The 230686-nt window shown below is 71.7% G+C and carries 184 protein-coding genes, 5 tRNA genes and 2 pseudogenes (1 of these 191 cut by a window edge); 61 read left to right on the forward strand and 130 right to left on the reverse strand.

Annotation, left to right across the window (positions count from 1 at the left end):
- Positions 1-169: 169 nt before the first annotated feature.
- From JK361_RS26190 to thyX, 3 genes are all read right to left on the reverse strand, one after another.
- Positions 170-1855, reverse strand: coding sequence for a ribonuclease J (locus JK361_RS26190; protein WP_201822361.1), 1686 nt, complete (start codon positions 1853-1855; stop codon positions 170-172).
- Positions 1856-2013: 158 nt separating this feature from the next.
- The gene (gene dapA, locus JK361_RS26195) at positions 2014-2913 is read right to left on the reverse strand and encodes a 4-hydroxy-tetrahydrodipicolinate synthase (RefSeq protein WP_201822363.1); all 900 of its coding nucleotides are present in this window, start codon (positions 2911-2913) and stop codon (positions 2014-2016) included.
- 211 nt (positions 2914-3124) lie between these two features.
- Positions 3125-3853: an FAD-dependent thymidylate synthase gene (gene thyX / locus JK361_RS26200; RefSeq protein ID WP_201822365.1), complete on the reverse strand. Its 729-nt coding sequence runs from the start codon at positions 3851-3853 to the stop codon at positions 3125-3127.
- 207 nt (positions 3854-4060) lie between these two features.
- Between thyX and JK361_RS26205 the strand changes: the two genes are divergently transcribed.
- Together JK361_RS26205 and JK361_RS26210 are read left to right on the forward strand one after the other, a co-directional pair.
- Positions 4061-4333: a hypothetical protein gene (locus JK361_RS26205; protein WP_201822366.1), complete on the forward strand. Its 273-nt coding sequence runs from the start codon at positions 4061-4063 to the stop codon at positions 4331-4333.
- Between the two features lie 90 nt (positions 4334-4423).
- Positions 4424-4978, forward strand: a complete 555-nt coding sequence (locus JK361_RS26210) for an SCO5741 family PH domain-containing membrane protein (protein ID WP_201822367.1) — start codon at positions 4424-4426, stop codon at positions 4976-4978.
- A gap of 115 nt (positions 4979-5093) precedes the next feature.
- Here JK361_RS26210 and JK361_RS26215 read toward each other — a convergent pair whose 3' ends face one another.
- From JK361_RS26215 to rpsO, 5 genes are all read right to left on the reverse strand, one after another.
- On the reverse strand, positions 5094-5546 hold the full coding sequence (locus JK361_RS26215) for a tetratricopeptide repeat protein (protein WP_201822368.1): 453 nt from the start codon (positions 5544-5546) through the stop codon (positions 5094-5096).
- Between the two features lie 14 nt (positions 5547-5560).
- Positions 5561-6313 carry a 4-hydroxy-tetrahydrodipicolinate reductase gene (gene dapB / locus JK361_RS26220; RefSeq protein WP_201822369.1) on the reverse strand — a complete coding sequence of 251 codons (753 nt, stop codon included), beginning with the start codon at positions 6311-6313 and terminating at the stop codon, positions 5561-5563.
- Positions 6314-6339: 26 nt separating this feature from the next.
- Positions 6340-7719: a M16 family metallopeptidase gene (locus JK361_RS26225; protein ID WP_201822370.1), complete on the reverse strand. Its 1380-nt coding sequence runs from the start codon at positions 7717-7719 to the stop codon at positions 6340-6342.
- A complete protein-coding gene (locus tag JK361_RS26230) occupies positions 7716-9935 on the reverse strand; it encodes a polyribonucleotide nucleotidyltransferase (RefSeq protein ID WP_201822372.1) in 2220 nt (739 codons plus the stop codon). Before JK361_RS26230 ends, JK361_RS26225 begins: the two co-directional genes overlap by 4 nt.
- 343 nt (positions 9936-10278) lie before the next feature.
- The gene (rpsO, locus tag JK361_RS26235) at positions 10279-10566 is read right to left on the reverse strand and encodes a 30S ribosomal protein S15 (protein WP_055632174.1); all 288 of its coding nucleotides are present in this window, start codon (positions 10564-10566) and stop codon (positions 10279-10281) included.
- Positions 10567-10834: 268 nt separating this feature from the next.
- Between rpsO and JK361_RS26240 the strand changes: the two genes are divergently transcribed.
- Positions 10835-11128 carry a DUF397 domain-containing protein gene (locus JK361_RS26240; protein ID WP_201822374.1) on the forward strand — a complete coding sequence of 98 codons (294 nt, stop codon included), beginning with the start codon at positions 10835-10837 and terminating at the stop codon, positions 11126-11128.
- Positions 11129-11244: 116 nt separating this feature from the next.
- On the opposite strand, the gene eccD is transcribed toward JK361_RS26240, so the two are convergent.
- On the reverse strand, positions 11245-12744 hold the full coding sequence (eccD, locus tag JK361_RS26245) for a type VII secretion integral membrane protein EccD (protein WP_201822641.1): 1500 nt from the start codon (positions 12742-12744) through the stop codon (positions 11245-11247).
- Positions 12745-13044: 300 nt separating this feature from the next.
- Here eccD and eccCa point away from each other — a divergent pair, with 300 nt between their 5' ends.
- On the forward strand, positions 13045-17010 hold the full coding sequence (eccCa, locus tag JK361_RS26250; protein WP_201822376.1) for a type VII secretion protein EccCa: 3966 nt from the start codon (positions 13045-13047) through the stop codon (positions 17008-17010).
- 115 nt (positions 17011-17125) lie between these two features.
- Here eccCa and JK361_RS26255 read toward each other — a convergent pair whose 3' ends face one another.
- The 8 genes from JK361_RS26255 to JK361_RS26290 all read right to left on the reverse strand — a co-directional run bounded on the left by JK361_RS26255 (position 17126) and on the right by JK361_RS26290 (position 27054).
- Positions 17126-19234, reverse strand: a complete 2109-nt coding sequence (locus JK361_RS26255; RefSeq protein WP_201822378.1) for a serine/threonine-protein kinase — start codon at positions 19232-19234, stop codon at positions 17126-17128.
- A 56-nt stretch (positions 19235-19290) separates the two neighbouring features.
- Positions 19291-21501 (reverse strand): serine/threonine-protein kinase, encoded by a 2211-nt coding sequence (locus tag JK361_RS26260; protein WP_201822379.1) that lies wholly within the window; start codon positions 21499-21501, stop codon positions 19291-19293.
- A gap of 9 nt (positions 21502-21510) precedes the next feature.
- On the reverse strand, positions 21511-22464 hold the full coding sequence (locus JK361_RS26265) for a protein kinase family protein (RefSeq protein ID WP_201822380.1): 954 nt from the start codon (positions 22462-22464) through the stop codon (positions 21511-21513).
- Positions 22465-22615: 151 nt separating this feature from the next.
- Complete coding sequence (locus JK361_RS26270; protein WP_201822381.1) at positions 22616-22918, reverse strand: WXG100 family type VII secretion target; 303 nt, start codon at positions 22916-22918, stop codon at positions 22616-22618.
- Between the two features lie 38 nt (positions 22919-22956).
- A complete protein-coding gene (locus tag JK361_RS26275) occupies positions 22957-23298 on the reverse strand; it encodes a WXG100 family type VII secretion target (RefSeq protein ID WP_201822382.1) in 342 nt (113 codons plus the stop codon).
- Positions 23299-23418: 120 nt separating this feature from the next.
- Positions 23419-24675 (reverse strand): S8 family serine peptidase, encoded by a 1257-nt coding sequence (locus tag JK361_RS26280; RefSeq protein WP_201822383.1) that lies wholly within the window; start codon positions 24673-24675, stop codon positions 23419-23421.
- Positions 24676-24727: 52 nt separating this feature from the next.
- Positions 24728-26602 (reverse strand): WXG100 family type VII secretion target, encoded by a 1875-nt coding sequence (locus tag JK361_RS26285; RefSeq protein WP_201822385.1) that lies wholly within the window; start codon positions 26600-26602, stop codon positions 24728-24730.
- Complete coding sequence (locus JK361_RS26290; RefSeq protein ID WP_201822386.1) at positions 26599-27054, reverse strand: DUF2563 family protein; 456 nt, start codon at positions 27052-27054, stop codon at positions 26599-26601. Before JK361_RS26290 ends, JK361_RS26285 begins: the two co-directional genes overlap by 4 nt.
- A gap of 507 nt (positions 27055-27561) precedes the next feature.
- Here JK361_RS26290 and JK361_RS26295 point away from each other — a divergent pair.
- The 5 genes from JK361_RS26295 to JK361_RS26315 all read left to right on the forward strand — a co-directional run bounded on the left by JK361_RS26295 (position 27562) and on the right by JK361_RS26315 (position 31908).
- The gene (locus JK361_RS26295) at positions 27562-28083 is read left to right on the forward strand and encodes a hypothetical protein (protein ID WP_201822387.1); all 522 of its coding nucleotides are present in this window, start codon (positions 27562-27564) and stop codon (positions 28081-28083) included.
- A gap of 68 nt (positions 28084-28151) precedes the next feature.
- Positions 28152-30446: a hypothetical protein gene (locus tag JK361_RS26300; RefSeq protein WP_201822388.1), complete on the forward strand. Its 2295-nt coding sequence runs from the start codon at positions 28152-28154 to the stop codon at positions 30444-30446.
- A 38-nt stretch (positions 30447-30484) separates the two neighbouring features.
- Positions 30485-31003, forward strand: coding sequence for a hypothetical protein (locus tag JK361_RS26305; RefSeq protein WP_201822389.1), 519 nt, complete (start codon positions 30485-30487; stop codon positions 31001-31003).
- The gene (locus JK361_RS26310) at positions 30990-31211 is read left to right on the forward strand and encodes a hypothetical protein (protein WP_201822390.1); all 222 of its coding nucleotides are present in this window, start codon (positions 30990-30992) and stop codon (positions 31209-31211) included. Before JK361_RS26305 ends, JK361_RS26310 begins: the two co-directional genes overlap by 14 nt.
- A 148-nt stretch (positions 31212-31359) precedes the next feature.
- Positions 31360-31908 carry a hypothetical protein gene (locus JK361_RS26315; protein ID WP_201822392.1) on the forward strand — a complete coding sequence of 183 codons (549 nt, stop codon included), beginning with the start codon at positions 31360-31362 and terminating at the stop codon, positions 31906-31908.
- Between the two features lie 24 nt (positions 31909-31932).
- On the opposite strand, the gene mycP is transcribed toward JK361_RS26315, so the two are convergent.
- Both mycP and eccB read right to left on the reverse strand, forming a co-directional pair.
- Entirely contained in the window at positions 31933-33192 is a 1260-nt protein-coding gene (gene mycP, locus JK361_RS26320; RefSeq protein ID WP_201822393.1) for a type VII secretion-associated serine protease mycosin, read from the reverse strand.
- An 11-nt stretch (positions 33193-33203) separates the two neighbouring features.
- On the reverse strand, positions 33204-34733 hold the full coding sequence (gene eccB, locus JK361_RS26325) for a type VII secretion protein EccB (RefSeq protein ID WP_201822394.1): 1530 nt from the start codon (positions 34731-34733) through the stop codon (positions 33204-33206).
- A 198-nt stretch (positions 34734-34931) separates the two neighbouring features.
- On the opposite strand from eccB, the gene eccE reads away from it, so the two are divergent.
- The 3 genes from eccE (at position 34932) to JK361_RS26340 (ending at position 41480) form a co-directional block, all read left to right on the forward strand.
- Positions 34932-36269 (forward strand): type VII secretion protein EccE, encoded by a 1338-nt coding sequence (gene eccE / locus JK361_RS26330; RefSeq protein WP_201822395.1) that lies wholly within the window; start codon positions 34932-34934, stop codon positions 36267-36269.
- The gene (locus JK361_RS26335) at positions 36266-37054 is read left to right on the forward strand and encodes a hypothetical protein (protein ID WP_201822396.1); all 789 of its coding nucleotides are present in this window, start codon (positions 36266-36268) and stop codon (positions 37052-37054) included. The genes eccE and JK361_RS26335 overlap by 4 nt, the downstream gene beginning before the upstream one ends.
- Positions 37055-37376: 322 nt before the next feature.
- On the forward strand, positions 37377-41480 hold the full coding sequence (locus tag JK361_RS26340; RefSeq protein WP_236053625.1) for an SCO5717 family growth-regulating ATPase: 4104 nt from the start codon (positions 37377-37379) through the stop codon (positions 41478-41480).
- Between the two features lie 102 nt (positions 41481-41582).
- Here JK361_RS26340 and JK361_RS26345 read toward each other — a convergent pair whose 3' ends face one another.
- Together JK361_RS26345 and JK361_RS26350 are read right to left on the reverse strand one after the other, a co-directional pair.
- Positions 41583-42530 carry a bifunctional riboflavin kinase/FAD synthetase gene (locus JK361_RS26345; protein ID WP_201822398.1) on the reverse strand — a complete coding sequence of 316 codons (948 nt, stop codon included), beginning with the start codon at positions 42528-42530 and terminating at the stop codon, positions 41583-41585.
- A 349-nt stretch (positions 42531-42879) separates the two neighbouring features.
- Entirely contained in the window at positions 42880-46770 is a 3891-nt protein-coding gene (locus JK361_RS26350; RefSeq protein ID WP_372448740.1) for a hypothetical protein, read from the reverse strand.
- Between JK361_RS26350 and JK361_RS26355 the strand changes: the two genes are divergently transcribed.
- Complete coding sequence (locus tag JK361_RS26355; RefSeq protein WP_201822400.1) at positions 46717-47238, forward strand: hypothetical protein; 522 nt, start codon at positions 46717-46719, stop codon at positions 47236-47238. The genes JK361_RS26350 and JK361_RS26355 overlap by 54 nt on opposite strands.
- 241 nt (positions 47239-47479) lie before the next feature.
- Here JK361_RS26355 and truB read toward each other — a convergent pair whose 3' ends face one another.
- The 7 genes from truB to rimP form a co-directional block, all read right to left on the reverse strand.
- Complete coding sequence (truB, locus tag JK361_RS26360; RefSeq protein WP_201822402.1) at positions 47480-48385, reverse strand: tRNA pseudouridine(55) synthase TruB; 906 nt, start codon at positions 48383-48385, stop codon at positions 47480-47482.
- Positions 48382-48840, reverse strand: a complete 459-nt coding sequence (gene rbfA, locus JK361_RS26365; RefSeq protein ID WP_201822404.1) for a 30S ribosome-binding factor RbfA — start codon at positions 48838-48840, stop codon at positions 48382-48384. The genes truB and rbfA overlap by 4 nt, the downstream gene beginning before the upstream one ends.
- Positions 48841-48880: 40 nt before the next feature.
- Entirely contained in the window at positions 48881-49174 is a 294-nt protein-coding gene (locus tag JK361_RS26370) for a DUF503 domain-containing protein (protein WP_201822406.1), read from the reverse strand.
- Positions 49175-49380: 206 nt separating this feature from the next.
- Entirely contained in the window at positions 49381-52446 is a 3066-nt protein-coding gene (gene infB / locus JK361_RS42425; RefSeq protein ID WP_201822407.1) for a translation initiation factor IF-2, read from the reverse strand.
- 145 nt (positions 52447-52591) lie between these two features.
- The gene (locus tag JK361_RS26380) at positions 52592-52888 is read right to left on the reverse strand and encodes a YlxR family protein (RefSeq protein WP_201822408.1); all 297 of its coding nucleotides are present in this window, start codon (positions 52886-52888) and stop codon (positions 52592-52594) included.
- Between the two features lie 90 nt (positions 52889-52978).
- Positions 52979-53965 (reverse strand): transcription termination factor NusA, encoded by a 987-nt coding sequence (gene nusA, locus JK361_RS26385; RefSeq protein WP_201822409.1) that lies wholly within the window; start codon positions 53963-53965, stop codon positions 52979-52981.
- 2 nt (positions 53966-53967) lie between these two features.
- The gene (rimP, locus tag JK361_RS26390) at positions 53968-54477 is read right to left on the reverse strand and encodes a ribosome maturation factor RimP (RefSeq protein WP_201822410.1); all 510 of its coding nucleotides are present in this window, start codon (positions 54475-54477) and stop codon (positions 53968-53970) included.
- A 216-nt stretch (positions 54478-54693) separates the two neighbouring features.
- Here rimP and JK361_RS26395 point away from each other — a divergent pair, with 216 nt between their 5' ends.
- From JK361_RS26395 to JK361_RS26405, 3 genes are all read left to right on the forward strand, one after another.
- Entirely contained in the window at positions 54694-55212 is a 519-nt protein-coding gene (locus tag JK361_RS26395; protein ID WP_201822411.1) for a hypothetical protein, read from the forward strand.
- Positions 55209-55709: a ferritin-like domain-containing protein gene (locus JK361_RS26400; RefSeq protein ID WP_201822412.1), complete on the forward strand. Its 501-nt coding sequence runs from the start codon at positions 55209-55211 to the stop codon at positions 55707-55709. The genes JK361_RS26395 and JK361_RS26400 overlap by 4 nt, the downstream gene beginning before the upstream one ends.
- A 62-nt stretch (positions 55710-55771) precedes the next feature.
- Entirely contained in the window at positions 55772-56680 is a 909-nt protein-coding gene (locus JK361_RS26405; RefSeq protein WP_201822413.1) for an aminoglycoside phosphotransferase family protein, read from the forward strand.
- A gap of 522 nt (positions 56681-57202) precedes the next feature.
- On the opposite strand, the gene JK361_RS26410 is transcribed toward JK361_RS26405, so the two are convergent.
- From JK361_RS26410 to JK361_RS26460, 11 genes are all read right to left on the reverse strand, one after another.
- Complete coding sequence (locus tag JK361_RS26410) at positions 57203-58906, reverse strand: proline--tRNA ligase (protein WP_201822414.1); 1704 nt, start codon at positions 58904-58906, stop codon at positions 57203-57205.
- 74 nt (positions 58907-58980) lie between these two features.
- Positions 58981-59511 carry a GNAT family N-acetyltransferase gene (locus JK361_RS26415; RefSeq protein ID WP_201822416.1) on the reverse strand — a complete coding sequence of 177 codons (531 nt, stop codon included), beginning with the start codon at positions 59509-59511 and terminating at the stop codon, positions 58981-58983.
- Between the two features lie 20 nt (positions 59512-59531).
- The gene (locus tag JK361_RS26420) at positions 59532-60380 is read right to left on the reverse strand and encodes a GNAT family N-acetyltransferase (RefSeq protein ID WP_201822418.1); all 849 of its coding nucleotides are present in this window, start codon (positions 60378-60380) and stop codon (positions 59532-59534) included.
- 193 nt (positions 60381-60573) lie between these two features.
- On the reverse strand, positions 60574-61731 hold the full coding sequence (gene ispG / locus JK361_RS26425) for a flavodoxin-dependent (E)-4-hydroxy-3-methylbut-2-enyl-diphosphate synthase (RefSeq protein ID WP_201822419.1): 1158 nt from the start codon (positions 61729-61731) through the stop codon (positions 60574-60576).
- Positions 61732-61900: 169 nt separating this feature from the next.
- Positions 61901-63205, reverse strand: a complete 1305-nt coding sequence (locus JK361_RS26430; RefSeq protein WP_201822420.1) for a M50 family metallopeptidase — start codon at positions 63203-63205, stop codon at positions 61901-61903.
- A complete protein-coding gene (dxr, locus tag JK361_RS26435; protein ID WP_201822421.1) occupies positions 63202-64473 on the reverse strand; it encodes a 1-deoxy-D-xylulose-5-phosphate reductoisomerase in 1272 nt (423 codons plus the stop codon). The genes JK361_RS26430 and dxr overlap by 4 nt, the downstream gene beginning before the upstream one ends.
- 388 nt (positions 64474-64861) lie before the next feature.
- A complete protein-coding gene (locus JK361_RS26440) occupies positions 64862-65197 on the reverse strand; it encodes a hypothetical protein (protein WP_201822422.1) in 336 nt (111 codons plus the stop codon).
- A gap of 524 nt (positions 65198-65721) precedes the next feature.
- Positions 65722-67674, reverse strand: coding sequence for an acyl-CoA dehydrogenase family protein (locus tag JK361_RS26445; protein WP_201822423.1), 1953 nt, complete (start codon positions 67672-67674; stop codon positions 65722-65724).
- Positions 67675-68063: 389 nt separating this feature from the next.
- Positions 68064-69509, reverse strand: a complete 1446-nt coding sequence (locus JK361_RS26450) for an aldehyde dehydrogenase family protein (protein ID WP_201822424.1) — start codon at positions 69507-69509, stop codon at positions 68064-68066.
- Positions 69510-69998: 489 nt separating this feature from the next.
- Positions 69999-71576, reverse strand: a complete 1578-nt coding sequence (locus JK361_RS26455) for a PucR family transcriptional regulator (protein WP_201822426.1) — start codon at positions 71574-71576, stop codon at positions 69999-70001.
- A gap of 122 nt (positions 71577-71698) precedes the next feature.
- Positions 71699-73792 (reverse strand): type IV secretory system conjugative DNA transfer family protein, encoded by a 2094-nt coding sequence (locus tag JK361_RS26460; RefSeq protein ID WP_307787324.1) that lies wholly within the window; start codon positions 73790-73792, stop codon positions 71699-71701.
- A gap of 576 nt (positions 73793-74368) precedes the next feature.
- Here JK361_RS26460 and gabT point away from each other — a divergent pair.
- Both gabT and JK361_RS41400 read left to right on the forward strand, forming a co-directional pair.
- Positions 74369-75703, forward strand: a complete 1335-nt coding sequence (gene gabT / locus JK361_RS26465) for a 4-aminobutyrate--2-oxoglutarate transaminase (RefSeq protein WP_201822430.1) — start codon at positions 74369-74371, stop codon at positions 75701-75703.
- Positions 75704-76369: 666 nt separating this feature from the next.
- Positions 76370-76615: pseudogene (locus JK361_RS41400) on the forward strand (phosphatase PAP2 family protein); the annotation flags it as partial.
- Between the two features lie 82 nt (positions 76616-76697).
- Here JK361_RS41400 and JK361_RS41405 read toward each other — a convergent pair.
- The 3 genes from JK361_RS41405 to dnaA form a co-directional block, all read right to left on the reverse strand.
- Positions 76698-78506, reverse strand: a complete 1809-nt coding sequence (locus JK361_RS41405; protein WP_307787325.1) for a chitinase — start codon at positions 78504-78506, stop codon at positions 76698-76700.
- 85 nt (positions 78507-78591) lie between these two features.
- Positions 78592-79050, reverse strand: coding sequence for a hypothetical protein (locus tag JK361_RS26475; protein ID WP_201822434.1), 459 nt, complete (start codon positions 79048-79050; stop codon positions 78592-78594).
- 120 nt (positions 79051-79170) lie between these two features.
- On the reverse strand, positions 79171-81066 hold the full coding sequence (dnaA, locus tag JK361_RS26480; RefSeq protein ID WP_236053609.1) for a chromosomal replication initiator protein DnaA: 1896 nt from the start codon (positions 81064-81066) through the stop codon (positions 79171-79173).
- A 124-nt stretch (positions 81067-81190) separates the two neighbouring features.
- Here dnaA and JK361_RS26485 point away from each other — a divergent pair, with 124 nt between their 5' ends.
- On the forward strand, positions 81191-81397 hold the full coding sequence (locus JK361_RS26485) for a hypothetical protein (RefSeq protein ID WP_201822436.1): 207 nt from the start codon (positions 81191-81193) through the stop codon (positions 81395-81397).
- A 4-nt stretch (positions 81398-81401) separates the two neighbouring features.
- Here JK361_RS26485 and JK361_RS26490 read toward each other — a convergent pair whose 3' ends face one another.
- From JK361_RS26490 to JK361_RS26515, 6 genes are read right to left on the reverse strand one after another with little or no spacing between them, the layout of a single operon-like run.
- Positions 81402-82832 carry an NAD(P)/FAD-dependent oxidoreductase gene (locus JK361_RS26490; protein ID WP_201822438.1) on the reverse strand — a complete coding sequence of 477 codons (1431 nt, stop codon included), beginning with the start codon at positions 82830-82832 and terminating at the stop codon, positions 81402-81404.
- Positions 82833-82885: 53 nt separating this feature from the next.
- Complete coding sequence (locus JK361_RS26495) at positions 82886-83686, reverse strand: ABC transporter permease (RefSeq protein WP_201822440.1); 801 nt, start codon at positions 83684-83686, stop codon at positions 82886-82888.
- On the reverse strand, positions 83687-84616 hold the full coding sequence (locus tag JK361_RS26500) for an ABC transporter permease (protein WP_201822442.1): 930 nt from the start codon (positions 84614-84616) through the stop codon (positions 83687-83689).
- Positions 84616-85779 carry an ABC transporter ATP-binding protein gene (locus tag JK361_RS26505; RefSeq protein ID WP_201822444.1) on the reverse strand — a complete coding sequence of 388 codons (1164 nt, stop codon included), beginning with the start codon at positions 85777-85779 and terminating at the stop codon, positions 84616-84618. Before JK361_RS26505 ends, JK361_RS26500 begins: the two co-directional genes overlap by 1 nt.
- Positions 85776-87023, reverse strand: a complete 1248-nt coding sequence (locus JK361_RS26510; protein WP_201822446.1) for a polyamine ABC transporter substrate-binding protein — start codon at positions 87021-87023, stop codon at positions 85776-85778. Before JK361_RS26510 ends, JK361_RS26505 begins: the two co-directional genes overlap by 4 nt.
- Positions 87024-87076: 53 nt before the next feature.
- Entirely contained in the window at positions 87077-88612 is a 1536-nt protein-coding gene (locus JK361_RS26515) for a gamma-aminobutyraldehyde dehydrogenase (RefSeq protein WP_201822449.1), read from the reverse strand.
- Between the two features lie 208 nt (positions 88613-88820).
- Here JK361_RS26515 and ybiA point away from each other — a divergent pair, with 208 nt between their 5' ends.
- On the forward strand, positions 88821-89384 hold the full coding sequence (ybiA, locus tag JK361_RS26520) for a riboflavin biosynthesis intermediates N-glycosidase (RefSeq protein WP_201822450.1): 564 nt from the start codon (positions 88821-88823) through the stop codon (positions 89382-89384).
- 513 nt (positions 89385-89897) lie between these two features.
- Here the strand turns inward: ybiA and JK361_RS42150 are convergent.
- Positions 89898-91154, reverse strand: a complete 1257-nt coding sequence (locus JK361_RS42150) for a DUF4190 domain-containing protein (protein ID WP_268983168.1) — start codon at positions 91152-91154, stop codon at positions 89898-89900.
- A gap of 18 nt (positions 91155-91172) precedes the next feature.
- Between JK361_RS42150 and JK361_RS26530 the strand changes: the two are divergent.
- From JK361_RS26530 to JK361_RS26540, 3 genes and pseudogenes are all read left to right on the forward strand, one after another.
- A pseudogene (locus tag JK361_RS26530) lies at positions 91173-92383 on the forward strand (adenosine deaminase).
- Positions 92384-92678: 295 nt separating this feature from the next.
- A complete protein-coding gene (locus tag JK361_RS26535; protein WP_201822454.1) occupies positions 92679-93365 on the forward strand; it encodes a glycerophosphodiester phosphodiesterase in 687 nt (228 codons plus the stop codon).
- A gap of 457 nt (positions 93366-93822) precedes the next feature.
- Positions 93823-95010, forward strand: a complete 1188-nt coding sequence (locus tag JK361_RS26540; protein ID WP_201822456.1) for a serine hydrolase domain-containing protein — start codon at positions 93823-93825, stop codon at positions 95008-95010.
- On the opposite strand, the gene JK361_RS26545 is transcribed toward JK361_RS26540, so the two are convergent.
- The 3 genes from JK361_RS26545 to JK361_RS26555 all read right to left on the reverse strand — a co-directional run bounded on the left by JK361_RS26545 (position 95000) and on the right by JK361_RS26555 (position 99228).
- Positions 95000-95512 (reverse strand): hypothetical protein, encoded by a 513-nt coding sequence (locus JK361_RS26545; protein WP_201822458.1) that lies wholly within the window; start codon positions 95510-95512, stop codon positions 95000-95002. The two genes, JK361_RS26540 and JK361_RS26545, sit on opposite strands and share 11 nt — an antisense overlap.
- A gap of 760 nt (positions 95513-96272) precedes the next feature.
- Positions 96273-97466: an ABC transporter substrate-binding protein gene (locus tag JK361_RS26550; protein WP_201822459.1), complete on the reverse strand. Its 1194-nt coding sequence runs from the start codon at positions 97464-97466 to the stop codon at positions 96273-96275.
- Positions 97467-97788: 322 nt separating this feature from the next.
- On the reverse strand, positions 97789-99228 hold the full coding sequence (locus tag JK361_RS26555) for a gamma-aminobutyraldehyde dehydrogenase (protein ID WP_201822460.1): 1440 nt from the start codon (positions 99226-99228) through the stop codon (positions 97789-97791).
- 205 nt (positions 99229-99433) lie between these two features.
- On the opposite strand from JK361_RS26555, the gene JK361_RS26560 reads away from it, so the two are divergent.
- The 7 genes from JK361_RS26560 (at position 99434) to JK361_RS26590 (ending at position 106354) form a co-directional block, all read left to right on the forward strand.
- Complete coding sequence (locus JK361_RS26560) at positions 99434-99955, forward strand: Lrp/AsnC family transcriptional regulator (RefSeq protein WP_184970315.1); 522 nt, start codon at positions 99434-99436, stop codon at positions 99953-99955.
- Positions 99940-101322 carry an aspartate aminotransferase family protein gene (locus tag JK361_RS26565; RefSeq protein WP_307787326.1) on the forward strand — a complete coding sequence of 461 codons (1383 nt, stop codon included), beginning with the start codon at positions 99940-99942 and terminating at the stop codon, positions 101320-101322. The genes JK361_RS26560 and JK361_RS26565 overlap by 16 nt, the downstream gene beginning before the upstream one ends.
- Positions 101323-101512: 190 nt before the next feature.
- Positions 101513-102253 (forward strand): ABC transporter ATP-binding protein, encoded by a 741-nt coding sequence (locus tag JK361_RS26570; protein WP_201822462.1) that lies wholly within the window; start codon positions 101513-101515, stop codon positions 102251-102253.
- On the forward strand, positions 102235-103788 hold the full coding sequence (locus JK361_RS26575; RefSeq protein ID WP_201822463.1) for a hypothetical protein: 1554 nt from the start codon (positions 102235-102237) through the stop codon (positions 103786-103788). Before JK361_RS26570 ends, JK361_RS26575 begins: the two co-directional genes overlap by 19 nt.
- A gap of 136 nt (positions 103789-103924) precedes the next feature.
- The gene (locus tag JK361_RS26580; RefSeq protein ID WP_201822464.1) at positions 103925-104332 is read left to right on the forward strand and encodes a VOC family protein; all 408 of its coding nucleotides are present in this window, start codon (positions 103925-103927) and stop codon (positions 104330-104332) included.
- 36 nt (positions 104333-104368) lie between these two features.
- Complete coding sequence (locus JK361_RS26585) at positions 104369-105493, forward strand: LOG family protein (RefSeq protein ID WP_201822466.1); 1125 nt, start codon at positions 104369-104371, stop codon at positions 105491-105493.
- A gap of 165 nt (positions 105494-105658) precedes the next feature.
- A complete protein-coding gene (locus JK361_RS26590) occupies positions 105659-106354 on the forward strand; it encodes an LAETG motif-containing sortase-dependent surface protein (RefSeq protein WP_201822468.1) in 696 nt (231 codons plus the stop codon).
- A 166-nt stretch (positions 106355-106520) separates the two neighbouring features.
- Here the strand turns inward: JK361_RS26590 and JK361_RS26595 are convergent, their stop codons facing one another.
- From JK361_RS26595 to rpsB, 11 genes are all read right to left on the reverse strand, one after another.
- A complete protein-coding gene (locus tag JK361_RS26595; protein ID WP_201822471.1) occupies positions 106521-107540 on the reverse strand; it encodes an ABC transporter ATP-binding protein in 1020 nt (339 codons plus the stop codon).
- Complete coding sequence (locus tag JK361_RS26600; RefSeq protein ID WP_201822473.1) at positions 107540-109141, reverse strand: ABC transporter permease; 1602 nt, start codon at positions 109139-109141, stop codon at positions 107540-107542. Before JK361_RS26600 ends, JK361_RS26595 begins: the two co-directional genes overlap by 1 nt.
- 47 nt (positions 109142-109188) lie before the next feature.
- Positions 109189-110262 carry a thiamine ABC transporter substrate-binding protein gene (locus JK361_RS26605; protein WP_201822475.1) on the reverse strand — a complete coding sequence of 358 codons (1074 nt, stop codon included), beginning with the start codon at positions 110260-110262 and terminating at the stop codon, positions 109189-109191.
- A gap of 238 nt (positions 110263-110500) precedes the next feature.
- The gene (rlmN, locus tag JK361_RS26610; protein ID WP_201822477.1) at positions 110501-111607 is read right to left on the reverse strand and encodes a dual-specificity RNA methyltransferase RlmN; all 1107 of its coding nucleotides are present in this window, start codon (positions 111605-111607) and stop codon (positions 110501-110503) included.
- Positions 111608-111754: 147 nt separating this feature from the next.
- The gene (locus JK361_RS26615) at positions 111755-112069 is read right to left on the reverse strand and encodes a hypothetical protein (protein WP_201822478.1); all 315 of its coding nucleotides are present in this window, start codon (positions 112067-112069) and stop codon (positions 111755-111757) included.
- 141 nt (positions 112070-112210) lie between these two features.
- Positions 112211-113554, reverse strand: a complete 1344-nt coding sequence (locus JK361_RS26620; RefSeq protein ID WP_201822480.1) for a cytochrome P450 — start codon at positions 113552-113554, stop codon at positions 112211-112213.
- A 632-nt stretch (positions 113555-114186) separates the two neighbouring features.
- On the reverse strand, positions 114187-115320 hold the full coding sequence (locus JK361_RS26625; RefSeq protein ID WP_201822482.1) for a phosphatidate cytidylyltransferase: 1134 nt from the start codon (positions 115318-115320) through the stop codon (positions 114187-114189).
- Positions 115320-115877, reverse strand: a complete 558-nt coding sequence (gene frr / locus JK361_RS26630; RefSeq protein WP_201822484.1) for a ribosome recycling factor — start codon at positions 115875-115877, stop codon at positions 115320-115322. The genes JK361_RS26625 and frr overlap by 1 nt, the downstream gene beginning before the upstream one ends.
- 185 nt (positions 115878-116062) lie before the next feature.
- Positions 116063-116821 carry a UMP kinase gene (pyrH, locus tag JK361_RS26635; RefSeq protein WP_201822486.1) on the reverse strand — a complete coding sequence of 253 codons (759 nt, stop codon included), beginning with the start codon at positions 116819-116821 and terminating at the stop codon, positions 116063-116065.
- A gap of 215 nt (positions 116822-117036) precedes the next feature.
- A complete protein-coding gene (gene tsf, locus JK361_RS26640) occupies positions 117037-117873 on the reverse strand; it encodes a translation elongation factor Ts (RefSeq protein WP_201822488.1) in 837 nt (278 codons plus the stop codon).
- A 187-nt stretch (positions 117874-118060) separates the two neighbouring features.
- Complete coding sequence (gene rpsB, locus JK361_RS26645; RefSeq protein WP_201822490.1) at positions 118061-118978, reverse strand: 30S ribosomal protein S2; 918 nt, start codon at positions 118976-118978, stop codon at positions 118061-118063.
- A gap of 273 nt (positions 118979-119251) precedes the next feature.
- Between rpsB and JK361_RS26650 the strand changes: the two genes are divergently transcribed.
- Positions 119252-119821, forward strand: a complete 570-nt coding sequence (locus tag JK361_RS26650; RefSeq protein ID WP_236053612.1) for a M23 family metallopeptidase — start codon at positions 119252-119254, stop codon at positions 119819-119821.
- A 104-nt stretch (positions 119822-119925) separates the two neighbouring features.
- On the opposite strand, the gene JK361_RS26655 is transcribed toward JK361_RS26650, so the two are convergent.
- From JK361_RS26655 to JK361_RS26735, 17 genes are all read right to left on the reverse strand, one after another.
- Positions 119926-120483: a TetR/AcrR family transcriptional regulator gene (locus tag JK361_RS26655; protein ID WP_201822647.1), complete on the reverse strand. Its 558-nt coding sequence runs from the start codon at positions 120481-120483 to the stop codon at positions 119926-119928.
- 64 nt (positions 120484-120547) lie between these two features.
- Positions 120548-121390, reverse strand: coding sequence for an RNA polymerase sigma factor WhiG (whiG, locus tag JK361_RS26660; RefSeq protein WP_201822491.1), 843 nt, complete (start codon positions 121388-121390; stop codon positions 120548-120550).
- Positions 121391-121711: 321 nt separating this feature from the next.
- The gene (dprA, locus tag JK361_RS26665) at positions 121712-122872 is read right to left on the reverse strand and encodes a DNA-processing protein DprA (protein ID WP_201822493.1); all 1161 of its coding nucleotides are present in this window, start codon (positions 122870-122872) and stop codon (positions 121712-121714) included.
- A 400-nt stretch (positions 122873-123272) separates the two neighbouring features.
- The gene (locus JK361_RS26670; protein ID WP_201822494.1) at positions 123273-124883 is read right to left on the reverse strand and encodes a YifB family Mg chelatase-like AAA ATPase; all 1611 of its coding nucleotides are present in this window, start codon (positions 124881-124883) and stop codon (positions 123273-123275) included.
- Positions 124884-125246 (reverse strand): YraN family protein, encoded by a 363-nt coding sequence (locus tag JK361_RS26675; protein ID WP_201822495.1) that lies wholly within the window; start codon positions 125244-125246, stop codon positions 124884-124886.
- 126 nt (positions 125247-125372) lie between these two features.
- Positions 125373-125681, reverse strand: a complete 309-nt coding sequence (locus JK361_RS26680; RefSeq protein ID WP_014675276.1) for a DUF2469 domain-containing protein — start codon at positions 125679-125681, stop codon at positions 125373-125375.
- A gap of 56 nt (positions 125682-125737) precedes the next feature.
- Positions 125738-126256 carry an NUDIX hydrolase gene (locus tag JK361_RS26685; RefSeq protein ID WP_201822649.1) on the reverse strand — a complete coding sequence of 173 codons (519 nt, stop codon included), beginning with the start codon at positions 126254-126256 and terminating at the stop codon, positions 125738-125740.
- Positions 126257-126341: 85 nt separating this feature from the next.
- The gene (gene lepB / locus JK361_RS26690; RefSeq protein WP_201822497.1) at positions 126342-127127 is read right to left on the reverse strand and encodes a signal peptidase I; all 786 of its coding nucleotides are present in this window, start codon (positions 127125-127127) and stop codon (positions 126342-126344) included.
- A gap of 224 nt (positions 127128-127351) precedes the next feature.
- The gene (gene lepB / locus JK361_RS26695; RefSeq protein WP_201822499.1) at positions 127352-128365 is read right to left on the reverse strand and encodes a signal peptidase I; all 1014 of its coding nucleotides are present in this window, start codon (positions 128363-128365) and stop codon (positions 127352-127354) included.
- The gene (lepB, locus tag JK361_RS26700) at positions 128253-129344 is read right to left on the reverse strand and encodes a signal peptidase I (RefSeq protein ID WP_201822501.1); all 1092 of its coding nucleotides are present in this window, start codon (positions 129342-129344) and stop codon (positions 128253-128255) included. Before lepB (JK361_RS26700) ends, lepB (JK361_RS26695) begins: the two co-directional genes overlap by 113 nt.
- Positions 129337-130035, reverse strand: coding sequence for a signal peptidase I (lepB, locus tag JK361_RS26705; protein WP_201822503.1), 699 nt, complete (start codon positions 130033-130035; stop codon positions 129337-129339). Before lepB (JK361_RS26705) ends, lepB (JK361_RS26700) begins: the two co-directional genes overlap by 8 nt.
- Positions 130036-130081: 46 nt before the next feature.
- Positions 130082-130432, reverse strand: coding sequence for a 50S ribosomal protein L19 (gene rplS, locus JK361_RS26710; RefSeq protein ID WP_201822504.1), 351 nt, complete (start codon positions 130430-130432; stop codon positions 130082-130084).
- Between the two features lie 135 nt (positions 130433-130567).
- On the reverse strand, positions 130568-131401 hold the full coding sequence (trmD, locus tag JK361_RS26715) for a tRNA (guanosine(37)-N1)-methyltransferase TrmD (RefSeq protein WP_201822505.1): 834 nt from the start codon (positions 131399-131401) through the stop codon (positions 130568-130570).
- A complete protein-coding gene (rimM, locus tag JK361_RS26720) occupies positions 131401-132063 on the reverse strand; it encodes a ribosome maturation factor RimM (RefSeq protein WP_201822506.1) in 663 nt (220 codons plus the stop codon). The genes trmD and rimM overlap by 1 nt, the downstream gene beginning before the upstream one ends.
- Positions 132064-132145: 82 nt before the next feature.
- Positions 132146-132385, reverse strand: coding sequence for an RNA-binding protein (locus JK361_RS26725; protein WP_003973401.1), 240 nt, complete (start codon positions 132383-132385; stop codon positions 132146-132148).
- A gap of 5 nt (positions 132386-132390) precedes the next feature.
- A complete protein-coding gene (gene rpsP, locus JK361_RS26730) occupies positions 132391-132810 on the reverse strand; it encodes a 30S ribosomal protein S16 (protein ID WP_071370664.1) in 420 nt (139 codons plus the stop codon).
- A 337-nt stretch (positions 132811-133147) separates the two neighbouring features.
- Positions 133148-133744, reverse strand: coding sequence for a hypothetical protein (locus JK361_RS26735; protein WP_201822507.1), 597 nt, complete (start codon positions 133742-133744; stop codon positions 133148-133150).
- 517 nt (positions 133745-134261) lie between these two features.
- Here JK361_RS26735 and JK361_RS26740 point away from each other — a divergent pair.
- Entirely contained in the window at positions 134262-135146 is an 885-nt protein-coding gene (locus tag JK361_RS26740) for a class I SAM-dependent methyltransferase (protein ID WP_201822508.1), read from the forward strand.
- 85 nt (positions 135147-135231) lie between these two features.
- On the opposite strand, the gene ftsH is transcribed toward JK361_RS26740, so the two are convergent.
- The 6 genes from ftsH to nsdA all read right to left on the reverse strand — a co-directional run bounded on the left by ftsH (position 135232) and on the right by nsdA (position 145208).
- Positions 135232-137172, reverse strand: a complete 1941-nt coding sequence (gene ftsH, locus JK361_RS26745) for an ATP-dependent zinc metalloprotease FtsH (protein WP_201822510.1) — start codon at positions 137170-137172, stop codon at positions 135232-135234.
- Between the two features lie 87 nt (positions 137173-137259).
- Entirely contained in the window at positions 137260-138810 is a 1551-nt protein-coding gene (ffh, locus tag JK361_RS26750; RefSeq protein WP_201822512.1) for a signal recognition particle protein, read from the reverse strand.
- An 84-nt stretch (positions 138811-138894) separates the two neighbouring features.
- Positions 138895-141381, reverse strand: coding sequence for a [protein-PII] uridylyltransferase (locus JK361_RS26755; RefSeq protein ID WP_201822514.1), 2487 nt, complete (start codon positions 141379-141381; stop codon positions 138895-138897).
- A 44-nt stretch (positions 141382-141425) separates the two neighbouring features.
- Positions 141426-141764: a P-II family nitrogen regulator gene (locus JK361_RS26760; RefSeq protein ID WP_201822516.1), complete on the reverse strand. Its 339-nt coding sequence runs from the start codon at positions 141762-141764 to the stop codon at positions 141426-141428.
- Entirely contained in the window at positions 141761-143101 is a 1341-nt protein-coding gene (locus JK361_RS26765) for an ammonium transporter (protein ID WP_201822517.1), read from the reverse strand. Before JK361_RS26765 ends, JK361_RS26760 begins: the two co-directional genes overlap by 4 nt.
- A gap of 628 nt (positions 143102-143729) precedes the next feature.
- Positions 143730-145208, reverse strand: a complete 1479-nt coding sequence (gene nsdA, locus JK361_RS26770; RefSeq protein ID WP_201822519.1) for a transcriptional repressor NsdA — start codon at positions 145206-145208, stop codon at positions 143730-143732.
- A gap of 458 nt (positions 145209-145666) precedes the next feature.
- Between nsdA and JK361_RS26775 the strand changes: the two genes are divergently transcribed.
- Positions 145667-146323 carry a bifunctional DNA primase/polymerase gene (locus tag JK361_RS26775; RefSeq protein ID WP_201822521.1) on the forward strand — a complete coding sequence of 219 codons (657 nt, stop codon included), beginning with the start codon at positions 145667-145669 and terminating at the stop codon, positions 146321-146323.
- A gap of 117 nt (positions 146324-146440) precedes the next feature.
- Here the strand turns inward: JK361_RS26775 and ftsY are convergent, their stop codons facing one another.
- Positions 146441-147643: a signal recognition particle-docking protein FtsY gene (ftsY, locus tag JK361_RS26780; RefSeq protein ID WP_201822523.1), complete on the reverse strand. Its 1203-nt coding sequence runs from the start codon at positions 147641-147643 to the stop codon at positions 146441-146443.
- Between the two features lie 170 nt (positions 147644-147813).
- Between ftsY and JK361_RS26785 the strand changes: the two genes are divergently transcribed.
- Together JK361_RS26785 and JK361_RS26790 are read left to right on the forward strand one after the other, a co-directional pair.
- Entirely contained in the window at positions 147814-149271 is a 1458-nt protein-coding gene (locus JK361_RS26785; protein ID WP_201822525.1) for a cytosine permease, read from the forward strand.
- Between the two features lie 119 nt (positions 149272-149390).
- Positions 149391-150362, forward strand: coding sequence for an LLM class flavin-dependent oxidoreductase (locus JK361_RS26790; protein ID WP_201822527.1), 972 nt, complete (start codon positions 149391-149393; stop codon positions 150360-150362).
- A 270-nt stretch (positions 150363-150632) separates the two neighbouring features.
- Here JK361_RS26790 and JK361_RS26795 read toward each other — a convergent pair whose 3' ends face one another.
- The 4 genes from JK361_RS26795 to JK361_RS26810 all read right to left on the reverse strand — a co-directional run bounded on the left by JK361_RS26795 (position 150633) and on the right by JK361_RS26810 (position 157294).
- On the reverse strand, positions 150633-152051 hold the full coding sequence (locus JK361_RS26795) for a sugar porter family MFS transporter (RefSeq protein WP_201822529.1): 1419 nt from the start codon (positions 152049-152051) through the stop codon (positions 150633-150635).
- A 238-nt stretch (positions 152052-152289) separates the two neighbouring features.
- Positions 152290-156180, reverse strand: coding sequence for an SMC hinge domain-related protein (locus JK361_RS26800; RefSeq protein ID WP_201822531.1), 3891 nt, complete (start codon positions 156178-156180; stop codon positions 152290-152292).
- 246 nt (positions 156181-156426) lie between these two features.
- Positions 156427-156630: a hypothetical protein gene (locus JK361_RS26805; RefSeq protein WP_030346494.1), complete on the reverse strand. Its 204-nt coding sequence runs from the start codon at positions 156628-156630 to the stop codon at positions 156427-156429.
- 382 nt (positions 156631-157012) lie between these two features.
- The gene (locus JK361_RS26810) at positions 157013-157294 is read right to left on the reverse strand and encodes an acylphosphatase (protein WP_201822533.1); all 282 of its coding nucleotides are present in this window, start codon (positions 157292-157294) and stop codon (positions 157013-157015) included.
- A gap of 198 nt (positions 157295-157492) precedes the next feature.
- Here JK361_RS26810 and JK361_RS26815 point away from each other — a divergent pair, with 198 nt between their 5' ends.
- On the forward strand, positions 157493-159046 hold the full coding sequence (locus JK361_RS26815; protein WP_201822535.1) for a CAP domain-containing protein: 1554 nt from the start codon (positions 157493-157495) through the stop codon (positions 159044-159046).
- A 130-nt stretch (positions 159047-159176) separates the two neighbouring features.
- Here JK361_RS26815 and JK361_RS26820 read toward each other — a convergent pair whose 3' ends face one another.
- Entirely contained in the window at positions 159177-159605 is a 429-nt protein-coding gene (locus tag JK361_RS26820; protein WP_201822537.1) for a DUF7144 family membrane protein, read from the reverse strand.
- 816 nt (positions 159606-160421) lie between these two features.
- Positions 160422-161006 carry a flavodoxin family protein gene (locus JK361_RS26825; protein WP_201822539.1) on the reverse strand — a complete coding sequence of 195 codons (585 nt, stop codon included), beginning with the start codon at positions 161004-161006 and terminating at the stop codon, positions 160422-160424.
- 135 nt (positions 161007-161141) lie between these two features.
- Here JK361_RS26825 and JK361_RS26830 point away from each other — a divergent pair, with 135 nt between their 5' ends.
- Positions 161142-161537 (forward strand): winged helix-turn-helix transcriptional regulator, encoded by a 396-nt coding sequence (locus JK361_RS26830; RefSeq protein ID WP_201822540.1) that lies wholly within the window; start codon positions 161142-161144, stop codon positions 161535-161537.
- Here the strand turns inward: JK361_RS26830 and mutM are convergent.
- The 8 genes from mutM to JK361_RS26870 all read right to left on the reverse strand — a co-directional run bounded on the left by mutM (position 161510) and on the right by JK361_RS26870 (position 169951).
- Positions 161510-162370, reverse strand: a complete 861-nt coding sequence (gene mutM, locus JK361_RS26835; RefSeq protein WP_201822541.1) for a bifunctional DNA-formamidopyrimidine glycosylase/DNA-(apurinic or apyrimidinic site) lyase — start codon at positions 162368-162370, stop codon at positions 161510-161512. The genes JK361_RS26830 and mutM overlap by 28 nt on opposite strands.
- A 91-nt stretch (positions 162371-162461) precedes the next feature.
- The gene (rnc, locus tag JK361_RS26840) at positions 162462-163277 is read right to left on the reverse strand and encodes a ribonuclease III (RefSeq protein ID WP_201822651.1); all 816 of its coding nucleotides are present in this window, start codon (positions 163275-163277) and stop codon (positions 162462-162464) included.
- Between the two features lie 20 nt (positions 163278-163297).
- On the reverse strand, positions 163298-163471 hold the full coding sequence (gene rpmF / locus JK361_RS26845; protein WP_003951102.1) for a 50S ribosomal protein L32: 174 nt from the start codon (positions 163469-163471) through the stop codon (positions 163298-163300).
- A 2-nt stretch (positions 163472-163473) separates the two neighbouring features.
- Entirely contained in the window at positions 163474-164127 is a 654-nt protein-coding gene (locus JK361_RS26850) for a YceD family protein (RefSeq protein WP_201822653.1), read from the reverse strand.
- 132 nt (positions 164128-164259) lie between these two features.
- Complete coding sequence (locus JK361_RS26855; protein WP_201822542.1) at positions 164260-165408, reverse strand: F0F1 ATP synthase subunit B; 1149 nt, start codon at positions 165406-165408, stop codon at positions 164260-164262.
- 57 nt (positions 165409-165465) lie between these two features.
- Positions 165466-165945 carry a pantetheine-phosphate adenylyltransferase gene (gene coaD / locus JK361_RS26860; RefSeq protein ID WP_201822543.1) on the reverse strand — a complete coding sequence of 160 codons (480 nt, stop codon included), beginning with the start codon at positions 165943-165945 and terminating at the stop codon, positions 165466-165468.
- A gap of 26 nt (positions 165946-165971) precedes the next feature.
- Positions 165972-166559, reverse strand: coding sequence for a 16S rRNA (guanine(966)-N(2))-methyltransferase RsmD (gene rsmD, locus JK361_RS26865; RefSeq protein ID WP_201822544.1), 588 nt, complete (start codon positions 166557-166559; stop codon positions 165972-165974).
- A 158-nt stretch (positions 166560-166717) separates the two neighbouring features.
- Positions 166718-169951: a helicase-related protein gene (locus tag JK361_RS26870; RefSeq protein ID WP_201822545.1), complete on the reverse strand. Its 3234-nt coding sequence runs from the start codon at positions 169949-169951 to the stop codon at positions 166718-166720.
- A 199-nt stretch (positions 169952-170150) separates the two neighbouring features.
- Between JK361_RS26870 and JK361_RS26875 the strand changes: the two genes are divergently transcribed.
- Both JK361_RS26875 and JK361_RS26880 read left to right on the forward strand, forming a co-directional pair.
- A complete protein-coding gene (locus JK361_RS26875; protein WP_201822546.1) occupies positions 170151-171989 on the forward strand; it encodes an HSP90 family protein in 1839 nt (612 codons plus the stop codon).
- Complete coding sequence (locus tag JK361_RS26880) at positions 171986-175102, forward strand: tetratricopeptide repeat protein (protein WP_236053615.1); 3117 nt, start codon at positions 171986-171988, stop codon at positions 175100-175102. Before JK361_RS26875 ends, JK361_RS26880 begins: the two co-directional genes overlap by 4 nt.
- A gap of 226 nt (positions 175103-175328) precedes the next feature.
- Here the strand turns inward: JK361_RS26880 and JK361_RS26885 are convergent, their stop codons facing one another.
- Entirely contained in the window at positions 175329-177263 is a 1935-nt protein-coding gene (locus JK361_RS26885; RefSeq protein ID WP_201822549.1) for a DAK2 domain-containing protein, read from the reverse strand.
- 258 nt (positions 177264-177521) lie between these two features.
- Here JK361_RS26885 and rpmB point away from each other — a divergent pair, with 258 nt between their 5' ends.
- From rpmB to JK361_RS26900, 3 genes are all read left to right on the forward strand, one after another.
- Positions 177522-177707, forward strand: a complete 186-nt coding sequence (gene rpmB / locus JK361_RS26890) for a 50S ribosomal protein L28 (protein WP_003993230.1) — start codon at positions 177522-177524, stop codon at positions 177705-177707.
- Positions 177708-177859: 152 nt separating this feature from the next.
- A complete protein-coding gene (locus JK361_RS26895; protein WP_201822551.1) occupies positions 177860-181105 on the forward strand; it encodes an AfsR/SARP family transcriptional regulator in 3246 nt (1081 codons plus the stop codon).
- Positions 181106-181140: 35 nt separating this feature from the next.
- Positions 181141-182343 carry an FAD-dependent monooxygenase gene (locus tag JK361_RS26900; protein ID WP_201822553.1) on the forward strand — a complete coding sequence of 401 codons (1203 nt, stop codon included), beginning with the start codon at positions 181141-181143 and terminating at the stop codon, positions 182341-182343.
- Here the strand turns inward: JK361_RS26900 and thiD are convergent.
- The gene (gene thiD / locus JK361_RS26905) at positions 182324-183133 is read right to left on the reverse strand and encodes a bifunctional hydroxymethylpyrimidine kinase/phosphomethylpyrimidine kinase (RefSeq protein ID WP_201822555.1); all 810 of its coding nucleotides are present in this window, start codon (positions 183131-183133) and stop codon (positions 182324-182326) included. The genes JK361_RS26900 and thiD overlap by 20 nt on opposite strands.
- Positions 183130-184095, reverse strand: a complete 966-nt coding sequence (locus tag JK361_RS26910; protein ID WP_201822557.1) for a thiamine-phosphate kinase — start codon at positions 184093-184095, stop codon at positions 183130-183132. The genes thiD and JK361_RS26910 overlap by 4 nt, the downstream gene beginning before the upstream one ends.
- A gap of 269 nt (positions 184096-184364) precedes the next feature.
- On the opposite strand from JK361_RS26910, the gene JK361_RS26915 reads away from it, so the two are divergent.
- The gene (locus JK361_RS26915) at positions 184365-184598 is read left to right on the forward strand and encodes an Lrp/AsnC family transcriptional regulator (protein WP_030649166.1); all 234 of its coding nucleotides are present in this window, start codon (positions 184365-184367) and stop codon (positions 184596-184598) included.
- Between the two features lie 20 nt (positions 184599-184618).
- Positions 184619-185140: a DUF3515 domain-containing protein gene (locus JK361_RS26920; RefSeq protein ID WP_201822559.1), complete on the forward strand. Its 522-nt coding sequence runs from the start codon at positions 184619-184621 to the stop codon at positions 185138-185140.
- Between the two features lie 13 nt (positions 185141-185153).
- On the opposite strand, the gene JK361_RS26925 is transcribed toward JK361_RS26920, so the two are convergent.
- The 3 genes from JK361_RS26925 to JK361_RS26935 form a co-directional block, all read right to left on the reverse strand.
- Entirely contained in the window at positions 185154-186311 is a 1158-nt protein-coding gene (locus JK361_RS26925; protein WP_201822561.1) for a D-alanine--D-alanine ligase family protein, read from the reverse strand.
- Between the two features lie 127 nt (positions 186312-186438).
- Positions 186439-187449 carry an NAD(P)H-dependent glycerol-3-phosphate dehydrogenase gene (locus JK361_RS26930; protein WP_201822563.1) on the reverse strand — a complete coding sequence of 337 codons (1011 nt, stop codon included), beginning with the start codon at positions 187447-187449 and terminating at the stop codon, positions 186439-186441.
- Positions 187446-188216, reverse strand: coding sequence for a lysophospholipid acyltransferase family protein (locus JK361_RS26935; protein ID WP_201822564.1), 771 nt, complete (start codon positions 188214-188216; stop codon positions 187446-187448). Before JK361_RS26935 ends, JK361_RS26930 begins: the two co-directional genes overlap by 4 nt.
- A 198-nt stretch (positions 188217-188414) precedes the next feature.
- On the opposite strand from JK361_RS26935, the gene cofC reads away from it, so the two are divergent.
- Together cofC and JK361_RS26945 are read left to right on the forward strand one after the other, a co-directional pair.
- The gene (cofC, locus tag JK361_RS26940) at positions 188415-189053 is read left to right on the forward strand and encodes a 2-phospho-L-lactate guanylyltransferase (RefSeq protein ID WP_201822566.1); all 639 of its coding nucleotides are present in this window, start codon (positions 188415-188417) and stop codon (positions 189051-189053) included.
- Between the two features lie 226 nt (positions 189054-189279).
- A complete protein-coding gene (locus JK361_RS26945; RefSeq protein ID WP_201822567.1) occupies positions 189280-189483 on the forward strand; it encodes a hypothetical protein in 204 nt (67 codons plus the stop codon).
- 71 nt (positions 189484-189554) lie between these two features.
- Here the strand turns inward: JK361_RS26945 and JK361_RS26950 are convergent, their stop codons facing one another.
- From JK361_RS26950 to leuC, 4 genes are all read right to left on the reverse strand, one after another.
- Positions 189555-190214 carry an HU family DNA-binding protein gene (locus tag JK361_RS26950; protein ID WP_201822569.1) on the reverse strand — a complete coding sequence of 220 codons (660 nt, stop codon included), beginning with the start codon at positions 190212-190214 and terminating at the stop codon, positions 189555-189557.
- A 136-nt stretch (positions 190215-190350) separates the two neighbouring features.
- Positions 190351-190581 (reverse strand): SCO5555 family protein, encoded by a 231-nt coding sequence (locus JK361_RS26955; protein ID WP_201822571.1) that lies wholly within the window; start codon positions 190579-190581, stop codon positions 190351-190353.
- 273 nt (positions 190582-190854) lie between these two features.
- Positions 190855-191448 carry a 3-isopropylmalate dehydratase small subunit gene (leuD, locus tag JK361_RS26960; RefSeq protein ID WP_201822573.1) on the reverse strand — a complete coding sequence of 198 codons (594 nt, stop codon included), beginning with the start codon at positions 191446-191448 and terminating at the stop codon, positions 190855-190857.
- A 6-nt stretch (positions 191449-191454) separates the two neighbouring features.
- Complete coding sequence (gene leuC / locus JK361_RS26965; protein ID WP_201822575.1) at positions 191455-192873, reverse strand: 3-isopropylmalate dehydratase large subunit; 1419 nt, start codon at positions 192871-192873, stop codon at positions 191455-191457.
- A gap of 204 nt (positions 192874-193077) precedes the next feature.
- On the opposite strand from leuC, the gene ndgR reads away from it, so the two are divergent.
- On the forward strand, positions 193078-193794 hold the full coding sequence (gene ndgR / locus JK361_RS26970) for an IclR family transcriptional regulator NdgR (protein WP_009320373.1): 717 nt from the start codon (positions 193078-193080) through the stop codon (positions 193792-193794).
- A gap of 86 nt (positions 193795-193880) precedes the next feature.
- On the opposite strand, the gene JK361_RS26975 is transcribed toward ndgR, so the two are convergent.
- Positions 193881-194390 (reverse strand): DUF4188 domain-containing protein, encoded by a 510-nt coding sequence (locus JK361_RS26975; RefSeq protein ID WP_201822576.1) that lies wholly within the window; start codon positions 194388-194390, stop codon positions 193881-193883.
- Between the two features lie 82 nt (positions 194391-194472).
- Between JK361_RS26975 and JK361_RS26980 the strand changes: the two genes are divergently transcribed.
- Positions 194473-195117: a MerR family transcriptional regulator gene (locus tag JK361_RS26980; RefSeq protein WP_201822577.1), complete on the forward strand. Its 645-nt coding sequence runs from the start codon at positions 194473-194475 to the stop codon at positions 195115-195117.
- 52 nt (positions 195118-195169) lie between these two features.
- Here JK361_RS26980 and JK361_RS26985 read toward each other — a convergent pair.
- The 6 genes from JK361_RS26985 to JK361_RS27010 all read right to left on the reverse strand — a co-directional run bounded on the left by JK361_RS26985 (position 195170) and on the right by JK361_RS27010 (position 196486).
- Positions 195170-195242, reverse strand: a tRNA-Glu gene (locus tag JK361_RS26985).
- Positions 195243-195270: 28 nt separating this feature from the next.
- Positions 195271-195342: transfer RNA gene (locus JK361_RS26990), tRNA-Gln, on the reverse strand.
- Positions 195343-195363: 21 nt separating this feature from the next.
- Positions 195364-195436: transfer RNA gene (locus JK361_RS26995), tRNA-Glu, on the reverse strand.
- 62 nt (positions 195437-195498) lie between these two features.
- Positions 195499-195571 (reverse strand) — tRNA-Glu (locus tag JK361_RS27000).
- A gap of 21 nt (positions 195572-195592) precedes the next feature.
- Positions 195593-195664: transfer RNA gene (locus JK361_RS27005), tRNA-Gln, on the reverse strand.
- 90 nt (positions 195665-195754) lie between these two features.
- Positions 195755-196486 carry an HAD family hydrolase gene (locus JK361_RS27010; RefSeq protein ID WP_201822578.1) on the reverse strand — a complete coding sequence of 244 codons (732 nt, stop codon included), beginning with the start codon at positions 196484-196486 and terminating at the stop codon, positions 195755-195757.
- 41 nt (positions 196487-196527) lie between these two features.
- Between JK361_RS27010 and JK361_RS27015 the strand changes: the two genes are divergently transcribed.
- Positions 196528-196812, forward strand: a complete 285-nt coding sequence (locus tag JK361_RS27015; protein WP_201822579.1) for a type II toxin-antitoxin system RelE family toxin — start codon at positions 196528-196530, stop codon at positions 196810-196812.
- A gap of 60 nt (positions 196813-196872) precedes the next feature.
- On the opposite strand, the gene gltX is transcribed toward JK361_RS27015, so the two are convergent.
- From gltX to JK361_RS27030, 3 genes are all read right to left on the reverse strand, one after another.
- Positions 196873-198357 carry a glutamate--tRNA ligase gene (gene gltX / locus JK361_RS27020; RefSeq protein WP_201822580.1) on the reverse strand — a complete coding sequence of 495 codons (1485 nt, stop codon included), beginning with the start codon at positions 198355-198357 and terminating at the stop codon, positions 196873-196875.
- Positions 198350-199135, reverse strand: coding sequence for a fumarylacetoacetate hydrolase family protein (locus JK361_RS27025; protein WP_201822581.1), 786 nt, complete (start codon positions 199133-199135; stop codon positions 198350-198352). Before JK361_RS27025 ends, gltX begins: the two co-directional genes overlap by 8 nt.
- A 220-nt stretch (positions 199136-199355) precedes the next feature.
- A complete protein-coding gene (locus JK361_RS27030; protein ID WP_201822582.1) occupies positions 199356-199550 on the reverse strand; it encodes a hypothetical protein in 195 nt (64 codons plus the stop codon).
- A gap of 567 nt (positions 199551-200117) precedes the next feature.
- Here JK361_RS27030 and JK361_RS27035 point away from each other — a divergent pair.
- The 9 genes from JK361_RS27035 to JK361_RS27075 all read left to right on the forward strand — a co-directional run bounded on the left by JK361_RS27035 (position 200118) and on the right by JK361_RS27075 (position 213901).
- Entirely contained in the window at positions 200118-203879 is a 3762-nt protein-coding gene (locus JK361_RS27035) for a sensor histidine kinase (RefSeq protein ID WP_201822584.1), read from the forward strand.
- 9 nt (positions 203880-203888) lie between these two features.
- Positions 203889-204302 carry a roadblock/LC7 domain-containing protein gene (locus JK361_RS27040; RefSeq protein ID WP_190018698.1) on the forward strand — a complete coding sequence of 138 codons (414 nt, stop codon included), beginning with the start codon at positions 203889-203891 and terminating at the stop codon, positions 204300-204302.
- A 110-nt stretch (positions 204303-204412) separates the two neighbouring features.
- Positions 204413-204811 (forward strand): DUF742 domain-containing protein, encoded by a 399-nt coding sequence (locus tag JK361_RS27045; protein ID WP_009190816.1) that lies wholly within the window; start codon positions 204413-204415, stop codon positions 204809-204811.
- Complete coding sequence (locus JK361_RS27050) at positions 204792-205367, forward strand: GTP-binding protein (protein WP_184970470.1); 576 nt, start codon at positions 204792-204794, stop codon at positions 205365-205367. Before JK361_RS27045 ends, JK361_RS27050 begins: the two co-directional genes overlap by 20 nt.
- Before the next feature lie 380 nt (positions 205368-205747).
- Positions 205748-208987, forward strand: coding sequence for a sensor histidine kinase (locus JK361_RS27055; protein ID WP_201822586.1), 3240 nt, complete (start codon positions 205748-205750; stop codon positions 208985-208987).
- A gap of 10 nt (positions 208988-208997) precedes the next feature.
- Positions 208998-209411 (forward strand): roadblock/LC7 domain-containing protein, encoded by a 414-nt coding sequence (locus tag JK361_RS27060; protein ID WP_004983065.1) that lies wholly within the window; start codon positions 208998-209000, stop codon positions 209409-209411.
- A gap of 94 nt (positions 209412-209505) precedes the next feature.
- Entirely contained in the window at positions 209506-210072 is a 567-nt protein-coding gene (locus tag JK361_RS27065) for a DUF742 domain-containing protein (protein ID WP_201822588.1), read from the forward strand.
- A complete protein-coding gene (locus JK361_RS27070) occupies positions 210053-210634 on the forward strand; it encodes a GTP-binding protein (protein ID WP_026248371.1) in 582 nt (193 codons plus the stop codon). Before JK361_RS27065 ends, JK361_RS27070 begins: the two co-directional genes overlap by 20 nt.
- 195 nt (positions 210635-210829) lie before the next feature.
- Positions 210830-213901, forward strand: a complete 3072-nt coding sequence (locus JK361_RS27075; protein ID WP_307787327.1) for an NACHT domain-containing protein — start codon at positions 210830-210832, stop codon at positions 213899-213901.
- 96 nt (positions 213902-213997) lie between these two features.
- Here JK361_RS27075 and JK361_RS27080 read toward each other — a convergent pair whose 3' ends face one another.
- From JK361_RS27080 to JK361_RS27095, 4 genes are all read right to left on the reverse strand, one after another.
- Entirely contained in the window at positions 213998-214192 is a 195-nt protein-coding gene (locus JK361_RS27080) for an acyl-CoA carboxylase subunit epsilon (protein ID WP_201822592.1), read from the reverse strand.
- 57 nt (positions 214193-214249) lie between these two features.
- Entirely contained in the window at positions 214250-215845 is a 1596-nt protein-coding gene (locus JK361_RS27085; RefSeq protein WP_201822594.1) for an acyl-CoA carboxylase subunit beta, read from the reverse strand.
- A 154-nt stretch (positions 215846-215999) separates the two neighbouring features.
- The gene (locus tag JK361_RS27090; RefSeq protein WP_201822655.1) at positions 216000-218306 is read right to left on the reverse strand and encodes a polysaccharide lyase 8 family protein; all 2307 of its coding nucleotides are present in this window, start codon (positions 218304-218306) and stop codon (positions 216000-216002) included.
- A 29-nt stretch (positions 218307-218335) separates the two neighbouring features.
- The gene (locus JK361_RS27095; protein ID WP_201822596.1) at positions 218336-218842 is read right to left on the reverse strand and encodes a hypothetical protein; all 507 of its coding nucleotides are present in this window, start codon (positions 218840-218842) and stop codon (positions 218336-218338) included.
- Positions 218843-219057: 215 nt separating this feature from the next.
- On the opposite strand from JK361_RS27095, the gene JK361_RS27100 reads away from it, so the two are divergent.
- A complete protein-coding gene (locus JK361_RS27100; protein ID WP_201822598.1) occupies positions 219058-219666 on the forward strand; it encodes a YceI family protein in 609 nt (202 codons plus the stop codon).
- 155 nt (positions 219667-219821) lie between these two features.
- Here the strand turns inward: JK361_RS27100 and JK361_RS27105 are convergent, their stop codons facing one another.
- Entirely contained in the window at positions 219822-221186 is a 1365-nt protein-coding gene (locus JK361_RS27105) for a hypothetical protein (RefSeq protein ID WP_201822600.1), read from the reverse strand.
- Positions 221187-221240: 54 nt separating this feature from the next.
- Entirely contained in the window at positions 221241-224255 is a 3015-nt protein-coding gene (locus JK361_RS27110) for a glycoside hydrolase family 3 protein (RefSeq protein ID WP_201822602.1), read from the reverse strand.
- Between the two features lie 123 nt (positions 224256-224378).
- Here JK361_RS27110 and JK361_RS27115 point away from each other — a divergent pair, with 123 nt between their 5' ends.
- Positions 224379-226244, forward strand: a complete 1866-nt coding sequence (locus JK361_RS27115) for a ricin-type beta-trefoil lectin domain protein (protein ID WP_201822604.1) — start codon at positions 224379-224381, stop codon at positions 226242-226244.
- A 457-nt stretch (positions 226245-226701) separates the two neighbouring features.
- Positions 226702-227304 (forward strand): GOLPH3/VPS74 family protein, encoded by a 603-nt coding sequence (locus JK361_RS27120; RefSeq protein ID WP_201822605.1) that lies wholly within the window; start codon positions 226702-226704, stop codon positions 227302-227304.
- Between the two features lie 267 nt (positions 227305-227571).
- On the opposite strand, the gene JK361_RS27125 is transcribed toward JK361_RS27120, so the two are convergent.
- The 3 genes from JK361_RS27125 to JK361_RS27135 all read right to left on the reverse strand — a co-directional run.
- Positions 227572-227997, reverse strand: coding sequence for a VOC family protein (locus tag JK361_RS27125; RefSeq protein ID WP_201822607.1), 426 nt, complete (start codon positions 227995-227997; stop codon positions 227572-227574).
- A 13-nt stretch (positions 227998-228010) separates the two neighbouring features.
- Complete coding sequence (cimA, locus tag JK361_RS27130) at positions 228011-229621, reverse strand: citramalate synthase (RefSeq protein ID WP_201822609.1); 1611 nt, start codon at positions 229619-229621, stop codon at positions 228011-228013.
- Between the two features lie 285 nt (positions 229622-229906).
- A protein-coding gene (locus JK361_RS27135) for an MFS transporter (protein WP_201822610.1) crosses the window boundary here: on the reverse strand, positions 229907-230686 show its 3' portion. 543 nt of this gene lie beyond the right edge of the window; the window shows 780 of its 1323 coding nt (coding positions 544-1323); its start codon lies off the right edge, out of view; the stop codon is at positions 229907-229909.

The following is a 230686-nucleotide window of genomic DNA, read 5'->3' on the forward strand; positions in this document are numbered from 1 at the left end:
CTTCCGACTTTATCAGAAGTTCTGAGTCCGTTTTCCCACCCGCCCCGGGCATCCGTGTCCAGCGCATGAAGTGCTGGGGTTCCCGGTCGGGCAGAGCCGTAAACGTACTGGAGCGGGGCGCCCCGATGCAAATCGAGGCGCCCCGCTCCTGACCCGTACCGACGGGACGTCAGACCTCCACGACCACCGGCAGGATCATCGGCCTGCGGCGATACGTGTCCGAGACCCACTTGCCGAGTGTCCGGCGGATGAGCTGCTGGAGCTGATGGGGCTCCACGACGCCGTCCTGGGCGGACCGCTCCAGGACCTCGGTGATCTTCGGAAGGACATCGGCGAAGGCCGCGTCCTCGATACCGGAACCGCGGGCCTGGACGTGCGGGCCTCCGGTGATCTTGCCGGTGGAGGCGTCCACGACCACGAAGACCGAGATGATGCCCTCGTCGCCGAGGATCTTCCGGTCCTTCAGCGCCGGCTCGCCTACGTCGCCGACCGAGAGACCGTCGACGTAGACGTAACCGGCCTGGACCTTGCCGGAGATCTTGGCCTTGCCCTCGACCAGGTCGACCGCCACACCGTCCTCGGCGATGACGATCCGGTCGTGGGGCACGCCCGTGAGCGCGCCCAGCTCGGCGTTGGCACGCAGGTGGCGCCATTCGCCGTGGACCGGCATCAGGTTCCTCGGGCGGCAGATGTTGTAGAAGTACAGCAGCTCGCCCGCGGACGCGTGGCCGGAAACGTGCACCTTGGCGTTGCCCTTGTGGACGACGTTGGCGCCCCAGCGGGTCAGGCCGTTGATCACGCGGTAGACCGCGTTCTCGTTACCGGGGATCAGCGAGGACGCCAGGATGACCGTGTCGCCGTCCACGATGCGGATCTGGTGGTCACGGTTGGCCATGCGGGACAGGGCCGCCATCGGCTCGCCCTGGGAGCCCGTGCAGACCAGGACCACCTCGTGGTCGGGGAGGTCGTCCAGCGTCCGGACGTCGACCACGAGGCCCGGCGGGACCTTCAGATAGCCGAGGTCCCGGGCGATGCCCATGTTGCGGACCATGGAACGGCCGACGAAGGCGACCCGGCGGCCGTACTCGTGGGCCGCGTCCAGGATCTGCTGGATGCGGTGGACGTGGCTGGCGAAGCTGGCCACGATGATTCGCTTGCGGGCGCCGGCGAACACCTGCCGCAGGACGTTGGAGATGTCCCGCTCGGGCGGGACGAAGCCCGGCACCTCGGCGTTCGTCGAGTCGGCGAGCAGGAGGTCGATGCCCTCCTCGCTCAGCCGGGCGAACGCGTGCAGGTCGGTGAGCCGGTTGTCCAGCGGGAGCTGGTCCATCTTGAAGTCGCCGGTGTGCACCACCATGCCGGCGGGGGTGCGGATGGCGACGGCCAGCGCGTCCGGGATGGAGTGGTTGACGGCGACGAACTCGCAGTCGAAGGGGCCGACACGCTCGCGGTTCCCCTCCGCCACCTCCAGGGTGTACGGGCGGATCCGGTGCTCCTGGAGCTTGGCCTCGATCAGCGCGAGGGTCAGCTTGGAGCCGATCAGCGGGATGTCCGGCTTCTCGCGGAGCAGGAAGGGGACACCGCCGATGTGATCCTCGTGCCCGTGGGTGAGGACGATGCCCTCGATGTCGTCGAGGCGGTCCCGGATGGACGAGAAGTCCGGCAGGATCAGGTCGATTCCGGGCTGCTCCTCCTCGGGGAAGAGCACTCCGCAGTCGACGATCAGAAGACGGCCGCCGTACTCGAAGACCGTCATGTTTCGGCCGATCTCACCGAGGCCGCCGAGCGGGGTGACCCGCAGGCCGCCCTCGGGGAGCGGCGGCGGCGGGCCGAGTTCAGGATGCGGATGACTCAAAAGACTCTCCTCAACCACGCGCGCCACGTACCGGTCGGGCACGTGGCGCGCATGACGTTCGTGCGAAAGCAGTTGTCGTTGTGGGGTGCGGGCTCCGGTGGCCCGCGTCTGCTGTTGTCCGATTCAGTTGTGAAGCCCGTGTGGTGCCAAGTCTGTTGTCAGAGCTGTACCCCGCCGGCAGCAAGATCGATCTTGAGCTGGGCGATCTCCTCGGGCGAGCACTCGACCATGGGCGAGCGCAGCGGTCCGGCAGGCAGGCCCTGCAGCGCGAGGGCGGCCTTGGTGGTCATGACGCCCTGGGTGCGGAACATGCCGGTGTAGACCGGCAGCAGCTTCTGGTGGATCTCGGTGGCCTTGACGACGTCACCGGAGACGTACGCGTCGACCAGCGCGCGCAGGTCGGGGGTGACCAGGTGGCCGACGACCGAGACGAAGCCGACCGCGCCCACGGAGAGCAGCGGGAGGTTGAGCATGTCGTCGCCGGAGTACCAGGCGAGGCCGGACTGGGCGATGGCCCAGCTGGCGCGGCCGAGGTCGCCCTTGGCGTCCTTGTTGGCGACGATCCGGGGGTGCTCGGCGAGCCGGACGAGGGTCTCGGTGCTGATCGGGACGCCACTGCGACCCGGGATGTCGTAGAGCATCACCGGCAGGCCGGTGGCGTCGGCGACGGTCGTGAAGTGCCGGTACAGGCCCTCCTGCGGGGGCTTGTTGTAGTACGGGGTGACGACCAGCAGGCCGTGGGCGCCGATGCGCTCGGCCTCGCGGGCCAGCTCGACGCTGTGGTGGGTGTCGTTGGTTCCGACGCCGGCGACGACGTGGGCACGGTCGCCGACGGCCTCCAGGACGGCTCGTACGAGGTCCGATTTCTCCGCGTCACTGGTGGTGGGGGACTCGCCGGTGGTGCCGTTGACGATCAGGCCGTCGTTGCCTGCGTCCACCAGGTGGGCGGCGAGCCGCTGCGCGCCGTCGAGGTCGAGTGCGCCGTCCGCCGTGAAGGGCGTGACCATGGCGGTGAGGACCCGCCCGAAGGGGGTCTGCGGAGTCGAGGTCGGAGCCATGGGTAACACGCTACTCGGTGCTCGATGCCAGGTGTGCCCTTGGGGGGCCGGGAAAGTCAGGACAAAGAAGGAGCCCGGCACTGCCTGCTCGGGGGTTCAAGCAGTGCCGGGTCCGTTTGATCAGGCTAGATGAACTTCTCTAAATACCGCAATACGGACACTTCGCGCGGCTGATCCATACATCCGTTCCCGGCGGGGGAACAAGCCTTCGTTACGGGGCCACACGCCCGTTCGCATTGAAGGCTGCGTACGTCAGCGGCATGAGCTTCGCCCACTCCGCCTCCATCTTCTCGCCCACCATCTCGATCTCCCGCTGCGGGAAGGACGGCACCTTGGCCAGCTCGTGCTGGGTGCGCAGGCCGAGGAAGTGCATCAGCGAGCGCGCGTTGCAGGTGGCGTACATCGAGGAGTAGAGGCCGACGGGGAGGGCCGCACGGGCCACCTCGCGGGCGACGCCCTCGGCGAGGAGCTTCTGGTAGGACGCGTACGCCTGCTCGTAGGACTCCCGCAGGGTGCTGCCGACCGCCTCGTGCTGGGCCGGGGTGCCCTCGACGAAGACGTACTTGCCCGGGCGGCCCTCCTGGACGAGCTTGCGGGAGGCGTCGGGGACGTAGAAGACGGGCTCCAGCTCGCGGTAGCGACCGGACTCCTCGTTGTACGACCAGCCGACCCGGTGCCGCATGAACTCGCGGAAGACGAAGATCGGGGCGCTGACGAAGAACGTCATCGAGTTGTGCTCGAACGGGCTGCCGTGCCGGTCGCGCATCAGGTAGTTGATCAGGCCCTTGGAGCGCTCGGGGTCCTTCTTCAGCTCGTCCAGGGACTGCTCGCCGGCGGTGGAGACACGGGCGGCGAAGAGCACGTCGGCGTCCGAAGCGCTGGACTTCACCAGCTCGACGGTGACGTCACTGCGGAACGTGAGCGTCTCGGGGGTGGTCACGAGGGTGGGGGTCCTTCCATCACTTCTGCGGTTGCCGACCACCTTACGGGGCACTCGCCGGGGCCCGGCCGGTACCTCGGCACGTCGGCCCCGAAAAAACGCACCAGCGAATTTTCCCGACATGGGCACCTTTTGTGTCACTGGGCCGTCTGTACCGGTGAGGCGTACACATTCGATCTCCAACCCCCGAAAGGAGCGGCAGCCGCGATGTCCCTCCCCCAGCTACCGCCGGGAGGCACCCCCAGCGAGTCCGTCCCCTTCGCCTTCCTGGCCGAGGCGGAGAGGTTCCGCAGCAATGTCACTCCCCCGCCCCGTCAGCGGGCGTCCCTCGGCGAGATGGCCGGACGCTGGCTGCTGGGTCTCACCCTCGTCGCCGGACTCGTCGGCGCCCTGATCGTCGGCACCCCGGCGCTTTCCCCTCCGTCCGATACGCCGGCTCAGCAGTCCCAGGCGTCCCAGGGGCACGAGCGGGGGCACTGACCCTTCCGGACGCTCAAGGCTGGTGAGCGGCAACACGGCCGGATAGCCTCACCGGGCACAGCCCACGCGAGGACCGAGTGAGGACCAGCCGTGCCCCTGCCCTTTCTGACGGCCGACCACAGCTTCGAGACGACGGCCGAGAGTGCGCTGCCTTACAACGACCCGGCCCGCTGGCGGCGCCCCTACCGGCCCGGGCCCTGGCGGGTGGGCGCGGCCGCCCTGGGGCTGCTGCTCGCCTCGTTCGTCCTGTTCGCCGCGGTGCTCATCGCGCTGACCGGATCGTTGTCGTCCGGCGCTGTGGTGCTCGTCGTGGGCCTGGCGATCGTGGCGAGCGCGCTGCGGCTGCTGCGCATGGGGGTGTGGGTGAGCAGGCGCGGACTGCGCCGCACCGGCTTCCTGCTGACGCGTACGGTGCCGTGGCCGCGGGTCGTCTCGGTGCGGACGGTGCAACAGCCGGTGCGCTGGCTGGGGCTGCCGCGCACGGTGCAGGGTCAGGCACTGGCGCTCGTACGCAAGGACCGGCCCGCGGAGGACACCCCACCGCTGCTGACCACGCACAGCCTGGACTTCCTGGGCCGGCCGGTGGCCTTCGACCGGGCTGCGGACGCGGTGGAGGCGTGGGCGGCGGAGAACCGGCGCGGCTGATCCCGGAGCCGGGCCGGATCCTGGAGCCGGGCCGGATCCTGGAGCCGAGCCGGATCCTGGAGCTGAGCCGGATCCTGAAGCTGAGCCGGCTCAGCCGTTCTTCACCACCCGGTGGTCACGCCGGGACGGGGCGCCCCTGGTGCAGGGCGATGGCGCGTTGCATCGCCTTGCGGGCGCGAGGGGTGTCCCGGGCGTCGTGGTAGGCGACGGCGAGCCGGAACCAGCAGCGCCAGTCGTCGGGGGACGCCTCCGTCTCGGCCTTGCGCTTGGCGAAGACCTCGTCGGCCGACTCCCGGTCGACCCGGCCGCTGGGCAGGCGCTTCAGCTCGTCGACCGGCAGGCCGCCCTCGGCGTCGAGTTCGGCGGCCAGCTGGTTGGCCTTGCGGACGAACTGGGTGTTCTTCCACAGGAACCACAGGCCGATGAGCGGCAGGACGAGCACCGCCACCCCGAAGGTGACGGTGACGGGCGTGCCTGCCTGGATGAGCATGACGCCGCGGCTGCCGACCAGGACGAAGTAGAAGACCAGGACGGCGGCCGTGACGAGGTAGGTGATCTTCGCGCGCATGGGAGGGGTCTGTCTCAGCTCAGGTCCAGGAAGTGCTCCAGGCCGAAGGTCAGGCCCGGAGTCGTCATCACACGGCGGGCGCCGAGCAGGATGCCCGGCATGAAGCTGCTGTGGTGCAGCGAGTCGTGCCGGACGGTGAGGGTCTCGCCCTCGCCGCCGAGCAGCACCTCCTGGTGGGCCAGGAGGCCGCGCAGCCGGACGGCGTGCACCGGGACGCCGTCGACGCTCGCGCCCCGCGCGCCGTCCAGGGCCGTGACGGTGGCGTCCGGGGCCGGTGCCGTGCCGGCCGCCCGGCGGGCCTCGGCGATGAGCTGGGCGGTGCGCGTGGCGGTGCCGGAGGGGGCGTCCACCTTGTTCGGGTGGTGCAGCTCGATCACCTCGACCGACTCGAAGTACGGCGCGGCGATCTGCGCGAACTTCATGGTCAGCACGGCGCCGATGGAGAAGTTCGGGGCGATGAGCACGCCGGTCTCCGGGGACTGGTCCAGCCAGCCCTTCAGCTGTGCGAGGCGCTCCTCGGTCCAGCCCGTCGTGCCGACGACGGCGTGGATGCCGTGGCGCAGGCAGAAGTCGAGGTTGCCCATGACCGAGGCGGGAGTGGTCAGCTCGACGGCGACCTGGGCGCCGGTCTCCGCCAGGGTCTCCAGCTTGTCGCCCCGGCCGAGGGCGGCGACCAGTTCCATGTCCTCCGCGGCCTCGACCGCCTTGACCGCCTCGGACCCGATCCGGCCCTTGGCTCCGAGGACCGCCACGCGCAGCTTGCTCATGTTCCTGCTTCCTAACCGGTGGTTGTTCAGGCGACCGCGTCGTGCAGCCGGGCGGCCTGCTTGTCCTTGAGCGGGCCGATGACCGAGAGCGACGGTCGCTGTCCCAGGATGTCGCGGGCGACCGAGCGGACCTCGTCCGGCGTGACCGCGGCTATCTTCGCCAGCATGTCGTCCACGGACATCTGCTCGCCCCAGCACAGCTCGCTCTTGCCGATGCGGTTCATCAGCGCCCCGGTGTCCTCCAGGCCCAGGACCGTGGAGCCCCGGAGCTGGCCGATGGCGCGGGCGATCTCGTCGTCGGAGAGGCCGTTCTGCGCGACGTGGTCGAGTTCGTCGCGGCAGAGCCGCAGGACGTCGTGCACCTGGCTCGGCCGGCAGCCGGCGTAGACGCCGAACAGGCCGCAGTCGGCGAAGCCGGAGGTGTACGAGTACACGCTGTAGGCGAGGCCGCGCTTCTCCCGGACCTCCTGGAAGAGGCGGGAGGACATGCCGCCGCCGAGGGCGGTGTTGAGCACGCCCATGGCCCAGCGGCGGTCGTCGGTGCGGGCGAGGCCGGGCATGCCGAGGACGACGTGCGCCTGTTCGGTCTTGCGGCCGAGCAGCTCGACCTTGCCGGAGGTGCGGATCGTGCGGCTGCCGTCGCGCGGGGCGATGGGCCGTGCGTCCGGCTGCCGGAGGGCGCCCGCCTTCTCGAAGGCCGCGCGGACCTGGCGTACGACCTTGTTGTGGTCGATGTTGCCGGCGCAGGCGACCACGAGGTGGGTCGGGTCGTAGTGCTTCTTGTAGAAGCGGCGGATGCGGTCGGCGGTGAGGGCGTTCACGGTGTCGACCGTGCCGAGGACCGGGCGGCCGAGGGCGTTGTCGCCGAACATGGTGTGCGCGAACAGGTCGTGCACACAGTCGCCCGGGTCGTCCTCGGTCATGGCGATCTCTTCGAGGATCGCGCCGCGCTCGACGTCGACGTCCTCCTCGAGGATCAGGGAGCCGGTCAGCATGTCGCAGACGACGTCGATGGCGAGCGGCAGGTCGGTGTCGAGCACGCGCGCGTAGTAGCACGTGTACTCCTTGGCCGTGAACGCGTTCATCTCGCCGCCGACGGCGTCGAGGGCCGCGGAGATGTCCAGCGCGCTGCGCTTCGCCGTGCCCTTGAAGAGCAGGTGCTCCAGGTAGTGCGTGGCGCCGTTCAGGGACGGCGTCTCGTCGCGGGAGCCGACGTGCGCCCAGATGCCGAAGGTCGCGGAGCGGACCGAGGGCAGGGTCTCGGTGACGATGCGCAGACCGCCCGGGAGGGTGGTCTTGCGGACCGTGCCGATGCCGCCCGTGCCCTTGATGAGGGTTTGGGTACGGGCGACGGCCCGCGCCTCCGAGGAGGAGCGGGCCGTCACCTTGGAGCTACGGGACGTCACTGCTCGGCGTCGTCCTTCGACTCGTCAGAGCCCTCTTCGCCCTCGATCACCGGAACGAGGGAGAGCTTGCCGCGGGAGTCGATCTCGGCGATCTCGACCTGGACCTTCTGGCCCACGCCGAGGACGTCCTCGACGTTCTCCACGCGCTTGCCGCCGGCGAGCTTGCGGATCTGCGAGATGTGCAGCAGACCGTCCTTGCCGGGCAGCAGGGAGACGAACGCACCGAAGGTGGTCGTCTTGACGACCGTACCCAGGTACCGCTCGCCGACCTCGGGCATCGTCGGGTTGGCGATGCCGTTGATCGTGGCGCGGGCGGCCTCGGCGGCCGGGCCGTCGGCGGCACCGATGTAGATCGTGCCGTCGTCCTCGATGGTGATCTCGGCGCCCGTGTCCTCCTGGATCTGGTTGATCATCTTGCCCTTGGGGCCGATGACCTCACCGATCTTGTCCACCGGGATCTTGACGGTGATGATCCGCGGGGCGTTCGGGGACATCTCGTCCGGCGTGTCGATCGCTTCCATCATCACGTCGAGGATGTGGAGGCGGGCGTCACGGGCCTGCTTCAGGGCGGCGGCCAGGACGGAGGCCGGGATGCCGTCCAGCTTGGTGTCGAGCTGGAGGGCGGTCACGAACTCCTTGGTGCCGGCGACCTTGAAGTCCATGTCGCCGAAGGCGTCCTCCGCACCGAGGATGTCGGTGAGGGTGACGTAGTGCGTCTCGCCCTCGATCTCCTGGGAGATGAGGCCCATGGCGATACCGGCGACGGGGGCCTTCAGCGGCACACCGGCGTTCAGCAGCGACATGGTGGAGGCGCACACCGAGCCCATGGACGTCGAGCCGTTGGAGCTCAGCGCCTCGGAGACCTGGCGGATCGCGTACGGGAACTCCTCGCGCGTCGGCAGGACCGGCACGAGGGCGCGCTCGGCGAGGGCGCCGTGGCCGATCTCGCGGCGCTTCGGGGAGCCGACGCGGCCGGTCTCACCGGTGGAGTACGGCGGGAAGTTGTAGTTGTGCATGTAGCGCTTGCGGGTCACCGGGGAGAGGGTGTCCAGCTGCTGCTCCATGCGGAGCATGTTCAGGGTGGTGACGCCCAGGATCTGGGTCTCGCCACGCTCGAACACCGCGGAGCCGTGCACCCGCGGGATGGCCTCGACCTCGGCGGCCAGGGTGCGGATGTCGGTGACACCGCGGCCGTCGATGCGCTTCTTCTCCTTGATCACGCGCTCACGGACCAGCTGCTTGGTGAGCGAGCGGTACGCGGCGGAGATCTCCTTCTCGCGGCCCTCGAACTCCGGCAGGAGCTTCTCGGCGGCGAGCGCCTTGACGCGGTCCAGCTCGGCCTCGCGCTCCTGCTTGCCGGCGATGGTCAGCGCGGAGGCGAGCTCCGGGCGGACGGCGGCGGTGAGCGCCTCCAGGACGTCGTCCTGGTAGTCGAGGAAGATCGGGAACTCACCGGTCGGCTTGGCGGCCTTGGCGGCGAGGTCGGCCTGGGCCCGGCAGAGCACCTTGATGAAGGGCTTCGCGGCTTCCAGACCGGCGGCGACGACCTCCTCGGTCGGCGCCTCGGCGCCGCCCTCGACCAGCTTGATGGTGCCCTCGGTGGCCTCGGCCTCGACCATCATGATCGCGACGTCACCGTCCTCCAGGACGCGGCCGGCGACCACCATGTCGAAGACGGCGTCCTCGAGCTCGGTGTGCGTCGGGAACGCGACCCACTGGCCGCGGATCAGCGCGACGCGGACGCCGCCGATCGGGCCGGAGAAGGGCAGGCCGGCCAGCTGCGTGGACGCGGACGCGGCGTTGATCGCCACGACGTCGTACAGGTGGTCGGGGTTGAGCGCCATGATCGTGGCGACGACCTGGATCTCGTTGCGCAGGCCCTTCTTGAAGGACGGGCGCAGCGGGCGGTCGATCAGACGGCAGGTCAGGATCGCGTCCTCGGAGGGACGGCCCTCACGGCGGAAGAAGCTGCCGGGGATCTTGCCGGCGGCGTACATCCGCTCCTCGACGTCCACCGTCAGGGGGAAGAAGTCGAGCTGGTCCTTGGGGTTCTTGGAGGCGGTGGTGGCCGACAGCACCATGGTGTCGTCGTCCAGGTACGCCACGGCGGAGCCGGCGGCCTGCTTGGCCAGGCGGCCCGTCTCGAAGCGGATGGTGCGGGTGCCGAACGGGCCGTTGTCGATGACGGCCTCGGCGTAGTGGGTCTCGTTCTCCACTAGCGTTTTCTCCTCGTCTTCGTCCCTGGGCTGCCCGTGTGGCAGGGGGACGGTGGTGGAGAGGCGCTCCGTGCGGTGCGGGCCGGTCTTCGATCGAAGCACCCGGGGCTCACTTCCCCCCGGGGGCCACTACCGAGGACCGGCGGCGGCGTGGTGCGCGTCTCCTTTTCTTGTCTTGCTGTGTCGTCCGTATTGCGTTGTGCTACCACACTACAAAGCGTGAGTGACACTCCGCACGTTTCCGCCTGGACGGCGGAGGGTGCCGGGTGCGCGGCGGAGCCCCGCATACGGCAAAGGGAGCGGCCCCCCGAGTCTTCCCGGGAACCGCTCCCCTCATGGCGTCTTACTTGGCGCCCGCCGCACCGCGGCGGATGCCGAGGCGGTCGACCAGCGCACGGAAGCGCTGGATGTCCTTCTTCGCCAGGTACTGCAGGAGGCGACGGCGCTGACCGACCAGGATCAGCAGGCCACGGCGGGAGTGGTGGTCGTGCTTGTGGGTCTTGAGGTGCTCGGTCAGGTCCGAGATCCGGCGCGAGAGCATGGCGACCTGGACCTCGGGGGAGCCGGTGTCGCCCTCCTTCTGGCCGAACTCGGCGATGATCTGCTTCTTCGTAGCGGCGTCGAGCGACACGCGTACTCCTCATAGTCTGTTGAGTGCCACCGAGTGCCCCCGGTCTACATCTCGGGGGAGCTTCCGTTACTCGGGAGGCGGGATCCGCTGGGCGCGGCCTCCAGAACACCGAACGGTTCCGGGGGTGCGTACACAAACGGCCGTCACTGAGGGTACCAGGCGATGGCGGGGACCTTACGCCCGGTCGGCGAACCGTCCTGTGGGGAGGGTGCCCGCCACTAGGGTGAGCGCCGGGACCGTACCTACCTCGGGAAGGGGTCGCTGCACGATGGCGGAGACGGAAGCGGAGATCAAGGCGCGCAAGGAGCGGGAGCGGGACGAGCTGTACGCGCTCGACATCTCGCACGTCGAGTGGCACTGCGCGCCGGGCACGGAGGAGCACGAGGAGCGGGTGGAGATCGCCTACCTGCCCGACGGGGCGGTGGCGATGCGATCCTCCCTCGACCCGGGCACCGTGCTGCGCTACACCGAGGCGGAGTGGCGGGCGTTCGTGCTGGGCGCCCGGGACGGAGAGTTCGACCTGAAGCCCATGGCGCACAACGGCGGCCTCGACGTGCAGTGAGCGGCGCACGGAAGCTCGCTGTGCGGTGAGCGGCACACGCGGACTCCGTGTGCGGTGAGCAGACGTACGGGAGGGGGCGGCACGCGCGCGTGCCGCCCCCTCCCGTACGTCTGCCGCTAGCTGGTCATGGCGCGGGCCTTCGCGTACACGTCGAAGACGGCCAGGGTGAGCGGGATCAGGGTCAGCAGGACGAAGCCCTCGCAGATCTCCAGGAAGCGCCCCCAGAAGGGGGTCAGCCCGCCGCGCGGCAGGATCAGGCCCAGGGCCGTCACCAGGGCCGTTGCCAGGGCGATGACCGCGATCAGCCAGATGGTGCGGATGTCGAGGTCGGTACGGTCGCCGGCCAGCGCCGCGCGCATGATGTGCTGCGGCGGGTTCAGCGCGAGGCCGAGGCCGAGGAGGACCAGGGAGGCGAGGCCGGCGGCGAGCACGGAGGCGACCTGGGCGGTGTACCGGAAGAGCCCGGAGCGCATGAGCATGGCGATGCCGGTGACGCACGCGAGCAGCTGGGCCCAGATGTCGTCGGAGAAGCCCAGTACGGCCGACGCGCCGACGGCGAGCAGTGCGCAGCCGCCGACCAGGCCGACGAGGAGTTCGTGGCCGCGCCGTGCCTGCGCCTCGATGCGTTCGGTGTCCACCGGTTCCTGCGTGGTGGTCTCGGTGCCGTAGGAGGAGCGGGGGGTGCCGCTGCTGGGGTTCTCGAAGCCGATCGGCAGCCGGGCGAACCGCATCGACATGCCGGGCAGGAAGGCGAGTGCGCCGACGGCGACCGGGGCGCACAGGCCGGCCATCTCCCGGGGGGCCCAGTCGGTCAGGGTCGCGATGAAGACGACGATCAGGGCGACCGTCGAGGCGAACACGAACGCGACGAAGGGGCCGTCGCCGTGCGGTGAGCACAGGGCGAGGATCAGGGCGGCGACGAGGACGGCCGCGCACGCCAGCAGGAACTGGAGTCTGCCGATGCCCTCGCCGTCGCTCAGCGGCAGCAGTCCGCTGCCCGCGACGCCGATGTTGGGCAGGGCGCCGAGGCCGAGGGCGACGGCGGAGCCGCGGTCGTCGTAGACGCGGGCGCGGACCGCGGAGAGCACGACCAGGAGGACGCCGGTGACGGCGGCGAGGATGCCGGCCAGGCCGTGCATGTCGTGGCGGGGGTCGGCGGTCCAGGCGACGAACGCGAGCAGCGCGGGCAGGACACCGCCGCCGACGAGGCCCGCGGCCCGGGTCAGGTCGCCGCTCCACAGCTTGTGCTGCTTGGTGACGGAGGAGGCCACGGCCTCGGCGACGTCGTCGAAGACGGCCGGCGGCAGGGACTCGGCGAAGGGCCGCAGGGTGAGGAGTTCGCCGTCGAGGATGCGCTGGGCGGCGAAGGAACGGGCGCTGTCCAGCACGGTGCCGTCGGTGCGGACGAGGTGGTAGCCGACCGGGGCGCCCGCCGCGGGGCTCTGCTGGGACAGCCGGAGGATCTCCGGATAGAGGTCGGCGACCGGGACGTCGTCGGGCAGAGCCACGTCGATACGGCTGTCCGGCGCGACGATGGTGACCCGGCAGAAGCCGAGTCCGGTGCCGGACCCGGAAGGGGCTCCCGTCCCGGGTCCGCCGGTGGCGGCGGCCGTCATGCTCACCTGCTGCTCCCCCTCAGTGGTGGTGGTGCGTCTATGTCGTGAAGGTCCCGTGCCGGTTTGCCCGGTGCGCGGCGGCACGGGTGCCGCACGGCGGGATTCCGGGGTCCTCCTGCCTCACCGTTGAGGGGTTTGCCCCGGTATGACCAGCCTGTTCGGCGTGTGCTCACGCGAACATTCGGCACCCTACCGCTCACCCGTGTCGGATGAACTCAGTAGGATCACGCGGCGGCCTGCGCCCGCCGGACACGGGGCGGTGGGCGGAAAGCCTGGGTCGGGCAAGGGAATTGGTGAGCGGTGAGCCAGATTGTCGTAAAGCGCCCCCCTAGGGCGCTGCCGTCTGAAGTGCCCACGGAGGAGGTCGCTGTCCAGCCACCGCCGGAACTGCCGCGGGGGCCTCAGGAGAGCGTGCTGATGCAGCTCCTGCCCACGCTGGGCATGGGCGGCTCGGTGGTCTTCTTCTTCACGAACGGCCAGCCGTTCATGAAGATCATGGGCATGATCATGATCGCCTCGACGGTGGCGATGTCCATCGCGATGGTGGTGCGCTTCCGCCGGGGCTCCCAGGGCCAGTTGGCCGACATGCGCCGCGACTACCTCAGCTACCTGTCGCAGACGCGCAAGTCCGCCGTCTCCACGGCGAAGTCGCAGCGGGACGCGCAGTACTACCTGCACCCCTCCCCCGAGCAGCTCTGGGCGCTCGTCGCCGAGGGCAGCCGGGTGTGGGAGCGGCGGCCCGGCGACGAGGACTTCTCGCACGTACGCATCGGTCTGGGCCCGCAGCCGCTGGCGACCCCGCTCGTCGCCCCGGAGACGGGTCCCGTCGAGCAGCTGGAGCCGCTGACCGCGGGCGCGATGCAGCGCTTCCTCGCCGCCCACGGCACCGTCGGCGACCTGCCGATGGCGGTGTCACTGCGCGCCTTCTACCAGGTCACGGTCAGCGGAGAGGCGCAGTCCGTACGGGCCTCGGCCCGTGCCCTGGTCGGTTCGCTGGCCTCGCTGCACTCCCCTCAGGACCTGATCATCGCGGTGGCCGCGGGCCGCGATGCGCTGCCGCACTGGGACTGGGCGAAGTGGCTGCCCCACGTGCAGGCGCCCGGTGCGGTGGACGGCGCCGGTTCGCGCCGGCTGATCGGCTCCGACCCGCGCGAGCTGGAGGACCTGCTGACCGCCCGGTTGTCGGGCCGGCCGCGCTTCCACCCCGGGGCCGCGCCGCTGCTGGACGAGCCGCACATCGTGCTCGTGCTGGACGACCTGTCCCTGCTGCCGGACTCGGTGCTCGCCAACCCGGAGGGCCTCCAGGGCGTCACGGTGCTGGAGGTGGTGCCGGGCGAACTCACGACGGCGGGCGGCGACCTGTCCATCGTCGTGCAGCCCGGCCTGCTGCGCCTGGAGTCCGGGCACGGCGAGGTGTACGAGGGCAGCCCGGACGTCCTGTCCTACGAGTCCGCCGAGGCGCTGGCCCGTCAGCTGGCGCCGCTGCGCATGGCGTCGGGCGGCGACGACGACGAGCCCCTGCTCGCCAACCTGGAGTTCACCGACCTGCTGGGTCTCGGTGACGCGGCGTCCGTCGACACCAAGCGGACCTGGCGCCCGCGCGCGCTCGCGGAACGCCTGCGGGTGCCGATCGGTCTCGGCGAGGACGGCCGGCCCGTGATGCTGGACCTGAAGGAGGCCGCGCAGGAGGGCATGGGCCCGCACGGTCTGTGCGTCGGCGCGACCGGTTCCGGCAAGTCGGAGCTGCTGCGCACGCTGGTGCTGGGTCTCGCGGTCACCCACTCCTCGGAGACCCTGAACTTCGTCCTCGCGGACTTCAAGGGTGGTGCGACCTTCGCCGGCATGGCGCAGATGCCGCACGTGGCGGCCGTCATCACCAACCTCGCCGACGACCTCACCCTGGTCGACCGCATGGGCGACTCCATCCGCGGCGAGCTCAACCGCCGCCAGGAGATGCTGCGCGACGCGGGCAACTACGCCAACATCCACGACTACGAGAAGGCGCGCGCGGCCGGCGCCCCGCTCCAGCCGATCCCGTCCCTCGTGCTGGTGATCGACGAGTTCAGCGAGCTGCTGACCGCCAAGCCGGACTTCATCGAGATGTTCGTGCAGATCGGCCGTATCGGCCGTTCGCTGGGCGTGCACCTGCTGCTCGCCTCGCAGCGTCTGGAGGAGGGCCGGCTGCGCGGCCTGGAGACGTACCTGTCGTACCGGATCGGTCTGCGCACCTTCTCCGCGGCCGAGTCCCGTGCCGCGCTGGGCGTCCCCGACGCCTACGAGCTGCCGAACGTGCCCGGTTCCGGCTTCCTGAAGTTCGGCACGGACGAAATGGTCCGGTTCAAGGCGGCGTACGTCTCCGGCGTGTACCGCGCGGGCGCGCAGCGGGCGGCCCTGCCCGGCGGGCAGCTGCCGGTGGACCGGCGGCCGGTGCTGTTCACGGCCACCGAGGTGCCGGTGCAGTACACCGCGATCCCGCAGCAGCGCACGCGGTCCGAGCCGGAGGTGGACGAGGCGCTGGCCGACACCGTTCTCGACGTGATCGTGCGCCGGCTGGAGGCGCAGGGCCCGGCGGCGCACCAGGTGTGGCTGCCGCCGCTGGAGAGCCCGCCGTCGCTGGACGCGCTGCTGCCGGGCCTCGCGGCGGTGCAGGGCCGCGGTCTGACCCAGCCCAACTACGAGAGCGCGGGCCGCCTGGTCGTCCCGGCCGGTCTGGTCGACAAGCCGTACGAGCAGCGCCGTGACCGTCTGATGCTCGACTTCTCGGGCGCGGCGGGCCATATGCAGATCATCGGCGGTCCCCAGTCCGGCAAGTCCACGCTCCTGCGCACGCTGATCTGCTCGTTCGCGCTGACGCACACCCCGCACGAGGTGCAGTTCTACGGTCTGGACTTCGGTGGTGGCGGTATGGCCGCGGTGGACGGCCTGCCACATGTCGGTGGCATCGCCTCACGCCTGGACCCGGAGCGTGTCCGCCGTACGGTCTCCGAGGTGTACGGCGTCCTGACCCGGCGCGAGGAGTACTTCCGTACGGCCGGCATCGCCTCGATCGCCGACTTCCGCACCCGGCGGGCCCGCGGCGAGATCTCGGTGACGGACCAGCCGTGGGGTGACGTCTTCCTCGTCATCGACGGCTGGGGCAACTTCCGTACGGACTACGAGGCCTTGGAGCCGGCGGTCCTGGACATCGCGGCGCGCGGTCTCGGCTACGGCATCCACCTCGTCCTCACGGCGTCCCGTTCGATGGAGGTCCGGTCGAACCTCAAGGACCACCTGATGAACCGCCTGGAGCTGCGGCTGGGTGACGTGATGGACTCGGAGATCGACCGCAAGGTGGCGGTGAACGTCCCCGCGGGCGTCCCCGGCCGCGGTCTCTCGCCGCAGAAGCTGCACTTCATGGCTGCGGTGCCGCGCATCGACGGTCTGACCTCCGACACGGACCTGGCCGAGGCGACGGCCGCGCTCACCACCGAGGTCGGGCGCCACTGGCAGGCGCCGGGCGCCCCCAAGGTGCGGCTGCTGCCACGCCAGCTGGAGGCGCTCGAACTGCCGCCGGGCGACCGCTTCCGGGAGCGGGGCATCGCCTTCGCGCTGGACGAGGAGAACCTGGAGCCGGTGTTCCTCGACTTCGAGCAGGACCCGTTCTTCCTCGTCTTCGGCGAGAGCGAGTCCGGCAAGTCCAACCTGCTGCGGTTGCTGATCAGGCAGCTGTCGCTGCGGTACGGCGGCGACGAGGCGAAGTTCTTCGTGGTGGACAACCGCCGCTCGCTGCTGGACATCACGCCGGCGTCCCATCTGGCGGAGTACATCCCGATGTCGAGCCAGATGGACCACCACATGGCGGCCCTGGCCGACCTGATGCAGCGCCGCACGCCGACGGCCGACGTCACCGCGCAGCAGCTGCGGGACCGGAGCTGGTGGCGTGGCCCGCAGGTCTTCGTCGTCATCGACGACTACGACCTGGTCTCCACGTCCAGCGGCAATCCGCTCGCCGGACTGACGGAGATGCTGCCCTTCGCCCGTGACGTCGGTGTCCGCTTCATCATCGCCCGCTCCTCCGCGGGTGCGGGCCGGGCCTCCTACGAGCCGTTCATGCAGCGGATGAAGGAACTCGGCGCCCAGGGCCTCGTCATGGCCGGCGACCCGGCCGAGGGCGACGTCCTCGGCGGGGTGCGGCCGCGGCCGATGCCCGCGGGACGGGGCGTCTTCGTGTCCCGGAAGCGGGGCAAGCCGTTGGTTCAGACCGGGCTGGTGGACGTGGAGTACTGAGAGGACTCCAAAGCACCGGCACCGGTCGGAAACTTCCTGGATCCGGCGGCCATCCGGCCGCCGGATCCGGCGTCCGGTGAGGGACTTCGCGATGCCGGCGGCTGTGGGGTGGCCGTCAGAAGACCGGAAGGGCCTTCAGGGAGCCGGCGTTCGCCAGGAAGACGCGGTTGCCCGCGGCCGTGAAGGCCACATCGTCGTCGTCGGCGAACGGGATCTCGTAGGACCAGACCTCGCTCGCGTCGTCCTTGCTGACGGTCCGCACTGTGGAGCCGTCCAGCAGCCAGACCCCGTTGCCCTGGAGGACGATGGGGTGGTCGTTGCCGTTCACCGCCAGGCCGGCATCCCACCGCTGCTTGCCGGCCGGGAGCGCGAAACCGTAGGGGTAGCCGTAGTCGTCACAGGCACTCGAGTAGAGCATGTCGCCGTAGACGCAGGGGCGTGACCACTCGTAGTCCTCGCTGTCGTAGTAGTGCCGCCGCGTGTGTGACCACAGTTCCCTGCCGTCCGAGATCCTCCGCGCGGTGAGTCCCCGGCCGTTGAGGTAGACGACGCCGTCGCGGACCGCCGGGAAGAGGTACCGGTCCTTCGCCAGGTCGCGAGCCGTCCACTCGGTTCGACCGCTCCTGGTGTCGACGGCCATGGCATGCCCCGTGGTCGTGGTGACGACCAGCCTTCCCCGATGGGCGACGGACCGGGGGAGCAGCTTGCCGCGGAAGTCCGCCGGTACGGGCACGGTCCAGCGGATCCTGGCGTCGGAGCGGCCCACGGCGCGCAGCCGCTGGTCCTTCGTCAGCAGATAGACCGCTTCCGTGTCCGCGGTCAGCAGCGTCTTGGCGTCGGCCTTCGCGGTCCACTTGGGCTCTCCGGTCGACGGGACGAAGGTGTGCAGGGTGCCGTGGTCGTCGGCGGCCACCAGAAGCCGGTCGGAGAGCGAGAGGTAGCGGCACGTCATCTGCATCGCCGGAGCGCTCCAGCGGCGCTTGCCGTCCACGGCGTTGAGCGCCACCACACCGCTGACGGGGTTGCCGACGATGACGACGTCGCGTACCGGCAGCGGCGCCGGTGACAGGCGGCTCGACACACCGGCCGCAGTCCACAGGGGTTCGGGCGAGCCCCCGATGATGTAGTCGCCGTCGTCGGCGGAGAGCAGGCGGGCCGCCGGTGTCCTCGCGGCGGGCGGGTAGCTGAACAGGTCGTCGCGGTGCCGGGCGCTGCCGCCGCCGCGCATCAGCCACCAGCCCGTCCCGGTGCCGGCGGCCGCGAGTACGGCACCGCCGGCCGCGAACCCGGTGAGCAGGCGCCGCCTGGACGGCGCCGCCCCGGTCTGCGTCGTCAGCAGCGGCGCGGACAGTTCTCGTACCTCGCGCTCCCGCTCCTTGATCGCGTCCGCCACGGGCCCGCGCCTCCACACCGCGGCGGCCTTCTTCGGACCGGCGAAGGCTGTGGCGATCTGTTCCGGAGTGGGCCGCGCCGCCGCGTCCTTGGCGAGGCAGGGCGCGATCAGCGCGTGCTGCTCGGGGGTGACGCCCTGCCAGTCGGGCTCGCCGTGGACGACCTCGTACTGGACGGCCGCCACGTGCGCGCCCTGGAACGCGCGGTGACCGGTGGCGGCGTAGACGAGGACGGCGCCGAGCGAGAAGACGTCGGCGGCGGGAGTGACACGCCGGCCGAGGACCTGCTCGGGGGCGCCGTACCCCGGGGTGACCGGGATCTGGCCGGTGGTGGTGAGGGTGAGGCCGTGTTCGGGGCGGGCGATGCCGAAGTCGATGATCCTCGGGCCGGTCGCGGTGAGCACGATGTTCGGCGGCTTGAGGTCGCGGTGGACGAAGCCGGCGGCATGGATGTCGCCCAGGGTGCGCGCGACCGACGCGGCCAGGGCGCGGAGCCTGGTGTCGTCCAGGGGTCCGTGCCGGTCCACTATCTGGTCGAGGGTCGGGCCGGCGAGGAACTCGGTGGCGATCCACGGCCGGCCGCCCTCGGTGTGGGCGCCCAGCACCGCGGCCACACCGGGGCTGCGGACCGCCTGCGCCGCCAGGGCCTCGCGCACGAAGCGCTGGGCGAGGTGGGTGTCGTGGGCCAGTTCCGGGCGGAGCACCTTCACCGCGGCGACCGTACGCGCGTGGTCCTGGCCGACGTACACCTTGCCCATGCCGCCCTCGCCCAGCACGCCGAGCAGCCGGTACGGGCCGAGGCGGATCGGGTCGCCGGTCCCCAGGGGTCTCATCGCTGATCGCTTTCTCTTCTTCTCTTCTCGTCACCGGGCGGCCCGTGCCGGACGGCTCACCGCAGGGGGAAGGCCGCCAGGAAGCCGCCGCCCTGCGCGATGACCGCCTTGGCGTTCTCGTGGGCGATGAATCGGTCGCCGGTGGTCTTGTAGGAATGCGCCGGGGCACCGGACGAGAGGCCGACGGCCCACAGCTGGGACCCGCGCTTGCTGTAGGCGTACTCGGTGCCGATCACGGGCGCGGCGTTCAGGTCGGCCCGTGCCCCCTGGCCGCCCTTCTCCTCCCACTTCACCCGGCCGCTGACGGGGTCGAACGCGACGAGCCCGAGGCCCTTCTCCACCGCGTACAGCGTCCCGTCCTTCAGCGCCGGCAGCCCGTACGTGCGCCCCGGCCTGGTGGTCCCGGTGTCCCAGGCCACTCCGCCGTCGCCGAGCCGCAGGGCGCGCAGCCGGCCGGCGCCCACGTAGAGGCGGTGGTCGTCGGCGGTCAGCGGCTGCTGCACCCGGCCGGCCTTGACGCCGTCGAGGGGGCGGTCCCAGCGGACGGTGCCGTCGCGGGTGTCGCGCACGACGGCGTGGACGGTGCCGTCGTCGGCTTCCTGGAGGGCCACGAGGTGACGCCCGACGACGGAGCCGGACAGGAAGTAGAGCCGGACGGAGCCCGGCCGCCGGGCGGGCAGCGGCTTCGTCCACAGCAGCTTGCCCGCGTCCATGTCGTAGGCGAACAGGTACCAGGTCTGGGCGGCCGAGAAGGTGGTGTCGACGTACTTCCCGCGGCCCGCCGCGACGTAGGCGACACCGTTCGCCGTGCACACCATCTGGTCCGCCACCAGTTCCCCGTTGAACTCGTTCAGGGACACCGTGGGGTCGGCCAGTTCGCCGGTGAGGAGGTTGACCGAGGCCAGGAGCAGCGGGTCGCCACCGGCCTTGCCGGCCCTGCGGTCGTCGGACGGGCCGAGGCCGAGCAGGCGCCGGCCGTCGGACGCGACCTCCCAGTCGCTGTCCATCAGGCTCATGGACCACTGCCGGTGCCCCGTCTGCGCCACCACGCCCGTCAGTTCGGTCGCCACGGTCACGACCATGTTGTCCACCACGTGGAGCTGTCCCTGGGGCATGACGTCCGCGAAGAGGTCGTCCGGGCGGACCTGGATCTGCCAGATGGAGTCCAGCTGTTTCCTGGGCAGCAGGCTGTTGCTCGGCCCGGGGGCCGGCTGTGGCTTCGGTCCTCCGGCTTCCCGGGTCACGGCCCACGCCCCGGCACCGGCCGCGGTCAGGGCCGCTGTCGCGCCCGCCCCGGTGAGCAGCAACCGCCGGCGCGTCCAGCGGGCGGGCGCCGCCGTCGGCGCCGTGCCGGGCACGTCGGCCGGGGCCGGCAGCCGCTGCGGAGCGACCTGCCAGACCTCGGTGGCCCGCCGCGCGATGTCGGCCAGCAGCGCGTCCGGCAGGTGATCGGCGAACTCCCCGGCGCCGTCGTGCAGCCGGGCGGCGAGCCAGTCGGTCGTCGGCCGCCGGAAGGGGTTCTTGTCCAGGCACGGCACGAGGACGGGGACCAGGCCCTCGGGGACGCCGGTCAGGTCGGGGTCGGTGTACTGCACCCGGTAGAGCAGGTCGGCCGCCTGGCCATGGCCGAACGGCGGGTGCCCGGTGGCCGCGAAGACGAGCAGCCCGGCGAGCGCGAACACGTCACCCGCCGCCGAGTGTTCCTGCCCGCCCGCCTGCTCGGGCGACATGAAGGCGGGGGTGCCGACCGCGGCCCCGACCCGGGTGAGGTGCTCGTCCCCGGCCGCGCGGGCGATGCCGAAGTCGATGACCTTCGGACCGTAGGCGGTGACGAGGACGTTGGACGGCTTGAGGTCGCGATGGACGACGTCGGAGGCGTGCAGCTGGCCCAGCGCCCCGCACAGCGCCGCACCGAGCGCCCGGACGGTGCGTTCGGGCAGCGGACCGCACAGCGCCACGGCGTCGTCCAGTGGTGGCCCGAGCACGTACTCCGTGGCAAGCCAGGGCGTCTCGGCCCGTGCGTCCGCGTCCACGACCCCGGCGCCGTACCGCTCCCCCACGACGCGGGCCGCGTCGGTCTCCAGCCGGAACCGGGTGCGGCAGGCCGGGTCGGAGGCGATGCGGGCGTGCATCGTCTTCAGCGCGACGGTGCGGCCGCCCGCGGTACGGGCCAGGTAGACGGTGCCCATGCCGCCGCTGCCGAGGCGGGCGACGGGCCGGTAGGGGCCGATCTCCTGGGGGTCGTCGTGGGTGAGAGGGGAGGGCATCGGGTGTCTTCAGTTCCGGCTGCGGGGCGGGCGGGCGGGAGCGGTCCCGACGGACGTCTCCGCCGTGAGGACGGCCGCCGACTGGTGCGCGAGGGCGGCGATCACCCGCCCCGGGAGCCGGCCGGGGACGAGGAGACCGGCGGAATCGGCTGCGGAACCGGCTGCGGCGTCGCCGGCCAACGTGTCGATCAGCTCGGCCAGTTGGGGGCGGGCGCCGGGATCGCGGGTGAGGCACCGTGCGACCACGGTACGGAGGGCGGCCGGGAGTTCGTCCCGCTCCGGGGTCGTGTGGCCCGTGGCGGCGTACGCGAGCGTCGCGCCGAGGGCGTACACGTCCCCCAGGGGCCGCGGGCGTCCGCCGGACGCCTGCTCCGGCGGCAGACTGCCCGCTTCGAGGCCGGGCAGCCCGGAGCGGGGCGTGCCGTCCGGGGCGGCGGCCCGGACGGCGCCGAAGCAGGAGAGGCGAGGACCGTCGGCGGTGAGCAGGACGGCCGCGGGGGACACGCCGGCGAAGGTCAGGCCCTGCCCGTGCAGGACGGCCAGGGTCTCGGCGAGGGCCACGCCGAGCGCGCGTACCGTCCGCTCGGGCAGCGGTCCGCCGTGCACGGCGAGGGCCGTCGGCAGCGGCAGGGCGGGCAGATAGGGGCGGGCGCACCACGCGGGCTCGCCGGGGGCGGCGAGGGCCGTGACGGGCGACGCGCAGGGGCCGAGGAGGTAGCGGGAGCCTTCGGCCTCGGTGAGGAAGCGGTGGGGGTCACCGCCGGGGTGCGGGAGGGAGAGCAGGACGGTGTGCTGTCCGTCGGCGCTGCGGGCGATGTACCGGCGCTCGGGGACGGGCACCTTGGTACGGGCGTCGTCCAGGGCGGTGATCAGGGTGTACGGGCCCACCCTCCGCCGCGACGCCGTGGCCGCGTCCGGTCCTCCGCCGGCGGCCACGCCCGTGGCGCCCTCTGTGACACTCATTCCCTGTCCCGCGTCGTGTTCGCTCTGCCGCGGCCGTCCGGCACGACAGAGGGTGGGCACCTCCCGTGCGTGCCCACCCTGCTGTGGTGGCGTGCCGGCCGGTACGGCCGACTCCTGCGGCGACTCGGCCGGCTCGGCCGGCCGAGCCGGCCTACATGAAGTAGCTGGCGGCCTTCCGGTCGCCGCCCTGGTAGTCACCGCCGGCCGAGTGCACGACCTTGCCGATGGCGACGAGGGCCTCGTGAATGCCGGTGGCCTCACGGTCCCAGGCGGCCTGCTGCTCCGTGTAGGTGGTGTGGGCCTCGCCCTCCCACATGTCGGCCACACCGGCGACCTTCTGCTTGATGGCCTCGAGGCTCTCCTCGAGGCGCCGCGCGTGGTCGGCCAGCTGGGTGGCGGTGTGGTCGAGGTTGCCGTACGAGACTTCGAGGTCGCCGAGGTTCTGGGCGCTCATGATTACCTCCGTGCTGAGATGTTGTGGCCTGGCCGGGATCAGTAGCTGGACAGCGCGGAGTGCGAGCCGCCGTAGTTGACGTCGATGCTCTGCACCTGCGAGCGGACCTCGTCCTCGGTGCTGTCCTTGATCTTCCGGGTGCTGCTCATGGCCTCGATGTACTTGGCGAGGATGTTGCCGATCCGGACCATGCGCTCGTTGATCTCGGTCTGCTTGGCGTTGAACGCGCCGGCACCGATGCCCTTCCAGTGGCCTTCGAGGCTGTCGATGATGCTCTGCAGATCGCGGAGCTGGCCCTTGATCCCCTCGAAGCGGTGCGCAAGCTCCTTTTCAAGGGCAATGATGTCGCCGTCGCTGACCTTCTGACGCCCTGAAGCCATTTCCATGCCTTTCGTTGTGAACTGACCTTGCCGGCGTACTGGGCCATGAACCAGGCGTCAGCACCGACGGCAAGCGGGCTTCTGCTCACTCGGTGAGGGAGCAGGTATGCGGGAGACCGCTCAGGAGTTACGGCGTGCACGCAGCACGGCGAAACCGGCGCCTCCGATGACTAGTACGGCGGCTACGGCGCCGATGATCACCCAAGTCTGGCTGCCGCTGCCGGAGTCGGTGTCCTTCGCGGCGGCGGAGGTGGGCCCGCCGGTCGAGCCGGCGTCCTCGGCCGGCTTGCCGGAGGGTGTGCCGGCCGAGGGGCTGGGGGCCGAGGGGCTGGGGGCCGCCGAAGACCCGCCGCCGTTCTCCTTGGCCAGGGGATCGACGTCGGCCGGCCCGGGGTCGATGTTCTTGTCGATGAGGACGCGCCGGGGGCGGACGCCGCCATAGCCGAGGTACTTGCTGGGCTTGTCCTTCGCCCAGTCACGGGCGGCGGTGTCGATGAGGGTCCGCAGGACCTGGTTGCCCGTCCAGTCGGGGTGAGCGGACCAGATGAGGGCGGCGGAGGCGGAGGCGATGGCCGAGGCGGGGCTGGTGCCCTGGCTGTCGCAGTACTCGTCGAACTTGCCGTCGCACCAGGAGGGGATGTTCAGGCCCGGAGCCGCGAGATCCACGTAACCTCCGTAGGAGGAGAACCCGCCCACTGTTCCGGATTTGTCCAGAGCTGCCACGCCGACCGCGTAGGGATAAACAGCCGGGTAGGAAGGCAGATTTCCCTTGTCGCCTTCATTGCCGATGGACACGAACATCAACTTGCCCTTGGACGCCCCGTACTTCAAGGCGGCTTTCATAGCGTCATTCGGCTCGAAGGCAGCGAAGGACATGTTGATGATCTTTGCATCGCTGTCGGCGGCTGCCCGTATCGCCTCAGCCTCGCTAGGCGTCTTGCCGGCCTCGTCACTGCTCGAGACCGCTGAAGCAATACGGAACGGAATGATCTTGGCACCCGGAGCAAGGCCCTTGATTCCACCGCCGGCTCCCGTACCCGCGATAATTTCGGCCATCGAGGTGCCGTGCCCGATGTTGTCGTGGGTCACGTGGTACGAAACGGATTTGGGGACTTCATCGACCAGCACCTGGCCCTTGAGGGAGGAGGTCGCCGGGTTGACTCCGCTGTCGACCACCGCAACCTTCACCCCCTTGCCTGTGCTGATCTTCCAGATGTCATCAGCACCCATCGCGTCCAGGTACCACTCCTTGGACTGGACATCCACGGCGACGGCTTCCGGAGCAAGGGTTGCCGACGCGACGGCGAGCGCGCCGAGTGCCGAACACACCGCGGACAGGCGCCGTGCGTTGCGTCTCGTCAAGAGGGTGATCCCCATGCCGCGTCGACCGGTCCCTGGCTTCATGCCTGTGTACGTCCTCGCTCGTGTTTCAGTCGCTCGTCTGAGACTCGTCACGCCGCTGCTGTGCCGAGCGGCGCTGATCCCTGTCGGCAGTTCCACCGGTACGGCCGGTTTCACCGCTCGGGGCCTGACTGTTGCCCACCGCGCCGCGACCGAGCCCCGCGCCGCTGGAATCGGCGCCCTTCGCAGAGTTGCGGGGCGCACCGATGACGCCCTCGGGGTTGCCGGCCGAACGCAGCACCCCCTGACCCGTGCCGGGGTTCGTCTTCGCCGTGGGGGCGCCGACGACTCCTCGCTGACCGATGGTGCCCTTCGACGGCGTGGAGGAGGTCGGCTCCTCGGCGCCGACGACCATACCGCGCGGGACACGGGGATTGGTCGTCCCACCGGACGTGCGGCCCGTGACGGGCTTGCCGCCCACGACACCGTTGCGCGCCGGAGTGGCAGGACCAGTCGCTCCGGTACGTCCGCCGGGCGTGCTGGTGGTCTTCGGGGTTCCGCCGGTGACGGAGCGCCCCATCGGCGCCCGCCCGGACTGGACGGGTCCCCGAGCACCGGGCTGACCCGTCGGCGTCCGTCCCATCGCACGGGCGGCCTGACCCATCGGTCCCTGAGGTGTTCGACCACCGGGGACGGAACGTCCGGCCTGGCCGATCGGTCCCTGGGGCGTTCGACCGCCGGGGACGGAACGTCCTGCCTGGCTCATCGGTCCCTGCGGAGCACGGCCGCCGGCGACGGTACGTCCCACCGGCCCCTGCGGCACTCGGCCACTTCCGGTGCCCGAAGGGCCGGTGCGTCCCTGCGCGGTCACGGGAGGCCGGCCGGCCGGCCCGTAACCGGGGGTACGACCTGTCGGCGTGACGGGAGGCGTCATCGGCCCCGGGGGCACCGGGGGCGTCTGCCAGCCGCCTCCGCCGGTCGTCGGCAGGGTCGGCGTCTGAGGAGTGGGCGGTGACGCGGGCACCTGGGGAGGCAGGGTGGTCGTGGTGTTGATTTCCGTGCCGACATCGTGGCCGGAAGGCCCGGTGGGCTCGTGGACTTCCCTGATGGGCGGCACATGCGGCACGTGTCCGTTGGCCTCTGTCCCGTTCGGCGTAGCCGTATGGGCGTGGCCTCCCCCGACATCGCCGCGCACCGCGGTACTTGGCGTCGAAGCCGCCGCCGACGCCCCGGAACCATAATGCTGTTTACGGTCGTCAACAAAAGTCGCCGGTGGCACCCCGACGTCCGTGATCGGCTTGAGCGGCTCCGGCTCCTTCTGCTTGCTCAGGTCCGTCGCCGCGACCTTGTAGTACGAGGCCAACCGGTTCATCTGGTTGATGGCCTCTTGCCGGTTCTTCTCCGCCTTCACCGCGGCCGCATAGTCCGGGTTGCTGTCGACCTGCTTGGCCTTGGGCAGCTCGGTGGGCCGCTTCTGCTCGTCCGCCGGCCGGGTGTCCCTGGGCGGCATGGCGGTGCGGGCGGAGGCGAGACCGGTGGCCGCCACGGAGATGTGCGTGCCGGCCTCGTCGGCGTAGCCCGCGAGCCCGTTGGTGTACTGGATGAGCAGTCGCGTCCAGTCGTGGAAGGAGTCGGCGCCCTCGCCCTTCCAGTCGACCTTGAGGTGCTGCTCCAGGTCCGTCGCGGCCTTGCGGATGGCCTTGCCGGCGTCGAACAGGGACTTGCTGGTCGACTCGAGGTGCTCGGGATTGGCATGCTCGACCAGGTCGATCATGTCGTTGAGGTCGTGATCCTCGAAGTTCGTCGATCCGACCAGGTTGACCCGGACACCACCGCCGAAGAACGGCATGTGGGCCAGCATGCCCTGCGCGGTCGTGATCGGCGCGACCTGCTCGCCGACCTCCTTGTCGACCTGCTGCGCAGCGGACTTGTACTCGGGTTTCTGCTTCCAGTCGTCGCTCACGAGAGGTCCCGCTTCCCCGTCGACTTGTTGTCGCCCTTGTGCTCCGCTCCCGGCTTGTCGGCGGGAGCGGCCTTCTTCACGTCCTCCCGGTACTGCGCGTCGAGGTGCGCCCGAATCTGCCAGAACCGGCGTTGGACTTCGTCATCGCTGCCGTCGTACGTGGCATCGGCCGCGTGCGAGGCCAGCTTCAGGGCCTCGATGTGCATTCCCAGGGTCTTGGAGAGGTGAGTGAGGCGCGTGTGGACCGTCTCGTACGCCGTGTGCAGGTCGCCCGCCTCGTCGAACGGGGCGTTCGTGCCTCCGAACGACCCCCGGCTGAGCGATTGTTGCGCGAGCTTGGACGGGCTTCCGTGCCCGTCCTCGAAGTCGGTCAGCGCATTGTCGAGTTTGCCCTTGAACTCCTTCAGCGCATCGATGCCGCGCCTCAGATCCGAGCCGCCACCGTCGCCCACCGCGACCCCTTCCCCGTCTCCCCGTTGGTCCAGCCGGAAGGACCGGGCGGCACACGGCCGGACCCCGGGTCCATCCCCGACCACTGTAGTCACTGTGTAAATCGCGGCCAACTGAACTCTTCGACAGTTCAGTTGCAATGCTGTCCCGAAGTGACCGACTCACAGCTGGCAGAGATCAACAAGACGGTCAATAACGACAGAAGGGGCCCGACATCTGCGCAGAAGCTTCACATGCGCGGGGTGGATCCAGGGGCCGGAGGAGCCTGGGCGAGAACTTTGCAACCACAAAACCTCCCCCTGGGCTGCCGGTCCGTCGTCGCCGAGCAGGTCACGCCCGACCCTCCCGGCAGCCCCGCCAGGACGGCCTTTCCAGCGGGTCGGCAAACCCCCTCCGCCGAATTTTCACGCCCGACAGATCGCACATAGCAGACATGGCGCAAATTTTCCTCAGCATTGGTTGCTAGTTTGACCTGGCACCGGACTAATCATGGGGGAAGGGGCCGTTCCATGGCATGGGACGAATGGGAACAGCTCAAGGCGGACGCTGCCCAGGGGCAGTCGGCACACATGCAGCTCAACCACGTCGACCCGGGCGGGGGCGCGTACGGCTCCACTTACCTGCCGAGCAAGACCGGTGATCTGAAGGTCGGCCACAAGGACCTGGAGAAGATCGGCGGCGCCGCCCACCACCTCTACAACCAGCTCTGGGACAAGGCCCGCGTGGCGACCCCCAGCAGCGATTCCGCGGCCGGCGACCTCTCCAAGCAGGGCTTCGCCCTCGGCGCCGGCCTCCAGCACGTCTCGGACCGCTGGGAAGAGCAGCTGAAGTCCCTGATGGACGCCTGCGCCCAGATCTCCAACCACATGCAGACCACCAAGGCCGTGCACGCGAACGACGAGCACTACATCCAGCGGCAGATGAGCAGCATCGACGCGCTGGACGACGGGTTCGACGAGCAGGTCGGGGCGCCGGGCAAGAAGAACGACTACGGGGACGACGGCAAGGGCAAGGGCAAGAAGAAGGAGTAGCGGCGACGGGTTGTCGACGACGCAGACGATCACACCATCGGCACCGCTACCCCCGGGGACGACCACCAATGGACTTCAACGCCCTTTACCACGCCAACTTCAAACTCCTCGACGACGCCGTCACCGACTGGTCGACGCTCGTGAAGCACCTGGTGGACCTGAAGAAGGACGCCGAGGACGACCTGCACAAGGCCGCTGTCAAGGCCGACTGGGCCGGTGTGAACGCCCAGGTGTCCAAGCAGTTCATAGGCAAGACGGCCGGTGAGTTCGGCGACGCGCACACGCAGGCGACCACCATCCACAACATCCTGCGTGACACCCGGGACGAGCTGAAGTCGTTCCATCAGCAGCTGACGGACGCGGTCTCGCGCGGGCAGAAGAAGAACCTGACCGTCGTCGACGCGGGCGGCGGCAAGTTCAGTGTCATGGGCAACACGCGGCCCGACTGGAGCTCCGACCCCAGCGGCAAGACGAGCGCGACGAACCAGAAGGACGTCGACGACCTCCGCGACGAGATCCAGGGCATCCTGAGCAAGGCCACCGAGAGCGACAACACGGCCAAGGACGTCCTCACGGCGATCGTCGACCAGACCCGGATGGGCTTCTCCGACGCCAGCTACAAGGACCGCGACACGGCGGCGGATGCCGTCAAGGAGGCCGACGAGCTGGCCAAGCTCGCCAAGAAGGACCCCGACGACCTGTCGGTGAAGGACTTCGACCGGCTCAACGCGGGGCTGAAGAAGTACCACGACGACCCGTTGTTCTCGGAGCGGTTCGCCAAGGACCTCGGGCCGGAGAAGACCCTGTCGTTCTGGGCCAATGTGAGCGATCCCATGGTGACGCCGGACCTGACGCACGAGCGGCGCGAGCAGCTGGGCGAGCTCCAGAAGAACCTCGGCCTCACCCTCGCCACCGCCAGCCAGAGCGACACCGCCGACATGACCGAGTGGAAGCGCCACATGGTCGAGATCGGCGATGAGTCGGTGCAGGGCAAGCGCGGCAACGTCCTGGGCTTCCAGGTCATGAGCAACCTCATGCGGGTCGGCGACTACGACGACGACTTCATGAAGCAGTACGGCAAGAGCCTCATGGAGACCGAGCGGAAGTTCACGAGCGACGGCAAGCACACGGCCTGGCAGCGGCTCGGCTTCGACCCGTACCTCAACCACATGGCGGGCGACTCCGGCTTCGATCCCCTGTCGGGCTATCTCAAGGGCCTCTCGAACAACCCCGGCGCCGCGACCGACTTCTTCAACGACGACTTCATCCCGAAGGACGGCGACCACAAGGAAGCCGTGTCCAACTTCAAGTACCTCTTCGAGGACCGCCACTGGCCGCACGAGAGCAACAGCGATCTCAGCCAGGGCGAGAGTACGGACGGCCGCAACAACCTCGCGTCGGCCCTGGAGGCCGCCGCCACCGGACATCCCGCGGGTGAGCTGCCCACCGGTGACACGCCCGCTCACACTCCGGGGCAGGCCAAGCTGTTCGAGAACATCGTGTCGTCGATCTCGGACGACAACGGGCGTATCACGGACCACAGTTACATGTCGGACAGCATGGGGCAGATCGCCTCCGAGTACCTTCCGGACATCGACCGCGCCACCACCGACGTGGACCGGCACCCGGGCGAGCACGACGCGGCCGGCCAAGCGGCATGGGAGCGTCTCCAGAAGCTGTACCCCGTCCAGGGCACGGCCGCCGACATGAACCACAGCGATGTCTCGCGGTTCCTCTTCGCGGTCGGCCAGGACCCGCACGGCTACGCCGCCGTCGAGGTGGGCCAGAAGAACTACATGGGCAAGCTCCTGGAGTACCACCTGAATCCTGACCTGCCGGCGGACCAGCGGCCCGACCACGACATGGAGCTCACCGTCCGGGACATCGCACGCCACTCCGGCCAGGTCTCCGGAACCCTGGCGATGGGGCGCAACGAGGCGGTCGCCGGCCCGGCCGACCTCAAGGACAAGGACTTCGACCACTCGGTGGCCCAGTGGAAGAACTTCCTGTCCGGCACCGTGGGGACCGGTGTCGGTGTCGGGACCTCGTTCATCGCCTCCCCGGCGGTGGGGGCCGGCGTCGGTGGCGCCGCCGGAACCGCGACCAGCATGATGCTGGAGGAGCTCTTCAAGGACGCCGAAGGCAGCGCGAAGGACGATGCCGGTGCCAAGATCGGCAAGGACTGGGAGAACGGCAACCAGGCCAACATGAAGTACACGAGTGCGGCCGCCTACAACGCGGCGAAGCAGTATCACCTCAGTGGTGACGTCGCCACCTGGGCGGAGCAGTCCTCTTCCCAGGGCTTCCTGGAAGGCGGCGGCTACATGGAGCGGGTCGGCGCCGAACTCGTCACGGACATCTGATGTCCGGATCGGTCCGGACGAAGGAGGTTGGGAATTCGATGGCTCGGCGAGCTTTGGCGGCCACCGCCGCACTCGTGGTGGTGGGCCTGGTCGCGGGCTGCTCGGGGTCCGACGCCAAGAAGGAGTACGACGTCCCCAGGGCGTACTGCGGCGTCTCGCTGGACCCCGAGCTGACCTCCCCGTTCCTCCCCGCCGGAAAGAAGATCAAGGTCGGTCAGTCGCGTCCCGTGCCGTCCAGGGAGAACTGCCGTGCGGACGTCGACGGCCACTGGGCGCTGATGCTGAACCTGGAGTGGTGGAAGGAGGACGTGTCCAGCACGCTGGTCGCGTCCGGCAACCCGCAGTTGAGGAAGACCGAGCTGTCTCCCGACGGCGGCTTCTACAGCGGCACGGGCGCCGTCGTTCCGGTCGAGGGCTGCCGGAACCCCGGCCACGCCGAGCAGCTGCTGTACACCTCCGTACAGGTCAGCGATCCGGACCTCGGTGACACCGCCGCCATGAAGAAGCTGGCGACCGCGTTCACCCAGGCCGTCGCCAAGAGCGGTGAATGCTCCTGAGGCGGTCTCCGCGGTCTTCCTCGCGCTGCTGAGTGGGTGCGGTGGCGGGGGCTCCGAAGAACCCGCCTCTCTCACCGCCCGTCAGGCCGAGGCGGGCCAGGCCATCGCCACCCGGTGGGAGACCATCGAGGACTCCACCGACGACATCGACTGCAAAGCGGCTCACGAAGCGGCCAAGGCCCACCACGCCCGCTTCGCCGAAAGATAGACACCACCTGGGTCAGCGAAGGAACGGCCACCGGCTTCAACGACGCCACCACCGACATCCATGCGATGGCCGAGGACATAGCTACCGAGACCCCGGAATGAGCCGGGACCGGCCGGGCGCGCTCTCACTCACCGCGTTGGAAGGCGATATGCACGACATCTCCGAGGGCGGGATCCGTTCCGCGGTTTCTCTTCTGGGGGCGGCGCTGCTGGTCGGTCTGACGGCTTCCTGCTCGTCGCCGGCGCCGGCGCGCGAGTACGCCGTGCCCGGCGATGTGTGCGGCACCGACGTGGCCCGCTCCGTGCTGGAGCCGCTGCTGCCGGCCGGGCAGAAGATCAGCGCCGAAGCGTCCTCGGCGGTCGGCGTCGAACGCTGCCGGATTTCCGTGGACGGGGAGATCGTCTTCTCCAGCGCCGTGGAGAAGCACGATGCGAACACCACCGCGAACGACGTGGCGTCCTCCGCACACGGTGTGGATCCGGCCGATGCGAGTGCCAACGGCGGCCACGTCGTCTACTCGAAGACGGGAGCCGTCGGCCTCGTCGAGTGCCCGGCGTCCACCTCGGCGGACAGCAGCCTCTGGGCCACGGTGCGGACCTCGCACGAGGTGAAGGCGTCGGCCATGCGCGCCTTCGTCGAAGGGTACGCGGCTGCCGTGGCCGAGAGTGACGCCTGCCGGGACCTCACCGCCCGCTGAAGCGCCGTCTCGCCGTCCCGGACCTCACGTACGGCTTTCCAGTGCCCGGCGCCTGCGCCGGGCGTCGCGCAGTGCCACCGCTCCCCCGCTCAGGCCCGCCACCAGCACCGCCACGGCCACGGCCACGTACGTGGCGAAGCGGGCCGTGCGTTCCTGAGGGGTCTCGCCGAGGGTGAGTTCGGCAGGGGTGGGCGCCTCCGCGTGGGTGAGGCCCGCGTCGGGGCGGGGGGTCTCGATCGGGTGGTCGTCCTCCGTGAGGGCGCGGACCGGGTCCACCACTCCCCAGCCGACCAGGCGGTCGCGGCCGGGGATGGAGCGTTCGGCGGTCTGTTCGATCTGGGCCGCGATCTGGCGGGGTGTCCACTTGGGGTGCTTGGCCTTGACCAGCGCGGCCACACCGGCCACGTACGGCGCGGAGAAGCTCGTGCCGTTGTCCGAGCAGTGGCCGCCCTTCGGGACCGTGGAGATCATGTCGACGCCGGGCGCCGCGACGCCGACGAAGTCGCCCGGCTGGGAGAAGGCCGCGCGTTCGTTGTTGCGGTCGGAGGCGGCCACGGCGAGGACGCCCTCGTAGGACGCGGGGTAGGTCTTCTTCGAGTTGCCGTCCAGGCCGTCGTTGCCCGCCGAGGCGACCACGACGATGTCGGCCGCCAGTGCGTCCTCGACCGCCCTGTGCAGGTCTTCGTCCGGAGCGGCTCCGGTCGTGTCCTGCGAGATGTTGATGACGTCGGCCTTCTCCTTGATCGCGTGCCGGATGGCCGTCACGAGGGAGGCGGCAGTGCCGTGGCCTTCCGCGTCGTTCTGCTTGATCGGGATGATGGTGGCCTCGGGGGCGAGGCCGACGAAGCCCGTGCCCTCCATGGGGCGGGCCGCGATGATGCCCGCCACCCGCGTGCCGTGGCCGACCGTGTCGGTCGTGCCCTTCTCGTTGCCGCGGTCCTCGATGGGCTGCCCCTTCTTGTCCTTCTTCGGCAGGAAGTTGGCGCCCAGGGACGGATTCACGGCGGCGGTGAGCTGCGGGTTGGACGTGTCGACGCCCGTGTCGATGACGGCGACCTTCATGCCCTTGCCCTTCGACTCGCCCCACAGCTCATCGAGGTTGACGCGTTGCAGGGCCCAGGGCGTGCCGCTGTACTTGTGGTTCGTCTTGGAGAACGTGCACTGGTCGGCGCCCGGGTCCGCCGTGGCGGCCGGCGCCGCCAGCAGGGTGGCGGCCATGGCCGCGGCCGTCACCAGGGTCGTGCGGCGGAGTGCGGGCGTCGTCCTCTCGGCCTTCGGAAGCATCGTCGTACCCCTCAGGAGCCCTGCGGCTGGCGGGCCGCGGCGGTCGACAGGCGGGGGCCGGTCGGCAGGAACTCCGACCAGGGCGCGGGGATGGGGGCGGGGCTGACGTCGGCGTAGCCGAGGCGGGTCTGCGCCAGCTTGGCCTCCTGCTGGAGCGCCTTGCGCTTGTCGGCCGACATGCCGATGCCCTTGTCGTCGCCGGCGCTGTCGTCGTTGGACTGAAGGGCGTAGCGCAGGCCGGTGTCGGTGACCAGGAACACGCCGCCGACCGTGGTCTTGGTGCCCTGGAACTGGCGGTAGAGCTGGCCGGAGCCGGCGGTGACGTACGCGCTGGAGGAGCCGGTGGGCAGGACGGCCGGGAAGTCGGTGCCGGCCCAGGTGCTCAGCGTGGTGTCGCCGTTGTCGGGGTCGACGTGGTTCAGGACGTTGCAGACGGTGTTGCGGCTGCCCTCCGCCGTGGAGGGGCTGTTGACCGCCTTGGGCTTCTCGGTGGGCCACTTGTGGTCCGCGGCGAACGGCTCGCCCCGGGTGATGGCGCCCGCGCTGACCTCGAGGGCGTGCCCGGCCTGGCCGAGCTTCACGAGGTCCTCACTGGTCAGGAGGAGCTGGGCGACGAAGTCGGAGACGGGGGCGACCCGGCCGGGCAGTACGACGAAGTACTGCTCCTGGCCGTTGACCGGCGCCCGGAGCACCATGCCGACACGGTTGGCCTGTTCGTCGAGCTGGCCGGGGGCGTTGGCGGCGGCGGCCGGGACACCGGTGACCGGCGGGAAGCTGATCTCGTCGCCCTGGTGCAGGGTCTCGATCCACTCCTTGGTCACCTGCTGCGGGGTGCTGTCGGCGCCCACGAGGGTCTGGAGCAGCAGGGTGTCGCCGGCGTCCACCGGGTAGGCCCGGCCGTCCGCGCCGACCACGTACCGCTTCTTGTCCGGGGTGGCGACGTAGAGGAGTTCACCGCCGTGCAGCTTCTCCTTGGTGCCCTTGAGCTTGTCCTGGTCGCGCTGGGCGAGGACGAACGCGGCCTTCTGGATGGAGCTGCCGCTGCCGCTCGGGCGCTCGCACACGGCCCACTCCTTGGCGGCGCCGGCCTCCTTGCCGGAGGGCAGCCGGTCGGGGGCGTAGGGGATGCCGATGGTGACGCCGTGCGGGATCTTGCCGTTGTCGAGGATCGACTCGTCGACGGTGACGACGTCGACGTCGCTCTGGGTGTCGAGGACGAGCTTGGCCGACGCCATGTTGAGCACCGGGTGGAGCTGGACCTTCTTCTTCGTCTCCAGCACGACGTACCGGGTGGTGGACTTGCTGGCGATGATCACCTTCTGGCCCGGCTTGTCCCAGCCCTGCGGTGCCGTCGGCTTGAACATGCCCCAGGCGCCGAAGGCGGCCAGCACGATCACGCCGGCGATCGCACTGGGCAGGATCGCGCGCAGCGGCCGGGGCGCCCCCTCGTCGGAGCCATCCGGTGACGACTGCACGAACGACGCGAGCATGCGGCGCTTCGCGAAGGTGTAGGCGTTGAGTTGGTCCCGCCGAGATGCCATCTGTGCCTGTTTCTCCCCGTGACTCACGCGGAGCGCGCCCGGGGACTCACGCTCCCCCGCCCTCCGTTGTCGGACCCGGCCCCTACTATGCCTGGTACGGAGCGGGTCTCGTGGAGCGGGTAGGGTACCTGGGCCCTCAAGGGCCTTGTTCAGTGGCCTGGTTCCAGCGAGTTGTGAGCAAATCGGGGGGATGGAGTGATGGCTTCCGGAGCGCGGACGCGAGCGCGCGGCCGGTCGGCGGCTCGAGGCGGCGCGGACGGGTCCGGGACGCCGCCGCGCGGAAGGTCCGCCCGGCGCGGCGGCGAGCGGCAGCAGGTCGCGCTCGCTCTCAGGCAGCGGCCGGGCCACGCCGGCTCGTTCCGTTTGCAACGGCTCGTGCTGGTGGAGCTGGCGGCAGCGGTGCTGCTGGTCGGCTGGGCCTTCGGCATGGCGGCCCTGGTGCCGGCCGCGGTGGTCGCGCTGGTGCTGGTCCTGCTGGCCTTCGTGCGGCGGCGGGGCAGGTCCCTGCCCGAGTGGCTGGGCACGGCAAGGGAGTTGCGGGCGCGGCAGAAGCGGGCCGCGAGCACCCCGATACCGCCGGGCACCGAGCCCGGACTGGTCCCGGCGGTGGAATGCGAGCCCGCCCTGCGCACGTACTCCTACGGCGCGCGTGACCGGCGCCCGGTCGGCATCGTCGGGGACGGCACCTTCGTCACGGCCGTGCTCCAGGTGGAGGCCGACGCGACCGCCCTGCGGGCCGAGCGCAGCCGGCAGCCGCTCCCGCTGGGCCTGGTGCGGGACGCGCTGGAGGTGGACGGCATCCGCCTGGAGTCGGCCCAGATCGTGCTGCACACGCAGCCGGCGCCCGCGCTGCACCTGCCCCAGCAGTCCGTGGCCGTCGCCAACTACCTTCCGCTCCAGGAGCAGACCGGCGCCCCGGCGGTGCGCATCACCTGGATCGCGCTGAAGCTCGACCCCGAACTGTGCACGGAGGCCGTGGCCGCGCGCGGCGGCGGGCCGACCGGTGCGCAGAAGTGCGTCGTCCGGGCCGCGGACCATCTGGCGAGCCGGCTGACCGGCGCCGGGTTCCGTGCTCGGGTGCTGGACGAGGAGGAGCTGGTCGCCGCCCTCGCCACCTCGGCCTGCGCCAATCCGCTGGTCACCGCCGAGGCGGGGCGCAGCGAGACCCGGGAGCGGCGTACGGAGGAGTCCGGGCGCAGCTGGCGCTGTGACAACCGGCGGCACACGACGTACTGGGTGCGCCGCTGGCCCCAGCTGGGCGGCGACCGGGGCGAGTCCCTGCCGCAGTTCGTCGCCGGGGTCACGGCGATACCGGCCCTGGCGACCACTTTCAGTCTGACGCTCGCGCGCGGGGAGCGGCAGGAGGTGTCGCTGTGCGGGCACCTGCGGGTGACCGGCCGCAGCGACGACGAACTCGTGGCGGCGCGGCGCGCGTTGGAGGGCGCGGCCCGGCGGTCCGGGGCCGGCCTGGCCAGGCTCGACCGTGAGCAGCTGCCCGGCATGCTGGCGACTCTGCCCCTCGGAGGTGCGCGATGACGACGACAGGGACGACCGCCCCGGCGCCGGGTGCTGCCGCGCGCGGGGCGCAGGAGCCGTCCGGGCTGCGGCGGACGGCCGACCGGCTGCGGCACGGGCTCGGTCTGCTCGGCCCCCGGCACGGCCGGCACGGGCTGTCGGCGCAGCAACTGGACGCGCTCGCCCTGCCCATCGGGGACGACGGGGTGGTGGCCGGTGTCGACGCCGAGGGCCAGCCGGCCGTGCTGGGCATCAACCGGCCCACGCCGTATGACGTCATCCTGATCGGCGGGCTGTGGACCGCCCAGGTGCTGGCGCTGCGCTCGGCCGCCACCGGCGCCCGGGTCGCCGTGGAGACCGGCCGGCCGCAGGCATGGATGCAGATGGTGCATGCCATGGGCGGCGGGCAGAACGGGCTGTCCGTGTACGACGTGGGCCGGGTCCCGCCGCAGGGCGCCTCCGCCGGTACGCCGGTGCTCGTGGTGCGGGACTGCGGTATGCGGCCCCCGCGCGGCCGGGTGGTGTCCGGGCCCTGGCAGTCGGTGCTGACCCTGCTGCCGTATCTCAGCCCCGTGGCGCCCCGTCTGCTGCGGCAGGCGCGGCTCGCCGGCATCCAGCGGGTCTCGCCGGACGAGGCGGCCGAACTGGGGCGCACGATGGGGCTGTCGCGGACCGAGGTGGAGTCGCTGCCGGCGCTGCCCGACGGCGTCACCCTGTGGTGCACCGACCGTGACCGGCAGTACGTGCTGACGCAACCCACCGATGCCGAGATCGGATTGTTGGGCACGCCTCGACGGATGGACTGAACTGCCCTTGTCTGTCCCTTTTGTTCGGGGGTGGCGTATGCGGTTCCCCGGCCGTGGCGGAGTTCTCCGGGCGTGCGGTGACCTGGTGGTCGGGTGCGGAGAGGTGGGCGGGCCTGCCGAGGTGTGGCTCATGGTGATTAGGCTGGGAGCGGGCGCGATGGCAGGACCCGTGGACCGGGCGTCGGTGTCCGGGGGGAGATCCGGTGAATCGGACTGCCCCGAACGACTACGGACGACTCGTACGACACGACATGGTCGCCCCGGCACGGCATGAGGGTGCTCGACCACACCAGGAGGAACTGTGAGCAGCGATCGGGACGGGATGCGCGGGGGCTGGGACACACCCGGCGATGACCAGCCCGACGCGGAGGCCGTCGAGACCACCGGCGAGTTCACCATCGACTACGCTCCCCCCGCCTGGTACACGCAGAACGCGTCCGGCACGTCGGGTGGCTCCGGCACCCCGGCCGGCTCCGGCGGGGTGAGCGGTTTCGGCGCGTCGAGCGGCTCCGGTGCCGCCGGTGACCCTGGCGCTCCGGCCGCCTCCGGGGTGCCGTCGTTCCCGACGGCCTCGCCGGTTCCGGGTCCGACACCGCCGCCGGCCGCCCAGCCTGCGGGCACCCCTCCGCAGGGCACTCCGTTCACACCGCCGCAGGGCACTCCGTTCGCCGCGCCGCAGGGGGGCGGCTACGCGCCGCCCGCGCCCGCGCAGGGTCCTTCGTTCACCCCGCCGCAGGGCACGCCCTACGCTCCGCCCACGCCCGCGGGAGGCACGCCCTACGCTCCCCCCGCACCTGCGGGCAGCACGCCTTACCCCGCGCCTGCGGGAAGCACGCCTTACGCCCCTCCCGCGCCCGCGGGAAGCGAGCCCTACGCTCCCCCCGCCCCCGCGGAGGGTGCGTCCTACGCCCCGGCGGCGCAGCCCACGCCGCCGGCCGGCAGCCCCGTTCCGGTGCCGCTGCCCCAGGGCTTCGAGCCGCAGCAGCCTCGGCCCGACCGGCAGGAGTCGCCGGCCGCGTCCGCCGCGGTCGGGCCGGAGACGGACAACGGTGACCTGGAGAGCGGGGCCACCATGCGGTTCTCCGCCGTCGCCCTGAAGCGCCAGATGGCCGAGATCGCCGAGCGCGCGGCGGCCCTCGGGAAGCCGGACGAGTCCACGGGCGGAGGCTCGGCGGAGAGCCCGGCTTCGGTGGGCCAGGACGCCACCGGGGCCGCCTCCGGCGCCGAGGACTCCGCCGGCACCTCGGACACCGCCGCGGCCACGGGCCCGGCCGAGACCTCGGACGCCTCCGCCGCCATGGGCCCCGCCGGGACCTCGGACGCCTCCGCCGCCATGGGTCCCGCCGGTGCTCCCGACACCCCTGAGGCCGAGGGCTCCGCCGAGGGTGCGGGCGCCGGGGGCTCCGGTGACGAGGACGGCACGCACGAGGACGCCGCACTGAAGGGCGCCGTGCAGGAGGACGCCGTCGCGGAGGGGTCCGCCGTCGCCGAGGATGCCGCCTCCGGCGGGACCGCGCAGCGGGGTGAGAGCGGCCAGGACGACGCGGCCGAGGGCTCGTCCGCCGCGGGTGCCGGGGAGCCGACCGCCGAGGGGCCCGCTGCGGAGCCGACCGCCGAAGGGTCCGCTGCGGAGGACGCCGGGGACTCGGGCGTCACCGAGAACTCCGCCGTCGAGGGGGGCGCCGCCGAGACGGGTGCCGCCGAGGAAGGCGCGGCCGACGCCGTACGTCCCGATGCTCCGGAGGGCTCCGCCGACGCCGCGCGATCCGACGCACCGCAGCCCTCGGAGGCGGTGGCAGCGGACGCCGTCGCTGCGGGCGCGGTGGCTCCGGGCGGCACGCCCGGGCAGGGCGCGCCGCAGGACGCCACCCCGGACGATGCCGCTCCGGCTGACGGCGTCTCGGACACCACCGCCCCGCAGGCCGCCGCCCAGCACACGCACGCCCAGCAGACGGGCACCCCGCACACGGATGCCCCGCAGCCCGCCGTGCCCCACGCGGACGCCCAGCAGACCGGCGTCCCGCAGCCCGCCGTGCCCCACGCGGACGCCCAGCAGACCGGCACCCCGCAGACCGCCACACCCCACGCGGACGCCCAGCAGACCGGCACCCCGCAGACCGCCACACCCCACGCGGACGCCCAGCAGACCGGCATCCCCCAGCCCGGCGGCTACGGCTTCCCCCAGCCCGCCATGCCCCACCCCGGCGCCCCGGAGCCCGGCGCCCAGCAGGCCGGCGCCCCTCAGGCCGGTCCCGGTGCCCCGCACTCCGCCGTGCCGCCCGTTCCCCCGGGCCCTCAGGGTGCCCAGCCCGGCTGGACCCCGCCGCCCGCGCCGCAGACCGGGATGCCCCCGCTGCCGCCGTCGTATCAGCCTGCCGCCCCGGCTCCCGCGGCCCAGTGGCCCGGGCAGCCCGCGGCGCAGCAGGGTGCCCCGCAGCAGCCCGGACCGATGCCCGGTGAGCAGCCGCAGCCGGCGCCCGGCCAGGGCCCGGCAGGCGTACCCGGCCAGCAGCCGCCGTTCCAGCCGCAGGCGCCGCAGCCCGCACCCGCCGCGTGGAACCAGCCCAGCCAGCCCAACCAGCCGAGCCAGGCCACCGCGCCGACGGCTGGCCAGCAGCCGGCCCCCAACGGCCCCACTGCGCCCGGCGGTTACGGATTCCCGCAGCCCGGCGCGCCCAGCCACTCCCAGCCCGGCGTACCGAGCCACCCCCAGCCCGGTGCGCCCAGCCATTCCCAGCCCAGCGCGCCCAACCCTCCGGCACAGCCCGGCGGCTACGGGTTCCCCCAGCCCCCGGCGCCCCAGCCGAACCCCAACGGGCCCACCCCGCCGAGCGGTTACGGCTTCCCGCAGCCGGGGGTTCCCAACCCGCAGCCCCAGGCCGGGGGTTACGGCTTCCCCCAGGCCCCGCAGAGCCCGGGCGGCGGCGCCCCCGGCGGCGCTCCCGAGGCGTCCCAGGCTCCGCAGGCCCCGGTCGATCCCCGCTCCGGTGCCGCGTGGCCGCAGCCCGTGCAGCACGACCAGCGGCAGCCGACCAACCCCGCTGCCGCGCCGCTCGGTTACACGGCCGCCGTGGAGCTGTCCGCGGACCGGCTGCTCAACAACAAGAGGCAGAAGCCGAAGAGCGGGCGCCCCACCGCGGCGAGCGGCCGGTTCAAGCTCGGCGGCAAGAAGGAGGAGGCCGAGCGGCAGCGCAAGCTGGAGCTGATCCGCACGCCGGTGCTGTCCTGCTACCGGATAGCGGTCATCAGCCTCAAGGGCGGTGTCGGCAAGACGACCACGACGACCGCGCTCGGCTCCACCCTGGCCACCGAACGGCAGGACAAGATCCTCGCGATCGACGCGAACCCGGACGCCGGTACGCTCGGCCGACGGGTGCGCCGGGAGACCGGGGCCACCATCCGCGACCTCGTCCAGGCGATCCCGTACCTCAACTCGTACATGGACATCCGGCGGTTCACCTCCCAGGCGCCCTCCGGGCTGGAGATCATCGCCAACGACGTGGACCCGGCCGTCTCGACCACGTTCAACGACGAGGACTACCGGCGCGCGATCGACGTGCTCGGCCGGCAGTACCCGGTCATCCTGACCGACTCGGGCACCGGTCTGCTGTACAGCGCCATGCGCGGGGTGCTCGACCTCGCCGACCAGCTCATCATCATCTCCACGCCGTCCGTGGACGGTGCGAGCAGCGCCAGTACGACGCTGGACTGGCTGTCCGCGCACGGGTACGCCGACCTGGTGTCCCGGTCGCTCACCGTGATCTCCGGGGTCCGCGAGACCGGCAAGATGATCAAGGTCGAGGACATCGTGTCGCACTTCGAGACCCGGACCCGCGCGGTCGTGGTCGTGCCCTTCGACGAGCATCTGGCAGCCGGTGCCGAGGTCGACCTCGACATGATGCGGCCGAAGACGCGCGAGGCGTACTTCAACCTCGCCGCGCTGGTCGCCGAGGACTTCACCCGTCACCAGCAGGCACATGGCCTGTGGACGAGCGACGGCAACCCGCCGCCGGTGGCCGCCCCGCCGATGCCGGGCCAGCCGATGCCGGGCCAGCCGTACGCTCCGGACCAGCAGCCGTACCCGGCCCAGCAGGGCCAGCCGTACGCTCCGGACCAGCCCTACCCGGCCCAGCCCCACCCGGCCCAGCAGGGCCAGCCGTACCCGGGTCAGCAGTACCCGCAGGCACCGGGCCAGCAGGCCTACCCGCAGGCGGCGCCGGGCCAGGAGCCCCACCCGCAGGCCGTGCCGGGCCAGCAGCCGTATCCGCAGGCGGCGCCCGGCCAGCAGCCGTACCCGCAGCAGCAGGGGCAGCCCCAGCCGGGCCAGCCGCAGCCGGGTGGGCCGCAGGAGCCCGTTCAGCTGTACGGCTACCCGCAGCCGCCGCAGGGGCAGCAGCCGCCGCAGGCCCCGCCCCAGCAGCAGTAGGCCGGCACGGCGAAGGGCGGCCGGTGCTCACCGCACCGGCCGCCCTTCTCCGTGTCTGTGGTTCTCCGCGCTTGCGCGCGCCTGCGCTCGTCGCGCGGGGGCCTACGCCTCGGCGGCGACGATCTCCCGGCAGCGCTTCACGTCCACGGCCATCTGCTCCAGCAGGGCCTCCAGCGTCTCGAACTTCGCCTGGCCGCGCACGTACGCGAGGAAGTCGACGGCGACGTGCAGGCCGTACAGGTCGAGGCCGACGCGGTCGATGGCGTAGGCCTCCACCGTGCGCTCGGTGCCGTCGAACTGCGGGTTGGTGCCGACGGAGATCGCGGCCGGCATGGCCTCGCCCTGGACGTGCAGGTAACCGGCGTACACGCCGTCGGCGGGGATGGCGGTGTGCGGGAGCGTCTCGACGTTGGCCGTCGGGAAGCCCAGTTCCCGGCCGCGCTGGGCGCCGCGGACGACGACGCCCTCGACGCGGTGCGGACGGCCCAGGATCTCGCGGGCGCCCGCGACGTCACCCTCGGCGACCAGGCGGCGGGTCAGCGTGGAGGAGAACGGCTCGCCGCCGCCCGCCTCACCGGTGACGTACAGGTCGACGACCTCGACCTCGAAGTCGTAGACCTTGCCCTGCTCGGTGAGGAACTCGACGTTGCCGGCCGCCTTGTGGCCGAAACGGAAGTTGGGGCCCTCCACGACCGCCTTGGCGTGCAGCTTGTCCACCAGGACCTTCACCACGAACTCGGCGGGCGAGAGCTTCGAGAACTCGGTGGTGAACGGGAGGATCAGCACCGCGTCGACGCCCAGTCCCGCCATCAGTTCGGCACGGCGGTGGTGCGGGGCGAGCAGCGGCGGGTGGCTGCCGGGTCGGACCACCTCGCTGGGGTGCGGGTCGAAGGTGACCACGACGGCCGGGACGCCCAGTTCACGGGCGCGGTCGACGGCGTGCTTGATGATCAGCTGGTGGCCGCGGTGGACGCCGTCGTAGGAACCGATGGTGACGACGCTGCGCCCCCAGTCCTCGGGGATGTCCTCCAAGCCACGCCAGCGCTGCACTGTGACCGCTCCTCGAACCCTTGTCCGTATCTACCTTGACCTTGTTGTGCAGGTCTAAGGGTGCCATGCCGGGTGCTCCGCGCCAGCATCGGCATGGAGGCTGTGACGGGGCGCACGTTCCGCGGCGCCGCCTGGGCCGGTACAGGTACGCCCCGCGCCCGCCCGAACCGGTTCGCGTACGCCCCCCGCCCGCCCGAACCGGTTCGCGTACGCCCCCTGCCCGCCCGAACCGGCGCGCATCCGCGCCCGCACCCGCATCGCACCCGCACCGGCACCCGCTCACATCGGTGCGCGTACGCATCTGCGCCCACTCGTACCGGCCTGACCGGGCGCGGGCGCCCGCGCCCGGTCAGGCCGGTACGCGGACGCCCGCCAGGTTCTCGATCATGCGGCGGGCGCTGGGGCCCACCACGGCGGCCCAGTCGCCGGGGGCGTCCGTCAGCCAGCGGGCCATGCACGCGGCGAAACCGGGCACGTGCCGGCCGAGGTCGACCAGACCGCGGTCGAAACGGGTGGCACCCTCGGGCGTGCGGACGAGGAGCAGCCCGGTGCGGTGGACCAGGCCACGGACCTCGTCCTCCCGGCGGTGGCCGCCCCCGCTCCAGCCGCCGTCCTCGTCCCCGGCCCCTCCCCCGTCCCCCGGTGCCGCCACCGCGTGCAGGACGGCGTCCAGGACGGCCGGGTCCTGCTCCCGGGCGAGCAGGACCTCCAGCAGTTCGCGGCGCAGCGGGCGCGAGGCGGGCGTGCCGGCGGCGGCCAGGACGGTGGCGAGGGCCGCCCGGACCTGCTCCGGGCCGCCGTCGAGCAGGCCGGTGACGAGGGGCAGCAGGACCGGGCGGGCGGTGGGACCCTGTTCGAGGCGGCGGTCGACATAGCCGGCGACATGCCCGGCGGTCTCGGGGCGCAGCCGCACCGCCTCCCGGACCAGGGCGGCGACCCGGAGGGCGAGGGCCGGGGTGGTGACCTCGGCGAGGGTGCGCAGGGCCGCTCCGGTCTCCGGGCCGCCCGCGTCCGGTGCGCGCAGCCGGGCCCGGAACGCCTCCAGGACCGGCTCCGCGTGCGTGGTCAGGGCCGGGACCAGGGCGTCCGGCGGGAACTGCGGGTCACCGTCGGCGAAGTGGCGCAGTGCGGTGGGCAGATACCGGTCGCGGGTGTGCGGGTCGCGGACCAGCAGCGCCAGGGCGCCGCCGTGCAGGGTGCAGTCGGCGGGGCGGGAGAGCAGGGCGAGGGCGGCGTAGCGCAGCAGCTCGCGGTCCGCGTCGGAGCGGACGTACGGCGCCGCACGCAGCCCGAACGACACCGCCGCCACCCGGCGGGCGGGGCGTTCGTCGTGCGCCCAGCGGTCGACCGCCCGGCAGAGGGCCGACGGCTCCTCCTCGGCGAGAACGCCGAGCAGTTCGTCGGCGCGCTTGTGGGCGCAGGCCACCAGCACCTCGGTCAGTTCGTCCAGGGCGCCGTGCCGGTGGGTGTGCAGCAGCGCCTGCGCCGCGGTGGCCACGGTGGCGTGCGGGGTCGCCGGCAACGGCCGCTCGTCGGCGAACCAGTGGGTGAGCAGGGGCTGTACGACGACCGGGGCGGCGGCGAGCAGTCCCGCGACGGCGTCCAGGTAGCGGTCACCCGCCGCGGGTGGTGCCGCGTCCGCCAGCACGAGCCGGCGCAGCAGGTCGAGGCGCTCGGTGTCGGTGACGGGCAGCGCCGTCCAGAAGGCGGGGCCGAACTCGGCCGGTACGGGCCGCCGGGCGCGGCGCCAGGCGACGACGCGGTCGGCGAGCAGGCGCAGCTCGCCGGTGTACGGCGTCGCGTCCGGGGCCTGGAGCAGGGTGCGGGCGAGCAGCCGGGCGGCCCACCAGGAGCCGGTGTCGTGGTCCAGGGCGTCGACCAACTCCTCGAGACGCAGGGCGAGTTGCCGGGTACCGTGCTGGCGGGCCAGGAGCAGCAGGGACTGTACGACGGGGCCGACGCGGTGGTGCGGCACCGGGACGGGGCGGTGGGTCTCGCCCGACTCGCCCGCGCGGTGCACCAAGGCGCGCAGCGCCTCGTCCAGGTCGAGGTGCATGCCCTGGATCCAGTCGGCCAGGTCCTCGTGGGCGAAGCGGTAACCGTCGCCGGCCGGCACGAGGAGGCCCTCGGCGAGGACGGCGGAGGCCCAGCCGGTACCGCCGCCGAGCCGGGCCGGGGCGGATCCCCAGGGGAACACCGCCTCGAACGACTCGCGGTCCAGTTCCCCCTGGCCCGGGCCGAGGCTGCGCCGGGCGGCCTCGTGCACCTGCCCGGCCACCCGCGCCGCGAGCCGTCGTACGGGCGTACCGCGCAGGCCGCCGGCGGCGGCGAGGCGGACCGCCACGCGCAGGCACATCAGGTCGAGGTGGGCGGCGAAGACGTCGTGCCGGTCGAGGGGCGCCGTGACCGGGGCGTCGGGAACGGCGGAGCGGACCTCGGACAGCAGCCGGAGGGTGAGCGGGTGCCGCGCGTCGCGTTCGGCGAGCACGCCGTCCGGGATCCCGTGCCGGGCCCGGGCGAGCCGCCCCTCGTCGACGGTGAGGTCACCGACCCGCACGCAGGAGGGCAGCGGACCGGCCGCCCCTGCCGGACCCGCGCCGCCGTCCGCCGGAATGTGGAGCAGCCCCTCCGGGAAGGCCCCTCCGGCGCGTTCCCAGTGTTCCTCCCGGCAGGCCACCACGAGGCGGGCGCCGGTCTCGCGCAGCCAGTCCGCCGTGCCCCGGGTCCACTCGGGCAGGCGGTGGGCGAGGACCGGGGGCATCTCCTCGGGGCCGTCGAGGAGGAGCAGCAGGGGGCGGCCCGCGCGGGCGGCGTGGCGGGCCAGGTGTTCGGGGGTGACGTCGCCGAGGTCCTCGGGCCGGACGGAGCGGGAGGCGGCGACGATCCGGGCGGCTCGCGCCAGGGTGCGGCGGGCGGCGTCGGCCACCGAGTCGTCGGCGTCCGTCAGATCGGCGCCGCGCAGCCACAGCGTGGGGGCGGGCCGCTCGCCCCGGGCGCGGCGGGCGGCGTGGGCCGCGAGTTCCGTCGTACGGCCGCTGCCCGGGGCGCCGACCAGGGCGAGCACGGGCCGGTCGCCGTCGGTGAAGGCGGCGAGTTCCCGGGCGATGCCGGCGCGTTCGACCGGCACGACGGCCTCCGGGGACACGGTGCCCGGACGGCCGGTGCCCAAATGTCCGGTGCCGAAGTGGGTGGTGCCCGGATGCCCGCCGTCCACATGCTCAGTGCCCGGGTCCGCGGTGCCCGGATGACCGGTGCCCGGACAACGGGCGTCCGGATGCCCTGTGCCCAGGTCCGCGGTGCCTGGGTGACCGGCGTCCGGATGACCGGCGTCCGGATGACCGGCGTCCGGATGCCCCGTTCCCGGCTGCCCGCCGTCCACATGCTCAGTGCCCGGATTCGCGGTGCCCGGATGACCGGTGTCCGGGTGCCCGGTGCCCGGGTCGGTGGTGGCCGGGTACGCGGTGAGGGCTCCCGGCGGTCCGTCCTGGCCCACCGAGGTGGTGGTCAGCTGGAGGATGCCGGCGAGGTTGAGGTCGGCGCCGTAGCCGGGCACGGTGGCCGCGTTGCGGGCGAGCAGGGCCGCGAGGGCGCCGTCGGCGGGCCGCAGCGGGACCGCGAAGCCCGCGTCGCGCTCGGCGGTGTGCAGGGCGGTGCCGAGGACGCCGACGACAGCGCCGGTGCGGGCGTCGAGCACCGGTCCGCCGGCCGCGCCCCCGCCGAGCCGGAGCGCGTCCCGGCCTGCTGTGCCGATGGCCAGCTCCAGCACGTCGTCCAGCAGGTGGAAGCGGTCCGTGGCGGTGTACGTCACCTGCGTGGCGGCCAGCACCCGCGCCTCGCGCCAGCAGCCGGCGACGACCCGGACGTAGGTGCCGGCGTCGATGCGTTCCCGCACGGTCAGCGGCAGCGGCTCCACGTCGAGGCCCTCGGTGCGCACGAGGGCGAGGTCCAGCTCGGGCAGCGGGGTGACGGCGTCGGCGCCGACCACGCAGGTGCGGTCGCCTGCGGCGTGCAGCACCAGCCGGGGCAGGCCGTCGACGGTCTCGTGGCTGGTGAGCAGGGTGCCCTCGTGGTCGGCGAGGAAGCCGAGGCCGCGTGGGCGGCCGGCCAGGTCGCGGATGCGGACGAGGGCGGCGTCGACGCGACCGGTGTCCACGGCGCCGGAGCCGCCCGGGCCCTCGGTGGTGTCATGGACCGCCTCGTCGGCGCCCACGCCCCCGTGCGCACCCGGTACGCCACCCATACCCGGTCCCCCGTGCACCTCCGGCCCGCCGCAGACACCCGGTCCGCGGCACGCACCCGGCTCACCGGCCGCACCCGGTACGCCACCCATACCCGGTCCCCCGTGCACCTCCGGCCCGCCGCAGACACCCGGTCCGCCGCACGCACCCGGTTCACCGGCCGCACCCGGTACGCGGCTCGTACCCGGTTCACCGGCCGCAGCCGGTACGCCACACGCGCCCACTCCTCCGCGCGCGCCCGGTCCGCCGTATGTGCCTTCGCCGTACACGCTCTCCCCGAACGCGCGGTCGTCCGCCGCGTGGCTCTCCGCCGCGCGTTCCTGCGCCCGGTGACCGCCCGCGCGACGAGCGTGAGCGGAGCGACTCGGCTGCCCCGCCTCGTCCCGCTGATCCCGGCGCCCGCCTCCGGTGCGCGGGCCCCGTCCCACCATGGCCGTACCTCCCCGCCCGTCCCCGTGCCCTGCCTGTGACGGTAGGCGCGTGATGATCGGCGGGACAGATCGCGCGGTGAACGCGCCCCCTTCCGCTCCCCTGGTTCACTCCGAGCGCCCGTCCAGTCGGGTGAATAGGCGCGGGCTGCTGGATAACCCTAGGGGTGGGGGAACCGAGGGGGGATCGTGGAGCGGCGGCCGAGCCGACCCCGTGGCCGGCCGCCGCTCCACGGCAGACGGTCCCGGGGGCCGGCCCGAACGAGGCCCCTTGCCGAGCGGATCAGCCGAAGACGGCCAGGCTCTTCGCCTTGCCCCGGTGCTCCTCGACGAGCGCGAGGAAACGGCCCTCGGGGTCGAAGACGGCCACGGGACCGGCGCCCGCGTACTCGTCCGGCATCTCCAGCCGGACGCCGTTCAGCAGCAGCCGGGCCCGCTTGGCGTCGACCCGCCAGCTCCGGAAGGCCGCCGACGCGGCGTCGGCGATCGGCATCACGGTCAGCTCCTGCTGGAGCTGGTCCAGCGTCTTCGCCGCATCCAGCTTGTAGGGGCCGACCCGGGTGCGCCGCAGGGCGGTGAGGTGGCCGCCGACGCCGAGGTCGGCGCCCAGGTCACGGGCGAGGGCGCGGATGTAGGTGCCGGAGGAGCAGACCACCGACACCACCAGGTCGAGCACGGCGGTGCCGTCCTCGGCGACGGCGTCCCGGACGTCGTACACGGTGAAGGACGCGACGGTCACCGGCCGGGCGGGGATCTCGAAGTCCTCGCCCTCCCGGGCCCGCTTGTAGGACCGTACGCCGTCGATCTTGATGGCGCTGACCTTGGACGGCACCTGCATGATGTCGCCGCTGAGCTTGGCGATGCCGGCGTCGATGGCGTCGCGGGTCACCTTGGAGGCGTCGGTGGACGAGGTGATCTCGCCCTCGGCGTCGTCGGTGACGGTGTTCTGGCCCAGGCGGACGGTGCCCAGGTACTCCTTCTCGGTGAGCGCGAGGTGCCCGAGGAGCTTGGTGGCGCGCTCGACCCCGAGGACCAGGACACCGGTCGCCATCGGGTCGAGGGTGCCGGCGTGGCCGACGCGGCGGGTCCTCGCGATCCCCCGCATCTTGGCGACCACGTCGTGCGAAGTGAAGCCCGACGGCTTGTCGACGATGACGAGGCCGTCGGGCGTGGTGTGCTTCTGGGTCATTCCGCGACGTCGCCGTCCGTGTCGGTCTCGTCGTCCGCCGGCTTCCGGTAGGGGTCGGCGCCGCCCGCGTACGAGGCGCCCGTGGCCGCCTCGCGGACCTTCTCGTCGGACTGCCGGGCCTTGTCGAGGAGGTCCTCGATGGTCCGGGCGGTGTCCGGCAGGGCGTCCGCGACGAAGGTCAGCGTCGGAGTGAACTTCACCCCGGCCGCGCGGCCCACCTCGGAGCGCAGGACGCCCTTGGCGCTCTCCAGGCCCGCGGCGGCGGCCTGCCGCTCCTCCTCGTCGCCGTAGACCGTGTAGAAGACGGTCGCCTCCCGCAGGTCACCCGTGACCCGGGTGTCCGTGATGGTGACGTGCGAGCCGAGCCGCGGGTCCTTGATCCCGCGCTGCAGCTTCTGGGCCACCACCTCCCGGATGAGGTCCGCCAGCCTTTTCGCCCGCGCGTTGTCGGCCACTGGTCCGTCTCCCGTTCTTTCTCTTGCTTGCGTTCTGTGGTCAGTCGTCGTCGCCGTGGAAACGCCGTCGTACGGACAGCAGTTCCACCTCGGGGCGGCCGGCGACCAGCCGCTCACACCGGTCCAGTACGTCGGTGATGTGCGCCGCGTCGCCGGAGACCATGGCGAGGCCGATGATCGCCCGCCGGTGGAGGTCCACGTGGTCCACCTCGGCCGCGCTCACCGCGTACTTCCGCTGGAGTTCGGCGACGATCGGGCGGACGACGGAGCGCTTCTCCTTCAGCGAGTGGACGTCGCCGAGGAGGAGGTCGAAGGACAGAGTCCCCACGTACATGTGTGTAACCGGTTCACCCGCCGGTACGGGATCGATGGCCCCGGATCCGTGTGGCCGGGGACATCAAGAACCGTACAACGAAGCGGCCCGCGCGATCGACGGATATTACGCTCCGTGGCCCGTGTGCACGGGCCGCGAAGGGGCCGCAAACGCCGTGCCGGCCGACGGGACCGAAGAGTCCCGTCGGCCGGCACGGACCGTAGGCGTTACGCCCGCGGCTTCTCGCGCATCTCGTACGTCGCGATGACGTCGTCGACCTTGATGTCGTTGAAGTTTCCGAGGTTGATACCACCCTCGTAGCCTTCGCGGATCTCGGTGACGTCGTCCTTGAAGCGACGCAGACCCTCGATGTTGAGGTTCTCGGCGATGACCTTGCCGTCGCGGACCAGGCGCGCCTTGGTGTTGCGCTTGACCTCGCCCGAGCGGATGAGGACACCGGCGATGTTGCCCAGCTTGGACGACTTGAAGACCTCGCGGATCTCCGCCGTACCCAGCTCGACCTCTTCGTACTCCGGCTTGAGCATGCCCTTGAGGGCCGCCTCGATCTCCTCGATCGCCTGGTAGATGACCGAGTAGTACCGGACGTCCACACCCTCGCGCTCGGCCATCTGCGCCGCGCGGCCGGCCGCGCGGACGTTGAAGCCGATCACGATGGCGTCGGAGCCCATCGCCAGGTCGATGTCGGACTCCGTGACCGCACCGACACCACGGTGCAGGACGCGGATGTCGACCTCTTCGCCGACGTCCAGCTGGAGCAGGGACGACTCGAGCGCCTCGACGGAACCGGAAGCGTCACCCTTGATGATCAGGTTCAGCTGCTGGACCTCGCCGGCCTTGAGCACCTTGTCCAGGTCCTCGAGGGAGACACGGCGCGTGCGCTTGGCGAACGCGGCGTTGCGCTCACGGGCGGCACGCTTCTCGGCGATCTGACGGGCCGTACGGTCCTCGTCGACCACCAGGAAGTTGTCGCCCGCACCCGGGACGTTGGTCAGGCCCAGGACCTGGACCGGCGTCGACGGGCCGGCCTCGGCGACGTTGTTGCCGTTGTCGTCGAGCATGGCGCGGACGCGGCCGTAGGCGTCGCCCACCACCATCGTGTCGCCGACCCGCAGGGTGCCTCGCTGGACGAGGACCGTCGCCACGGCACCGCGGCCGCGGTCGAGACGGGACTCGATCGAGATGCCCTGCGCGTCCTGGGCCGGGTTGGCCCGCAGGTCGAGCGAGGCGTCGGCCGTGAGGACCACGGCCTCCAGCAGCGAGTCGATGTGCAGACCCTGCTTGGCGGAGATGTCGACGAACATCGTGTCGCCGCCGTACTCCTCGGCCACCAGGCCGTACTCGGTCAGCTGACCGCGCACCTTGGTCGGGTCGGCGCCCTCGACGTCGATCTTGTTGACCGCGACGACGATCGGGACGTCGGCCGCCTTCGCGTGGTTGAGCGCCTCGACCGTCTGCGGCATGACGCCGTCGTTGGCCGCGACGACCAGGATCGCGATGTCGGTCGACTTCGCACCACGGGCACGCATGGCGGTGAACGCCTCGTGACCCGGGGTGTCGATGAAGGTGATCTTGCGCTCTTCGTCGTTGACCTCGGTCGAGACCTGGTAGGCACCGATGTGCTGGGTGATGCCGCCGGCCTCGCCCGCGATGACGTTCGTCTTGCGGATGGCGTCGAGCAGTCGGGTCTTACCGTGGTCGACGTGACCCATGACGGTGACGACCGGCGGGCGGACCACCAGGTCCTCCTCGTCGCCCTCGTCCTCGCCGAACTCGATGTCGAAGGACTCGAGCAGCTCGCGGTCCTCCTCCTCGGGGCTGACGATCTGAACCGAGTAGTTCATCTCGCCCGCGAGGAGCTGCAGCGTCTCGTCGGAGACGGACTGCGTGGCCGTGACCATCTCGCCGAGGTTCATCATCACCGCGACGAGCGACGCCGGGTTGGCGTTGATCTTCTCGGCGAAGTCCGTGAGCGACGCGCCGCGGGAGAGACGGATGGTCTCGCCGTTGCCGCGCGGCAGCATCACGCCGCCGACGCTCGGGGCCTGCATGGCCTCGTACTCCTGGCGCCTCTGCCGCTTCGACTTGCGGCCACGACGCGCGGGACCACCCGGACGGCCGAAGGCGCCCTGCGTGCCACCGCGGCCACCGGGACCACCGGGACGGCCGCCGAAGCCGGGACGGCCACCGCCGCCACCGCCGGGACCACCCGGACGGCCGGCGAAGCCGCCGCCACCGCCACCGGGACCACCGGGACGGCCGGCGAAGCCGCCACCGCCGCCACCGGGACGGCCGGCGAAGCCGCCACCGCCCGGACGACCGCCGCCGCCACCGGGACGACCGCCGCCACCGGGACCGCGGCCACCGGGGCCACCGCCGCCGGGACGCGGGCCGGCAGCCGGACGCTGCGGCATCATGCCGGGGTTCGGACGCGGACCGGCCGGGCCGGGACGCGGACCGCCCTGCGGGCGGGGCATGCCCGCCGGCGACGGACGGGGACCGCCCGGAGCCTGCGGACGAGGACCGCCGCCCTGGGCGCCGGGCGCCTGCGGACGGGGACCGGCGCCGGGGGCACCGGGGCCGCCGGGACGCGGGCCGCCCTGCGGGCGCGGGGCCTGCGGACGGGCCATGCCGGCGTTGCCGCCGGAGGTGAAGGGGTTGTTGCCCGGACGCGGACCGGCCGGACGGGCACCCGGACGCGGGGCCTGGCCACCGGGGCGCGGGGCACCCTGACCCGGACGACCCTGACCCTGCCCCTGACCGCCGGCCGGACGGCCACCGGGCTTCGGGGCACCCGGACGGGCGCCGGGACGCGGACCCTGCGCGGCCGGGGCCTGCGGAGCCTGCGCGGCCGGGGCGGCCGGCGGAGCGGTGAACTCCGGGGCGGCCGGAGCCGGACGCGGCGCGGGCTTCGGACCCGGAACCGGACGCGGGCCCGGGGCGGGCGCGGACGCCGCGGGGGCCGACGGGGCCGCCGGCTGCTGGGCCGCGGGGGCCGTCGGGGGCTTGGGGGCCGCCGGCTTCGGAGCAGCCGGACGGGCCGCCTGCGCCGGAGAGGGCGCGGCGGGCTTGGGGGACGACTTGCGCGGGGCGGGCTTGCCGGCGGACTTGCCGTTGCCACCCTGGAAGGCGTCGGTCAGCTTGCGTACAACCGGCGCTTCGATGGTCGAAGACGCCGAACGGACGAATTCACCGAGTTCCTGGAGCTTGGCCATGACGACCTTGCTCTCGACACCGAACTCCTTGGCGAGTTCGTAGACCCGGACCTTAGCCACTTCGCTCCTTTGAGGTCCGGGTTGAAGCCGGACCGTCGTTAGTTCATGGGCGTACTCATCGCGTACTCATCGAGTGCTCATCGCAATCTCGACCTGCTTTCGACTCGCGAGGTACCAGGCCGCACGGGGTTCCGTACGGCATGTCTTACGGCGTTGCCTGCTCGACAACTGTTGTCTGCTCGACGTATCGACGCAACGCCTTTGTGTCGAGCGCTCCCGGGGCGCGCAGTGCCCGCGAGAACGCCCGGCGGCGTACCGCCTGGTCGAGACAGACCAGGGCGGGGTGTACATAGGCACCCCGGCCGGGCAGCGCACCGCGAGGATCGGGGGCGCACGCGTCCTCGATCTTCACGATCCGCAGGAGATCGTCCTTGGCCGCCCGCTCCCGGCACCCCACACAGGTGCGTTCAGGGCATGCTCGGGTGTGCGTCCGGCCAGACACGGATAAGTCTACCTCCCCGTACCGACCTCACCCCTTTGGGGCAAGAATCGAACGGCTGTTGTCGTGATCTCAGCGGCGAACGGCTCGGAACTATTCCCCGGCCTGCTCGGTGTCGGGCCGGATGTCGATCCGCCAGCCGGTGAGCCGGGCGGCGAGGCGGGCGTTCTGGCCCTCCTTGCCGATCGCCAGCGACAGCTGGTAGTCCGGCACGGTCACCCGTGCGGAGCGGGCGGCCATGTCGACGACTTCCACCTTGCTCACCCGAGCGGGTGACAGGGCGTTCGCGACCATCTCGGCCGGATCATCCGACCAGTCGACGATGTCGATCTTCTCGCCGTTCAGTTCGCCCATCACGTTGCGCACCCGGCCGCCCATGGGGCCGATGCAGGCGCCCTTGGCGTTCAGGCCCGAACGGGTGGACCGCACGGCGATCTTCGTACGGTGACCGGCCTCACGGGCGATCGCCGCGATCTCCACCGAGCCGTCGGCGATCTCCGGCACCTCCAGGGCGAAGAGCTTCTTCACCAGGTTGGGGTGCGTACGGGAGAGGGTCACGGAGGGGCCGCGGACGCCCTTGGCCACGCGGACGACGTACGAGCGCAGCCGCATGCCGTGCGGGTAGGTCTCGCCGGGGACCTGCTCCTGCACCGGCAGGATGGCCTCCAGCTTGCCGATGTCCACGAGCACGTTCTTCGGGTCGCGGCCCTGCTGGACCACGCCGGTGACGATGTCGCCCTCGCGGCCTGCGTACTCGCCGAGCGTCGCGTCGTCCTCGGCGTCGCGCAGCCGCTGGAGGATCACCTGCTTGGCGGTGGTGGCGGCGATCCGGCCGAAGCCGGACGGGGTGTCGTCGAACTCGCGGACCTCCTGGCCCTCCTCGAGGTCCTCCGGGTCCTCCTTCGCCCACACGGTCACATGCCCGGTCTCCCGGTTGAGCTCCACGCGCGCGTGTCGGCGGCTTCCCTCGGTGCGGTGGTAGGCGATGAGGAGGGCCGACTCGATCGCCTCGACCAGCAGGTCGAAGGAGATCTCCTTCTCCCTGACCAAGCCCCGCAGGGCGCTCATGTCGATGTCCACGGCTACGCCTCCTCCTCTTCCTTCATGTCCTTCTTGTCCTTGCGGTTGAACTCGACCTGCACGCGCGCCCTGTCGATCTCCGGGAAGCCGAGTCTGCGGGCGGTGGCCTTGCGGCCCTTCACCCCGGGAACCTCGACCTCGAGGCCGTCCTCGTCGACCTTCAGGATCCTGGCGACCAGCTCGCCGCCCTCGGTCAGCTGGAACTTCACGAGGCGGTCGGTGGCACGCACATAGTGGCGGTGCTCGGTGAGGAGGCGCTCGGCGCCGGGGGTTCCGACCTCCAGGTCGTAGGCCGCGTCACCCATCGCGTTGGTCTCGTCGAGCTTCGCCGAGAGCGCACGGCTCACATCGGCGATGGCGTCCAGATCCGCACCGGTGTCGGAGTCGACGACCACACGCAGCACCCGCTTGCGTCCTACGGAGTCCACGGCGATCTCTTCGAGATCCAGCCCCTGGGAGGTGACGAGCGGTTCCAGCAGCTCTCGCAGCCTCTCGCTCTGGGTGGTGCTCATCCGGGTGACTCCTCGGCCGCGTGTGCTGTTGTGGGATGGGTCGCGTGTCTGGTCAAAGGGTATCCGGTCGCGGGGACTGATGCCGTCCACCCGTGGCCGGGCGGTGCCGGTGAGTGGTGGGCACGGGGCACGCGGGTACGGTGATCACGGGTGTGCCGCCCGCCGGCTGTACCGCCTTCGCCGTTCCCTTCGTACGAGTTCCCGAGGACGTCTGCAGTGCCGCATCCCCTACCGCCGCCCGCCCGCTCGGGGCCGCGCAGAAGATCCGTGCTCGCCTCGGCCGCGGGCGCCGCCCTGCTGGCGGGCTGCTCGACCGGTCCGGACTCCGGCGACGACGGCCCGTCGGCCGCCTCCCGGGCACGCGCGCGTGCGGCCCGGGACAGCCGGGGGCTCCTCCAGCGGTACGACGCCGTGCTCGCCGCGCATCCCGGGCTGGCGGACCGGCTGCGCCCGCTGCGGACCCAGGTCGCCGCGCACGCGGAGGCCTTCGAGGAGGGGGCGCCGGCCTCCGGCCCTGGGACGGCCACCGCATCGGTGACGGCCTCGGCCTCCGCCGCGCCCGTCCCGGCCACCGAGAAGGACGCCGTCGCCGGGCTGGCGGCGGCCGAGCGCGCCCTGTCCGACCAGCGCGCCAGGGATCTGCTGGAGGCGCCGGGCGAGCTGGCCCGGCTGCTGGCGTCGGTCGCGGCGGCCGGGGCCGCGCACGCTTACCTGCTGACGGAGGGGAACCGGTGAGCGACGCAGCGGAACGGGCCGGACAGGCCGAGCTGACGGCGCTGCAGGCGGCGCTGGCGGCGGAGCACGCGGCGGTGTACGGGTACGGCGTCGTCGGCGGGCGGATCGTGGAGCGGCGCCGGGCCGAGGCGCGGGCGGCGTACGACGCCCACCGGGCCCGGCGGGACATGTTGGTGCGCGCGGTGCGGGACCTGGGCGGTGCCCCGGTCGCCGCGAGCGCCGCGTACGCCCTGCCGTTCCCCGTGCGGGACGGGGCCGCCGCGGTACGGCTGGCCGCGCGGCTGGAGCAGCGGGTGGCCGGGGTGTACTCGGACCTGGTGCGGGCGGCGACCGGCACGCGCCGGGCCGATGCGGCCGGGGCGCTGCGGGAGGCCACGGTGCGGGCGCTGCGCTGGGGCGGGGAGAGCGTAGCCTTCCCTGGGCTCGCCGAGCGGTCCGGCGAGCAGACGGGCGCGGCCGGCACGACGCCGTCGGCCTCCGCCTCGGCGAAGCGCTAGGCAGCGGTACGGCAGGGCCGGCTTTCACGGCAAGGCCCCGAGAGGAAGGGAACGACTCGCGCATGGCTTTCGAACCGCCGCCGCGCCTGGTGCGTGCGCTCGGTGAGACGGCGCCGGCCGGGGACGACTGGCTGGCGCAGCTGCCCACGGTGGCCGAGCGGGCCGTCGCCCGGCGCGAGTTGACCGTCGAGCGGGTGCAGGTGCCGGGCGGGCGCAGCAGCCTGGTGGTGCTCGTGCGGCGGCCGGACGGCACCCCGGCGGTGCTGAAGCTGGCGCCGCCCAGGGCCCGTCCGGAGGGCGAGCGGGCGGCGCTGGCGCACTGGGCCGGGCTGGGCGCCGTACAGCTGCTCCGGACCGACGGGGACGACGCGGGTGACGAGGCGCTGCTGCTGGAGCGGCTGCACCCGGACGTGTCGGTGCGCTCGCTGCCGGAGGCGAAGGCGCTGCTGGAGGCGGCGGGGACGCTGCGCAGGCTGTGGGTCGAACCGCCGGCCGGGTATGTCTTCGAGACGGTCGCCGAGCGCACCGGGCGGCAGGCGGCGGCCATGCGGGCGAGCGCCGGGACCGAGCCGGAGGCGGCTCCCCTGGTGGAGTCGGCGCTCGCCGCCCGCGAGGAGCTGCTGGCCGCGCCACCCGGGCACCTGCTGCTGCACGGCACGTTCCGGCAGAGCAAGGTGCTCGCGGGCGAGCGGATGCCGTGGCTCGCGGTGGGGCCGGACCCGGTGGTCGGGGAGGGCGCCTTCGATCTGGCGCGGCTGGTCCGGGACCGGGTGGAGGACCTGATCGCGGCGCCGTCGGGCCCGTCCATCACCCGGCGACGGATCAAGCGGCTCGCGGAGTCGCTGGAGGTGGATCAGGAGCGGCTGCGGGGTTGGACGCTGTTCCGGGCGGTGGAGTCCGGCGTCCGCGCCCTTCGGGTGGGACGGCCGAAGGACGCGGAGCTGCTGCTCGAGTTCGCCGGGTGGCTGTAGGGCTGTCGAGCGGCGGCGGTCGAGAGAGACCGGTTGAGCGGGGCGGCCGAGCGAGGGGCGGCCCGGGGCGGCCCCGGCCGTCGTGTACCCGCGGGTTTCCCGGCAGTCACGCGTGGTCCCGGCCGTCGTGTACCCGCGGGTTTCCCGGCAGCCCGGGGCGGTCCCGGCCGTCGTGTGCCCGCGGGCTTGCAGCAGTCACGCGTGGTCCCGGCCGTCGTGTACCCGCGGGTTTCCCGGCAGCCCGGGGCGTCGTGTGCCCGCGGGCTTCGCAGCAGTCACGCGTGGTCCCGGCCGTCGTGTACCCGCGGGTTTCGCGGCAGCCCGGGGCGGCCCCGGCCGTCGTGCCCGCGGGCTTCGTCGTGGCTGGTCGCGCCGTTGCTCGCGCCCCTTCGCAGGCCGGCCTCGCTCCGAAGGCCGGGGCGGACAGCCGCACGCCGGGCAGCCCGGCATCGGACGGCCGCACATCGAAGCGACCGCCGCGGCCCCTTCCGGGGCGCGGCGGTCTCGGCCGGGGTCCGGCCGTCAGGCCGTCAGGCGGGCGATCGCTTCCTCCACCGGGAGTTCCTCGCGCTCACCGGTCTTGCGGTCCTTCAGCTCCAGCACGCCCTCGCCGGAGCGGCGGCCGGCGACCAGGATCTGCGGGACACCGATCAGCTCGGCGTCGGTGAACTTCACGCCCGGGGAGACCCCGGCCCGGTCGTCCACCAGGACGCGGACGCCCGCGGCGGCGAGCTTCTCGGCGACGTCGAGCGCCAGCTCCGTCTGAAGCGCCTTGCCGGCGGCGACGACGTGCACGTCGGCCGGGGCGACCTCCTTGGACCACACCAGGCCCTTGTCGTCGGCGGACTGCTCGGCGAGCGCGGCGACGGCGCGGGAGACGCCGATGCCGTAGGAGCCCATGGTGACGCGGACCGGCTTGCCGTTCTGGCCGAGCACGTCCAGCTTGAGCGCGTCGGCGTACTTGCGGCCCAGCTGGAAGATGTGGCCGATCTCGATGGCGCGGTCCAGCTTCAGACCGGTGCCGCACTTCGGGCAGGGGTCGCCCTCCTGCACGACGACGACGTCCACGTACGCGTCGACCTCGAAGTCCCGGCCGGCGACGACGTTCTTCGCGTGCGTGTGCTCCTTGTTGGCGCCGGTGATCCAGCCGGTGCCGGGCGCCACGCGCGGGTCGGCGATGTACGTGACCTTCTCGCCGAGGCCCTGCGGGCCGACGTAGCCGCGGACCAGGTCGGAGCGCTCGGCGAAGTCCGCCTCGGTGACCATCTCGACGGCGGCCGGGGCGAAGTGCGCCTCGACCTTGCCCATGTCCACCTCACGGTCGCCGGGCACGCCCACGGCGACGATCTCGCCGTCCACCTTGACCAGCAGGTTCTTCAGGGTGGCGGAGGCCGGGACGCCGAGGGAGGCGGCCAGGGTCTCGATGGTCGGGGTGTCGGGGGTGGGGATCTCCTCGAGCGCGGGCACGGCCGAGCCGTCCACCGGCTTCAGCTCGTAGGTGATCGCCTCGGTGTTGGCGGCGAAGTCGCAGTTCGGGCAGTCGGCGAAGGTGTCCTCGCCAGCCTCGGCCGGGGCGAGGAACTCCTCGGACTTGGAGCCGCCCATGGCACCGGCGGTGGCGGCGCAGATGCGGTAGTCGAGACCGAGGCGTTCGAAGACGCGCTGGTAGGCCTGACGGTGCAGGGCGTAGGACTGGGCGAGGCCCTCGTCCTCCGTGTCGAAGGAGTACGAGTCCTTCATCAGGAACTCACGGCCGCGCAGGATGCCGGCGCGGGGGCGGGCCTCGTCGCGGAACTTGGTCTGGATCTGGTACAGGATCACCGGCAGGTCCTTGTAGGACGTGCACTGGTCCTTGACCAGGAGGGTGAAGATCTCCTCGTGGGTGGGGCCGAGGAGGTAGTCGCCGCCCTTGCGGTCCTTGAGCCGGAACAGCTCCTGGCCGTACTCGTCCCAGCGGCCGGTGGCCTCGTAGGGCTCACGCGGCAGCAGGGCGGGCAGCGAGACCTCCTGGGCGCCGATGGCGTCCATCTCCTCGCGGACGATCCGCTCGACGTTGGCGAGGACCTTCTTGCCGAGGGGCAGCCAGCTCCAGATGCCGGCTGCCGTGCGGCGGACGTAGCCGGCGCGGACAAGGAGCTTGTGGCTGAGGACCTCGGCGTCCGCCGGGTCGTCGCGCAGCGTCTTCGCCATCAACTGGGACATGCGCTGGACCGGTGCGTTCGCCATGGTTCTCGTACTCCTGCCGGGAAAACAGTGATGGCTAGGAGGTTAGCCGGGCCGACTGGGCCGGTGGAAATCGGTTAGCGCCTGCGGAGCGGCAGCGGGGCGCCCATCACCGCGTACGGCCGGGGCGCGCTCGGGAAGTGGACCTGGCGGGCGAGGTCGACGTAGCCGAGGGAGTGGTAGAGGCCGCGGGCGGGGCTGTCGGTGTCGATCGCGGAGAGGATCGAGCGGGGTTCGGCGGCGCTGTCCGTGATGGTGGTGATCAGGCGGCGGCCGATGCCGCGGTTCTGGTGGTCCGGGTGGACGTGCAGCTCGGTGATGACGAAGGAGTCGTCGAGCCAGAAGTCGTTGCCGCCCGCGCGGAGGTAGGGCTCCACGACGGTGGACCACCAGTGGGTACGGCTGTTGGGCATGCCGTAGACGAATCCGATCAGCTGCCCCCGGCTGGTGGCGCCGAGGGCCCGTGCGCCCCGGTACTGCATGTGGCGCTGGACGATCTGGCGGCGTACGGCGACTTCGTCCGGGCCGAGTCCGAAGGCGATGGCCTGGACGGCCAGGGCCTCGTCGACGTGGGCTGCGAGGTCCAGGGGGCCGATCACGAGGTCCATGCCGGGAGGGTACAGGGGAGTCAAAACAGTACGCTCATGAAGGCTCCCACCTCTTGGAAGCCCACCTTGAGGTACGTCCTTCTCGCCGCCGTGTTGAAGTCGTTGACGTACAGGCTGACGACCGGGGCCACGTCCTCGAGGGCGTAGCGCAGTACCGCCGCCATGCCGGGGGCCGCCAGGCCCTTGCCCCGGTATTCGGGGGCCACCCACACGCCCTGGATCTGGCAGGCCTGGGGAGTCGCCGCGCCGATCTCCGCCTTGAACACGACCCGGCCCCGGTCGTCGACGCGGGCGAAGGAGCGGCCGGAGCCGACGAGTTCGGCGACGCGGGCCTGGTAGAGGAGGCCGCCGTCGCCGGACATCGGGGAGACGCCGACCTCCTCGGTGAACATCGCCACGCACGCCGGCATGATCGTTTCCATCTCGTCCTTGCGGACGCGGCGGACGTGGGGGTCGGGTGCGATGTCGGCCGGCATGCGGTCGGTGACCATCAGCGGCTGGTGGGCGCGGACCTCGCGGGCCGGGCCCCACTGCGGCTCCAGCAGCCGCCACAGCTGGGCGGTTGCCTCGGCGGGGCCGACGATGGAGGAGCAGCGGCGGCCGGTCCGGCGGGCGCGGTCGGCGAAGGCGCGGACGGCGCGCGGGGTAGCACAGATGGGGACGAGATTGGCGCCCGCGTAGCACAGGGACGTGAGCATGCCGTCCTCGTACCAGCCCCACATCTCGCCGCCGAGGCGCCAGGGGTCGAGGCCCGCGACCTGGACCCGGGAGGCCACGAAGGCGTTCGCGACCGGCTCGCGGTCGAGGACGGCGAGCGCGGCGTCAAGGTCGCTCGGTTCGAGCACCCGGGAGGTGGTCTGGGTCAACACGTGCGGGGCCTCACCCTGGGTTTCTGCTGGTCCCGGCACTATAACTGCGCCGCTCGGGCCGTGCGCCCCGGAGACCGGACGCCCCCGAACTCCGGTGCGCACGGCCCGGGAGGTACCCGCTCGCGGCGGAGTCACACCGCGCCCCGGCCCGCGGGCCCCTTGCGGGGCCGGGGGCCGGGGGGCAGCGGGTGGCTCAGCCCGCCACCGAGACGGTCGGCTCGCCGGAGGCCGTGCCCTCGGCCTCCATCCGCTCGGCCAGCTTCATGGCTTCCTCGATGAGGGTCTCCACGATCTTGGACTCGGGGACGGTCTTGATGACCTCGCCCTTGACGAAGATCTGGCCCTTGCCGTTGCCGGAGGCGACGCCGAGGTCGGCCTCGCGGGCCTCGCCGGGGCCGTTGACGACACAGCCCATGACGGCGACGCGCAGCGGGACCTCCATGCCGGTCAGGCCGGCGGTGACCTCTTCGGCGAGCTTGTAGACGTCGACCTGGGCGCGGCCGCAGGACGGGCAGGAGACGATCTCCAGGCCGCGCTGCTTGAGGTTCAGCGACTCCAGGATCTGGAGGCCGACCTTGACCTCCTCGGCCGGCGGGGCCGACAGGGAGACGCGGATGGTGTCGCCGATGCCCTGGGAGAGCAGCGCGCCGAAGGCGACCGCCGACTTGATCGTGCCCTGGAAGGCCGGGCCGGCCTCGGTCACGCCGAGGTGCAGCGGGTAGTCGCACTGCTCGGCGAGCTGGCGGTACGCCTCGATCATCACGACGGGGTCGTTGTGCTTGACGGAGATCTTGATGTCGCGGAAGTCGTGCTCCTCGAAGAGGGACGCCTCCCACAGGGCGGACTCGACGAGGGCCTCGGGGGTGGCCTTGCCGTACTTCTGGAGCAGACGACGGTCCAGGGAACCGGCGTTGACGCCGATCCGGATCGGCGTGCCGTGCTCCTTGGCGGCCTTGGCGATCTCCTTGACCTTGTCGTCGAACTGCTTGATGTTGCCGGGGTTGACACGGACCGCGGCACAGCCGGCCTCGATGGCCGCGAAGACGTACTTGGGCTGGAAGTGGATGTCCGCGATGACCGGGATCTGCGACTTCCTCGCGATGGTGGCGAGGGCGTCGGCGTCGTCCTGGGTGGGGCAGGCGACGCGGACGATCTGGCAGCCGGACGCGGTCAGCTCCGCGATCTGCTGGAGGGTGGCGCCGATGTCGGACGTACGGGTCGTGGTCATCGACTGGACCGAGACGGGCGCGTCTCCGCCGACCGCCACGCTTCCGACCTGGATCTGCCGGCTCTTCCGGCGCTCGGCGAGCTTGGTCGGAACGGACGGCATGCCGAGAGAAATCGCAGTCATCTGCTGTGCAACCCCAAGTCGTGGATCAACATCCGGTCCCGTGAACAGCGGGCTCCAGAGTCCGAGATTACGGCACCGGGGCGGACGCCAGCACATCCCGTACGCAAACCCACTCAATGGGAGGCGGCCCGGAACCACGGGGGTCCGGGCCGCCTGGAACGTCGGACGGCTAGGAGATTTTGACCGGGTTGACCACGTCGGCGATCAGTACCAGGACGGTGAAGCAGACGAAGATCCCGGCCACCACGTACGCCACCGGCATCAGCTTGGCGACGTCGAACGGGCCGGGGTCCGGCCGGCGCAGCACCCGGGCGACGTTCCGCCGCAGGGACTCCCACAGGGCGCCCGCGATGTGCCCGCCGTCCAGCGGGAGCAGCGGGAGCATGTTGAACAGGAACAGGGAGAGGTTGAATCCGGCGACCACGAACACGGCCATGGCCAGCTGCTGCGAGGCCGGGATGTCCAATGTGGCGATCTCGCCGGTGACCCGGGCCGCGCCGACGATGCCCATCGGGGAGTCCGGCTCGCGCGGGCCGTCACCGAAGGCGGCGTCCCACAGGGCCGGGATCTTGCCGGGCAGGGCGACGAGGGAGTCGACGGCGTCGCCGACCCGGTCGCCCATCCAGGTCACGGACTGACCGAAGTCCTGCTTGACGACACCGCGGGCCGGGGTGAAGCCGAGGAAGCCGGCCTTGACGTACTGGCCCTGGATGTAGGCGCCGCTGGAGTCCTTCTTGTTGACCTGGTTGGTGGCGATCCTCGCGTGCAGGGTCAGCTCCCGGCCCCCGCGTTCGACGACGATCGCCACGTCCTTCCCGGCGCTCTCGCGGATCCGGTCGGAGAGGGCGTTCCAGTTCTCGGTCGGCACGCCGCCCAGGGAGAGGATCCTGTCGCCCGCCTTCACACCGGCGTCCGCGGCCGGGGAGGCCGGGTCGGACTTCTTGCAGGAGTCGCGGTGCTGACTCTGCGCGATGACGCAGGGCGAGACGGACTCGACGGTGGTGGTCTCCTGCTGGATGCCGAAGCCCATCAGCACGGTGAGGAACAGGCCGATCGCGAGCACCAGGTTCATGAAGGGGCCCGCGAACATGACGATGATCCGCTTCCACGGCTTGCGCGTGTAGAACATGCGCGTCTCGTCACCCGGCCGGAGTTCCTCGAAGGCCGCCGAGCGGGCGTCCTCGATCATGCCGCGCCACGGCGAGGTGGAGCGGGCGGAGACCCGGCCCTGGTCGTCGGGCGGGAACATGCCGATCATGCGGATGTAGCCGCCGAGCGGGATGGCCTTGATGCCGTACTCGGTCTCGCCCTTCTTCCGCGACCAGACGGTCGGGCCGAAGCCGACCATGTACTGCGGGACCCGGATGCCGAAGAGCTTGGCCGTGGACAGGTGCCCCAGCTCGTGCCACGCGATCGAGACGAGCAGGCCGACCGCGAAGACCACTATGCCGAGGATGAACATCAAGGTCGTCATGCACGCGCCTCCGCGGTCGCCGTCGTGGCTGTGAGTTCGCGGGCCCGGGTCCTGGCCCAGGTCTCCGCTTCGAGGACGTCCGACACCGTGAGCGAGGTTCCCGAGACCGGGGTGCCGTGTTCCTCGACCACCCGGGTCACTGTCTCCATGATCCCGTTGAAGGGCAGCGCGCCGTTCAGGAAGGCCGCGACGCACTCCTCGTTGGCCGCATTGAACACCGCCGGGGCCGTCCCCGCGAGCTGCCCCACGTGCCGGGCGAGGTTCACCGAGGGGAAGGCCTCGTTGTCCAGCGGGAAGAACTCCCACGTGGAGGCCTTGCTCCAGTCGAAGGCGGGCGCCGCGTCCGGGACGCGCTCGGGCCAGCCCAGACCGATGGCGATCGGCCCGCGCATGTCGGGGGGCGTCGCCTGGGCGATCGTGGATCCGTCGGTGAACTCGACCATCGAGTGGACATACGACTGGGGATGCACGACCACCTCAATGCGGTCGAAGGGAATGTCGTAGAGGAGGTGTGCCTCGATGACCTCCAGCCCCTTGTTGACCAGGGTCGCCGAGTTGACGGTGATCACCGGGCCCATCGCCCAGGTGGGGTGGGCGAGGGCGTCCTGGACGGTGACGTCCGCCAGCTCGGCCTTGGTCCGGCCGCGGAAGGGGCCGCCGGAGGCGGTGACGACCAGCTTGCGGACGTCGGCGCGGGTGCCGGCGGCGAGGGCCTGGAAGAGGGCGGCGTGCTCGGAGTCGACCGGGATGATCTGGCCGGGCTTGGCCAGCGCCTTGACCAGCGGGCCGCCGACGATCAGCGACTCCTTGTTGGCGAGCGCGAGCGTCCGGCCCGCCTCCAGGGCGGCCAGGGTCGGGGCGAGGCCGATGGAGCCGGTGATGCCGTTGAGCACGGTGTGGCAAGGGGAGGCGGCGACCTGGGTGGCCGCGTCGGGTCCGGCGAGGATCTCGGGCAGCGGCTCCCCGCCGCCGTACTCGGCGACGAGCGCCTCGCGCAGCGCGGGTACGACGTCCTCGCGCGCGACCGCCACGGTCCGCACCCGCAGGCGGTGCGCCTGCTCGGCGAGGAGGGCCACCCTGCCGCCGTTCGCGGAGAGGGCGGTGACGCGGAAACGGTCGGGGTTGCGCAGCACGAGGTCGATGGCCTGGGTGCCGATGGATCCGGTGGAGCCGAGGATCACCACGTCCTTGGGGCCGTCACCGGGGACGGGATCGTAGACGAGGTGCGGGTCGGCGAGGGGTGCCGGATGGGCGGGACTGTCGGTCATCCCCCCATTGTTGCCGCAAGCGGTGACGGCCTGGACAGCGCGTCCCTCGGGCGGGTGCGTCGACGGCCTCCCGCGCCGGCCGGGACGGCGCTTCCCGCGGGAGCCGGCGTGCGGATCCGGCGTGCGGATCCGGTGCCGGTCCCGCAGGCGGGGGCCAACGCCCGGGGGGCGTACGGGGACACGCGACGGCGGAGGGTGCCGCGCCACAGCCGGAGCCGCAGCCGCAGCCGCAGCGAGAGTGGGAGTCGGAATCGGAGCGGGAGCCGGAGTCGGAATCGGAGCGGGAGCCGGAGCCGGAGTCAGAGCCGCAGCCGGAGTCGGAGTCGGAGTCGGAGTCGGGCAATGGTTCCGCGCGGCCGGCGGCTCCGGGGGACGCTGGGCCGTGGCGTCACTCGGGTGCGAAGGAGAAGCTGCGCCACAGGCCGGCGGACCCGACGACGTTGTCGGACGACGGGCCGTCCAGGTAGACGCTCTCCCCGCCCCGCGGCACCGTGCAGTCCGGTGTCGAGTACATGATGAGACTGCTCGTCGTGTAGTTGTCGACGCGGGTCACGCCCTCGGGGAAGCGGTGGCACCCCCCGATCACCAGGTTCGAGACGGTCTCCACGTGCCGTTCGCCGTTGTGCGCGACGATCTGGCCGTTGGCCTGGTCGTCGCAGGCGGTGAGCGCGAGGCCGAGCACTGCGATACCGGAGAGCGCGGCCATGGACCGGGAAACGGGCATCGGGCCTCCTGGGCCGGGGGACGGACGGGCAGCTGCCGGGGGGCGTCCTGCCCCCACTATCCGTCAGAGCGGCCGGCCGCGCCCTCCGCATGCCATCCAACCGGTGACACGGCGGCGCACCCCGGCGCACCCCGGCGCCCGCGGACGGTCGGGCGGCCGACCGCCCGGCCGCCCGGCCGCCCGGCCTCGACGTAATGGGCTCTCCGTGCGGCGGTGGGCCGTCGAACGCCCGGCCGCACCATCGCCGCCGGGGCCACCGTGCGGCGGTGGGCCGTCGTACGCCGGATCGGCCGCCTCGGACAGCGGTGCGGCCCGGCCGTGCGATGCGCATGGCTCGCGATCGCCGGCCGGGCCGCACCCCGCCTCTCCGCCGCACCCCGCCTCTCCGCCGCACTCCGCCCCGGCACGAGGCGGGTCCGAGCGGATCCGAGTCCGCCCGCGCCGGGGAACCGGGGATCAGCCCCCGGACGGGTGAACGGTCCTGTCGGTCCCACCCGGGGGCGTGAGGGTTCCTTCGCCCGCGCTCACCCGGACGCGTCCTCGCCGCCGAAGGGACGGCGGGCGTTCTCGCGGGCCGAGGGTCCGGGGGTGGCGTCGGCGATCCACGGGCCCTCCCCCGAGGGATCGAGGACGCCCTCCTCCAGCCAGGCGTAGGCCCCGCCGAGGACGCCCTCGACCACCTTGCCGTCCAGGTCGTCGGTGTTGGTCCACAGGCGCGTGAAGAGTTCGTCCACCCGGATGCGGGCCTGCCGGCAGAACGCGTCGGCGAGCTGGTAGGCGGCGCGGCCGTGCTCGCCCTCGCCGCGCAGCCGCTCGGCGCGGACACAGGCCGCGCTCATCGCGAACAGTTCGGCGCCGATGTCCACGATCCGGCCGAGGAAGCCCTGCTTGGTCTCCATCCGGCCCTGCCAGCGGGACATGGCGTAGAAGGTGGACCGGGCCAGCTTGCGGGCGGTGCGCTCGACGTAGCGCAGGTGACCGGAGAGGTCGACGTGGTGCTTGAACTCGCCGTAGGACGTGGGGAACTGGCCGGGGCCGGCGACCAGCTTGGGCAGCCACTTGGCGTAGAAGACGCCCGCGTTGGCGCCCGCCCTCGCCTTGTCGGACAGGGACTTGTCGGGGTCGATCAGGTCACCGGCGACCGAGAGGTGGGCGTCCACGGCCTCCCGCGCGATGAGCAGGTGCATGATCTCGGTGGAGCCCTCGAAGATGCGGTTGATGCGCAGGTCTCGCAGGATCTGCTCGGCCGGGACCGGGCGCTCGCCGCGCGCCTTGAGGGACTCGGCCGTCTCGTAGCCGCGTCCGCCGCGGATCTGGACCAGTTCGTCGGCCATCAGCCAGGCCATCTCGGAGCCGTAGAGCTTGGCGAGGGCGGCCTCGATGCGGATGTCGTTGCGGTCCTCGTCGGCCATCTGGGAGGACAGGTCGAGCACCGCCTCCAGCGCGAACGTGGTGGCCGCGATGAAGCTGATCTTGGAGCCGACGGCCTCGTGCAGCGCGACCGGCTTGCCCCACTGCTCGCGCTCCGCCGCCCATTCCCGGGCGATCTTCAGGCACCACTTGCCGGCGCCCGCGCACATGGCGGGCAACGACAGCCGGCCGGTGTTCAGCGTGGTGAGCGCGATCTTCAGCCCCGCGCCCTCGGGTCCGATCCGGTTGGCGGCCGGTACCCGGACCTGGTGGAAGCGGGTGACGCCGTTCTCGATGCCGCGCAGGCCCATGAAGGCGTTGCGGTTCTCGACCGTGATGCCCTCCGAGGCCGCCTCCACCACGAACGCGGTGATGCCGCCCTTGTGGCCCTCGGACTTCGGCACCCGGGCCATGACGACGAGCAGGTCGGCGACCACCCCGTTGGTGGTCCACAGCTTCACCCCGTCGAGGACGTAGTCGTCGCCCTCGGGCACGGCCGTGGTGGCGAGACGGGCCGGGTCGGAGCCCACGTCCGGCTCGGTGAGCAGGAAGGCCGAGATGTCGGTGCGGGCGCAGCGGGGCAGGAAGGCGTCCTTCTGCTCCTGGGTGCCGAACATCTTCAGCGGCTGCGGTACGCCGATCGACTGGTGGGCGGAGAGCAGCGCGCCGACGGCGGGACTGACGGAACCGACCAGGGCGAGCGCCTTGTTGTAGTAGAGCTGGGTGAGGCCGAGGCCGCCGTACTTCGGGTCGATCTTCATGCCGAGCGCGCCGAGTTCCTTCAGGCCCGCCACGACCTCGTCGGGGATGCGGGCCTCGCGCTCGATGCGGGCGGGGTCGATCGTCGTCTCGCAGAACGCGCGCAGCTTCGCCAGGAACTCCTCGCCCCGCCGGACGGACTCGGCGTCGGGGAGCGGATGGGGATGGATGAGGTCGAGCCGGAAGCGCCCGAGGAACAGTTCCTTGGCGAAGCTGGGCTTGCGCCAGTCCTGTTCCCGGGCGGCCTCCGCCACCTGGCGGGCTTCACGCTCGGTGACGGTGGTGCGTTGGGTGGTGGGGGCGGACATGAGGCTCACCTCGCCGCGAAGAGGGATGATTCGGACCGTTCGTTACCGACCAGTGCTACTGGATCGTTGGTACCCGAAACGGGCCGCCCCCACCACCCCTCGCGGTCCGATCGGCCGAAGCGGTGCCCCTCGGCCGAGCCGGGCCGGGGTCCCTCGGCCGAGCCGGGCCGTGGTCCCTCGGAAGCCGGCGCACGCCACGGTCTCCCCCGCCTCCGGCGGCCACCGTGCGTGCGGGGTGCGGATGCCGGACGGCTCGCGCAGCCGGTCGCCCGTGCCGCCGGTCCGGAACCGGTCGTCCCGGCCGGCGACACCGGCGAGGACACGGCGAACGGCCGCAGCCCCCGCACAGTGGGCTGCGGCCGTTCTGTTCCTGACCTGTCCGTGGCAGGTCAGAGCGCGAGACCGGTGAGGACCAGCACGCGCTCGTAGGTGTAGTCCTCCATCGCGAACCGGACGCCTTCGCGGCCCACGCCGGACTGCTTGGCGCCGCCGTACGGCATCTGGTCGGCGCGGTAGGACGGAACGTCGCCGATCACCACACCGCCGACCTCCAGGGCGCGGTGGGCGCGGAAGGCGACCTGGAGGTCGTGGGTGAACACGCCCGCCTGGAGGCCGTACTTGGAGTCGTTGACCGCGGCGAACGCCTCGGCCTCGCCGTCCACCTTCTGCACGGTGAGGACGGGACCGAAGACCTCCTCGCAGGCGATCGTCGTGCTCGCCGGTACGTCGGTGAGGACGGTCGGCGCGTAGGAGGCACCGTCGCGGTCACCGCCGGTGTGCAGCGTGGCGCCGGCCTCGACCGCCTCCTTGACCCACGCCTCGACGCGCTTGGCGGCGTCCTCGCTGACCAGCGGGCCGACGTCGGTCTTGTCGTCGGTGGGGTCACCGGTGACCTGGGCCTCGACGGCGGCGACGATGCGCGGCAGCAGCCGGTCGTACACGGACGCGTCGGCGATCACCCGCTGCACCGAGATGCAGGACTGGCCGCCCTGGTAGTTGGAGAAGGTCGCGATGCGGGTCGCGGCCCAGTCCAGGTCGGCGTCGGAGGCGAAGTCGCCGAGGACGACCGCGGCTCCGTTGCCGCCCAGCTCCAGCGTGCAGTGCTTGCGCGGCACCGAGTCCATGATCGCGTAGCCGACCTTCTCGGAACCGGTGAAGGAGATGACCGGCAGGCGCTCGTCCTGGACGAGGGCGGGCATGCTGTCGTTGGTGACCGGGAGGATCGACCAGGAACCGGCCGGCAGCTCGGTCTCGGCCAGCAGGTCACCGAGGATCAGGCCGGACAGCGGGGTGGCCGGGGCCGGCTTGAGGATGATCGGGGCGCCGGCGGCGATCGCCGGGGCGACCTTGTGGGCGCACAGGTTCAGCGGGAAGTTGAACGGCGCGATGCCGAGCACGACACCCTTCGGGAAGCGGCGGGTGAGCGCGAGCCGGCCCTGGCCGCCGGCGTCGGTGTCGAGCCGCTGGGCCTCGCCGCCGTTGAACCGGCGGGCCTCCTCGGCGGCGAACCGGAACACGGAGACCGCGCGGCCGACCTCGCCCCGGGCCCACTTGATCGGCTTGCCGTTCTCGGCGGAGATCAGCTGGGCGATCTCCTCGGTGCGCTCGGCCAGGCGCTTGCTGACGTGGTCGAGAGCGGCGGCGCGCACGTGCGCCGGGGTGGCGGCGAACTCGTCCCGCACGGCGTACGCGGCGGCCACGGCCTCCTCGACCTGGGCGTCGGTCGGCACGCTGACCTTGCCGACGAGCCGGCCGTCCCACGGGGAGGTGACGTCGAAGGTGTCCTCGCCGGTGACCTGGCGGCCGGCGAGCCAGAAGGCATGGGTGGAAGTCATGTACGAGTCCCGGCCCTTCCGCGTTGGGGGGTGTGCTTGGCTTGCGTGCTCCACGGTAGGGCGGGGGCGGCCGGGGGTCGCTTGTCCGAGTCGTAGCAGTCGCGGCGGAAGGTGCTCCGCTTTGGCGTGGTGGTCGGCTCCCGTGCGGCTCGCGTCCACGGACGGCGTCGAGTGGCGCTCCGGCTCCCGTCCACTTCCAGTCACTCCCGGCCGGCCTCGGCCACTCCTGATCGGTCCGCGTGACTCCCGACCGGTCCGCGTCATTCCTGATCGGTCCGCGTGATTCCCGACCGGTCCGCGTCACTCACGAACGATGCTCGTCGTACCCGACCGGGTCCGCGTAGCTCCCGACCGGTCCCCGCCCGTCATTCCCCGACCGGTCCGCGTGACTCCAGACTGGTCCCCGACCGGTCCGCGTGACCCCAGAACTGGTTCCCGACCGGTCCACGTCGCCCTCTGCCGATCCGCGTCGCTCTCTGCCGATCCGTGTCACTCCGTCGAGGTCGCCTTCAGTGCGAGCCAGAGCTCCATGCGGACGTCGGGATCGTCCAGGCTTCGGCCGAGGATCTCCTCGACCCGGCGCATCCGGTACCGCAGCGTGTGCCGATGGACCCCGAGGTCGGCCGCGGCGGCGTCCCACTGGCCGTGCCGTGACAGCCACGCCCGCAGCGAGGCGACCAGGTCCCCGCGTCCCGTGGCGTCGTGCTCGTGCAGTGCCCGCAGCAACCCGTCGGCGAACGCCTTCACCGCGTCGTCGGCCAGCAGCGGCAGCACGGAGCCCGCCGCCAGCTGCTCGTGCTCCACGAACACCCGCCCCCGCCGCCGCGCCACCGACAGCGCCTGCTCGGCCTGCTTGTACGCCGCTGCCGCCGCGATCGGGCCGGACGGCGCCGAGAGGCCGACGATCAGTTCGTCGTCGTCGGCACGGCCCTGCTCGGCAGGAGCCCGCCCGGCCTCCCGGGCCGCGGCGTCCGCGGCGCACGCGGCCACCGCCGCGCCCCCGTCGGCGGCCAGCACCACCAGCCGCTCCCCCTCGGGCACGACCAGCACCGCCTCCCCGGAGCGTGCCGCGGCGGACTCCACGGTCTCCGCGAGTGCGCTCAGCGGTTCGCCCGCCGTACCGGACCCGGACTCCGCGACGATCATCCGGAACGGGGCGTCCAGCAGCCCGCCGTACAGGTCCCCGGCGACGGCGCGTGCGTGGTCGGGTTCCCCGGCGAGGAGCATGCGCAGCACCGCCGCACCGACGCGCTGCTCGGCCGCGTGCAGGGAGCGGGAGCGCTCGGCGGTGAGGGTGAGCAGGGCGATGGCGGAGTGGACGGCGTACCGCTCGGCGGTGCCGGGGGCGGCGGCCGTACCCACGGCGAGGGCAGCGCGCGGGCGCCGGCCGGTGCCGAGGGAGTGCAGCTCGACCCGGTCCTCGTGTTCGGGGCCGCCGACCACGGAGGACGCGGGGGCGGACCGCTCCCGCAGCCGTTCGACGTCGGCGGTGAGCCGGGCGGCGCGGCGGCCGGCCCACTCCGGGGCGGCGGCGACGACGGCGCCGGAGGCGTCGTACAGCGCCGCCCAGCCGTCGACCTGGGCGGCGAGTGCGGTGAGCACGCCCTCGGGGCCGGCGCCCAGCGCCTGCTTGGTCAGCTCACGCTGGGCGGCGAAGCCGGCCGTGACCGCGCGGTACTGGTCGGCGGCGATGGCCGCGGAGACGGCCTTGCTGATGGCGAGGAAGGGGGTGCGGCGGGGCACCTCCAGGAGGGGCAGCCCCTCCTGGGCGCAGGCGTCGACGAGGGGCTCGGGGATCTCCTCGTAGTTGACGCCGACGGCGAAACCGAGTCCGACCACACCGGCGCCGACGAGCCGCCGCACATACCGCCGCATGGCCTCCGGATCCTCCGCGTCCAGCTTCAGCGCGGTGATCAGGAGCAGCTCGCCGCCCTCCATGTAGGGCACGGGGTCGGCCAGCTCGCTGACGTGCGCCCAGCGGACGGGCACGTCCAGGCGGTCCTCGCCCGCGCGCACGGTCAGCTTGAGCGCCGAGTGGTGGACGAGCGACGCGAGAGTCGGGGGCATGGGGCCTTCACGGTGAGGGGGGAACCGGTGATCACGGTGATCTTTTGGCCGCCGCGTATGAACGGCCTACGCCGATTCTGCCTCACCGTACGATCCCGTGCTGCCGCCTCACCGCTGCCGCCTCACCCCCGCAGATCGACGAGCAGGGGCGGGGCGTGTTCGCCCTGCACGGTGGTCAGCGACAGCACGGCGTGACCGGGCGGCACCCCATGCGCCAACTCAGAAGCCGACCACCGCTCCCGCTCCACCTGCCGAACGGTGACGGCGTCCGTGGTGACCGGCTTGCCGGTGCCGAGTTTCCGGACGGCATGGATCAACCGGGTCAACGGCTGATCCGCAAACACCGTGTGCTTGGCGACCTCCGTCGTCTCCACCCACTCCGTACCCCATGTCTGCGCGAACAGGGCGCCTTCCCAGGTGGTGATTCCCGAGCAGGCGGCGTGACAACCGACCGCGGCGATCAGCGGTTGCCTCAGGTGCTCCGGAACGTCTCCCAGGGCCCTCAGGCTCAGCAGAACGCCGGCATTGCTCTCCCGCAGCCCCCGCAGGGCACGCACGGTCCCCGCGGTGATCGCGTGTGCAGCGTCGGCGAGAACGAGGCAGGCGAACAGTGACCTGTCCCGACGAGCCGCCATGCTCGCTGTGAACTGCGCAAGCAACAATCGGCCCAGCAACTGGGCCGCCTCAGGATGGACCCGCTCCGGCAGATCGACTCTGACCCTCAGCGGGTGGTCGAGTGATCGCAGCGTGAATGGCTGAGCGCCGTCGGATGTGTCGAAGAAATCCGTGAAAGCCGGACGATCCAGGCAGGCAAGCCGGTCGGCGAGCAGTATTCCGGGATCTCCGTGGACGCCGGTTTGTCGTGCCCGCGCGTCCACTTCCCGGTGCAGAGCCGAGTGGTCCCGGGGGTCGAGCATCTCTTTGAGCCGATTCAATGCCGCAGGGTCGCCGTCCAACAATTCCCGGAGTTCAGGTACAGAGGGGAAACGGCCGTGGACAGCACGGAAGGGCCCCAACAACTGTGCCAGTACTGTCCCCGCCCGCCGCAGGTCGATCTCGGCCCAGTCACCCGCGAGAACGTCTGCGAGGAGCGTCGCCGCCTCGTCCGGGTCATCCGTTCCGCCGTAGAGATCAAGGTCGTACGCCGAAGTGTGGTCCCCCGGCCGGATCACGATGTCGTAAGCCTGATCGGCTCCCAGCGGCGTACCGGCGGCGCACACCACGATCAGTGCCGCCTGTCCGGCGAGGGCCTGGAGGGCGACGGATTCGCAGACCGGACGTACCAGGCGCTCGGTCTTGCCCGAGCCGGACGGGCCGATCACGAGCAGGGAAGTGGCCAGCGTGCTGGCGTCCACCGCTGCGCCCGCGGCGCGGAGGGCAGGCGGAGTGCGCTCGACGTCCGCAAACCGGCCGATGCGCACCTGAGAGGTCAGCAGGTCGTGGGGTGCCATCCGGATGGGAAGGTCTCGCTGCCCGGAGGGGTGCAGACATGCACGGGCGCCGTCGTTGAACACGGCCGAGGTGAACGCGCCCAGACGTGCGGGGTCGGCGACCACGGAACTCCAGGCACGACGGATCCGCACGTAGTCCACGTCGTTCATCCGACCGACACGCGCCTCTTCGGTCAGCCGTTCCGCCGTACCGCTCTGACCGTAGGCATGGAGGTCGGGCCAGTCCGTGACGGGCTCGGGCGGGGCCCCCTCACGGTTCTCGGCAACCGCCCGGGGGCGCAGTAGGCCGCGCGACAGTCCGAGCCAGTCGCCTGCTACAACGAACGGTCCCAGAGCGAGAAGCGTAAGTACGACCTTGAGGACCTGGAGCCGGTGCACGGTGCCTACCGGGTCACCGGGTACGACGAACCAGTCGGACGGTGTCACACTCACGGCGAGCTTGTAGTACGACAGCAGCCCGTGCCAGACGACGAGCCAGGCGATCAGCGCCCCGAGGAGGGCGGCGCGCAGAGCACGCGAGGGCTGTGGACGGTCGGTCACGTACCGTCGGACGACCTCTTTCCAGTTGCCCACACGTGCGAAGTAGTACAGCACGAGGGTCGCGAGAACGCTGTCATAGACGGCACTCGCGGTGAGTGCCGCCCGGGGCGGGTCGAAGCCCCACCATTCGGACGGCGTGACCAGTTCAAGCAGGATCCGCTTGTGTGGCACCAGGTTGTTCACCCACAACGACCACACGAGCAGGGCCGCGATCAGAGCACCCACGGCTCCCGTGAGCAGAGCCCGGTCGGAAACTCGGTCGACGGCTCCCCGAGGCCGGGGGCGGTGATCGAAGCGCCAGATGCCTGGGGGCGTCTCCGGGCGGGGGGTCCTCAGCCAGGTGAGGAAGTGGGAGCCGTCCGGTTTCGGCGGCGCGCCGGGCGGCGCGGAGGGTGCCGGCGGCGCACCCGTCGGCATGGGCGGCACCCCCGCCCCCTCGAGTGGTGCCGTCGGGCGTGGTACAGGGTTCGGGTGGGTGCCGCGGGCGTCCCTCGTGCCGTCGCTGTCCATCGACCTTGCCCCCTGACCAGCCGTTCCACCAGCCGTTCCGTCCGCCATCAGCGAGCCAATCTAACGCCCCGGGAACGGGAGTTCACCGCTTACGCGGCCGAGACGAGCCACAGCCGCCCGGGCGGACTATGTCCATCGCGGACAACGGGGCGCGCCGACAACGCCCACATGGAGCATGCCCACCTCCCGGAACCGGTCTTAGCCTGCGAGAAAAGAAGGTATGCGTCCGAAAACGCACCGCCCGGAACCGCCCGGGACCGCCCGGTACGCAAGATCATCAGGGAGCCCCCCATGACCGCACTTCCGCAGGAGCGCCGCGTCGTCACCGCCATCCCCGGCCCGAAGTCGCAGGAGCTTCAGGCCCGCCGTACCGCCGTGGTCGCGCAGGGCGTGGGCTCGGTGCTGCCCGTGTTCACCTCGCGCGCCGGCGGCGGCATCATCGAGGACGTCGACGGCAACCGGCTCATCGACTTCGGTTCCGGTATCGCCGTGACCTCCGTCGGTGCGTCCGCCGAGGCCGTCGTGCGGCGTGCGAGCGCCCAGCTCGCCGACTTCACCCACACCTGTTTCATGGTCACCCCGTACGAGGGCTACGTGGAGGTCGCGGAGGCCCTGGCCGAGCTGACCCCCGGTGACCACGCCAAGAAGTCCGCGCTGTTCAACTCCGGCGCCGAGGCCGTCGAGAACGCCGTGAAGATCGCCCGCGCCTACACCAAGCGGCAGGCCGTCGTGGTGTTCGACCACGGCTACCACGGCCGGACCAACCTCACGATGGCGCTCACCGCCAAGAACATGCCGTACAAGCACGGCTTCGGGCCGTTCGCGCCCGAGGTGTACCGCGTGCCGGTGGCGTACGGCTACCGCTGGCCGACCGGCCCGGAGAACGCCGGCCCCGAGGCCGCCAAGCAGGCCATCGACCAGATCACCAAGCAGGTCGGCCCGGACAACGTCGCCGCGATCATCATCGAGCCGGTCCTCGGCGAGGGCGGCTTCATCGAGCCGGCCAAGGGCTTCCTGCCGGAGATCGTGAAGTTCGCCAACGACAACGGCATCGTCTTCGTCGCCGACGAGATCCAGTCCGGCTTCTGCCGGACCGGCCAGTGGTTCGCCTGCGAGGACGAGGGGATCGTCCCGGACCTGATCACGACCGCCAAGGGCATCGCCGGTGGTCTGCCGCTCGCCGCCGTCACCGGCCGCGCGGAGATCATGGACGCCGCGCACGCCGGCGGCCTCGGTGGCACGTACGGCGGCAACCCGGTCGCCTGCGCCGGTGCCCTCGGTGCCATCGAGACCATGAAGGAACTGGACCTCAACGGCAAGGCCAAGCGCATCGAGGAGGTCATGAAGGGCCGCCTCACCGCCATGGCCGAGAAGTTCGACATCATCGGTGACGTGCGTGGACGCGGTGCCATGATCGCGATCGAGCTGGTCAAGGACCGCGCCACCAAGGAGCCGAACCCGGAGGCCACCGCCGCGCTGGCCAAGGCCTGCCACGCCGAGGGCCTGCTGGTCCTGACCTGCGGCACCTACGGCAACGTGCTCCGCTTCCTGCCGCCGCTGGTCATCGGCGAGGACCTGCTGAACGAGGGCCTCGACATCATCGAGCAGGCGTTCGCGCGCATCTGAGCGGCAGGTCTGCACCTCTGAAGGGCGCCTGCGGCAGGCCGTGTGAAGAACGTGTGCGGGGTGGATGACGGGAGCGGATTCCGTCTGCCCAACCGCCTCGGGCTGCCGTAGGTTCTCTCCAGATGAGAGATACACCCCGCCCACAGGGGACTGTGGGCGACTCCGGGCCGAGGCCTCCCCAGCTTCGACCTGGTCGTGCCCTCGCGCACACAACCGGCGCCTGACGGCTCCGGGATCTCCTCACCGATCGGACGGTCGCCGCCCCAAACCCCCCGGGGCGCGCGACGTTCCGGTCCGGACGGCCGCCTCGGAACCACCCCCCCTGTTCCGGGGCGGCCGACCTCCTCCCCCGTGAGTCCGGGTACGTCTGCCAAGCTGGGCGCCGTGTCGACCGTAGTCCGCCGTGTCCTGCTCCTGGGCCTTCCGGCCGTCCTCTTCGCCCTGATCACCTGGCAGGTCGTGACCCACGGCCCGCTGCTGGGCCTGGACGCCCGCCTCAGCCGGGCCCTCGTCCGTCCGGACCGGTTCTCCGAGCTGCTGTCCGACCTCGGCGACATCCAGGTCGCCGTCCCGGTGCTCGCGCTCGCCCTGGCCTGCGTCCTGTGGCGGGGCCGGGCCGCCGGCCGGCACCGGTGGTGGCTGCCGCCGCTCGCCGCGGCCGTGCTGATGGTGCTGGTCCCGGCGATCGTCGTACCGCTCAAGGACTGGACCGCACGGCCGGGCACCGCCGCGGTGCCCCCCGGCACCGGCTACTTCCCCTCCGGCCACACGGCCACGGCGGCCGTCGCCTACGGCTCCGCCACCCTGCTCCTGCTGCCCTGGCTGCGCACCGCGGCCGCCCGCCGGATCCTGGCCGGCGGCTGCGCGGTCCTCGTGCTCGGGGCGTCGTACGGCCTGGTCCGGCGCGGCTATCACTGGCCGCTGGACGTCGTGGCCAGCTGGTGTCTGTGCACCGTGCTGCTGGCCACGCTGTCCCTCGTGTCCGGTCCCGGCCTCAGCCGAAGTAGGCGTCGAAGTTCTTCTGGAACTCCCAGTTCGAGTAGCGGTCCCAGTTCACCGACCACGTCATCAGGCCGCGCAGCGCGGGCCAGGTCCCGTGGGTCGCGTACGAGCCGCAGTTCGTCTTCTTCGTCAGGCAGTCCAGGGCCTTGGTGACCTCGGACGGGGAGACGTGGCCGTTGCCCGCGTTCGTCGACGCGGGCATGCCGATGGCGACCTGGTCGGGGCGCAGCGGCGGGAAGACGTTGTTCTGGTCGCCGGCGACCGGGAAGCCGGTCAGGAGCATGTCGGTCATGGCGATGTGGAAGTCGGCGCCGCCCATGGAGTGGTACTGGTTGTCCAGGCCCATGATCGGGCCGGAGTTGTAGTCCTGGACGTGCAGCAGGGTGAGGTCGTCGCGCAGGGCGTGGATCACCGGGAGGTACGCGCCGCAGCGCGGGTCCTGGCCGCCCCACTTGCCGGTGCCGTAGTACTGGTAGCCGTTCTGCACGAAGAACGTCTCCGGTGCCATGCTCAGCACGAACTTCGAGCCGTACTTCGCCTTCAGGGTCTTCAGCGCCGAGATGAGGTTCACGATCACCGGGGTGGTCGGGTTCCTGAAGTCGGTGTCGTTCGCGTTCAGCGACAGCGAGTGGCCCTCGAAGTCGATGTCGAGGCCGTCGAGGCCGTAGGTGTCGATGATGTTCGAGACCGAGGAGACGAAGGTGTCGCGGGCCGCGGCAGTGGTCAGCTGGACCTGTCCGTTCTGGCCGCCTATCGAGATGAGCACCTTCTTGCCGGCCGCCTGCTTGGCCTTGACGGCCGCCTTGAAGTCGGCGTCGGACTCCGCGGTCGGGCACTCGGTGACCGGGCAGCGGTTGAAGCGGATGTCCCCGGAGGTGACCGAGGTGGGCTCGCCGAAGGCCAGGTCGATGACGTCCCAGCTGTCGGGTACGTCGGCGAGGCGGGTGTAGCCGGCGCCGTTGGCGAAGCTGGCGTGGAGGTAGCCGACGAGGGCGTGGGCGGGCAGGCCGCCGGATCCGCCGCCGGTGCCGGCGCTGGTCGTCGCGGTCACCGCCGCGGATTTCGCGGACTCGCCGGCGTCGTTGACCGCGGTGACCTGGAAGCCGTACGCGGTCGAGGCCGCGAGGCCGGAGACGGTCGCCGAAGTGCCGGTCACCGTCTGGGCCTTGATGCCGTCGCGGTAGACCGCGTAGCTCGTGGCGCCGGTCACCGCGGTCCAGGACAGGCCGACGGAGGACGAGGTCACCGAGGTGGCCCTCAGACCGGCGGGCGCCGCGGGCGGCTGCGTGGTGCCGCTGCCGCCGGGGCCGATCAGGGTGATGTCGTCGGCCTGGTAGGCGCCGGTGCCGTACCAGCCGTGGGTGTAGATGGTGACCTTGGTGGTGGCGGCGCCCGTGCGGAAGGTGGTGCTCAGCTTCTGCCAGTCGGGGGCGGACTGGGTCCAGGTGGAGACGTCGGTGGTGCCGGTGCCGCTCGCGCCCAGGTAGACGTAGGAGCCGCGGACGTAACCGGACAGGGTGTACTGCGCGTTCGGCTGGACGGTCACGGTCTGGCCGCACTGGGCGTTGTCGCTGCCGGCCGGGGTGGCCTGGAGCGCGGAGCCGCCGCTGTGCACGGGTGAGCCGACCGTCGTGCCGGCGGTGCAGGTCCAGCCGGTCAGACCGGACTCGAAGCCGCCGTTGGTCGCGACGTCCGCGTCGGCCGCACGGGCGGCCGACGAGAGCGCGGTGACACCGGGCACGGCCAGCAGCGCGGCCGTGAACACGGCGAGGACGGATCGGGGACGTCTGTGGCGGTCCACAAGGGCCTCCGGGGTCTGGGGAGTTGACGGAGCCGAGCGCACACAACTTGGTCCAGACCAATCCTCTTGTCAAGGTGTGCGGACGCTACCCGTCCCCGTCCCTCTGCCGGGCCAGTCCCGCCGCCGCCTCGTGCATCGCCAGCTCCAGCAGCGCCGCGTCGGTCAGCGTGCCCGAACCGTCCGGCGGCACCAGCCAGCGCACGCCACGGGCCGCCCGGCCGGGATACGGAACGACGATCCAGGTGCCCGACCCGGCGGTACGGATGCCGGTGCCGAGCCAGCGGGCCGCCGTGCCCGGGGGCACGAAGAACCCGACCCGGTCGTCGCCGAAGTCGGCGAGCACCGGGCCGGGTTGGTCCAGGATCCGGGTGAGTACGTCCAGGGTCGGATAGCCCAGCTCACCCGGCAGGATCAGGACGTCCCAGGCCCTGCCGGCGGGCAGCAGGGCGACCCCGAGGGGGCTGCGCTCCCACTCCCAGCGGCAGGCCTCGGGGTCCGGTGCGACGGATGCCAGCCATTCGACCGCCGTCTTCGCCCCACTCATCAGACAGCCTCCCTCTCTCGTGCTCTCGTGCGACCGTGCGACGCGGCCGCGTCAGGGTGAGAGAGGAGGCCTTCCGGAGAGCATTACGCGAGTCGTGGTTCCTCTTTGGAGTGAACCGGCTCACACCCAACGGCCGGAGGGCGGCCCGTCGACCGCCTTGATCCGCGCGGTCAGCTCGGTCATCTGGTTGTAGATGGACCGCCGTTCGGCCATCAGCGCGCGCAGTTTGCGGTCCGCGTAGTCGACGGACTCGTGGTCACGGCCGCCGAAGAGCTGGCCGATCCGCGACGGTGACAGGTCGGTGAGTTCACGGCACAGGTACATGGCCATCTGCCGGCCGGTCACCAGCGCGCGGCCCCGCTCCTTGCCGCACAGCGCCTCGGCCGTCACCCCGAAGTATTCACCGGTCATCTCGATGATCCGCCGGGCCGCGTCCTCCTCGCGGGACGGACCGCGGTCCGGGACCAGGTCACGCAGCACGATGGCGGCGAGCTGGACGTCCATCGGCTGCCGGTTCAGCGACGCGAAGGCACGGACCCGGACCAGGGCGCCCTCCAGCTCCCGGACGTTGCGCTGGACGTGCGAGGCGATGTGGTCGAGCGTCTCGGGGGGCACGTCGATGCCCTCCTGTTCCGCCTTGCGGCGCAGCAGGGTGACCCGCACCGCCCGCTCGGGCGGCTGGACGTGGGTGATCAGCCCGGACTCCAGGCGGCCGCGCAGCCGGTCGCCCAGGTGGGTGAGCTGTTTGGGCGGCCGGTCGGAGGAGACCACGATCTGCTTCCGCGCGCCGTGCAGCTCGTCGAAGAGCCGCCGGAACTCCTCGTGCGCCCCGCCCTGGCCGGTGAGGAGCTGGATGTCGTCCACCAGGAGCAGGTCCAGGTCCAGGTAGCGCCGGCGGAACGCGTCGAGGCCGCGCCCGCGGCCCGCGCCGAGATACTCGTGGGCGAGCGTCTCGGCCGTCACGTAGCGCACCCGTGTGCCCGGCCGGGTCCGGCGGGCGTGGTGGCCGATCGCGCAGAGCAGATGGGTCTTGCCGATGGCCGACGTCCCGTAGACGAACAGCGGGTTGTACAGGGTGGCCGGCGCCTCGGCGACGGCCCGGGCCGCGCCGTGGGCGAACCGGTTGGTCTCGCCGACGACGAAGGTCTCGAAGCCGAACCGCGGGTCCAGTCCGTGCCGGGCCCAGGTCCCCTCCCCCCGGGTCGCCTCGTCCGGGGCCGCCTCGTCCGGGGTCGCCTCCCGCGCGACTTCCGCGACCGGGGCGCCCTCCCGCGGGCCGTCCGCGGCCGGGGGGACTCCATGCGATCCGTCCGCGGCCGGATCGACGCGCGGTCCCTCCGCGGCGGTGTCCTCCTGGGACGCCTGTTCCTCGGCCGCGACCAGCTGGCGTTCCAGTTCCTCGCACCGCCGCTCCGCGCGCACCCGCCGGGCATGGGCGTCCTTCAGCTCCTCGCCGAGCGCCTCCACCTGCTCCATCAGGTCCTGCCGCTCCCTCAACAGGGCGGTCACCTGGTCCTCGTACAGCTGTAAGGCCTTGTCCTTCTCGGCTGCCGTGCGGTCCTGGTGGCCGTGCAGCTGACGGATCTGCAACTCCAGGTCGGTGGCGCGCTGCTGGGCGTCCGCCAGCGCCCCCTCCAGCGCCCGGACGAGGGCGGCCGAGCGCAGCGACTGGCGGTCGGCGTCGGCGAGTTCGTCCTCCAGCGCCTGCACCCGGTTCAGCGCGGACCCGCTGTAGGCCAGCGCCGTGCGGTGCAGCCGCCGCATCAGCTCGATCGCCTCGGGGGTGGGGGCGCGGCCCTGCTCCTCGGCGACGTCGCGGATCAGGTCGTGGACGAACTCCCAGGGCGGTATGCGGGTGCCGTTGAGGAACCGGGACAGGGAGCCGGGGTCCCGGTGCCGGCGGGCGGCGTACCGGCGCACGCTGACGCCCAGCCCGTCGAACAGGCGCCGTAACGCCTCCGCCAGCGCCCGCGACTCCTCCGGAAGGTCGCCGCCCAACGGCACCAGAACGCTCATCCCGCCCCCTCGCGCTTCGGTGTCCGGGTGTTGCGGCAGGTGGCAACTGTGCCACCTGGCGCAACACCGGACGACCGCACCAGTCTTTCTCCCGCCCCCCAACGGAGACCAGAAAGGCTTATCAATGCGCGGCCCCCGAGGGCGAACCGATCTTGTCGCTTTTCTCGCGGTCCTGCTGACCGGAGTCATCCTCGTCCTGACCGGCATCCCGCCCGAGGCGGTGTCCACCGTGGCGATCGGTCTCTCCACGCTGTACGCCGCCTGGCGGGGCGAGCGGTCCTCCGGCGGCCGGGGCCCGGGGGGACGGGACCCCGGGGCCCGGGACGGGTGACGGGTCAGCTGTCGAAGCCGAGCCCCAGCCGGTCCATCGCGCGCAGCCACAGGTTGCGCCGGCCGCCGTGCGCGTCGGCACGGGCCAGGGACCACTTGGTGAGGGCGATCCCGGTCCAGGCGAACGGCTCCGGCGGGAACGGCAGCGGCTTCTTGCGGACCATCTCCAGCTCGGTCCGCTCGGTGCGCTCCCCGTCCAGCAGGTCCAGCATCACGTCCGCGCCGAACCGGGTCGAGCCGACACCGAGGCCCGTGTAGCCCGCGGCGTACGCGACGCGGCCCTGGTGGGCGGTGCCGAAGAACGCCGAGAAGCGGGAGCAGGTGTCGATCGCGCCGCCCCAGGCGTGGGTGAAGCGGACGCCCTCCAGCTGCGGGAAGCAGGTGAAGAAGTGGCCCGCGAGCTTGGCGTACGTCTCGGGCCGGTCGTCGTACTCGGCGCGCACCCGGCCGCCGTAGTGGTGGATCGCGTCGTAGCCGCCCCACAGGATGCGGTTGTCGGCGGACAGCCGGAAGTAGTGGAACTGGTTGGCGCTGTCGCCCAGTCCCTGCCTGTTCTTCCAGCCGATCTCCGCCAGCTGGCCGGCGGTCAGCGGCTCCGTCATGAGCGCGTAGTCGTAGACCGGGACGGTGTACGACCGCACGCGCCGCAGCAGGCTCGGGAAGATGTTCGTGCCGAGCGCGACACGGCGCGCGTGGACGGCACCGTACGGCGTGCGTACGGCCATCCCGGCGCCGTACTGCTTCAGGGTCAGGGCGGGCGTGTGCTCGTACACCCGGACGCCGAGCCTGATGCACGCCTCCTTCAGGCCCCACGCGAGCTTCGCCGGGTGGAGCATGGCCACGCCCCGGCGGTCCCACAGGCCCGCCTCGAAGGTTGGCGAGTTCACCTGCTCCCGCACGGCGTCGGCGTCGAGGAACTCGATGCCGTCGGCGAGGCCCTTCTCCTCCAGCTGCCGGTGCCAGTCGCGCAGCTCCCAGGCCTGGTAGGTCTCGGTGGCCACGTCGATCTCGCCGGTGCGCTCGAAGTCGCAGTCGATGCCGTGCCGGGCGACGGCCGCCTCGATGTCGTCGAGGTTGCGCCGGCCCAGCTCCTCCAGCTTGTGGATCTCGCCCGGCCAGCGGGCGAGGCCGTTGGGCAGGCCGTGCGTCAGGGAGGCGGCGCAGAAGCCGCCGTTGCGGCCGGAGGCGGCCCAGCCCACCTCGCGGCCTTCCAGGAGCACCACATCGCGTTGCGGGTCGCGCTCCTTGGCGTTCAGCGCGGCCCACAGCCCGCTGTAGCCGCCGCCGACGACCAGCAGGTCGCAGGTCTCGGTGCCGGTGAGGGCGGGCTCTGCGTGCGGCTTTCCGGGGTCTTCCAGCCAGTACGGGACCGGCTGGGCTTCGGAGAGAGAGGAGATCCAGTTGTCTTTGCCACGGCTCATGGCGCTTGGGGCCATGATTTCAACTCCCTACAGGGGACTTTCCTGAAAAGGCCGATGCCTTGGAAGGTCTAAGCCTTTTGCTTGTTCCGGCGATTGGTGATGACCATCGAGGCGAGGACGAGGAGGACGGCGGCGAGGAACATGGCCGTGCCGATCACATTGATCTGTACGGGCGTTCCGCGCTGCGCCGATCCCCACACGAACATCGGGAAGGTGACGGTCGAACCTGCGTTGAAATTGGTGATGATGAAATCGTCGAAGGAGAGCGCGAAGGACAGCAGCGCGCCCGCGGCGATTCCGGGTGCCGCGATGGGCAGGGTGACCCGCAGGAAGGTCTGCAGGGGACCGGCGTAAAGGTCACGGGCGGCCTCCTCGAGGCGCGGGTCCATCGACATCACGCGCGCCTTGACGGCGGTGACGACGAAGCTCAGGCAGAACATGATGTGGGCGATGAGGATCGTGTAGAAGCCGAGCTGCGCGCCCATGTTGAGGAACAGGGTGAGCAGCGAGGCGGCCATGACGACCTCGGGCATCGCCATCGGCAGGAAGATCAGCGAGTTGACGGCGCCGCGGGCGCGGAAGCGGTAGCGGACCAGCGCGAAGGAGATCATCGTGCCGAGGAGGGTGGCGCCGACCGTGGCCCACACGGCGATCTGGAGGCTGATGGACAGCGAGCCGCACATGTCGGCGACGCCGCACGGGTCCTTCCAGGCGTCCGTGGAGAACTGCTGCCACTCGTAGTTGAAGCGCCCCTTCGGCTTGTTGAAGGAGAACACCGTGACGATGACGTTGGGCAGCAGCAGATAGGCGAGCGTCAGCAGTCCGGCGATGACGACGAGACGGCGCTTGAGCCAGTTGACGAAGGGCATTTAAACCAGATCCTCCGTCCCGGACCGGCGGATGTAGAGCGTGACCATGGCCAGGATCGCGGCCATGAGGATGAAGGAGAGTGCCGCGGCCGTCGGATAGTCCAGGATGCGCAGGAACTGCGTCTGGATGACATTGCCGATCATGCGCGTGTCGGTGGAGCCGAGGAGTTCGGCGTTGACGTAGTCGCCGGCCGCCGGGATGAAGGTCAGCAGCGTCCCGGAGACCACGCCCGGCATGGACAGCGGGAAGGTGACCTTGCGGAAGGTGGTCCACGGCTTGGCGTACAGGTCGCCGGCCGCCTCGTGCAGCCGCCCGTCGATCCGCTCCAGCGAGGTGTACAGCGGCAGGATCATGAACGGGAGGAAGTTGTACGTCAGGCCGCAGACGACCGCGAGCGGGGTGGCCAGGACCCGGTCGCCCGCCGTCCAGCCGAGCCAGTCGGTCAGGTCGAGGACGTGCAGGGAGTTCAGGGTGTGCACGACCGGGCCGTTGTCCGCGAGGATCGTCTTCCAGGCGAGGGTGCGGATCAGGAAGCTGGTGAAGAACGGCGCGATCACCAGGATCATGATCAGGTTCTTCCAGCGGCCCGCGCGGAAGGCGATCAGGTAGGCCAGCGGGTAACCGAGCACCAGACACAGCAGGGTCGCGGCGGCGGCGTAGAAGACGGAGCGCAGGAACTGCGGCCAGTACTCGGTGAGCGCGTGCCAGTAGGTCGCGAAGTGCCAGGTGACCTTGTAGCCCTGCTCCAGGGAGCCCTGCTGCACGGAGGTGGAGGCCTGGTAGATCATCGGCAGCGCGAAGAAGACGACCAGCCACAGGATGCCGGGCAGCAGCAGCCAGTACGGGGTGAACCGGCCGCGTTTGCGCGCGGGCTTCTGCTCCGGCTCGGCGGGGGCGAGCGGGGGTGGTGCCTCGGTGAGCGTCGACATCAGGCCGCCGCCTCTTCCTCGATGCCCGCGTCGATGTCCTGGGCCGCGTCCAGGCCGAAGGTGTGGGCCGGGCTCCAGTGCAGGACGACGTCGGCACCGGGGACGAGCCGGCCGTCGCGCTCGACGTTCTGCACGTAGACCGCGAACTCGTCGCAGACCGGGGTGTCGATCACGTACTGCGTCGACACGCCGATGAAGCTGGCGTCGGCGATCTTGCCGGTGATCCGGTTGCGGCCCTCGGGGATGGTGCCGGCGTCGTCGGCGTGGGTGAGGGCGATCTTCTCGGGGCGGATGCCGACCAGGACCTTGCCGCCGGCCGTCGTCCGGGCGGAACATCGCGCCTCGGGCAGCACCAGCTTGCCGCCGCCCGCCTTGAGGACGATGTCGTCGCCGTTCACCGTGTCGACCTCGGCCTCGATGAGGTTGGAGGTGCCGAGGAAGTTCGCGACGAACGTGGTCCGCGGGTTCTCGTACAGGTCGGTGGGCGCGCCGAGCTGCTCGACCCGGCCGCCGTTCATCACGGCGACCGTGTCGGCCATGGTCATGGCCTCCTCCTGGTCGTGCGTGACGTGGACGAAGGTGATGCCGACCTCGGTCTGGATGCGCTTGAGCTCCAGCTGCATCTGGCGGCGCAGCTTGAGGTCGAGGGCGCCGAGCGGCTCGTCCAGCAGGAGCACCTTGGGGTGGTTGATCAGCGCGCGGGCCACGGCGACCCGCTGCTGCTGGCCGCCGGAGAGCTGGTGCGGCTTCTTGCGCGCCTGCTCACCCAGCTGGACCAGCTCCAGCATCTCCTCGACCTGCTTCTTCACGCTCTTGATGCCGCGCCGGCGCAGGCCGAAGGCGACGTTCTCGAAGATGTCGAGGTGCGGGAAGAGCGCATACGACTGGAACACCGTGTTGACCGGCCGCTTGTAGGGCGGCAGGTGGGTGACGTCCTGGTCGCCGAGGCGCACCGTCCCGGAGGAGGGGTCCTCCAGGCCGGCGATCATGCGCAGGGTGGTGGTCTTGCCGCAGCCGGAGGCACCGAGCAGGGCGAAGAAGGAGCCCTCCGGCACGGTCAGGTCCAGCGGGTGTACGGCGGTGAAGCCGTTGTCGTAGGTCTTGGAGATTCCGGAGAGGCGGACGTCGCCGCTGTTGTCCGGTGTCGTCTTCATCGTCGTCACGCCCCTGTGAGCTTCGCGAACTTCTCTTCGTAGGCTGTCTCTTCCTTCTGACTCAGGGAGCGGAAGGCATGGGACTGCGCCTGCATGGCCTTGTCGGGGACGATCAGCGGGTTGTCCGCGGCGTCCTGGTCGATCTTCGCAAGGTAGGGCTTCACCCCGTCGACCGGCGTCACGTAGTTGATGTAGGCGGCGAGCGCGGCGGCCTGCTCGGGTTCGTAGTAGAAGTCGATCAGCCGCTCGGCGTTCGTCTTGTGACGTGCCTTGTTGGGAATGCACAGGTTGTCGGTCGACGTCATGTAGCCGCTGTCGGGGATGACGAAGTCGACGTCGGGGCTGTCCGCCTTGAGCTGGACGACGTCACCCGCCCAGGCCACACAGGCCGCGAAGTCGCCCTTGGTGAGGTCGGAGGTGTAGTCGTTGCCGGTGAACCGGCGGATCTGTCCCTTGTCGACGGCCTTCTGCAGACGGGCGACGGCCGCGTCGAAGTCGTCGCCGGTGAAGCGCGCCGGGTCCTTGCCCATGTCCAGCAGGGTCATGCCCATGCTGTCGCGCATCTCCGACAGGAAGCCGACGCGCCCCTTCAGCTTGGGGTTGTCGAGCAGATCGGAGATCGTCTTCACCTCGATGCCGTCGAGCGCCTTCTTGTTGTAGGCGATGACGGTGGAGATGCCCTGCCAGGGATAGGAGTACGCCCGCCCGGGGTCCCAGTCCGGGTTGCGGAACTGGGAGGAGAGGTTGCTGTAGGCGTGCGGCAGGTTGGAGGGGTCCAGTTTCTGGACCCAGCCGAGGCGGATCAGCCGGGCGGCCAGCCAGTCGGTGAGGACGATGATGTCCCGGCCGGTGTCCTGGCCCGCGGCGAGCTGCGGCTTGACCTTGCCGAAGAACTCGTTGTTGTCGTTGATGTCCTCGGTGTAGTTGACCTTGATACCGGTCCGCTTGCGGAAGGTCTCCAGCGTCGGGTGGTGCTTGCCGCTGTCGTCGACGTCGATGTACTCGGTCCAGTTGGAGAAGTTCACGGTCTTCTCCTGGGCCGAGTGGTCCTGGGCCGACATGCCGCCCTGGGTCTTGCCCGCCGCGGGGATCCCGCAGCCGCTCAGCGCGCCGAGGCCGCCGGCCGCGAGCGCGCCGCCCGCGGTGGCCCGCAGCAGCGACCGGCGAGTCAGGGCGGCCCGGCCGCTTCGCATGCTGCGCCGCATCGCGGCCACTTGGGGCGGGGTCAGGCGGTCGGGCTCGTACTGCTCCATGCGCGTGGTGCCCTTTCGGGAGGGATCGGCCTGGTCACTGGCCTGGTGGTTCTCTAGCGGTCCCCGAAGACGGTGCGGTGCCAGTCCTTCTCGGCCACCGCCGTGTTGTCGAACATTACGTGCTTGACCTGCGTGTATTCCTCGAAGGAGTACGCCGACATGTCCTTGCCGAAGCCCGAGGCCTTGTAGCCGCCGTGCGGCATCTCGCTGATGATCGGGATGTGGTCGTTCACCCAGACGCAGCCCGCCTTGATCTCGCGGGTGGCCCGGTTCGCGCGGTAGACGTTCGCGCTCCACGCGGAGGCGGCGAGGCCGTACGGGGTGTCATTGGCCAGCCGGATGCCCTCATCATCGCTGTCGAACGGCAGTACGACCAGTACCGGACCGAAGATCTCCGACTGGACGATCTCGCTGTCCTGGGCCGCGTCGGCGACCAGGGTGGGCCGGTAGTAGGCACCCTTCCCCAGATCACCCTGCGGGGCCTCGCCGCCGGTCACCACGCGCGCATAGGCACGCGCGCGGTCCACGAAGGCGGCGACCCGGTCGCGCTGGACGTGCGAGATCAGCGGTCCGAGGTCGGTACCGGGCGCGAACGGGTCCCCGAGCCGCACGGTCTCCATCAGCGCGGCCGTCCGCTCCACGAACGCCTCGTACAGCGGACGCTGCACGTACGCGCGCGTGGCGGCCGTGCAGTCCTGCCCGGTGTTGATGAGCGCGCCCGCGACCGCGCCGTGCGCGGCGGCCTCCAGGTCGGCGTCGTCGAAGACCACGAAGGGCGCCTTGCCGCCCAGCTCCAGGTGCAGCCGCTTGACGGTGGCGGTGGCGACCTCGGCGACGCGCTTGCCGACGGCTGTGGACCCGGTGAAGGAGGTCATCACGACGTCCGGGTGCCCGACCAGGTGCTCGCCGGCCTCCTTCCCGGTCCCGGTGACGATGTTGATCACGCCGTCCGGGATGCCCGCGTCCGTGGCGGCCTGGGCGAACAGCAGCGAGGTCAGGGGCGTCAGCTCGGCGGGCTTGAGGACGATCGTGTTGCCGGCGGCGATCGCCGGCAGGATCTTCCAGGCGGCCATCTGGAGCGGGTAGTTCCAGGGCGCGATGGACCCGACGACTCCGATGGGCTCGCGCCGGATGTACGACGTGTGGTCGCCGGAGTACTCACCGGCGGACTGCCCCTGCAGATGCCGGGCGGCACCCGCGAAGAAGGCGGTGTTGTCGATGGTCCCGGGCACGTCGAACTCGCGGGTGAGCTTCAGCGGCTTGCCGCACTGGAGGGACTCGGCGCGGGCGAAGTCCTCGGCGCGCTCGGCGAGCACGGCGGCGAACCGGTGCAGCGCGTCCGAGCGCTCGCCCGGCGTGGCGGCGGCCCAGGCCGGGAACGCCTCGCGCGCGGCGGCGACGGCCGCGTCGACGTCGTCGGTGCCGGCCAGCTCGTAGGTGTACACCTCCTCGCCGGTGGCGGGGTCGACCACGGCGTGGTGGCGGCCCGAGGTGCCCTTCGTCAGCCGCCCCGCGATGAACTGCGCGCCGTCGGCGAAACGGTCCTGCGCGGGAAATCGTTCCGGGGTGGCGGTGCCCGGGTTGTGCATGTCGCTCTCCTCCGCCGTTCGCCCCGTCGCGGGGGTGGGTGGCGTAGCTCCAGCTCGATTTGAGTGCCGATCCTGGCAGAGCAATAGGACTCCAACAAGTGATTCCGTTGTTGCCTTTTGGTTACGCGACGGAATCTGTCGACCAGGTGTCGAGTCAGGATGGAAAAGGACGGACGGACTGTCAGTGGTGCGTGCCACACTCGCGTGCATGGGAAAGATCGACGGGTTGGAAGCCCTGATCAGTAAGGTCCGGGCGGGTGACCGGATCAAGTACCTCTACTTCTGGGGGCACCGTCCGCGGCCCGACGGCCGGGTCGGCGCGAGCTGCCTGAGCCAGTGGTGGCCGTCACCGTTCGCGGTGGACGGTGTGCGGTACGCGACGGCCGAGCACTGGATGATGGCCGGCAAGGCCCGCCTGTTCGGGGACGCGGAGGCGGAGCGCCGGGTGCTGGCCGCGGAGCATCCCGCCGAGGCGAAGAAGGCGGGGCGGCTGGTCCGGGACTTCGACCAGGAGACGTGGGAGCGGGAACGCTTCCGGATCGTGGTGGAGGGCAGCGTGCACAAGTTCGCGGCCCATGCCGATCTCGGGCGCTTCCTGCTGAACACCGGGGACCGCGTGCTGGTGGAGGCGAGCCCCGTGGACCGGATATGGGGCATCGGCCTGTCCGCGGACGACGCGGCGGCCGCGGAGCCGGAGCGCTGGCAGGGCCTGAACCTGCTGGGCTTCGCACTGATGGAGGCGCGGGAACGGCTGGCGGGCACAGGCGCGTAGCCCTGCGGGGCTTCCGCCGGGGAGGTGGGGGCTCGGGGTTACGGGCGCTCGGGGTTACGGGCGCTCGGGGTTACGGGCGCTCGGGGTTACGGGCGCTCGGGGTTACGGGGGTCGAGAGCCCGGGACCCGGAGGCTACGGGGCCACGAAGTTGCGGGGCCACGAAGTTCGGGGCTCGGAGTCGCGGGACCACGGAGCTACGGGGCTCGGAGCCGCGGGCCCCGATACTGCGGCGCTTCGACGTGTGGGGGCTCAAAGCCGCGGGCTCGGATTTGCGGGGCTCCGGGTTGCATGGCCGGGGAGTTCCGGACCCCGACATTGCGGCGCTTCGACGTGCGGGGGCTCAAAGCTGCGGGCTCGGATTTACGCGGCTCCGGATTGCGTGCGCTGGGAGTTGCGGACCCCGACATTGCGGCGCTTCGACGTGCGGGGGGTCAAAGGTGCGGGCTCGGTCTGCGCGGCTCGAAGCTGCTGGGGCTTCGAGCCGGGCCGTTGACGGCCGGCCCCGCTCCGCGTCAGGTGCGGGTCGCGACGATCACGATGAAGAAGGCCAGCGCCAGGACGATGCCCGCCCCGCCGCAGATGAGGCCGGCCAGGGCCACGCCCGGGTTGTTCGCCTCGCCGCGGCGGGCCTTGGCCCTGCCTACGGCGCCGAAGATCACCGCCAGGATGCCCAGCACGATGGCGATCGGCCACAGCAGGAAGCCGGCCGAGGAAAGGATGCCCAGCACCAGTGCGGCCGTCCCCATGCCGTTGCTGGGGACCGGCTGCATGCCGGGCCAGCCGTAGCCGTAGCCGTGGGCGGCGGGGTAGGGGGCGCCTGGGGCACCGCCGTACGGCGCGTACGACGCGTGCGGCGGGCCCGGGAAGCCGTACGCCGGGGCGCTGCCCGGGTAGCCGTAGGGCACCTGTCCGGGACCGTCGGGGGCGATGGGCGGCGGGGGCACCGGTTCCGCTCCCCCGTGCGGCGCCGTGGGGGACGCCGGCGGGGCGAAGGGGTTCACCGGGGCGGCCGATGCGGACGAGGGGGGTGCGAAGGGATTCGCCGGAGACGTGGGCGCGGGCGCGGGAGGCGCGAAGGGGTCCGGCTGGTGCGCAGAGGCCGGGGGTGCGAAGGGGTTCGGCTGCGACACGGCCGCCGGGGGCGCGAACGGGTTCGGCTGGGGCGCGGAGGCCGGCGGGGCGAACGGGTTCGATTGATGTGCGGACGCCGGGGGCGCGAACGGGTTCGGCTCGGGCGTGAACTGGGTCGGCTGGGGCGCGGAGGCCGGCGGGGCGAACGGGTTCGGCTGCGACACGGCCGCCGGGGGCGCGAAGGGATTCGGCTGGGGCGCGGAGGGATTCGGGGGGTGCGCGGAGGCCGGGGACGCCGTCCCGTCGGCGGGGCTGGCCCAGGGCGCCGGGGCGGCATCGGTGGGCCGGGCCGGAGCCGGGTGCGCCGGCTGGGCGGCCGAGTCCTGCTGGTCGTGGCCGGAACCGGGGGCCGAGGCCGCGCCCCACGGCGATACCTCATCCTGTGCCGGTGCCGCGTCCCGCAACGGAGCCGTGTCCCGCGCCGATGCCTCGTCCTGCGCGGATGGCTCCTCCCGCAACGGAGCCGCAGCCCGTGCCGACGCCCGTGCCGACGCCTCGTCGTGCGCCGATGCCTCGTCGTCCGCCGGTGCCTCGTCCGTGGTCGGCGTCGTCTCCTTGTCCAGGGACACACGGGGTATCGCGGACCCGAGCCCGGCGGCCTGCTCCCCGGACGTGGACTGCGGCACCTCGTCGGACATGGCGGATGAACCCCTCTGCTGGACGTCCCGTCATGCTACGGGCAGGCCGGTGGACCACGGCCCGGGGCCTACGATGATCCCGCGCCACCGATCAGCCGATCACCGCGCCCGGACCACGGACCACCGACCTGGTCCGCGGGCGCCCTTCCGGGGAGGACCCCTTGACCGACACCTCCGTACCCGCCGCCGGGACCGCCGACCGCGATCTGCGCGCCTTCATCGCCGGACTGCCCAAGGCCGAACTGCACGTCCACCATGTCGGCTCCGCCTCCCCCCGCATCGTCTCGGAACTGGCCGCCCGCCACCCCGATTCCAAGGTCCCCACCGATGCCGAGGCCCTGGTCGACTACTTCACCTTCACCGACTTCGCGCACTTCATCGAGGTGTATCTGTCGGTCGTGGACCTCATCCGCACCCCGGAGGACGTCCGGCTGCTCACCTTCGAGGTGGCCCGCGACCTGGCCCGGCAGCAGGTGCGGTACGCCGAGCTGACCATCACCCCCTTCTCCTCCACCCGGCGCGGCATCGAGGAGCGGGCCTTCATGGACGCGATCGAGGACGCCCGGAAGGCCGCCGAGGCCGAGTTCGGAACCGTGCTGCGCTGGTGCTTCGACATCCCCGGCGAGGCCGGTCTGGAGGCGGCCGAGGAGACGACGCGGCTGGCCACCGAGGACCGGATCCGCCCGGAGGGCCTGGTGTCGTTCGGGCTCGGCGGGCCGGAGATCGGCGTGCCCCGGCCGCAGTTCAAGCCGTACTTCGACCGGGCCATAGCCGCCGGGCTGCGCTCCGTGCCGCACGCCGGGGAGACGACCGGCCCGGAGACGGTCTGGGACGCGCTCAACGAGCTGCGCGCCGAGCGGATCGGGCACGGCACCAGCTCGGCGCAGGACCCGAAACTGCTCGCCCACCTCGCCGAGCACCGCATTCCGCTGGAGGTCTGCCCGACCTCCAACATCGCCACCCGCGCGGTGCGCACCCTGGAGGAGCACCCGATAAGGGAGTTCGCGCGGGCCGGCGTCGTGGTGACCATCAACTCCGACGACCCGCCGATGTTCGGCACCGACCTGAACAACGAGTACGCGGTGGCCGCCCGCCTCCTGGAACTCGACGAGCGCGGCCTGGCCGGCCTCGCGAAGAACGCCGTGGAAGCCTCCTTCCTGGACGCGGCGGGCAAGGCGCGGATCGCGCAGGAGATCGACGCCTACACCACCACCTGGCTCGCCCGCTGAGCCACGTGGCCCGCGCGAGCCCCGGACCCTCGCCAACCCCGGGCCCCTGTGACCCCGTGGCCCGTACGGGCTTCGGGACCGCACGTCCCCCAAGCCCGCACGAACCCGGGGACCGCACGACCCCCAAGCCGCACGAACCCCGCGACCGCACGAGCCCCAAGCCCGCACGAGCTCCAAGCCCGCACGAACCCGGGACCGCGCGACCCCCAAGCCGCACGAACCCCGGGACCGTGCGGGCCCGGGGACCGCGTGCCCTGGGCCCGTGCGGTCCGAGGGGGCGGCCACAATGGGGGCCATGCAGACCGTGACCGCCGTGGCCCACCGCGGCGACCCCTACCGCTTCCGCGAGAACACCCTCGACTCGCTGCGTTCCGCGCTCGACCAGGGCGCGGACGCCGTCGAGATCGACGTACGGCTCACCCGCGACGGCGTGCCCGTGCTGCTGCACGACGAGACGCTCCAGCGGCTGTGGGAGGTCGGCCGGCCACTGGGCGCGCTGTCCGCCGAAGAGGTGCGCGGGCTCACGGCCGGTGGCGTGCCGACGCTCGTGGAGGCGCTGGCCGCGACCGGTGACAGCCGGGTGATGGTGGACCTGTGCGGGCGGATCGACCGCAGGACGGTCGAGCGGACCCTGGACGTGGTGCGGCAGAGCGGAGCCGGGGACCGCGTGTACTACAGCGCGGACGCGGAGGCGATGCTCGCTGTCCGCGCCGCCGACCCGGCCGCCGAGATCGCCCTGACCTGGACGAGCCTGGCCCCGCCCCGGCCCGCGCTGCTGGCCGTGATCCGCCCGCGCTGGCTCAACTACCGCTTCTCCCTGGTGAGCCGGGAGCTGGCGGCCCGTGTGCACCGCGACGGACACCTCCTGTCCGTGTGGACGCCGGACACGCGCCGTTCCATGAGCCGTCTGCTGGACCTCGGCGTCGACTCGATCACGACGAACCGGATCGACGTACTGCAGACCCTGCGCTCCCCGGTCTAGCCCCCGGCGCACTCCGGCGGGGACGCGAGGACCCGGGCGCCCGCGAAGTCGTGGCCGCCCAGAACCACCACGACCACGAGCGCCCGGCGACCTTCACAGCGCCGCGCATGTGCCCGGCCACCCTCGCTGCACCGCGCATGCGCCCGGCCACCGCCACCGCACCGCGCATGCGCCCGGCCACCCTCGCAGCACCGCGCATGCGCCCGGCCACCGCCACCGCACCGCGCATGCGCCCGTCGCGCACCGCTCGTCAGAGATGGGCCCGTCGGCAAGGGCCGGTCGGGCTGAGGCCGGTCGGGCCACCCGTAGGGGCTGCCCCGGACAACTTCCCTGATGGGCATGCTGGTTGATCGGGGGCGGACCAGGGTCGCAGGCCCTCCTGGATGAGGATCCGGACGGCGGAGCGCCGCCGCAGGATGATCACGCAACCGCACCCGATCTCCTCCAGGAGCCCATCATGCGCCGTACCAGCCGCTCCACCCTCCTGGCCGCCGGACTCGTCGCCGCACTGGCCGCCGGCCCGCTGGCCGCACCCGCGTTCGCCGCACCCGCACCGGCCGCCCCCACCACCACAGCCAAAGCCCCGGCCACAGCCAAAGCCACGGCCACTGCCACTGCCACTGCCACGGCCGGCCCGGATGCCGAGGCCCTGTCCGCTGCGATCGCCGGGCTCCCCGATCACGACGCCACCGCCGCGCTGATCCGCGTCGGCGGTGACGGCACCTGGCGGGGGACGGCCGGCGTGCGGGACGTCCGTACCGGGGCGCCGGCCCTGGGCGACGCGCGGTTCCGGGCCGGTTCGGTGACGAAGGTGGTCACCGCGGCCATTGTGCTGCAACTGGCCGCGGAGGGCCGGATCGACCTCGACGGCACCGTGCAGCACTACATGCCCGACCTGCTCACCAAGGACTTCGCCCCGATCACCGTGCGGCAGCTGCTGAACTACACCAGCGGCCTGCGCCCGGGCGCGTCCCTCGGTGACACCGTCGAGGAGGGCTACGCGCACCGTTTCGAGACGCTGACACCCCGCCAGGTCGTGGCGGCCTCCGTCGCCCAGGGGCCGGCGTACACGCCGGGGACGCGGCAGACCTACGGCAACATCCACTACACCGTGCTCGGCATGCTCGTCGAGAAGGTGACGGGCGACTCGTACGCACACCAGGCGGCGGTACGGATCTTCCGGCCGCTGGGCATGCGGCACAGCTCGTTCCCGGTCGGCGCGGACCCCCGGATCCACGGACCGCACAACCGTGGCTACGACTGGATCGACGGCAGGCTGGTCGACGTGACCGACTGGAACATGACCGACCGGTTCGCGGCCGGCGACCTGATCTCGACCACCGCCGACCTGGAGCGGCTGCTGGTGGGGCTGTTCCGCGGCCGGGTGGTGCCCGAGCCGCAGCTGCGGGAGATGTTCACCGTGCCCGACGTGCCGGGCGCGTCGTACGGGGCGGGGCTGGAGCGGTTCGAGTTGAACGGCAAGGAGATCTGGGGCAAGACCGGTTCGCGGCCGGGCTACGCCTCGGTCATCGCCGCGACCCGGGACCTGTCCCGGACCCTGGTCTACTCGGTCGACGCCACGGACGCGAAGGGCGACGGTCAGGCCGTCGCCCAGCGGTTCGGCTTTCCCGCGTTCAACCGCTGACGGCCGGCGCCCCGAGCGCCTCCAGCCGCTTGATCTTCTTTCGCACGACGTGGAGAGGGACGACACCGAAGATCCCGAAGGACATGTCGATCAGGCTCCACCAGAAGGGGATCCCGCGGACGGGCCCGCAGACGAGGGCGAGCGGGATGATCCCGGCACAGGCGATCATCCCGAACTCGACGACCCAGATGTTGCGGACCGGATCGCGGTACGGGCCGTAGAACGCGACCGCGATGACGAGGTGGGCGAAGGCCAGCCAGTCGGTGCCGTACAGCACGAAGGGGTAGTCGGCGTCGACTGTGTCCAGCCCCTCCCGCACCCGGGAGATCCACGCCATCAGCCCGGGCAGGTGCTCCGGCACGGACAGCGCGCGCAACGCGCTTTCGGTCCAGTGCAGTTCGTGGACCAGTGGAAAGGCGGTGGCGCCGCTGAGGACCAGGCACACGACGAAGAGGGCCAGCCACACACGGATGCCCTTGAGCAGGGCGGCTCTGTCGCTCATGGCACGAGCGTACGCCTGGAATTGAACATGTTCAAAAGAGGTCCGGGTTGCGGCATCCGCTCATGGAACTGCGCAGCGACCCAAGGGAGTCGGCGCCGAGGGACTACGCGAAGTACGGCAAGCCGGCGCCGGGCGGCTGACGGGGCGTCCGGCGCCGCAGCATGGACCGAGCGGATGCACCGGTCGGCCGACGGGCGGCCCGGTCCCGCCGCCGGGACCGCGTGGAACAGCCCGGCGCGCCGGTTACCCCATGCGGGGGGCTGACCAGCGGTGACCGTTTCGCGCCCGCGCCCATGCCCTAGGGCGGGCGCCGCCGTTGCCACCCCACAGGACCGTCACCGAGCCGGCGTCCCTGCCCTGCGCGGTGTCCTCGTACGGGGCGGAGACCACCAGGTCGGCGCACCTGGCGGTACACGCAGTCGGAGCATCGCACGGGGAGCCCGCGAAGCGCCCCCAGCGGCCCCCGGGAGCCTCTCCCACCCGGCGGTCGTCAGGCGGACAGCGATGGTGAGTGCGGCGGGCACTCGGGCATATGAGCTACCCGGGCGAGACCGACTACAAGGACGGGGTTGCTGCCGAGCGGCCCTCCGTATTCCATCTTTGCCGGCATCACCGCCCGAGCCGGAGCGAGGGCTGCGTGCTCGGCGGACGGTCCCGAGCACCGGCACCTTCTGCATGAGACGGCTCAACTCGTCGCGGCCAACGGACATGAGGCGGCCTCTGGATTGCCCGGTCGCACGCGGTCGTTCGGTGCGGGCGGTCAGAGGCCCGCTATCTTGTTCCACCGCTGGGCGAACTCGCTCCGCTCCGTGGACTTGATGTCCCGGGCGATGGCCAGGCGCTGCCGCATGCCGGAGTCCGGGAAGATCAGGGGGTTGTCGGCGAGGGCCGCGGTCTCCTTGTCCTTGTCGGCGGCCAGGACCTCGCGGGCCGCCGGGACCGGGCAGACGTAGTTCACCCAGGCGGCGAGTTCCGCGGCGACCTCGGGGTCGTAGTAGTAGTCGATCAGTCGCTCGGCGTTGGCCTTGTGCCGGGCCCGGTTGGGGATCATCAGGGATTCCGACCACATCTCGGCGCCCTCCTCGGGGACGACGAAGCGGATGTCGGGGTTGTCCGCCTGGAGTTGGATGACGTCGCCCGAGTACGCCTGGCAGGCGAGGACGTCCCCGCTGACCAGGTCCTTGGTGTAGTCGTTGCCGGTGAAGCGGCGTATCTGGCCCCGGTGGACCTCCCGCTCGACCTGGTCGCAGACCTGGTGGAAGTCGTCCGCGGTCCAGCGGGTGATGTCCACGCCGTTGCCCTGCATGAGCAGCGCGAAGGCCTCGTCCAGGCCCGACAGCAGGGTCACCCGGCCCTTGAGGTCCTTCGCCCAGAGGTCCTTCACGTGCCGGATGTCACGGCCGAGCTTGCGGCGGTTGTAGGCGATGCCGGTGATGCCGGACTGCCACGGCACGGTGAACCGGCGGCCCGGGTCGAAGGCGGGCGAGCGCAGCAGCGGGTCGAGGTACTTCGTCACGTTCGGCTGGTGGGCGCGGTCCATCTCCTGGACCCAGCCCAGCCGGACGTACCGGGCGCACATCCAGTCGCTGATGACGATCAGGTCGCGGCCGGTGGACTGGTGGTTCATCAGCGAGGGGCTGATCTTGCCGAAGAATTCGTCGTTGTCGTTGATCTCCTCCACGTAGTCGACGGAGATCCCGGTGCGCTTCTCGAAGGCCTGCAGCGTGGGCCGCTCGTTGGGGTCGTCGTCGTCCGTGTCGATGTACAGCGGCCAGTTCGCCCAGGTCAGCTTCTTGTCGGCCGCTGACTCGTCGGCGACGGCCCGGTCGCCGGGCTCGACGTAGGCGGCGGGCACCCCGCAGCCGGCCAGGGCGCCGAGCGCGGCGGTGCCGCCGAGGGCGCGCAGCAGGGAACGGCGGGACAACGCGGTCGTACGGGAAGATGTCTGGGCCACCCGGAAAGCATGACCTCCCACCGGGCGGGCGGACAATCGACGCTGCGTCGAGCGGGCCGGTGCCTGCCCGACACCCTGTCGACACGTTGCCGATCACCGGGGGCGGCAACGCGGCGGCCCCGGACGGGGAGGTGTCCCGTCCGGGGCCGCGCGGCCGTCCGGCGACAAGGCGCCGTCCGTCCAGCGATCAGGCGTCGGCCATCAGGCGTCAGGCGTCGACCGTCAGGCGTCAACCGTCAAACATCAGGCGTCGACCGTCAGGCGTCAGACATCAGGCGTCAGCCGTCAACTCATCAGCCGTCAGGCGATCAAGCGCCGGCCGTCAGCCGTCCAGCGACGTCATCACGTGCTTGATGCGCGTGTAGTCCTCGAAGCCGTACGCCGACAGGTCCTTGCCGTAGCCGGACTTCTTGAAGCCGCCGTGCGGCATCTCGGCGACCAGCGGGATGTGGGTGTTGATCCACACGCAGCCGAAGTCGAGCCTCTTGGACATGCGCATGGCGCGGGCGTGGTCCTTGGTCCACACCGAGGAGGCGAGGGCGTACTCGACACCGTTGGCCCACTCGACGGCCTGGTCCTCGTCACCGAAGGACTGGACGGTGATGACCGGGCCGAAGACCTCGTTCTGGACGATCTCGTCGTCCTGCTTCAGGCCGGAGACGACGGTCGGGGCGTAGAAGTAGCCCTTGTCGCCGACCTGCTGGCCGCCCGCCTCGACCTTGGCGTGGGCAGGGAGCCGGTCGATGAAGCCGGCGACCTGCTTGAGCTGGTTCGGGTTGTTCAGCGGGCCGAAGAGGACGTCGTCGTCGTCCGGCTGACCGGTCTTCGTCTCGGACGCCGCCTTCGCCAGCGCGGCGACGAACTCGTCGTGGATGGACTCCTGGACGAGGACGCGGGTGGCCGCCGTGCAGTCCTGGCCGGCGTTGAAGAAACCCGCGACGGAGATGTCCTCGACGGCCTTGGCGATGTCGGTGTCCTCGAAGACGACGACCGGGGCCTTGCCGCCCAGCTCCAGGTGGACGCGCTTGACGTCCTTGGAGGCGGACTCGGCGACCGAGATGCCCGCGCGGACGGAGCCGGTGATGGAGGCCATGGCCGGGGTCGGGTGCTCGACCATCGCGCGGCCGGTGTCACGGTCGCCGCAGATGACGTTGAAGACGCCCTTGGGGAGGATCGAGCCGATGATGTCGGCGATCAGGACGGTGGAGGCGGGGGTGGTGTCCGACGGCTTCAGGACGACCGTGTTGCCCGCGGCGATGGCCGGGGCGAACTTCCACACGGCCATCATCATCGGGTAGTTCCACGGCGCGACCTGCGCGCAGACGCCGACCGGCTCGCGGCGGATGATCGAGGTCATCCCGTCCATGTACTCGCCCGCCGAGCGGCCCTCCAGCAGCCGGGCCGCGCCCGCGAAGAAACGGATCTGGTCGACCATCGGAGGGATCTCCTCGGAGCGGGTCAGCCCGACCGGCTTGCCCGTGTTCTCCACCTCGGCCGCGATCAGTTCCTCGGCGCGCTCCTCGAACGCGTCCGCGATCTTGAGGAGGGCCTTCTGCCGTTCGGACGGGGTGGTGTCGCGCCACGCCGGGAAGGCGCGGGCGGCGGCCTCCATGGCGGCGTCCACGTCCGCCTGTCCGGACAGCGGCGCGGTCGCGTACGCCTCGCCCGTCGCGGGGTTGACCACCTCGGTGGTCCGTCCGTCGGCGGCGTCCCGGAACTCACCGTCGATGTAGTTGCGCAGACGACGCAGCTCGGTGCTCACTGCCGGCCTCCTGATCTGGTTCGAGGGTTCGAGCTGTCCAGCCCGGCCAGCCGGTGCGGCTGTCCAAACGCTGAGACACCCCACCCTAATCGGCGCACCCACGTTTTCAACACCCCCGCCGGCACCACTTCTGCGAAATCCGCACGCTCGGGACTTGGAAACAACGAATTTCATCGATCCGGCCTTGCGAAACTATCGAGACGTCGTGCACAGTGAGGTCGTGGCCAGTCGAAGCGCAGACCAGAGGGACTCGTCCCGCGAGTCCAGGAACGGCGGCAGTCCCCAGCTGGACGCCGTCTCCCTCGCCATCATCCAGCAGCTCCAGGAGGACGGCCGCCGGCCGTACGCCGCGATCGGCAAGGCCGTCGGCCTGTCCGAGGCGGCCGTGCGCCAGCGCGTCCAGAAGCTGCTGGACCAGGGCGTCATGCAGATCGTCGCCGTCACGGACCCGCTCACCGTGGGCTTCCGCCGGCAGGCGATGGTCGGCATCAACGTCGAGGGCGATGTCGAGTCGATCGCGGACGCGCTGACTGACATGTCGGAAGTCGAGTACGTGGTGATGACCGCGGGCTCGTTCGACATCCTCGCCGAGATCGTCTGCGAGGACGACGACCACCTGCTGGGCGTCATCAACAAACGCATCCGGGCCCTGCCCGGAGTGCGCTCCACCGAAAGCTTCGTCTACCTGAAGCTGAAGAAGCAGACCTACATGTGGGGAACCCGATAACCGTGAGTTCAAAGGACCTCAGCAAGACCGCGTACGACCACCTGTGGATGCACTTCACCCGCATGTCCTCGTACGAGAACTCCCCCGTCCCGACCATCGTCCGGGGTGAGGGCACCTACATCTACGACGACAAGGGCAAGCGCTACCTCGACGGTCTCGCGGGTCTGTTCGTGGTCCAGGCCGGTCACGGCCGCACGGAGCTCGCCGAGACCGCCTTCAAGCAGGCCCAGGAACTGGCCTTCTTCCCCGTGTGGTCGTACGCCCACCCCAAGGCCGTCGAGCTGGCCGAGCGCCTCGCCGACCACGCCCCGGGCGACCTGAACAAGGTCTTCTTCACCACCGGCGGCGGCGAGGCCGTCGAGACCGCCTGGAAGCTCGCCAAGCAGTACTTCAAGCTCCAGGGCAAGCCGACCAAGTACAAGGTCATCTCCCGCGCGGTCGCCTACCACGGCACCCCGCAGGGCGCCCTGTCCATCACCGGCCTGCCGGGCCTGAAGGCCCCCTTCGAGCCGCTGGTGCCGGGCGCGCACAAGGTGCCGAACACCAACATCTACCGCGCGCCGATCTTCGGCGACGACCCGGTGGCCTTCGGCCGCTGGGCCGCCGACCAGATCGAGCAGCAGATCCTCTTCGAGGGCCCGGACACCGTCGCCGCGGTCTTCCTGGAGCCGGTGCAGAACGCCGGCGGCTGCTTCCCGCCGCCGCCCGGGTACTTCCAGCGGGTCCGCGAGATCTGCGACAAGTACGACGTCCTGCTCGTGTCGGACGAGGTCATCTGCGCCTTCGGCCGCCTCGGCACGATGTTCGCCTGCGACAAGTTCGGCTACGTCCCGGACATGATCACCTGCGCCAAGGGCATGACCTCGGGCTACTCCCCGATCGGCGCCTGCATCGTCTCCGACCGGCTCGCCGAGCCGTTCTACAAGGGCGACAACACCTTCCTGCACGGCTACACCTTCGGCGGCCACCCGGTGTCGGCCGCGGTGGGTCTCGCCAACCTCGACCTGTTCGAGCGGGAGAACCTCAACCAGCACGTGCTGGACAACGAGGGCGCCTTCCTCCAGACCCTCCAGAAGCTGCACGACCTGCCGATCGTCGGCGACGTCCGCGGCAACGGCTTCTTCTACGGCATCGAGCTGGTGAAGGACAAGCACACCAAGGAGTCCTTCAACGAGGAGGAGACCGAGCGCGTCCTGTACGGCTTCCTGTCCAAGGCGCTGTTCGACAACGGCCTGTACTGCCGTGCCGACGACCGCGGCGACCCGGTGATCCAGCTCGCCCCGCCGCTGATCTCCGACCAGGAGACCTTCGACGAGATCGAGCAGATCCTGCGGGCCACCCTCACGGAGGCGTGGACCAAGCTCTGATCATCCGACCGGATGACCGACCCGGCCCCGGCGCCGTCCGTTCGAGTGAGAACGGCGGCCCGGGGCCGTGTGCTGTCCGGGCTCCCGTCCGGTACCTGCCTAGCGTGCCAGTGACCGACCGGCCCAGCCTTCGTTCCCCCGGACGGGGGAACAGGTACGGGAAAACGGATCAGAACCGAGGTGTACGCCCATGGAGGCCCCGCCGGACAACGACGTGCTCTGGGCACGCTCCCTGCACTTCACGCACCGCGACGGCTCCCCCGGTCTCGCCGGGGTCTCGCTCGGCGTACGGGAGGGCGAGATCCTCGCCGTCAGCGGGCCGCGCGGCAGCGGCAAGACGACGTTGCTGCGCTGCCTGTCCGGCCTGGTGCCGGTGCGCCACGGAGAGGTCTGGTTCAACAGTTCCCCCGTGCACACGCTCGGCCCGATGGCCCGCGAGCGGCTGCGCCGGGACCGCTTCGGCTGGATCGACCCCGAGCCGGTCCTCGTCCCCGAGCTGAACGTCTGGGAGAACGCCGCGCTCCCACTGATGCTGCGCGGTGCCGGGCGCCGGCGGGCCAAGGTGGCGGCGCTGGAGTGGCTGGAGCGTCTGGACGTCGGCGACAAGGCCCGCAGCCGCCCGCACCGGTTGCAGCACGCCGAGCGCCAGCGCGTCGCCATCGCCCGCGCCCTGGCCCCCGGGCCCACCGTCCTCTTCGCCGACGAGCCCACGGCCCCCCTGCACCGCGCCGACCGCACCCATGTGCTGCGCACCCTTGCCACGGCCGCCCGCTCGCACGGCATCACGGTCGTCCTCGCCACGCACGACCCCGACACCGCCGCCCTCGCCGACCGTACGGTGGCCCTGCTGGACGGGCGGCGCGTCCACACCGTGCACCTGCCGGACGCCCCCGACGCGGAAGGCCGGGCGGCGTGCTCGCTCTCCGTCTGACCCGCGCCGGCCGGCCCGCCGTCCAGCTGCGCCGTCTGCTGGTGGCCGCGGCCTCGGCGGGCACCGGCTTCCTGCTCCTGGCCTGCCTCGGTCACGCCCTGAACCACCCGGACGCCGCGCGCGCCGCCGCTCTGCGCCTGGCCTGGTGCGCCGCACCGCTCGCCGCCACGGTGTACCTCGCGCTCGCGGTCGCCCGCACCGACCCCGGGACCCGGCCGCGCGCCGGCCTGTCCGCCGTGGGCCTGGGGCCGGCCCGCCTCATGGCCGTCTCCGCCCTGACGACGGCCCTGTCCTGCGCCCTCGGCTCGATGCTGGCACTGATGGTCTTCCTGCACCTGCGCGGTGACCTGACGGGCATGCCGTTCGACGGCGCGGCCGCGGACTTCCTGGCCGCGGACCGCCCCCTCCCGGTCCCGGCGACGCTGACCCTGCTGGCCCTGCTCCCGGCCACGGCGACCGCGACGGTGGCCGTGGCGCTGCGCCCACGGGACCCCCGCCCGGCCCCCCGCGGCAGCCGGGGGTTCGGCCGCTTCGGGGCGTACGGCAACGTGCCGGCGAAGGAGACGTTCGGGGCGTACGGACGCTTCGGCGCCCGGTTCGGCCTCCGTACCACGGGGAGCACGGGCGAGGGCGCGGGGAGCACCAGCGAGGGCGCGGGGAGCACCAGCGAGGGCGCGGGGAGCACCGGCGAGGAAGACCGGCCGGGCCGCCGGCCGGCGGGCGGCCCGGGGACCACGGCCGACGATCCGCACGCCGCAGGCAGCCGGGCCACCGGAACATCCGACGATGCACACCCCGCAGGCGGCCGGGCCACCGGAACGGCCGACGATCCGCGTCTCACGGGCGGTCGCGCCTCCGGGACGGCGCGGGCGGGCATGGGCAGCGACCGGACGACGCCGGGTGGGACGAGGGGCCCGGAGCCGGCCGCCCCGGGCGCCGCCCCGGCCGAAGCCGGCTCCGACGACGCCCCCGCCGGCCTCCCCTGGGGCGTGGCCCTCGTCACCGCCGGCCTGGCCGTGCAGTCCTACGCCGGCCGCTCCACCCCGGCCCCCGCCCCCGCCGTGCTCCTCGGCTGGCTCCTCACCGGTACCGGCCTCGTCCTGGCCGCCCCGGGCCTCACCCGTCTCTGCGGCCTGCTCCTCCAGTCCACCCGCCCGGGTGCGCTCCGCCTGCTCGCCGGCCGGGTCCTCATGACGGAGGCCGTCCGGATCGGCCGCCCTCTCGGCGTGGTCTGCGCGGTCGCGTCCGCCGGCTACGCCACGACCGTCCTGCACGACGGCCCGGACCGCGCCATCGGCCCGCTGTCCGCCCTCGGCGTGCTCGTCGTCGCCGGGTCCACGGTCGCCACCCTCCTCACCGCGGCCGTGGAGGCCCGCCAGTGCCGCGCCGACACCACCGCCGCGCTGCTCCGCCTCGGCGCGCCGGCCGCCATGCTGCGCGGGGCCGCCGCCCTCCGCGCGGCCGCCCTGCTGAGCCTGTTCGGTCCGCTCACCCTGGTGATCGCCGCGCTGTCGGCACTGCCCCTGGCCCGCTGACCGCCCGCGGCACGGCCCCGGCCGGAGAAAGCCGGGAAAAAAGATCTCCGGCCGGCGATGAGTTCGCAGCGGACCGCAGGTCTACCCCTCGAACGAACGCGACGAACCGCGCACGACCCCGACGGGAGAGGCCCGCATGTACCAGCAGATGATCTTCGTGAACCTGCCCGTGAACGACCTCGACGCCTCGAAGAGGTTCTTCACGGAACTCGGCTACACGATCAACCCGCAGTTCTCCGACGAGAACGCGGCGTCCGTCGTGATCAGCGACAACATCGTCGCGATGCTGCTGACCAAGCCGTTCTACTCGACCTTCACCAAGAAGGAGATCGCCGACGCGACGACCACCAGCGAGGTGCTGATCTGTCTGAGCGCCGAGAGCCGGGAGAAGGTGGACGAGCTGGTGGAGAAGGCGATCGCGGCCGGCGGCACGGCGAGCGGCCCGGACCAGGACCACGGCTTCATGTACGGCCGCGCCTTCGACGACCTCGACGGCCACACCTGGGAGGTCATGTGGATGGACCCGGCGGCCGTCCAGGGCTGACCCCCACGGCCCGAACATCCGTGCCAGCATGGGCGGGTGCATCCGACACCCGCCCAGCCGCCCCGTGCCGCCCACGACCGCGAGATAGAGTCCCTCGCCGAGTTCGACCAGGTGGTCGCAGAGCACGGCTCGCTCGCCCAGTTCCGTGTCCAGGCCGTCGACTTGACCGGCCGCACCGCCGCCCTGCTCCGTCTCGACACCACCGGTGCCGTGTTCCTCGGCTGCCCGATGGACGCCGGGGCCGCCGCTCATGTCCGGTCGGCCGGAGCCCTGGTGTTCCCGCCGGTCCCGGGACTGCCCTTCGACCCGTACCGGGGATTCGTCTACACGCCCGACGAGTTGTTCGAGTCGCTGGACGAGGGGTACGAGGCGACGCCGGACGCGCGGGCCTACGCCTGGTTCGAGCGGACCAAGGCCGACGGTGACATCTTCGGTTCGATGCTCCGCGCCGTCCACGACGACTCCGTCTCCGACGCACTGGACGAACTCCTCGTCGGCGCCCGCGTGGTGGGGGTCATGGGCGGCCACGCGATGGCCCGCGGCACCGACGCCTACGCCGGTGCCGCACGGCTCGGCCGGGAGCTGACCCGCGCCGGGTTCACGGTGGCCACCGGCGGTGGGCCGGGCGCGATGGAGGCGGCCAACCTCGGCGCCTACGCCGCCCCGTTCGCCGACGGCATGCTCGACGACGCGCTCCGGCTGCTCGCCAAGGCCCCCTCGTTCCGGCCGTCCGTCACGGACTGGGCGCGGGCCGCCTTCGAGGTGCGTGAACGCTGGCCGGACGGCGGTGTGTCGGTGGGCATCCCCACCTGGTTCTACGGCCACGAGCCGCCGAACGCCTTCGCCGGGCACATCGCCAAGTACTTCGCCAACGCCACCCGCGAGGACGGCCTGCTGGCCCGCTCCACCGCCGGGGTGGTGTTCCTGCCGGGCGCCGCCGGGACCGTGCAGGAGATCTTCGACAACGCGACACCCAACTACTACGGGTCGCGCGGCGAGCCGACCCCGATGGTGCTCGTGGACGGCGGGCACTGGACGAAGGAACTGCCGGCCTGGCCGTTGCTCCGGTCGCTGGCGCGGGGACGGGAGATGGAGTCCCGTATCGCCCTCGTTGACCGGATCGAGCAGGCGCCGGAGGCGATCAAACGTCTGGGCGGTTAATAAGCGGGCAAAGTCAACGGTTGTTGACGGCATATGCGTTGACACTACTTATGGAGCGCTTATAAACCTGTGAGCCTCCCGGGGGCGCAGGGGCCTCACCTCATCGTCGCCCCAACGCCCCCACAACCCCCCGCAATTGCACTCTGTAAAGGACAAACGTTGTCCATGACTCGCCGTAGCGTACGCCGTTCCGTGCACCTCCTGGGTGTCGCCTCCGGGTCGACGGCGCTGGTGCTGGGCCTGGCCGGTTCCGCCCTGGCCTGCAACATCAAGGACTTCTCCGCCGAAGCCAAGTGCGAAGGCGACAAGGGCGTCATCGTCGTCACCGACACGGACGCCTCCGCCAAGGACGCCACCATCACCGTCTTCCTCAAGGGTGTCGGCGGCATCGAGACGAAGGTCGGCGAGAAGCCGGTCACGGGCTCGAAGGAGGGCGCCCGGATCACCTTCGCGGAGGACTGGAAGCCGAGCGCCACCTACCGGGTGCACGTCAAGGCCGACAAGGCCGTCGACGAGGACATCCGGCCCGACCTGGTGACCCCGTCCACCGCCTGCAAGACGGAGAGCAAGCCCCCCACGCCGACGGCGAGCACGACGACGCCGTCGCCGTCCCCGTCCAAGTCCGAATCCGCCCCCGCCGAGCCGGCGACCCCGGCCCCGTCGGCCTCGGAGTCCAGCTCCGCCCCCGCGGCCCCCTCGAACAACGCGCCGTCCCCGGCGGTCGGTGACTCGAACCTCGCCGAGACCGGCGCGAGCAGCAACACCGGTCTGATCGCGGGCGTCGCGGCGGCTCTGGTCGTCGTCGGCGGTGGCGCGGTCTGGCTCGGCATGCGCCGCCGTGGCGCGAGCCGCAACGGCTGACGCCGGGCACCGTGCAGCGCCCGGAACGAGGGCGCGTGTACACCACTTGACGTCCGATCCGGACAGTGCGCCGCGGCCCGTCCCCCTATCCCCAGGGGACGGGCCGCGGTCGTACCCGGGCCGGCACGCATCGGCCCGACTGCCCGCCGGCCGTGACGTGCGGATATCAGTCCAGCACGACGATCTCGGCCGCGTCGAACTCCACGCCGACCGAGGTGCCGGGCTCCGGCGCGTCCCGCAGCGTGCAGGCCGCCTCCAGGCGCGGGCCGTCCTGCGGCTTGAGGCGGACGGCTACATGGGTGCCCCGGAAGGTGCGGGCGGTCACCGTGCAGGGCAGGCCCTGGTCGGCCGGCACGAGACGGACCCCGGCGGGGCGGACGAGGACCGTGCGGCCGCCCTGTGCGGAGCCGTCGGGCACGGGCAGCTTGCCCCACGGGCTGTCGGCGACCGTCCCGGCGACGGTGGCCGGGACCACGTTCTCGAAGCCGAGGAAGCGGGCCACGAACCCGTCGGCGGGCCGCTGCCACACCTCGACCGGCGTCCCGGACTGCGCGATCCGCCCGTCCCGCATCACCACCACCCGGTCGGCCAGCGCGAACGCCTCGCCCTGGTCGTGGGTCACGGCGAGCACGGTCGTGCCCAACCGGCCGAACAGCTCCCGCAGTTCGACCACCAGCCGTTCGCGCAGCGAGCGGTCGAGCTGGCCGAGGGGCTCGTCCAGCATGAGCAGCCGGGGCCGGGGCGCGAGCGCCCGGGCGAGGGCCACGCGCTGCTGCTCGCCGCCGGACAGGGAGGCCACGGCCCGCCGGGCGGCCCCCGGCAGCCCGACCAGCTCCAGCAACTGGCCCACCTCGCAGCCCCGTTCGCCCTTGGTCACGCCGTGCATGCGCAGCCCGAACGCCACGTTCGCGCCGACGTCCCGCTGTGGGAAGAGCTGGTGGTCCTGGAACATCAGACCCACGCCCCGCTTGTGAGCGGGCACGCCCGACTGGTCCCGGCCGTCGAGCAGCACCCGTCCAAAGTCCAGTCGCTGCAGGCCGGCGACGGCCCGCAGCAGCGTCGACTTCCCGCTGCCGCTGGGCCCGAGCACACACACCACCTCGTGCTCGGCGACCTCCAGGCCGACCGCGTCGAGCACGGGCCGCCCACCGAAGCGCACGGTCGCGGCGTCCAGGGCCAGCAGCATCAGAACTCCCCCGTACGGTCGGTGCGCAGCCGCTCCAGGATCAGCAGCGCGGCGGCGCACACCACCATCAGAATGGTCGAAAGGGCCATCGCCTGGCCGTAGTTGAGGTCCCCGGGACGGCTCAGCAGCCGGGCCACGGCGACCGGGAGCGTGGGGTTGTCGGGCCGGGCGATGAACACGGTCGCCCCGAACTCGCCGAGCGACACCGCGAACGCGAACCCGGCCGCGACCAGCAGCGCCCGCCGCACCAGCGGCAGATCCACCTCCCGCCACACCCGCCAGGGCGAGGCCCCGAGCACCGCCGCCGCCTCCCTGAGCCGGGCGTCCACCGCCCGCAGCACGGGCAGCATGGTCCGTACGACGAAGGGGGCGCCGACCAGCGACTGGGCGAGCGGCACCAGGATCCAGGACTGGCGCAGGTCCAGCGGCGGCTCGTCGAGTGCGATCAGGAAGCCGAAGCCGACGGTCACGGCGGAGACCCCGAGCGGCAGCATCAGCAGCGCGTCGAAGCCCCGCACCAGCCGGCCGGCGTCCCGGCGGGCCAGCGCCGCCGCGGCGAGCCCGCCGATCACGACGGCGATGGCGGTGGCGGCGACGGCGTACTGGAGTGAGGTCCACACCGCGTGCACGGGCGCGACCAGGAACGTACCGCCGTCGGAGCGGGTCAGCGCGCGGTAGTAGCCGAGGCCGGGTGCGTCCAGCGAGCGGCGGACGAGCACGGCCAGCGGCAGCACCAGGAGCAGGGCGATGGTCAGGACGACCCCGGCCAGCAGCGCCCACTGCCCGGCCCCGCGCGGCCGGCGGGCGGTCACCGCGGCGTCGACCAGGCGCAGGGCGGTCTCCCGCCGCCGTACCGTCCAGGCGTGCACGGCGAGGATCGCGCCGACCGCGGCGAACTGGACGAGGGTGAGGACGGCGGCCGTGGACAGGTCGAAGACCTCGGAGGTCTGCCGGTAGATCTCGACCTCGAGGGTGGAGAAGGTGGGACCGCCGAGGATCTGCACCACACCGAACGAGGTGAAGGTGAACAGGAACACCATCAGGGCGGCGGCGGCCACGGCCGGAGCGAGCGCGGGCAGGGTGACCTTGCGCCAAGCCGTCAGCGGGGAGGTGCCCAGCATGCGTGCGGCCTCCTCCTGCCGGGGATCGAGCTGGGCCCACAGCCCGCCGACGGTGCGGACGACGACCGCGAAGTTGAAGAAGACGTGCGCCAGCAGGATCGCCCACACCGTGGTGTCCAGCCGTACGCCCCACAACTGGTCCAGCAGCCCACGCCGTCCGACCACCGCCAGGAAGGCGCTGCCGGCGACGACGGTCGGCAGCACGAACGGAACCGTGACGACGGCCCGCAGCACCTGCTTGCCCGGGAAGTCGAGGCGGGCGAAGACGTAGGCGGCGGGCAGCGCGAGCAGCAGGGTGAGGGCGGTGGAGGCGAGCGCCTGCCAGGTGGTGAACCACAGCACGTGCCGGATGTCCGGCTGCGCGACGACGTCCGCGATCCGCCCGAACCGCCAGGCGCCGTCCACCTTCAGCCCGCGCGCCACGATCGCGGCCACCGGCCAGGCGAAGAACAGCGCGAAGAACGCGACGGGCAGGGCCATGAGCCCGAGCCGCGCCGCGCTCCCGCGCGTACCCCCCTTGCGGGCGGCTACTTCAGTACGAGCGAGGTCCACGACTTGACCCACTGGTCACGGTTGGCGGCGATCTTCTCGGGGGCCATGGTCTCGGGGTTCTCGGCGGCCGGACCGTACTCGGTGAACTCGGCGGGCACCTCGGCGCCCTGCACCACCGGGTAGACGTACATGTTCACCGGCATGTCCTCCTGGAACTCCTTGGAGATCAGGAAGTCGAGGAACGCCTTGGCACCCTCGGGGTTCTTCGCGTTGCCGAGCAGCCCGGCGAACTCGATCTGCCGGAAGCAGGTGGCGGTGGCGACGCCGGTCGGGGCGGTGCTGGGCCTCTTCTTGGCGTAGAGCACCTCGGCGGGCGGCGAGGAGGCGTACGACACGACGAGCGGGCGGTCACCGCCGGCCTCCTTGCCGCCGGTGGAGCCGGAGAACTCCTGGGTGTAGGCCTGCTCCCAGCCGTCGACCACCTTGACGCCGTTGGCCTTGAGCTTCTTCCAGTAGTCCTGCCACCCGTCGTCACCGTATGCGGCGGCGCTGCCGAGCAGGAAGCCGAGGCCCGGCGAGGAGGTGGCGGCGTTCTCGGTGACCAGGAGGTTCTTGTACGCGGGCTTGACGAGGTCCGCGAAGGTCCGCGGCGGGGTCAGCTTGTGCTCGCTGAACCAGGCCTTGTCGTAGTTGACGCAGATGTCGCCGTGGTCGACGGGCGTGGCCCGGTGCTTGTCCTTGTCGAGCTGGTACGAGGCGCCGACCTTGTCGAGGCCCTTGGCCGTGTACGGCTGGAACAGCCCGTTGTCGAGGGCGCGGGAGAGCAGGCTGTTGTCGACGCCGAAGAAGACGTCGCCCTGCGGGTTGCCCTTGGTGAGGATGGCCTTGTTGACGGCCTGGCCGGCGTCGCCGTCCTTGAGGACCCTGAGCTTGTAGCCGGACCGCTTCTCGAAGTCGCGCTGCACCTTCTTGGAGATGGCCCACGAGTTGTGGCTGACCAGGGTCACGGTCTTGGAGTCCGCGGACGACTTGCCGTCGCCGGAACCGCACGCGGACAGGCTGATCAGGCCGAGCCCGACCGCCACGGCCACGAAGGTCTTGTTCTGCACTGGATGTCCTCCTGGGGTTGGCCAGGAAGAGACGCGGCCCTGCCCGGGCTCCGCGAGGAAGACCCGGGCAGGGCGCAACAGCTTGAGTGATGACCGAACTTCCTACCCGGAATGACCTGGGCGAGGTTCAGAGGGTCTGCGGCCCTGTCCGCCGCACTCTCAGCGCTGTGGCGCTCCCCTGTCGGAATATGAAGATGTGTGGACCCGGCAAGATTACCGCTCGGTGGCCGCGAGCAGATTACCGCTCGGTGGCCGCGAGCTGGCCACAGGCTCCGTCGATCTCCTGACCACGGGTGTCCCGGATGGTGACGGGCACACCATGGGCCGCGATGGCCTCCACGAACGCCTTCTCGTCCTCGGGCCGCGAGGCGGTCCACTTCGAGCCCGGCGTCGGGTTCAGCGGGATGAGATTGACGTGCACGGGCTTGCCCTTGAGCAGCCGGCCGAGCCGGTCACCGCGCCACGCCTGGTCGTTGATGTCGCGGATGAGGGCGTACTCGATCGACAGCCGCCGCCCGCTCTTCTCGACGTACTCGAACCCGGCGTCCAGCACCTCGCGCACCTTCCACCGCGTGTTCACGGGGACGAGGGTGTCGCGCAGCTCGTCGTCGGGGGCGTGCAGGGAGATCGCGAGCCGGCACTTGAAGCCCTCGTCGGCGAACCGGTGGATGGCCGGCACGAGCCCGACGGTGGAGACGGTGATCCCGCGCTGGGACAGGCCGAGCCCGTCCGGCGCCGGGTCGGTCAGCGCGCGGATGGCACCGACGACCCGCTTGTAGTTGGCGAGCGGCTCGCCCATCCCCATGAAGACGATGTTGGACAGCCGCGCCGGACCACCCGGCACCTCTCCGTCCCGCAGGGCCCGCATGCCGTCCACGATCTGGTGGACGATCTCGGCGGTGGACAGATTCCGGTCCAGACCCGCCTGTCCGGTGGCGCAGAACGGGCAGTTCATCCCGCATCCGGCCTGCGAGCTGATGCACATGGTCACGCGGTCCGGGTACCGCATGAGGACGGACTCGACGAGGGTCCCGTCGAACAGCCGCCACAGCGTCTTGCGGGTGGTTCCCTCGTCGGTGGACAGATGCCGCACGACGGTCATCAGCTCCGGGAACAGCGCTTCCTGGAGCTTGGCGCGCGAACCGGCGGGGATGTCGGTCCACAGCTCCGGGTCGTGCGCGTACCGCGCGAAGTAGTGCTGCGAGAGCTGCTTGGCACGGAACGGCTTCTCACCGATCTCGGCCACCGCGTCCTTGCGCTCGGCGGGCGAGAGGTCGGCGAGATGCCGCGGCGGCTTCTTGGCTCCGCGCGGCGCGACAAAAGTGAGTTCTCCGGGCTTAGGCATGGCGCTACCAGTGTCGCAGATCCACTGGGGTGACCTGCGGGGGTCGCCGGCTACGACTGTCGTTGGCAGGCGTCACAGGTGTCGTTGGCAGGCGCCACCGGTCGGTGCCGAGCGCTCTCGGACGGCCCGGGGACCGCCCAGGGGCGCTCACTCGTCGTCCGTCAGCCACTCGTCGAGCCGGACCCTGACCTGGTGGTTGTCAGCGTGCCAGAAGACCACACCGCTGACGTGGGCTCCGAGGGGCGGGAGGTCCATCCCCTGCGGCATGGCCGTGATCTCCGCCAGGGCTATGGCGTCCGGCACACCATCCATACGTATGAAGACCCCGAAGGGCTGCCGACCGACGACCTCACCGGTGATCCGGCTCCCGACAGGCAGCGCCGCGACGACTGCCGTCCAGCTCTTCAGGACCACGTCCACGACCGGCACCTCACGCCCCGTGGGCCAGGCGTACTCATCCATCGCCAGATCATGACGCAGCGAAGCACCTGGAAGGCGCCGGGTGTGCTCACTGGCGCATATCCCTTGGCCTAGGGTTCCCCGGCCGCCAAGGTCGAAATTCCGGCACCTTCGACACGCATCCGACAGAAATGGAAGGTTCGCTCACCAGGTCACCGGCAGGGTTCTCGGGCCGCGGATCAGGCCTCGGCGTTGAAATTCGACCTCCCTCGGAGGTACGGCCAGCCGGATGCCGGGGAAGCGGGTCAGGACGGAGCTGATCATGATCTCCGCCTCCATGCGGGCCATGACGGCGGCCAGGCAGTGGTGTGGGCCGTGACCGAACGCCACGGGGGAAGCGCCCTCCCGGTCGAAGTCCAGGGCGTCGGGGGCGGGGAACACCCCGGGGTCGCGGTTGGCGGCGAGATAGGCGTTGTAGACCACGTCACCGGCGCGAATCAACCGGCCACGGACCTGCACGTCCTCGGTGGCGATCCGGGGAATGCCGACGCCGTTGCGGTGCGGGACGTAGCGGAACAGCTCCTCCACGGCACTCGGCAGCAGTTCCGGATCACGGCGCAGCCGGTCCAGTTGCCCGGGGTGGGTGAGCAGCGCGTACATCATCGAACCGCTGTTGTTGCGGACCGCGTGGCCTCCGCTGACCTGTACGGCGATGGCGAGGGAGATCGCCTCGTCCTCGGTGATCTCGCCCGTCGCCGCGGCCTGCGCCAGCACTCCGGCCAGGTCGTCCCGCGGTTCCGCACGGCGGGTCCGGAGCAGCTCGGTGATCCCGGCGCGAGTGGCCCGCGCGGCCTCCCGGGCGCGTTCCCCCGACTCGGCGCCCGCGGACAGCAGGGCCTCGCCCGTCGCGGCCCACCGGTGCCAGTCCTTCTCCGGCACGCCCAGGAAGTCGCGGATCACGGCGATCGGGAAGGGACCGTGCAGGTGTTCCATGAGGTCGGCCGGGGCGCCGGCGCGTGCCATCCCGTCCAGCAGCTCGGCGGCCCTGCGCTCCGCCGACGGGCGCAGCCGCCGCATGCTTTCGCCGGTGAACGCGCGGGCGACGACCCTGCGCAGCAGCGTGTGCCGGGGCGGGTCGATGTACTGCAGACCGGCGGTCTGCGAGGCCACCGGCACCGGGCGCATGGCGGTGACGTCGCGGCCGACGACCTGGGCCCGGGAGAAGCGCGGATCGGAGGTGACGAAGCGGACGTCGTCGTACCGCGTGACCAGCCAGGCCCAGCCCTGCCCGTGCGGCAGCCTGATCCGGGCCACCGGCTCCTCGCTCAACAGCTCGTCGAGGAACGGATCGGGGTCGAGCGCGGGCAGGTCGTCGACGGGCCAGAACCTCACCGGCGGTGCGGGCGGCCCGGGGGCCCGGCCCGGGGTGGGCGGCCCGAGCGTCCGGTCCGGGATGGGCGGCCCGAGCGTCCGGCCCGGGGCGGGCGGCCCGAACGTCCGGCCCGGTGTGGCCGGGTCCGCCGGGGGCGGGGCGGAGTCTAGGGGCATCGGGCACACTCCCTGCTGCATCACCGGGCGGCGGTGGCAGCACCGCCCTGTGAAGGAGTCTGCCGCGCACCGACCTCGGCCGCCGATTCGTGCTGCGGCATCCGAGTACGGCTCCGGGTACGGCGTCCGAGTACGACTCCCGTGCGACGGATCCAGGTGCCCGCTCCCGGGTGCGGCTCCCGCGTGCCGGCTCCGGGCGCAGCAGCCGAGTACGACTCCCGCAGCACGGATCCAGGTGCCCGCTCCCGAGTACGGCTCCCGCATGCCGGCTCCACGCGCAACAGCCGAGGACGACTCCCGCATCAAGGATCCAGGTGCCGGATCCCGGGTGCGGCTCCCGCGTGCCGGCTCCGGGCGCGGCGGCCAGGTGCGGCTCCCGTGCCCAGCGTCCGCGGCTCCCGGGCGCGGCGTCCATGCCTCCGAGTGCGGCTTCTCCGCGGGCCGCTCCTCGGGGCCGGGGCGGGTCCGGATACGGCGTCGGGCCCCCGTCCTGTGTTCAGGACGGGGGCCCGTAAGCCTTGCGGCGAGCAGTTCACTCGGAGTCGACGGCACTCCTGTTCCGCTACCGCGGGCCGCTGCCCGGTGAGGTCACCGCGGTCCGGCAGCCTCAGCGGCCGGAACCCGGCCCGGCGTCAGCTGCTGCCGACGAACACGACCATCAGCAGCCAGACCACCGGTGCCGTGGGCAGGAGCGAGTCCAGGCGGTCCATGATTCCGCCGTGGCCGGGGAGCAAGGTGCCCATGTCCTTGATGCCCAGGTCCCGCTTGATCATGGATTCGCCGAGGTCACCCAGCGTGGCGCTGGCCGCGACCGCGAGGCCGAGCAGCAGGCCCTGCCACCAGGAGCCGTCGTCGATCAGGTACTGCATGCACAGCGCGCCCGCGACCATCGCGAACAGCACCGCGCCCAGCAGGCCCTCGCGGGTCTTGCCGGGGCTGATGCGCGGGGCGAGCTTGTGCTTGCCGAAGCGCCAGCCGACCGCGTAGGCGCCGGTGTCGCTGACGACCGTCAGCAGCAGGAAGGTCAGCACCCGCCAGGGGCCGTCGTCGGCGGTGAGCAGCAGCGCGACGAACGTCGCCAGGAAGGGTACGTAGAACGCGGCGAACACGCCGGCCGTGACGTCCTTCAGGTAGCCCTCCGGTGCTTCCGTCATGCGCCAGACCAGGACGGCGAGGGCGGTGAGGGCCATGGCGATCCACGCGCCCTCGGCGCCGCGTACATAGCCGGCGACGACCATGGCCGCACCGCCGACCGCGAGCGGCACGAGCGGTGCCTTGATGCCCTTGCGCTCCTGGAGCCTGCTGGTCAGCTCCCACAGCCCGACGACGACGGCGATCGCTATGACGCCGACGAACACGGCCTTGACGATGAACAGGGACGCGACGATCAGCACACCGAGCCCGACCCCGACCCCTATGGCCGCGCTCAGGTCACGGCCCGCGCTCTTCTTCTGCGGCGCCGGCGGCGTCTGCGGGACGTCGGACATGGGCTCCGGGTTCTGGGTCTCGGCCGGGAGTTCCCGGGCCTGGAACGTCTCGTCTCGGAACAAGGGGCCACTCAGCCGGGCGGCCCCCCGGTCGTCGTCCTGGTCTCCGCCGTACGCGGGTGCGCCGGGCGCGATGGGCATGGGGCGAGTCTGCTGCGCCTCAGGCGCATCGTACGCGGGACCCGCCGGGGCAGCCCCCTGGACAGGCCCACCAGCGGTGGGCCCCCAGTACGCGGCCTGCCCCACCGATGGCGGCGCCCCCCAGGAAGAGTCGCTCATCAGACTTCGAGCAGCTCCGCTTCCTTGTGCTTGAGGAGCTCATCCACCTGGGCGACGTACTTCGCCGTCAGGTCGTCCAGCTCCTTCTCCGCACGGCGGCCCTCGTCCTCGCCGGTCTCGCCATCCTTGATCATCTTGTCGATGGCGTCCTTGGCCTTGCGCCGCACCGAGCGGATGGAGACCTTGGCGTCCTCACCCTTGCCCTTGGCGACCTTGATGTACTCGCGGCGGCGCTCCTCGGTCAGCTCGGGGAACACCACACGGATGATGTTGCCGTCGTTGCTGGGGTTGACGCCCAGGTCGGAGTCGCGGATCGCCTGCTCGATGTTGCGCAGCGCGCTCTTGTCGAACGGGGTCACGACCGCCATGCGCGGCTCCGGCACGGAGAACGAGGCCAGCTGGTTGATCGGCGTCGGGGCACCGTAGTAGTCGGCCACGATCTTGTTGAACATCGCCGGGTGCGCACGGCCGGTGCGGATCGCGGCGAAGTCCTCCTTGGCGACCACGACGGCCTTCTCCATCTTCTCCTCGGCCTCGAGGAGGGTCTCTTCGATCACCACTTGCTCCTGCGTGTCTTGAGTAAGGCCCGGCTGCGGTTCCTCTGTCGGGGCGGCGGCCGGCTGCGTCGCGTCTTCTTCCTGCACGGTTCCCGACCGGCAGGACATTGTCCATCCCCCGGCCAGGGCGCGTCCCGTCCGTCCCTCGGACAGGTGGCGTACCCCGGGCTACGGGGACATACCGGTCAGTCCCGGCTGCCCTGGTCACCCACCAGCGTGCCGATCTTCTCACCCTTGACGGCGCGGGCGATATTGCCCTCCGCGAGGAGCTCGAAGACGAGGATCGGGAGCTTGTTGTCACGGCACAGCGTGATGGCGGTGGCGTCGGCGACCTTGAGGTCACGGGTGATGACCTCGCCGTAGCCGAGCGCGTCGAACTTGACGGCGTCGGGGTTGGTCTTGGGGTCGGAGTCGTAGACCCCGTCCACGCCGTTCTTGCCCATGAGCAGCGCCTCGGCGTCGATCTCCAGGGCGCGCTGGGCCGCGGTGGTGTCGGTGGAGAAGTAGGGCATGCCCATTCCGGCGCCGAAGATGACCACGCGGCCCTTCTCCAGGTGGCGCACGGCGCGCAGCGGGATGTACGGCTCGGCGACCTGGCCCATGGTGATGGCGGTCTGCACGCGGGACTGGATGCCTTCCTTCTCCAGGAAGTCCTGGAGGGCGAGGCAGTTCATCACGGTGCCGAGCATGCCCATGTAGTCGGAGCGGGCGCGGTCCATGCCGCGCTGCTGGAGTTCGGCGCCGCGGAAGAAGTTGCCGCCGCCGATGACGACCGCGATCTCGGCCCCGTCGCGCACCACGGCCGCGATCTCGCGGGCCATCTTGTGCACCACATCCGGGTCGACGCCCAGGCCCCCGCCACCGGAGAAGGCCTCTCCGGACAGCTTCAGCAGAAACCGGCCGCGCACTTTGCCGTCGTCGCTCTTCTGGGCCTTGGTGGTCATGGGGATCCCGCCTCTTTCATGTGTTGCACATACGAAGAAGGCCATTGCCGATGGGGTCGCTTTTCGCTCCCATGCGCGGCAATGGCCTCCTCGTCAGATCTGCTGCCGTCCGCTCCACGCCGGGGTGCGGCGGTGTGCGCGGGCGACTGCGGTCGACCCTACCGGGAATTCCTCGGGGGTTTTCCCGTGGGTCACGCGTCGATCGCGGTACGGACTCAGATGCCGACCTTGATGCGCGAGAAGCGCTTCAGGGTGACACCGGCCTCGTCCAGAACCTTCTGGACCGACTTCTTGTTGTCGAGCGCGTACGGCTGGCCGAGCAGCGTGGCGTCCTTGAAGAAGCCGTTGACACGACCCTCGACGATCTTGGCGATCGCGGCCTCGGGCTTGCCCTCGGCGCGGGTGGTCTCCTCGGCGATGCGACGCTCGGACTCGACGACCTCGGCCGGGACCTCGTCCTGGGAGAGGTACTTCGGCGCGAAGGCGGCGATGTGCTGGGCGATGCCCTTGGCGACCTCGGCGTTCGGCTTGTCCAGCTCGACCAGGACACCGATCTGCGGGGGCAGGTCGGGCATGGTGCGGTGCATGTAGGCGAGCACGAAGCCGTCGGAGAACTGCGCGAAGCGGTCCAGGACGATCTTCTCACCGAGGTTGGCGTTGGCCTCGTCCACGAACGCCTGGACGGTCTTGCCGGCCTCGATCTCGGAAGCGAGCAGGGCCTGGATGTCGGCCGGGTTCGTCTTGGCGACGTGCTCGGCGATGGTGTTGGCCACGGCCTGGAACTTCTCGCCCTTGGCGACGAAGTCCGTCTCGCACTTCAGCTCGACCAGAACACCGGAGGAGTTGTCGTCGGCGATGATGGAGACCACGGCGCCGTTCTCGGCGGAGCGGCCCTCACGCTTGGCGACGCCCTTCTGGCCCTTGATGCGCAGCGCCTCGACGGCCTTCTCGACGTTGCCCTCGGCCTCGTCCAGCGCCTTCTTGCAGTCCATCATGCCGGCGCCGGTCAGCTCACGGAGCTTCTTGACGTCGGCGGCGGTGTAGTTCGCCATGAGTCTGTGAGTCTTTCTCGAAGTCTGGAAGATCTTCTAGGTCCGCACGGTGTGCGTTCCACCTGGAGTAGCGCGGTTCGCGTACGTCGTGCCGACCTACGGGTGAACAGCGGGGGCGGACTTCACCGCGCCGGAGGCGCCGTGAGGTGCAGTGCCGCCCCCGCCGTCGAACGCTGACGGACCGGTGTCAGGCCTGCTCGCCCTCGGCGGCCTTCTCGCCCTCGGCCGGAGCGGCCTCGGCAGCCGGAGCAGCCTCGGCGGCCGGAGCGGCGTCGGCGGCCGGAGCAGCCTCGGCGGCCGGAGCAGCCTCGGCGGCCGGAGCCTCGTCCTTCTTCTCACCCTCGAGCAGGTCGCGCTCCCACTCGGCGAGCGGCTCGCCCGCGGCCTTCTCGCCCTTGTCACCGGTGGCGACGCGCGAGCGGGAGATGAGGCCCTCGGCGACGGCGTCGGCGATCACGCGGGTGAGCAGGGTGACGGAGCGGATCGCGTCGTCGTTGCCCGGGATCTTGTAGTCGACCTCGTCGGGGTCGCAGTTGGTGTCGAGGATGGCGACGACCGGGATGTTGAGCTTCCGGGCCTCGCCGACCGCGATGTGCTCCTTCTTGGTGTCCACGATCCAGACGGCGCTGGGCACCTTCTGCATCTCGCGGATACCACCGAGGGTCTTCTCCAGCTTGGCCTTCTCGCGCGAGAGCACGAGAAGCTCCTTCTTGGTCAGACCGGACGCGGCGACGTCCTCGAAGTCGATCTGCTCGAGCTCCTTGAGGCGCTGCAGACGCTTGTAGACGGTCGAGAAGTTGGTGAGCATGCCGCCCAGCCAGCGCTGGTTGACGTAGGGCATGCCGACGCGGGTGGCCTGCTCGGCGATGGCCTCCTGCGCCTGCTTCTTCGTGCCGACGAACATGACCGTGCCGCCGTGGGCGACGGTCTCCTTGACGAACTCGTAGGCGCGGTCGATGTACGACAGCGACTGGAGCAGGTCGATGATGTAGATGCCGTTACGCTCGGTGAAGATGAAGCGCTTCATCTTCGGGTTCCAGCGACGGGTCTGGTGACCGAAGTGGACGCCGCTCTCCAGCAGCTCCCGCATCGTGACGACGGCCATGGCCGTATCTCCTTGGTGTTCTCGGTTGTGCCGCGTCCGCCGGACGGCGGTCGCGCCTGACGCCCGCGATGCGCCGTGCCGCGAAGGACCGAGAGGCGCTTGGTACGAACCGTTGCCGGCTGCCGTACCGGGGCGTGCGAAGTCGACCCGGTGACCCGGATCGCCAGAAGAAGTGTACGGGACCGGCGAGGCAGCGGGTGACGGCACTGTCCACAACCGGCGAGTAGTCCACAGGCCGCCGCCCTGATCGGCGGGGTGCGGGACGGTTCTCCCATGCGACGGGTGATGCGACGTACGGCTTTGTGGACGGCCTTGCCGCTGGGCTGGGCGGTGATCGCGCTCATGCCCCTGGCCTGGGCCGGCCCCCCGCCTCCGGCACCGCCGGCGCCCCCACCGCCCCGGGCCCCGGCCATCGGCCGCGCCTGGCCGGTCGGCGTCCGCCCGCCCGTCCTGCGGGGCTGGGAGCCGCCGACCACGGTCTACGGGGCGGGGCACCGGGGAGTGGATCTCGGCGCGCCGGCCGGAGCACCGGTGCGGGCGGTGGCCGCCGGCCGGGTGTTCTTCGCCGGGCGGGTGGCCGGGCGGGGCGTGGTGTCGGTGGCCCTGGCGGGCACGGATCTGCGCGTGACGTACGAGCCGGTACGCCCTTCGGTGGAGAAGGGGGACCGCGTGGCCGCGGGCGAGGTGGTGGGGGCGGTGGAGCCGGGCGGGGCCCACTGCGGGACGGCGACGTGCGTCCACTGGGGCCTGTTACGCGGTCAGACCTATCTGGACCCGCTGTCCCTGCTGCCACCGTGGCTGCTGAACAGCGGGCCGTCGAGGCTGCTGCCGGTCATGCCGTAGCCGTGGGGCGCCGAGACTGCTGCCGGTCATGCCCCAGCCATGGGGCGCCGGGGCTGGTCGCGCGGTTTCCTTCACCCCTTCGGGGCACTGCCGCGGCCTGCCGGTCAGCCCTTCACACCCCGCAGAGCCATGGCCACGGCCGCGTCGGTGATGTCCACGGGGTCCTCGGCCGCCCCCAGCTCGATCCGCCGGACCGCCGCGTCCACGATGCCCTGGAGGAGCATCGCCGCGAGCCGGGGCTCCCCGTGCCCCAGCTCCCCCAACGCCTCGACGATCATCGCGACGAGCCCCCCGTGGGCCGCGCGGATCTTCTCGCGGGCGCCGGCGTCCAGCTCGCTCGCGGAGATGGCCACGACCGCCCGGTGCCGCCGGTCCCCGACCAGCGCCAGCTGCTGCCGCACATACGCCTCGATCTTGCCCTCGGCCGAGTCGGCACGCTCCATCGCCGCCTCGACCTCCGCCGCCCACAGCGGGAAGTCGACCTCACACAGCTCCTCGACCACGGCAGCCCGCGACCGGAAGTACTCGTACACGGACGACCGCGCCAGTCCCGTCCGCTCGGCCAGCGCGGGGAAGGTCAGCGCTTCCGTCCCACCCTCGGACAGCAGGGACCGAGCCGCGTCCAGCAGGGCGGCTCGCTGCATCGACCGGTGTTCGGCCACGGAGGCCGCTCGAATCCTTGGCACGTCGACCACTTTACGGACACGCCATCCCGAAAGGGAGCACTCACCGACCGAAGCTCGCGAGCTTGGCCCGCAGCTGGAGCACGGACTTGGTGTGGATCTGGCTGACCCGGCTCTCGGTGACCCCGAGCACGTTGCCGATCTCGGCGAGGGTGAGCCCTTCGTAGTAGTACAGGGTGACCACGGTCTTCTCCCGCTCGGGCAGCGTGTTGATCGCCCGGGCCAGGAACCGCCGCAGCTCCCGGTCCTCGGCCACCTCCACCGGATTGTCGGCGGCGGTGTCCTCCAGGGTGTCCATCAGGCTGAGCCGGTCCCCGCCCTCGCCGCCGACGTGCAGCAGCTCCTCCAGGGCGACCACGTTGGCCAGCGACAACTGGCTGAACACCGCGTGGAGTTCGTCGACCTCCATGCCCAGCTCGACGGCGACCTCCCCCTCCGTCGGCGTCCGCCGCAGCCTCGCCTCCAGGGTGGCGTAGGCGCGCTCGACGTTGCGCGCCTTCTGCCGGACCGAGCGGGGGATCCAGTCCAGCGCCCGCAGCTCGTCGATCATCGCGCCGCGGATCCGGGTGATCGCGTACGTCTCGAACTTGATCTCCCGGTCGATGTCGAACTTCTCGATCGCGTCGATCAGCCCGAAGACCCCCGAGGAGACGAAGTCGGCCTGCTCCACGTTGGGCGGCAGTCCGACGCTCACCCGGCCCGCCACGTACTTGACCAGCGGCGAGTAGTGCAGGATCAGCTGCTCCCGCAGCCGGTCGTCCCCCGTCGCCTTGTACGACCGCCACAGCTCGTCGAGCGTCGAGGGGGCGGGCGGTCGCACGCTGCCACCGTCGCGGGCGGTGGGGGGGACCGCCGCCCGGTCGGACCCGGAGGTGTGCTGGGGCATTCGTCGCCTTGTGCCGTTCTGCCGTGAAGTGCCGTGAAGTGCCGTGAAGTGGGAGGGACTGAGGTGCGTGCGGGGAAGTGGGCTGACTGGGTGAGGTGTCGGTCTGGTGCCGGGTTGGCCGGTCTGCGCCGCCACCGTCGTGAGCGTAGCGTGACTGAGGAGTCGCGGTGTGCGAACAGCGAGGCTCCACCCCTGCGCGGGGGGCTCGCGCCGGGCGTGTGACCGCGCTCGGCGGCTCGCTCTCCGTGACCGGCCTCAGCCGCCAACTCCGGGAAACGCCAAGGGCGTCGGGGATTCCCCCGGACGGCCGAACACGGTCGGTCAGCACGGGCGGCGACCGGTCCGGACCGAGATCAACGCCTGGCGTGTCAACTTCCAGCCATCGCCGTGTCGTTCGACGTACCCAAGTGCTCGGAGTTCGTACAGTCTCGCGATCGCCTCGTCCCGGGTGGTCCGCGCGCCGAGCGCGATCTCCTCGGCGGGGGCCGCGCGGTTGCCGGGCAGGGCGGCGAGCACGCTGCGGGCGGCCGGTTCCAGCAGGTCACGCGGGAGAACCGGGCCCCGCCGGACCGGTGCGAGGTCGCCCATGTCGCCCACGAGTTCGATGACTTCCGCGGCATCGGTGACCAGGGTGGCCTCCGCGCGGAGCAGTTCGTGGACGCCGGCGGACAGGGCGCTGGTGACCGGTCCGGGCACGCCCATGGTGAACCGGCCGAGGCGCTGCGCGGCCCGCGCGGTGGCCAGCGAGCCGCTGCGGCGGGCGGCCTCCACGACGACGGTGCCCCTGGTCAGAGCGGCGATCACCCGGTTGCGGAGGATGAACCGGCTGGGTGTGGGGTGGTCGCCGGGTGGCAGTTCGCCCACCACGAGTCCCTGTTCCGCGATGCGGGTGATCAGTGCGGCGTGGCCGCGCGGGTAGGGCTGGTCGACGCCGCATGCCAGGACGGCGACGGTGGCGCCGCGGGCGGCGAGGGCGCCCCGGTGGGCGGCGCCGTCGATGCCGTAGGCACCGCCCGACACGACGACCCAGCCGCGCTCGGCGAGGCCGGAGGCCAGGGTGGCCGCCGCGTGGGTGCCGTACTCGGTGCAGGCGCGGGCGCCGACCACGGCCACGGAGCGGAGGGCCCACATGCGCAGGTTCGGCCGGCCCCGCACCCACAGCCCCAGGGGCCGCCCGTCCCCGAGGTCGTCGAGCTGGCGGGGCCACTCGCCGTCCCCCGGGCACACGAACCGCGCCCCCGCGGCCCGGGCCACCGCGAGGTCCCGCTCCGGCTCGGCCCGCCCGGCCCGCGCGACGAGCCCCGCCCACCGGGTCCCGCTCACGCCGGGCAGCGCCGCTCTGCCGCACCGCAGCCGCCGCATCACCTCCTCCACGCCGAACTCGCGCACCCACCGCCCGGCGGCCTCGTCCCCCGGCTCGATCACCCGGTTCAGAAAGACCCGCCCGAGCAGTTCGCCGTCAGACCGGGAGCGCCCGGTCACCGGAGCCTCCGCACCACCCGGCCCCGGCCGCCCGGCCGCTTCGGACTCCCGTCCACCGGGCTCCAGCCGCCCAGCCGTCGCAGACTCCCCGCCGCCGGGTCCCGGGTGGCCGACCACCTCGCCCTGCCCACCACCGGCCCCCGGCCGCCCGGCCGCTTCGGACTCCCGTCCACCGGGCGGCCCCTGCTCCTCCGTCCCCGCGGACTCCCGGCGCTCGGTCGGCCCCCGCTCCTGCGTCCCCCCGATTTCCAGGCGACCGGCCAGCCCCTGCTCCCCGGCCGACTCGGCCTCCCAGCGATCGGCCGCCCCCTGCTCCTCCGTCCCCCCGGACTCCCGGCGCTCGGTCGGCCCCCGCTCCCCGGTCACCCCGGGCTCCCGGCGCTCGGCCGGCCGCTGTTCCTCACCTGCCAGCTCCTTCCAGGACGGCGCCGCGGCGGACGCCGGTGCGGAGTTCGAGGGCCCGGTTCACGTCGTTCGCCGAGGGCCGGTCGCGCCCGCCCAGGTCGGCGAGCGTCCAGGCGACGCGGAGGACGCGGTCGAGGCCACGGGCGGTGAGCAGGCCCCGGTCCAGGTCTTCCTCGGCCTTGGCCAGTGCCCCGGGCTGTACGTGCCAGCGGGTGCGCAGTTCGTGGCCGGGGACCTCGCTGTTGGTTCGCCAGGGCAGTCCTTCGTAGCGCCGGGCGGCCCGTTCCCGGGCGAGCCTGACCCGGTCGGCCACGGTGGCCGTCGGTTCCGCTCCGGTGTGCATCCGGAGCAGTTCGGCCCTGGCGACCGGCTCCACGGTGACGCGCAGGTCCACTCGGTCCATGAGGGGGCCGGAGAGCCGGGCGCGGTAGCGCTTGATCGAGGACGGCCTGCACTCACAGACGTCGGCACCCCGCCCGTGCCTGCCGCACGGGCACGGGTTGGCTGCCAGGACCATGAGGAACCTGGCCGGCATCCGCAGTATCCCCGCCGCCCGGGCGATCACGACGTGACCGGATTCGAGGGGCTGACGCAGGGCGTCGAGGACGCTGCTGTGGAACTCGGCTGCCTCGTCCAGGAAGAGGACACCGTGGTGGGCCAGGGACGCCGCGCCGGGCCGGGGCAGGCCGTTCCCGCCGCCGACGAGGGAGGCCATGGTCGCGGAGTGGTGGGGCGCGCAGTACGGGGGTTTGTCGACCAGGGGATGGCCGGGAGGGAGCATGCCGGCCACCGAGTGGACCGCTGTGACCTCCAGTGACTCGGCCCGGCTCAGCTCGGGCAGGAGCCCCGGGAGCCGCTCGGCGAGCATCGTCTTGCCGGCGCCGGGCGGCCCTTTGAAGAAGACGTGGTGCCGGCCGGCCGCCGCGACTTCCAGCGCCGCCCGTGCCGTGTGCTGGCCTGCGACATCGGCGAGGTCGGGGGCGTGCGCGCCGCCGACGGCGCCCGTGCCGAGCCCGGTCCCGGGGAGGGCAAGACCGGCGAGGAAGGGGTCGGGGCGGATGTCTCCCGGCACCGGTTCCTCGTCGGGCACCGGTTCCTCGGTGAGGACGGCGATCAGCTGGCGCAGACTCCGTACGCCCAGCACCGACACGCCCGGCACCAGTGCGGCCTCGGGCGCCGCCGACTCGGGGACGACCACCTGTTCGTATCCCGCGTCCGCCGCGGCGAGGACCGCCGGCAGGATGCCGCGGACCGGCCGCACCCGGCCGTCCAGACCCAGCTCTCCGATCATGACGATGTCGGCGAGCACACGGGGGTCGATCCGTTCGGCCGCGCCGAGGACGGCGGCGGCGACGGCCAGGTCGAAGCCGCTGCCGCTCTTCGGCACCGACGCGGGACTGAGGCCGACGGTGAGCTTCTTGGACGGCCAGGCAGCGCCCGAGTTCACCACCGCCGCCCGCACCCGGTCCCGGCTCTCCGTCAGGCTCTTGTCCGGGAGCCCGACCAGGGTGAAGGCCGCGACGCCGGGTTCGAGGTCGGCCTGGACCTCGACGACCACGCCCTCGACACCGACGAGGGCCACCGAGCACGTACGGGCGAACGCCATTCAGGCCACCCCCCGCACGTGCTCGACGGCCGGGGCGCCCCGGCGGGGCAGGACGACGCCGACGAGGTCGATGCGCACGCCGCCCGGCGGGGTTCCTCCGTGGGCCTGGATCCAGTGTTCGGCGAGCGCCCGGAGCCGGGCCGCCTTCTCCGGTGTGACCGCGGCCATCGGGTGTTCGTAGTCGCCGCCCCTGCGGGTCTTCACCTCGCAGACGACGAGCGCGTCGCCGTCCCGCGCCACGATGTCGATCTCACCGGACCGCCCGCTGCGCCAGTTGCGCTCCAGGATCGTCATGCCGGTCTCGGCGAGCCGCCGCGCGGCCAGGTCCTCGCCGTACTTGCCGATTGCCATTCGTGCGTTCATGTCGGCACCTCCTCAGGCGCCAACCGTCACGCATCCCGTCCCCAGATGTTGATCTTGGTGGACTACTCGGCGGTTGTGGAAAACTCCGTCACCCGAACGGGCAATACCGCACGAAGCCGCAGGTCATCAGCCACCCGGCAGCTCCAGGTCGCTCTTGTTCAGCTCTTCGATGTTCACGTCCTTGAACGTCAGCACGCGAACCTGCTTGACGAAGCGAGCCGGCCGGTACATGTCCCAGACCCAGGCATCGGCCATGGTCACCTCGAAGAACACCTCGCCCTGGACCGAGTGCACCTGCATCTCGTAGTCGTTGGTGAGATAGAAACGCCGCTCGGTCTCGATCACGTATTTGAAGAGACCGACGACGTCTCGGTACTCCCGGTAGAGCTTGAGCTCCATCTCGGTCTCGTACTTTTCGAGGTCCTCGGCGCTCATGGCATGTTCCCCTTCAGCCGTGCGATCCCACCATTGTGCGCCAGTCCCCGGAGCCCTCAGACGATTTCCGTGTCGAGGGTCACGGGTCCGGCCGGGGGACCTTCGACGAGCAGCGTGCGCAGCAGCTCGGCGAGTCTGGTCGGATACACCGTCTCATGTGCCCGGGTCAGTTCCCGGCACGTCCACCAGCGCGCTCCGGCGACGCTGCGCCGCTCCAGCTCCGTCAGCCCCGTCGCCGCGGTGGCCGTCTGGTGCGTACGGGCCAGGTAGTACCACTCGTCCTGGTCCCAGCGGCGGCCCGCGAACGGGAAGGAGCACCGCCGCCGCCAGAGCACGGGCCCCAGCTCGACGTCGGTGATGCCGGTCTCCTCCGCGAGTTCCCGCAGCGCGGCCTCCTCCCGCGTCTCGCTGCCCTCCAGGCCGCCGCCGGGGGTGAACCACCAGTCGTCGGCCGGGTCGTCCGGTTCGTGGCCGTGCAGGAGCAGGATGCGGTCGTCGGGGTCGAGGAGAACCACCCGGGCCACCTTCCGCAGGCCGCCCTCACCCTCGTACGACTCCTCCGCCACCGCACGCAGGCCGCCCTCACCCTCGTACGGCCCCTCCCCGACCGTGCCCGGGCCGCCCTCGCCCTCGTAGTGCTCCTCGGCCGGCCGCGCGGTCTCAGCGGGCACCGGCCGCCCCCGGGCCGGCCGTACGGGTGCGGGAGCGCCTCAGGCGCCCCGCGATCGGGCCGTAGGCGCCACCGCCGAGGACCAGGACCGCGCCGGCCACGATCAGCAGCTCGATCGTGCGCAGCGGACCCGGCCGGGAGAGGGTGCCGAGCGACTCGAAGCCGGTGGGCCGCTCCAGCCCGCCCTTCCAGGGCCAGACGACGGCTTCCACGCGGGCGGAGACCGCGTCGCGGGAGACGGTGCCCTTGGCCGCGTCCGTGAGGTGGGCGGTGGAGTCCAGGGAGCCCTGGCGTTCGTCGCCGAGGAGGAACAGCCGGCCCTCGGGCACGTTCACCGTGCCGAAGTTCTTGATCTCGGCCAGGCTGCCCTTGGGCAGGTACGGCTCGTCGATCTGCTTGCCGTTGACGGTCAGCTTGCCGTCGGTGCAGCAGGAGACGGTGTCGCCGCCGACCGCGACCACGCGCTTGACCACCTTGGCGCCCGTGACCCAGGTCTTGTCCTCGAAGACGACCACGTCACCGCGGCGCACGTCGTCGCCGTCGACGCGCTGAGCCAGCACCCGGTCGCCGGCGTCGATGGTGGGGGCCATGGAGCTGGTGGGCACGGTGTACGGCCGGTAGACCACCGCTCCCCACGCGAATCCGCCCAGGAACAGCACCAGCCCCAGTGCCACGGCCAGTCCGGACAGCCGCTGCCCGAGCCGGCCGCCGCCGGCCTGTGCCGTGCCGGTGCCGCCGCTCTGCGGGGCCGTACGCGTCATGCTCTCGCCACCCATGGACCCGCACCCTACCCGTCGGTTCCGAGCGGGGGCAGCCCCTCTTTTCGACCGGTCCCACCAGGCCCGGCCGAGGTCACAGGCGGCGGAGGGCCTCGGCCGGGTCCGCCTCGGGGGCGGGAGTCGCCGGAAGGGCCGGGCGAGTGCTCGCTCGTCCGCCGGTCGGGGGGACGTGGTCCCGGGCCGGGGTCAGCGGCGCCCGGCGGGGCCGGCCGGCCCGTGGTTCACGGCCGTCCGGCCGGCGTCTTCCGTGCCGCCCCGGACCGGGTGCGGTCCGTGCGCCCGCGCCGCCACACCACGAGCGGCAGCACGGCGGCGACGGCCACGCCCTGCGGGGCCACCGGCAGGGACGCGGCGGAGGAGGACTGCTGGTCGAGGCCGGGCTGGTCGAAGGTGGCCGGGATCGGCAGGGTGCCCCAGCGGTTGATCGGCCAGGCCTTGACGATCGCGCGGCCGACGACCTTGTCGACGGGGACCATGCCGTGGTTCTTGTCGGCCTGGTTGTAGCGGGAGTCACGGGAGTTCTGGCGGTGGTCGCCCATCACCCAGAGGTAGCCCTCGGGGACCTTCACCTTGAACTGGCCGCCCTGGTCGTCGACGCTGCACGGCGTGTTGCCCGGGTAGACGTAGGGCTCGTTCAGCGCCTTGCCGTTGACCCGCAGCGGGCCGGTGCCCTTGCACTCGACGGTGTCGCCGCCGACTCCGATCACCCGCTTGATGAGGTCCTTCTCCTCCGCCGACGGCATCAGGCCGATCCAGCTGAGGACCTTCTGCACCGGGTTCGGGTTCGGCGTCGGCTCGCCCGCCAGCCAGTCGTCCGGGTCGTGGAAGACGACGACCTCGCCGCGCTCGGGCTCGGAGCCGAACCACGGGGTGAGCTTGTCGACCAGGACGCGGTCACCCTGCTGGAGGGTGTTCTGCATCGAGTCGGACGGGATCGAGAACGCCTGGACCAGGAAGGTCTTGATCAGCAGCGCCAGGACCAGCGCGATGCCGATCAGGATCGGCAGCTCCTTCCAGAAGGAGCGCGGCTTCCTGGGCGGGTGCGTTCCCGCGTCCGCGTCCCCGGTCCCGGCGGGGGGCCGCTGCTCGCCCTCCGGCGTGCGGTCATCGCCCGCGGCCGCGTCATTCCCGGAGGTCATGGCGCTGTCCGGTACGGGAACGTCCGGCTCCACGGGGTGCCCGCGGTGCTCCTCGCCGTCGTGTCCCGACCGTGCGCCAACCGCCACATCCCCCACGCCAACTCCTCACTCCGTGCCGCCGCCTGCCCCACACACGACGCAGGCCCACCACTCCCATAACGAGCGGGAGTTCCGCAGGGGTCGGGAGCTGTGTCAATCCGTTCGGATTGTCCACATCAACCCTATGCGACGGCCGGGGAGCAGCGGTCGCCCCCGACACCGCGTCGGTGACGCTTGCGAAGGTTTTAGGTTCCTCCAGACGCGTCCAGTGGCCGAGCGGCCAGCCGATGACCATGGCCCGGCCGACCACGGAGTCCACCGAGACCGTGCCGCCGTAGGGGGTGTTCTGGTGGGCACGGGAGTCGGCCGAGTTGTCCCGGTGGTCGCCCATCACCCACAGCCGGCCCTGGGGCACGGTGATGTCGAAGGGGGTGGAGGAGGGCGAGTTCCCCGGGTAGAGGTAGTCGCCCTCGGTGAGCGGGACGCCGTTGACGGTGACACGACCCTGCGCGTCACAGCACTTGACGTGGTCGCCACCGACCCCGATAACCCTTTTGATCAGGTCCTTCTCGTTGTCGGACGGCAGCAGGCCGATGAAGGAGAGCCCTTCCTTGAGCTGCTTGACGACGACGGGGTCGTTCTTCTTGGCCGTCTGCTCGTCCTGGAGCCAGCCACCGGGGTCGTGGAAGACGACGACGTCCCCGCGCTGCGGCTCGGAGCCGAACCACGGGGTGAACTTGTCGACCAGGACCCGGTCGCCGATCCGGATCGTCTCCTCCATGGACCCGGACGGGATCACGAACGCCTGGACGAGGAACGTCTTCAGGACGAGCGCGATGAGGACGGCGACGCCGACCAGAAGGGGGATCTCCCGAACGGCCGAGCGCCTGCGCTTGCGTTTGACCTTGCGCTGGAGTTTGCGGCGCTCCGCGCGCGTACGGCCGCCTCCGGGCGCGGAGGTGCGGCGGACCCCGGTGGGCAGCAGGTTGTCGGCGGGGCTGCCGGGCACCCCGCGCGGTTTGCCGCGATTACCCATGGACGCCCTCCGCCGGTGCGGGCACGCGCGCGTAGGCGGACGGCCGGGTCAGATGGGTCCAGTGGCGGTAGGGCCACATGATCCAGTCGGCCCTGCCGATGACGTCGTCGACGGGGATCATGCCGCCGCCGGGCGAGCCGAGGTGGTCACGGGAGTCGCTGGAGTCGCTGCGGTGGTCACCGAGGACGAACAGGCGGCCCGGGGGCACGACGACGTCGAAGGGCACGCTGGAGGCGCTGTCCCCGGGGTAGAGGAACGCCGTTTCGTCGACCGGCCGGCCGTTCACCTCGATCCTCCGCTTCCTGTCGCAGCAGACCACGTGGTCTCCCCCCACCCCGACCACCCGCTTGATGTAGTCGGCGTCCCCGAAATACCCCGTGCCGTCGAACACAACCACATCGCCGCGGAGCGGTCGGCCACCGAAACGGTACGCCAACTTATTTACGAGAACGCGGTCCCCGATCCTCAAACCCTGCTCCATGGATCCGCTCGGAATCTGGAACGGCTGCACCACGAGGGTGCTGAGGAGCAGCAGGAACGTCAGGCCGGTGAGGATCGCGAGGGTGATACGGCCGCCCGGGACCCACTCGGCGATCCGGGCCACCAACGCGGAACGCGACCGGCCCTCCGCGCCCGGAGTACCGGGTCGGGAGGAGCGGTCGCGTTCCGTCGGCTGTGCTTCGGTGTCCATCGGGGCGAGATGCTATCCCGACCCGCCATGGACTCCTTCAGAGCGCTCAGCTGTCGCGCTTCTCCTTGATCTTCGCGGCCTTGCCGCGCAGCTCACGGAGGTAGTACAGCTTGGCGCGGCGCACGTCACCGCGGGTGACGAGCTCGATCTTCTCGACGATCGGGGTGTGCACCGGGAAGGTGCGCTCGACGCCGACGGAGAACGAGACCTTGCGGACCGTGAAGGTCTCGCGGACACCGGCGCCCTGGCGGCGGATCACAACGCCCTTGAACTGCTGCACACGGGAGCGGTTGCCCTCGATGACGCGGACGTGGACGTTGACGGTGTCACCCGGACGGAAGGCCGGGACGTCGCTGCGCAGCGACGAGGCGTCGACGGAGTCGAGCAGGTGAGACATTTCGTCTGCTTTCTTCGCTGATGCCACAGGTCATCAACGGGAACTAGGGGTTCAAGAGGACTGCCGTGCGGGTCGGGACGGGCGTCGTGTCCCCCTGTGGCAGGGGCGCACGCCGGACGGGCGCACAACAGCGGTCTATTCTTCCATGCCCTCGGCCCGGCGCCAAAATCGGCCGTACCGCTCCCCTTCCGGGTCCGGTTCCCAGCCCAGGATGGAGAGCATCTCGCGGTCCTTCTTGTCGAAGGCCTTGGGATCGCAGTGCTCGATCAGGTCGGGCCGGTTGGCGGTCGTGCGCCGGAGGGCCTCGTCGCGGCGCCAGCGGGCGATCTTCCCGTGGTGGCCGCTGAGCAGCACGTCGGGGATGTCCCGGCCGCGCCAGACGGGCGGCTTGGTGTAGACGGGGCCTTCGAGGAGGCTGGCCATCGCGCCGGGGGCGAAGGAGTCGTCGCGGTGGGACTCGGCGTTGCCGAGGACGCCGGGCAGCAGCCGGGCGACGGCCTCCGTGACGACGAGGACGGCCGCCTCACCGCCGGCGAGGACGTAGTCGCCGATGGAGACCTCGTAGACGGGCACACGGGTCCCGTACTCGTCCATCACGCGCCGGTCGATGCCCTCGTAGCGGGCCGGCGTGAAGATCAGCCAGGGGCGTTCGGACAGCTCGACGGCCAGTTCCTGGGTGAAGGGACGGCCGCTGGGCGTGGGGACGATCAGCGCGGGGGCCTGGGCGCCGGTCTCGTAGCCGTCGGCGAGGACCGTGTCCAGGGCGTCGCCCCAGGGGTCGGTCTTCATGACCATCCCGGGGCCGCCGCCGTACGGGGTGTCGTCCACCGTGTTGTGGCGGTCGTACGTCCAGGAGCGCAGGTCGTGCACATGGACGTCGAGCTGCCCACGCGCGCGCGCCTTGCCGACGAGGGAGACGTTCAGCGGGTCGAGGTACTCGGGGAAGATCGTGACGACGTCGAGGCGCATTACGACTCTTCCCCGGCGCCCTCGGCGCCCTCGGCCTCCGCCTGGCCCTCGGAGCCCTCGGCGCCCTCGGAGCCCGCCTGGCCCTCGGAGCCCGCCGGCGAGCCCTTGGTGTCCGCCGCACCCCCGGCGTCCCGCGCGGACGCGATCTCGGCGCGGTCGTCGATCAGGCCCGGCGGGGGCGCGATGACCGCCTTCTGCTCCTCGAGGTCGATCTCGGTGACGATCTCCTCCACGAAGGGGATCAGCACCTCGCTGCCGTCCGGACGCTCCACGATGAACAGGTCCTGGGAGGGCAGGTGCGAGATCTCGGTGATCCGGCCGACCTCCGTGCCGTCCTCGGTGACCACGTCGAGGTCGATCAGCTGGTGGTCGTAGTACTCGTCCTCGTCCTCGGGCAGTTCCTCGGGGTCCACGTCGGCGATCAGCAGGGTGTTGCGCAGCGCCTCGGCGGCGTTGCGGTCGGCGACGCCCGCGAACCGCAGGAGGAGGCGGCCGCTGTGGACGCGCCCCGTCTCGATGGTCAGCGGTCCCGTGGAGGCGGGGTCCGTGGCGAGCACGGCGCCGGGCGCGAGCCTGCGTTCCGGCTCGTCGGTACGTACCTCGACGGTGACCTCGCCCTTGATGCCATGGGCACGGCCGATCCGTGCGACTACCAGCTGCACCTGTCCAAATCTCCTGTCATACGACTGCGGGCCGGGGACGGCCCAGTGGCCCTCCCCGGCCCGAGCCGGTTGCGATGAAGCGTCAGCGGACGTGGTCCACGTCGACCAGGTCGACGCGGACACCGCGACCGCCGATGGCGCCCACGACGGTACGCAGGGCACGCGCGGTGCGGCCGTTGCGACCGATCACCTTGCCGAGGTCGTCGGGGTGGACCCGGACCTCCAGCACGCGCCCGCGGCGCAGGTTGCGCGAGGCGACCTGCACATCGTCAGGGTTGTCGACGATGCCCTTCACGAGGTGCTCAAGCGCCTCTTCGAGCATGCTGCTCAGGCCTCGGTCGACTCGGACTCGGCAGCCGCCTCGTCCTTCTTCTCAGCCTTCTTCTTCTGGGTGATGGCCTCACCCTTGCCCTCGTCGTCACCGCCGAGCGCCTCGAACGACGGACGCGCGGCCTTCGGAGCCGCGACGAGCAGCGGCGCCGGGGCGGGCTCGCCCTTGAACTTCTGCCAGTCGCCGGTCTTCTTCAGGATGGCGAGGACGGGCTCGGTCGGCTGCGCGCCGACACCCAGCCAGTACGCGACGCGGTCGGCGTCCACCTCGATGACCGACGGGTTGTAGGTCGGGTGGTACTTGCCGATCTCCTCGATGGCCCGGCCGTCACGGCGGGTACGGGAGTCGGCGACGACGATGCGGTAGTGAGGCGAACGGATCTTGCCCAGACGCTTCAGCTTGATCTTGACTGCCACGGGAGTGGATTCTCCTGGATTTGACGTGGTTGGGCACGGCGAGCTGCCGCGTGGGGTTGCGGTACCCGAATGCCCGATGGACGCGTCAGCCGGAGGAGAGAGGGGTCCTGTGCGACTGTCGAGTACAGCTAGCCATTGTGCCACACCCTGCGGGTCGCTCTCGGCCGAGGGGGTGTGAGCCGGGGCCGGGCATGCCTGGGAGGCACCCGGCGTGGAGGTGTCCGTACGCCGGGTGCGCCGGCCGTGCCGCCCGGCCGCCCGCGGTGGACGGCACGGTGCGCCCCTCGTCGTCCGCGGTCCCGGCACCCACGAGATGCCGGTACGTCCGCGGCCGCGCTCACGCCGCTCCTACGACCTCCGGGATCCGGAACGGCTTGCCGCAGCCGCCGCAGACGATCGGGGCCTGGGCCAGGACCGAGGGGACCACCCGGACGTTGCGGCCGCAGTCGCACACCGCCTTGACCCGGACGCCGCCGCCGGAGGAGCCGTGCCGGGCGGCCGGGCCCCGGAAGGTGCGGGAGGTGTCGGCGGAGGTGGCCGCTGTGTGGGCCTTCAGGGCGCGCTGGAGCCGCTCGATGGTCGGGCGGTAGCGCCTCTTCGCCTCGGGGTTGAGCGTGACCAGCGAGAAACCGCTGCTCGGGTGCGGTTCGTCGGGGTGGTCCAGACCCAGCTCCTCGGCGATCGCGAGGAAGCGGCGGTTGTGGTAGCGGCCGGCCCGGGAGGTGTCACGGATGCCGCGGGCGGCGGCGATGCCGTGGACGGCCTCGTGGAGCAGTCGCTCGAAGGAGAGTTCGTGACCGCACGCGGACGACGACTCCCCGATCAGGGACTCTGGCGCGGCAAGGTCCGGCAACTCGGGGTGGTACCGCTGAATGTCGGCCCACGCCTGCGCCAGCTCTGCGGCGAGAACAGGTGGTGTCTGTGTCGTGCTCACGTAATGACAACGAGCGGGGGTGCCACTGTGTTCCTATTCCGGGGCATCCCAAATAATTTGCACGTACCCGTCAGTTGCCGCTGATGCGTCCTGACGAGGGCGGGTGCGCTGATCTGCGGAGAAGCGTCACAGCTCCTACCAAGCTGGTGCGTAGTCCGCGCTACGCAGCACCCGTGAGTGCCGATGCGACGGTGGCCGGCCGCTGCGCAAGAGGTGTTTCGGCCGCTCTCGGCGCGCATGCCCCACTCCGGTCAGCGCCGCCGGTGCTCGTGACGTTACCGGGCACCGCTCCGTCCCTCGCCACCGGCCCGGCCCCGGGGCGCACACCGTACGGCCCTCCAGGTTGCCGGGACGTGAAATCTCGCCACACCCGCGTCCGGGGCCCAAGCCGGGGCCCACGACCCCTGGACGGCACCGCGAGCCGGGAGTTACCTGGCATACGTGGGAAGTGCGCGCGCACGACACGGGGGCCACACAACCGGGACAGCGGCGACTGCCGGCGGATTGGGGCGCTTCTATGACACCTACGCTCGTGCGACAGCACGTGTCTCACGCGGATTCGGCACCTCGCGTGGACCGGTGCGCACGCGCGCGTGACTGGTCCGAGATCCAGGAGCGGATGCTCGTACCGCTCCACCAGGCCGTGTACGACCGGCTCGAAGTGGGCCCCGCCACCCGGCTGCTGGGCCTGAACTGCGGCTCCGGGCTCGCCCTGCTGACGGCGGCCTCCCGGGGCGCCGCGGTCACCGGCGTCGACTCCGCCTCGCCCGAACGGCTCGCCCTCGCCCGCGAGCGCTTCCTGCCGGACGGCCGGCCCGGCAGGGGCGCGGACGCCGGGCGCGGCGCACGCGCGCGTACGGCGGTGACGCTCCTCGACGGTCCGCCCGCGGCCGGGGCCGGCGCGGAGACGGCCCCGTACACCCTGGTGACCGTCTTCGAGCCGATCGGCGGCCTCGCGGGCGACTCCGAGGGGCTCGGCGAACTGCTCGCCGGCGCGCTTCCGTCCGCCGCGCGCGGGGCCGCGGTGGTGCTGGCCGGCTGGGGGCCGCCGGAGCGCTGCGCCACCTCCTCCGTGCTGCGGGTGGCCGCCCGGCTGGCCGATCCGCTGCGCAGCGCGCGCGGCTGGCGGCCCGCCCGGCGTGACGACCTGGAGGAGGCCGCGGGACGGGCCGGGCTGAAGCCGGACGGCTCGGGCCGGGTCGCCTGTCCGTTCGGGTACGCCGACCTCGACAGCGCCGTACGGGGGCTGCTGTCGACCGGCCTGTTCGACGCGGCGACCGCGGCGACCGACGCCAAACAGGTCGACAAGGAGCTGACGGAGGCCCTGCACCGGCACCGGCGCCCGGACGGCACCGTGTGGATGCCGAACGTCTTCCGCTATCTGATCGCGCGTGTGCCCTAGGCTAGGGTCTTTCGTTTGGATCAGGCCGGGCAGGCTGGTGACGCGGCCGCCGGCGTCCGGGGCGGCCTGGTCCGGTGGGGCTGCCTCAGGTGTCGCCGTCCTTGGTCAGGCGGGTGATCCCGGCGATCCGGTACGCGTCCGCCTCCTCCAGGGTCTCGCTCTCCAGCAGGGCCCGCGCCAGCGCGTCCAGCTGTCCCCGGTGGTCGCGGAGTTTGCGGCACGCCTCCTCGTAGCACTCGTCCACGATCCGCCGCATCTCGGCGTCGATCACGTCGAGCGTCTGCGGGGCGGCGGCGAGACCGTACGCCTGCTGGGCGTCGTTGGGGAGGGCGGAGAGCCGGCCGACCTGTTCGCTCATGCCCCACCGTGACACCATGCCGCGCGCGATGTTGGTGACCTGCTCCAGGTCGCTCTCGGAGCCGGTGGTGATCACGTCGTAGACGACGTGTTCGGCCGCCATGCCGCCCAGCGCGCCGATGATCCGGCCGCGCAGGTACTCCTCGGTGTACGCGTACTTGTCCGCGTCCGGCGTCGACAGGGTCACCCCGAGCGCCCGGCCGCGCGGCACGATCGTGATCTTGCGGACCGGGTCGGCGCCCGGCTGGAGCATGCCCAGCAGGGCGTGCCCGCTCTCGTGGTAGGCGGTGCGCCGGCGCTCGTCCTCCGGCATCACCAGCGCCCGCTCCGCGCCGAGCTGGATCTTCTCCAGGGCCTCGGAGAGGTGGGACGGGGTCACCCGCTGCTGTTTGCGCTTCACGGCGAGCAGCGCGGCCTCGTTGGCGAGGTTCGCCAGTTCGGCGCCCGTCATACCCGGGGTCGTACGGGCCACGTGGGCCAGGTCGACGTCGTCGGCGAGCGGGATGCCGCGGGTGTGGATCTCCAGGATGGCCTCCCGGCCGCCGCGGTCCGGCGGCGAGACCTGGACGATCCGGTCGAAGCGGCCGGGACGAGTCAGGGCCGGGTCGAGGATGTCGGCGCGGTTGGTGGCCGCGATCACGATGACGCCCTCGGAGCCGGAGAAGCCGTCCATCTCGGTGAGGATCTGGTTCAGCGTCTGCTCGCGCTCGTCGTGTCCGCCCACCGACGCGCCGCCACCGCGCGCCCGCCCGATGGTGTCGATCTCGTCGATGAAGATGATCGACGGGGCGACCTTGCGGGCCTCCGCGAACAGCTCCCGTACCCGGGAGGCGCCCACGCCCACGATCATCTCGATGAACTCGGAGGCCGAGGCGGAGAAGAACGGCACGCCGGCCTCTCCGGCCACCGCCCGCGCCAGCAGCGTCTTTCCGGTGCCGGGCGGCCCCGCCAGCAGCACGCCGCGCGGCATCTTCGCACCCATCCGGCGGTACGCGTCGGGGTTCTTCAGGAAGTCGACGACGTCGTTCAGCTCGCCCTCGACCTCGTCGATGCCCGCCACATCGGCGAAGGTGGTGCGCTTCTCCCCCGGCACCAGCTCCACCGGCTTCGGCGGTGCTTTCCGCCCGAGCATGCCGCCCGCGCCGCCGAGTCCCGCGCGCATCCGCCGTGCGATGAACACCCACACGGCGACCAGCAGGATCATCGGCGCCAGCGAGATGAGGAGGTTGGCGAGAAAGCTACGGTGCTGGACGACCGGTTCGGCCGTGACGGTGACCTTGTGCTTGGTCAGGTTCGCCCACAGATCGTCGTCCGCGAAGGACGGCCGTTCGGTGTTGAACTTGGTGTGCCCGCCGCCGCCCGCCGGGTTGTCCTGCTCCTTCTTGAGCTGGCCCTGGATGGAGTCGCCCTTGGCGTAGATCTTGTCGACGTTGCCGTCGTTCACCTGCCTGCTGAACTCGGTGTAGGAGATCGTCGGCTCGTTGGCCTGGTCGAAGTACGACAGCACCAGGTTCGCGATCAGGTACACGATCAGCGCGGCGAGGATCAGCCGCCACCAGCCGCCCCGCATCCTCCGCCCGCCGGGCGACTGCTGCGGCGGCTCCTCCGGGGCGCCCTCGGTACGCCACGGCTGGTCCGGCGACCTGCGCGGCGGAGCAGGGTTGGTCATATCCGGAAGGTACGACACCGGCCGGGGACCGGCATGCGCAGGGGCGCCCCTCCGGCGGAAGGGCGCCCCGACGACGTACGGGCCCGGTCAGCCCATGAACTTCTTGAACTCGTCCGGCAGCTCGAAGTCCTGGCCACCCTGCTGCGGCAGACCGAAGGCGCCGCCGTTCTGCGCGGCGGCCTCGCGGCGCTGGGCCTCCTCCAGCTCCTGCTGCTTGCGCTTCATCGGGTTGCCGGAACGCTGCTTGCCCTTGGCCTTCTTCGGCTGCTTCTTGGTCCGGCCGGGGCCACCGCCCATGCCCGGGATCCCGGGCATGCCCGGCATACCGCCGCCCTGGGCCATGCGGGACATCATCTTGCGGGCCTCGAAGAACCGCTCGACCAGGTTCTTCACGGCGCTGACCTCGACGCCGGAACCCTTGGCGATACGGGCGCGGCGGGAGCCGTTGATGATCGTCGGGTCCTGGCGCTCGCCCGGCGTCATCGACTTGATGATCGCGGCGGTGCGGTCGACGTCCCGCTCGTCCAGGTTGGCGATCTGGTCCTTGATCTGGCCCATGCCCGGGAGCATGCCGAGCAGCTTGCTGATGCTGCCCATCTTCCTGACCTGCTCCATCTGGGACAGGAAGTCGTCCAGGGTGAAGTCCTGGCCCTTCTTGGACGCCAGCTTCGAGGCCATCTTCTGGGCCTCTTCCTGGCTGAACGTCTTCTCCGCCTGCTCGATCAGGGTGAGCAGGTCACCCATGTCGAGGATGCGGGAGGCCATCCGGTCCGGGTGGAACGCGTCGAAGTCGTCCAGCTTCTCGCCGTTCGACGCGAACATGATCGGCTTGCCGGTGATCTGCCGGATCGACAGGGCCGCACCACCGCGGGCGTCACCGTCGAGCTTGGAGAGGACCACGCCGTCGAAGCCGACGCCGTCACGGAACGCCTCGGCGGTGTTGACCGCGTCCTGACCGATCATGGCGTCGACGACGAACAGGATCTCGTCCGGGGAGACGGCGTCCCGGATGTCCGCGGCCTGCTGCATCATCTCGGCGTCGATACCGAGGCGGCCGGCGGTGTCCACGATCACGATGTCGTGGACCTTGGACCGCGCGAAGTCGATGGAGTCCTTGGCGACCTTCACCGGGTCACCGACGCCGTTGCCCGGCTCCGGGGCGTACACGGCGATGCCGGCACGCTCGGCGACGACGCTCAGCTGGTTCACGGCGTTCGGGCGCTGCAGGTCACAGGCCACCAGCAGCGGGGAGTGGCCCTGCTCCTTCAGCCACCGGCCGAGCTTGCCCGCGAGGGTGGTCTTACCGGCACCCTGGAGACCGGCCAGCATGATCACGGTCGGCGGCTGCTTGGCGAAGCGCAGCCGCCGGGTCTCGCCGCCGAGGATGGTGACCAGTTCCTCGTTGACGATCTTGAGGACCTGCTGCGCCGGGTTCAGCGCCCGGGAGACGTCGGCGCCGAGTGCGCGCTCCTTGACGTTCTTGATGAACGTGCGGACGACAGGCAGGGCCACGTCCGCTTCGAGGAGCGCGATACGGATCTCGCGCGCCGTGGCGTCGATGTCCGCCTCGGAGAGCCGTCCCTTGCCGCGCAGGTTCTTGAAAGTCGCTGACAGGCGATCGGAGAGAGTGTCGAACACGGCGCTCGCGGTCCTCGGGGTCGGTGACGGTCTTGTAGGAATCGCCCTCCAGGGTATCCCGGCGCCGACGGCACCGGGGCAGGGTCATCCCCGCAACGTCTCCTCCAGGACCCGCGCCGTCGACGTCGCGTCCCCGTCGGGCAGCGGCGCGCCCGCCCCCGTCGTGACATAGAACGCATCCACCGCGTTGGAGCCCAGGGTGCTCACGTGCATGCTCCGCACCCGCACGCCCGCCTTCTCCAGGGCCATCCCGATGCGGTGCAGCAGGCCCGGTGCGTCCTGGGCGCGGACCTCGATGACCGTGGCGTGCCGGGAGGCCGCCGGCGCCACCGTCACCCTGGGCGGCGGGGCGGTCCAGCCGCGGCGCCGGGGGTAGGCGGCGTCCCGCTCGGCCAGCCGGCCGGCGATGTCCAGGGAGCCGTCCAGGGCACGGACGAGGTCGGCGCGCAGGCGGGTCGCCTGGGGCAGGGAGCCGTACTCGGCGGCGACCCGCCAGTTGAGCAGGAGGACCGTGCTCTCGTCGTCCACGTCGTCCGGCAGGCGCAGGGCACGCAGTTCCGCCGTGCGGACGGTGAGGCGGTGCACGGCGAGCACGCCGGCGACCGCGGGCAGTACGCCCGGCTGGTCGGGGACGGCGATGAGGAGTTCCACACCCAGCGGTTCCGGATCACCGGACGGTTCCTCGTCGGGCACGGGTTCCGGCTGGGCGCGCAGGGCGAGGACCGGGCCGCCGGTGCGGAAGGCCTCGATGGCGACCCGCTCCTGCCCGGCGGTGGGCGCTGCCGGCTCGGGCTCGTCGGGTGCGTCTCCGGCGAGGACGGCCCCGACGCGGCGTACGAGGTCGGCGACGAGGGAGCCGCGCCAGGTGGACCAGGCGGCCGGGCCGGTCGCGAGGGCGTCCGCCTCCGTCAGGGCGTGCAGCAGCTCCAGGGTGCTCTGGGTGCCGACCGCCTCGGCGACCGAGCGGACGGTGGCGGGGTCGTCCAGGTCGCGGCGGGTGGCCGTCTCGACCAGCAGCAGGTGGTGGCGGACGAGTGCCGACAGGACGGCCACGTCGGCGCGGTCGAAGCCGATGCGCGTGGCGACGTCCGTGGCGATGATCTCGCCGGCCACCGAGTGGTCGCCGGGCCAGCCCTTGCCGATGTCGTGCAGCAGGGCGGCGACCAGCAGCAGGTCGGGGCGGCTGACGCGGCGGGTGAGTTCGGAGGCGCGGACGGCGGTCTCGATCAGGTGCCGGTCGACCGTCCACAGGTGGACGGCGTTGCGCTGGGGCCGGCAGCGGACCCGTTCCCAGTCGGGGAGCAGGCGGGTGATCAGGCCCTCGGCCTCCAGGGCCTCCCAGACGTCGACCGTCGGGCGGCCGGAGCCGAGCAGGGTGACCAGTTGTTCCCGGGCTTCGGCGGGCCACGGGGTGGGCAGGGGGCGCGTGGTGGCGGCCATGTGCCGTACGGCGTGCAGGGAGAGCGGGAGGCCGGCCTGTGCGGCGGCGGCCGCGGCCCGCAGCGGGAGCACGGGGTCGCGTTCAGGGCGCGCGGTTCGGGCGAGCACCACCTCGCCGTCCTGCTCGACCACGCCCTCGGCCAGGGGCGACCGTTCCGCGGCCGGCTTGCCGCCCGGCGCCCTCCCGTCGCCCGCCACCGTCCTTCTGATCGCCAGTCGGCGCAGACGGGGCCGCACGGCGCGCGAGCGCAGGACGCGCCCCACTTCGCGCCAGGTGACGTCGCTGGCGTACGCGATCACCCGCGCCGCCTCGTACACCTGCCGCAGCAGGGTGTCGGCGTCCAGCAGATCCAGTTCGGCGGCCACCTGGTCCTGCTCCTGAAGCGCGAGCCGGTCGGTGGCGCGGCCGGTGGCCAGGTGGAGGGCGTCGCGTACGTCGAGCAGGCGACGGCGGGCGTCGGCCAGGCCCTCACGGGGGGCGTCGGCGAGCCAGGAGGCGGCGACGGCGCGCAGGGCGGTGGCGTCGCGGAGGCCGCCCCGGGCCTCCTTGAGGTCGGGTTCCAGCAGGTACTGGAGTTCACCCTGGCGTGCGGCGCGGTCGGCGCACAGCTCCTGGAGTTGCGGGAGGCGTTCGGGGGCCTGGTTGCGCCAGTCGGCGAGGGCGGCGGCGCGCAGCCCGGCGGTGAGGGCGGGGTCGCCGGCGAGGTGGCGGGCGTCCAGGAGGCCGAGGTGGACCTTCAGGTCCTCGCCGGCCGTCTTCCGGGCCTCGGCGGGGGTGCGCACGGAGTGGTCGAGGGTGATGCCGAGGTCCCAGACGGGGTACCAGAGCCGGTCGGCGAGGGCGGCGATCGCGCCGGAGTCGGAGCCGTCGTGCAGCAGGACGAGGTCCAGGTCGCTGCGCGGGGACAGTTCCCGGCGGCCGTAGCCGCCGACGGCGACGAGCGCGGCACCGGGCAGCTCCGCGGCCGCCGCGTCGAACAGTCCGGCGAGCCAGTCGTCGGTCAGTTCGGCGAGGGCGGTACGGCGCGGCGGCCCGGACCGCGCCTCCTCGGTGAGGAGGCGCAGCCGGGCCGCCGCGTAGCCGCCGGGACCTGAGTCTTCCGTCTCTTTGTGCACATCCGTACCCGTCACCCGGTGACTCCCGTCCTGTTTCCCCTGACCCAGATTCTCCTGTGTCAGAGCGCGTCCGGCCCGCGCTCGCCCGTGCGGACCCGTACTGCGGCCTCGACCGGCAGTGACCACACCTTGCCGTCTCCGATCTTGCCGGTGCGGGCCGCCTTGACGATGACCTCGACCAGCTGCTCGGCGTCGTCGTCCTCGGCCAGCACCTCGATGCGGATCTTCGGGACGAGGTCGACGGTGTACTCGGCGCCGCGGTAGACCTCGGTGTGGCCCCGCTGCCGGCCGTAGCCGCTGGCCTCGGTGACCGTCAGGCCGTGGACGCCGAAGGCCTGGAGGGCCTCCTTGATCTCGTCGAGCCGGTGCGGCTTCACGACGGCCGTGATGAGCTTCATGCGTCCACCTTCCTGGTCTGCGCGGCGGCCTGGGCCGAGGCGGCGAGGCTTCCGGTGATCCCGCCGCCGGCGCCGCTGAAGTCGTATGCGGTCTCGGCGTGCTCGGCCTGGTCGATGCCGGAGACCTCCTCGTCCTCGGTGACCCGCATGCCGAGGGTCTTGTCGAGCAGGAAGGCGAGGACGGCGGAGACGACCAGGGAGTAGGCGAGGACCGCGAAGACACCCGCGCACTGCTTCCACAGCTGGTCGAAGGAGTGGTCGCCGTAGAAGACGCCGGTCGCTTCCGACTGGCCCTTGCCCGTGGCGAAGAAGCCGATGAGCAGCGAGCCGATGATCCCGCCGACCATGTGGACGCCGACGACGTCGAGGGAGTCGTCGAAGCCGAACCTGAACTTCAGGCCGACGGCCGCGGCGCAGGCGACACCGGCGATGGCGCCGACGGCGATCGCGCCGAGCGGGGAGACCGCGCCGCCGGACGGGGTGATGGCGACCAGGCCGGCGACCGCGCCGGAGGCGGCGCCCAGGGTGGTGAACGCGCCGTGCCGGATCTTCTCGTAGGCGAGCCAGGCCAGCATGGCGGCGGCGGTGGCGACCTGCGTGTTGACGAACATCAGCGCGCCTACGCCGTCGTCGTTGCCGAGCCAGGAGCCGGCGTTGAAACCGAACCAGCCGAACCAGAGGAGACCGGCGCCGAGCATGACCAGCGGGAGGCTGTGCGGGCGCATCGGGTCCCGCTTGAAGCCGACGCGCTTGCCGATGACGAGGATGACACCGAGCGCCGCCGCGCCTGCGTTGATGTGGACCGCCGTACCGCCCGCGAAGTCGATCACGCCGAGCTTGTAGGCCCAGCCGTCGGCACCCCAGACCCAGTGGGCGACCGGGACGTAGACGATCGTGACCCACAGGGTGACGAAGAGCGCCCAGGCGGAGAACTTGACCCGGTCGGCGAGGGCACCGCTGATCAGGGCCGGTGTGATGATCGCGAACATCAGCTGGAAGACCATGAAGACGAAGACCGGGATGGTGTAGCCGTCCCAGAGTTCCGTCAGCCCGATGTTGCTGAGGCCGATCCAGTCGGCGTTCCAGCCGAGGAGGCTGCTGCCCGTGCCGAAGGCGAGGGAGAAGCCGTAGAGCACCCAGAGGATGGTGACTATCCCGAGGCTGATGAAGCTCATCATCAGCATGTTCAGGGTGCTCTTGACGCGGACCATGCCTCCGTAGAAGAAGGCCAGGCCCGGGGTCATGAGCATCACCAGGGCGGAGCAGATGAGCATGAAGCCTGTGTTGGCGGACGACAGTCTGGGTGTGTCCGCCGCAAGCATGATGGCTGGTGCCATCGGCGTCTCCTCGTCGGTTGTGCGGCCCCGTGCGGGCGGTGCCTGAGCGGTCCGGTCGGGTTGAGGCGTGGGCCGGTTATGCGCCATGAGATTGGCGCAGCGCGGTTTCGGTGGAGGCCCCTCGTTGTTTCGCCGGGGTGACGAAGGCACCTGGCGTGTTACGCGTCCATGAACTGCCGGAGGCCGGGCGCACCGATCGTTATCGTGGCGCAACCATCGTGACCACGACCGGGCCTTCACGCACGTGCGGCCGCGGCGATCGGGCGGGCAGGACCGCGATCACCACGCGTGTACGACCGGACCGCGGGCCGGGAAACCACTGCGGACCGTGGACCGGGGAACCACTGCGGACCGTGGACCGGGGAAGCACTGGGGGCCGTGGACCGGGGAAGCACTGCGGTCCGCCGGCCGGTGGGCGTCTGCGGCGGGCGGTCACGCCCGCGGGGGCGGCGCCGGTTCGGGCGCGAGAAGGAGCCGGCCGCGGCCGGCCTCTCGATGACCTGGCATGGGGGAGCCGAGTCGGGCAGTTCGGGAGGACCGGCCGCGGCCGGGGCTTTGGGTGTACCGGGTGGTCGGACCGCCTTCGCGGTCATGGGTGGCTGGGACCGCCTTCGCGGTCACGGGTGGGTCAGACCGCCTCCGCGGTCTCCGGCAGGTCGACGGCGAGCTTGTCGGAGAGGCCGACCACGGCGGCGAGGTCGCCGTAGTCGCGTACGGCCGTGTCGACCGTCTTCCGGATACGGGTGTTCACCCGCTCGGAGCGGACCTTCTTGGCGATGTCCATGGCCCGCGCGGCGTACTCGGTGCTGTGCTCGGGCTCGCGCTGGAGGAGGTGCACGGTGGACATGCCGATGAGGTTGAGCGCGTACGACCGCTGGTGCTCGGGGTCCTTGGCGAACAGCTCGACCGCCCGCTGCATGAGCGGCTCGGCGAGGGAGGCGTAGGTCGGGCTGCGTCCGGCGATGTAGGCGAGGTCGCGGAAGGAGTGGGAGTTCTCGCCGTACAGCTCGGCCTCGGAGAAGAAACGGATCCAGTCGGGGTCCGGCTCGTCCCACTCGTCGGCCTCGGCGAAGGTGTCCTCGGCCATGCGGACCGCGCGCTTGGTCCTGCCCGGCTGGCCCATGTTGGCGTAGGCGCGGGCCTCCATCGCATACAGCATGGACTGGGTGCGCGGGCTCGCGCAGTCACGGCTGCCGTACTGGGCGAGGTGGATCAGCTCCAGCGCGTCCTCGGGCCGGCCCAGGTGGATCATCTGGCGGCTCATGCTGGAGAGGATGTACGAGCCGAGGGGCTTGTCGCCGGCTTCCTTGGCCGCGTGCAGGGCGAGCACGAAGTACTTCTGCGCGGTGGGCTGGAGGCCGACGTCGTACGACATCCAGCCGGCCAGCTCGGCCAGCTCGGCGGCGACCTGGAACAGCTTGCGGGTGGTGGCCTCGGGCTGGGGCTCCTGGAGCAGGTCGGTGACCTCGTGCAGCTGGCCGACGACCGCCTTGCGGCGCAGCCCGCCGCCGCACTGGGCGTCCCACTGGCGGAACATGCGCGTGGTGGACTCCAGCAGGTCCAGCTCGGGCCGGGACAGCCGGCCCGGCCTGCGCATGTCGACCGCCGGCTGGGGCTCGGCCGGGACCGGGGAGCCCGGGGTGGGCACGAGCCAGCGCTGCATGGGCTCGATGAGGGAGGGGCCCGCGGACAGCGCGAGCGAGGTCCCGAGGAAGCCGCGCCGGGCGAGCATCAGGTCGCTGCGGGAGAACTCGCCGAGCAGGGCGACCGTCTGCGGGCCCGTCCACGGCAGGTCGACGCCCGAGGCCGCGGGCGACTGGCGGGCGGCGCGCAGGCCGAGGTCCTCGATGGACACCACGCAGCCGAAGCGCTCCGAGAACAGCTCCGAGAGGATCCGCGGGATCGGTTCGCGCGGGTTCTCCCCGTCGAGCCAGCGGCGCACCCGCGAGGTGTCGGTGGAGATGTGGTTGGCACCCAACTGGCGTGCCCTGCGGTTCACCTGGCGGGCCAGCTCGCCCTTGGACCAGCCGCTGCGCACGAACCACGAGCCGAGCAGCTCGTTGGGGCGCTTGTCAGCGTTCGTCCCGCTACCGCCGTTGCCGCCCACTGGAACGCCCCCATTCCCGAGACCACTTGTCGCCTTGATGCGCCAAACCCTATCAGAATGCCGGTAAGTACGGCTTGCCGTCCGCCGGTTCTCACCCTTCGAACGAGCCGACGACTTGCCTCCGGCATACCCACGAATGCATGTGCCCCCAGGACCCGCACACTCACAGTAATCCTACGATCACCCGTCCAGCCACGGGGATCCCGGAAACGCCACCATTCGCCACCCCTTCGAATGAACTCACGGTCGGCTCCGCACGATTCACTTGACACAGGACGACCGGAAGACGGCGGAGTGATGTACGCGGGGGCGCATGACCCCCCGTGTGCCACCCGGTGCGCTCCAAGGCGCCGCCTTGGCCACGCAACCGCACGGGAAGGCGGAGCCGTAGCGTCACTTTCCGCTTCCATCTCACTCCGTGTCGTAACCACCGGCGCGCTGGACCCGTTGGAGGGGGCATGGGCTTCACGATCGGCGGCATCCGCGAGATCCGTTCCGGCACACGTCGGCGCGGCCGTTCCGCGGAGTGCACCGCCGTCGCCGAGTTCACCGGGCTGTGGGGCTGGGACGTGGCGCCGGGGGCGCGGGCTGCCGGGGACGTCTGCTCGTGCGGGCGGTCCGACTGCCCGGCGCCGGGAGCGCATCCGCTGCGTTTCGCCCCGCGCGTGCCGGCCGGGGCCACGCTGGACGAGGTGAGCAAGGCCTGGTCCGAGTTCCCGGGCGCCTCGGTGATGCTCCCGGTCGGCCGGGCGTTCGACGTCATCGAGGTCTCCGAACAGGCCGGCCGTCGCGCCCTGGTCCGCCTGGAGCGCATGGGCCTCCCCCTCGGCCCGGTCACCGTCGGCCCGGACGGCCGCGCCCACTTCTTCGTCGCTCCCGGTGCCGCCGCCGACCTCCCCCGGCTGCTCTACCGCATGGGCTGGGACGACCCGGCCGCCCTCGACCTGCGCGGCCTCGGCCCCGGGGCGTACATCACCGCACCACCCTCCGACCGGGGCGGCCTGGGCCCGGTGCGCTGGCTGCGCCCGCCCGCACTGGACTCCGCGACCCGGCCGCCGGCGGCCCGGCTGCTGCTGGGCACCCTGGCGTACGTCGCCCATCGGTCGCGCACCTGATCCGCCGCCGAAAGGCGAAGCGCCCGTCCCCGACTGCACCTCGGGGGCGGGCGCTTCTCGCGATCACCGGGAGCGTTCCCGGCCGGGCGAGGCACCTCCGGAGATCCGGAGGCGGGGTCAGTCACCGATCAGGGCATCCACGAACGCCTCCGGCTCGAACGGCGCGAGGTCGTCCGCGCCCTCGCCGAGCCCGACCAGCTTGACCGGCACGCCCAGCTCGCGCTGGACCGCGACCACGATGCCGCCCTTGGCCGTGCCGTCCAGCTTGGTCAGCACGATGCCGGTGATGTCCACGACCTCGGCGAAGACGCGGGCCTGCACCAGACCGTTCTGGCCGGTGGTGGCGTCCAGGACGAGCAGCACCTCGTCCAGCGGCGCGTGCTTCTCCACGACCCGCTTGACCTTGCCCAGCTCGTCCATGAGGCCGGTCTTGGTGTGCAGGCGGCCGGCGGTGTCGATGAGGACGACGTCGACCCCCATCTCCTTGCCTTCCTTGACCGCGTCGAAGGCGACGGAGGCGGGGTCGCCCGCCTCCGGACCGCGCACGGTGTAGGCGCCGACGCGCTCGCCCCAGGTCTGGAGCTGGTCGGCGGCGGCCGCGCGGAAGGTGTCGGCGGCGCCCAGGACGACCGTGCGGCCGTCGGCCACGAGCACCCGGGCGAGCTTGCCGGTGGTGGTGGTCTTGCCGGTGCCGTTGACGCCGACGACCATCACGATGCCGGGCTTGCGGTCCTCGGGCTCGGTCCTGACCGTGCGGTCGGCGTCGGTGCCGATCAGCTCGAGGAGTTCCTCGCGGAGCAGACCGCGCAGCTCCTCGGGGGTGCGGGTGCCGAGCACCCTGACGCGTTCGCGCAGGCGCTCGACCAGTTCCTGGGTGGGCTGCACGCCGACGTCGGCGGTGAGCAGCGTGTCCTCGATCTCCTCCCAGGTGTCGTCGTCCAGGTGCTCGCGGGAGAGCAGCGTGAGCAGGCCCTTGCCGAGGGCGTTCTGCGAGCGGGACAGGCGGGTGCGCAGGCGGACCAGCCGGCCTGCGGTGGGCTCCGGGATCTCGATCGCGGGAGCCTCGACAACGGGGGGTTCCTCGACGACGACCGGTGCGGGGCCGCCCGGGAGATCCACCTCCTCGATCGTCCGGCGCGGTTCGTCGCGCGGCGTCTCGGCCTCGTCGCCGACGTGCGGCTCGGCCGGGGGCGCGGTGATGTCGGGCGTCTTCGGGGGCGGCGGAGGCAGCGACTTCCGGCGTCGGCTGCCCACGATCAGCCCGCCGAGCGCGCAGAGCACGACCACGGCGATGACTACAGCAAGGATGACGGTTTCCATAACCCGACCAGTATCGGCCATGGGGTCCACCAGAACCCCGTTTGTGGCTTCCTCTGAGAGACAAAGGCCACTTAGCATGAGGACTCGGAGCAAAGTACGATGGTGGGGGCTCTATCCACGCGCGTAGAGTCCCCACGTCACTCTGTCCCCCCACGTCTGGCACCTCTTTCATGAGCAAATCCGTCGAGACCGAGGGCGCTCTCGAAACCCGCGGTATCGAGCAGGTCCCCGACCACGAGCGCACCGCACGGACCCGGGAGCTGTTCCCCACCTGGGTCGGCGCGAACATCAGCGTGCTGCTGCTGACGATGGGCGCGAGCCTCGTCGTGGCGTACCACCTGAACATCTGGCAGGCGCTGGTCGTCGCCGTGGCGGCGCCGATCGTGTCGTACGGCCTCGTCGGCCTGATCGGCATCGCGGGCAAGCGGGGCGGCGCGCCCGGCATGGCGCTGTCGCGCGCGGTCTTCGGACAGCGCGGCAACCTGCTGCCCGGTTCGCTGATCTGGGTCGCCCGCTGGGGCTGGGAGACGATCAACGCGGTGACCGGCGCCTACGCGATGCTCACCATCCTGGACATCCTGTTCGGCGTCGAGGCGAACAGCGTGCTGGACATGGTGACGCTGCTGGTGTTCGTCGTCGCGACCTTCGCGATCTCCGGGCTCGGCATCAACGCCGTGCAGAAGTGCAACAAGTACGCGACCTATGTCTTCGGCGTCTTCTCGGTGCTGGTGCTTGGCTACCTGGCGGCGAATACCGACTGGTCGAAGGTGATGGACCACAGCGCCGGCTCCACGGCCGCGGTGATCACCGGCATCGGCATGATCGCGGCCGGCGGTGTCAGCTGGATCCCGTCCGCGCCCGACTTCACCCGCTACCTGCCGCGCACGGCGTCCTCTAGGGCGATCGTGGGCACGGCGGTGGGCGGCGCCGGTGTCGTCGTGCTCCCGATGGTCCTGATGGGCGCGGTCATGGCGGTCTCCACGCCGGACCTGGCCTCGGCGACCGACCCGGTGTCCTTCCTCGGCGAGATCCTCCCGACCTGGATCGCGGTGCCGTACCTGTGCATCGCGCTGATCGGCATGCTGCTGATCAACTCGATGTCGATGTACTCGGCGGGCTTCACCGCGCAGACCCTGGGCTTCAAGGTGCCGCGGCACTGGGCGGTCTCGGTCAACGCCGTGATCTCGCTGATCTTCGGCGGGGTGCTGATGCTGGTGGCGACGAGCTTCATGGGCTCGTTCATCGCCTTCCTGTCGCTGCTGGCGGTCGCCTTCTCCGCGTGGGTCGGCGTGTTCGGCGCGGACATGCTGCACCGCACCGAGTACGACGGCGCGGCCATGGCCGACACCACGCGCACCAGCGCCTACTGGTACCGGGGCGGGTTCTCCCCCGCGGCCGTGGCCGCCTGGGCGGTGGGCCTGCTGTCGGGCCTGATGTTCACCACCTCGGACTGGTTCACCGGCCCGCTCGCGAAGAACAACGTGATCGGCGAGTACGGCCTCGGCTGGGTCGCCACGATCGTGATCTCGGGCCTGCTGTACCTGGTCCTGCCCAAGCCGGCGGCGACCCCGGCCGCGGCCACCGAGGCTGCCGGGGCCACCGAGGAGCGGGTGACCGCCGACGCCTGACGGGGGCCCGCCCGGACGGACCACTCCCGCCCCTCGCCCTCCTGTCACCCTCCTAGATATCTGACGCTACGTCAGCTACCGTCCCCCTCCACCGCAACGCACCGGAGGGGGACTTTCCCATGCCCGTCACGGTCGTACGTTTCAACCTCGTCGCTCCCGGCGCGAGCCCCGCCGCCCTCTCCGCCCGCTACCGGGCCGCCCTGGAGATGGCGGCGTACGCGGACGAGCACGGGATCAGCACCGTGCAGACCGAGGAGCACCACGGCGCCGAGAACAACTGGCTGCCGTCGCCGTTCGCCTTCGCCGGCGCGGTGTTCGGGGCGACCCGCCGGATCGCGGTCACGGTGTCGGCGGTGATCGGCCCGCTGCACGACCCGCTGCGGCTGGCCGAGGAGATCGCGGTGCTGGACCTGCTGAGCGGCGGCCGGCTGGTGACGGTGGCCGGGATCGGTTACCGGCCCGAGGAGTACGCCCTGTTCGACGTGGACTGGAAGCGGCGGGGCCGGCTCCAGGACGAGCTGCTTCAGACCCTGCTGGCGGCGTGGACCGGCGAGGAGTTCGAGTACCGCGGCCGCAGGGTGCGGGTCACTCCCCGGCCGTTCACCGAACCGCACCCCCTGCTGCTGATCGGCGGCTCCTCGAAGGCCGCCGCCCGCCGGGCCGCCCGGCTCGGCCTGCCGTTCTTCCCGAGCGCGCACCTGCCGGAGCTGGAGGCGTACTACAAGGAGAAGCTCACCGAGTACGGCACCGAGGGCTGGACGATGATGCCGGCCGCCGAGACCCCGCTCCTGCACCTCGCCGAGGACCCGGACCGGGCGTGGGCCGAGTACGGCGAGCACTTCCTGCACGAGGCCCGGACCTACGCCTCCTGGCAGTCGGACCAGATCCGCTCGGCGGTGAAGTCCGCGGCGACGACGGTGGAGCAGCTGCGCGCGGAGGGCGTGTACCGGGTCCTCACCCCGGAGCAGTGCGTGGCGCAGGGCCTGGACACCCTGGTGCTGCACCCGCTCGCGGGCGGCATGCCCCTGGAGGAGGCCTGGCGCAGCCTGCGCCTCTTCGCCGAACGCGTAACCCCGACGACCCCCGCCTAGGGTCGGCGGCGATTGGTGGATCTGTTCCGGCGGCCGATGAGGGGTGGCCGGGGTTTGCGCAGGTCAGAGCCGCGTTCCCCGTCGCGTGTTGTGCGGGCGGTGGAACAGATCTGCCCATCCGTCCCCCTCCGGCTTGCCGGAGGGGGGCGTGGTACGGGACCGCCGCCCCGGGCCGGGCAGTGGCCGGGCCGGGGCGGCGGAGGGTGCGAGGAGAGGGGCAGCGGGGACTTGGCCCTTCTCCCCGGGTTCCGGGGGCCTCGCTGGTGCGGGTCAGCCCATCTCTTCCAGGGCCTTGCCCTTCGTCTCCTTGACGAACTTCAGGACGAACGGGATGGAGAGCGCGGCGAAGACGGTGTAGATCACGTACGTGCCGGACAGGTTCCACTCGGCCAGCGACGGGAAGCTCGCGGTGATGGCCCAGTTGGCGATCCACTGTGCGGCGGCGGCGACACCGAGGGCGGCGGCGCGGATCCTGTTCGGGAACATCTCGCCGAGGAAGACCCAGACCACCACGCCCCAGGAGAGGGCGAAGAAGAGGACGAACACGTGGGCGGCGATCAGGGCGACCCAGCCCTGGGTGCTCGGGAGCTTGCCGTCGACCAGGTGGTAGCTGAACGCCCAGGCCTCCAGCGCGAGACCGACGGCCATGCCGACCGAGCCGATCAGGGCGAGCGGCTTGCGGCCGACGCGGTCCACGAAGATCATCGCGATCACGGTGCCGATGATGTTGATGATCGAGGTCGTGAAGGAGTAGAAGAACGAGTCCGTCGGGTCGACGCCGACCGACTGCCACAGCGTCGAGGAGTAGTAGAACGCGACGTTGATGCCGACGAACTGCTGGAAGACCGACAGGCCGATGCCGACCCAGACGATCGGCTTGAAGAAGAAGGAGCCGCCGAGCAGGTCCTTGAAGGTGGACTTGTGCTCGCTCTTCATCGCGTGCTCGATCTCGGCGACGCGGGCGTCCAGGTCGACGTCCTTGCCCTCGACCTCGGCGAGAATCTCACGGGCCCGGTCCTGCTTGCCGACGGAGAGCAGGAAGCGCGGGGACTCGGGGATCGCGAAGGACAGCAGGCCGTACAGGACGGCCGGGACGACCATCACGCCGAGCATGACCTGCCAGGCCTCCAGGCCCATCAGCTTGCCGCGCTGGTCGCCGCCGGCGGCGTTGAGCAGCCCCCAGTTGACCAGCTGGGAGATGGCGATGCCGACGACGATCGCGGCCTGCTGGAAGGAGCCGAGCCGGCCGCGGTAGGCGGGCGGGGCGACCTCGGCGATATAGGCGGGGCCGATGACGGAGGCCATGCCGATGGCGAAGCCGCCGACAATGCGCCAGAAGGCGAGGTCCCACAGCGCGAAGGGCAGCGCGGAGCCGACGGCGCTGATGGTGAAGAGGACGGCGGCGATCTGCATGCAGCGGATGCGGCCGATCCGGTCGGCTATGCGGCCGGCGGTGGCGGCGCCGATGGCACAGCCGATCAGGGCGATCGCGATGACCTGGGCGAGGGCCGCGGAGCCGATGTCGTACTTGCTGCGGATGGCCTCGACCGCGCCGTTGATCACAGAGCTGTCGTAACCGAACAGGAAGCCGCCCATGGCGGCAGCCGCCGCGATGAAGATGACATGCCCGAGATGGTCGGGGTGAGCCGTCCCGGCTCCTGACTGAGGTGCCTGCGCTGTGCTGGTCACGTAAAACTCCTCGGGCCACGGCAACGCTGCCGCGGGTGGGGGTGATCCCATCCAGGTATCCCGTGGTGCACAGGTTCACACCACTCACACCTGAAGGTAAAAGCAACGTTGCAGAGACTATGCCTTCAAGTTTCGAAGTCAATAGTTCGGCTGCTGTGAGTTTCGAGTCACGCAAAGGCGCTCCGTGTTCAAGAAGTGAACACCGAGTCAGTTGATCTTCGTCGTGATCTTGAAAGCGTCAGCGAAGGCGCTGCGAGATGACCTTGGACACGCCGTCCCCCTGCATGGACACGCCGTAGAGCGCGTCGGCGACCTCCATCGTGCGCTTCTGGTGCGTGATCACGATCAGCTGCGAGGCCTCCTGGAGCTCCTGCATGATCCGGATCAGCCGCTGGAGGTTGGTGTCGTCCAGCGCGGCCTCGACCTCGTCCATGACGTAGAACGGGCTCGGCCGGGCCTTGAAGATCGACGCCAGCAGCGCGACGGCCGTCAGCGAGCGTTCGCCGCCCGAGAGCAGGGAGAGCCGCTTGACCTTCTTGCCCGGCGGACGCGCCTCGACGTCCACGCCCGTGCTGAGCATGTCGTCGGGGTCGGTCAGCACCAGGCGGCCCTCGCCGCCCGGGAACAGCCGGCCGAAGACGCCCTCGAACTCGCGGGCGGTGTCCCGGTAGGCCTCGGTGAACACCTGCTCGACGCGCTCATCGACCTCCTTCACCACTTGAAGCAGGTCGGCCCGGGTCTTCTTCAGGTCCTCCAGCTGCTCGCTGAGGAACTTGTGCCGCTCCTCCAGCGCGGCGAACTCCTCCAGCGCCAGCGGGTTGACCTTGCCCAGCTGCTGGTACGCCCGCTCGGCCGCCTTGAGCCGCTTCTCCTGCTCGGCGCGCACGAAGGGGCGGGGCTGGTTACGGGGGTGTCCGGGGTCGTCCGGCAGCTGCTCGCCGTCGGCGGGGGGCGAGGGCGGCACGAGCTGGCGCGGACCGTACTCCGACACCAGCCCCTCCGGTTCGACACCCAGCTCCTCCAGCGCCTTGGACTCCAGCTGCTCTATGCGCAGCCGCTTCTCGGCGCCGAGTACCTCGCCCCGGTGAACCGAATCCGTCAACTTGTCCAGTTCGGCCTTCAGTTCACGGCCGGCCGTGCGGGCCGCGGCCAGCTCCTGCTCGCCCCGGGCCTTGGCGGCCTCGGCGGCGGAGCGCTCCCGCTCGGCCCGGCCCAGGGACACCTCGACATGCGCGAGCAGCTGCCGGGCACCGTGGGCGACGGCCTCGGCCACGGCCGCCTCGTGCCCCAGCCGGGCCCGGCGCTGCTCGGCACGCGCGCGTGCCTCGCGTTCGGCACGGGCCGCCCGGTCGAGCGAGTCGGCGCGGCCGGCGAGCCCCTTGACCCGCTCCTCGTGCGTACGGGCCTGGAGGCGGGCCTCCATCTCGGTCTGCCGGGCGTTGGCCCCGTCGGCGGCGAGCCGGTCCCGCACCGAGGTGTCCGGTTCCTCGTCCACCGGCATCTCCTCGGCCACGGCCAGCCGCTCGGCCAGCTCCTCGGCCTCCTGTACGGCCTTCTCCAGCGCCTCCTGCGCACGTGCCGCGGCCGCGGCCGACCGTTCGGCCTCGCCTGCGGCCCCGCGGGCCTGTCCGGCCAGCCGCCCGAGTTGCTGGGCCACGGCCGACTTCTCCCGGTCGGCGGCCCGGCGCCGCTCCCCCAGCTCCTCGACGAGGGCCGCGGTGTGCCTGCGGCGCTCGGCCGCCGTGTGCTGGGCCTCGGCCAGTTCCTCGCAGCGGACCGCCAGGTCGGCCAGCTCGGCGGCGGCCTCGTCCACGGAGGCCTGCACCTCCAGCAGGCTGGGCGCGCCGGCCGAGCCGCCGTGCGCGAAGTGGGCGCCGAGGAGGTCGCCCTCGGCGGTGACGGCGGTCAGGTCCGGGCGGGAGTAGACCAGGGCCTCCGCGTCCTCCAGACCGTCGACCACCGCGATTCCTTGCAGGAGGCGGCGGACCGCGGGGAGGAGTTCGGCGGGGCCGCGGACCAGGTCGGCGGCGAGGAGGGGAGTGCGGGGGTGTCTGTCGGCCGCGGGTTCGTTGTGGCTTGCCGGGGAGGTGTGGGGCGGGACGCCGGTGTCGGCCGCCGGTTCGTCGTGGGTTGCCGGGGAGGTGCTGGGGTGCCTGTCGGACGCCGGCTCGTCGTGGGTTGCCGGGGCGTCGTGGGGCGGGACGCCGGTGTCGTCTGCGGGTTCGTCGTGGTCTGTCGCGCAGTTCCCCGCGCCCCTGGCGGAAGGCTGGACGCCGTTCTCGGCCGCGGGATCGTCGTGGCCCGTCGCGCGGATCTCCGCGGTCGTTTGGGGCGGCACGTAGCCCTCGGTGGCTGCTGGGGTGTTGTGGTTCGTCGTGCGGGGGGCGGTTCGTGGGGGGAGGGGGTCTGGGGCACCTGCCAGGATCAGGGTCGCCCTGCCGCCGTCCTGTTTGCGCAGGAGGGTGATCGCCTCGGCCGCCGCTGCCGGAGTCGTCACGGCGATCGCGTCCGCCGCGGCGCCGAAGGCTGCGGCCAGCGGCACCTCGTAGCCGGGGGTGACCGTCAGCAGCTCGGCGGCGGGGCCCAGGATGCCGGTGAGCCGGTCGCGGGCGCCGAGCAGTATTCCGGTGCCGTCCTTGCGCCGGAGGCCCAGGGCCAGCGCCTCGTGGCGGGCCTGGGTCGCCGCCCGGCTCCGCTCGGCGGCGGTGAGGGCCTCGCGGGCCGCGCTCAGGGCCGCCTCCGCCTCCGCCAGCTGCCGTTTGGCGGTCTCGTGCCGCCCGGCCAGTTCGGCGTCGCCGGCGTCCAGGCCGTCGACCTCCGCCTTCAGGGCCTCGTACTCCTCCTGCGCACCGACCGCGCGCTCCTGCGCCTCGTCGCGGGCCGTGGCCAGCCGGTCGATCTCGGCCTGGGCGGAGGCGGCACGCGAACGAGCCGCGTTGACCTGCCCGGACAGCCGGGCGAGGCCCTCGCGGCGGTCGGCGATGGCGCGGGCGGCGTCCTTCAGCCGGCGCTCCTCCACCGCCAGCTCGCGCTCCAGTTCCGCGCGGTGGGCGACGGTGTCGTCGAGGGCGCGCTGGGCCGCTTCCAGGGCGGCCTCCAGCTCGCCCTCCTGCTCGCGGATGCGGGCGGCCTCGCGCTCCAGGTCCTCGGGGTCCCGGCCGCGCCGCTCCTCGGGGGGCGCGGAGGTGGCGCTCTTGACCCGGGCGTCGGCCAGCGAGACGGTGCCGCGCACGCGTTCGGCAAGCTGGGACAGCTCGTACCAGGTCTGCTGGGCGCGCTGGAGGCGCGGTGTGAGCCGGCGTACCTCGTCCTCGAGCAGGGCCTCGCGGTGGAGGGCCCTCTTCAGCTCCCGCTCGGCGGCCTCCTTGCGTTCCTTCAGGGCCGCCTCGTCGGCGATCTCGGCCTGGAGGGCTTCGCGCAGGCGCACCAGGTCGTCGGCGAGGAGCCGCAGACGGGCGTCGCGGAGGTCGGCCTGGATGACGGCCGCCCTGCGCGCAACCGCCGCCTGCCGGCCCAGCGGCTTGAGCTGGCGGCGCAGTTCGTCGGTGAGGTCCTGCACGCGCGCGAGGTTGGCCTGCATCGCGTCCAGCTTGCGCAGCGCCTTCTCCTTGCGCTTGCGGTGCTTGAGGACTCCGGCCGCCTCCTCGATGAAGGCGCGGCGGCCCATGGGGTCGGCGTGCAGGACGGAGTCGAGCTGGCCCTGGCCGACGATGACGTGCATCTCGCGGCCGATGCCGGAGTCGGAGAGGAGTTCCTGGATGTCCAGCAGACGGCAGGTGTCGCCGTTGATCTGGTATTCGCTGCCGCCGTTGCGGAACATGATCCGCGTGATGGTGACCTCGGCGTACTCGATGGGCAGGGCGCCGTCGGAGTTGTCGATGGTCAGGGACACCTCGGCGCGGCCCAGTGGCGGGCGGCCGGTGGTGCCGGCGAAGATGACGTCCTCCATCTTGCCGCCTCGCAGCGACTTGGCACCCTGCTCGCCCATGACCCAGCTGAGCGCGTCCACGACATTGGACTTGCCCGAGCCGTTCGGGCCGACGACACACGTGATGCCGGGTTCGAACCGGAGCGTGGTCGCCGAGGCGAACGACTTGAACCCGCGGAGGGTCAGGGCCTTGAGGTGCACGCCGCTGGACTCTACCCGGCGCTGCTATCTCACTCCACGAACACTCGCAACCCCACGGTTTCGCCACTGAACACGCAGGGCACACCAAACGTTAAAGAAGGTGAAAGGATGCGGGGGGAAAGAACGAAGGGACGCCGAAGCGTCCCTTGCAACTCTGTCGACTGGGTTACAGCCGGATGGATCAACTGAGCGGTTGATACGGGCAGCCCGGTCGCTGCGACTGCTGTCGTGGAGCCGAAGCAGCGATCAGGTCAGCGCAGGCTCCGCCTGGTGTGCGTCGATGCTCTCCATGATCCTGTCCTGAGAGGCGGCAGCCGTCAGCGCTTCGTTCTCCGCCTGGATCCGTCCGAGTTCGGACTCCAGGTCCTGGACGCGCTGCTGCAGCCGTCGCATCTCGGCGAGGAGTCGCGGGTCGGAGCCGCCGACGTAACCGAGAAGCGCCTTTGCCATGATGGATGGTCCTCCACACTGAGTGACCGACCGATGCGGTGTGGGTCGTGAGGGATTCGCACCCGCGGTGCTTGGCACATCCGGGTGTTGCTCTGCTGTTGCTCCATGCCAAACAGCTAAGGTGCGCGGGGCTTTCAGCGTCTCACCAAAAAGTTTGACGGTCAACACGATCACGCCCTGTATTGGCGGGCAAACCGGGGCGCACAGCCGGGAAAAACGGCGGCGCTGCGACTCCTCCGGGCCCTCAGGGCGTGGCGACCAGCAGTATCAGCGGAGCCTGCCATGCCACGCCCCTGTTGGCAACCACCAGGGGGTTTCCGCTTTCCGCACGTGCCACTGGCAGCTCGCCGGCCCTCGGCCCACCGGGTTCGGCGGGGGTGGCTCAGCGAATGGCGAAGCCGTCGTAGCCGCCCCGGGGTGTGTCCCAGATCTCTGTGACACCGTCCACGTGTCCGGGCGTGTCGCTGCCCTGGAGCCAGTCCAGCAGCCCCTCGCAGCCCTGCCGGGGCCCCTCCGCGACCACTTGGACCCGCCCGTCGGCCAAATTGAGAGCAAAACCACTCAACCCGCCGATCTCCAGTGCCTTGGCACGCGTGAACCAGCGGAAACCCACACCCTGCACGCGTCCGCGCACCCAGGCGACCAGTCGTACTTCCTCAGTCATGGGTGCAACCTAACCGGCCGGTGTCGCCTGGGACACGTCGTCCTCCGGCGCCATGGGGTACGGTCCGGATTCAGTGCATCGCATATGAAAACTCGCTCGATCGAGCGAGTCGGATCGGCCAGAGGGAGTGACCCGCCGGGGGGTCACCCGCCGTGCAGGCACCGGGTCGACCGCGCGTACCAGGAAGAGGGCAAGGACATGGGACGCCACCGTCGCTCCGCCGCCGGCCGCGCCGCCACGGGCCGCGCCACCGGCGCTACGCACACGCAAAGCTCCGGCACCGGGAGCGAAGGCCCCCAGCACTCGTCCGCGGGGCCGCGCCCGGTCCCCATGGGCACGGCGCCCTATCTGAACCCCGAGGCGTACGCCGAGGCCACGGCGAAGGCCCAGGCCTTCCTGTTCGAGACGGGCGCCGACGCGACACGGGCCACGCCCGGCTCCGGCGGCGGCTTCGGTGGCGACGGCTCCGGCGACGGCTTCGGCGGCGATTTCGGTGGTGACGGCTCCGCGGGCGGCGGTTCCGGCCCGGACGGCGAGCCGTCCCACGGCCCCCGGCGGCGGACGGCCGCCGCCCGGCCGGTGCGCACGGGCCTGCTCGGCGTGTCCGTCGCCGTGGCCCTCGGCACGATCGCGGTGGCCACGGGCGTGGTGCCGGGCCTGGAGAGCTACCGGCTCGGCGGCGGTTCGCACACCGCCGGCCGGGACCATGTGCAGACCGCGGCGGCGCCCGGCAACACGGCGAGCGCGCAGGGCGGCAGCTCGGGCAGCGCCGACGCCGGCGACAGCGGCCGCGTGGACGGCCGCACCGGCAACTCCACCGGTGGCGGCACCGAGCGGTCCGGCTCCCCCAGGCCGTCGGCCTCCGCGTCCGCCTCCCCGTCCAAGCCGGCCTCCCCGAAGCCGGCCCCGTCGCGGAAGGCCGCCGAGAAGCCGACGCCGTCGCGGAAGGCCGCCGAGAAGCCGGCGCCGTCGCGGAAGGCCGCCGAGAAGCCGGCGCCGAGGACCACGCCGTCCAAGCGGTGGTCCGCGCCCACAAGGCCGACACCGACCGCCAGGCCGGCCGAGCCCGCAGCGACCGCCAAGCCGAACCGGCCCGCCAAGCCGTCGGCACCCGCCGCGTCGGCCAAGCCGCCCGTGCCCCCCGCGTCGGCCAAGCCGTCCCGGTCGCCCGCGCCCTCCGCGACCTCGGCCAAGCCGTCCGCTCCTTCCACGCCGGCCAAGCCGTCGACGCCCTCCACCCCGGCCAGGCCCTCCGCCTCCTCGGCCCCGGCCAAGCCGGCCGCGCCCGCCACGTCGGCCAAGCCGAAGCCGTCCCCGTCCCGTACGGCCACGAAGGCGCCGTCTGTGTCGTCCCCGCCGGTCACGGTGTCGCAGGAGGCCGCCATCGGGGCCGAGGTGCTGACGCTGGTCAACAACGAGCGGGCGAAGGCCGGCTGCAGCCCGCTGGCGGCGAACTCCTCGCTGACCGGGCTGGCCGGGGCGCTCAGCGACGACATGGCCGCACGGAGCTTCTTCGACCACACCGACCCGGACGGCAGGACGCCGTGGGACCGGGCGGCGAAGGCCGGCATCACCGGTCTCGGCGGCGAGAACATCGCCCGGGGCCAGGGCGACGCGGCGGCCGTGATGACCGCTTGGATGAACGACCCCGAGCATCGCGCCAACATCCTGAACTGCGGCTTCAAGACCCTCGGCGTCGGCGTTCACTTCGGCTCGGGCGGGCCTTTGTGGACGCAGGACTTCGGGTACTGAGAATCCCCCAGGTCTACAGAGAGTCCCGCAGGTCAGCAAGGGGTGACAGCGTCCTTCGAGGGGGTCTCGGCCGTCTCGGGGCCGTCATCGGCAGCCGTGCCGTCCTCGCGGCCCGTGGGCACGTTTCGGGTCAGGCCGTCCGGTCGTCGTGGGCTTCCCTGTGCATGCCCATGCACAGGGCCCAGACGATGAAGACGTTGACGGCGACCAGCGTCAGGGCCCACAGGGGGTAGTACGGCACCCACAGGAAGTTCGCGAGCGCGCCCAGGCCCGCCACGAACACACCGAGGAAGCGTGCCCACAACTGGCCGCCGAGTACGGCGCAGCCTGCGATGACGATGACGATTCCCAGAATGAGGTGGACCCATCCCCAACCCGTCAGGCTGAAGTCGAACACATAGTGACGGGTCACGAGGAACAGGTCGTCCTTGGCGATGGCGGCGATTCCCTCGAAGATCGCCATGGCTCCGCCGAAGATCATCAGTGCTGCGGCGAAGGCGGTGGTACCGGACGTGGGCGCATGCCAGGGGCGCGGGTCGGCGTTGGCGTCACGGGCCATGTCGGCCTCCTTGGGTCGCAAAGCCATCCGCTGGGCCGAGCCTTCTGGACCGACTCGATCCTGATCTCAGCGTGGCATGACGGCACTCCGTCGGCATTCCGGCGCCGTGGCGCGACCGCGGGCCGTCTCCGGGGCGACGGAGTCAGTGGCAGTCGAGGCGCCGGTCCCCTGGGAGGCCGGGGCACCGGTGGCAGTGGAAGAAGCAGCCGCCGCAGTGTCGCCCGGCGCGGGAGTTCTCGGGGCGGCCGGACGAAGAAACGGACATGCGAGCGGCCCCCGACCGGTTGCCCGGGTCGGGGGCCGTTCTCACTGCTCGGCGAGCGGTGGCCACGGAGCCGGAGACGCCGGCCGTCACGGCACCGCGCGCCGGGCCCGTCGGGACTGTCGGGCCTGTCGGGGGCGGAGGGTGTCGGCTCCTGCCCGCGGGAGGCTCCTGACCGACGGAGGCTTCTGACCGAGGGAGGCTCCTGCCCGACGGAGGCTCCTGCCCGAGGGAGGCTCCTGACCGACGGAGGCTCCTGCCCGACGGAGGGGCCTGGGGTCAGCCCGAGCAGTTCGGGACGGCGAGGTCGCTGCCCGCGCAGTTGGTGGGCGCGTTGCCCCTGACCCGGTCGCGCCGGCATGGGCGGCGACCGTCTCGAACGGGTGATCCCCTCGGACGGTGTAGCCGTTTCCATCCGACAGCCGACCCGGTGCGAGTCGAGCCGCCCTCCCACGGCGGCCGTACCGGGGGTCCGGCCATCACCGGTCACGGCGACGGCCCCGGGTCCCCCCGAAGGGGAGATCCCGGGGCCGTGTGCGGCGCGCCGGCCTGTCCTACGCGGCGACCCGTCCGCGCGCGAACACCTTCGCCGTCTGCGTCACCCGGCGGCCCAGGTGCTCGGCGGTGGCGATGTCGGCCTTGTGGACGCCCTCGGGGCCCTGGTCGCTGTTGCTCTGGGCGGCGGCGCCGGCGAAGAAGCCGAGGCGGTTCAGGTCGTTCTCGGAACCGGTGGTGCTGTTCCAGCCCGGGAGCAGGCCGAGGTTGACCCAGTGCATGCCGTGCTGGGCGGCGAGCGTCTGGAAGAACTGGAGGGTGTGCAGCTTGTCGCCGCTCTTGGACCCCGAGTTGGTGAAGCCGGCGGCCAGCTTGTCCTTCCAGTCCTGGCCGAACCAGCGCTTGGAGGTGGCCTCGGCGAAGACGTGGAAGGCGCCGGACGCGGTGCCCATGTAGGTGGGCGAGCCGAACACGATCGCGTCGGAGCGGTCCAGCGTCTCCCACTGCTCCTCGGTGATCTCGTCCACCTTGATCAGGTGAACCTCGGCACCCGCGTCGGCGGCACCGGCGCGGACGGCCTCGGCGATGACGGCGGTGTGGCCGTAGCCCGAGTGGTAGGCGATGGAAACGACGGGTGTGGTCATGCGGACTCCTCGAAAGGGCAGCGAAAGCGGCAGCTCGGCCGTGTGGGCAGCTCAAAAGCGATAACCACAGGAAAGCACTAACTGACAGTTAGTGCAACCTTCTGGTTAGCGCTGTACGGGCGTACCCTTGTTGCCATGACCGTCAGCACCGATGACCACGACGACCTCGCGTACGACGTCTTCGCCAAGGCGTGCCCGTCCCGCGGCACGCTGGAGCACGTCACGGGCCGCTGGGGCGGGCTGACGCTCGGCGCGCTGTACGAGGGATCACTGCGCTTCAACGAGCTGCGCCGGCGCGTGGACGGGGTGAGCGAGAAGATGCTGTCCCAGACGCTGCACGCGCTGGAGCGCGACGGTCTGGTGCACCGCGAGGCCCAGCCGACGAACCCGCCCCGCGTGGACTACCGGTTGACGCCGCTGGGCCGGCAGGTCGCCGAGCGGCTGCTGGCGCTCATTCACTGCGTGGAGGGCGCGATGGACGACGTCCTCGCGGCCCGCACGCGTTACGACGAGACGCGCGGCGCCCTCTGACACTTCGGGCAGAAGTAGCTGGACCGGTTCATCCAGGGCCGGCGGCGCATGGGGGTGCCGCAGCGCTTGCACGGCAGGCCCTCGCGGCCGTACGCGTCCAGGGACCGGTCGAAGTAGCCGGACTCGCCGTTGACGTTGACGTACAGGCTGTCGAAGCTGGTGCCGCCCACGGCGAGGGCCGCGTTCATCACGTCCCGGACGTGGCCGAGCAGCTCCGCCGTCACCGGGCGGGTGAAGTTCGCGGTCGGGCGCTCGTAGTGGACGCGGGCGCGCCACAGGGCCTCGTCCGCGTAGATGTTGCCGACCCCGCTGATCAGCGACTGGTCCAGCAGGGCCCGTTTGATGGTGGTCCGCTTGCGGCGCAGCGCCCGGTGGAAGTCGTCGTCGTCGAAGAGCGGGTCCAGCGGGTCCCGGGCGATGTGCGCGATGACGTCGGGCAGGCCGTCGGGGGTGTTGTCGTGCAACGACAGTCCGCCGAAGGTGCGCTGGTCGACGAAGCGCAGCTCGGTGCCGAGCGAGTCGGCGAACCGGACGCGGATGCGCAGGTGCTTCTCGTCCGGGGCGTCCTGCGGCTGGACCAGCAGCTGGCCGCTCATGCCGAGGTGGGCCAGGACGGACTGGTTGGTCTCCTCCAGCGGCAGCCACAGATACTTGCCGCGCCGGCAGGGGGTGCCGATGTGGTGGCCCTTGAGACGGTGCGCGAAGTCGTCGGGCCCGGCGAGGTGCCGGCGCACGGCACGCGGGTGCAGCACCTCGGTCCCGGCGACGGTCCGGTGGGCGACCCAGCGCTCCAGGCCCCGCCGGACGACCTCGACCTCGGGCAACTCGGGCATCGGGACCCCCGTCAGAACCGTACGGACCGGTGGATGAGCCGAGCGCCCGCGCCGGCCGGGACGGCCGGGGCGGGCGCTCGTGTGCTGCTTCTCAGGCGGTGGCGGACGACGCGTCGTCGTCCTTGGCCGCGGCCGCTGCGGCCTGAGCGACCGCTTTGGCCTCCTCGGCCGCCTTGGCGCGCTCGTCCGCCGCGGCCCGGATGGACCGCCATGCGGACTCGGCGGCCTGCTGCTCCGCCTCCTTCTTGCTGCGGCCGGTGCCGGTGCCGTACGAGACGCCTCCGACGCGGGCGGCAGCAGTGAAAGTCTTCTCGTGGTCGGGGCCGGTCTCCGTGACCAGGTACTCGGGCACGCCGAGTCCCTCGATCGCGGTCAGCTCCTGCAAGGACGTCTTCCAGTCCAGGCCGGCGCCGAGATTGGAGGACTTCTCGATCAGCGGGTCGAACAGGCGGTGCACCAGTTCGGAGGCCGCGTCGAGACCCTGGTCGAGATAGACCGCGCCGATCACCGCTTCGAGGGTGTCGGCGAGGATGGATGCCTTGTCCCGGCCGCCCGTGCCCTCTTCACCCCGGCCGAGCCGGATGAAGGCGCCCAGGTCGAGCCCACGGCCGACCTCCGCCAGCGCACGCGAGTTGACCACCGCGGCCCGCAGCTTGGCCAGCTGGCCCTCGGGCAGGTCGGGGTGGGTGCGGTACAGCGTGTCCGTGACGACGAGACCCAGCACGGAGTCCCCGAGGAACTCCAGCCGCTCGTTCGTCGGCAGACCGCCGTTCTCGTACGCGTAGGAACGGTGGGTCAGCGCTCGCACCAGAAGGGCGGACTCGACCTGGTAGCCGAGCCGCCCTTCCAGAAGCGTGTGGGACGAGGCCTGGTTGTCCGCCTGGCCGTGCTTCTTCGCCGTGGACACAGTGCCTCTCACCAGCCCGCTCAGACTTCGAGGACCTGGCGCTTGTTGTAGGTGCCGCAAGACGGGCACGCGATGTGCTGCTGCTTGGGCTCGTGGCAGCGCTCGCACGCAACCAGGGTGGGGACCGCAGCCTTCCACTGCGACCGGCGGTGGCGCGTGTTGCTGCGCGACATCTTCCGCTTCGGAACAGCCACGGCTACTTCTCCTGCTTCTCGTCGGCGCGTGCTGACTGAGGCGCGCCGCCGCTCATCTCGTCCTTCTCGCCGTCTTCGAGTGAACCGGCGAGTCCCTGCAAAGCCGCCCAACGGATGTCGACGGCGTCGTGGTGGTGGTCCGGGTCGTCCGCGAGCCGCACTCCGCACTCGGAGCACAGGCCCGGGCAGTCTTCCTGGCACACCGGCTGCATCGGCAGTGCGAGCACCACCGCATCGCGCAGCAGAGGTTCGAGGTCGAACAGGCCGTCCTCGAGGAAGAACCTGTCCTCGTCGTCCTCGGCGTCGTCGCCCGGTTCCGCGATCACGCGGCCCCGGTCGTCGGCGTCAGGGTACGAGAACAGTTCCTGGAAGTCCGCTTCGAGCTCCAGCCCGACCGGCTCCAGACACCTTACGCACTCCCCCTCGGCCTGTGCACGGGCGGTGCCTGTGACGAGCACCCCTTCCATGACCGACTCGAGCCGGAGTTCGAGTTCCAGCGGGGCGCCTGTCGGCACTCCGATGACCCCCTGGATGCCGAGATCGGCGGGAGCGTCGATCGTGCGGGTCAGGCGCTGGAGCGCGCCAGGACGCCGGCCCAGCTCGTGCGTGTCGAACACGAGGGGGTTGCGGTGGTCGAGGCGGGCGTTGGAGGCCATTCCTGCTTTCGATCTGCGAACTCGAAGGGACACCGCCCGTAGGTGTTCCCGGGCAGCGGTGATCGCGGACATACGCGCGACCGAAGAGCCAGGATACTGGACCTTTCGCTCAGCGCCCAATCCGGTGCCCGGCTACAGGCCCCGCTCCTGCTCGTACGCCCTCAGCTGCTCCGCGCTGATCATGCTCGTGTCGAAGAGGCTGGTCTCGTCCAGGGCGTAGCCCTGCTGGGCCGGGAGCTGGTGCTGGGGCTGCTGCGGCTGGTGGGTCTGCTGGGGGTCGTAGGCGGCCTGCTGGACCTCGTAGCCCTGGAAGGGGGCACCTCCCGCCGGGGCGTAGCCGGAGGCGGGGGCGTAGGGGTCGGCCTGCTGGTAGCCGTACGGGTCCTGCTGCGGCGCGTACTCCGGCTGCTGCGGGAAGCCCGCGTACGGGTCCGGCTGCTGCTGGACGGGGGTGTCTGCCGCCGGGGCGTAGCCGTGGGTGGAGGAGTAGGCGGGCTGCGGCTCGTAGGAGGGTTCCGGCTGCTCCTGCTGCTCCGGCCGGCGCCCGGTCGCGCGGTCGCCGTCCGCGAGGGCGGCGAGGTCGGCGAGGTAGTCGGCGTCGCTGGAGTGCTGGTAGGTCGTGGTGTCGTCGGCGAGGGCGCCGAGGTCGTCGGTGGCGATCCGGCCGTGCAGCTTCTGCCGGCCGCGGCCGACGGCCTCCAGGGTCTTGGCGAGGACGGCCTCGAACGCGCCCAGCTTGACGTCGACGTACTGGTCGGCGTTGTGGCGCAGGGTCTCCGGGTCGTGGCTGCGCTCGGGGGCGTCCTCGTCCTCGTACCCGTTCTCGTCCAGGCCGGGGCCGGTGCCGAGGAGCTTCTCGCGGCCGCGGCCGACCGAGCCGAGGGTCTTGGTGAGGACGACCTCGAAGTTGGCGAGCTTGGAGTCGACGTAGTCGTCGGCCTCGGCGCGGATCTCCTCGGCTTCCTGACGGGCCTCGGCGAGGATCCGGTCCGCCTCCGTCTGGGAGCGGCGGGCGATCTCGGTGTCGGAGATCAGCGAGCCGCGCTGGGCGTGCGCGCTCTCGATGATCCGCTCGGCCTCCTGCCGGGCCTGCTCGACCATCTGCTCACGGCCGCCGATCAGCTCCTGCGCCTGCGCGAGGGAGCCGGGCAGCGCCTGGCGGACCTCTTCGAGCATCGCGAGCAGCTCGGCGCGGTTGACCACGCACGATGCCGACATGGGCATGGACCGGGCCCCGGAGACCGTGGAGACGATCTCGTCGAGCTTCTTCTGCACGTCCACCTGTGCTCGCCACTCTCTACAGCCGGGTTGGAGACGGACGGGACGACTGTAGCCCCATCAGTCCTTGCGCAGGCGCTCGTTCAGGGCCTCCAGGACCTGGGCGGGCACCAGGTGGGAGACGTCGCCGCCCCAGGCCGCGACCTCCTTGACGAGGGAGGAGGACAGGAAGCTGTAGGTGGGGTTCGTGGGCACGAACAGCGTTTCGACGCCGGTGAGGCCGATGTTCATCTGGGCCATCTGGAGTTCGTAGTCGAAGTCGCTGACGGCGCGCAGGCCCTTGACGATGGCGGGGATGTCGCGCTGCTTGCAGAAGTCGACGAGGAGGCCGTGGAACGCCTCCACGCGGACGTTGGCGTACTCGGAGGTGACCTCGCGGATCAGCTCGATCCGCTCCTCGATCTCGAACAGGCCCTTCTTGGACTTGTTGATCATCACCGCGACGTAGACCTCGTCGTAGAGACGGGAGGCCCGGGCGATGATGTCGAGGTGTCCGTTGGTGATCGGGTCGAACGACCCGGGACAGACGGCGCGGCGCACTTGTGATCCCTCGCTCTCCGGTCCGGTCATCGTGCGTCTTCGCACGTAGAGGCGGCGCGACCGTACCAAAACGTTCCCTCGCCGTAACGACGGGAGCGGATCGGCTCGAAGCCCTCGGGCCACCGGAATTCGCCACCTCTGGTGCTGCGCTCCACGGTGACGAGGGCTTCGTCGGCGAGCCAGCGTTCCGAGCGGAGTGTGAGCAGGATCTCGCGAAGATCGTCGTCGGTGACGGCGTACGGGGGGTCGAGGAAGACCAGGTCGTACGGCTCGGCGGGGGGTGCGGTTCTGATGACTTGTTCCGCTTTGCCCGCCCGCACCTCGGCGCCGGGCAGGCCCAGGTTCTTCACGTTCTCCCGGACGGTTTTCGCCGCGCGGGCGTCGGCCTCCACCAGGAGGGTGTGGCCCGCGCCCCGGGACAGGGCCTCCAGGCCCACGGCTCCGGATCCCGCGTAGAGGTCGAGGACCCGTTCGCCCTCCAGGGGGCCGCCGAGCAGGGACTGCCAGGTGGAGAAGAGACCTTCGCGCGCGCGGTCCGATGTCGGCCGGGTTCCGGTGCCGGGCGGTACTGAGAGGCGCCGTCCGCCTGCCCGGCCGGCGATCACGCGGGTCATCTCTGGGTCCTTCTCCGTGGGCGGCTTTACCCAGTCAGTCTGGCAGGCCCGCGGGGGTGGGCGCCCGGGCGCCGCGGGCGGGTCCCGGCCCGCGGCGCCCGGTCGCGCCGTCCGCCGTGCCCGGGCGAGCCGTCCGCCGTGCCCGGGCGAGGTCCGCCTCAGCCCTTTTCCAGGTACTGCTCCCGTTCCTCGTCCACCAGGGCGTCCAGGGCCGTGCGCAGGCCGGGGAGCCGCTCCAGTTCCGGGTCGGCCGCGACGAGCGCCGCCGCCTCCTGGCGCGCCTCCGCGATGACCTCCTCGTCCTCGATGACCGCGAGGACCCGCAGGCTGGAGCGGGCGCCGGACTGGGCCTGGCCGAGGACGTCGCCCTCGCGGCGCTGTTCGAGGTCGATGCGGGAGAGTTCGAAGCCGTCGAGGGTGGAGGCGACGGCGTTCAGGCGCTGGCGGGCCGCGCTCGCCTCGGGCATCTCCGAGACCAGGAGGCACAGGCCGGGGGCGGAGCCGCGGCCGACCCGGCCCCGCAGCTGGTGCAGCTGGGAGACGCCGAAGCGGTCGGCGTCCATGATGACCATGGCCGTGGCGTTGGGGACGTTGACGCCGACCTCGATGACGGTGGTGGCGACCAGGACGTCCGTCTCGCCGGCCGCGAAGCGGCGCATCACGGCGTCCTTGTCGTCGGGGTGCATTCGGCCGTGCAGGACTTCGACCTCGAGACCCTGGAGGGGGCCGCGGCCCAGCTGGCCGGCCACGTCGAGGACGGCCAGCGGCGGGCGCTTCTCCGCCTCGTCCTCGGGGGACTTCTTCCTGCCGGCCTTCTTGGGGTCGTCGTCCTCGTCGCCGATGCGGGGGCAGACGACGTACGCCTGGTGGCCGGACTCCACCTCCTCGCGCACCCGTTCCCAGGCTCTGGCCAGGAAGTGGGGTTTGTCGGCGGCCGGGACGACGTGGCTGGCGATCGGGGAGCGGCCCGCCGGGAGCTGGTCCAGGACGGAGGTCTCCAGGTCGCCGAAGACCGTCATGGCGACCGTGCGCGGGATGGGTGTCGCGGTCATGACGAGGAGGTGCGGGGGCTGCTTGCCCTTGCCGCGCAGGGCGTCGCGCTGTTCCACGCCGAAGCGGTGCTGTTCGTCGACCACGACCAGGCCGAGGTCGTGGAACTGGACCTTGTCCTCGATCAGGGCGTGGGTGCCGATGACGATGCCGGCCTCGCCGGTGGCCAGGTCCAGCAGGGCCTGGCGGCGGGCGGCCATGCCCATGGAGCCGGTGAGCAGGACGACCTTGGTGGAGTGCTCGGCCCCGCCGAGCATGCCTCCCTCAGCCAACTCGCCCATCATCTCGGTGACGGAGCGGTGGTGCTGCTGGGCGAGGACCTCGGTGGGCGCGAGCATGGCCGCCTGACCGCCCGCGTCGACGACGGCGAGCATGGCGCGCAGGGCCACCATCGTGTTGTGCGTCACCGCGAAGTGGTCGGTGACATAGGCACGGCTGGGGTGCGCGACGCTGATGCACTGGACCGGCTTGCGCCCCACGTACTCGACCGCCCGGATGCCACGCCGGAAAGTGTTGTACTTCGGCCGCGGGCCGACGCGCTCTGCCTTGCGGGTGAGCCTGAAGGGGGCGTACTCGTCCGGCAGCGCCACAGAGACGGTGAAGGCGGACTTCTTCCGCAGGATGCGCGCCCGGCCGCCCAGCGACCGCACAAGCCAGGCGACGTCCTCCGCCAGCCTCACCGAGGCCGAGCACAGGGAAATGCTCATGCCGTTTGCGTCGACAGTGCCGTCGGTGTCCAAGAGGCCCTGCAGGAGAGCGAGACGGTTCTTGATCGATGTGTTCTTGAATTCTTCGGGGATGAACTTGCCGTGCGACGTCCGGCCCCACAGGCCCAGATCACGCAAGATCTGAATGACGGGATTGCGGGCTCCGCCCGACCGCTGTGTCAGCTGAATCGTGTAGTCACATCGGGAACCAGTTACCGGAACGAGCCGGCACTCAGGCCCCACAGAAGCTGCCACCGCGTCACGGATCTCTGTGTCGATGGTGGAAATCCGCAGGTTGTGCCTGAACGAACCGTCACCGAGCAGGAGCCCGAACAGATAGGGGTCGAGGGGAATTACGGAGTCGTCACCCAGGTCCACAGGAGTCGCCGCCGGGAGGTACCACTTCGACGATCCGTTGGCCTTGAACAGGTCGTGACGGATTTCCCGTGTGGTCATCACCTTGGGCGGCTGCCCGCGATGCCAGGCGCAACTCGTGCCGACGATCCAGAGGTGTTCGTCGTCGCATTCCACGGAACTGTCATCGGAAAGCACGATGCGCCACACATCTCGCTCGCCTTGCGGAAAGACTCCATCGATGAGGGCAATCTCTCCGGCGGGCACAACGACCTCGTCCCCCACCTGCATGTCACCCATCCGCCGAAAACCCGACGGTGTCAGCACGAGCGAGTCCAGCGGCTGCGCCTTGCCCGAACCGACCTCTCCCTGGAGCAGGCGGTGCATCGGGTGTGCGGTCGCCAGGTCGTCGAAGATCTCCCTGGACACCTTCTGCTGGCCCTCGGTGAGGGTGAAGGGCAGCCGGTCGTCGAAGGCCGTGAGGATGCCGTCGGGCTTCGGCCGGCGCGGGACGGCCGGGAGCAAGGTGTCGGCGTGCCGGCGCCGGGCCAGGGCGACCTGGAGGACGAAGGCCTCGTCCCACTTCAGCCGGGCGCGGGCGTCGGCGATGTCGGCCTTGGTGTGCGGCCGGTGGATCTTGTGCAGGGCCTCGGGCAGGGGGACCAGCCCGCGGCCCGAGCGGAGGGAGTCGGGGAGGGGGTCGAGGGCCTCCTGGGCGCTGGGGAGCACCGTCTGGACCGCCTTGCCGATCTTCCAGGACTCCAGCTTGGCCGTGGCGGGGTAGATGGGGATCAGGGCACCGGCCCAGGTCTCGACCGCTTCGGCACTGTCACCTTGCAGCAACTCGTAAGCGGGGTGGGCGAGTTGGAGGCGCCGGTTGAAGACGGAGACCTTGCCGGCGAACATCGCGCGGGTGCCCGGCAGCAGCTCCTTGTGGGGTTTGTGGACGCCGTTGCCGAAGAAGACGAGCTGGAGCCGGCCGCTGCCGTCGGTGATGGTGACTTCCAGGCGCTGGCCCTTGCCGCGCGGTGCCTTGGCCGAGGCGAAGGTGTGCAGGCGGGCGTCGGCGACCTGGGCGACCACCGTGACGTGCTCGTCCATGGGCAGGTCGGCGAGGTGGGTGAGCTGGCCACGCTCCTCGTATCTGCGCGGGTAGTGGTGCAGGAGGTCACCGACGGTGTGCAGGCCGAGGTGCTCGGCCATCACCTTCGCGGTGGCGGGGCCGAGCACTGACTTCAGGGGCTGCTTCAGGGGTTCTTGCAGTGCGGGCACGAGATCCATTGCACACCACGGCACTGACAATGCCGTAGACGCCGCCCTGCTCCTTCTCGGCGAGGTGCCGTAAACATCAGGGAAACTCCTGGTCAGGGTGGCTGATCCGGATCTAGGATGGCGCGCTCCGGCCATCCTTCGCGGTCACCGCCCCGCCGGGACCGCCCGACCCCGCGCCGCTCGCACCTCCCCCTCCGGCGCAGTGACGATGGACTCCCAGACCTCACAGGCATCCCAGCCATCCCAGTCACCTCAACCACCTCATACGTTCCAGGTCGACCTGCGTGGTCTGGTGGACCTGCTCTCCCATCACCTCTACTCCAGCCCCAGGGTCTACCTGCGCGAGCTGCTGCAGAACGCCGTGGACGCCATCACCGCCCGGCGGGCCGCCGACCCCGCCGCCCCGGCCCGGGTGCGGCTGTACGCGGTGGACGGCGGGCTGCGGGTGGAGGACACCGGTGTCGGGCTCACCGAGCCGGACGTGCACAGCCTGCTGGCGACCATCGGCCGCAGCTCCAAGCGGGCCGAGGGCCTTCAGGCGGCCCGGTCGGACTTCCTCGGCCAGTTCGGCATCGGGCTGCTCGCCTGCTTCGTGGTCGCCGAGCGGATCCGGGTCGTCAGCCGCAGCGCCCGGGCGCCCGAGGCCCCGCCGGTGGAGTGGACGGCCCGGGACGACGGCTCGTACACCGTGCGGACGCTGCCCGGCGCGGAGCGGCCCGAGCCGGGTACGACCGTGTACCTGACGGCGCGGGCCGGGGCGGCCGAGTGGCTCGCGCCCGAGCGGGTCCGCGCGTTGGCCCGGGACTTCGGCTCCCTGCTGCCTTACGACGTCCGGGTCGGTGACGAGCCGGTCACCGAGCTGCCCGCACCCTGGGACCGCGCCCATCCGAGTCCGGCCGGCCGGAGGGTGGCGCTGGCCCGGCACTGCCAGGAGCTGTTCGGGTTCACCCCGCTGGACTCGATCGACCTGGGGGTGCCGCTGGCCGGGGTCCGCGGGGTGGCGTACGTGCTGCCGTCGGCGGTCAGTCCCGCCCAGCGGGCGACGCACCGCGTGCACCTGAAGGGCATGCTGCTCACCGAGCGGGCCGAACAGCTGCTGCCGGACTGGGCGTTCTTCGTGCGCTGCGTCCTGGACACCGACAGCCTGCGGCCGACCGCCTCGCGCGAGTCGCTGTACGAGGACGAGACGCTGGCCGCCGTGCGGGAGGCGCTGGGCGAAAGGATTCGGTCCTGGCTCACCGGGCTCGCCGCCGGTGATCCGGAGCGGCTGTCGGCCTTCCTCGCCGTGCACCACCTGGGCGTGAAGTCCCTGGCCCGGCACGACACGGAGATGCTGCGCACGATGCTGCCGTGGCTGCCGTTCGAGACGACCGACGGGCAGATCTGTCTGGAGGAGTTCGCGCAGCGGCACCCGGTGGTGCACTTCACGCGGACGGTCGAGGAGTACCGGCAGGTCGCGCCGATCGCCTCGGCGCAGGGCATCGGGGTGGTCAACGGCGGCTACACGTACGACAGCGAGCTGGTCGAGGCGCTGCCGCGGGTGCGGCCGGGCACGGTGGTCGCCGAACTCGACGCGGACACCGTGACCGCGCACCTGGACGCGGTCGACCCGGGCGAGGAGCTGGCGCTGTCCGGGTTCCTGGCCGCGGCCCGGGACCGGCTCGACCCGCTGGGCTGCGACGTCGTCCTGCGGGCCTTCCACCCGCTGTCCGTGCCCGCACTGCACCTGGACGACCGGGCCGCCCGGCACGAACAGGCCCGCGCGGCGGCCGAGGAACAGGCCGACGACCTGTGGGCGGGCATCCTGGGCTCCCTGCGCGGCAGCGCCCCCCGCGCGCGTCTGGTGCTGAACCATCTCAACCCGCTGGTCCGGCGCATCGGTTCGCTCGGCGAACCGGAACTGATCGGCACCGCGACCGAGTCGCTCTACGGGCAGGCGCTGCTGATGGCGCAGCGCCCGCTGCGGCCTGCCGACTCGGCACTGCTCAACCGGGCGTTCATCGGGCTGCTCGAATGGGCGACCCACGGGGAGGGGTACGGACGATGAGCGGGATCGCGGACTTCGAGGAGCTGCGCCGGGCGCTGGCGGAGAACTCCGAGCAGCCGGAGGGCCCGGCCCGCAACGCGCGCGCGGAGCAGCTGCTCGCCGAGGCCGAGCGGCTCGACACCCCGCTCGCCGTGATCGAGGCCCTCGGGCACCAGCTGAAGGTCTACAACTACAGCTCCGAGAAGGACAAGATGTTCGTCCCGTTCGCGCGGCTGCTGCGCATGTGGGACGAACGGCCGGAGGAGTTCGACGAGTACGAGACGCACTCGCTGCACTGGGTCTTCAAGTGGATGTCGGCGGGCATGCTGAACCAGCCGCACATCCCGCTCGCCTCGGTCGAGAAGTGGCTCGGCGAGATGGAGCACCGCTACCGGCTCGCCGGGTACTCCGAACGGGCGGTGCGCAGCGCGGAGTTCAGCGTCGCCGCGCATGTCGGGGACCTCGCGCGGGCGGGGCGGGCGTACGCCGCGTGGCTGGCCGCGCACCGGGACCAGATGGCTGACTGCCACGCCTGCGAGCTGCGCGTTCAGGGCAGCTGGCAGGTCCGGTGCGGCCGGGACGCGGAGGCGCTCGAGCTGTGGCGGCCGGTGCTGGAGGGCGAGTTCGCCTGCGCTCACGAGCCGCACACCGTGCTGGCCTCCTCGCTGGCCCCGCTGCTGCGTCTCGGCCGCGTGGACGAGGCGCGGGCCCATCATCTGCGCGGCTTCCGGCTGGTGCGGCCCATGGAGAGCATGCGGGGGGCGTACGCCGACCACGTGGAGTTCTGCGCGCTGACCGGCAACGAGGCGCGCGGTCTGGAGCTGCTGGCCGAGCGGCCCGCCTACTTCACGGACACCGGGCAGCCGCGCAGCCGGCTCGACTTCATGGCCGTGGTGACCCTGCTGACCGACCGGCTGACCGGGCTGGGCCTCGGCGAGCGGCGGGTGCCGGGGCCGGCCGGGCGGACCTGGACCGCGCGGGAACTCGCGGCGCACGCGCGCGCGGAGGCGACGGAACTCGCCGGGCGGTTCGACCGCCGCAACGGCACCTCCTGCGTCGGCGACCGGATCCGCGCGCGGATGGCCCAGCGCCCGCTGGTGGAGCGGCTGCCGCTGGGGGTGCGGAACGTACGGACCGCGGCGGCACCGGCGGCCGCCCCTCCCCCGGCCGCCGCGGAGACCGCCCGAGCGGCCGCCGAACCCGCGCTGTCCGCCCTGCTCGCCGAGGCGCGGCGGCTGTCGGACACCCTCCGGCCGCACGCGCTGGAGGCGTGGGCCGCGGTCGCACGGGCCGCGCAGGACGGCACCGGGCTGGCGCCGCGGGACCGTGCGGAACTCGCCGACCACGAGGCGATGGCGCAGGGCCCCGAGGGGCTCGCCCTGTTCGACCGGGCGGCGGAGCTGTACGCGGAGGCGGGCGACCCCGGGGAGGCGTTGGCGGCACGCGCGCGTGCGGCGTACGTCCGCGCGCTGACGGGCGAGGTGGACGCGGCCCTGGCCGTGGTCACCGGCCTGTACGACGAGGTGCTCGCGCTGTACGCGGACGAGGGCACCGGGGTGCGCCAGACCGCGTCGGTGGTGATGAGCCGGGCGCGGATCCTGATGCGGCGGGTGCACGAGGCCGCCGAGCACGGCGCGGGAGAGACCGCCCACGGGGCGCTGGGCGACGCCGAGGCCGCCGTGCGTGAGGTGCTCGCGCTCGTCGAGGGGTGCGGCGCGGACGACGTGCGGCTGGTGGCACGGGCCGCCGAGGCGCGGGCGATGCTCGCCGAGCTGGCCGGGCTCACCGGGGACGCGGAGCGGGCGGCGGAGCTGTTCCGGCGGGCCGCCGGCGCGTACGTGTCCGCCGGGCTGCCCTGGTTCGCGGTGGAGTACGAGGTGCAGGTCGCCGCCCTGGCGCACCAGGCCGGCGATGCGGCCGGGGCCGAGCGGGCGCTGCGCGGCGCCCTGGAGCACGGCGGCCCGTATGTGGAGCCGGTCGGGCGGGCCCAGCTGCACCTCCAGCTCGCCGAGGTGCTCGGCGGCCGGGACGCGGCCGAGGAGGCGGCCGAGCACGCGCTGGAGGCCGCGCACTGGGCCGACGAGGCCGGCGAGAGCGGCACCCTGGGCGCCTGGGCGCGGCAGCAGCTGGGCGGGTTCCTGCTGCGCCGGGGCCGGTACGCGGAGGCCGCCGAGGTGCTGGAGTCCGCGCTGGCCGACCTGAGCGCCGGCACGCACGGCGACGGGGTGGTGGTCCAGGCCCGCTGGTGGCTCGGGGACTGCCTGGGCGAGCTGGGCGAGCACCGGGCCGCCGCCGAACAGCGGCTCAAGGCCGCCGAGCTGGCCCGGGACTGGCCCGAGCAGCAGGACCACGCCACGCTCGCCCACCTCGCCGCCGAGTCCCTGGGCCACGCGGGGCTGGCCGAGGAGGCGGACCGGGCCTACGCGCGCGCGGGCGACCTGTGGCGCTCGCTCGGCAACGCGCAGTTCCTCGTCCGCTCGCTGCGGGCCCGGGCCTGGCTGGCGCTGGGCCAAGACTCCGGTGCGTCGGACGCGCGTGAGCTGATGGCGTGTGCGGTGCGGGAGTGCGAGACCGCGCTGGCGGCGGCGGACCCGGCGGACCGGGAGCAGCTGTCCGCCGAACTCGGCGGGACGCACCGCCAGTTCGCGGAGCTGCTGGCGCGTTCGGCGTCAGAGCAGGCCGAGGACGGGGCGGAGGCCGAGGACGCGGCGATCCGGGCCGCGTTCGAGGCGGCCCTGGAGCAGATGACCCGGGCCGTGGCGGTGTTCGCCGCGCTGGGCGGGGCCGGGTTGCACGACCGCACCGGTGCCGAACTGGCCGCGGGCTGGCTGGAGGCCGACCTGGGCCGCCCGGCGCGGGCGGCGGCACGCGCGCGTGACGTGCTCGCGGCCTACGAGGACGCCGACGACGCGGACGACACCGCCCGCGCCCGCCAGGCGGAGGCGGCCCAGCTGCTGGATGCGGCACGGGAGGCGGATGGAGCGGATGGAGCTGGTGGGTCGGATGGAGCCGGTGGGTCTGACGGGGCCGACAGGTCGGATGGAGCCGGTGGGTCGGATCGGGCCGGTGGGTCGGATGGGGCCGACGGGTTCGACGGGGGCGACCGACGGGGCCGATGGGGCCGGTCGGGCTGAAGAGGCCGAAGAGGCCGACAGTGCCGAGGGGCCGACGGGGCCGAAGATGCAGAAGGGGCGATGTAGCGGTAGGGCGATGTAGCGGGCGGAGAAAAGAAGACGGGGGAAGCGGCAGAAGCGGAGGAGGCGGCTCGCGCGGAACAGCCGGACGCGCAGACCGGCCCGCGGGGCCGATCCGCTCACGGCCAAGCCCACCGATCACCGCACGCCGGGCCGGTTCCGTCGGTCACTCCACTCCGATGAGCAGCAGTGCTCCCTGGCGGCCGCCGCGGTACACCGCCGTGTCCACGGCCAGGTAAGACTCCCGTACGCGTGCCTCCAGATGCGCGGCGACGGTCTCGGGGGCCTCGTCGCCGACGACGAGCGTGACCAGTTCGCCGCCCGCCTGGAGCATGCGGTCCAGCACGATGCGCGCGGTGGCCGTGACGTCCGCGCCGATCACCGCCACGTCGCCGTCGATCAGGCCGAGCACGTCCCCGGCCTGGCAGATGCCGGCCGTCGTCCAGGACTGGTGCTCGGCCACGACGACCTCGGCGTAACGGGTGGCGCCCGCCGCCGAGGTCATCTGGACGACGTCCTCGTCGAACCGGCGTCCCGGCTCGTGCACGGCGAGCGCGGCGATGCCCTGGACCGCCGAGCGGGTCGGGATCAGGGCCACGCGGATGCCCTCGGTGCGGGCCTGTTCGGCCGCCGCGGCGGCCGTGTGGCGCAGCTCGGCGTCGTTGGGCAGCAGCACGACCTCGCGCGCGTGGGCGCGCCGTACCGCCTGCACCAGCTCCCCGCTGGCCGGCGGCTCCCCGGGGCGGGCGAGCACGGTGGTCGCGCCGGCCTCGGTGTACAGCCCGGCCAGCCCCTCGCCCGGTACGACGGCGACGACGGCCCGCTGGGCGCGTTCACGCGGCGGGCGCTCGCGGCCGGTGTGCGCGTCGCCGAGCCCGAAGTGCGTGATCCGGATGCGGTACGGCCGCCCCGCCTCGACCCCGGCCTCCACGGCGGCGCCCGCGTCGTCGACGTGCACATGGACGTTCCACAGGCCGTCGCCGCCGACCACGACCAGGGAGTCCCCGAGGGCGTCGAGCCGTGTGCGCAGCCGGGCCACGGCCGCGTCGTCGGCCTCCAGCAGGTAGATCACCTCGAACGCGGGCCCACCGGTCCCGGCCGCGTCGGCGCCGAGGCCCGGTTCACACCGCCCGCTGTCGGATTCACACAGCCCGGCATCGGATGCGTCCAGCCCGGCATCCGATTCGCGCCCCGCACCGGATGCGCCCAACCCGCCGTCGGATGCGCGCAGCCCCGTACCGGATGCGTACGGTCCGGCACCGGAACGACTCTCCACGCGCGCGTGGACGTCCCCGGAATCCGCCTCCGCGGCCTGGCAGGCGTCCCGGAGCGCGGCCTCCCGGTACGGCGCCTCCCGGAACAGGTCCTCCCCGTACGGCGCCCGTACCGCGTCCTCCCCGTACGGCGCCTCCCGTACCGCGTCCCCCCTGTACGGCGCCTCCTGGACCGCCTCGCCCGTGAACGCCTCCACCAGCGCCCCCAGCACCGTCACCAGTCCCCGTCCGCCCGCGTCGACCACGCCGGCCCGCTCCAGCACGGCCAGCTGGCCCGGGGTCGCCGCCAAGGCCGCCCGCGCGCCCTCGTAGGCGGCCCGCGCGACCGTCCCGCAGTCGCCCTCGGCTCCCTCGGCGGCCTCGGCGGCGGCCGAGGCGACCGTGAGCACCGTGCCCTCGACGGGGTGGGCGACGGCCTGCCGCGCGGAGTCGGCGGCCCGGCGCAGGGCCAGCCGCAGCCCCGGGCCGTCGATGCGGGCGGCGTCGTCCGGCCCCGCGAGCACCTGCGCCATCCCCCGCAGCAGCTGCGCCAGGATCGTCCCGGAGTTGCCGCGGGCCCCGATGAGCGCACCGTGGGCCATGGCCCGTACCGCGTCCGCCAGTGACGGCTCCGCGCGGCCGGTCTCGTAACCGGCGAACACCGCCTCCACGGCCGTCGCCGCCGACTCCAGGGTCAGGTACAGATTGGTCCCGGTGTCGCCGTCGGCCACCGGGTAGACGTTGATCGCGTCGATGTCCTCACGGGCCCGCCCCAGTGACCGGAGCGCCAGACCGCACCAGGTGCGCACCGCGAGAGCATCGAAGAATGTCTGCGGCACCTGCGCCACCTGCGCCTCCCTGAGCTGGCTGGACGTGGACGCAGCGTAGACCCCGGACCGGTGTCCTCCGGAAGAGGGCCGGGAGCGGGGCCCTGACCTGCCATGGTAGTTTCGCCCTACGGACGCAGTCGTTGTATGCTGCTCCGGTTGCCCGATCCGATCGGGCTATTCCCCCTGGCAACGCCACTCAAGATCTCAGGTTTTCAGATCTCGATCCCGGCATGCCGGGATCAACCGTAAGTGCATCTGAAGTCTTTGGAGTGACCCGTGGCTGCCAACTGCGACGTCTGCGGCAAGGGGCCGGGCTTCGGCAACAACATCTCGCACTCGCACCGCCGTACGTCCCGCCGCTGGAACCCGAACATCCAGCGTGTGCGTACCGTGGTCGGCGGGACGCCGAAGCGCGTGAACGCCTGCACCTCGTGCATCAAGGCCGGCAAGGTCTCGCGCTGACGCTACATCCCCCACTCTCGGGCTGGCTCGAGCGGGGGGACCCCCATCCGCGCGCGGCCACTGCCTGGCTCGCTGCACTTAGCCGGTCCACCTCACGGTGGGCCGGCTTTTTGCCGTACCCAAGATCGTGACCAGCTGCCAGAATCCACGGAATGCGCTTCGGCATCCTGGGCCCGGTCGAGATCCACATCGATGACGGCGCTCCCCTCGACCCCGGCGGACCGCGGCCCCGCGCCCTGCTCACGCTGCTGCTGCTCGACGCCGGCCGTGCGGTCTCGGTCGAACGCCTGCTGGACGGTCTGTACGGCGCCGAGCCGCCCGCCGGGGCCACGGGCGCCCTCCAGTCGCAGATCTCGCGCCTGCGCCGGCGGCTCGCACCGCACGCCGGCATCGACGCCGTCCCCGCCGGCTACGCCCTCGCCGTCGACCCGGACACCGTCGACGTGCACCGCTTCGCCCGCCTGGCCGCCGAGGGCCGTACGGCGCTCGGCGCCGGCGACCACCTCCGGGCCGTGGCCCTCCTGCGGGACGCCCTCGCGCTGTGGCGCGGGCCCGCGCTGCCCGACCTGCCGGACGCGCACGCCGAACGGTCCCGGCTCGACGAGCTGCGGCTGACCGCCGTACGGGACCGAATAGAGGCGGAGCTGGGGGCCGGGGGCGGGCCGGAGCTGGTGCCCGAGCTGCGGGCGCTGCTCGACGGGCATCCGCTGGACGAACGGCTGTACGGGCAGCTGATGCGGGCCCTGCACGCGGCCGGGCGGCCCGCCGAGGCGCTCGCGGTGTTCGCCGAGGCGCGGCGCACGCTCGCCGACGAGCTGGGCGCCGATCCGTCGCCCGAGCTGTCCGCGCTCCATCTCCAGTTGCTCCGGGACGGCTCCGAGGCACCGGCCCGGCCCCGGCTCCCGGCGCAGCTCACCCGGTTCGTGGGCCGTGAGGCGGAGCTGGCCCGGATCGACGAGGCGCTGGCCGGCTCACGGCTGGTGACGCTGACCGGTCCCGGCGGTGTCGGCAAGACCCGGCTCGCGCTGGAGGCGGCCCGGGCCCGCACCGGCACGGACGCGGCCCCGTCCGGCACCGGCACGCCCCCGCACACGGCAGCCGCCGCAACCGCCACCGGCACCGGCACACCCCCATCCGGCACCACCACCCCCACAACAGCCGCCACAACCCCCACCAGCACACCCCCGCCCGGCACCACCGATCCGGCAGCGGCCGCCGCGGCCCCCGCCGGTGCCGCCGGACCCGCAGCGGCTCGCCGCGCCCGTGCGGAACCGTCGCGTGCCGTGCCGGAGGTGTGCCTGGTCGAGCTGGCGCCGCTCGCCGACGGTGCGCGGATCCCGTACGCGGTGCTGGCGGCGCTCGGGGTGCGGGACGGTTTCCGCAGCCCCGCCACGGACGCCCTGGAGCGGCTGCTGGCCGCGCTGGCGGACCGTGAGGTGCTGCTGGTGCTCGACAACTGCGAGCACCTCGTCGAGGACGCCGCCCGCACGGCTGCGCTGCTGCTGGGCGCCTGCCCCGGGGTCCGTGTCCTGGCGACCAGCCGGGAGTCGCTGGGCATCACCGGCGAGGTGCTGGTGCCGGTGCCGCCGCTGTCCGAGGAGCCCGCCGTGCGGCTGCTGCTGGACCGGGCACGGGCGGTGCGGCCCGGTTTCGACGGCCACGCGCGCGTGCCCGAGATCTGCCGGGCGCTGGACGGGCTGCCGCTGGCGATCGAGCTGGCGGCGGCCCGGCTGCGCACACTCTCGGTGGCGGAGCTGGCGGACCGGCTGCACGACCGGTTCCGGGTGCTCACGCGCGGCGACCGCGCCAAGGCGCCGAGGCACCGCACGCTGCGGGCGGTGGTGGAGTGGAGCTGGGAGCTGCTCGACGAGACGGAGCGGGACCTGGCGAGCAGGCTGACCGTCTTCGCGGGCGGTGCCACCCTGGACGCCGTGGCGGCCGTGTGCGGGGTGCCGTATCCGGAGGATCCGCTGGCCTCCCTGGTGGAGAAGTCGTTCCTCGAGGTGTCCGACGGGCGCTACCGGATGCTGGAGACGATCCGCGCCTTCGCCGCCGAGTCGCTCGACGGGCCGCGGGAGCTGCGGGCGGCGCACGCGGCCTACTTCCGGGGGCTGGCCGAGCAGGCGGAGCCGCGGCTGCGCGGCGCCGATCAGCTGCCCTGGCTGGACCGGCTGGCCGCCGAACAGGACAACCTCGACGCCGCCCTGCGGTATCTGACGGAGACGGCCCCGCGGGACGCGCTGCGGCTGACGGCCGCCCTGACCTGGTTCCGGCGGCTGCGGGGCCTGCACGGCGACCGTGTGCCACGGGCCCGCGCGCTGCTCGCCGCGGTCGGTGCCGAGCCGCCGCCCGGCCTGGCCGAGGAGTACGCCCTGTGCACGATGGACGCCGTCTCCGGACGGGGCGACGACCCGGAGGACGCCGGCCTCGTCGCGCGCGCGGCCGCCGTCATGGACACCTTGAAGCACCCGCTGCGGCTGCCGTTCACGGTGATCCTGTGGTCCCTCACCGGCGGCCCCCAGCTGACGGTGAACGAGCATGTGCGCGCGCAGCTGGAGGGGGACCCCTGGGGTTTGCCCCTGCTGGATCTCGGCCTCGCCTACCAGGAGATGTTCGCGGGACGCGCCGCGTCCGCGGAGGCCGGCTTCACGCGCGCGTGGGAGGGCTTCCGGGCGACGGGCGACCGCTGGGGCATGGCCAACTGCCTGGATCCGCTGGGCATGTTCGCGTACGCACGCGGCGCCTACCCACAGGCGCTGGCCCTGCTGGACGAGGGCCTGGTCCACGTCCGGGAACTGGACGCACCCGAGGAGACCGCCGACCTGCTGCGCACGCGGGCGGTGGTGCTGCTGGCCCAGGGGGCGCGGACGGAGGCCGCGGCGCACTTCGCCCGCTCCGGCGATCTCGCCCGGGCCGCCGGGGCGACCGACAAGGTGGCCGGTGCGCTGCGGGGCCTCGGGGACGTCGCCCGGCTGGCCGGGGACCCGACACGCGCACGCGTGCACTACGAGAACGCCCTGGAGGCCTGCGCGGCCACCTGGTTCAGCGTCGGCGAGACGGTGCGGATCCTCATCGGGCTGGGCCGCGCGTGCCTGGCCGAGGGCGACGCCGACACCGCCCGCGACTGGCTCGCCCAGGCCCGCGCGCAGGCCCTGGAGACGCCCGACGCGCTCCTGCTGGCCGATGTCGCCGACGCGCTCGCGGCCGTCGCCCCGCGGCCGGCGGGGGCGGCCGAACTGCTCGGCGCCGCCGAGGGCCTGCGCGGAGCGCCCCTGCACGGCGACCCCGACGTCGCGCGGACGACGGACCGCACGCGCGCGTGCCTGTCCACGCAGGAGTACGCCAGGGCCTACGAGCAGGGCCGGCGCCTGCGGTCGGCGGCGGTCAGCGAACGGTAGGAACACGGTAAGCGGGGTCCAGGACAGTGGCCGGCATGACGAAGACACACGACCTCGGCCACCTGTCCGTCCTGATCTCCGGCGCCAGCGTCGCCGGCCCGGCCCTCGCCCTGAACCTGGCCCGCTACGGCGCCCGGGTCACGGTCGTGGAGAAGGCGCCCGCACTGCGCGCGGGCGGCTTCGCCGTCGACTTCCGGGGACACGTCCACCGCAGGGTGCTCACCGCGATGGGCATCTGGGACGACATCCACGCCCACCAGACCCGCATGGGCCGCCAGAGCGTCGTCGCCGCCGACGGCACCCCGCGCGTGGACCTGCCCGCGGAGATGATGAGCGGCGACGTGGAGATCTTCCGCGGCGACCTGGCCCGGATCATGTACGAGCGCACGAAGGACGCGGTGGAGTACGTCTTCGGTGACTCCGTCACCACGCTGACCGACACCCCCCAGGGTGTCGAGGTCACCTTCGAACGGGGCGCGCCCCGCCGCTTCGACCTCGTCGTCGGCGCCGACGGCCTGCACTCCGCCACCCGCCGCCTGGCGTTCGGCGACGAGTCCCGCCACCTGCGCTTCCTCGACCACTACGTGGCCGGCTTCACCATCCCCAACCACTTGGGCCTGAACCGCACCGGCCGCCTGTACACCGAGCCCGGCCGGTGCGTCGGCATCAGCAACTACGACGGCGACCCGGAACGCGCGGGCGCCCTGCTGGTCTTCCGGTCCGAGCAGCTGGCGTACGACCGGAAGGACATCACGGCGCAGAAGCGGATCCTCGCCGAGCGGTTCGCCGGGATGGGCTGGGAGACGCCGGCCGTGCTGAAGGGCCTCGCGGACGCCGACGAGCTGTACTTCGACGCCATCGCGCAGATCCACATCGACCGTCTCGCCAAGGGCCGGGTGGCGCTGCTCGGGGACGCCGGGTACGGGGCGACGATGGGCGGCATGGGCACGGGTGTGGCGATCGTCGCGGCCTACGTCCTCGCCGGTGAGCTGGCGCTGGCGGGCGGCGACCACCGGACCGCGCTGCCCGCCTACGAGAGCCGGATCCGGGACTTCGCCAAGGGGTGCCAGAAGATCGCCGGCAACGCGGGGCCGTTCTTCGCGCCGGCCACCGAGCGGCGCATCCGCAGCCGGGACCGGATGTACCGGCTGCTCAGCTCCCGGATGCTGGCCGGGTTCTTCAAGCGGCTGACGGAGAAGGCGGCGACCGCCATCGACCTCAGGGAGTATCCCGCCTGAGCGCCCAGCCGTGGTCCACGGGCCCGATGCCGGCGCCGAGGGCGAACCCGGCGGCGATCGCCCCGGTGACGTACTCCTTGGCCGCCGTGACCGCCTCCGGCACGGACTGTCCCCTCGCCAGGCCGCAGGCGATCGCGGAGGCGAGGGTGCAGCCGGTGCCGTGGGTGTGCCGGTTGTCGTACCGGGGGGCCCTGAGCAGGTGCTCCTCGGAGCCCTCGGTGAGCAGGTCCACGGCGTCCCCGGACAGGTGCCCGCCCTTGATCAGCACCCACCGCGGCCCGTACTCCAGCACGGCCGCCGCGGCCCGCCGCAGGTCCCCCTCGGACTCGACCCGCACTCCGGTGAGTTGGGCCACCTCGTCCAGGTTCGGGGTGGCGACGGTGGCCACCGGGAGCAGCTCGGTCCGTACCGAGTCCAGTGCGGAGGCGGCCAGCAGCGGGTCGCCGTGCTTGGAGACGCCCACCGGGTCCACCACGGCCGGCGCGTCCGTGCCGGAGATCAACCCGGCGACCGCCTCGACCAGTTCGGCGGAGGACAGCATGCCGGTCTTCACGGCCTGGACGCCGATGTCGTCGACCACGCTGCGGTACTGGGCCCGGACCGCGTCCACGGGCAGCTCCCAGGCGCCCTGGACGCCCAGGGAGTTCTGCGCGGTCACCGCCGTGAGCACGCTCATGCCGTGCACGCCGAACGCGAGCATCGTCTTCAGGTCGGCCTGGATGCCGGCGCCGCCGCCGGAGTCCGAGCCGGCCACCGTCAGTACGCGGGGAGGTGCTCCTGCGGCGCTCATGACTCGATGTCCCCGAAGTGGTCCCAGCCGCCCTTGCTGGTCCAGGGCGCCCCGTCGACGGTCACCTGGGGCAGCGCGGAGGGGTTGAGGACCTCGCCGATGACCTTCCAGCGGGCCGGGAGCTTGGCGTCCTGCGGGAAGGTGGCCACGATCGCGTGGTCCTCTCCCCCGCTCAGCACCCATTGCAGCGGGTCCACGCCGACGGCCTGCCCGATGTCGTTCATCTGCGTCGGGATGTCGATCGCGCCGGAGCGGATGTCGATGCGGACCTTGCTGGCCTCGGCGATGTGCCCGAGGTCGGCGATCAGGCCGTCGCTCACGTCGCACATCGCGGTGGCGCCGAGCGCCGCGGCGGCCGGGCCCGCGTGGTACGGCGGCTCGGGGCGCCGGTGGGCCTCCACGAAGGCACGCGGCGAGCGGAAGCCGCGGGAGAGCACCGCGTAGCCGGCGGCGGACCAGCCCAGCCAGCCGGTGACGGCGACCAGGTCCCCGGGCTGGGCACCCGCGCGCGTGACGGGCTCCTGGTTGCGCAGGTCGCCGAGCGCGGTGATCGACACCATGATCGTGTCGCCGCGTACGACGTCCCCGCCGACCACGGAGGCGCCGGCGACCTGGCACTCGTCGCGCAGGCCGTCCATCAGCTCGGTGGGCCAGGTGACCGGCAGTTCGGCCGGGACGACCAGACCGAGCAGCAGCGCGGTCGGGACGGCGCCCATCGCCGCGATGTCCGCGAGGTTCTGCGCGGCGGCCTTGCGGCCGACGTCGTAGGCCGTGGACCAGTCACGGCGGAAGTGCCGGCCCTCCAGCAGGATGTCGGTGCTCGCCACCACCCGGCGGTCGGGGGCGGCGACCACCGCGGCGTCGTCGCCGGGGCCGACCCGGACCGCCGGAGTGGTGGTGAGACGGGAGGTGAGCTCCCTGATGAGCCCGAACTCCCCGAGCTCACCAACAGTGCCCTTCATGTCCCTTGCTCCCCTTCTCTCCCTTGCCGTGCCCGGTCGCGCGTCATCAGTGTCCCCGATACGGTCGAGGTGTCCGTCCTCGCGGTCGTGTACGACTGTCCACGCGGCCGTGCCGACCGTCTGCACGGTCCAGGTGACCGTCAACGTCCGTGGTGCCTGCACCCTGGCGCGCAAGCCCGGTTCCCGCAGGTCTCCCCGCGGGGAGCGGCGACGCGATACCGTGGCGTTCCTTTTCCCCACATGATCCTCGTGGCCGCTCTGGAGGTTCCGTGGTACAGGCGTACATCCTGATCCAGACGGAGGTCGGCAAGGCGTCGACCGTCGCCGAGACGATCAGCAAGATCCCTGGAGTGCTCCAGGCTGAGGACGTGACGGGCCCGTACGACGTCATCGTGCGCGCTCAGGCCGAGACGGTCGACGAACTCGGCCGCATGGTGGTCGCGAAGGTGCAGCAGGTGGACGGCATCACGCGCACCCTGACCTGTCCGGTCGTGCATCTGTAGCCCCCGTCTACGCTTGGCCGGTGAACTTTTTCCGTCACCGGCCTTCCGCCCTGCTCGCGCCGGTCCTGCTCATCGCCGTCGCGGGCTGCTCCACGGCAGACGACAGCCATGCCGTGGCGGTTCCCACCCCCGACGCGAAGACCGCTCCGCTCTGCCGGGACCTGGACAAGGCGCTGCCGGGCAAGGTGGACGGGCGCGACCGCCGGGACCCCGAACCCCGGTCCGCCTACACGGCGGGCTGGGGAAGCCCGGCGATCATACTGCGCTGCGGCATCGTCCGGCCGCCGAAGATGGTCGATCCGGATGTGGCGCTGGGCAAGGACCCGGACGCGATCGGCGGGGGCGTCGACGGCGTGGACTGGCTGATGGAGAAGCAGGGCGACGGGACGTGGCGGTTCACCACGTCCGGTCGTCTCGCGTATGTGCAGGTGACGCTGCCGAAGGAGCTCTCGGGGCCGGACGACAGCGCCCAGGTGATGTCGGATCTGGCGGCGGCCGTGAAGAAGACGGTCCCCGAGGGCCAGGGCTCCATGCGGTACTGAGACCGCCGCCGGGTCAGCGCAGGCCGGTGGAGCGGCGCAGTGCCGCCTGCACCAGGCGGTCGACCAGCTCGGGGTAGCTGATCCCGGTCGCCTGCCACATCTGCGGGTACATCGAGATCGGCGTGAAGCCGGGCATGGTGTTGATCTCGTTGATCACGAACTCGCCGTCCTCGGTGAGGAAGAAGTCCGCGCGAACCAGGCCCTCGCAGGAGGCCGCGTCGAACGCCTCCACCGCGAGCCGCCGCACCTCGGCGGTCTCCTCGTCGGTGAGCGGGGCCGGCACGATGCCGGGCGTGGAGTCGATGTACTTGGCCTCGAAGTCGTAGTAGGCGTGCGCGTCCGGCGGGGGGATCTCGGCCGGGACGGAGGCGCGCGGACCGTCCTCGAACTCCAGGACCCCGCACTCGATCTCGCGGCCGCGCAGCGCCGCCTCGACGAGGATCTTCGGGTCGTGCCGCTGCGCCTCGGCGATCGCCTCGTCCAGTCCGGACAGGTCGTCGACCTTGGTGATGCCGATCGACGAACCGGCGCGCGCGGGCTTCACGAACAGCGGCCAGCCGTGCTCGCCCGCGAAGTCGACGATCCTCTTGCGGGCGGCGGACTCGTCCTGCGCCCACTCGCGGGGCCGGATCACCACGTACGGGCCGACCTTGAGCCCGAAGGAGGTGAAGACCCGCTTCATGTACTCCTTGTCCTGGCCGACGGCCGAGGCGAGCACGCCCGAGCCCACGTACGGCACCCCGGACAGCTCCAGGAGGCCCTGGAGGGTGCCGTCCTCGCCGTAGGGGCCGTGGAGCACCGGGAAGACCACGTCGACCTCGCCGAGCGCCTTGGGCACGGAGCCGGGCTCGCTGTAGACGACCTCGCGGTTCGCCGGATCGACGGGGAGCACCACGCCGCCCTCGGCCGACTCCGCCAGCTCCTCGACGCGGGGGGTGCGGCGGTCGGTGATGGCCATCCGCTCCGGCTCGTCGGCCGTCAGCGCCCAGCGGCCGTCCGCGGTGATGCCGATCGGCAGGACGTCGTACTTCGTGCGGTCGATGGCCTTGAGGACGGCGCCTGCAGTGACCACGGAGATCCCGTGTTCGGAGCTGCGGCCACCGAACACGACGGCCACGCGCGGCTTGCGCGACGGCTGCTCAGGGCTCTGGGGAAGGTTCTCGGTGCTCATATCGCGTTGAGAGTACCCGGAGGTAGCGTCCAAGTCAGCGCGCGCTCCCGGGCCGTCGCTCAGCGTCGCGCGGACGGTCGCACAGCGTCGCGCGGGAGGCCCGGGGCGGGGCGGTGCGGGCGGGGGCTCAGCGCCGCTCGGGCTTGGCGCTGCGCGCCATCAGCTCCTTGAGCGCGACGACCGGCGACTTGCCCTCGTGCACGATGCCGACGACGGTCTCGGTGATGGGCATGTCGACGTCGTGGCGGCGGGCCAGATCCAGCACGGACTCGCAGGACTTGACGCCCTCGGCGGTCTGCTTGGTGACCGCGATGGTCTCCTCCAGCGTCATGCCCTTGCCGAGGTTGGTGCCGAAGGTGTGGTTGCGGGACAGCGGCGAGGAGCAGGTGGCCACCAGGTCGCCCAGGCCCGCGAGTCCGGAGAAGGTCAGCGGGTCGGCGCCCATCGCGAGGCCGAGCCGGGTGGTCTCGGCGAGGCCGCGCGTGATGAGCGAGCCCTTGGCGTTGTCGCCGAGTCCCATGCCGTCGGCGATGCCGACCGCGAGCCCGATGACGTTCTTGACCGCGCCGGCGAGTTCGCAGCCGACGACGTCGGTGTTGGTGTACGGCCGGAAGTACGGCGTGTGGCAGGCGGCCTGGAGCCGCTGGGCGACCTGTTCGTCGGTGCAGGCCACGACGGCGAGGGCGGGCATGCGGGCGGCGATCTCGCGGGCCAGGTTGGGTCCGGTGACCACCGCGACCCGGTCGGCGCCGACCTTGGCGACGTCCTCGATGACCTCGCTCATCCGCATGGTGGAGCCGAGTTCGACACCCTTCATCAGGGAGACGAGGACGGTGTCCGGCGCGAGCAGCGGGGTCCACTCGGCGAGGTTGGCGCGCAGCGTCTGGGAGGGGATCGCGAGGACCGTGAAGTCCGCGTCGCGCAGCGCCTCGGCGGCGTCGGCGGTGGCGCGCAGGTTCCTGGGGAGTTCCACGCCGGGCAGGTAGTCGGGGTTGGTCCGGGTGGAGTTGACCGCCTCGGCCAGCTCCGGCCGGCGGGCCCACAGGGTCACGTCACAGCCGGCGTCGGCGAGCACCATGCCGAAGGCGGTGCCCCACGAACCGGTGCCCATGACGGCCGCCCGCACAGGCTTGCTCACTTGCTCTGCCCTTCCGTTTGCTTGCCGTGCGTCTGTGCCTGGGTGCGGCGCCGCTGCTCGATGCGCTCGCGGCGCGGGTCGTACGGCGTCTTCGGGGCCTTCTCGCCGCGGATCTCCTCCAGCCGGCGGGTGATGGCCGCCATGATGACCTCGGTGGCTTCCTTCAGCACCTCGGGGGTCATCTCCCGGTCGTAGAAGCGGGAGAGGTCCACGGGCGGGCCCGCCAGCACCCGGTGGGTCTTGCGCGGGAAGAGGTTCGGCTTCTTGGCGTACGGCGGCAGCAGTTCGTTGGCGCCCCACTGGGCGACCGGGATGACCGGGCACTTGGTCTGGAGGGCGACCCGGGCGGCGCCGGTCTTGCCGGTCATGGGCCAGCCGTTCGGGTCGCGGGTCAGGGTGCCCTCGGGGTAGAAGGCGACGCACTCGCCGCGTTCCACGGCGTCGATCGCGGCGCGGAAGGCGCTGAGCGCGTCCGTGGACTCGCGGTAGACGGGGATCTGCCCGGTGCCGCGCATGGCGGCGCCGACGAATCCCTTCTTGAAAAGGCCGCTCTTCGCCAGGAATCGCGGGACCCGTCCGGTGTTGTACTGATAGTGCGCGTATGCGAAGGGGTCCACGTGGGAATTGTGGTTCACCACGGTGATAAATCCGCCCTCGGCCGGAATGTGCTCCATTCCACGCCAGTCCCGCTTGATCAGAACCACCAGCGGCGGTTTGCAGATCACCGCGGCGAAGCGGTACCAGAAGCCGATTCTGCGGCGGGGCACAAGGACACCTTCCTCTAGGACTGCCACCCCGGCGGGGGCCGCACAAGTGTGGCCCCGGGCCGCCGGTCTGTCGAGAACACCGTACGCCCGCACGTCACCCACCCCCACCCTTGCAAGGGCCTTCGCGCGCCTCCCTGCACCCATGGCGCCGGACGCCCCGGGTGACAATGAGCGGGACGAGAGAGGGACGGTACGCCGGTGCAGTGGACCTTGGTCATCCCCCTGAAGCCCCTGACGCAGGCCAAGAGCAGGCTCGCGGACACCGCCGGCGACGGGCTGCGCCCGGGGCTGGCACTGGCGTTCGCGCAGGACACGGTGGGTGCGGCGCTGGCCTGCGCGGCGGTGTCGGATGTGGCGGTCGTCACGGACGACGAGCTGGCCGGCCGAAAGCTGGCGGCCCTGGGCGCGCGGATCGTCCCGGACTCCCCCGCGGGCGGGCTGAACGCCGCTCTGGCGCACGGCGCGGCCGTCGTACGGGAAACGCACTCACGGACACCGGTTGCGACCCTGAACGCCGATCTGCCGGCGCTGCGCCCGGCGGAACTGGCCGTCGTACTGGGCGCGGCGGCGGAGTTCCCGCGGGCGTTTCTCGCGGATGCCGCGGGTTTGGGCACGACGTTGCTGGCGGCGGGGCCCGACGGTGAATTGCGGCCGGAGTTCGGCATTGATTCCCGTGCCCGGCACCGGGCCTCAGGGGCGCGGGAACTGGAGGTCGCCGGAGTCGATTCGGTACGGCAGGACGTGGATACCGGTGACGATCTCCGGGCGGCGCTGGCGCTGGGGGTCGGGCCGTACACGGCCGCGGTGTCGGCGGGCCTGCTGATGCCGGGGGCGTGAGCGCGCCCGCCGCCGGGGCCGGCCGGAAGGCGCGGCGCCGCCCGCGAGGCACAAGCACCAGCACCGGCACCAGCACCAGCACCAGCACCAGCACCAGCACGTAACCGCACCCGAACCGGCGCCCGAACCCTCATCCGCACCCGAATCCGCCCCCGGGCCCCCACCCTCAGACGGCCTCCGCCCCCACGGCGATGCCCGGAACCGCAGCCCCCAGTACGCTGCTGCCATGCAGGCCACCGCGTACACCTACGACCCCGACACCCGCAGCGGGCAGGTGCTGCTCGACGACGGCACCCCGCTGCCCTTCGACGGCGCCGCGTTCGACGCCGGAGACCTCCGTCTGCTGCGCCCGGGTCAGCGCGTGCGGATCGAGACCGAGGGGCGGGGTGACGCCCTGCGGATCACCCTCGTAACCCTTCAAACCCTGTAACTGCCCTTACACACGCCGCGGGCCGGGCTCCCCAGGGGAGTCCGGCCCGGCGCGTGAGTGCTCTGGCGGCCTTACGACGTCGCCTTGCGGGCGGTGGTCTTCTTGGCGGTGGTCTTGCGGGCCGTCGACTTCTTGGCCGGGGCCTTCTTCGCGGTGACCTTCTTCGCCGGAGCCTTCTTGGCCGTCGCCTTCTTGGCGGTGGTCTTCTTCGCCGCGGTGGTCTTGGCGGTCGCCGTGGCCTTCTTCGCCGGCGCCGCCTTCTTCGCCGTGGTCTTCTTCGCGGCGGCCGTCGCCTTCTTCGCCGGCGCCGCCTTCTTGGCCGTGGCCGTGGTCTTCTTCGCGGCGGCCTTGGTGGTCTTCTTCGCGGCGGCCTTCTTGACCGTCGCCGCGGCGCCGCCGGTCAGGCTGCCCTTGGGTGCCTTCTTGACCGAGACCTCGCCGCCCCGCGGCAGCTTCTTCGAGCCGCTCACCAGGTCCTTGAAGCCCTGACCGGCGCGGAAGCGCGGCACGGAGGTCTTCTTGACCCGAACCCGCTCGCCCGTCTGAGGGTTGCGGGCGTAACGGGCGGGACGGTCCACCTTCTCGAAGGAACCGAAGCCGGTGACCGAGACCCGCTCGCCCGCGACGACCGCGCGGACGATGGCGTCCAGAACATGATCGACGGCCTCGGCGGCCTGCTGGCGGCCACCCACCTTGTCGGCAATCGCTTCTACGAGCTGCGCCTTGTTCACGTCTTCCCCTTCGGAGACATCGCCAGAACGAAAGTGTTCAAGCTTTTTCGCACGTTAGGCAGATATATACCGCAAATCAAACACGAAACGGGCTTATCACCCTTGTGCCGCAACGGACTCGGTGGTCTCGGGCTGTTCAGTGGTCCTCGTCGGGGATCCGGCCCTCGTCGAGGTCCTCGTTGAACCGCTCGAGCCGCCTTGCCGCAGCGGCGAGATCGTGCTTGGCCGCGGCCGTAATGACCAGCAGCTTCCGGGTCAGCGCCATCCGTACGCCCTCCGGGACTTGCAGTGCGCGCACCTTTGCGTGCGCTTCCTTGAGCTGGTTCGCGACCGCCGTATAGAGCTGGAGTTGGCCGTCGTGTTCCATGCACAGATTGTGCCATCTGGGGCGAGTTGTCGCCTGCGCAGGGGGCAACTGCCGCCTCAAATGGCCTTCCAGGCACTTGCGGAGACCGCGAACACAGCACTCACGTACCCGCACAACGGCCTTGGTAACGTGGGAAGTTGAGCGCGCACACACAGGACCGCAGGTCCGTTCGGGTGCAGACATGGCTGTACCCCCAATCGTGGCGACTGGGGGTACAGGCGGGGTGTTGAGGTGGCCGAAACCCGACCGGTCAGAGGTCGGGTCCGGTCCGGATCAGACCTGGAGCGTCCGCGGCTTGTAGGCGGGCCGCCCGGCTTCGTAGGCGGCGATGTCCGACTCGTTCTGGAGCGTGATGGAGATGTCGTCCAGGCCGTTCAGCAGCCGCCAGCGGGAGTTCTCGTCCAGCTCGAAGGAGGCGGTGATGCCCTCGGCACGCACCTCACGCGCCTCAAGGTCCACAGTGACCTCAGCCGTGGGGTCCTGTTCGGTCAGCTCCCACAGCGCGTCCACGATCTTCTGGTCCAGGACCACCGTGAGCAGGCCGTTCTTCAGCGAGTTACCGCGGAAGATGTCGGCGAAGCGGGAGGAGATCACGGTCTTGAAGCCGTAGTTCTGCAACGCCCAGACAGCGTGCTCACGGGAGGAGCCGGTGCCGAAGTCGGGGCCGGCGACCAGGACCGTGGCGCCCTGCCGCTCGGGGCGGTTGAGGACGAACCCGGGGTCCTTGCGCCAGGCCTCGAACAGCCCGTCCTCGAAGCCGTCGCGGGTGACCTTCTTGAGCCAGTGAGCAGGGATGATCTGGTCGGTGTCGACGTTGCTGCGGCGCAGCGGGACGGCCCGGCCGGTGTGGGTGGTGAATGCTTCCATGGCTGATCAGACTCCAGCGGGGACGTCGGACAGGTCGGCGGGCGAGGCGAGGTGACCCAGAACGGCCGTGGCGGCCGCGACCTGCGGCGACACCAGGTGGGTACGGCCGCCCTTGCCCTGCCGGCCCTCGAAGTTGCGGTTGGAGGTGGAGGCGGAGCGCTCGCCCGGGGCCAGCTGGTCGGGGTTCATGCCGAGGCACATCGAGCAGCCCGCGTGCCGCCATTCGGCACCGGCCTCCTTGAAGACGACGTCCAGGCCCTCGGAGACGGCCTGGAGACCGACCCGCGCGGAGCCCGGGACGACCAGCATCCGTACTCCGTCGGCGACTTTGCGGCCCCGCAGCAGGTCCGCGGCGGCGCGCAGGTCCTCGATGCGGCCGTTGGTGCAGGAGCCTACGAAGACGGTGTCCACGTTGATGGAGCGCAGCGGCTGTCCGGCGTCCAACCCCATGTACTCCAGGGCCTTTTCGGCGGCCAGGCGCTCCGATGCGTCTTCGTACGAAGCCGGGTCGGGGACGGACGCCGAAAGCGGCGCGCCCTGGCCGGGGTTGGTGCCCCAGGTGACGAACGGCGACAGCTCGGTGGCGTCGATGACGACCTCGGCGTCGAAGACGGCGTCGTCGTCGGTCCGCAGGGTCTTCCAGTACGCGACGGCCGCGTCCCAGTCGGCACCCTCGGGGGCGTGCGGGCGCCCCTTCAGGTAGGCGAAGGTCGTCTCGTCCGGGGCGATCATGCCCGCGCGGGCGCCGGCCTCGATCGACATGTTGCAGATGGTCATCCGGGCCTCCATCGAGAGCTTCTCGATGGCGGAGCCGCGGTACTCCAGGATGTAGCCCTGACCGCCGCCCGTACCGATCTTCGCGATGATCGCCAGGATCAGGTCCTTGGCGGTGACGCCCTCGGGCAGCTCGCCGTCGACGGTGATCGCCATGGTCTTCGGCCGGGCCAGGGGCAGCGTCTGGGTGGCCAGCACGTGCTCCACCTGGGAGGTGCCGATGCCGAACGCCAGCGCGCCGAAGGCACCGTGCGTGGAGGTGTGCGAGTCGCCGCAGACGACGGTCGTGCCGGGCTGGGTCAGACCGAGCTGCGGGCCGACGACGTGCACGACGCCCTGCTCGACGTCGCCCAGCGGGTGCAGCCGCACCCCGAACTCGGCGCAGTTCTTGCGCAGGGTCTCCAGCTGGGCGCGGGAGACCGGGTCGGCGATGGGCTTGTCGATGTCGAGGGTCGGGGTGTTGTGGTCCTCGGTCGCGATGGTGAGGTCGAGGCGGCGCACCGGGCGGCCGTTCTTGCGCAGACCGTCGAAGGCCTGGGGGCTGGTCACCTCGTGCAGCAGGTGCAGATCGATGTAGAGGAGGTCGGGCTCGCCCTCGGCGCGCCGGACGACGTGGTCGTCCCAGACCTTCTCCGCGAGTGTCCTACCCATCGCTTTCCCTCCGGCCGGCAGACGTGCACCGGCCAAACTAGAGATCTTGAGGAAGCGGCGTTCCCTTGCAGGGCCCTTGAAGTCGTGATTCCGGGCGTGCACCGCCGGGCCCGTTGGTATGCGGGCCGCTGTGTGATTCCAGGGTGGCGCGTTCCACGGAAAATTGAACTTGCGTTTCACAGAGTGAGACGTGAATATCGTTGCATGGACAACAGTAGCGGCGTCGGCGTTCTGGACAAGGCGGCCCTCGTCCTGAGCGCTCTGGAGTCCGGTCCGGCCACCCTCGCGGGTCTGGTCGGGGCCACCGGACTGGCACGACCCACGGCCCACCGCCTGGCCGTGGCTTTGGAACACCACCGCATGGTGGCACGCGACATGCAGGGCCGGTTCATCCTCGGCCCGCGCCTCGCGGAGCTCGCGGCGGCGGCGGGCGAGGACCGCCTGCTCGCGACGGCGGGCCCCGTGCTCACCCACCTCCGCGATGTCACCGGCGAGAGTGCGCAGCTCTACCGGCGCCAGGGTGACATGCGGATCTGTGTGGCCGCGGCGGAACGCCTGTCCGGCCTGCGGGACACGGTCCCGGTCGGCTCCACCCTGACCATGAAGGCCGGCTCCTCGGCGCAGATCCTGATGGCCTGGGAGGAGCCCGAGCGCCTGCACCGCGGCCTCCAGGGCGCCCGCTTCACGGCGACGGCCCTGTCGGGCGTACGGCGGCGCGGCTGGGCCCAGTCCATCGGAGAGCGCGAGCCGGGCGTCGCGTCCGTCTCCGCGCCCGTACGCGGCCCTTCCAACCGCGTGGTGGCCGCCGTGTCGGTCTCCGGTCCGATCGAGCGCCTGACCCGCCATCCGGGCCGTATGCACGCCCAGGCGGTCATCGACGCGGCCGCCCGCCTCTCGGAGGCCCTGCGCCGCTCGGGCTGAACCCCGCTCCAGGAAGTCCGGGGACGCCGAGGAGGGCCTGCCTCAACGCCGCGGCAGGCCCTCCTCGCTCCCCCGCTCCCCCCGGTTCAGCCGGCCTTCTCGGCCGCCGGCTGCTGCTGGGACCGATGGGCGAACCGGTCCTTCGCGTAGCGCCCCCGCTTCTCCAACGGCACCTGCCCGTACGCGGCCGCGAGTCCGAACGCCGGCATGTCCCCGTAGATCGCCTCGTACGACCCCTCGGGCACGACGTACGCCTCGTGCCAGATGCCCACCTGCCCGCGCAGCTTCCCGGTCCGCTCCTTGCGGTTGAGCTTCGCCCAGGCCTTGTGGTGGAAGGCGTCGGGCGCGGTCGCGTAGCCGTACAGCTTCTCCTTGGACTCCCAGTACTGCACGATGTAGTACGTGCGCGGCGACGCCGTCAGCATGACCCGGCTGCGCAGGCCCCGCGCGGGGTCCTTCTCGAGCTCCCGCAGCATGCGGAACATCGCGAGCATCACCGGCAGCCACAGGTGGACGGCCCAGAATCGGTTGATGCGCATGCCGATCAGCAGGACGACGACCTCGCCCTCAGCGTCGGCGGTCGTACGAGACACCATGACACTCCCCCTCGTTGGCGAGCGGCGCTATCCAAGTACCGGATGCTTGGATAGTGCCGTTATCCAAGAAGGAGCGCAAGACATGCGGCTCGCCGAACTGAGCAGACGCAGCGGTGTAGCCACCGCGACGATCAAGTACTACCTGCGCGAAGGCCTGTTGCCGCCGGGCCGCCAGGTCAATCCCACGACGGCGGAGTACGACGACGCGCACCTGCGCCGGCTGCGGCTGGTGCGCGCGATGATCCAGGTCGGGGGCCTTCCGGTGGCCACGGTCCGGGAGGTGCTGCGCAACGTCGACGACTACGCCCTGGGCCGCACCCTCCGGCTGGGCGCCGCCCTGTGGGCGCTGCCGCAGGTGCCGGAGCCGGACGAGAACGACGCGTTCGTGCAGGCGGCACACCGGGAGGTGGACGAGCTGCTGGACCGGCTGGGCTGGTCGAACGCCAAGCTGCTGACGACGATCTCCCCCTCGTACCGCTCCCTGGTGGTGGCGGTGGCCGCGTTCCGCCGGCTCGGGTACGAGTGGGGGTTCGAACTGCTCGCGTCCTACGGCAGGTTGATGCACGAGGTGGCCAAACTCGATCTGGACTTCGTGGAGACGCATCCGTCGGAGGCGGAGAAGGCGGAGACGGCGGTGCTCGGCTCGGTGCTGACCGAGCCGATGCTGCAGGCCCTGCGCCGGCTGGCCCAGGAGGAGGAGTCGGGGCGCCGGTACGGCTTCGAGTAGCGCCCGGGTACGGCGAAGGCCCCCCACCGAAGTGGAGGGCCTTCCCGATGCGTACCCCCGACCGGATTCGAACCGGCGCTACCGCCTTGAGAGGGCGGCGTGCTAGGCCGCTACACAACGGGGGCGTGGACACTGCGTTTCCGCAGGTCCGAGCTGGTCTACCTGGACTCGAACCAAGACTAACTGAACCAGAATCAGTCGTGCTGCCAATTACACCATAGACCAATGATGGTTTAGACCAGTCAGTACCCCCGACCGGATTCGAACCGGCGCTACCGCCTTGAGAGGGCGGCGTGCTAGGCCGCTACACAACGGGGGCCCTAGCGATCCTGCATCGACAACGGTGGGAGCTACCCTGGCCGTCCTCGCGGGAAGGATCAGTACCCCCGACCGGATTCGAACCGGCGCTACTGCCTTGAGAGGGCAGCGTGCTAGGCCGCTACACAACGGGGGCTTTGCAGATGAGCTCTGCGAGCTGGCCTACCTGGACTCGAACCAAGACTAACTGAACCAGAATCAGTCGTGCTGCCAATTACACCATAGGCCACTGGAACTCAACCCCCTGCGGGGTTCTCGTTCTAGCTTGCTCCTCGGGGTTCCGGCCTTTCGGCCCGTTCCCCTCGGCGCAGGAAGAACATTACCCGAAGGTGGACGGGGCTCCAAAACGGGTATCGGCGCGGATGAGCGCGGGAAGTTCGGCGAGGGTCGAGATCCGGTGCGCCACGGCCTCCTCCGCGGCCCGCACGCGGGCCGTGCCGCGGTCGATCCACACGGACAGCAGACCGGCCTCGGCGGCGCCCCGGCCGTCGATCTCCGGGTGGTCGCCGACGTACGCCACCTCGTGCGGCGGCAGCCCCAGCGCCTCGCAGGCGGCCAGGAAGGCGCCGGCGTCCGGCTTGGAGACGCCCAGCTCGGCGGCGCACAGCACGGCCTCGAAGCGGTCGAGGATCCCGAGGGTGCGCAGCTTGTGCTCCTGGACGGTGATGCTGGAGTTCGACAGCACCGCGTGGCGGTGTCCGGCCGCGAGGGCGTCCAGGGCGGGCAGGACGTCCGGGAAGAGGCTCCAGGCGGCCTCGTAGTGCCCGATGTACCGCTGGAACCAGGCGTCGCACTCGGTGTCGGCCAGTGCCGTGCCGAGGAACACACGGACCCGGTCGCGCCGCTGGTCCCGGAAGGAGCACTCCCCCGCCGCGTACCGCGCCCACTGCCGGTCGGTGATCTCCCGCCACCGCAGGAGGGCCTCCTCGGGCGTCGCGTACCCGGCGAGCAGCCCCTCCACCGCCAGATGCGCCCGCATGCCCTCACGGTCGGCGGTGGTGTAGTCGAAGAGGGTGTCGTCGACGTCCCAGACCACGGCTCTGATCGTCATGACACCGACGGTACCGCCGAACGGCTGGCACACTGGTCCGCATGAGCGAGTACCGCGTCCAGTTCACCGTCGAGGCCCGTGCCACGTTCGACGCACTGCCCGCAGAGCGCCGAGCCCAGGTGGACAGGGCCGTGCGGATACTGGGACGCGATCCGTTCCGGAAGACCTCGACCGCGCCGCTGGGACCGGACGACAATCTGCGCAAGGCCTATGTGGCTCCTGGCGTGATGCTGGAGTACGTGGTGGCCGGCGCGATCATGGTCGTCGTCGTGGTCTGGATCTTTGACGAGAGCCAATACCTGATCGACGAAGCCGACGCGCAGTGAACAACGCGTCAGGGGCGGCATCCGGAGGCCTCCGGATGCCGCCCCTGACCTATGTGTCGGCTACGCGCTCAGCCTCGCCAGCGCCGCGTCGATGCGGGCCAGCGTCTTCTCCTTGCCCAGGACCTCCAGGGACTCGAAGAGCGGCAGGCCCACCGTGCGGCCGGTGACGGCCACGCGGACGGGGGCCTGCGCCTTGCCGAGCTTGAGGCCGTGGGCCTCGCCGGCGGCCAGGACGGCCTCCTTGAGGGACTCCGCCTGCGTCCAGTCGGCGGACTCCAGCTTCTCGCGGGCCGTGCGCAGCAACGCGTCGGAGCCCTCCTTCATCGCCTTCGCCCACGAGGCCTCGTCGTAGACCGGCTCGGCGAGGAACAGGAAGTCGACGTTGTCGGTGATCTCCGACAGGACCTTCAGGCGGGTCTGGGCGTGCGGGGCGATCGCCTCCCACTTCGCCGCGTCGAAGTCCTCCGGCGCCCAGGGGGCGAACGGCGCCTGCAGCCACGGGCGGCAGCGCTCGGTGAACTCCTTCACATCCAGCATCCGGATGTGGTCGCCGTTGATCGCCTCGCACTTCTTCAGGTCGAAGCGCGCGGGGTTGGGGTTCACGTCGGAGATGTCGAAGGCCGCGACCATCTCCTCGATCGTGAAGATGTCCTGGTCCGCGGAGAGCGACCAGCCCAGCAGGGACAGGTAGTTCAGCAGGCCCTCGGGCAGGAAGCCCCGCTCGCGGTAGAGGTTGAGGGACGACTGCGGGTCGCGCTTGGAGAGCTTCTTGTTGCCCTCGCCCATGACGTACGGCAGGTGGCCGAAGGCCGGGGTCTGCTTGGCGATGCCCAGCTCGGTCAGCGCCTTGTACAGGGCGATCTGGCGCGGGGTGGAGGAGAGCAGGTCCTCGCCGCGCAGGACGTGGGTGATCTCCATCAGGGCGTCGTCGACCGGGTTGACCAGCGTGTACAGCGGGGCGCCGTTCGCGCGGACGATGCCGTAGTCCGGCACGTTCTCCGGGGTGAAGGTCAGCTCGCCGCGGACCAGGTCGGTGAAGGTGATCGTCTCGTCCGGCATCCGGAAGCGGACGATGGGGGTGCGGCCCTGCGCCTGGAACTCCTCGACCTGCCCGGCGGACAGGTCGCGGCAGTGGCCGTCGTAGCCGGAGGGCCTGCCGGCGGCGCGGGCGGCCTCGCGGCGGGTGTCCAGCTCCTCCTGGGAGCAGTAGCAGTGGTAGGCGTACCCGCCGTCGAGGAGCTTCCGCGCGACGTCGGCGTAGATGTCCATGCGCTGCGACTGCCGGTACGGCGCGTGCGGGCCGCCGATCTCGGGGCCCTCGTCCCAGTCGAAGCCGAGCCAGCGCATCGCGTCGAGCAGCTGGTTGTACGACTCCTCCGAGTCGCGGGCCGCGTCGGTGTCCTCGATACGGAAGACCAGGGTGCCCTGGTGGTGCCGGGCGAACGCCCAGTTGAACAGGGCGGTGCGGACCAGGCCCACGTGGGGGTTACCGGTGGGCGAGGGGCAGAAACGGACGCGTACGGGAGAGCCGGGTGCGCTAGCCACGCTTGACAACCTTGTTGGTGAGAGTGCCGATGCCTTCGATGGTGACGGCGACCTCGTCGCCGACGTTGAGCGGGCCGACCCCCGCGGGGGTGCCGGTGAGGACGACGTCGCCGGGGAGCAGCGTCATGGCCTCGGAGATGTTGACGATCAGGTCCTCGATCGGGTGGATCATCTCGCTCGTGCGGCCCAGCTGGCGCTGTTCGCCGTTGACCGTGAGCTGGATGGTCAGGTCGTTCGCGCGGGCGAGGTCCAGATCCGTCTCCACCCAGGGGCCGAGCGGGCAGGAGGTGTCGAAGCCCTTGGCCCGCGCCCACTGCTTCTCGCGCCTCTGCACGTCGCGTGCGGTGACGTCGACGGCGCAGGTGTAGCCGAAGATCACGTCCTTGACGCGGTCGCGCGGCACCTCGCGGCACATCCGGCCGATGACGACGGCCAGCTCGGCCTCGTGGTGCAGTTCCTGCGAGAAGGAGGGGTACTGGATGTCGTCGCCGGGGCCGATCACCGAGGTGGAGGGCTTGAAGAAGGCGAACGGTGCGTCCGGCACCTCGTTGCCCAGCTCGCGGGCGTGGTCGGCGTAGTTGCGGCCGAACGCCACGATCTTGTTGGGCAGTACCGGCGGGAGCAGCCTGACCTTGCTCAGCGGCACCTTCGTCCCGGACAGTTCGTGATCCGCGAACGGAATGCCCTTGATGATGTCGAGGACGAGTTCGTCCTGCTTGTCGCCCTCGACCGCGCCGAAGGCTACGTTCCCGTCGATGGAGAACCTGGCGATGCGCACGGGATTCCTGCGCCCCTCACTGAGAACCGGCGTACTGACGCCCCAGGTTATCGGAGCCCCTCGAAGTTATTCGCGTCTGGGGGCGTCTGCGCAGGTCAGAGGCGGGTCACTGCACCTGCCCCGGCACTGGCCGGCGGCGGAGGGGGCCGCCGGGAAAATGCGGGCGCGGCCGGAAGGGACCGTCACCCGATCCTTCCGGCCGCGCCCGGCGCGAAGTCGGTCACTCCGCCGCGGCGGCACCCACGCCGGCGGGCATCTCGTCGAGGACGGTGCGCCGGGGGTTGGCCGTCTGGGCGGGAAGGTCGAGGGAGTGCTCCGGCAGCTCGGGCGTGTGCAGCTCGCCGGCGCCGTCGAGGTGCGCCAGGGTCGTGCGTCGCGGGTTGGCTATGTTGCGGAACATCATCGTCGTCTTCACCGTTGTCGTCCTGTGCCCTCTGGTCGGGTGGGTTGGCAGAGCCGTCCTTGCTGTAAAGCGTCAGGCTAAACATCCGATTCCCCGACGAAGACACCAACTCCTCACGAGATCCATGTGAGTTTGCTCACGACCTCACGGGCAAACCGGTCAATTCCGGCCGCCGACCCGCCCCAACGAAACGGACATTGGGCACCTGAAGCCCCCATTCCGCTCCTGATCATGGCGACTGGGACACCGGGCGCCGAGCGGCGACTCGCTGACGTATGCCCGTTATTGGCCGAAAGAGGTTCCACGGCAGGTAATCCCCCACTCACAGGCCGTCACGGAGGTCACAGCTCGGTCCACTGCCCTTGTTGGAGATCCTGCACTGTGCTGGAATTCCACGGACCGCCGCGGGATCGAGCCGGCGCACAGGGGCGCACTCAGCGCCGAGCGGCGGCGAGATAGGGGGAACCAGCGCCGGTCACTCAAGACCACCGGGGGGCGTATTCAGGGCGCTCTCCAAACGCCGACACCGTGTCCCTCCGTTCGTACGGGGGGGCGCCTGGTCCAGAGGTTGCGACGCTAGTGCAGGGACGTTTCAAGAGGGATGGCAGCGCTTCGGCGGAGCCGGAGTCGCACGACGGGACTGGCCCCATGAAGGGCAGCTCCTCCCCCCAGCACGCCCAGAACCCGGGCCCGGCCGGAGACGGCGGTGAGCGTGGCGGACGCCCTGGCGCGTCGGCCTCGTCGGCGTCCACGACCGCGACGCCCTCGGGCAGCCCCACGCCGACGGTGAAACCCGTGCAGGGCCCCACCGGTCCCGGTTCGCGGCTGGCCCTGCGCAACTGGCGCATCTCCACCCGCCTGGTGTCGCTGCTCGCCCTGCCCGTGGTCGCGGCCACCTCGCTGGGCGCGCTGCGTATCAACCAGAACATGGACGACATCCAGCAGCTCGACAACATGAAGCTGCTGACGGACATGACCAAGCAGGCCACCGAGCTGGCCGCGGCGCTCCAGGAGGAGCGCGACCAGTCCGCCGGTCCGCTGGCGCACGGGCTTCAGGCGACCGACTACACGGTCAAGGGCTACCAGCAGAAGACCGACCGCGCGGCCCAGAACTTCGTGGACGCCTCCGAGGCGATCGACGAAGCCACCAAGAACGGTCAGCTCCGCGGCGTCCGTGACAGCCTCGTCGGCCTGAGCAGCCAGCTCCAGAACCTCGCGAAGATCCGCCGGACGGCCTACCAGTCGAAGGACAACTCGACGCAGACGGTCGAGTCCTACCACCGTCTGATCTCCCAGCTGATCGACCTCTCGCAGGACATGGCGGAGGCGTCCAGCAACCCGGAGATGATCCAGCGCACCCGCGCCCTGGCGGCCTTCTCCACCGCCAAGGAATACGCGTCCGTCCAGCGCGCCGTCATCGCCGCGGCGCTGCCCGACAACACCACGACGGCCGGCAACCTCTCCGAGAACGACCGCCTGTACGCCGAGTCGGCGCAGCAGAGCGAGACCTCCGAGATCAGCATCTTCCGGAAGATCTACTCCGGGACCGCCGCGGAACTGCTGAAGCCGATCGACGACGGCAACCCGACCATCCAGGCCGCGGACAAGTACGCCGGGCGCGCCCTCGCCAACAAGGGCGGCCTCGCGGACCTGCCCAAGCGCTCCTACCGCGACTGGGTGGACACCAGCTCGACCAAGATCGAGCAGATGAAGAAGATCGAGCACACGCTGCTCGAGGAGATGGAACAGAAGGCCCGCGAGCTGAAGAGCGCCACCCAGCGTGACGCCATCATCTCCGGTGCGCTGATCCTGCTGGTGCTCGGCGTCTCGCTCGTCGGCGCGTTCGTCGTGGCCCGCTCCATGATCCGCTCGCTGCGCCGCCTCCAGGAGACCGCCACCAAGGTCGCCCAGGACCGCCTGCCCGAGCTGGTCAAGCAGCTGTCCGAGTCCGACCCGCAGGACGTCGACACGTCCGTGGAGTCGGTCGGTGTGCACTCCCGGGACGAGATCGGCCAGGTGGCCGCGGCCTTCGACGACGTGCACCGCGAGGCGGTCCGCCTCGCCGCCGAGCAGGCCCTGCTGCGGGGCAACGTCAACGCGATGTTCACCAACCTCTCGCGCCGCTCCCAGGGTCTGATCCAGCGCCAGCTGTCGCTGATCTCCGAGCTGGAGTCCCGCGAGGCCGACCCGGACCAGCTGTCCTCGCTGTTCAAGCTCGACCACCTCGCGACGCGTATGCGCCGTAACGGTGAGAACCTCCTCGTCCTCGCGGGTGAGGAGCCCGGCCGCCGCTGGACCCGTCCGGTCCCGCTGGTCGACGTGCTCCGTGCCGCCGCGTCCGAGGTGGAGCAGTACGAGCGCATCGAGCTGGCCGCCGTGCCGACGACCGAGGTCGCCGGCCGCGTGGTCAACGACCTCGTGCACCTGCTCGCCGAGCTGCTGGAGAACGCGACCTCGTTCTCCTCCCCGCAGACCAAGGTCAAGGTCACCGGTCACGCGCTGCCCGACGGCCGGGTGCTCATCGAGATCCACGACACCGGCATCGGCCTCTCCCCCGAGGACCTCGCGGCGATCAACGAGCGGCTCGCCTCGCCGCCCACCGTGGACGTCTCCGTCTCCCGCCGCATGGGTCTGTTCGTGGTCGGTCGTCTGTCGCAGCGGCACGGCATCCGGATCCAGCTGCGCCCGTCCGACTCCGGCGGTACGACCGCGCTGGTCATGCTGCCCGTCGACGTCGCCCAGGGCGGCAAGAAGCCCGCTCCGGGCAAGCCCGGTGTGCCCTCGACCGGTGGTCCCGCCGCCGCGCAGGCCGCCGCGGGTGCCGCCGCGGCCCGACGCCAGAACGGCAACGGTGGCGGCGGCCAGGCCGGTGGCGGTCTGCTCGGTGCCGGCCCGGGCCCGCGCGGCCAGGTCGGCTCCGCCCAGGGGCCCCGGGCCGCGCTGCCCGGCACGGGCCAGGGCGGCCGCCCGGGTGCGCCCGGCGGAGCGCGCGGTCCCCAGGGCCGCCCCGCCTCCTCGCAGCAGGGCCGGCCCGCGCCCGCCGGTTCCGGTGCGGGCGGCTTCGGCGGTCAGGCGCCGGCTGCCCCGCAGGGCCTTCAGGCCGCCGGCCCGAACGGGCCGCAGCAGGACTTCTTCGGCGGCCGTGGCCAGAAGCGCTCCGGCGCTCCCGCGGACCAGGGCCGCCAGCCCCAGCTGCCGCCGCGCGGCGGCCCGCGGGCCGAACTGCCCGGCGGTGACGCACCGTCCCGTACGCAGGACTGGAGTGACGCCCAGGCCCCGCTGTCCCGCGCCTCGCTGGACGCCCCGCGCGGCCACGACGAGCAGGACCCGACGCACACCGCGCGCATGCCGCGGGTGGACGACCGGCAGGGTCCGGGCTCGACCGCGGAGATACCCCGGATCGACGCCCAGGGTCCGGCCGCGACGGGTGAGTTCCAGCGCCCCGAGCTGCCCGGCGGTTCCGCCCAGCACACGGGCCAGTTCGCCCGCCCGGACAGCGCCCAGCAGACGGGCCAGTTCGCGCTCCCCGACAACCTCCAGCAGACGGGCCGGTACCAGCGCCCCGACGCCGCCCAGCAGCCGGGCCGCTTCGACGGTCCGGGTGCCCAGCAGCAGGACGCCGACCCGTTCGTCCGCCCCGACGTGTTCGGCACGCCGGCGGCCGGGCGTCCGGACCACGGCGCGCAGAACACGGGCCAGTACCCCGTCCAGCAGGCCCCGCAGGCGTACGACGCCGGCTCCACCGGTCAGCACGCCCTGCCCGGCGGCCCCCGCAACCCCGGTCACACGGGGCAGTTCGAGCGCCCGCAGCCGGCCGGCCGGGACGACTTCGGCGCGCCGCGTCCGCAGGCCCCGGCCCCGCAGCAGCGTCCGGTCCGCTCCGAGCCGGAGGCCCTGCCGCCGGCCAGCGGCCCGGGTGACGGTCGTACCCCGCTGTACGACACGTTGGAGACCAACTGGTTCCACGGCCAGCAGCAGGAGGGCGCGCCCGCGCCGCAGCAGCCGCAGGCGTCCGCGCCCGCACCGCAGCGGCCGGCGTCGAACACCGGCTCCTGGCGCACCTCGCCGAACGACGAACTCGTCCGGCAGGCCGAGCGCGTCCGCCAGCCCGCCGCGGGCGGGGTCACCACCTCCGGCCTCCCGCGCCGCGTGCCCCGAGCGAACCTCGTCCCGGGCACGGCTCAGCAGCAACAGAACCAAGCCGGTCCGCAGGTCTCGCGTGCGCCTGACGACGTACGCGGGCGGCTGACCAATCTTCGTCGGGGCATCGCTCAGGGCCGTCAGGCCGGCAGCGGCCAGACCGGCAGCTTCCCGAGCCCCACTCACCAGCAGGAGCGTTAGTTGAGTCCGATGAGCCAGGCGGCACAGAACCTGAACTGGTTGATCACCAACTTCGTGGACAACACCCCCGGGGTGTCGCACACGGTGGTGGTCTCCGCCGACGGCCTTCTGCTGGCGATGTCCGAAGGTTTCCCGCGGGACCGCGCCGACCAGCTCGCGGCCGTCGCCTCCGGTCTGACCTCCCTGACGGCCGGGGCATCCCGGATCTTCGAGGGCGGCAGCGTGGCACAGACGGTGGTGGAGATGGAGCGCGGATTCCTCTTCCTCATGTCCATCTCGGACGGGTCGTCCCTCGCGGTACTGGCCCATCCCGAGGCGGACATCGGTCTCGTCGGCTACGAGATGGCACTGCTCGTCGACCGCGCGGGTGCGGTACTCACCCCGGATCTGCGCGCCGAACTCCAAGGCAGTCTGCTTCACTGACCGCCCCGGCACCACCCACCTCACGAAAACACCGTCCGGCCGCCACAATCCCCCCACCGGCCCCGTCCGACGGCTTGACTGACCGACTTGCTGTCCCGCCCGGAGGATTCATGACCCCGCCCACCGCCCATCATGATCCGTACGCGGAGCCGTACGGGGATGAGGGCGACCAGCCGCTGGTAAGGCCGTACGCCATGACCGGCGGCCGGACCAGGCCTCGCTACCAGCTCGCCATAGAGGCGCTGATCAGCACCACGGCCGACCCGGCTGCGCTCATGGGGCTGCTCCCGGAGCATCAGCGGATCTGCCACCTGTGCCGCGAGGTCAAGTCGGTCGCGGAGGTCTCCGCGCTGCTGGCCATGCCGCTCGGTGTGGCCCGGATCCTGGTGGCCGACCTCGCCGAGGCCGGCCTGGTCGCCATCCACCAGCCGGGTGGCGACGAGAACAACGGCGGCGCTCCGGATGTGACGCTGCTCGAAAGGGTGCTCAGTGGACTTCGCAAGCTCTGACGCGGGCCGGGCCACCACCTCCGCGAAGATCGTGGTGGCGGGCGGCTTCGGCGTGGGCAAGACCACGTTCGTCGGCGCCGTCTCGGAGATCAACCCGCTGCGCACAGAGGCCGTCATGACGTCCGCTTCGGCCGGCATCGACGACCTCACCCACACCGGGGACAAGACGACGACCACCGTCGCCATGGACTTCGGCCGCATCACCCTGGACCAGGACCTCATCCTGTACCTGTTCGGCACCCCCGGCCAGGACCGCTTCTGGTTCATGTGGGACGACCTGGTCCGCGGCGCCATCGGCGCCGTCGTCCTCGTCGACACCCGCCGCCTCGCCGACTGCTTCCCCGCCGTCGACTACTTCGAGAACAGCGGCCTGCCCTTCGTCGTCGCCCTCAACGGCTTCGACGGCCAGCAGCCCTACGCCCCGGAGGAAGTGCGCGAGGCCCTTCAGATCGGGCCCGACACCCCGATCATCACCACCGACGCCCGGCACCGCGCGGATGCGAAGAGTGCCCTGATCACGCTGGTGGAGCACGCCCTGATGGCCCGCTTGAAGTAGCACTCAAGTACGACGGGCCGCAGGGCAGTTGTCGTAACGGGTTCGGAGCCGGCTGTGGCCTTAGCCACGGTCGGCTCCGGCGTTCATAACAGTTCGGCAGAGGAATCGCCCGGAATCACCACGCGACGCGGTCGCACGGTGCCACTGTGCTCACAAACGCCTCGCCTTTTGGCAACGCTCGCTCTTTATGACCGTTTTATCTGGCGTTTACAAGTGCACCCTCCGTCGGTTTCCACTGTTTGGAAGTGCGCTGGTCCACGTGCTGGAATGCCTGAACTGCCCAATGGTCGAAGACGTACTCCGTAGTGGTCTGTGGCGAACCGGGCTCTGAGAGACTGCGGCACGACGTAGGTGCCGACCGCCGAGAGGTTGTTGGTCGAGTGAGGCGAAGCAAGAACGGTGCCGAGCCGTCGGCGCGGGGCAACTTCACCCCGCCGCCGCGCGCTGCGGCGCCCACCCCCGTTTCCGGTGCGGAGCCGGCGGCCACTCCCGCGTCCAGCGGCGGCCGTTTCTCCCCGCGGAACTGGCGGGTGCCGACCCGGCTGAACGCGATTCTGCTCATACCCGTGGCGGTCGGTCTCGTCATGGGCGGCTTCCAGGTGAAGAGTTCGATCGACACCTGGCAGCAGGCCCGTGACGCCGAGAACACCGCCCGTCTGGTGCGTGCCGCCCTCGGTTACGCCGACGCCCTGGAGAACGAGCGCGACGTCACCGCGGCGCCGCTGCTCCTCAAGAAGAACGACGCGACCGGCAAGGCCACCGTCGACCAGGCCCGCAAGGCCACGGACCAGGCCGCCGCCGCCTTCCACGAGGCGACGAAGAGCGCGCCGGACGAGTCCGGCCTACAGCGCCGGCTGAAGCTGTTCGGCGAGGCCGAGCCCAAGCTGGTGCAGCTGCGGCAGGCCGCCTACACCTCCAAGATGACCGGCGTGCAGACGGAGGAGGGCTACGTCGCCGTCGCCCACCCCCTGATGGAGTTCGCCAACGAACTCGGTCTCGGCACCGGAAACATCACCTCCTACGGCCGTACCGTCTACGCCATGTCGCTGACCAAGGCGGCGCTGTCGCTGGAGCGGTCCATCGGCACGCATCTGCTGGTCAAGCCCGGCCCGGACGCCCCGAACCTGGCGACCCAGCGGGTCTCCCTGTCCTCGTACGCCTACCTCGAGCGCATCGCCATCGAGGAGTACACGGGCGGTGGCACCGAGGCCGACGCGCAGAAGCTCGACGACGCCAAGGAGAAGATCAAGGCGGACGGCGCCGCGCTGGTCGAGAAGGCCAAGGCGGAGGACCCGAAGTACGTCGCTCCCCCGTCCGACCCGTCCGACATGGTCGCGGCACTCGCCACCATGCAGGACACCAGCACGCTCACCCGTCAGGGGCTCGCCGCCAAGGGCGTCACCGCCCAGAACTGGTGGGCGGCGAACACGCTGAAGTACAAGGCCTACCGGCAGATCGAGTCCGACCTGGCCGACAAGGCGGTGAACGAGGCCTCCGGTATCGCCGACGACGCCAAGACCTCCGCCTTCATCACCGGTGCCGTGGTCGTCGTCGCCCTGCTGGCCGCGTTCATCCTCGCCGGTCTCGTGGCCCGCCAGATGAGCCGCTCGATGCGCCAGCTGCGCAACGCCGCCTTCGGCATCGCCGAGCAGCGCCTGCCGATGCTGGTCGACCAGCTCTCCCGGACCGATCCCGGCCGGGTCGACACCCGGGTGGCGCCGATCCCGATCACCACCAAGGACGAGATCGGCGAGGTCGCCCGCGCGTTCGACCAGGTCCACCGTGAGGCGGTCCGGCTCGCCTCCGAGCAGGCCCTGCTGCGGGGCAACATCAACGCGATCTTCACCAACCTCTCCCGCCGTAACCAGTCGCTGATCGAGGGCCAGCTGACCCTGATCACCGACCTGGAGAACAACGAGGCGGACCCGGACCAGCTGGAGAACCTCTTCCGGCTGGACCACCTGGCCACCCGTATGCGCCGCAACGGCGAGAACCTCCTGGTCCTCGCCGGCGAGGAGCCCGGCCGCCGCTGGGACCAGCCGGTCCCGCTGGTCGACGTCCTGCGCGCCGCCTCCTCCGAGGTGGAGCAGTACGAGCGCATCGAGCTGTCGGGCGTCCCGGAGGCCGAGATCCACGGCCGCGCGGTCACCGACCTCGTGCACCTGCTGGCCGAGCTGCTGGAGAACGCCACCACGTTCTCCTCCCCGCAGACCAAGGTCCGCGTCACCGCGACCCGTCTCCCCGACGGCCGCGTGATGATCGAGATCCACGACAAGGGCATCGGTCTGACGGCCGAGGACTTCGCGGACATCAACCACAAGCTGGCCAACCCGCCGACCGTGGACGCCGCGATCTCCCAGCGCATGGGCCTGTTCGTGGTCGGCCGGCTGTCCGACCGGCACGGCATCCGTGTCCAGCTGCGCCCCTCGGGCGAGCAGGCCGGCACGACCTCCCTGGTGATGCTGCCGGACGCGATCACGCACGGCGGTGGCGGCGAGGCCCCGCTGGACCGCGACGAGTTCACGGTCTCGCAGATCATCCCGGAGCAGCAGTTCCAGGGTGAGAGCTTCGGCCAGATGCAGCCGATGCGCACCGCCGCCGAACTGGGCTTCGACGACAGCCGCTACACGGAGGCCCCGGACGACACCCGCGGGCTGGACCCGGTCGGCCGTTCCCGCAAGCGCGAGGAGCGCCGGGCCGCCCTGGAGGCCCAGGGCCACGGCGAGCACACCGGGCAGGAGGAGGCCGCCGAGGCCCCCGCCGGTTACCCGGATCCGTTCACCGGACAGCAGGCGTACCCGGAACAGCAGCAGGCGTACCAGCACACGTACGACGAGCGGCCGCAGGAGTCCTTCGAGGCGCCGGCGTACGAGGAGCCGCAGCACACGACGTACGAGCAGCCGTACGAGGAGCAGTACTACACGCCGAACGGCGAGGCGCCGCAGCACGAGGGCTTCTCCCCGAACGGCGGCTATCCGGAGCCCGCGGCCCCGTACGCGGAGCCTGCCCAGACGCCGTCCTACCAGGACGACTGGCCCGGGCAGGACGGTTACCAGAACGGCTATCCGGCCCAGTACGCTGCGGAAACGGAATCCGCGCAGGCCGCTGACGTGAGTGAGCGGAACCGCGTAGGCTTCGACCGTCCGGGAACGGCTTCTCCCGCCGCACACGAGCTGACCGACGCCGGGCTGCCCCGCCGTGGCTCCGCCGCGAGCGGTTCGAACGGCGCCGGTTCCGCGAACGGCACGGCGCGCGTGCAGCAGGAAACGCCGGCTCCGGCGGCCGGGAACACACCGGTTGCGGGCGGCGACAGCGGCTGGCGGTCGGCGAACGACGAGCGCTGGCAGCAGGCCTCGCAGCTCCGGAAGCCCAAGGCAGGCGGGGTCACCGCCTCCGGCCTGCCGCGGCGGGTACCCAAGGCCAATCTGGTCGAGGGCACCGCCGAGAGCACCCCTCAGGGAGGCCCACAGGTCTCCCGCGCCCCGGAGGACGTCCGGGGCAGGCTGAGCAACCTGCGTCGGGGCGTCCAGCGCGGACGCAGCGCAGGCAGTGAAACGAACGGCCAGGCCACTAGGAATCAGCACAGTGGTCCTGACAGCACCTACAACCAGGAGCGTTAGTGTGAGCCCGATGAGCCAGGCGGCACAGAACCTGAACTGGTTGATCACCAACTTCGTGGACAACACCCCGGGGGTGTCCCACACGGTGGTGGTCTCCGCCGACGGACTCCTTCTGGCGATGTCCGAAGGCTTCCCCCGCGACCGCGCCGACCAGCTCGCGGCCGTCGCCTCCGGTCTGACCTCGCTGACCGCCGGTGCCTCGCGCATCTTCGAGGGCGGCAGCGTGAACCAGACGGTTGTGGAGATGGAGCGAGGATTTCTCTTCATCATGTCCATCTCCGATGGTTCGTCCCTGGCGGTCCTGGCACACCCGGAGGCGGACATCGGCCTCATCGGGTATGAGATGGCCCTTCTGGTGGACCGTGCGGGCACGGTCCTGACCCCGGATCTCCGCGCGGAGCTCCAGGGAAGCCTTCTCAACTAGTAATCGGACGGTGCGTTTTCGTGTCCCGGGGCCGTAAGGTTTCGGGACGCGGCTCCACAGGGATGGGCGCCCGGCGCAGTCGGAGGAGGAGAAAGTGGCAACACCCCCAGGCGGTTCGTCTTCGGGCAACTGGTCGTACGGCCCAGCCCAGGGTCAGGGCGACGGTTCGGCGAACCGGTACTTCCCCTCCGCACCCAACCACCGGCAGCCGTACGCACCGCAGGGCCCCGGTCCGTCGCCGTACGACCAGCCCCAGGCTCCGCGCATCCAGCCGGTCCAGCCGCAGCGCCGCCCCGAGCCGGCCCCGGCTTCGGCGTCGAACAACCCCCTGGTGCGTCCGTACGCCATGACCGGCGGCCGGACCCGCCCGCGCTACCAGCTCGCCATCGAGGCACTGGTGCACACCACCGCCGCTCCGCACCAGATGCAGGGCCAGCTGCCCGAGCATCAGCGGATCTGCAACCTGTGCCGGGAGATCAAGTCGGTGGCCGAGATCTCGGCCCTGCTGACGATCCCCCTCGGCGTGGCCAGGATTCTCGTCGCCGACTTGGCGGAGGCGGGCCTGGTCGCCATCCATCAGCCCGGCGGCGACGAGAACGCCGGTGGCCAGCCAGACGTGACACTGCTCGAAAGGGTGCTCAGTGGACTTCGCAAGCTCTAGCGGCGGTCCTTCCCGCTCCACCACCTCCGCGAAGATCGTGGTGGCGGGCGGCTTCGGCGTGGGCAAGACCACGTTCGTCGGCGCCGTCTCGGAGATCAACCCGCTGCGCACAGAGGCCGTCATGACGTCCGCTTCGGCCGGCATCGACGACCTCACCCACACCGGAGACAAGACCACCACCACGGTGGCCATGGACTTCGGCCGCATCACCCTGGACCAGGACCTCATCCTGTACCTGTTCGGCACCCCCGGCCAGGACCGCTTCTGGTTCATGTGGGACGACCTGGTCCGCGGCGCCATCGGCGCGATCGTCCTCGTCGACACCCGCCGCCTCGCCGACTGCTTCCCCGCCGTCGACTACTTCGAGAACAGCGGCCTGCCCTTCGTCATCGCCCTCAACGGGTTCGACGGCAACCAGCCGTACAACCCCGACGAGGTCCGTGAGGCCCTTCAGATCGGCCCCGACACCCCGATCATCACCACCGACGCCCGCCACCGCGCGGATGCCAAGTCGGCGCTGATCACGCTGGTGGAGCACGCTCTGATGGCGCGCCTGCGCTAGGGCCCGGCGCCCACGCAACCGGAAACGGCCCCCGCCTCTCCTGTCGAGAGGTACGGGGGCCGTCCGCATGTGCGGGACCGGGGCGGCGGCCGGGCGGGCCCGCTCGCTCGGCCGGGAAAGCGGGACGCGGCCCGGGGTGACGGGTGACAATGCCCTCCATCGTGCGTGCGGAGGGGGCGGACAGTGAGTGCCGAGGTGGCTGCGTTACGGCTGGGGACGACGGTGGCGAAGGCCGCCGCCCAGGTGTGGCTCGGGGGGAAACGGCGGGAGCAGGAACGCCGGATGGACATGGCCGAGCTGGTACGGCTGCGGGTGTCCGGACTGCGGTTCCAGCGGGGCGTGCAGCGGCAGTTCGAGGAGATCGCGGACGCGGTGTACGACCGGCTGGCGCCGTTCCTGGCCAGGGAGTTCCCCGGTCTGGAGGAGAGCGGCCGGCAGGCCGTGGTCAACGGGGTCTGCGACACGTTCGCGGCGGCGGACCTCTCGGACGAGGCGGTTCTGGCGGCGGACGCGAATCCGGCGGAGATCGTGCGCCGGGTGACGGGGGCGGTACGGCCGCCGGTGGGCCTCGGCGAGGCGGAGACCCGCCTGTTCGAGGTGCTGTTCGCGGAGTGCGTCGAGTACTACGTGCGGATCGTGCGGGGCCTGCCGGTCTTCGAGGAGCGGGCGCTGACCGAACTGCTGGGCCGTACGACATCGCTGGGAGCGGAGATCGCGCGGGTGCTGGAGCGGCTGCCCGACCGCTCGTTGTTCGCGCCCGAGGGGACGGACCGGGACGCGGACTTCCGGCGGCGCTACCTGGAGCTGGTCAGCACGGCCCTGGACGAGGTGGAACTGTTCCGGCGCACCTCCGACCGGGCGGGGGCGCGGGTCCGGCTGTCGGTGGCGTACGTGAGCCTGCGGGCGACGGGGGACGACGGGGGCCGGCGTCGCCCGGACCGTCATCTGCCCGGGCCGCGGCCGGACATGAGCGTCTGGGAAGAGCCCGGCGAGAGCGCCGGGATGCGGGTGGAGGCAGCGCTCGGAAGCACCTCGCGCGTGCTGCTGCGGGGTGAGGCCGGCTCCGGCAAGACGACGCTGCTGCGCTGGCTGGCGGTCACCGCTGCGCGGGGGGCGTTCACCGGAGAGCTGGCCGGCTGGAACGGTCTGACGCCGGTGTTCGTCAAGCTGCGGGAGTACAGCGGCCGCGAACTGCCGAGGCCCGAGGCGATGCTGGACTCGGTGGCCGAGAGCATCTCCGGGATCATGCCGAGGGCATGGGTGGAACGGCAGCTGGAATCCGGGCGGGCCCTGCTGCTGATCGACGGTGTCGACGAACTCCTCGACACCGAGCGCCGGGGGGTGCGGGACTGGCTGCGCCGGTTGCTGGTGGCGTACGGCGAGGTCCGGGTCGTCGTCACATCCCGCCCGGCCGCGGCGGGCGCGGACTGGTTGCGGCAGGAGAAGTTCACGGCGCTGCAACTCGACCGCATGTCGCCCCCGGACCTGGCGGCCTTCGTACGGCAGTGGCATCAGGCGGTCCGGGAACTCGGCGACGAACTGCCCTGCCCGGTGGACGAACTCCCCCGGTACGAGCAGTCGTTGTCGAACAGCCTCAAGGACCGCCCGCATCTCCCGTCACTGGCCGGTACCCCGCTGCTCGCGGCGATGCTCTGCGCGATGCACCTGAACCGCGGCAGCCGGCTTCCGCGCGACCGGATGGAGCTGTACCGCAACGCCCTGCACACCCTCGTCCACGACCGGGACGCGGACCGGAACGTGCCCAGCGCGGCGGGCAGCCGGCTGAGCCTCGGCGACAAGCTGGTGCTGCTGCGGGACCTGGCCTGGCGGCTCTCCGACAACAACCGCAGCGAGATCCCTCTGGACCGGGCCGGAGAGTACGTCGGCCGGAGGCTGGTGGGCATGCGGCACCTGGAGGAGCAGGACGGCCGACGCGTGGTCGAACAGCTGCGTGGCCGCTCGGGACTGCTGCGCTCCCCCGCCGAGGGCCGCCTGGACTTCGTCCACCGCACGTTCCAGGAGTACCTGGCCGCCGAGGAGGCGGTGCAGGAGGACCGGATCGGCAACCTCGTCGGGCGGGCGCACCTGGACCTGTGGCGCGAGACGATCATCATGGCGGCCGGGCACGCCAACAGCCCCCAGCGGGAGGAACTGCTGGACGGCATCCTGGGCCGGGCGCGGGAGGAGCCCCGGCATGCCCGCACCCTGCGGCTGCTCGCCGCCGCCTGCCAGGAGACGGTGCCGTCGGTCTCCGAGGAGCTGGCCGGGCGGCTGGAGGAGGCCGTGTCCGCGCTGCTGCCGCCGCGCCGGAGCACCGACCCGCCCGCACTGGCCGCGGTGGGCCCGAGCCTGCTGCGGAGACTGCCGCGGTCCTTTGCGGAACTGACGTCGAAGGCGGCGGTGCAGACGGTGCGGACCGTGGCGCTGATCGGCGGGGAGCAGGCGCTGGGGCTGCTGGAGGGGTATGCGGAGGACCGACGGCTGGACGTGGTGGCCGCGCTCATCGACGCCTGGGCGTATTTCGATGCGGATGCCTACGCCGAGCGGGTGATGGCGAGGCTTCCGTTGCACGAGTACTCGGTGGACGTGACGCACTCGGCCCAGCTGCGAGCGCTGGTACGACTGAGGTCGCTGGCCTCGCTGAGAATCCTGTGCAGGGTCCGGGATCTGTCCGTCCTCGACGGACTCCCACCGCTGCGCGAACTGGTGTGCAGGGTGGACGGTACGGCCGACCTGTCCCTGCTCAAGAGGCATCCCGGGCTCAGGAGCCTCCAGCTGTACGGTTCCCTGTCGCTGCGGAACCTGGACGCCCTGACAGAGCTGCCCCTGCACCTCTTGCAGTTGCCGCTCGCGGGCCCGGACGGCATCGAGGCTCTCCCGGCCCTGCCGAGGCTTCTCTCGCTGGTCTTGTCGCGCGTCACGGCGGACACCAGGCTGGGCTTCCTGGCCCCCTTCACCCGCGTCGAGGGCCTGTACCTCCTCGGTACCAGACGCACCCGGCTGCCCGACCTCACCCCGCTGCCCACGCTGCCCGATCTGCGCCACCTGGCGCTCTACTACTTCGACGCGCTGGATCTGCCGCAACGGCTGGCATCGGCCCGCCCCGGACCGGACAGTCTCGGCCTGTACGACTGCCTGCTGCCCGACCGGCTCGACGGCATGAGCACGCTGCCCCGGCTGAGGCGGCTGACGCTGAGGGACTGCGAAGCCCCGGAGGGACGCGTCACCGAACTGACGCTGCCGGGCGTCGATGTCACCGTCACCTGAGCACACCACGGCCCCGCCGCTCGCGGAGGAGCGGCGGGGCCACGGTCATGCGTGCCGGTCCCGGCGCCGCCGTGCGCGGGCCGGGAATCCGGGTCCTCAGTGCCAGCTGTGCGGCGCGCGGAAGCCCGGCTCGCGCTCCAGGCGGCGCCAGCCCGCCTTGGCGCGGCCTCGGTGGGTCTGGGCCGAAGGCTCGGTGCGGGCGGCGGCGCGGGCCATGAGGACCGCCGTGATGGCGGCGACTTCCTCGGGCTCGGCGTGGCCCTTCTCGACGCGGATGTCAGGAGTGCTCATGGGTGTCAGTCTCCGTGAGGAAGAGGTCCGCGGGGTTGCCGCGGCGGGTCCGCTGGATTACTGCGGGGGGTTGCCGTGCTTTCGCGAGGGTAGGTCGGCGTGCTTGGTGTGCAGCATGGCCAGGGACCTGGCCAGCACCTCGCGGGTCTCCGCGGGGTCGATGACGTCGTCCACCAGGCCCCGCTCGGCCGCGTAGTAGGGGTGCATCAGCTCGGCCTTGTACTCCTTGACCATCTTCTGACGCATGGCCTCGGGGTCCTCCGCACCGGCGATCTGCCGGCGGAAGATGACGTTGGCGGCGCCTTCGGCGCCCATCACGGCGATCTCGTTCGTCGGCCAGGCGTAGGTGAGGTCGGCGCCGATCGACTGGGAGTCCATGACGATGTACGCACCTCCGTACGCCTTGCGCAGGATGAGCGAAATCCTCGGCACGGTCGCGTTGCAGTAGGCGTACAGCAGCTTCGCGCCGTGGCGGATGATTCCGCCGTGTTCCTGGTCGACACCGGGGAGGAAGCCCGGCACGTCCAGGAAGGTGACGATCGGGATATTGAAAGCGTCACACATCTGGACGAAGCGTGCAGCCTTTTCGCTGGCCTCGATGTCCAGGACGCCGGCGAGGACCTGCGGCTGGTTGGCGATGATGCCGACCACCTGGCCGTCCAGGCGGCCCAGCGCGCAGATGATGTTCCGCGCCCAGCGCTCGTGGACCTCCAGGTACTCGCCGTCGTCGACGATCTCCTCGATGACCTTGGCCATGTCGTACGGCCGGTTGCCGTCGGCCGGGACCAGGTCGAGGAGGACGTCGGAGCGGCGGTCCACCGGGTCCGCCGAGTCCACCCGGGGCGGGTTCTCGCGGTTGTTCTGCGGCAGCAGCGACAGCAGGTACCGCACCTCCGCGATGCAGGTCTCCTCGTCGTCGTACGCGAAGTGGCAGACGCCGGAGGTCTCGGCATGGACGTCGGCGCCGCCCAGGCCGTTCTGGGTGATCTCCTCGCCCGTCACCGCCTTGACCACGTCCGGGCCGGTGATGAACATCTGCGAGGTCTCGCGGACCATGAAGACGAAGTCCGTGAGGGCGGGGCTGTAGGCCGCGCCGCCCGCGCACGGGCCGAGCATCACCGAGATCTGCGGGATGACACCGCTGGCCTTGGTGTTGCGCTGGAAGATGCCGCCGTAGCCGGCGAGGGCCGAGACGCCCTCCTGGATACGGGCGCCGGCGCCGTCGTTCAGGGAGACCAGGGGCGCACCGGCCGCGATGGCCATGTCCATGATCTTGTGGATCTTGGTGGCGTGGGCCTCGCCGAGCGCGCCGCCGAAGATGCGGAAGTCGTGGGCGTAGACGAAGACCGTGCGGCCCTCCACCGTGCCCCAGCCGGTGATGACACCGTCGGTGTACGGCTTCTTCGCCTCCAGGCCGAAACCGGTCGCCCGGTGCCGGCGCAGCTGCTCGACCTCTTGGAAGGACCCGGGGTCGAGGAGCAGCTCGATCCGCTCCCGAGCCGTCAGCTTGCCCTTGGCGTGCTGCGCCTCGGTCGCCTTCTCGCTCGGGCCCTGCACGGCCTGGGCGCGGATCTCGTGCAGTTCGGCGACCCGTCCGCGTGCGTCCGTCGGCTCGCCGGTCGGCTCACCCGTCGTCTCTTCCAAAACGGTCATGTAGTGACCTTACGAAGGACACGAAGAAAAGCGAGCCGTCGACTCTGTACAGTCTCCGGCCCGTTTTACTGGTGCCAGTGAACAGAACCATGGCGGAATGCAGCCGTTCCGACTGCTCAGACGGGCGTCGGCTTGTAGGTAGACCACAAAGCCGTCATGTGAGAGCCACGTCACATTCGAGGGTGGAACATGCCATCCCCGGGGTGATACGGAGCCTCAGACGGCGGTCCGCCGAGAGAACCTCGACGCCGTCGTCCACCCGGGTGACCGCGCGCACCGGGTGGTCCCAGATCAGCTCCAGCGGGGCTCCCGTGCGGGGCGGCTCGCTCACCCGGAAGGTGGCCGTGCGTCCCCGGCGGACGACGAGCACGCTCGCGCCGGCCGAGACGGTCAGATTCCCTACCGTACCGGCCCGCCAGAAGTTCCCGGCCGTCAGACCGAGCCGGGGAACGGCGACGGCCTGGCACACCGTGTCGTTGGCGAGAACCGACAGCCAGTGCCGGTCGCCGGCCCGGGCGGCGGTCTGCGCGGGAGCGGCGCCGGGCAGCAGGACGTAGGCGTAGCCGGCGGCCACCGGGTCGGTGCCGTGGTCGAGCCACAGGGTCTGCCAGCGCCGGGTGCGCCGCTCGGGGTCGCTGGTGGTGTTGATGTCGGACCAGGCTCCGGTGCGGTCCTCGCGGAGGGTGCGCAGTTCGCCGCCGCACGGCAGGATCCAGCCGCCGTGCTCCGCGAGGTGCGCCCAGTTCCGGCCGCGCACGAAGCGCTGGGTGCCGTTCTCGCCCAGGTTGCGGTTGTCCACGACCGTCTCGACCGGGACGCCGTCGGCGCAGGAGATCCCGGCGCCGAGGCAGACCACGGCGTCGGTGAGGAAGAACCAGGACTTGTGGGCCTCCAGGGTGGAGCCGAGGCCCTTGAGGTGCTGGCCGACGGCGGCGTGGGTGCCGTCGGTGGTCCCGCCGACCCAGCGGACGTCCGGCCGGGGGGCGCCCCACTCGCCGCCGGCCCGGTCGGCGAGCCGTCTGGTCGACACGGTGGTGCCGGGCAGCCGGTACCAGTCGACGGTGGGCCAGTACCAGTCGGTGTACTGGTCGCCGCGGTCGCGCGGCCACCAGGAGAGCATGCCGGAACCGGTGTGCCAGCCGCGCGGGTTCTCACCGTTGCCGCACTCGTAGTGGGTGATGCGGTCGCTGGCCATGGCGAGGGCGGCGGTGAAGCGGGGCGCCCGATGGACGGCACGGTCCATGGCCGGGAAGAGACGGTGGCCGAGGGGTTCGGGGGCCGCGGGAACCGGCGCGCCGGCGATGGCGTGCAGCCGTGCGAGATCGGCCACCCCGAACTGACGTGACGTCAGCACCGGTACCACGGTGTCCCGTTCGATCCAGCCCTTGACGCGCCCGTGCCACCGCTGCCGCTCCGCCTCGCTCGCGCCGTCCGCGAGCAGGGCGACGGCGGCGATCAGGGCCTGCCCGTGGTAGTGGTCGCTGCGCATGACGTGCTGGTCGTCGCCGCGCAGGTAACCGCGGCTGATGGCCCGGCCGTTGACGCAGTCCATCACCAGCCCGTCGTGGACGAGGGGTGCGTAGGCGTGCTCGACGGCGTCCATGATGTTCTGCCGGGCGGGGTCGGTCACCTCCCAGGCCGACCCGGCGAGCAGCGCGAAGAGCCGTCCGAGGCCGTCGAGCAGGACCTGGCCGTACGTGCCCGAGTAGGCGACCTGGGTGTGCTGGACGAAGGAGCCGTCGGCGTAGAGGCCGTCACCCCGGGTGACGTGGGGGAAGACCGGGGAGAGGGCGTCCCGGGCGAGGGAGATCCGGCCGGGGTCCCGGCCGAGGATGCCGCGCAGGGCGACCGAGCGGCACAGGTCGACGCGGTTGGCGCCGGTGGAGGTGCCGGAGTAGTCGATGAGCATCGTGTCCGGGATGAAGTGGTCGACGGCCGCGCAGGCCGCCGAGACCCGCTCCGGGCCGAGCTGTCCGTACAGGGCGGCCGTGATGTCCGTCAGCAGGCGGGGGCTGCCGATCTGCCACTCCCACCAGTTGCCGTAGCGGGTGGTGGAGGTGTTGTAGACGGTGGCGGACAGATGGTCGAGGCCGCGGAGCACGTCGGCGAGGAGGGCGGGGTCGCCGGTGGCGCCGGTGCCGCCCTGCGCGTAGGCCTGGGCCATGGTCCACAGGCGCCCGTAGCTGAAGGTGATGCCGGACGGCGGGTCGAAGGGGTGCCCGGGCCACAGGGAGGCCGGGGCGGGAGCCATGGCGGCCTGGAACTCCCGTGCCTGCCGGCCGAGTTGGGCAAGCCGGGAGGCGTACGGCTCGGCTCCCGGGTCGTAGCCGGTGCCGAGCGCGATGCCGAGCCAGCGGCGGCGCAGTACGTCGTAGGGGTCGTCACCGGCCGCCCGCGCGCCCGGCGCGGGGGCGGCCGCGAGGGCGGCGGCCAGCAGGAGTGCGCGTCGGCTCATGCCCATGGGGCCGGTCACCGCCCTCTCCCGCCGGCTCAGCAGCCGCCGCAGTTGTAGTAGAGGACGTCCCAGTGGTTGCCCTCGTCGGCGTAGAGGTTGCCGGAACCGGACCGGTACTGCGGGGCGCCGTCGCCGCGCAGGCCGATGTACGTGAAGTTGTTCTTGATGTACGACGTCACGCACGTGTTCTTGCCGTAGTCGAGCTTGTAGCCGTTCCAGTGGGAGTAGGTGCCGGAGGCGTGGCCGGTCTCGGTGCCGCCGGTGATGTTGAGCGCGCAGCCGCTGGCCCCCTTGAGGGTCTGGGCGCCCTGGGCCGTGGCGAGGTTGAGCTGCTCGAAGGACGTGCAGGTGGGGTTGTTGCGGTCGGAGCAGCCGCCGGAGGACGACCAGGTGATGCCCACCTGACGGAACATCGAGGTGGCGGTCGCGTGACTGATCTTGGTGACGGCGAAGGCGTCGGTGGCGGTGCCGAGTACGGCGACCGCGGGGGCGGTGACGAGGGCGAGCGCGGTCAGAAGGGCGCGGGCCTTGAGCGGCTTCATGGGGGACCTTCCTGCGGTGGGCCGTGCTTCCTATGGGGTCGGCTGTGCAGGTGGTGCAGGCAGATGGTGCCCGAGCGTCCCGGGGGTGCGCCAGAGGGTGTACGTGGTGACTGTGTGCAAGCTTGAGAACACGTTGCGGATGATGTTGAAAATTGAACGGAATGGGTCTACCGTCGGAGACGCGAGTTCGTTCAACGTTCAACTAGGAGCACGTCATGGGCATCTTCAGCCGCAGCAAGGCCACCGTCCCCGCCCCCGCCGCACAGGCCGCCACAGGCCCCGACCTGACCGCGCTGACCGGCGACTACACGATCGACCCGGCCCACAGCACGATCGGTTTCGTCGCGCGGCACGCCATGGTCACCAACGTCAAGGGCGGCTTCGACGACTTCACCGGCACGCTGAGCCTGAACGGTGCGGACCCCGCCGCGTCCACCGCCACGCTGGACATTCAGATGGACAGCATCGACACCGGCAACGCCGACCGTGACGGTCACCTGAAGTCGGCCGACTTCTTCAAGATCGACGAGTTCCCGACGATGACGTTCCGCTCCACCAAGGCGGAGGCCCTCGGCGGCGACGACTACCGCATCACCGGCGACCTCTCCCTGCTCGGCGTCACCCGGCAGATCTCCATCGACCTGGAGTTCAACGGCTCCGCGAAGGACCCCTTCGGCAACGAGCGCGTCGGCTTCGAGGGCAAGGCCGAACTCCTGCGCTCCGAGTGGGGCCTGACCTGGAACGCCGCCCTGGAGACGGGCGGCGTCCTGATCTCCGACAAGATCAAGCTGATCTTCGACATCTCGGCAATCAAGACCCCGTAACCCCACCCCCCATCCCGGCGGTGATTGGCAGATCGGTGCCGGCAGGTGATCGCAAAGGCGCAGGTCAGCGGGTTGTCAGGTCGTCGCCGGTGGCACGGATCCGCCGATCACGGTCTTGGCTGGGCGGGGGGGCGGGGGGCGGGGCTGTGCGGGGGTCAGAAGCCGCCGCCGAAGTCGCCTCCGCCGCCGCCGTCGAAGCCGCCGCCGTCGCCGAAGCCGCCCCCGAAGTCGCCGGCGTCGAAGTCGGTGCCGGAGACGTCGCCGCCCTCGTAGCCGCCGGAGCCGTAGTCGCCGAAGTCGCCGTAGCCGGTGCCGTAGTCGGCCGCGTAGGACGGGGTGGCCATCATGCCGCCCAGCAGCGTGCCAACGAGGAGGCCGGGCAGCAGGCCGCCGCCGAAGTAGCCGCCGGCCCAGGGCCCGTACGCCGGGCCCGCGTCCCAGTACGGGCGGCGGCCGTACTCCGTGTCGACCTCGCGGATCACCGGGTCGCGGCCGTCGGCCAGCCGGGTGGCGTCGGCCGCGCAGACCGGGACCTGGCGCGGGGCCCCGCCGGGCGGGGTCCAGGTCGCGTCGGTGGCCGAGGGGCCGTGCCGGGGGTCGAAGAAGCAGGGCGGGCGCCGCTCCGGGAGGGGGCGGTGCTCGCGCCGGGCGGCCAGCTGCGCGAGGGAGAAGCGGCCGTCCTCCACTGCCTCGGTGACCGAACGGACGTCCTCCGGTTTCGCCGCCGCCGCCATGCGCTGCTTGGCGGTCTCGTAGGCGTCCAGGGCACGCTCGTAGTCGGCGCGCATGGTGTCGTCGGCACCCGGTTCCGAGGGGTGGAAGTCCAGGCGGTCGAGTTCCTCGCCGAACGCGGTGATGTCCTCGTCCACGACCACCCGCAGCCGGTCCAGCGCGGCCCGCTGCTCCTGTTCACGGCGTCGGCGGCCGCGGCGGACCAGGGCGTATCCGCCGGCGCCCGCGGCGACCAGCACCACGCCCGCCGTGACCAGCGCCGTGGTCGAGGCGCCGCCGCCGTCGCCGGCCGAGCCGCCCCAGCTCTTCGGGGCGTGGCCGCCCATGTTGGCCAGGGCGCGGTCGGTGAAGTCGGTCAGCTGGGCCTTGGCGTCCTCGCCCTGGACGCTGGAGACCAGGTTCCGCCGGGCGGGGGCCGACATGACGGAGGAGTCGGCGCGGGCGTCGAAGCGGTCACCGAGGCGGATGCCGTAGAGGCCGGTGACACCGGTGGCGGATCGCAGGTTCGCGAAGAGGTTCGCCGTGGGGTAGCCGGCCGGGAGGACCGTGAGGAACAGGGGTTTGCCGGCGTCCTTGATCTGCTTGGCGAGGGTTTCGGCGTCCGCCGCGGACAGCTGGTCGCGGGCCGCCGGATCGACGTAGACCGGACTCTGGCGCAGGGCCCGGGCGATCGTGGAGACACCGGTGTCCGCCCTCACCCCGGGCGCGAGCGCGAGCAGGCTCGCCAGCACCAGGGTCAGGGCGGCCAGCAGTGCGGGGAGGCTTCGGGTCCGCGGCACGGCCTTCATATCTCGAAACTACCCGAAGCCTCCCCAAACCGGTCATTCATCCGGTCCCCGGGGTCACGCCGCGCGGTAGGCCTGCGCCAGCTTCTCCACCGCCTTCCCGTACCTGCCGGTCAGCAGCAGGTGGTCGGCGTCGGCGAACGGTGCCGCCACCGCCTCCGTGAGGTGGTCGCCCGCCTTCTGCTGGACCAGCAGCCGGGCCTCGGTCACCAGGGCGCGCCCGCTCCGGTCGTCCCCGTGCCGTTCGGCCGCCGCCGCCCGGGCACCGAGGTCGCGCAGGGTGGCGGTGCCGCCCTTCGGGACACGGGTGAGGGTGGTCAGGCCCCAGCCGTAGGGGAACTGGGGGTCGTACGACGCGTCGCCGACGTTGATCGGCAGCTGGGCCTCCGTCCTGGGCCAGGTGACGGGGAGCTGCCCGGTGAAGGGACGCCTGCCGTAGAGGACGTCGGCGACGCCCTCGCCCTCGGTGCCGGGCAGCCAGGAGGCGACCAGGGCATCGATCCCGTCCAGCCGGTCGCCGACGAGCTGCGGGCGGCCGGACACGATCAGCACCGCGCACTTCATGGCCGCGCAGACCTTGTCCACGGCCGCTTGGTCGGCCTCGGACAGGGACAGGGAGTGGCCGTTGCCGACGTCGCCGACGCCCTCGGCGTAGGGGGTCTCGCCGACGACGACCACGCCGACGTCGTAGCCGCCGGTCGGGGCCGAGGCGTCCTTGGAGTACGTGACGTCGCCGCCGGCCCGGCGCAGGCCCTGGAGGACGGTCGTGCCGGGGACGGTGTTCCCCGAGGCGCCCTGCCAGGTGAGGGTCCAGCCGCCGGTCTGGTTGCCGATGTCGTCGGCGTTGGACCCGGCGACGTACACCTTCTCGCTCTTCTTCAGCGGCAGCAGGCCGCCCGCGTTCTTCAGCAGCACCTGCGACTCGGCGGCGGCCCGGCGGGCGACCTCCCGGTGCGCCCCGGAGCCGATGGCGGCGGCTCCACTGGTGTCGGCGTACGGGTGCTCGAAGAGGCCCAGCCGGAACTTCTCGGTGAGGATGCGGGCGACGGCGTCGTCCACGCGGTCCTCGCCGATCCGGCCCGCCTTCACCTCGTCGGTGAGCGTGGCCGTGAAGTCCTTGTAGGAGTACGGCACCATCATCATGTCCAGGCCGGCGCCGACGGCCGTGCGGACGTGCGCGGCGTAGTCGCCGGGGAGCTGGTCGATGGCGTTCCAGTCGCTGATGACGAAGCCGTCGAAGCCCATGCGGTCCTTGAGCACGCCGTTGATCATGTCGCCGCGGGCGTGCATCTTCACCGCACCCTTGCCGTCGCCGGCGATGTCCAGCGAGGAGTACGACGGCATGACCGTGCCGACGCCCCGCTCGACCGCGGTGCGGAACGGCGCCAGGTGGATGTCCTCCAGCTGCTTGCGGGTGACTTCGGTGACGCCCTGGTCGACGGTGTACGTCCCCGTGGTCGAGGAGCCGTACGCGGTGCCGCCGTCGCCCACGAAGTGCTTGGCCGTGGCGAGCACCTTGTCGTCCCGGCTCAGGTCCTTGCCGTTCGCCCGGCCCTGGAGGCCCTGGATCACGGTCTCCATGGACTGGACCAGCGCGGGGTCCTCGCCGAAGGACTCGTAGGACCGGCCCCAGCGTTCGTCGCGGCTCACGCACAGGCAGGGCGCGAAGTCCCAGGGGACGCCGGTGGCGCGGACCTCGGCGGCCGTCACCTCGCCCGTCCGGTAGGCGAGCGAGGGATCCCGGGTCGCGCCGATGCCGATGTTGTGCGGCAGGACCGTGGCGCCGGAGAGGTTGTTGTGGCCGTGGACCGCGTCGACGCCGTAGATCAGCGGGATCTGGAAGCGCGTCGCCCGGGTGCGCAGCTGGAAGCCGTCGATCATCTTCGCCCACGCCGCGGGGGTGTTGGGCGTGGGTGTCGAGCCGCCGCCGGAGAGCAGGGAGCCGAGGGCGTAACCGGCGATGTCGCCCGGCTTGGTCATCGCGCCGCGCTCGGCCTGGGTCATCTGGCCGGCCTTCTCCGCCAGGGACATCCGGCCGAGCAGGTCCGCGACCCGTTTGCGGACCGGCAACCGGGGGTCGAGATACGGCAGTCCGTGCGCGTCGACGACGACCTGGGGGGTCTCGGCGGGGGCCTTCGCGCCGCTGACCGTGAGCTTCAGCGGGATGGTCTCGGCGGGTTCGGCCGCCCGGTCCCTGCGGGTGGGCACCGCGACGGTCCGGGTGGTGCCGGAGGCGGTGCCGGCCGGGAAGGTGAGGGTGCCGGAGACGGGGGTGTAGTCCGTGCCGGCGGACGCGGTGCCGTCCGCCGTCGCGTAGGTGACGGTCACCGGGTCGGCGAGGGGCTGTTCGCCGGTGGTGGCCACCGTGACCCGCACCTCGGCCGTCCTGCCCTCCCGGACGGGGACGACGGGCGCGTCGGTGGTGACGGAGGCGCGCAGCGCCTGGTCGGCCGTCCCGTACAGCTCGACGCCGTCCATGGCGAAGTCGCCCTTGGTGCCGGCCGGGAGGGTGAGGGCGTACCCCCACGTCTCCTTGAGGCCGAGGACGTGGTCGATGCCGCCGACGGGCTGGTAGTCGGTGCGGTAGACGAAGCCGGTGAAGGGGAGTTCGACCTGCTTCCAGCCGGTGAAGTCGTCGGTGAAGGAGGTGGTCCAGAGTTCGGAGGCCTCGCCGTTCGCGCCGCCGTCCTTGATCTCGAAGGCGATCTTCCGGCCGTTGTTCCGGCCGTCCCACCACAGGCGGATGCCCCGGTGGGCGGACCAGTCGTGGGCGGGTGCGGTGGCGGCGTAGTCGTGGGTGAAGCCGCCGTAGCCGCTGATGTCGTAGCTGCCGGCGAGCACCTTGCCGCCCTCGGGGGCGTCGGCGCGGTCGGCGAGACGGAGGGCGGGCGGGTCGTCGCTGTCGCCGCCCCAGGTGAAGATGCCCTCGGCGGGCTGGGCGGCGAAGGGGACCTCACCCTCGAAGCGGTCGACGGGGACGGGGGCCGGCTCGTCGGCGGCCCGCGCGGTCGCCGCCCAGGGCAGCAGACCGGCGAGCAGTGCGGCGGAGGCGAGCAAGGCGGTTCTTCGCATGGACCTTCCCTTGGCTCTCATGGTTCACTCATGGCTTAGCTCACGTCGTGAGTTAACTAGGGGCGCACAGACCGGTCAAGACGCCCCGTCAGCTTGTCGACCCGAGAGGAAGGGCGACGCACCATGAGGAGATCCCCCCGCACGGTCCGGCTGCTGCTCGCCGGGCTGCTCTCCGCCGCCGGTGTCAGCGTGGCCGCACCCCCCGCACACGCGGCAGGTGAGCAGGTCACCGCCTATCTCACCACCACCGACGACTCCGCCGGCCGGCACGTCGTGCGCGGCCTGGCCGCCCAGGCTCCGTTCGCCTTCCAGGCCGGGACGGGCGGTGGCGGCGAGAACATCACCGTGGACGAGAACACCCGCTACCAGACGTTCACCGGTGGCGGCGCGTCCTTCACGGACACCGCGGCCTGGCTGATGAACGGCAGCGGGGCGCTGTCCCAGGCGACCCGGGACGCGACCATGCGCAAGCTGTTCTCGCCGACGGACGGCATCGGCCTGTCGTTCCTGCGCAACCCGATGGGCGCCTCCGACCTGGCGCGCTACGGCTACACGTACGACGACGTGCCGGCCGGCCAGAGCGACCCGTCGCTGTCGAAGTTCTCCCTCGCGCACGACCTGGCGGACGTCGTCCCGCTGACCCGGCAGGCGCTCCGGCTGAACCCGTCCCTGACCGTGATGGCCTCGCCGTGGACGGCGCCGGCCTGGATGAAGGACAGCGGCTCGCTCAACGGCGGCTGGCTGAAGGCCGAGGACTACGGGGCGTACGCCTCCTACTTCGTGAAGTACCTCCAGGCGTACAAGGACCAGGGGATCGACGTCTCGTACGTGACCGCCCAGAACGAGCCGACCTGTTGTTCCGGCTATCCGTCGATGAGCTGGAACGCGAGCGGGCTCGCGTACTTCACCAGGAACGAGCTGCTGCCCAAGCTCCGTTCGGCGGGCCTGACCACCAAGGTCCTCGCGCACGACTGGAACTGGGACGTCTACGACTCCTACGCCGCCCAGACCGTGGACGACGCGGCCGTGCGCAGCCACCCGAACTTCGGCGGCATCGCCTGGCACGGCTACGGCGGCGACATCGCCGAGCAGACGGCCGTGCACGACCGGTACCCCACGCTGGACGCCTTCGGCACCGAGCACTCCGGCGGCACCTGGATCGCCGACCAGCAGCGCGAGGACATGTCCGACATCATCAACTACACCCGCAACTGGGCGAAGTCGGTGACCAAGTGGTCGCTGGCCGTGGACCAGAACAAGGGCCCGCACAACGGCGGCTGCGGCACCTGCACCGGCCTGATCACCGTGCACGACGGGGACGGCGCGAGCGGCACCGTGGACTACACCGTCGAGTACTACGACATGGGCCACCTGACCAAGTTCGTCCGCCCCGGCGCCCTGCGCATAGCCTCCACGGCGTCCGCCGCGGTGCCGAACGTGGCCTGGCGCAACCCGGACGGCAGCAAGGCGCTGATCGCGTACAACGGCTCGTCCTCGGCGAAGACGGTGACCATCAACTGGGGCGGTCAGCACGCCACTTACTCACTGCCCGGGAGGACCTCGGCCACCTTCACCTGGTCCGGCACCCAGTCCGGTGGTGGCGGCGGCACCGGCGCGCTCGTGGGACTGGCCGGCAAGTGCCTGGACGTGGCGGGCGGTTCGAGCGCCGACGGCACGGCGGTGCAGCTCTACGACTGCAACGGCAGCGCCGCCCAGCAGTGGACCGTGCAGGCCGACGGCTCGGTCCAGGCGCTCGGCAAGTGCCTCGACGTGGCCTCCGCCTCGACGGCGAACGGGGCCGGGGTGCAGTTGTACGGGTGCAACGGAACCGGTGCGCAGCGGTGGTCGTACGACGCGGCCACGGGTGACGTGGTGAACACGGCGGCGGACAAGTGCCTCGACGTCACCGACAACTCGTCGGCGAACGGGGCCCGGGCCCAGATCTGGTCGTGCACCGGGGCCGCCAACCAGAAGTGGACGCTGCGCTAGGCGGATCATGCGGCACAGGGGGCCGCGGCGGCGGGGATCGCCGGCGGGACCCCGCCGCCGAGCGGCCGCGGCGCCGTCGGCCTGCCGCTCGCGTGGCCGCGGGTCACGCCGGACGGGACGCCGTACGCGGTGTTCCGTCCGTGCGCTGCCGACGGCCGCACGCGCCCTCCCCGGGAGACCCTCCCCGGGAGGCGTGCCGAGCGGCGCCCGTCCGGCGGTCTGGGCGTGCGGTCGGACAGCTCGCCCGGCGGGCGCGTGTTGAGCGGCGCCCGTCCGGCGGTCTGGGCGTGCGCGGTCGGGTGGCTCGCCAGGGCGCGTGTTGAGCGGCGCCCGTCCGGCGGCCTGGGCGTGCGCGGTCGGGCGGCTCGCCAGGGCGCGTGTTGAGCGGCGCCCGTCCGGCGGCTGGGGGACGATGAGGAGGACCGCCCGTGCCCGGCCCAGCGACTCTGGAGTCCTCATGACGACACCGCAGGACCTGTTCCTCGTCAGCCTGGACATCCCCCGCGAGCAGCCCGTCGAGCAGGGCGATCTCTCCCTGGCGCTGGCCGGGGCCGAACTGATCGACCTGCTCGGCGCCCGGGCGATCACCCTGGACGACGGGCGGATCGTGCCGGGGCCGGTGCTGACCACGGGTGACCGGCTGCTGGACGAGGCGGGGGCCATGCTGGTGCGCCGGGAGCCGTACGAGACGGTCGAGGACTGGCTGTGGCGGCGCGGGCAGGGGCTGGCCACGGCCTACCGGGACGTCCTGGAGGCCGAGGGGCAGCTCACCGGGAAGCGGCGGCAGTGGTACGCGCTGCGCGACCGGGACGACCCCAGGGCCGACACCCCCGCCCGCCGGCACGCGGCCGACCGGTGGTGGTCCCACGAGACCGTGCTTGCGGGACTCGCGACCAGCCTGCGCATCCCGGACGACCGCCCGCCCGCGCCCGAACCGGACGACGAGGCGGTCGCCACCGTGCTGGTGGCCGTCGGCGACGCGGTGACCGAGCTGGAGGCGGTGCGCGAGCGGCGCCGCATCGAGAACATCGCCTTCGACAACATCTGGCGGGCCCCCTGAGCAGCAGGGGGATCACCCACGGGCAGCGGACCGGCTGAGTCCGCAGGAATCGCCCGAGGGCAAAACGAACCAGCCGAGCCGCAGGGAATCACCCGAGGGCAGAGGACCGGCCGAGCCGCAGGGGATCGGCCGCGCCTCGCAGGACCGGCCCGGCGTCACCGGACCGGCCGGGCGTCACCGGACCGGCCGGGTCACGGATCGGCCACCCCCCGCGGGACGGCCGCGCCTCGTCGGACCCGCCACGCCCCGCGGGACCGGCCGCGCGGCTCACAGGATCAGCTCGCCGAGCCCGAGCAGGTTTCCCTCGCTGTCCCGGAACCAGGCGCCGCGCTCGCCCCGCGCCCCTTTGCTCGGGTAGTTGCCCTGGACCTCGGCGATGCCGTCCCGGGTACGGAAGCCGGGCACGTCGACCTCCTCGAAGACCACCCCCCGGCGGCGCAGCTCCGTCACCACCGCCTCGATGTCGTCCACCTCGAAGGCCATCTGGGTGAAGGTGCCGGGCGAGGCCCCCGTCGAGCGGAACACGACGAAGTCCACGCCCGCGCACCGGTACAGCAGCCCGCCGGGCCGCTCGTCCACCGGGAACAGGCCGAGCTTCTCGGCGTAGAAGCGCCGGGCCCGGTCCAGGTCCCGCGCCGGCAGGCGGGTCGCGACGCGGGCCCCGGACAGCACATCACTCGCGTATGAGCTCATGCCTCCACTGTGGCTACCGAGCCGGCTCCACGCCCGCCCTGAGGAGGCCGTACGTGTACGCGTCCTCCAGCGCCTGCCAGGAGGCGGCGATGACGTTCTCGGCCACGCCGACCGTGGCCCACTCGCCCGAGCCGTCCGACGTGGAGATCAGCACCCGGGTGGTGGACGACGTGCCGTGCTTGCCCTCCAGGATGCGGACCTTGTAGTCGACCAGCTCCAGCTTGGCGAGCTGCGGATAGATCTTCTCCAGGGCCACGCGCAGGGCCCGGTCCAGCGCGTTGACCGGGCCGTTGCCCTCCGCGGTGGCGACGATCCGCTCGCTCTTGGCCCACAGCTTGACCGTGGCCTCGTTGGCGTGGGTGCCGTCGGGACGGTCCTCCACGATGGCCCGCCAGGACTCGACGTCGAAGTACTTCAGCGGCCGGCCCTCGACCTCGGCGCGCAGCAGCAGTTCGAAGGAGGCGTCGGCGGCCTCGTAGGTATACCCCTTGAGTTCCCGCTCCTTCACGCGCTCGACCACCCGGCCGACCAGCTCGCGGTCGCCGCCGAGGTCGATGCCCAGCTCCTTGCCCTTGAGTTCGATCGAGGCGCGGCCGGCCATGTCGGAGACCAGCATCCGCATGGTGTTGCCGACCAGCTCGGGGTCGATGTGCTGGTACAGGTCCGGGTCGACCTTGATCGCGGAGGCGTGCAGGCCGGCCTTGTGCGCGAAGGCCGACACGCCCACGTACGGCTGGTGCGTGGACGGCGTCAGATTGACGACCTCGGCGATGGCGTGGGAGATGCGGGTCGTCTCGCGGAGCTTGCCGTCGGGCAGCACCTTCCTGCCGTACTTCAGCTCCAGGGCCGCGACCACCGGGAACAGGTTGGCGTTGCCGACGCGCTCGCCGTAGCCGTTGGCCGTGCACTGTACGTGGGTCGCGCCCCCGTCCACGGCGGCCAGGGTGTTGGCGACCGCGCAGCCGGTGTCGTCCTGGGCGTGGATGCCGAGCCGGGCGCCGGTGTCGGCGAGGACGGTGGAGACGACGGCGTGCACCTGGGCGGGGAGCATGCCGCCGTTGGTGTCGCAGAGGATGACGACGTCGGCGCCGGCCTCGGCGGCCGTGCGGACGACCGCCTTGGCGTACTCGGGGTTGGCGCGGTAGCCGTCGAAGAAGTGCTCGCAGTCCACGAAGACCCGGCGGCCCTGGTCCTTCAGGTACGACACCGTGTCGCGGACCATCTCCAGGTTCTCGTCCAGGGTCGTGCGCAGCGCCAGCTCCACGTGCCGGTCGTGGGACTTGGCGACCAGGGTGATCACCGGGGCGCCGGACTCCACGAGCGCCTTGACCTGCGGGTCGTCGGCGGCCTTCGCGCCGGCGCGGCGGGTGGCGCCGAAGGCCACCAGCTGGGCGTGCTTGAACTCGATCTCCGCCTGTGCGCGGGCGAAGAACTCGGTGTCGCGTGGGTTCGCGCCGGGCCAGCCTCCCTCGATGAAGCCGACGCCGAAGTCGTCCAGGTGCCGGGCGATGGCGAGCTTGTCCGCGACGGTGAGGTTGATGCCCTCGCGCTGCGCGCCGTCGCGCAGCGTGGTGTCGAAGACGTGGAACGAGTCGTCGAGCTCGCTGGTTGCCGTCTCGGTCATGGTCTCAAGGCTCCTGTTGTCAATCCTCGGTCTTACCGGAATGACCGGCTCCACCGTCCCCCCAATACTCCCTCGCGCTCGAGTCCCGGCTGAAGGTGGGCCGGAAAACGAAAAAACCCCTCGCGGGTGCGAGAGGTCTGCGCGCGGGTCGAGAACGACGGTGGCCACCCGCACCTGGTCGTACGAGGTGGTCACTGCGGACCGGCGCGCCTGCTGCCAATAATCATGGCGAACGAGAGCACGGAGGCAGTCTGGCACAGCCCCGCCCCCGGCTCACCGCCCGTCTCAGGATGCGGGCGTGAGGCTGGACTCCCCCGGCTCCGCGTCCGCTCCCCGGCCGGCCTTCACCCGCGCCAGGTCCAGGTCCTTCGTCTCGCGCATGGTGACGTACACCACCAGGGACACGGCGGCGCAGGCGGCCACGTACCAGTAGAAGCCGGATTCGATGCCGCCCTTCTTGAACCACAGGGCCACGTACTCGGCGGTGCCGCCGAAGAGGGCGTTGGCGATGGCGTACGGCAGGGCCACACCGAGCGCCCGCACGCCGGTGGGGAACAGCTCGGCCTTCACACAGGCGTTGATGGAGGTGTAGCCGGTGACCACGACCAGCGCGAGCAGGGCGAGACCGAGGGCGGGCCAGTAGCCGTCGACGTGCTTGAGCAGGGTCATGATCGGAACGGTGAGGAAGGTGGAGCCGACGGCGAAGGTGATGAGCAGCGGACGGCGGCCGATCCGGTCGGAGAGGGCGCCGGCGAGCGGCTGGAGCGCGGCGAAGACGATCAGCGCGGTGAAGGAGACCAGGGTGGCCGTCTCCTTGGACAGGCCCGCGGAGTTGGAGAGGTACTTGGTCAGGTAGGTGGTGTACGTGTAGTAGGCCACGGTGCCGCCCATCGTGAGGGCGATGACCAGGAACGCCTCCCGTTTGTGCCGCCACAGGGCGCGCAGGGTGCCGCGTTCGTCGGAGTGCGAGGTGTCCTCCGCGTACACCTCGGTCTCCAGCATGCTGCGGCGCAGGTAGAAGACGACCGCCGCGCCGAGCGCACCCACGATGAACGGGATGCGCCA

The sequence above is a fragment of the Streptomyces musisoli genome, assembly GCF_016741855.1.
Classification (GTDB): domain Bacteria; phylum Actinomycetota; class Actinomycetes; order Streptomycetales; family Streptomycetaceae; genus Streptomyces; species Streptomyces musisoli.

Bases quoted from the DNA above. Each gene is read 5' to 3' on its own strand.
- dapA (WP_201822363.1), bottom strand. From the start codon at position 2,913: ATGGCTCCGACCTCGACTCCGCAGACCCCCTTCGGGCGGGTCCTCACC.
- JK361_RS26205 (WP_201822366.1), top strand. From the start codon at position 4,061: ATGTCCCTCCCCCAGCTACCGCCGGGAGGCACCCCCAGCGAGTCCGTC.
- JK361_RS26215 (WP_201822368.1), bottom strand. From the start codon at position 5,546: ATGCGCGCGAAGATCACCTACCTCGTCACGGCCGCCGTCCTGGTCTTC.
- dapB (WP_201822369.1), bottom strand. From the start codon at position 6,313: ATGAGCAAGCTGCGCGTGGCGGTCCTCGGAGCCAAGGGCCGGATCGGG.
- JK361_RS26240 (WP_201822374.1), top strand. From the start codon at position 10,835: ATGGCGGAGACGGAAGCGGAGATCAAGGCGCGCAAGGAGCGGGAGCGG.
- eccD (WP_201822641.1), bottom strand. From the start codon at position 12,744: ATGACGGCCGCCGCCACCGGCGGACCCGGGACGGGAGCCCCTTCCGGG.
- JK361_RS26255 (WP_201822378.1), bottom strand. From the start codon at position 19,234: ATGAGACCCCTGGGGACCGGCGACCCGATCCGCCTCGGCCCGTACCGG.
- JK361_RS26260 (WP_201822379.1), bottom strand. From the start codon at position 21,501: ATGCCCTCCCCTCTCACCCACGACGACCCCCAGGAGATCGGCCCCTAC.
- JK361_RS26265 (WP_201822380.1), bottom strand. From the start codon at position 22,464: ATGAGTGTCACAGAGGGCGCCACGGGCGTGGCCGCCGGCGGAGGACCG.
- JK361_RS26270 (WP_201822381.1), bottom strand. From the start codon at position 22,918: ATGAGCGCCCAGAACCTCGGCGACCTCGAAGTCTCGTACGGCAACCTC.
- JK361_RS26275 (WP_201822382.1), bottom strand. From the start codon at position 23,298: ATGGCTTCAGGGCGTCAGAAGGTCAGCGACGGCGACATCATTGCCCTT.
- JK361_RS26280 (WP_201822383.1), bottom strand. From the start codon at position 24,675: ATGGGGATCACCCTCTTGACGAGACGCAACGCACGGCGCCTGTCCGCG.
- JK361_RS26295 (WP_201822387.1), top strand. From the start codon at position 27,562: ATGGCATGGGACGAATGGGAACAGCTCAAGGCGGACGCTGCCCAGGGG.
- JK361_RS26300 (WP_201822388.1), top strand. From the start codon at position 28,152: ATGGACTTCAACGCCCTTTACCACGCCAACTTCAAACTCCTCGACGAC.
- JK361_RS26305 (WP_201822389.1), top strand. From the start codon at position 30,485: ATGGCTCGGCGAGCTTTGGCGGCCACCGCCGCACTCGTGGTGGTGGGC.
- JK361_RS26315 (WP_201822392.1), top strand. From the start codon at position 31,360: ATGCACGACATCTCCGAGGGCGGGATCCGTTCCGCGGTTTCTCTTCTG.
- mycP (WP_201822393.1), bottom strand. From the start codon at position 33,192: ATGCTTCCGAAGGCCGAGAGGACGACGCCCGCACTCCGCCGCACGACC.
- eccB (WP_201822394.1), bottom strand. From the start codon at position 34,733: ATGGCATCTCGGCGGGACCAACTCAACGCCTACACCTTCGCGAAGCGC.
- eccE (WP_201822395.1), top strand. From the start codon at position 34,932: ATGGCTTCCGGAGCGCGGACGCGAGCGCGCGGCCGGTCGGCGGCTCGA.
- JK361_RS26335 (WP_201822396.1), top strand. From the start codon at position 36,266: ATGACGACGACAGGGACGACCGCCCCGGCGCCGGGTGCTGCCGCGCGC.
- JK361_RS26340 (WP_236053625.1), top strand. From the start codon at position 37,377: ATGCGCGGGGGCTGGGACACACCCGGCGATGACCAGCCCGACGCGGAG.
- JK361_RS26355 (WP_201822400.1), top strand. From the start codon at position 46,717: ATGGACCGCCTCGTCGGCGCCCACGCCCCCGTGCGCACCCGGTACGCC.
- JK361_RS26350 (WP_372448740.1), bottom strand. From the start codon at position 46,770: ATGGGTGGCGTACCGGGTGCGCACGGGGGCGTGGGCGCCGACGAGGCG.
- truB (WP_201822402.1), bottom strand. From the start codon at position 48,385: ATGACCCAGAAGCACACCACGCCCGACGGCCTCGTCATCGTCGACAAG.
- JK361_RS26370 (WP_201822406.1), bottom strand. From the start codon at position 49,174: ATGTACGTGGGGACTCTGTCCTTCGACCTCCTCCTCGGCGACGTCCAC.
- rimP (WP_201822410.1), bottom strand. From the start codon at position 54,477: ATGAGCACCACCCAGAGCGAGAGGCTGCGAGAGCTGCTGGAACCGCTC.
- JK361_RS26405 (WP_201822413.1), top strand. From the start codon at position 55,772: ATGGCTTTCGAACCGCCGCCGCGCCTGGTGCGTGCGCTCGGTGAGACG.
- JK361_RS26410 (WP_201822414.1), bottom strand. From the start codon at position 58,906: ATGGCGAACGCACCGGTCCAGCGCATGTCCCAGTTGATGGCGAAGACG.
- JK361_RS26415 (WP_201822416.1), bottom strand. From the start codon at position 59,511: ATGGACCTCGTGATCGGCCCCCTGGACCTCGCAGCCCACGTCGACGAG.
- ispG (WP_201822419.1), bottom strand. From the start codon at position 61,731: ATGACTGCGATTTCTCTCGGCATGCCGTCCGTTCCGACCAAGCTCGCC.
- JK361_RS26430 (WP_201822420.1), bottom strand. From the start codon at position 63,205: ATGACGACCTTGATGTTCATCCTCGGCATAGTGGTCTTCGCGGTCGGC.
- dxr (WP_201822421.1), bottom strand. From the start codon at position 64,473: ATGACCGACAGTCCCGCCCATCCGGCACCCCTCGCCGACCCGCACCTC.
- JK361_RS26440 (WP_201822422.1), bottom strand. From the start codon at position 65,197: ATGCCCGTTTCCCGGTCCATGGCCGCGCTCTCCGGTATCGCAGTGCTC.
- JK361_RS26445 (WP_201822423.1), bottom strand. From the start codon at position 67,674: ATGTCCGCCCCCACCACCCAACGCACCACCGTCACCGAGCGTGAAGCC.
- JK361_RS26450 (WP_201822424.1), bottom strand. From the start codon at position 69,509: ATGACTTCCACCCATGCCTTCTGGCTCGCCGGCCGCCAGGTCACCGGC.
- JK361_RS26455 (WP_201822426.1), bottom strand. From the start codon at position 71,576: ATGCCCCCGACTCTCGCGTCGCTCGTCCACCACTCGGCGCTCAAGCTG.
- gabT (WP_201822430.1), top strand. From the start codon at position 74,369: ATGACCGCACTTCCGCAGGAGCGCCGCGTCGTCACCGCCATCCCCGGC.
- JK361_RS26475 (WP_201822434.1), bottom strand. From the start codon at position 79,050: ATGAGTGGGGCGAAGACGGCGGTCGAATGGCTGGCATCCGTCGCACCG.
- dnaA (WP_236053609.1), bottom strand. From the start codon at position 81,066: ATGAGCGTTCTGGTGCCGTTGGGCGGCGACCTTCCGGAGGAGTCGCGG.
- JK361_RS26485 (WP_201822436.1), top strand. From the start codon at position 81,191: ATGCGCGGCCCCCGAGGGCGAACCGATCTTGTCGCTTTTCTCGCGGTC.
- JK361_RS26490 (WP_201822438.1), bottom strand. From the start codon at position 82,832: ATGGCCCCAAGCGCCATGAGCCGTGGCAAAGACAACTGGATCTCCTCT.
- JK361_RS26495 (WP_201822440.1), bottom strand. From the start codon at position 83,686: ATGCCCTTCGTCAACTGGCTCAAGCGCCGTCTCGTCGTCATCGCCGGA.
- JK361_RS26500 (WP_201822442.1), bottom strand. From the start codon at position 84,616: ATGTCGACGCTCACCGAGGCACCACCCCCGCTCGCCCCCGCCGAGCCG.
- JK361_RS26510 (WP_201822446.1), bottom strand. From the start codon at position 87,023: ATGGAGCAGTACGAGCCCGACCGCCTGACCCCGCCCCAAGTGGCCGCG.
- JK361_RS26515 (WP_201822449.1), bottom strand. From the start codon at position 88,612: ATGCACAACCCGGGCACCGCCACCCCGGAACGATTTCCCGCGCAGGAC.
- ybiA (WP_201822450.1), top strand. From the start codon at position 88,821: ATGGGAAAGATCGACGGGTTGGAAGCCCTGATCAGTAAGGTCCGGGCG.
- JK361_RS42150 (WP_268983168.1), bottom strand. From the start codon at position 91,154: ATGTCCGACGAGGTGCCGCAGTCCACGTCCGGGGAGCAGGCCGCCGGG.
- JK361_RS26535 (WP_201822454.1), top strand. From the start codon at position 92,679: ATGCAGACCGTGACCGCCGTGGCCCACCGCGGCGACCCCTACCGCTTC.
- JK361_RS26540 (WP_201822456.1), top strand. From the start codon at position 93,823: ATGCGCCGTACCAGCCGCTCCACCCTCCTGGCCGCCGGACTCGTCGCC.
- JK361_RS26545 (WP_201822458.1), bottom strand. From the start codon at position 95,512: ATGAGCGACAGAGCCGCCCTGCTCAAGGGCATCCGTGTGTGGCTGGCC.
- JK361_RS26570 (WP_201822462.1), top strand. From the start codon at position 101,513: ATGGAGGCCCCGCCGGACAACGACGTGCTCTGGGCACGCTCCCTGCAC.
- JK361_RS26580 (WP_201822464.1), top strand. From the start codon at position 103,925: ATGTACCAGCAGATGATCTTCGTGAACCTGCCCGTGAACGACCTCGAC.
- JK361_RS26590 (WP_201822468.1), top strand. From the start codon at position 105,659: ATGACTCGCCGTAGCGTACGCCGTTCCGTGCACCTCCTGGGTGTCGCC.
- JK361_RS26595 (WP_201822471.1), bottom strand. From the start codon at position 107,540: ATGCTGCTGGCCCTGGACGCCGCGACCGTGCGCTTCGGTGGGCGGCCC.
- JK361_RS26600 (WP_201822473.1), bottom strand. From the start codon at position 109,141: ATGGCCCTGCCCGTCGCGTTCTTCGCGCTGTTCTTCGCCTGGCCGGTG.
- rlmN (WP_201822477.1), bottom strand. From the start codon at position 111,607: ATGCCTAAGCCCGGAGAACTCACTTTTGTCGCGCCGCGCGGAGCCAAG.
- JK361_RS26615 (WP_201822478.1), bottom strand. From the start codon at position 112,069: ATGGATGAGTACGCCTGGCCCACGGGGCGTGAGGTGCCGGTCGTGGAC.
- JK361_RS26620 (WP_201822480.1), bottom strand. From the start codon at position 113,554: ATGCCCCTAGACTCCGCCCCGCCCCCGGCGGACCCGGCCACACCGGGC.
- JK361_RS26625 (WP_201822482.1), bottom strand. From the start codon at position 115,320: ATGAGCGACTCTTCCTGGGGGGCGCCGCCATCGGTGGGGCAGGCCGCG.
- pyrH (WP_201822486.1), bottom strand. From the start codon at position 116,821: ATGACCACCAAGGCCCAGAAGAGCGACGACGGCAAAGTGCGCGGCCGG.
- tsf (WP_201822488.1), bottom strand. From the start codon at position 117,873: ATGGCGAACTACACCGCCGCCGACGTCAAGAAGCTCCGTGAGCTGACC.
- rpsB (WP_201822490.1), bottom strand. From the start codon at position 118,978: ATGGCCGTCGTCACGATGCGGGAGCTGCTGGAGAGCGGCGTCCACTTC.
- JK361_RS26650 (WP_236053612.1), top strand. From the start codon at position 119,252: ATGCGACGGGTGATGCGACGTACGGCTTTGTGGACGGCCTTGCCGCTG.
- whiG (WP_201822491.1), bottom strand. From the start codon at position 121,390: ATGCCCCAGCACACCTCCGGGTCCGACCGGGCGGCGGTCCCCCCCACC.
- JK361_RS26670 (WP_201822494.1), bottom strand. From the start codon at position 124,883: ATGGCGTTCGCCCGTACGTGCTCGGTGGCCCTCGTCGGTGTCGAGGGC.
- JK361_RS26675 (WP_201822495.1), bottom strand. From the start codon at position 125,246: ATGAACGCACGAATGGCAATCGGCAAGTACGGCGAGGACCTGGCCGCG.
- JK361_RS26680 (WP_014675276.1), bottom strand. From the start codon at position 125,681: ATGAGCGCCGAGGACCTCGAAAAGTACGAGACCGAGATGGAGCTCAAG.
- lepB (WP_201822497.1), bottom strand. From the start codon at position 127,127: ATGGGTGGCGAGAGCATGACGCGTACGGCCCCGCAGAGCGGCGGCACC.
- lepB (WP_201822501.1), bottom strand. From the start codon at position 129,344: ATGGGTAATCGCGGCAAACCGCGCGGGGTGCCCGGCAGCCCCGCCGAC.
- lepB (WP_201822503.1), bottom strand. From the start codon at position 130,035: ATGGACACCGAAGCACAGCCGACGGAACGCGACCGCTCCTCCCGACCC.
- rplS (WP_201822504.1), bottom strand. From the start codon at position 130,432: ATGTCTCACCTGCTCGACTCCGTCGACGCCTCGTCGCTGCGCAGCGAC.
- trmD (WP_201822505.1), bottom strand. From the start codon at position 131,401: ATGCGCCTCGACGTCGTCACGATCTTCCCCGAGTACCTCGACCCGCTG.
- JK361_RS26725 (WP_003973401.1), bottom strand. From the start codon at position 132,385: ATGCTCGAAGAGGCGCTTGAGCACCTCGTGAAGGGCATCGTCGACAAC.
- JK361_RS26740 (WP_201822508.1), top strand. From the start codon at position 134,262: ATGACACCTACGCTCGTGCGACAGCACGTGTCTCACGCGGATTCGGCA.
- ftsH (WP_201822510.1), bottom strand. From the start codon at position 137,172: ATGACCAACCCTGCTCCGCCGCGCAGGTCGCCGGACCAGCCGTGGCGT.
- JK361_RS26760 (WP_201822516.1), bottom strand. From the start codon at position 141,764: ATGAAGCTCATCACGGCCGTCGTGAAGCCGCACCGGCTCGACGAGATC.
- JK361_RS26765 (WP_201822517.1), bottom strand. From the start codon at position 143,101: ATGGCACCAGCCATCATGCTTGCGGCGGACACACCCAGACTGTCGTCC.
- JK361_RS26775 (WP_201822521.1), top strand. From the start codon at position 145,667: ATGGGCTTCACGATCGGCGGCATCCGCGAGATCCGTTCCGGCACACGT.
- ftsY (WP_201822523.1), bottom strand. From the start codon at position 147,643: ATGGAAACCGTCATCCTTGCTGTAGTCATCGCCGTGGTCGTGCTCTGC.
- JK361_RS26785 (WP_201822525.1), top strand. From the start codon at position 147,814: ATGAGCAAATCCGTCGAGACCGAGGGCGCTCTCGAAACCCGCGGTATC.
- JK361_RS26790 (WP_201822527.1), top strand. From the start codon at position 149,391: ATGCCCGTCACGGTCGTACGTTTCAACCTCGTCGCTCCCGGCGCGAGC.
- JK361_RS26805 (WP_030346494.1), bottom strand. From the start codon at position 156,630: ATGGCAAAGGCGCTTCTCGGTTACGTCGGCGGCTCCGACCCGCGACTC.
- JK361_RS26810 (WP_201822533.1), bottom strand. From the start codon at position 157,294: ATGACTGAGGAAGTACGACTGGTCGCCTGGGTGCGCGGACGCGTGCAG.
- JK361_RS26815 (WP_201822535.1), top strand. From the start codon at position 157,493: ATGGGACGCCACCGTCGCTCCGCCGCCGGCCGCGCCGCCACGGGCCGC.
- JK361_RS26820 (WP_201822537.1), bottom strand. From the start codon at position 159,605: ATGGCCCGTGACGCCAACGCCGACCCGCGCCCCTGGCATGCGCCCACG.
- JK361_RS26825 (WP_201822539.1), bottom strand. From the start codon at position 161,006: ATGACCACACCCGTCGTTTCCATCGCCTACCACTCGGGCTACGGCCAC.
- JK361_RS26830 (WP_201822540.1), top strand. From the start codon at position 161,142: ATGACCGTCAGCACCGATGACCACGACGACCTCGCGTACGACGTCTTC.
- mutM (WP_201822541.1), bottom strand. From the start codon at position 162,370: ATGCCCGAGTTGCCCGAGGTCGAGGTCGTCCGGCGGGGCCTGGAGCGC.
- JK361_RS26850 (WP_201822653.1), bottom strand. From the start codon at position 164,127: ATGGCCTCCAACGCCCGCCTCGACCACCGCAACCCCCTCGTGTTCGAC.
- rsmD (WP_201822544.1), bottom strand. From the start codon at position 166,559: ATGACCCGCGTGATCGCCGGCCGGGCAGGCGGACGGCGCCTCTCAGTA.
- JK361_RS26870 (WP_201822545.1), bottom strand. From the start codon at position 169,951: ATGGATCTCGTGCCCGCACTGCAAGAACCCCTGAAGCAGCCCCTGAAG.
- JK361_RS26875 (WP_201822546.1), top strand. From the start codon at position 170,151: ATGGACTCCCAGACCTCACAGGCATCCCAGCCATCCCAGTCACCTCAA.
- JK361_RS26880 (WP_236053615.1), top strand. From the start codon at position 171,986: ATGAGCGGGATCGCGGACTTCGAGGAGCTGCGCCGGGCGCTGGCGGAG.
- JK361_RS26895 (WP_201822551.1), top strand. From the start codon at position 177,860: ATGCGCTTCGGCATCCTGGGCCCGGTCGAGATCCACATCGATGACGGC.
- JK361_RS26900 (WP_201822553.1), top strand. From the start codon at position 181,141: ATGACGAAGACACACGACCTCGGCCACCTGTCCGTCCTGATCTCCGGC.
- thiD (WP_201822555.1), bottom strand. From the start codon at position 183,133: ATGAGCGCCGCAGGAGCACCTCCCCGCGTACTGACGGTGGCCGGCTCG.
- JK361_RS26910 (WP_201822557.1), bottom strand. From the start codon at position 184,095: ATGAAGGGCACTGTTGGTGAGCTCGGGGAGTTCGGGCTCATCAGGGAG.
- JK361_RS26925 (WP_201822561.1), bottom strand. From the start codon at position 186,311: ATGAGCACCGAGAACCTTCCCCAGAGCCCTGAGCAGCCGTCGCGCAAG.
- JK361_RS26945 (WP_201822567.1), top strand. From the start codon at position 189,280: ATGCAGGCCACCGCGTACACCTACGACCCCGACACCCGCAGCGGGCAG.
- JK361_RS26955 (WP_201822571.1), bottom strand. From the start codon at position 190,581: ATGGAACACGACGGCCAACTCCAGCTCTATACGGCGGTCGCGAACCAG.
- leuD (WP_201822573.1), bottom strand. From the start codon at position 191,448: ATGGAAGCATTCACCACCCACACCGGCCGGGCCGTCCCGCTGCGCCGC.
- leuC (WP_201822575.1), bottom strand. From the start codon at position 192,873: ATGGGTAGGACACTCGCGGAGAAGGTCTGGGACGACCACGTCGTCCGG.
- ndgR (WP_009320373.1), top strand. From the start codon at position 193,078: ATGGACAACAGTAGCGGCGTCGGCGTTCTGGACAAGGCGGCCCTCGTC.
- JK361_RS26975 (WP_201822576.1), bottom strand. From the start codon at position 194,390: ATGGTGTCTCGTACGACCGCCGACGCTGAGGGCGAGGTCGTCGTCCTG.
- JK361_RS26980 (WP_201822577.1), top strand. From the start codon at position 194,473: ATGCGGCTCGCCGAACTGAGCAGACGCAGCGGTGTAGCCACCGCGACG.
- JK361_RS27010 (WP_201822578.1), bottom strand. From the start codon at position 196,486: ATGACGATCAGAGCCGTGGTCTGGGACGTCGACGACACCCTCTTCGAC.
- JK361_RS27015 (WP_201822579.1), top strand. From the start codon at position 196,528: ATGAGCGAGTACCGCGTCCAGTTCACCGTCGAGGCCCGTGCCACGTTC.
- JK361_RS27040 (WP_190018698.1), top strand. From the start codon at position 203,889: ATGAGCCAGGCGGCACAGAACCTGAACTGGTTGATCACCAACTTCGTG.
- JK361_RS27045 (WP_009190816.1), top strand. From the start codon at position 204,413: ATGACCCCGCCCACCGCCCATCATGATCCGTACGCGGAGCCGTACGGG.
- JK361_RS27060 (WP_004983065.1), top strand. From the start codon at position 208,998: ATGAGCCAGGCGGCACAGAACCTGAACTGGTTGATCACCAACTTCGTG.
- JK361_RS27080 (WP_201822592.1), bottom strand. From the start codon at position 214,192: ATGAGCACTCCTGACATCCGCGTCGAGAAGGGCCACGCCGAGCCCGAG.
- JK361_RS27085 (WP_201822594.1), bottom strand. From the start codon at position 215,845: ATGACCGTTTTGGAAGAGACGACGGGTGAGCCGACCGGCGAGCCGACG.
- JK361_RS27090 (WP_201822655.1), bottom strand. From the start codon at position 218,306: ATGGGCATGAGCCGACGCGCACTCCTGCTGGCCGCCGCCCTCGCGGCC.
- JK361_RS27095 (WP_201822596.1), bottom strand. From the start codon at position 218,842: ATGAAGCCGCTCAAGGCCCGCGCCCTTCTGACCGCGCTCGCCCTCGTC.
- JK361_RS27100 (WP_201822598.1), top strand. From the start codon at position 219,058: ATGGGCATCTTCAGCCGCAGCAAGGCCACCGTCCCCGCCCCCGCCGCA.
- JK361_RS27105 (WP_201822600.1), bottom strand. From the start codon at position 221,186: ATGAAGGCCGTGCCGCGGACCCGAAGCCTCCCCGCACTGCTGGCCGCC.
- JK361_RS27110 (WP_201822602.1), bottom strand. From the start codon at position 224,255: ATGCGAAGAACCGCCTTGCTCGCCTCCGCCGCACTGCTCGCCGGTCTG.
- JK361_RS27115 (WP_201822604.1), top strand. From the start codon at position 224,379: ATGAGGAGATCCCCCCGCACGGTCCGGCTGCTGCTCGCCGGGCTGCTC.
- JK361_RS27120 (WP_201822605.1), top strand. From the start codon at position 226,702: ATGACGACACCGCAGGACCTGTTCCTCGTCAGCCTGGACATCCCCCGC.
- JK361_RS27125 (WP_201822607.1), bottom strand. From the start codon at position 227,997: ATGAGCTCATACGCGAGTGATGTGCTGTCCGGGGCCCGCGTCGCGACC.
- cimA (WP_201822609.1), bottom strand. From the start codon at position 229,621: ATGACCGAGACGGCAACCAGCGAGCTCGACGACTCGTTCCACGTCTTC.